Here is a 225,360-nt window from a genome sequence, read left to right on the forward strand (position 1 = left end):
GCGCCTATGCCGCCCTGACGGCAGATATGGCCCGCAGCGGCGACGCCGTCCGCACGATCGCGACGGAAGGGCTGCGGAAGAATTTCGAAGCGATGACCGCGCGCATGCCTGAGCCGGAAACACGCGAGGCGCGACAGAACGCGATCATCGCATCCTGCCTCATGACCGGCGCGCTGGGGCTAGCGCGGGTGGCCAACGACGAGGCATTTTCGAAAGAAATTCTGGAGACCGTAAAGCAGTTCGTGAAGGATCTGCCGAACGGCGGGACAAAATAGAAAGGCGGCCGGCAAATGCCGACCGCCTCGAATATCTGCAAGCTGCTGTCGATTAGGCGGCGAGCGCCAGCTCGGCTGCGCGGGCCTGAGCAGCACCGATTGCCTTCTCGACTGCTTCCGGACCGAAAGCAATGCCTTCGATATAGACGGTCTCGACTTCAGTAATGCCGATGAAAGCGAGAACCGACTTCAGGTAGGGAACGGCGTGGTTCAGCGGAGCGGCCGGGCCTTCGGAATAAACGCCGCCGGATGCCAGCACGATATAGGCCTTCTTGCCGGTCGCCAGACCCTTCGGACCGGTTTCCGTGTAGGTGAAGGTGCGGCCGGCGCGGGCGATGTTGTCGATCCAGGTCTTCAGCGAGGAATAGATGTTGAAGTTGATGAGGCCGGTGCCGATGACCAGCGTGTCGGCGGCAAGCAATTCGTCGACCAACGCGTCGGAAACTTTGACGGCTTCGGCCTGTTCAGCCGTGCGGGCTTCGGCTGGCGTGCGGATGGCGCCGGTGAAAAGCTCATCGATATGCGGCAGGGGAGCGGACGACAGATCGCGGTGAACGATCGTCTTGCCCGGGTTCTGGGCCTTGATCTTGTCGGCAAGCTCGGTCGCGATCTTGGTGGAGAGGGAATCGGACCGCGGGCTGGATGTCAGAAGCAGAATGGAGGACATGTTAGTGTTCCTTGTCAATGGGTTGCGATAGCCGGGTGGGAAGTTCGGCCATGTTTCACGTCCATAGATAAGTCTTCAGTGCTATCGAGAAAAACTGTGATAATATGGATTGGAATGATCGATAAAATGGATAGTCCATGCTTCCCAATCCAACGCTTGACCAATTGCAGGTTTTTCTGACCGTTGCCGAATCCGGCAGTTTCTCAGCGGCTTCGCGCGTGCTCAACCGCGCGCAGTCGGTGATCAGCTATACGATCGCCAATCTCGAGGCGCAGCTTGAAATGCCGCTGTTCGAGCGCTCTGGCTCACGCCAGCCGAAGCTGACCGATGCGGGCAGGGTGATGCTCGAGGATGCGCGCCGCATTCTCTCCGATCTCCAGGTGATGCGCGCCAGGGTCAAGGGCCTGAAGACCGGGCTCGAGGCGGAGGTCGCCGTCGCCATCAGCGTCATGGTGCCGACCAATGCCACGGTCGACGTCCTGAGAGAATTCCGTGATCGCTTCCCGTCCGTCTCGCTGCGGCTTGATGCCGGCGAGCTCGGCACGATGATGGAGCTGGTCGCCAGCGGCAAATCGACGATCGGAATCGGCGGCGCGGTCATAAAGCAGGACGATTCCATGGTGATCGAGCGCCTCGGCCACTCCTTCATGATGCCGGTCGCCTCACCTAGCCATCCACTTGCTCAGATCAGACGGCCGCTGACCCTCGCCGACGTGCGAGAAGAGGTGCAACTGGTCGTCACCGATGCTTCGAACCTCACCAAGGGCCGGGATTTCAATGTCCTGTCCTACAAGATCTGGCACCTCAGCGATATCGCGACCAAGCATCAGCTAATCCGCGGCGGCCTCGGCTGGGGCGGGCTGCCGGCGTCGCTGATCTATGAAGACCTGCAAAAGGGCCGGCTCGTGCATCTCGACCTCGACGCCTATGAGCAGGGCGAATATCCGATCTATGCAGTTCGCAAGCTCTCCAATCCCCCGGGTCCCGCGGCGGCCTGGATGATAGAGGCCTTCCGCGACCGCCTGTCGCAATGCCCGGACCGGGTGGATTTCAAGGCTGCCATAGACGTGTTCCGTCCTGACGAAAACCAGCTGGCGGCGGAATGAAAATGGGCGCCCTCTGAGGCGCCCATTTTCATGTGTGGAATGGTGTAACCGATTAAAGAACCAGCCGGAAATTATTGAACCCGTCCGTACCTTCGCCGGCGTCCTCGATCTTCACGCTCTTTACCTCGGCAAGGAAGTCCTTAGCCTTGGGTGAGCTTGGGAATAGGACGGTGGTGCCCGGGAGTGGCTTGAAGGTCCAGTTGCCGTCGGCGGTCGGGTTGATCGTGCCCTGTTCGTGGACATAGCGGACGATGACGTCGCGGTTGGTGTCCGGGGCCTTGTAGATGACCTTGTCGGCTCCGATTTCCGGGAAATTGCCGCCGCCGCCGGCGCGGTAGTTGTTGCTGACTACCACGAATTTCTGGGCGGGATCGATCGGCTTGCCATCAAATTGCAGGTTCTGGATGCGGTTTGCATCGGCGTTGAGGAGCTTGCCGTCATCGCTGAAGCGGCGCGGCTGCGACACGTCGATCTGATAGGTGACGCCGTCGATGACGTCGAAGTTGTAGGACGGAAAGCTGTCGTTGAGCAGAGCGACATCCTTGGCGCCCGATTGCACCTGGTTGAACATCGCCGCCGACATTTCCAGCCAGTTCTTCACCTGCGCGCCGTTGATGACGACCGCCTGCACCGTATTCGGGTAGAGATAGAGATCGGCAACGTTCTTGATGGCGATATTGCCGGCAGGAACGTCTGTGTAGTAGTCGACGCCGTTGCGGCCGCCGCACTTGAAGGGAGCCGCCGCCGAAAGCACCGGCAGGTCCTTGTACTGCGTCTCCTTCAGCATTTGCTTGATGTACCAGACCTGTGCCTGGCTGACGATCTGCACAGACGGATCGTCGGCAACGAGCGCAAAATAGGAGTAGAGCGGCGCCGAAGTCTTGCCGACCGGCGTGCGGACGTAGGTCAGCGTCGCTTCATGCTCGGCCTTGGCTGCTTCCACCACTTCCTTCTTGTCGGCGACGTCGGCGATGACCTTCTTCTTGTCGTCGCGATGGTAGATCGGCCGCGCCTCGGAGGTGAAATCGACGATCTTCCAGCTGTTGCCGTCCTTTTCGAGAAGCAGGTCGATCAGGCCGAGGTGTGAGCCCCAAAAGCCGGCCATGACGGCGGGCTTGCCGTGCAGCGTGCCCTTGACCGGATCGGCGTCCTTGATGCCGTCCCAGGTCTTCGGACCGGGGAAGACGAGATGCTGGTGGCCGGTGAAAACGGCGTCGATGCCGGGAACGGCGGCGACGTAGAGCGAGGCGTTTTCCATCTTGTCGGACGGGGCGCTGCCATCGATGCCGGAATGCGAGAGAGCGATGACGATGTCGGCACCTTCGGCCTTCATGACCGGCACCCAGGCCTTGGCAGCTTCGACGATATCGCGCGTCTGCGCCTTGCCCTCAAGGTTCTTGATGTCCCAAAGCATGATCTGCGGCGGCACGAAGCCGATGAAGCCGATCTTGACCGGGCTTTCGTTGCGGGCGCCGTCCTTGATCTTCTTTTCAATGATCCGGTAGGGCTTGAAGAACAGATCGTCCTTTGTCGGGTCGGAAGCGAGTTGGCCCTTGGTCAGGTTGGCGCAGACGAAGGGGAAGTTCGCGCCGGCCAGCACCTTGAACATGAAGTCGAGGCCGTAGTTGAATTCGTGGTTGCCGAGCGTGCCGACTTCGTAGCCGAGTGTGTTCATCGCCTTGATGACCGGATGGACGTCGCCGTCCTTCATGCCGTGCTGATAGGCCATGTAATCACCCATCGGATTGCCCTGCAGCACGTCGCCATTGTCGATCAGCAGCGAATTGGTGGCTTCCGCGCGAATGTTGTCGATGATCGTCGCGGTGCGCGTCAGGCCCATCGTGTCATTCGGCTTGTCGGCATAGTAGTCGTAAGGGAAGACGTTGACGTGAATATCCGTCGTTTCCATGAGACGCAGATGCGCCTGATTGCCGGCTGCGCGAGCAGCAAAGGGATGCAGCACGATCAGCGCCGCAGTGGCGCTGAGGCCTTGCAGCAGGGTACGGCGCGACATACTGGGCAAATCCAGAATGGAAGACATGGATGACTCCTTCTACGATGGGGCTATGGTCCCTCGATCATCTCTCGGGCGAGGGAGATTAGGACGATTTTCGAAGGTGTGCACCAGGAATGTGACAGGCTTATTGTGACCGCGCTTCAGAGAGCGTCCGCATGCGGTCAGCGTTTCAGAACCGGCTTTATGTCCTTGTGGAAAAAGCGGAAATAGGAAGCGACCTTTGCCGACGCGTTGGACGAGCGATCGAACTCGATGCCGATGCGGCCATTATGGGCCCAGCGCACGAAACCGTCCAGCAAACCGATATCGTCGCATTCGACGCGAACCTTGCTGCCTGCGGCCGCATAGAGCGGCGACTGCAGATCGAGAGCGATTCCTCTGGCGGAAATGTTGACGACTCGTCCTGCAGCAAGCTTGGTGAAATATCGGACTTGACCCGTCAGCCGGGCATAATGGCGCGGCGAACCTCGCGACTTGATCTTCAGGTTGCCTTGAACGAGAGATTTGGAAAAGGGCTGCATGGTGTTATTCCGGTTCGCATATCTTTTTCAGTCTTTGCATAGCATGCAAGCATTGAAAGATTCTGAGGGTAACCGCTAAAATTGTAGCCGAGCGTCCCGAATCGGTACCACGCGATCAGGGGATTGCCTTGGAGGCTCCCGAAAGGCCTGGCAGATTTTCCGATGTTGGTCAGCCTGCGCGCGACCGGCGATTTGGATACAGCTATTGGAGAGGGAAGGATATTGCGCATCGTTTCCTTGAATGCATGGGGCGGCCGGCTGCATGAGCCGTTGATGCCCTACCTCGTCGATATCGATGCGGATGTGTTGTGCCTGCAGGAAGTGGTTCGGACACACGATGCCGAATCCGAATGGCTTGTTTATCGCGACCACGGCGTCGAGCTCCTGCAGCGGGCCAATCTCTTCGAGGAGCTGAAGGCCGCTTTGCCGGCCCATGATGCGTTCTTCTCGCCCGTTGCGCGCGGCGATCTCTTCGACGGCGATCGGCGGCTGCAGTCCGAATTCGGGCTGGCGACCTTTGTGCGCAGGACCTATCCGATCATCGGCCAAGCCGTGGGTTTCATCCATGGCGAATTCTCGGCCGATGGGTGGGGACCGCATCCGCGGTCGCGCAACGCGCATTGCATTCGTCTCTTCGACTACGAGCACGGCTACCCGATCACGATCGCCCAGATGCATGGCCTGCGAGACATCGAAGGCAAGGGCGATACGCCAGCGCGCCGCCATCAGGCGGACGCACTGGTCGAGCTTATCCGCCAGGTCCGGCAGGATGGCGAGCGACTGGTCGTCTGCGGCGATTTCAACGTGCTGCCGGGCAGCGTTACATTCGAAATCCTCGGCAGCCTGGGGCTTGTCGATCTCGTCACCTCGCGGGGACATGGCGACACCCGCACCTCCCACTATCGCAAGGAGCCGCGCTTTGCCGACTACATGCTGGTAACGCCGGATATCGAGGTGATCAATTTCGATCCTGTGGCCGAACCTGAAGTTTCCGATCACCGCGCATTGCTGCTGGACCTGCGCTGACTGGGATCAGAGACCGACATTCGGCCGGTCGATGATTTCGCGCAGGGCAAAGCTGGAATTGATCTTAACGACATGCGGCAGCGCAGAGAGCCAATCGCGATGGATGCGCTCATAGTCCTCGAGGTCCCGCGCGGCGACGCGCAATATGTAGTCGTATTCGCCCGACATGAGATAGCAGGCGAGCACATTCGGACAGCGCTTCACCGCCGTTTCGAATTCCGAAAGCGTCTTGGCGAACTGGCCGGATAGCGAGATGTGCACGATGGCGATCATCTTGTAGTCCAGCGCCTTGTGCGACAGGTGCGCGTGATAGCCGTCGATGACGCCGTTCTTTTCGAGAATATCGAGCCTGCGCGAGCAGGCTGATGGCGAAAGGCCGACCTTTTCGGCCAGTTCCGCATTGGTGATCCGCGCGTTCTGCTGCAGCATCCGCAGAATCGAATGATCTATGGCGTCAAGGTCGGACATTCGAAGATCTTTCGAAAAAACTCTTGTCTGCGCAATAAATCACGAAAAATGACCGTAACGCAAATCGTCTTTGCAAGGACATTTCAGGGCGGAGGTGGTCTGATTTCCCTTGGAGAAATTGCATACGCAAAAGCATTCGAGGAGGAATGAAATGCGCGTTGGTTGCCCGAAGGAAATCAAGAACCACGAATATCGCGTCGGCCTGACGCCGGCATCCGTTCGTGAATATGTCGCCCACGGCCACGAGGTCTGGGTCGAGACGAAGGCCGGTGCCGGCATCGGCGCCGATGACCATGCCTATGCCGCCGCCGGCGCCAAGATCGCTGCAAGCGCCAAGGATATTTTCGAGAAGTGCGACATGATCGTCAAGGTCAAGGAGCCGCAGCCCTCCGAATGGGCGCAGCTTCGCGACGGCCAGCTTCTCTACACCTATCTGCATCTGGCACCCGATCCTGAGCAGACCAAGGGCCTGCTCGCCTCCGGCGTAACCGCCATCGCCTATGAGACCGTCACCGATGAGCGCGGCGGCCTGCCGTTGCTGGCGCCGATGTCCGAGGTCGCCGGCCGTCTATCGATCCAGGCGGGCGCGACGGCGTTGCAGAAGGCCAATGGCGGTCTCGGCATCCTGCTCGGGGGCGTGCCGGGCGTGCTGCCGGCCAAGGTCGCCATCATCGGCGGCGGTGTGGTCGGTCTGCATGCCGCAAAGATGGCGGCCGGCCTCGGCGCCGATGTCAGCATTCTCGATCGTTCCCTGCCGCGACTGCGCCAGCTGGACGATATCTTCAACGGTCGCGTCCACACGCGCTATTCCAGCATCCAGGCGCTGGAAGAGGAGGTCTTCACCGCCGATCTCGTGATCGGCGCCGTCTTGATCCCCGGTGCCGCCGCGCCGAAGCTCGTCACGCGTGAGATGCTGTCGGGCATGAAGAGCGGCTCCGTCATCGTCGATGTCGCCATCGATCAGGGCGGCTGCTTCGAAACCTCGCATGCCACAACCCATTCGGACCCGACCTACGTGGTCGAAGGCGTTGTGCATTACTGTGTCGCCAACATGCCGGGCGCGGTTCCGGTCACCTCGGCGCATGCCTTGAACAACGCCACCATCTATCACGGCCTCGCATTGGCTGATCGCGGCCTGCGCGCCATCGCCGAAGACAAGCACCTCCGAAATGGCCTCAACGTGCACAAGGGCCGCATTACCAACAAGCCGGTGGCCGAAGCGCTTGGCTATGAAGCCGTCGCGCCCGAAAGCATCCTGAACGTAGCGTAAAGCCCATCGCGCTCACGTCAGATGGAGGCGCCGGCATCAGCATATGCCGGCGCTTCTTTCTACTACGCCGCGCGCCCTTTTGGCGCAAAGGACGCAGTAGCATTTTTGAATAGCGTACAACCGCTGGATTATACGCGGTCTATCCGGCACTGATAGCAATTGTTGCGCGCCGAGCGGACGTGGACATAGGCGATGTCCTCGCGCTCGAGCAGCGATGTGGCATAGGCAGGAATATCACCGATTGGCGTCACGGCGCCTGTTCCGTAGACGATGCGATTGTTCTTGCCATAGCCGCGCACGATGAAATCCCGGCTGGTCGCCAGCACCGGCGGCAGGACTTCTTTCACCTCGTAGCGTTTGCAGGGCGTCTTGTGCAGGAAGATCGGGCCGGTCTCCGCATAGGGTTGCAATTCAGGGAAGGGCCGATAGGCGAAGACGAAAAGCTCCTCGCCGGCATCGATATTGCGCAGGCAATGGCGGCAGGGATGGCCGGGGCCGTCGGAGATCATGGTCTCCGGCTGGTGACCATAGGCGTCCATGCCTCCGTTCCAGAGCATTTCGGCATCGGATGTCGGCATGGCGGAAAAGGCGATGGTGGACATGGAAATCTCCTTGTGAGGTTTACCATGTGATGCCTTAGGCCATCGCGCGAAGCCACCCGATTCCTGCCGCTAGTTGTTCTTGGCGAACTCCAGCAGTTCTTTATCGCTCAACGGCCTGACAATGCCTTGGCCGGTGGAAATCGGCGAAAAGCCGAACATCTGGTAGAGCTGAAGCGCTCGCGGATGATCGAGATCGTTTGTGGTCGTTATGATCCGTTGCGGGTTCAGCGTCCATATGGCGTACAGCGACTGGAGCAGGAACCATTTGCCGATGCCGAGGCCGAGCGCATGCTCCATGAGGCCGAAATGGCTGAGTTCGATGGTTTCCTCGTCCTGGCGGAAATATTCGAAGAAGCCGGCCGGAGCGCCGTTGACATAAAGCACGCTGATATCGTTGCGCTGATCGTGAAGGATCGCCGTCAGCTCCTCGTCAGACATGCGCAGCCGGTCGACCCAATGCCAGCGAGCCCCGACCTGACGGTAGAGATAGCGATAGAAGGGCAGCGGAATGCCCGGCGCACGCATGATAGCCGTCTGAATATTGACCGGCATCGCCAGGCTCGTCTTGGGCGGCGCGGTCATTTCCAGACGGGTGATGTGGACTTTGATCGACGAAGGCGTTTTCACGGATGCCATGCTCAATCTTGACCGGTAGCGATCGGCGTGTCCGCGCGGCTGCCCCACTCAGACCATGAGCCGTCGTAGAGCTTGTTGCCGCTGTGGCCGAGCGATTCGAGCGCCAATGTGATGATGGCGGCGGTGATGCCGGAGCCGCAGGTGGTCACGACGGGCTTGTCGAGATCGATGCCGGCCTTTTCTATGGTCTCACGCAGCTCGGGCAGCGACTTGAACTTGCCGTTGGTGGCGAAGACGCCCGATGGCAGGCTCTTGGCGCCCGGCATGTGGCCGGAGCGCATGCCTTCGCGCGGTTCCGGTTCCACAGCAGCAAAGCGGCCGGCGCTGCGGGCATCGGCGATCTGCAGGGAACGGCTGTCGACGATATCTCGCATCTCGTCGAGCGCAACGACACGGCTGCCGTTGAAATTCGGCTTGAAGGTTGCGGGTTCGAATGCCGGGAGTGCCGTTTCCAGCGGCCGACCTTCGGCCTTCCAGCCGTCGAGCCCTCCATCGAGCACGAAGACGTTCGGCGCGCCCATGACGATGTGGAACAGCCACCAGACGCGCGGCGAGGCAAACAGGCCGGGGCCGTCATAGACGACGATGCGATCGGTCTCGCTGATGCCGAGCTTGCCGACCTCTGCCGCAAAGAGCTCGGGCGAGGGCACCATATGCGGCAGGTTGGTCGAGTGATCGGCGATCTTGTCCTGATCGAAGCGGATCGCGCCCGGAATATGGCCGCCGGCATATTCGGCATCGGCATTGCGCTTCTGCGCCGGCAGATAGAAGGAGGCGTCGAGGATGCGCAGGTCCTTGGCACCCAGCTCGCTCTGCAGCCAGTCCGCGGATACGACGAAACGGCTTTTGTCCGCTGCCATGATGATCTCTCCCTGCTATGGTTTCTTGATCTCGGTGTCGGGATATCGACGCTTGCCGGCGTCAGTTTTCGTCGGTCGGGGCGCCGAAACGGATGCGGAAACGGCGGTTTTCCTTGCCCTTCTTCTCGATCTTGGCGATGTGAATCGCTCCGACCTCCTGCGTCTCCGACACATGTGTGCCGCCACAGGGCTGGCTGTCAACGGCGGAGTCCTCTCCGATGCAGACAAGGCTGACGCGGCCGAGGCCGATCGGCGGGCGCACATTCTTGGATTTGACGATACCCGGATTGGCGGCCAGCTCCTCGTCGGTGATCCACCGGAGGAAAACGGGATGGTTTTCGTTGACCAGCGCCATCATCCTGGCGGTCACCTCGTCCTTGTCGATCGTCTCGCTCATGTCGAAATCGACCCGGCTTTCATCCTCGCCGACCGCAGCACCCGTAATCGGATAGGGGCAGACGACCGAGAGCAAGTGACAGGCCGTGTGCATGCGCATCAGCTTGTAGCGACGCGGCCAGTCGACGTGCAGCACCAGCTTTTCGCCGAGGATGGGCTGCGCCTGGCCCTCGAGCGGCACATGAATGATGATGTCCTTGATCGGCCCGTGCCTGGTCTGGCCGAGCATGATCTTGGAGCCATCGGCGCGCTCGAAGAAACCGGTATCGCCCGGCTGGCCGCCGGAGGTGGCGTAAAAGCAGGTCTGATCGAGCTCGATGCCCCCATCCTCATGGATCGCGGTCACGACCGCTTCGGCGGTCGAGAGGTAGAAATCGTCACGGTAGAGGGCATTCACGGCCATGGGATCACGCTACTGTTTCGTATGGGACGGAAATATCCGCCCGTTTTTCAAGATAGGCCGGCAGCGGCAGGCTCTTCGACTTCAGGAAGTCCGGATTGAAGAGCTTGGACTGATAGCGATTGCCGTAATCGCACAGAACAGTCACGATCGTATGTCCTGGGCCTAGATCCCTGGCAAGACGCACGGCGCCGGCAATGTTGATGGCCGTCGAGCCGCCAAGGCACAGGCCTTCGTATTCGACGAGGTCGAAGAGGTAGGGCAGTGCTTCGGCATCGGTGATCTGGTAGGCGAAGTCGGGAGTAAAGCCCTCCAGATTGGCCGTCACGCGGCCCTGACCGATGCCCTCGGTGATCGAGGAGCCGGAGGACTTCAACTCGCCGTTCTTGTAGAACTCATAGAGCGCAGCGCCTTCCGGGTCGGCGATGCCGATCTTGATGTCCTTGTTGAAGGCATGCAGGCCCATGGCGACGCCGGCCAGTGTGCCGCCGGAGCCGACCGAGCAGATGAAGCCATCGACCTTGCCTGACGTGTCGGCCCAGATTTCCTTGGCGGTCGTCTCGATATGCGCCTGCCGGTTGGCGACGTTGTCGAACTGGTTCGCCCAGATCGCGCCGTTCGGCTCCGTCTTCGCCAATTGCTCGGCAAGCCGGCCGGACAGCTTCACATAATTGTTCGGGTTCTTGTAGGGAACCGCTGGGACCTCGACCAGTTCCGCGCCGAGCAGCTTCAGCGCATCCTTCTTTTCCTGGCTCTGGGTCTCCGGAATGACGATCACCGTGCGATAACCGAGCGCCTTGGCGACCAGCGTGAGGCCGATACCCGTATTACCCGCCGTGCCCTCGACGATGACGCCGCCGGGCCTGAGCAGCCCCTTCTTCTCGGCATCGCGAATGATGTAGAGCGCGGCGCGATCCTTGACCGACTGACCGGGGTTCAGGAACTCGGCCTTGCCGAGAATGGTCGAGCCCGTCGCCTCGGAGGCGCCCTTGAGCTTGATCAGCGGCGTATTGCCAATTGCTTCGAGGACGGAGGGGTGGACGGTCATGGAATCTGCCTTCTGTTCACGACTACTGTAAGAACGGTCTTTTCCCTTCACAAGGCGGCATAGGCAAGAAATTCTGTTCCTCGCTCTTCGTTCGGCCTGCAAAATTCAACTTGGGCGACACTAATCGCCTACGCGTCGCGGCCCTTCACTTGTCCCTGGTTGGTGACATAGATTTCCGCATCGAAGGCAACAGACTGGCCGAAAGCGGCCACAATGATACGTTATTTCTAAAATGCTACGGGCGGCCGCGGTTGAGTGTTTGATGTAGGCGGCCGTCAGCCAAGGAGAAGAGCATGAGCCCGTTCATTGCGCGTCCTGAACACGGAGTCGTCTGGATCACCGGCGCCAGTTCCGGCATGGGCCGAGCGCTGGCGCTGAAACTGGCGGGCGAAGGGTATAAAGTGGCCGTAACGGCCCGCAGCCACGACAAGCTTTTGGCATTGCAGGCGGAGGCGAGCGAACTTCCCGGCAGCATCGTCGTGCTCGATGGCGACGTGACCCAGGCCGAAGACATGGAGCACACCGTCGCCGCGATCGAATATCAGCACGGCGCTGTTGCCTTGGCGGTTCTCAATGCCGGCATCTATCTGCCGGCGCGCGGCGAGGACTTGAACCACGAGGTTTTCGACCGCAGTTTTGCCGTCAATCTCCATGGTGTCGTCAACTGTCTCGTTCCGGCGGTGCGGCATATGCGGGCCAGAGGATATGGCCAGATCGCCATCGTCTCTTCCGTTGCGGGTTATGCCGGTCTTCCCGGCTGTGCCGCTTACGGCGCCACCAAAGCTGCCTTGATCAACATGGCGGAAAGCCTGAACTTCGAGCTCGATCGTATGGGCATCCATATCCAGCTTGTGACCCCCGGCTATGTTGAAGCGCCGCTGACGGCGAAGAACAAATTCGCCATGCCGGGCATTCTGTCCGCCAACGAGGCGGCCGATGCGATCGCTGCCGGATTGAAATCCCCGGCTTTCGATATCTGCTTCCCGAAGAGTCTGGTCTACCGGGCAAAGCTGTTGAAGCTGCTGCCCTATAGCCTCTATTTCCGTGTAGTCAGATATTTTCTGGGGAGCGGCGCTAAACGGCGGTCGGTCGACACGCGAGCAACGCCGCATCCGGCGGAATAGCGTCTACTCATCATTCTTCAGCGACGCGAGCGCATCGAGCGCGCGTCGCCGTGCCAGAGCGTGATCGACGATCGGCCGCGGATAGTGCTGGCCAAGCGTCACGCCTGCGCGTCTCAGCACATCGTCAGGCGCTTCAAATGGCCGATGGATATACTTGTTGTCGAGATCGGCCAGTTCCGGCACGAAGGTTCTGATATAGCCGCCATCCGAATCGAATTTTTCACCCTGCAGCACCGGATTGAAGATACGGAAGAAGGGCGACGCATCCGCACCTGAGCCCGCCACCCATTGCCAGTTTGCGGCGTTAGCGGCCGGGTCGGCATCGACAAGCGTGTCGCGGAACCAGGCTTCCCCCTCGCACCAGTCGATCAACAGATCCTTGATCAGGAAGGAGGCGACGATCATGCGGACGCGATTGTGCATCCAGCCATGGCGCCAGAGCTGCCGCATGCCGGCATCGACGATCGGATATCCTGTTTGCCCACGTCGCCAACTGTCGAAAAGCTGCGCATCCGAGCGCCATGGAAAGTCGTCATATCGATCGTTCCAATTGGCAGAGTTGAGGTTGGGGAAGTGGAAGAGCTGATGGTAGCAGAATTCCCGCCAGGCGACTTCCTTGCGAAAGCGCACGATATTATCCGTCGGGATGTTTTTGGGAAGACCTCGCGTAGCGTGCCATATCCGGGCCGGGGAAATCTCGCCGAGCGCCAGGTGCGGCGACAGCATGGATGTTGCCGGCTTGTCGGGAAAATCGCGATCGACCGCATAGCTGTCGAGCGCGGTCTCGATGAAGTCGCCCAGCTTCCCGCGTGCCGCAGCCTCGCCAGGCAGCCACATATCCGGGAAATTCGAGGCCCAGTTCGGCTTGGTGGGCAGCAGCGACCATGAGCCGAGCGAATCCGATAGCGGCCAGTGGCCGGGCGCGCAGAGCTTTGTAGGTGCGTCGATCGGAAAGGGCGGCTCGCCGAACTGCTCCAGCGCCCGCCAGAACGGCGTGTAGGTCTTGTACGGGTTGCCGGTGCCGGTGCGCACGCGTGACGGCTCATGCAGCAGCTGACCGGCAAAGCTGTTTGCCTTCATGCCGGCATCGCGCAAGGTCTTCTTGACGTCCACATCCACCGCCATGCCGGCGGGGTCATAACGCCGGTTCCAGACGATGGCCTCTGCACCCGTCTCCTCGAGAAGCCTTTCAATGACCGACAGCGCATCGCCCGTTCGCAGAACAAGCTTGCTGCCGAGGCCGTGGAGGCTTTTATCTAAGGCGGCGAGGGAATGATGGAGCCACCACCGCTGTGCTGCCCCGAGCGGCCCGCAGCCCTTCGCTTCCGGCTCCCTGATATAGATGGGGACAACGGGTCGGCCCGATGCTGCGGCAGCCTGCAGGGCGTGATTGTCGTCAAGGCGGAGATCCTTGCGGAACCACAGGAGAATGGGATTCGGCTCATCGGTGGAGGATGTCATGGTTCTCGCCGGTCGTCTGTGCCGCATTCTTCATATGCTTCATTGCCTTCGCAGCCATATACGGCGCGGGTGGAGAAATGGTTCCACCACCGCACGTATCGTCATGGAATCGCCAGCGCAACTCTCGTGAGGAAATCGGGATGCCTCTTGTGATATAAGGATCCTTGTCACTGTTCTGTAATGCAAATTCGCTAGCAGTCCAAGCAATTGGCGGCCCAGAATTGACAGGTGGGAAAGAACAACATGGCGGAAATCCGGATCGAACAAGTTCGCAAGGCCTACGGACGCAACCAGGTGGTCCATGGCGTCGACCTGAACTTCCGTTCGGGCGAGTTTGTCGTCATTCTCGGCCCGTCCGGCTGCGGCAAGTCCACCCTGCTGCGCATGATTGCCGGCCTTGAGGATATTTCCTCGGGTGAGATCGTCATCGACGGCAAGGTTGTCAATCAGCTCGAGCCGCGCGAGCGCGGGTGCGCCATGGTCTTCCAGAATTATGCGCTCTATCCGCATATGGATGTCGCCGCCAACATGGGCTACGCGCTGAAGGTTGCAGGCGTGCCGCGCGAGGAGCGTGACCGCCGCATCAAGGAAACCGCCAAGATCGTCGGCCTGGAAGACTTCCTCGCCCGCAAGCCGGCCGAGCTTTCCGGCGGCCAGCGTCAGCGCGTCGCCATGGGCCGCGCCATCATCCGCGAGCCGAAGGTCTTCCTTTTCGACGAACCGCTTTCCAACCTCGATGCCAAGCTGCGCGTGCAGATGCGCGTCGAGATCCGGCGCCTGCACAAGCGCCTTTCGGCCACGTCGGTTTTCGTGACCCACGATCAGGTCGAGGCCATGACGCTCGCCGACAAGCTGGTGGTCATGTACAAGGGCAATGTCGAACAGGTCGGCACTCCCCTTGAAATCTACAACACGCCGCGTACCCGCTTCGTCGGTTCGTTCATCGGCTCGCCGGCGATGAATTTCCTGGAAGGCACGTTCTCGGCGAACGGCGAACAGTTCATCTTCGATGGCCTGCCGATCGGCATTGATGCCAATATCGGCAAGCGTCATGCCGGCCAGCCGGTCGCCCTCGGCATCCGCCCTGAACAGGCGCGTCTCGTGCCGGCAGGCACGCCCGGCGCCATTCCGGCGACGGTCGACTTCGTCGAGGAGCTCGGCGCCGGCCGCGTCATCCATTGCGATATCAACGGATCGAGCTTCGCCATCGCTGTGGCCGATCACACGACCGGTCAAACCGGTCAGGCCGTTGGTCTGGAACTGCCGCAACAGCACACGCACCTCTTCGCCCAGGATACCGGTTTGCGGCTCGACGCCGTTGCTTCCGTCACGCCGCTGACGGTCATGGCGCATTAATTTCAGATATCAATTTTTATGAAGAGCGCCCGGAAATCCTTACCGATTTCCGGGCTTTTTTGTTACCGAATTCCCAGCGACCGTGGCAGGGATCCGAACCATTAAATCTGTCGGCACGTCACTTTGCGCATTCGAAATTCTCCGCCTTGCTCGGATCGGCCGCCCCGGACTTATCCTTCGGATAGGACGGGTATCTGTCGGCGATGATGTCCTCGCAGCGAGGCGCTCGCCAAGGAGCGTGGATCCGGAGGCCATGTGCCGGCTCGAATGTCAGGCATTGGAGCGCAGGAAAGATTGGCAACTGCCGCGCCCAAGAACGAGGCGCGGCAGGCGATCCGATCATTTCTCGGTGGAGATCAGGCCGCGAACGAACCAGCGCTGCATCAGAACCACGACGAGCAGCGGCGGCACCATGACGATCAACGTTCCGGCCATGGCGATGTGCCACTCAGGAAGGCCGCCGACGTTCGGGATAAGCTGCTTGAGCTCGGTCACTGCGGTCGCGTGTGCCGGATCGGTGGTAATAAGCAGCGGCCACAGATATTGATTCCATGCCCAGAGGAACATGATAGTGCCGAGTGCCGCCATGTTGGTGCGCGACAATGGCATCAGGATGTCGATGAAGAAGCGTAGCGACCCGGCGCCGTCCATGCGTGCAGCTTCGGTCAGCTCGTCAGGTATGGTCAGGAAGAACTGACGGTAGAGGAAGGTGCCTGTCGCTGTGGCGACGAATGGCAGGATCAGGCCGGGATAGGAGTTAAGTAACCCCAGGTTCAGCGAGATATGAATGCCTGTAACCTGCTCGATCAGCCAGCTGATGCCAGTGACATCGAGGATCGCCTGATAGGGCGACAGGACGTTCGCTGCGACCGCATAGGTCGGCACAGCTCGCACTTCGAGCGGCAGCATCAGTGTCACGAAGATCAACCAGAAGATGAAGTGGCGGCCGGGATAGCGGAAATAGACCAGCGAAAAGGCGGTGATCGCTGAGATGATCACCTTTCCCACCGAGACGCCGGTGGCGAAGATCAGGCTGTTCAGCAGCTTAGGGCCGAGATCGGCGGTCGTCCAGGCTGTTTGCATGTTGATCCAAAAATCGGTGCCCGGGATCAGCGACATCGGCACGCGATTGACGTCGGCCATATTATGGGATGCGGCGATCGACACGATGACGATCGGTCCCACTGCCACTATGAAGCCGATGAACAGGATCAAGTGGGTGAAGAAATTAAGGATGGGTGTGCGCTCGACCATGTCAGCCTCAACGATAATGAACGCGCCGCTCGATGAAGCGGAACTGGAAGATGGTAAGCACGATGATCAGTAGCATGAGAACGATGCTCTGCGCCGCCGCACCGGAATAATCGAGGCCTTTGAAGCCGTCGAAGATGATCTTGTAAACCATGAGATTGGTCGAGTTGTGCGGGCCGCCTGAGGTCATGATGTCGACGATGCCGTAGGAATCCTGGAAGCTCTCCGTGATGTTGATGACGAGCAGGAAGAAGATCGTCGGTGTGATCAACGGGAACTGGATATCCCAAAAGCGCCGAAGCACGCCCGCGCCATCCATGGCAGCCGCCTCGATCTGCGAGCGCGGAATGGCCTGGAAGGCCGCGAGGAAGAAGATGAAGCTATAGGCGATATATTTCCAGGAGAAGGCAGCGATGATCGAGGCCATGGCGGCAGTGCCGTCGAGGCCCGGATCCCAAAATCCTGGCCAATAGTGATTGACGACGGACATGAAACCGGCTTCAGGCGCCAGGATAAAGCGGAAGGCCATTGCCGATGCGGGAGCTGCGACGCCATAGGGCCAGATGAGTACGACGCTGTAGAACTTCGAGCCGCGCAGCTGCCGGTCGGTGAGGGCTGCAAGTATTACTGCAACAACCATGGAAATGCCGGTGCTGATACCAGCGAAGATGATGCTGATCGTGACCGAGTTCCAGTAATCGGAACTGGCGAGGATGGCCTTGAAATTATCGAGCCCGACCCAGATGTTGCCGCCGCCCCAGGGCTGCTGCAGCGTCAATGACCAGAAGATCGCTTGACCGGCCGGCCAATAGAAAAAGGTGAAGATGAGGAGCAACTGCGGCACTGCGAACAGGATGCCAACGCTCCATTTGTTGAAAGTTATGCGCTTTTCCATGGTCTCTTCCGGCTTAGGGTCCCGATGCCACTCTCGCTCTCATAACGAACGTCCGCCGGGAGGCCCCGGCGGACGCTGTCTGTTATGAGGTTTGCTGCTTACGGCAGCTGCTTGCCCTTGTAGGTGGCTTCGAAGCGCTCAAGGACGGCGTCACCATTCTTGACCAAGTTGTCGATGCCTTCCTGGACGCCGACCTTATTGGCGAAGATCGCCTGCATCTGGTTGCCGAATTCGGCGCGGATCTGCGTGAAGTTGCCGAGACGGATGCCGCGGGTGATCGGGGTTGGCTCGGAGGCGGTCAGGCTGGCGATCGCGACTTCGCGGCCCTTGTAGGGAGCCTTGCTATAGAAGCCGGAGGACTTCATGAATTCGAAGCCGGAATTCGTGACCGGGATGTAGCCGGTATTGGTCGACCAGAAGAGAGCGGTCTTGGGGTCGTGGATGAAGTTCAGGAACGCGGCGGCGCCCTTGTATTCATCGGAGGACTTGCCGGAGAGAACCCAGAGCGAAGCACCGCCGACCAGCGAGTTCTTGCGTTCGGTGCCGGCGTAGACCGGAAGCTCGGCGACATCCCAGTTCATGCCTGCCTTCTGCGTCTTGCCGACCGTACCGTGGTCGCCGACCGAGGTCATGATCATCTGGCAATCGCCCGATGCGAAGGCCTGAACCATGTCCTGGCCGAGATCCTTCGACTTGATCTTGATGAGGCCCTGATCGTACCAGCTCTTGAGGTCGGTCACGTATTTGACGAACTTGGTCTTGTTGACCTCGAGACGGGCGTCCAGACCGTCATAGCCGTTATTCTTGGTGGCGATCGGCTGGTTGTGGAGCGCGGAGAACTGCTCCATCAGCTGCCAGCTTTCGTTGCCGGAGATGTTGATCGCCATCGGGCATTCATAGCCGGCACCCTTGAGCGCCTTCATGTCGTCTGCGGCTTCTTCCCAGGTCTTCGGAGCTTCAGTCTTGCCGATCTTGGCAAAAGCGTCCTTGTTCCAATAGAGCAGGGCGGTCGAAGAGTTGAACGGGAAGGAGAGCAGCTCGCCCTTCGACGTTGCGTAATAGCGCGCAATGCCGGGGAAGTAGTCGTTCCAGTCGATCTTGTAGCCATTTTCGGACATCAGCTTGCCGGCCGGGTAATAGGCGCCGGAGAGCATCATGGTTGCGGTGCCGGCGTCATAGACCTGGACGACTGCAGGCTGCTTGCCAGCGCGGAAGGCGGCAATGGTGTTCTGCAAAGTGGCGTCGTAATTGCCCTGGCTGGTGCAGACGACTTCATAGTCCTTCTGTGACTCGTTGAAGTTCTTGCACATCGTCTGAACGACGCGCTCGAGGTCGCCCGACAGGCCGAACCAGAAATCGAACTTGGTCGGAGCAGCAGCAGCAGGCAGGGCCAGCGCTAAGCTCATGACGCCGGCGGCGGCAGCCGAAATGTAGTTTTTAAGTTTCGACATAATCCCTATTTCCTTTTTGAAAGCTCGGAACCGGTGGTCTTGCGCAAGTCCGCGGTAGCGGCGTTATAGACAAGCTGTGTGACAGTTTGTTGAGGGCAAAAATCCCGGATCGACAGCCATTTTCAGTCGATGCGAGGGTTTTCGGGCGGCCGAACTTTGAATGATCAAGTATTTGAGATGGCGCTAATAAAGACGTGTAATCTAGGACGGTTCGTGCGGGGATTGTTACTTGCCTCGAAAGGGGTGCGTCTTCCTTGCTGGCGGCCTGAATGGTGATGCATGATCTCACCGGACGAATCCATAAAGCAGCGGAGGGGCGCATCGATGGGCATCACTGAAAGGCAGAGGATGGCGGCGGCTGAATGGTATTGCTGCTTCGATCCCGAACTCGATGCGTTGCGGTGGCGGGCGCGCGAGGCCGTGCACGAGCATAACACGATGCCGCCAGTGCAGCGCGGCAATCTCGGGCCGGCTTTGGCTGCGCTCTTCGCTCGCGCTGCGGAGAATGTTTTCATCGAAGCGCCGTTTCACTGCTCCTATGGGATAAACATCTCGCTTGGTCGGCGGGTCTATCTCAATGCAGGCTGCACCATTCTCGACAGTGGCAGCGTGCGCATCGGCGAAGGCAGCATGCTGGGGCCGGGCGTTCATATATATTGTGCGGAACACCACAGGGACCCGGAGAAGCGGCGCGCCGGCATGGAGATTGCGCGACCGGTGACGATCGGCAGGGATGTGTGGATCGGGGGCGGAGCCATTATTCTAGGTGGCGCGACGATCGGCGACGGGGCGATCGTGGGGGCCGGCTCGGTCGTGACAAGAGATGTCGCAGCGGGTGCGACCGTGGTCGGTAATCCCGCCCGGCCTGTCGGCGGGAGCTAGAAAGAGGATCAGTTCGCCGGGCGGCGGCGTTTTGTCCACCACACCGCAAAACGCCGGCGCCAGCGACGGACGACCGGCATATCATGTGACAGCACGATGAAGCCAAGCGGCAGCATCCAGAAGCCGAGCACCGGCATGAAGCCAAGCAGTCCGCCGAAGATGAGGGCAATGCCGACGCCGACGCGCGCAAGCCGCGATCGGGGCAGGGGAATTCTCACAGAGCCGAAAACAAGCTCGCGAGTTGAGGGATCAATGCCGAAACGGCGGGTTTTCCGGCCATTTCGATCGGCATTTGTTGTCGTTTCGCTTTGATCAGTCATCCACAGGAAATGGTGAGGCGGCGAAATAATGCAAGAGAATTCGATTTTTTTGAAAAAACCGCTTGGCAAATCGGGCAAGCGTTTGTATTAGCCCACTCACACCGCGCCAAGCGCATTCCCTGGTAGCTCAGCGGTAGAGCATTCGACTGTTAATCGACAGGTCGCCGGTTCGAATCCGGCCCGGGGAGCCACTCTTTCTGAGAAGAGTTCGTTTTTTCTGTATTATAAAGAATACAGATTTTCTTCCTCGCCACCTCTGAAGTCATCATCGTCGATGATATCCGCGCCGCGGTCAAGCCGCCGGCATCCCCTTCCTCGCCGGTGGTTATTCTGGAGACCGCGTCGCCTGGGCGCGCCTGCGCGATCAGCAGGGAAGCCACGACGGTCTTTTCGGTTGCGCAGCCCGGCTATTTGCGCTTGGGTCGGGCGAAAAGCTTGACTCTAAGGAACAATAAAAATGATGCGCCAATGGATGGTTTTGGCTTTGTGTGTATCGATCAGCGCCGGACACGCTTTGGCTGATACCGATTCCGTCTCGAATGCGAAAACGCTTTGCCGAGCAGTGGACACGACCATTTCGTTATCGCCGTGCACCTATTCCGAAGAAACGAAAACGGTCACGGTCTCTGTCGCAACGAGAGGTGGGGACGCTCAAGAACTCTGCCGAACCATTGAGAGCTCTCTCATAGAAAAGCAGATATATTTCGGTGCCGATCCCTGGAAGCTGAATCTGAAATCGCCGGCCAGCGGCGACGACACGATCGCATCTTGTGATTTGCCGCAAACTCCCCGTTGAAGGGGACGCCGGCCCGGTGGAGTGGTGGGTGAAACGAGAACGGGTGAGATGTCGAAAATCAACGATCTGATAGCGTCGGCAAAGACCGTTTGCGACCGATACGAAAAAGGGCGCATGGAGAGAGAAACAGTCCGAGAATGGGTCTTGCGTCTAGGTGCTTATCCACCGCCGCATGGCGATCGTGTGCGGGAAGCGGCGGAGTGGTTCAGGGCTCACTCTGCAACCGAAGTGCCGGCCGATGTGCGAGATGTCGATCTGGACAGATTAAGAGCAATCTTTTCGCAGTAAGCCGATCGCACTTGATTGTCATCACGGATACTGTAGACACCCAAGAAGAACGCGACTGCCGTTAATTTAGAACGGGGTCGGGCGGCCGATTGACGTCACGTTGCTGCTGCGAGATCACGCAGCCGTTCTTTTGTCCCAAGCCTGAGAGAGTGAACGAGCTGCATCAGCGGAGTGTGCAATTTTATTGCACGCGCCTCCGGGCGCCGATTTCTTCGGCCCTAGTCTGGATGGGATGTCTGTGAATGCAAACTCTCGCAGAGCATCGTGGGTCGAGTGTGTGTTCAGCGCAATCTCGGCCTGATCGTCCTCGTTTGCACGATTCTTTATGCCATTCCACGCACCGCAATTCTTGGCGTAATCCTGGACGACGGCTTCCTAGGCGTGCTATCTGCGTCCATTTTCGTCTCGGAGAAGCAGGCTCTCCGCCACAACTTATCAGTTTGCTTTTGGGCATCTTGACCTGGGAAGGCCTCTATCTTCGCGAAGAGCGGCTTCGAAGCCTCCTGCCCATCCGTTTCTCAATCGGTTGAGAATCGAAAATCCGCTTTGGCAGGGCTCTTTTGTACTGCAACAACAGAGTCTTGCATTCCTGCCGATGAAAGGGTTGCCGGCACGATACAATGGCGGTTTTCGAGCCGCTATCGGCAAATTTCATGCAGATGTGTGTGGTATTTTGACGAAATTTGGTTCAAGGTATGGTTGCTCTCGCGAATGTGAGAAAATGTTCATGTGTCGTTAATCTGAACCAGCGCATGAACATAAGGGCGCGATCCGCGCAGCATAGTCCCCCAATGCTTTAGAGGTTCAACATGAAAAACCTGATTCTTGCTTCTGCACTTGCACTGGCATCGGTCGTTGCCGTCAGCGCACCGTCCGAGGCGGCTCCGATGCATCATCGTCACCATCACCATTGCTATATGAAGAAGGTGAAGCACAGAGTTCATGGCCACTGGGTCATTCGCAAGGAACGCGTCTGCCGTTAATCGGTAGAAGCTTCGAACTGGCGCAAAATCCCCTCTGATTGCAAGTCGGCCGCTACCGATATCCTCGGCAGCGGCCGTTTCGTTTCTGGAACTCTATGAAGAGGGACCTGCGGGACTTTCGTCCCGATGCATTAAGGACGAATTTCGAATATTACGCCGCTTTGATGCCGGCGATGATAGCGGCGGTCGTCGCGCCAGCCACTGTCCCCGCGCCAGCCACCGTCCCGCTGGCGGCCACGGTCCCATCCGCCATCCTCGTGCCAATGACGGCGATCATGACCGCGCCAGCGGCGGCGATTGTCATATGAATCCGGGTGCCAGCGCGTTCCCTGCTCTTGAACCAGAACAATATCTGAAGTCGTCGCGGGCGAAGCGCGGGGCGGCGCTGCCATCGTCGGCATGGTGACCGACAGCAGCGAGCCTACGGCAAGCGCGGCGGTCAAAGCGATCGAAGCGAGGTTTTTCAAAATGATAACTCCTTTATTCAGTCATATGCCCTTGAGCAGTAAACGCTATCGCCGCGACAAGGTTCCCCCTTCTGGTTGATCGGGGATGGTCGCAACACGTTTTGCTCGCAGGGGCTTGACTTCAGGAGCCGCTGGTCAAGAAAAAAGGGGGCCGGCAGGGAAAGCCGGACCCCTTCCTTCTCTGATCGGAGGTCAAGTCAGATCAGGTTAGAAGTTGCGTTCGAAGCGGAGAATGCCGGAGACGGTATCGTCCTTGGCATAGTCATAATGAACGTAGGTCAATTCCGGCTCGACCAGGAGGTTCTTGACCGGGTTGAACTTGAGGTTCGTGGTTGCTTCGAAGATCTTCGAGTCGGTATAGGCGAGCTGGAGGTTCCACTTCAGCTTTTCGTTGATCGGAACGCCGACGCCGCCCCAAACTGCCCAATCGCCCCAGCCGCACTTCGAGCCATTGACGGTGCCGTTCGGCGCCGTGCAAGCAGAGATGTCCTGGTTCGAGCCGGCATACTGGTTCAGCTTCTTGCCGTCCGTGTTGTAGCCGCCCATCAGGAAGGCCGTGAGGAAGCCGAAGTCGGCATCGATACGAGCCTTGACAGCACCTTCTTCGACGATGGAGTCATACCCGCCGACGACCTTGAAGCCCCACGCGCCAGACTTGAAGCCGAGACCGCCAACGACGTTCGGGGCGTAGTGGTTGGACCTCGACTGTTCCCAAGCACCGTCGTAAGTCGTCGAATCGGAAGCGGAGTTGCTATCTTCGAGCGAGATAACAGCCGAGAAGCCGTTGCCGGCGTCATATTCATAGGTCAACTGGTTGAGTTCGTATGGGCCGTCATAGATCACGTCGTCGTTGATGACGTCGCCGGCGTAACCCATGTACAGGTTGTACTGGGAGTCCTTCTTACCAACGGTGAAGCCGCCGAGGCTGATGTAGGACCACAGCAGGTTCGTGCTGGTGGAGCCGCCGTCGTTCCAGTCCCAACGGACGATGGTCTCGGTCTTCAGCGGACCGTATTCGGTGTCCGTCGCGGTGTCGACATTCAGCTCTGCACGGGTGTGCCACAGCGTACCCTGCCTGCTGACGCGATTATAGGCGTTGTACCACTCGCCTTCCGTGCGGACCTTGCCGCCGATCTTGAGGCAGGTTTCGGTGCCTGGGATGAAGAAGTAGCCAGCGCCGTAAGCGTCGCAGATGCGAACGTATTCGAGCGGCTCCGGCTCAGCGGCAACGATAGCGTCGGCCGCATGAGCGCCGGATACTGCTGCCAGCGCAGCAGCGGAGCCGAGAAGAAGGCTCTTGATGTTCATAATAACTCCAATCTTTCTTGATTGGGTATGAGATAACCCGTCGGAAAGACGACGTGCCCAACCCCATCCCGTTCATGTTCCCTATCAGTAGCTGCGAAGTAATAAGCTTCACGAACTATTACCTGAACCTGCTTTGCTGATTTGGCAAGATACTAAGGTTTCCGAACTATGTGCGTGCTATTCGAAAAAAAGCTTTGTTGCAAAAATGACGCAATTCGCCGGGTAAGCTGATTATACGGGCCCCTTTAGCCGCCTTCGTGGAAGTTGTAGCCAGGGGGAGTGCGGCAAGCGATCAAGCGCCTTTGCGTTGCAAGCATTCGCTTGAATGGTGACGCTTGTGACGCGGGATGGGCGCATGGTCTCTCTATCGACGCAGAAGTCCGACATCCCCGCTGGCTCGATATTAAGCCAGGGATCGACGACCCATCGGCAAACCAAACGCATGTAACGTCATGAAATTCGATTTGTATTCCCCACGTGTGCGGTTGGCGATTATCTATTCCCATACCGTCGGCAGATAATGCGGCAGAGATCCGGCATGGCGGACCACACGAAGGCATGGGCCGGATCTCGCTCCGAAAGTGAAGCAATGGGATTTGTAAATTGGCGACTCGTCGGCATTCTCAGATCACGTGGTCGGCATCGCGCTGAAAACTTTCAGCGGCACTATGAGCCATGGGCTGTTTTCTCCATGGAGCTCTTCGAGCGAGAAATCGAGGCCTTCTACAGGCGCTCGCGATTTACCATCGTGATCTCGGCGCGGCGTGATTACGCTGCACGTCTTGTTTGAATTTCGCGAATCCATTTGGTCGTGATTTGAAAAAAGCCGGAGCGTTCGCCCCGGCTTTGTGTGTTCGTCTCCCTTTCATGGTCGACCGTCCAGTTGAATGGCACGTTCCACGAGAAGTTTCGGTCCTGACAGTTTAATTATTCAATGCGCCACCGATAATGGCACCAAGCGCGAAGGCTGCTGCCGGATACCAAAGGCCGTCGCTATGGCGACGGTAGCCGGGTCGACGGTCGCGGTAGCCCCGATATCCGTGATAGTAGCCACGCTCGTCCCGGCCACGGTGCGGCCCCCATCCAGGACGGTCTTGTCCTCTCTGAGGCATATTCCGGTGAACCTCTCCAGACCGATCGCGATGGTGACGCGGCCATTCCTGCGCATTGGCGAGGGGTGCTGCGAGCATTGTGGCAGCCATGGCGACGATGAATATCTTCTTCATTGGTTGTTTCCTTGTTATTCGCAAGGGAACCTTAGTAACTGTGAGGTGAACAGGAAGTGAACTTTAAACCCAAAAATGTAGTCGGGGGGCGATTGCCACACCCCGTTTCGCTGCGGCGAATGACTCCTGCCAAAATTGCCGCGCCCCAAAAAAAATCCAATGATTTCTCAAGTGCTTATGATGGAAAAAGGGGAAGGATGGAGGCCTCGCCCGGAATCGAACCGGGATGCAAGGATTTGCAGTCCTCTGCGTAACCACTCCGCCACGAGGCCATCCGATATATAAAGGCGAGTGATGGCGGGCGTTTAGAACGAATCTTGAATGGGCGCAAGGGCCTCGCTCTGAATATCGCTCTTTTTTCGCTGCGAGTAACAGCTTGCTGGCCGCCTGCTGCGAGTAGGGATGCTCGATGCTTTGCCGTCTACTCTTCCAGGCATGGAAAAGCGAATTTGTAGGAGCGCGCGATTAACGCACTGGCGGGGCGCTCGAGCTGCCATGAATGCTCAGCCATCCACTTGCACGCGATCGCGGTCGCTTTGGCGTTGCTGAGATCGGAGGGGAGGCAAAAGGCGCCGACAAACTGTTGAAGATAATGCTCATAGCGCGATGAGTTCTTCGGCGTTTGCTTGGTGGCCCGAATCGTCAGATTTTTTGTGCGCTGAGCTTCGTCGAGGATTCCCTGGATATAGACGGAGGCAAGCGCCCGATTCTCTTCGCACCATTCGTCAAGCTGTTTGCCGGTGACGAGATGTCCGATAATCGGTGCCGCCGCTTGCGGTGCTTCGTCGCTGAGGGCGGCCTGGGGTGCAAGAAGGATAAGCAAGGCTGCGGTGGAGGGCGAAAGCCTCATTCTGTGACCTACATCATCGAAGAAAGACTGGCGGCCAGGAAAACGACCAGTGGCAGGGAGGTTGCGACGAAAAGAACAAGAGAAATGGACATTCAGCCAGCCTTCTTTTGAAATTTGATCTTAACCCGGATGGCTTCGGGTAGTTGAGCGTGGTCCTGCGGCGTTAAGATTTACTTAACGGGCGTCCCGCTATGGAGCGCCTTTCTCTCTTGTTCACGACAAGATAGGCGCCGCCGCAAGCCATGCGCTCAATTGCATCCTCCGTCCAGGAAATTCCATCGCCGCAACGGACAAGGGCAATGGAGACGGCTCAATCGGCATTTGAACACTGCGGCTGTTGTTCGTTGGAGACGCATGGCGATGAATCTCCACCCCGGTTGCCACGATGCCTTGAAAGCTTGGCCGCACGCGATTAAGACACGCTTAGCACTGAAGCAAAGCCGGCCTATCTGGGGCGTAAAGGGCGCAAGAGGATATGATGGATTTCGAAGCAGCACGCGTGAAGATGGTCGAGAACCAGATCCGCACGACGGATGTCACCTCCCATTCCGTGTTGAATGCATTTTTCGCGGTGCCGCGCGAAAATTTCGTGCCGGAGAAATCGAAGCTCCTGGCTTATGTAGATTGTGATATCGAGATTGCCCCGGCCGCTGCCGGCAAGGCCGCACGCTTCCTCATGGAAGCCTCGCCGCTGGCAAAGCTCCTGCAACTCGGCGTCATCACCAAAGAGGACAAGGTCCTCGATGTCGGTTGCGGCACGGGATATGTCTCGGCCATCCTGTCGCTTATTGCGGATAAGGTCGTGGCTCTGGAAGCCGACGAGGATCTTGCGGCTCAGGCCAAGGCCAATCTTGCCGCGCTCGGCTACGACAACGTGACTGTCGTGACCGGCGATCTTGAAAAGGGCCACCCCGGCAGCGCGCCCTTCAATGTCATTTTTGTCGATGGTTCGGTCGAGCAGGTGCCGCAGGCGCTTCTTGATCAACTCGGTGAAGACGGCCGCCTCATCGCGGTATTGGGCTATGGCCATGCCGCACGCGCCACAGTTTTCATGCGTGAACGCGGCGCCTTTTCGGAAAACGTCTTTTTCAACGCGTCGATCAAGCCGCTGCCGGGCTTTGCCAAGGCAAAGGAATTCGTATTCTGATCGTTTGAGCGATCGACGATGCATTCGCAACAGGCGCCTCCGGGCGCCTGTTTTTTATTGCGCCGACATGTGGCAGAATCGCAAATGCAGTGCGATTCGCAGCGATCGTAACAAAACTGTGCATCACCGGGTTTAGTGCTTTCACGGTGATTTTTTTCCCGAGGACACTCATCTAGGGTGACCCTGATTCGGGTGCTTCTTTCTGCGAGTTTCCGATCGTTGAATATGGGAATACGGGGATGAATATGGCTCAGCCAAATGTAGTGCGTGAACCGTCCATGGAAGAGATTCTGGCTTCGATCCGCAGAATCATCGAAAGCAACGAGCCCGGGGGCGCCAAGCCCATTTCCTCTGCGAATTTTACCAACTCCGGCGCCCGCGATGACGATATTCGCCTGACTGTCGATGAGGAGTTCGCCGCGGCGGATCGAGCACTGGCCGCCGAAGCCGAGCCGCGCTTTGTTGCCGCAAATTCGCAGATGCCTGTCGCCGAGCCGCAAAGCGCGGACCGTGGCCTGTCGCTTGCCGATGTCGCAGCACGCGTTCGCGCCGCTTCGGAGCGCAATGCCGCGCTGCTGAGCGCTGGACGCGAGCTGCCGCAACCGCGCGAACTGCCGCCGGCCATGGCTGCGCGTCTTGCCGAAGCTCGTGGCGAGCGCGTTGCGGACTTCCCGCTGCGAAACGCCGTTACCGACTCGGCGCCGTCAGCCATTCTTCCAATGCCCGAAGTTGCGTCGGCCTCCACGATGGAACCGGAACTGGAGGAGCGGAAAGTGCCTGAGGCTCCCGCTGCCCCACAGGTGGCCGCTCCCGTGGAGATGCCGATTTTCGAGGCGCCGGAACTGCGCGCATCCGTCGCCGCTGAAACCGAAGATTTCTCTGAGCAGGTGCAACATACGTCGCCGTTGATGTCGGAAACCGCCGGCGCGCAGGTCGCCCGCTCGTTTGACGAGCTCGCTGCCGTTGTTGAAGGTGGCCCGCGTCGCTCCCTCGATGAATTGGCCCAGGAAATGCTGCGGCCCATGCTGCAGGAATGGCTTGACGACAATCTGCCGACGCTGGTTGAGCGTCTCGTGCGCGAAGAGATCGAGCGAGTGGCCCGCGGCCCGCGCCGCTGACAGCCTGGGCTTCGGCTAGACGATCCGCCGCTCCGGCCTCCGGGGGGGCTTTTTTATTGACTTGCTCACAGCCATCCTATTTACAACCCGCATCATCCAGTCCTCTAGATCCGGTCCCAAAATGCTCGACAAAACATATGATTCCGCCACCGTCGAACCGAAGATCGCCCAAAAATGGGATGAGGCCGACGCATTTCGCGCCGGTGCGAACGCCAAGCCAGGCGCGGAAACCTTCACGATCGTCATCCCGCCGCCGAACGTTACCGGCTCGCTGCACATGGGTCATGCGTTGAATAACACGCTGCAGGACATCATGGTGCGGTTCGAGCGTATGCGCGGCAAGGACGTGCTGTGGCAGCCCGGCATGGACCACGCCGGCATCGCCACGCAGATGGTCGTCGAGCGCCGCCTGGCCGAGAGACAGCAGCCGGATCGTCATAAGATCGGTCGCGAGGCGTTCATCGAAAAGGTCTGGGAATGGAAGGAAGAGTCAGGCGGCTTGATCTTCAACCAGTTGAAGCGTCTCGGCGCCTCCTGCGACTGGTCGCGCGAACGCTTCACCATGGACGAGGGCTTGTCGAAGGCCGTTCTTGAAGTCTTCGTCACGCTTTACAAGGAAGGTCTGATCTATCGCGACAAGCGGCTGGTCAACTGGGACCCGAAGATGCTGACCGCGATTTCGGACATCGAGGTCGAACAGCATGAGATCAACGGCAATCTCTGGCATCTGCGCTATCCGCTGGAGGAGGGCGTCACCTACCAGCATCCGATTGCTTTCGACGAGAACGGCAAGCCGACGGAATGGGAAACGCGCGACTATCTCGTCGTCGCCACCACCCGACCCGAGACCATGCTCGGCGATACCGGCGTTGCCGTCAACCCGGACGACGAGCGCTACAAGGCGATCGTCGGCAAGCATGTCATTCTGCCGATCGTCGGCCGCCGCATCCCGATCGTCGCCGACGAATATCCGGACCCCACGGCGGGAACGGGCGCGGTCAAGATGACGCCGGCGCACGATTTCAACGACTTCGACGTCGGCAAGCGCCGGGGTCTGCGTGTCGTCAACATTCTGACGCCGGAAGCGACCATCACCATCAAGGACAACGAAGACTTCCTCGAGGGCCTGGATCATCCCGCCGCGCTGCATGGCGCCTGGGATGAGCTGGAAGGCAAGGACCGTTTCGAGGCGCGCAAGATCATTGTCCGCATCTTCGAGGAGGCTGGCCTGCTCGACAAGGTCGAGCCGCACAAGCACACGGTTCCGCATGGCGACCGCGGCGGCGTGCCGATCGAACCGCGCTTGACCGAGCAGTGGTATGTCGACGCCAAGACCCTCGCCGAACCGGCAATCGCTTCCGTCCGCGAAGGCCGTACCAAGCTTGTTCCCAAGAGCTGGGACAAGACCTATTACGACTGGATGGAGAATATTCAGCCATGGTGCGTTTCGCGCCAGCTCTGGTGGGGTCATCAGATCCCGGCCTGGTACGGACCGGATGGACAGGTCTTCGTCGAAAAGACCGAGGAAGAGGCGCTGCAGGCGGCAATCCAGCATTACCTGTCCCATGAAGGGCCGATGAAGGCCTATGTCGAGGACCTGCTGGAAAACTTCAAGCCGGGCGAAATCCTGACGCGTGACGAAGACGTTCTCGACACATGGTTCTCGTCGGCGCTTTGGCCTTTCTCGACGCTCGGCTGGCCGGATGAGACGCCGGAACTGGCGCGTTACTATCCCACCAATGTGCTCGTCACCGGTTTCGACATCATCTTTTTCTGGGTCGCCCGCATGATGATGATGGGTCTTCATTTCATGAAGGACGAGAATGGTGAGCCCGTCGAGCCGTTCAGCACCGTCTATGTGCACGCCCTGGTGCGCGACAAGAACGGGCAGAAGATGTCGAAGTCCAAGGGCAACGTCATCGATCCGCTCGAACTGATCGACCAGTACGGCGCAGATTCGCTGCGTTTCACGCTGGCGATCATGGCGGCGCAGGGCCGCGACGTGAAGCTCGATCCGGCCCGCATTGCCGGCTACCGCAATTTCGGCACCAAGCTGTGGAATGCCACGCGCTTTGCCGAGATGAACGGTGCCAAGAGCGATCCGCATTTCGTGCCGGAAGCAGCCGAGCTCACCATCAATCGCTGGATCCTGACCGAGCTTGCGCGCACGGAGCTAGACGTGACCGAGGCGCTGGAATCCTATCGCTTCAACGATGCCGCGAGCGTGCTCTATCGCTTCATCTGGAATCAGTTCTGCGACTGGTATCTCGAACTGTTGAAGCCGATCTTCGGTGGTAACGACGACAACGCCAAAGCCGAGGCGCAGTCCTGCGCGGCCTATGTTCTCGAAGAGACCTACAAGCTGCTGCATCCCTTCATGCCCTTCATGACCGAAGAACTCTGGGCGCATACGGCAGGCGAGGGGCAGGAGCGTGACGGCCTGATCTGCCATGCCGACTGGCCGGCTCCCTCCTATGCGGACGATGTCGCGGCCGACGAGATCAACTGGCTGATCGATCTTGTTTCCGGCCTGCGCTCCGTACGTTCGGAAATGAATGTGCCGCCGGCGGCCACCGCGCCATTGGTCGTCGTCGGCTCCAACGGCTTGACGCGCGAGCGCCTGTTCCGTCACGACGCCGCCATCAAGCGACTGGCGCGCGTCGAGGGCATCTCGCTCGCCGATACTGCGCCGAAGGGGGCTGCCCAGATCATTGTCGGCGAGGCGACGGTCTGCCTGCCGCTCGGCAACCTTATCGACCTTTCCGCCGAAAAGGGCCGTCTCGAAAAGGCGATTGCCAAGAACGAGCAGGAGATCGCTCGTATCGTCGGCAAGCTCTCGAACGAGAAGTTCGTCGCCAACGCGAACCCGGACATCGTCGCCGCCGAGCGTGAACGTCTCGGCGAGCTCGAAGGGCAGCTTGCCAGTCTGAAGGTGGCGCTTGCCCGGGTCAGCGAAGCCGCCTGAAAACCAAGGCTTTTATCCAAGGAAAGGGCACGCCGACGAAAGTCGCGTGCCCTTTTGTTTGTCCGTCGATTCGACTTGGATTGACTGGAGAAAATATGTCTTTGGCCCGCCACCAGTTTCGCACAGGTGAAATGGTTTACCCTCAAATATGGTGGGTATTGTCGAAAAGCGGAACTGTTGTCAGATTGTAACAGATTTGTTGCCGTGAAGAATGAGAATCTACGTGGGGATGAAAATGATATTTCAGAAGCAAAAATTGCCTAAAATTGTAGATATTCTGGCATGGAGTTCGTTTTCTTACGTAAATCAATTGTTACCTAAAGTCGTTGTCGCTCCCAAAGGCCGCATTGCCAATTCAAACGATCGTCGCAACAATCGAATGAATGAATGCATAGGTGGGGGAGACACAATGGCATTTTCTGTTGCGTTGAGGGGGGCATTTGCGCTCATCATCGGTTCATCATTCGCAAGCGCCGCTTTTGCGGGCGGTCTTGATCGTTCCGGCTATGATATCGATCTGCTGTTCGACAAGGGACGGTATGTTTTCGAGTCCGGCGTTACCTACGTCATGCCCGACCGTAAACTGAAGAATGCGAAGGATACCGATCCGAGCGATGGCAACCTCAACGGTCGTAGTCACTCGACCGATGCCTCGGAAAATTATGCGATGCCCTATGTCGCTTTCAAGATCGGCATCACCGACGACCTCGATTGCATGGCTGATTACTCTCAGCCGTTCGGTGGGCATCTTAACGAAGGCCTGAACTGGGCCGGTGCCAACAATGAGAGCGAGGTCAAGGTCAGCACGAACAATTATGCGGCCACCTGCTCGTACAAGTTCGATGCGGGTCCGGGCGACTTGCGTCTGATCGGCGGTGGCTTCTATCAGGAAGTCAGTGGCTTCAAGTCCCGTCTTGTCTCGGTCATTCCGGCTCCGCTTTCCTCCGTCTACGATGGTGTCGGTTCGCTTGATGTGGACGGTCACGGCTGGGGCTGGCGCGCCGGTCTCGCCTATGAAATACCGGAATATGCCTTCCGCACGAGTCTCGTCTATAACAGCCGGGTCAAGTACGACAACCTCAAGGGCAGTGTCGATCTGACGGAACTGCCGCCGATCCGCCCGTTCTTTGGCAAGCTCACGTCCGTCTTCGGATCGGCCGATGCTCCCGACTCGCTGGAATGGAAGGTGCAAAGCGGCATAGCGCCGGACTGGCTCGCTTTCGGCTCGGTGAAGTGGACGAATTGGAGCATTCTGCAAAGCATCGCTCTTTGCCCGACATCGACGCGCGGCACGTCGTGCAAGGTCGGTGGTGCCACGGAGCTCACCTCGCTTGATCTGCTGTACCGCGACGGCTGGACCATTAGTGGCGGCATCGGGCACAAGTTCAATGACAAGTGGAGCGGCGCCGTCAGCCTGGGCTGGGATCGCGGCACGAGTGACGGCTACGGCATGAATTCGGATACCTGGACGCTTGGTGCGGGTGTTGCCTACAAACCGACGGAGCATGTCCAGTTCAACTTCGGCGGTGCGCTCGGCCTGATGACATCAGGCAAATCCGGGCCGGTCACACGCGGCGGCATAGTCTACGGCAACGATGCCAGCTATAGCTTCGGCAATGATTTGGTCGCGGCTCTCCAGACGTCGATGAAGGTGAGCTTCTAACGATAAGCCTTTGGATTAAAAACTATATTTTATTTAAGTGATCTGTACGCCGCGAGCCTTCCTGGTCTCGCGGCGTTTCATTGTGAAGCCGTGGGGAAACACGCTCGAAAATGATCTACCTGGGCACGTTATGGTTAATGAAGCCTCAAGGCCGGTCAAATTTTTGTGACGAATTAGCAACAGTCTATTTCAAGAGATTACGGCCACGTGATCAGATTACAATTTGTCCATTTCCCGCCACAAATGGGGAGCAGCGATTACGTGGGCACAGGGGTAAGCCTTGTAGAGGGTGCGTAAGCGGTTGATGGGTGAACTTCCACTTTGGCATGAACAACAATCCGGGATCGGGGCGGCAGCGCTTCCGAAGCAGCCGGGAATTCGTTGTCTGCCAGGGAATGCCGCACACCGAACGATGTTTACCATCATCCGCGGGAAGATGAGTGGGAACGCCGTTCCGGCCGCCGGATACGATAATGACCGCCGAAATGCTGGTTTGGACATAATTGCAGGCTATGGTCGCAAATGTGGCAAACGGCATCGTTTTAATGCCGCAGGAATCTTCCTCGCGGGGGATTTTGCAGTCTCGTGCATGGTCAGGGAAAACATTCGCAGATCTGACGATGTATATGGAATCGCCGTGGCAGATGCGGATGGAGCGAAAGAAATCGACTGTTATGTTTAAGTCTGAGTTCATATCAGCGAGAGTCATGATGCTCAGCCTGTCCCTTGCCGCTTCCGTGGCGCTGGCGGGCCAAGCCCGGGCATTCGATATCAATGCCGGGGTCACCAAGGAATCGGGGCCGTTCGATCTCTTCAAATTCGGCTTCAGAGCCTACAAGAACGGTCAGAAGGAAGAGGCGGTCGAAGCCTACAAATATGCCGCTGAAAAGGGGCATACCGGTTCGCGTTGGGCTCTCGCCAACATGTATGCCGATGGCGACGGTGTCGCGCAGAACGATTTCGAAGCCTTCAAGATTTACAGCGAGATTGCCCAGCAGGGCGTCGAGCCGGGCTCTGAAGATACAGGCTTCTTCATCAACGCGCTGCTCGCCCTTGCCAGCTACTACAAGACCGGCATTGCCAATAGCCCGGTCAAGATCGATCTCAATCAGGCGCGCCAGCTCTATTTCCAGGTCGCATCGACTTTCGGTGTTCCCGAGGCACAGTTCCAGCTGGCTCAGATGCTGTTGTCCGGAGAGGGCGGGGCCACCAACGTGCAGCAGGCGAAGAAGTGGCTGAACCAGGCGCGCAAGAGCGGCCATCCGGGTGCCATGGCCGTTTTTGGTAATCTCCTGTTCCAGGAAGGTCAATCCGTCCGCGGCCTGGCGTTCTTGACCGCGGCGCTCGACAAGTGCAAACCGCAGGATTGCAGCTGGATGGAAGACATGCAGGAGCAGGCTTTCTCGCTGGCTAATGAGAATGACCGCCGTGTCGCAGTCTCCATGGCGCACCAGCTGGATGTCGCCGGTTCCGATTGATCCGGCGCCTTAAGACGACACTCAGCTGATTGGTTTGAAATCGAAGCTTAGCTGCTGAAATCGAGATGCGCGATGACCGGGACGTGGTCAGAGGGTTTTTCCCAAGCGCGCACGTGTTTCTCGATCGCGGTCGCCGCAAGGCGATCGGCCGCTTCCGGCGACAGCATCAGATGGTCGATCCGGATGCCGTTGTTCTTCGGCCAGGCGCCGGCCTGATAATCCCAGAATGAATAGAGTTTGACCGCATCGGTGGTGGCGCGGACTGCGTCGGTGAAGCCGAGATGTTCGAGCTGGCGGAAAGCCCGGCGGGTCTGGGGCAGGAACAGCGCATCGTTTTCCCATACCTTCGGGTCGAAGCAATCATGCGGCTCCGGGATAACATTGTAGTCGCCGGCAAGAATGATCGGTTCTTCCAGCGCCAGGCGATCCCCAGCGAATTTCCGCAGACGTTCCATCCAGGCGAGTTTGTAGGGGTATTTTTCCGAATCGATCGGATTGCCGTTCGGCAAATATAGGCAGCAGACACGCAATGCGCCGTGTCCTTCGATGGAAAACACCGCTTCCATGAAGCGGGCTTGTTCATCGCCATCGTCACCGGGCAGGCCGCGGGTCACTTCGTCAGGCTTGACCTTTGAGAGAATCGCAACGCCGTTGAAACCCTTTTGCCCGTGCGTCTCGACATGATAGCCGAGCGCCTCGATCTCCAGGCGCGGAAAACCTTCGTCGACCGTCTTGATCTCCTGCAGGCAGGCGATGTCCGGGCTCGAATCCTTCAGCCACTGGCATAGGTTCTCGATACGCGCTTTGACGCCGTTGATGTTCCAGGTGGCGATTTTCATGGGCGGCTCGTTCCTTTGCTTCGCCTTGTTGTATCCGCGGCAAGTGGACTTGACTACCGCCCATGTGAAAGCCGGCCGGGAGCGAAGGCCTCCGGCCGGCGATCAAGCTGTGGAAAAAGCTGACGTGTCAGATCGAAAAACTGGTGCCGCAGCCACAGCTTGCGACAGCATTCGGATTCTTGATCTGAAAGGATTGCCCGAGCAGATTGTCGACGAAATCGATCTCGGAACCGGCCATGTAGACCAGCGATAACTGGTCGATCAGTACGGTGGCATCACCCTTTTCGACAATGATATCATCGTCTTCGGGGCCTTCTGCAAGATCGAATTTATAGGAAAAGCCGGAACAGCCGCCGCCTTCGACGGCGACGCGAAGCGCCCGTTTGCCAGCCTCTGCGCCGACGATATCAGCGATTCGCTTTGCCGCGGCGTCCGATAGGGTTACGTTTGTCTCAGTCATGTATTCCTCCTGCCGGGGTCAAGATCCGGAGAGAACCATTACGCCGTCGAACTTTCAAACGGCTGATATCCATAGCCTTTATCATGAAAGTCAGGCCGGTGACAGCTATGGTTTCGTGGTTGAGCCACACACCATTTTGCTGTTTTCTTGTCTATAGGTATGAAGGCTGCAAAGCGACGTCAATGGGCTGGGCTGCTCCATGTTTGGAGGAATACCGTTGGCCGACTGAAATGAAACGCCCTTCGCGCGTTTGAGCGCGCAGGGTACTAATGCCGGAATGGATAGGTAATGACGATCGACAGGCATGCATTGGGTTTCGGTTATGGAGAAAAGGCCGCCTACGCGACGGACCCTTGGGCATCGCGAGGCCGGCTCTATGAAGAGGGGGCGAGCCCGACGCGCTCCGAATTCCAGCGTGACCGCGACAGGATCGTCCACACGACGGCCTTCCGGCGACTGAAGCACAAGACGCAGGTGTTCATTGCTCAGGACGGCGATCACTATCGCACGCGCCTGACGCATACGATCGAAGTCGCGCAGGTTGCTCGCGCCCTGGCGCGCGCGCTGAAGCTGGATGAGGATTTGGCCGAAGGCGTGGCGCTGGTTCACGATTTCGGCCACACGCCCTTCGGGCACACCGGCGAAGACGCGCTGCACGAGATGCTGCTGCCCTATGGCGGCTTCGACCACAATGCGCAATCCCTGCGCATCGTGACGAAGCTCGAGCGGCGTTATGCCGAATTCGACGGGCTCAATCTTACCTGGGAGACGCTCGAAGGCCTGGTCAAACACAACGGTCCGTTGATGACGCCCGACGGCAATGGCACCCATGGCCCGGTGCCGCAGCCCATCCTGGACTATTGCGAAATCCATGATCTCGAAATTGCCACCTATGCCAGTCTGGAGGCGCAGGTTGCGGCGATCGCCGACGACATCGCCTACAACACGCATGATATCGATGACGGCCTTCGCTCCGGCTATCTGACCTTCGACATGCTGGAGGAGGTGCCGTTTCTCTCCGGGCTCATGGCGGAGGTGAGGGCGCGCTATCCGCATCTGGAGCCGAGCCGGTTCACGCATGAGATCATGCGCCGGCAGATCACCCGCATGGTCGAGGATGTGATTGCGGTATCACAGCAAGCGCTCGCCGAGATCAAGCCTGACAGCGTTGCCGATATCCGCGGCGCCGGCCGCATTATCTCGACTTTCTCGCCCGAGATGGCCGAAACCGATAAGCAGATCAAGCAGATGCTGTTCAAGCGCATTTATCGCCACCCGGATATCATGCGTATCCGTGCCGGCGCGGCACAGATCGTTACGGATCTGTTCCGTGCCTATATGGACAATCCCAAGGAGATGCAGAGCCATTATTGGGTCGACCATATCGCCGGCCTTGCCGTCGCCGCCAAGGCTCGACATGTCGGCGACTATCTGGCTGGCATGACCGACACCTATGCCATCAGTGCTCACAAGCGGCTGTTTGACCAGACTCCCGATTTGCGATAGGCAGCGGCGGCGTTGGGCCGACAGCGGCCCGCCCAAGCTATGCGTGGACCATATCATGAACCTTTTCACCGACTTCGAAGCAAGAATTAAGAACGCTCTCGAGCAAATTGATATTGTAAGAGAAAAGCGATCTGAACTCGACTTCGGGCGTATCGGCGTTGAGCCGCCGCGAGATGCCAGCCATGGCGATGTCGCCACCAATGCGGCGATGGTGCTGTCCAAGGCGCTCGGCACCAATCCGCGCGCGCTCGCCGAGATTATCGTCGCCAAGCTGAAGGAAGACGCAGACGTCGCCGAGGTTTCGGTCGCCGGTCCTGGCTTCATCAATATCCGCCTCTCGGTCGGCTACTGGCAGCGTCTCTTGTCGACCATGATCTCCGAGGGAGAGCGGTTCGGTCGCTCGACCCTCGGCTTGGGCCAAAAGGTCAACGTCGAGTACGTCTCCGCCAACCCGACGGGCCCGATGCATGTCGGCCATTGCCGTGGTGCCGTGGTTGGCGACGCGCTGGCGAACCTGCTCGGTTTTGCCGGCTACGAGGTCACCAAGGAATATTACATCAATGATGCTGGCTCGCAGATCGACGTGCTGGCTCGGTCCGTGTTCATTCGGTATCGCGAGGCGCTCGGCGAGCCGGTCGGCGAAATCCCGGCCGGCCTTTATCCCGGCGACTATTTGGTTCCGGTCGGCGAAGCGCTCGCCAAGGAATTCGGCACGAAGCTGCGTGGCATGCCGGAAGATCAATGGCTTCCCATCGTCAAGGATCGGGCCATCGACGCGATGATGGCGATGATCCGCCAGGATCTCGAAGCCTTGAACGTTCACCATGACGTCTTCTTCTCCGAGCGCACGCTGCACGCCAATGGCGCGGCCCTGATTCGCACGGCGATCAACGACCTGACCTTCAAGGGCTATGTCTACAAGGGCGCATTGCCGCCGCCGAAGGGACAATTGCCTGAAGATTGGGAAGATCGCGAGCAGACGCTCTTCCGCTCGACGGAAGTGGGCGATGATATCGATCGTCCGCTGATCAAGTCGGACGGTTCCTATACCTATTTTGCCGCCGACGTCGCCTACTTCAAGAATAAGTTCGATCGCGGCTTCAACGAGATGATCTATATTCTCGGCGCCGACCATGGCGGCTACGTCAAGCGGCTCGAAGCCGTGGCGCGTGGGGTATCGGAGGGAAAGGCGAAGCTGACGGTGCTTCTATGCCAGCTGGTCAAGCTGTTCCGCGATGGCGAGCCCGTGAAGATGTCGAAGCGGTCGGGCGATTTCGTCACGCTGCGCGAAGTCGTCGACGAAGTCGGCCGCGATTCGGTGCGGTTCATGATGCTCTATCGGAAGAATTCCGAGCCCTTGGACTTCGACTTTGCAAAGGTCACGGAACAGTCCAAGGACAATCCGGTCTTCTACGTGCAGTATGCGCATGCTCGCTGCATGTCGATCTTCCGGCAGGCCAAGGAAGCCTTCCCCGACCTTGATATTGCATCGCTCGACCTGGCCAAGGCGGTCGCCGGCGTGATCTCCGATCCGGCGGAACTACAGCTGGTCGCCAAGATTGCGGAATTCCCGCGAATCGTTGAAGCTGCGGCACAGTCGCAGGAGCCTCATCGCATCGCCTTTTACCTTTACGATCTAGCAAGTTCCTTCCATGGACACTGGAATAAAGGTAAAGATTTACCTGAATTACGATTTGTTAACGATAAGAACCGAGAATTGAGCATTGCCAGACTTGGGCTGGTGTACGCTGTCGCGTCGGTTTTGAAGTCAGGTCTTGGTATAACCGGGACCGCAGCACCGGACGAAATGCGATAAACGTCACCATTTACCCACATTGCGCTGGCATTTAACTGTAGCGTTTTCGAGTGGAACGGTGATGGCAGAAAAACAGTTGGCGTATCGCGCAAGCGGAAACGACGAGTTCTTTGCGGATGATGATCCGCTCGCAGAACTCGCGCGTATCGTAGGTTTTGAGCCGCGCCCTGCTGCTCAGGCAGCTCCCGCGGCTCAGCGGCAGGAGCCCGCCTTCAATCTCGAGGACGAGCTTCTTCGCGAATTCGAGCGTTACGATACGCCTCGTATGAGTCCGGCAAATGACATTTCTGTTCCGCCGGAGCAGCCGGTGCTTTCCAATCAGGCTCCGGTTTCGCCTCCTGCCGAACCGGTGCGAGCCGAACCCAAGTTCGAGGAGCCGCCGCAGCCTGTGGCCCCGGTCAAGCCTACAATGGGTGCGCGCGATCTGATCGACGAGCTGGAAATGTCGATCGCGCCGGCTTTGCAGGCGGTCATGGCCTCACCTCCGCCACGGCTCGATCCGCCGCCGGCGCCTCCGGTCGTCAAGCCGACGCCGCAGTCCGCTGCCGCGACCGTGCGGTTGCCGCTTGCGAACTTTACGCTTGCATCCCCATCCGTGCCGCGCGAGCAGCCCGCCCCGGTGGCTCCTCCGGTCGCTCCTGTGCTGCCCGAAACAAGCCAGGTCGACACGGCATTCGATTTCGAGCCAGCCAAAACTGCTGCTGCGTATCAAACTTACAAGCCGCAGCCCGTTGTCGCTGATCAGCCGACCCCGGCGGTCGATGTGCCTGCATCGCCCAAGGTGCGGACCGTTGACGCGGCCGCCCTTTCGGCGGAGATCGATGCTCTATTGGCCGACGTGGATCGCTATCCCGTTCCGCCGAGAAGCAATGATCCGGTAGCGAAGGCGGAACCCAGCTTCGGCGATTTCGGTTCTTCGTTCACAGAACACGCCGCTGCGCCGGCGGTTGCCGCGACTGCGCCGCAGCCTGAGGCGCCGCAGCCGATCACCTTTGATATCGAGGATCCGTTTGCCGGTCAGGATTTCGAGTTCGATCTCGCGGATATCGAAATGGAACTTGCCGGTCTCGATTTTGCCGAGGCCGATAAATCCGCTCCTGCAAGACAACCGGTTCCGGCTGCGCCGGCAATTGAGCCCATCGTCTCACGCGCCACGCCGGTTGCGCCTGTCGCTCCTTTAGCCGCCGCGGCTGCGCCGCAGCCGGTACAGGCCGCACCAATCCCCGTCGTGCCCGCCGCAAGCATGGCTGCTCCGGCGTTCGACGCCGATCAAATGCTGCCCTTCGATCCGACCGAGATTTCCGATACGGAAGAGCGCGTCGAAAACTTCGAGGGATCGCATGTTCCGCATCTGCCGGCGATCGAGCCGGAAGAGCCGGTCGTCGTTCCGCCGGAATATGATTTCGACATCGATTCCGAGATGGCGAGCCTCCTGGGCACGCCGGCCAAGGAAGCAGCATCGGAGCCGTTCAAGCCGGCCGCTGGTGCCGCGTTCGGCGGCGCTGCCGCCGCAGCATCTTGGTCGAAGAGCACGGCGGCCCAGCCCGCTGCGGCCGTTGCCAAACAGCCGATCGAGGAATTCGATGAATTCGAGCGTGCGCTGGAGGAGGATTTCCGCCGCAGCTATCGCGAAGCCGCCACTCCGGTCGAGAATGTTGCCCGGATGACGCTGAACCCGGCGGCGGCCAACCGTCGTCCGGCGCGTCCGGTGCGCAACCTGGCGACAGCCGCGGCCGTCATCTCCGTTCTCGGTCTTGGCGCTTACGGCGTCTACGGCTGGGTCCGTCACGGATCGCCGATCTCCAACTTCTCCGGCGAGCCGCGCGTGATTACCGCCGATGCCAATCCGGTGAAGGTGGCTCCGGAAAATCCAGGCGGCACCGTTGTCCCCAATCAGGACAAGGCCGTTTATGACCGCGTCGCCGGCGACGGCACCGCGGCGCCGAAGCAGAAGGAGCTGGTCTCCTCCAACGAGCAGCCGGTCGATGTGGTGCAGAAGACCCTCATTCCGGAATCCGTATCTCCGGATGACGATAGTGGCGATCAGGTGACGTCGACCCCCGTCGGTGAAACCCAAGATCCGCGCCTGCTTCCAAATCAGGACGGCGGCAACGCGAATGTCGCGGCCAATGATGACGGTCAGGTGCCGGCGGTATCGCCGCGCAAGGTCCGGACGATGATCGTCAAGCCTGACGGTTCTCTGGTTGCTCGTGACGAGCCTGCCGTCGACACCACGACAACAGCTGCGGCAAAGCCGGCAGCAAACAACCAGGTTGCATCGGCCGATCTTCGTCCGGCCACCACGAATACGCCGCCGACCTCCGCCAATACGCCGCCGGCCGCCGCCGATGGCGACGCTGCCAGCGCCGAAAGCACGCCGATCCGTGTCGTCAAGACGACCCCGCTTCCGACCGCTCGTCCGGAGCCGGCCAAGGCAACCGCTACCGCTGCTGCCGCAACTGCGCCCGCCGCCGTTGCGCCTCGGCAGACGCAGCCCAAGCCTCAGCCGCAGTCGCAGCAGGTCGCTTCGGCAAGCCCGGCGCCAACTCGCCAGGCCGCTCCGGCTGCCGCGACCGTCGGCGCTGGTGGTTATGGTGTGCAGATTGCTTCCCTGCCGTCCGAGGCCGATGCGCAGAAGTCGCAGGCGAACCTGAAGGTGAAGTTCGCCAGTGTCATCGGCAACCATCCGCTGGAAATCCGCAAGGCCGATATCGCCGGCAAGGGCACCTACTATCGCGTCCGCGTCGTCGCCGGTTCCAAGGACGAGGCCGCGGCCATCTGCGAGCGCTACCGCACCGCTGGTGGCACCTGCCTGATTTCGAAATAAGGGATCTGGCTTCAGTCTTTCGGCAAAGCGGCGGGTTCATCCCGCCGTTTTCGTTTGCGCCGTTCGGTTTTTGTGAATGCCGGCTTGACGCCGCTCGCGTTTCGCGGCGTCAGTCTCTATGATTCGAGCATGACCGAATCGAAATCCATGATCCTTGGCTGCAGCGGCCATGCCATCACGCCCGAAGAGCGCTCCTTCTATCAGGGAGAACAGCCATGGGGCTTCATCCTGTTTGGACGCAATATCTCCGAGCCGGCCCAGATCGCCGATCTGGTTGCGTCCCTGCGTGACAGTGTCGGGCGTGACGCGCCGGTTTTCATCGACCAGGAGGGGGGCAGGGTGCAGCGCATCCGCCCGCCGATCCTGCCGCATTATCCTTCCGGCCAGGCCTTGGGCGATATCTATCGTCAGGATCGTGAGCGCGGCCTGCGGGCAGCCTGGCTGATGTCCAGGCTGCATGCCTTCGATCTTTTGAAGTTCGGTATTAATGTCGATTGTCTGCCCGTGCTTGATGTCCCGGTCGAGGGTTCCAGCAATGTCATCGGCAATCGCGCCTATGGCGGCGATCCGGTAACGGTGATGGAGATGGGGCGTGCGGCTGCCGAAGGCCTCAAGGCCGGCGGCGTCCTGCCCGTGATGAAGCACATGCCCGGCCATGGCCGTGGCTTTGCCGATTCGCATCACGAATTGCCCGTCGTCTCTGTTCCGCGCGCTGAGCTCGAGGCGCATGATTTCATGCCTTTCGTCGCACTCAAGGACGAATTGATGGCGATGACGTGCCATGTCGTCTTCACCGATATCGATCCGACGAACCCAGCGACGACGTCGCGCAAGGTAATCGAGGAGATCATCCGTGGCCATATCGGCTTTGAGGGCCTGTTGTTGTCGGACGATACCTCGATGAATGCGCTGAAGGGTACGATCGGCGAGCGCGCTGCAAATATTGTTGCGGGCGGATGCGATATCGTGCTGCATTGCAATGGCGTTATGGACGAGATGCAGCAGGTCGTGCGCAACGTTCCGCCATTGACCGGCGCGGCGCTGGTGCGGACCAAGGCGGTGGAAGCTGCTTTCGGTCATGATGATGGCGCCGACGAGACGTCGATTCGCGCCGAATTCGACGCTATGTTTGCAGTGGCCTAGACCGAACTCCGAGGATCTGACGGGTGAACAAGGTGAGCGGCACGGAGAAGTTTCAGCAGGCGGCAATGCCGATGGACAAGCTGTGGCAGGAAAGCGACGCGCAACGCGGCTCGCATGATCCGGCCCTCGTCATCGATATCGCCGGCTTTGAAGGACCGCTGGATCTGCTGCTGCATCTGGCCCGCACCCAGAAGGTCGATCTGTCGCGCATCTCCGTGCTGGCGCTTGCCGAGCAATATCTTCTGTTCATCGACAGCGCCCGGCGCATTCGCATAGAGCTTGCGGCCGACTATCTGGTCATGGCCGCGTGGCTTGCCTATCTCAAATCCAAGTTGCTCATTCCGCAACAGAGCAAGGAAGACGGGCCGACGGGTGAGGAGATGGCGGCGACGCTCGCCTTCCGCCTGAAGCGCCTTGAAGCGATGCGCGATGCGGCGACGGATCTCGTCAATCGCAATCGCCTCGGTCGCGATATATTTGCCCGCGGAGCGCCGGAGCACATCCCGGATCGGCGCCAATCGGCCTTTGATGCCAGTCTTTACGATCTTCTGAGTGCCTATGCCGGACTACGCCAGCGACAGGCTGTCACCCAGGTGACGATCGAGAAGCGCCGCGTCTGGTCTCTGGCGGATGCCCGCGTGATCCTGGACCGGATGATTGGTGAAATCACCGATTGGACCGCGTTGGAACATTATCTGGTAGGTTACATGACGAGCGCCAGCGAGCGTGCGACGGCCATCGCCAGCGCCTTTGCGGCTTCGCTCGAGCTGGTGCGCGAAGGGCAGCTGGAAATCCGGCAGGAGGGCGCATTTCAGCCGCTCTACATGCGGCGCGGGCCGAAGCACGCGTCACTTGAAGCCGCGGAATAGGGCAGGGAGCGAGCGTGACCGATCCTGACGAAGACCAGCCGCGGATGGAATACGAGACAGCGGCGCCCGAGGTCGATGAGCGCCGTCTGGGCGACGCCGAGCGCGTTGCTGAAGCGCTGGTCTTCGCTTCGGCTCAGCCGGTTTCCGAGGCGTTCATTGCCGAGCGTGTCGCGCCTGGCGTCGATGTTCCCGCCCTGATGCAGAAGCTCAAGTCCGATTATGCCATGCGTGGCGTCAATCTCATTCAGATTGAAGGAGCCTGGGCCTTCCGGACGGCAGCCGATCTCTCTTTCATGATCCGGCGCGATGAGAACGAAGTGCGGAAACTGTCCCGCGCCGCCCTCGAAGTACTGGCCATCATCGCCTATCACCAGCCGGTGACGCGCGCCGAAATCGAGGATATCAGGGGCGTGCAGACCTCCAGGGGCACGCTCGATGTCCTGATGGAAGCCGGCTGGGTTCGTTTCCGCGGCCGTCGCCGTACGCCGGGCCGACCGGTGACTCTGGGCACGACGCGCGACTTCCTCGATCACTTCGGCCTGGAAGAGCTGCGCGATTTGCCGGGTCTCGAAGAGCTGAAGGGAGCGGGCTTGTTGTCCGGACGCATCCCCGCCAATTTCAATATCCCGTCGCCATTGATGAGCGACGAGCTCACCGAAGACGAGGATCCCATCACGCAGATGGACCTGGAAGAGCTCGGTCTTCTGCCGCCGAGCGGCGCAAACTCCGGCGATTGAGCCAGAAGCAATGGCATTTCAACGGGCGATCGCGGCAAGGCCGGCTTTTTTTCGAAACTGATGGCGCGTCTCTCTTTTGCCATTAGCCGGTGCGAATATGAAAATCATTCTCTCGGGTTGGAGACGTTCGGTCGCCGCAACGGCGTTCGGCATATCGATATGCGTGGATGCAGTACATTTTGGTGTTTGAAAAACATCCGCAAACGTCTTACATCGAGAAGACGCAAAAATTGGGAGTTATCGCAATGGGTTCTCTAAGCATATGGCACTGGCTCATCGTCCTGGCCATCGCGCTGTTGTTGTTCGGCCGTGGAAAGATCCCGGAGCTGATGGGTGACGTCGCCAAGGGTATCAAGAGCTTCAAAAAAGGCATGAACGACGACGAGGATACTTCGGCGCAGCCGACCCCGGCGGCGACGACGACGTCCCGCACGGTCGAGCACAAGGCTGACGAAACGAAGTAATCAAGTCGGGCGGGCGCGGGCTGAAAGGCTTGCCGTTGGCCCAGGAGCCTTTGCATGTTCGATATAGGCTGGTCGGAGCTCGTGATTATTGCCATCGTGGCACTTGTGGTCATTGGCCCGAAGGAGCTGCCGGCAACATTGCGGACAATCGGCAAGATGACCGCGCGCGCCCGAAAAGTGGCGGGAGACTTCCGTGCACAGTTCGATGAGGCGATGCGCGAGGCAGAGTTGGACGATGTGCGCCAGACGATCTCGGATGCCCAGAAGCTCAATCCCGTCAATTCGTTGCGGGAAGCCATGAACCCGTTGCGGCAGATGGGCAACGAGATAAAAGCCGATCTGCAGCGTTCGACGACGATGGACAAACCCGCGACCGCAACGTCTGTTACGGACGAACCGGTGCCCGGTGTCGCGGCTGGATTGCCGGAAGCGCTTTCGACGATCCCAGCGTCGAACGAGCCGGCGCCCGTGGTTGCTCCCCCTCCACAATCGGTTGCCGCTGCAAGCGAAACAACCGCCAAGCCGAAGGCTGCGCGCAAACCGCGGGCCAAAGCGGATGATGTCGCTGCCGCCGCCGTGCAGACCTCCGTCGTTGCGGAAAAGCCGAAACGTGCGCCACGCAAGGTGGCGGTAGCCGCTGCTGCTGAGGAAACGCCCGCCACTGCCCCCAGGAAGCGCGCTACAGCCAGCAAGACAACGCCGGAGAAGAAGGACCAGGCATGACAGGTGATATCGACGATAAGCCGCAGCCGCTTATCGAACACCTCATGGAACTGCGTTCGCGGCTGATCTGGTCGCTGGTGGCGTTCTTCATTGCCTTCATCGGCTGCTTCGCCGTGGCGAAACACCTCTTCAACTATCTGGTCTACCCCTATAAATGGGCTGTCGTCTGGGCCGGGCTCGATCTTAGCAAGGCCGAGCTGATCTATACGGCGCCGCAGGAATTCTTCTTCACCCAGGTGAAGGTCGCCATGTTCGGCGCGCTGGTCATCGCTTTCCCGATCATCGCCGCGCAGATCTACAAGTTCGTGGCGCCCGGCCTTTACAAGAACGAGCGCTCTGCCTTCCTTCCGTTCCTGATCGCGTCGCCCGTTCTATTCCTGATGGGTGCGGCGCTCGTCTATTTCTTCTTCTGCCCCATGGTCATGTGGTTCTTCCTGAAGATGCAGCAGGCGCCAGCCGACGGTCAGATCGGCATTGCGCTGCTGCCGAAGGTCTCGGAATATCTGAGCCTGATCATGACGCTGGTCTTCTCCTTCGGCCTTGTCTTCCAGTTGCCTGTCATCACCACGCTGCTGGCCCGCGTCGGACTGTTGACATCGGAGTGGTTGGCGCAAAAGCGCAAGTTCGCGATCGTCTTCGCGTTCATCATAGCCGCCGTGCTGACGCCGCCGGATCCGATGTCCCAGATCGGCCTTGCAGTGCCGACGATCCTTCTCTACGAGATTTCCATCTACGCGGCGCGACTCGTGGAACGCCAGCGTGCACGGCAGACGCTTGAGGAGAATGACGAGACGTCCGATGTCACCAAGACGGATAATGTCTGAGCGACGGGCGAGGAGCGTTCTTCCCTGAGGGTTTGCTGGATCGATCTCCGACCGATATCTCGGTCGGAGCCGCAGTCATGTGTAACGATCTGGAACGACGATGCTTGATATCAAATGGATTCGTGAGAATGCCGAGGCTCTGGATGCAGCGCTTGCCAAGCGCGGCGCGGAGCCTCTGTCGCAAGGCCTTATTGCGCTCGACGAGAAGCGCCGCTCCGTCATTCAATCAGTCCAGGATATGCAGTCCCGCCGCAACGCCGCCTCGAAGGAGATCGGCGCGGCGATGGCGCAGAAGAACGCCGAACTTGCCGAGAAGCTGAAGGCCGAGGTCGCCGACATCAAGACTTCGCTTCCGGCTGCGGAGGAGGAGGAGCGCACGCTGACGGCCGAGCTCAACGACGCCCTGTCGCGCATTCCCAATATCCCGCTTGAGGATGTGCCTGTCGGCAAGGACGAGCATGACAATGTCGTCAAGCATTCCTGGGGCGCCAGGCCGACCTGGAACCACAAGCCGAAGGAGCATTTCGAGATCGGCGAAGAGCTCGGCTATATGGATTTCGAGCGCGCGACCAAGCTTTCTGGTTCGCGCTTCACCGTGTTGACGTCGCAGCTTGCGCGCCTCGAGCGTGCGCTTGGCCAGTTCATGCTCGATCTCCATACGAGCGAGCACGGCTACACCGAAGTCAGCTCGCCGCTGATGGTGCGCGACGAGGCCATGTTCGGCACCGGCCAATTGCCGAAATTCGCCGAGGACCTGTTCAGGACCACGGACGGCCGTTGGTTGATCCCGACTGCCGAAGTGACGCTCACCAATCTGGTCTCCGGCGAGATTCTGGATCAGGAAAAGCTGCCGCTGCGCTTCACGGCGCTGACGCCGTCCTTCCGTTCGGAAGCCGGTTCCGCCGGCCGCGATACGCGCGGCATGCTGCGTCAGCACCAGTTCTGGAAGTGCGAGCTGGTGTCGATCACCGATGCCGAAAGCTCGATTGCCGAGCACGAACGCATGACGGCTTGCGCCGAAGAAGTGCTGAAACGCCTCGGCCTGCATTATCGCGTCATGACCCTATCGACGGGCGATATGGGCTTCGGCGCGCGCAAGACCTACGACCTGGAAGTCTGGCTGCCGGGACAGGATACCTATCGCGAGATCTCGTCATGCTCGGTCTGCGGCGATTTCCAGGCCCGGCGCATGAATGCACGCTACCGTGGCAAGGATGACAAGGGCACGAAGTTCGTTCACACGCTGAACGGCTCCGGCACCGCCGTCGGCCGCTGCCTGATCGCCGTCCTTGAGAATTATCTGAACGCCGATGGCTCTGTCACTGTACCGGACGCACTGCTGCCATATATGGGTGGTGTGACAAGGATCGAGAAAGCAGCATAAATCAGGCGGTGGGGCGATGCGCATACTTCTGACCAACGATGACGGTATTCACGCCGAAGGCTTGGCTGTGTTGGAGCGTATCGCCCGTACCCTGTCGGACGATGTCTGGATCGTCGCACCCGAGACCGATCAGAGTGGCCTTGCTCATTCGCTGAGCCTTTCCGAGCCCTTGCGGATGCGCAAGGTCTCCGACAAGCACTATGCGCTGCGAGGAACGCCGACGGATTGCATTATCATGGGCATCCGGCAGGTGCTGGACATCAAGCCGGATCTGGTGCTTTCGGGCGTCAATTCCGGCTCGAATGTCGCAGACGACGTCACCTATTCCGGAACGATCGCCGGGGCGATCGAGGGGACGCTGCAGGGTGTGCGTTCTTTCGCCCTCAGCCAAGCCTATGTCCATCAGAACGGCGGGCGCGTCGTGCCTTGGGAAGTAGCCGAGGCGCATGCTCCGGCCTTGCTTGGCAAGCTCATCGATATCGATTTGCCCGACGGTACTTTCCTGAACCTGAATTTCCCGAATTGCCGCCCCGACGAGGTCGCAGGGACGGAAGTGACGGCGCAGGGCAATCTCGCCTTCAACATACAAGTGGAGGAGCGTGCGGATGGCCGCGGCTTCCCATATTATTGGCTGAGATTCGGCGAACGCAGCGGCGTGTTCCGTCCGGGTACCGATATTCAGGCGTTGAAACAAAATCGTATTTCGGTAACTCCTTTGAAACTCGATTTGACGGATTATTCGGCGCAGGACCGCGTGGCGCGGGCGCTCGGTATGGAGTAGCGGATTGACACCTCGTTTGGTCGAGAAGGAAGGCTTTGCAGCCGTTGTTCTGCGGCTGCGGGCAGAGGGCATATTGGATATCGATCTGATGACGGCGGTCGAGCAGACGCCGCGCCTGCCTTTCGTGCCGCCGCAATTTGTCGATGATGCCTATTCCAGCCGGACGATCCCGATCGAATGCGGGGCCTTCATGGAAGGCATGGATCTTGTCGTCCGGATTCTTCACGGCCTCAAGATCAAGCCGGGCCACCGCGTTCTCGAGATCGGAACTGGCAGCGGCTTCACCGCCGCCGTCATGGGGCGGATTGTGGAGCGGGTCCTCACGGTCGATCGTTACAAGACGCTGACGACGGCGGCGCAGCAGCGCATGGATGCGCTCGGGCTCCGCAACGTCATCATTCGGCAGGCCGACGGCAGCGCCGGGCTGCAGGGCGAGGGCACCTTCGACCGCATCCTGGTGACCGCCGCGTTCTCGGCCATGCCGCGCTTCTATGCCGAGCAGCTGGTGTCGGGCGGATCCATGATCGCGCCGCTGATCGTGTCCGATGGTCTCTGCCGCCTGGTACGCCTGACCAAGACCGGCAGCCGCTTTGAGCGCGAAGAACTCTTCGACGTTCCCTATCAGCCCATCGTGCCGATGCTCGCCTCCTACCTTTGAGGCCCAATTTTGATTGATGAGGATGGAGAGCGGGCCGCCGGCCCGCTGTTTTATTTTCTATGGTTAGCAATTCCTCAAAAAAACACGTGCCGCACCAGTGCTTTAACCGCATGGTAAGATTAACGCGCTTTAATCGACCCATAATCGGTTGCGTCTTAAGTGGGTTGAGTCATGGGTTTCAGTCTTTCTTCAAACTTCGGTAAATCGGCAGGGAAAGTCCTGGTGGCCATCCTCCTGGCGAGCACTGCAACGGCTTGTAGTTCAGACACGACCCGCTTCAGCGGGCTCTTCTCCAAGAACACGGATAATGTGACGACGGGTTCCATCAACCGTCGCAGCCTGAATGGTCCGAATGGCGATCCGGTGCCGCGAGCCGATGTCGCGCAGGCCGGCGGCTATGGCCAGCAGGATTATTCGCAGTCGAGCGCACCGGCAACGCAACCCTACCCGAATTCGCCGGCTCGCTATAACCCATCCTATTCCAGTGCTCGTGTGTCCACGGCGCCCGTCGCGATCCAGCGTTCCGATCTGGCGCCTCCCGGTGCGTCTGCCGACATGACTCGCCCGCATGCGGCACCCAGAGCAGAAAACGAAGCGCTCGCCCAGCCGTTCCCGTCGTCGCGCAGGAATGATGGCTCGCGCGCCAGGCCGGCTCTTGCTCCGGACACATTGTCGACAGGCACGATCAAGACCGCTTCGGCCCCTCAGTCGTCCTCGGGTTGGACCACCGTCAATGCTCCGAGCGTGACGTTGCATCCGGGCGAGAATATCGCGCTGCTGTCCCGCCGTTATGGTGTTCCGGAGAAGGAAATCCTGCGCGCCAATGGCTTGCGCAACGGCGCCGGCGCTCAGCCCGGCCAGCAGATCATTATACCGACCATGAACGGTGCAGGCGCTGCCAGCCCGGCCAAGATGGCATCGGAGGCGACCGATCTTTCCAAGGGCGGCAAAATGCCGGGCCCGGCCAAAGCGCCGCAACAGGAAGTCCTTGCGCTGCCGTCCAACGGCCAGATGCGCGGCAAGTCTCAGGCAGGCCTTGCCGATCCCAACAAGCTCGCTGCCGGCAACGGCAAGGGACCGACGCCGAAGGGCACCTATGTTGTCAAGCCAGGTGATTCTCTGGCCAGGATTGCCAAGGAAAGCGGCGTAACCGTCGCCGAGCTCAAGCGGGCAAATGGCATGCAGGCCGGCGATGGCGTTCGCATCGGCCAGACTTTGACGCTGCCGCATGGAGCGCTTGCGGCCGACCCCGTCAAGACCGCTTCGATCGAGCCGCAGAAGGTTTCCGCCAAGCCGGTTGCAGAGCCGAAGCAGGCGGCAGCGGAGCCGGTGGCAAAGCAGGCGCCGAAGGCCGTCGCCCACGCGGATACGGCACCCGATGCCGCTGCCGCCAAGCCGCAGGTGGTCGCCTCCGCTTCTCCGAGCCAGGCCGTCAACGACGCCGCCAAGTCCGATGCACAGGCCGACGCGCCGGAAGCAACCGGCATCGGCAAGTATCGCTGGCCGGTTCGCGGCGCGGTCATTGCCGGCTACGGCGCCAACGTCAACGGCAGCCGTAACGACGGTATCGATATCTCCGTTCCTGAGGGAACGCCGATCAAGGCGGCAGAGAACGGCGTCGTCATCTATGCAGGCAATGGCCTGAAGGAGCTCGGCAACACGGTTCTGATCCGTCACGACGATGGCACGGTGACTGTCTATGGCCACGCCGACGCACTCAGCGTTACGCGCGGGCAGAAGGTTCAGCGCGGCCAGACGCTCGCAACGTCGGGCATGAGCGGCAACGTCACCCAGCCGCAAATGCACTTCGAAGTCCGCAAGAATTCGGCTCCGGTCAACCCAATGACGTTCCTTGAATAGGTAGTGCGTCTCAAGGAGTCTGCAAAAAGCCCGGCTATCACCGGGCTTTTTGTCGTTTGGGGGCCTTAATGTCTCGGATCAGTCCCGCTCCAGCACGATGCGCAATCGTCCAGCCAGATCCTGGATATATTGCCAGGCGACGCGGCCGGACCGCGCACCGCGCGTCGTCGCCCACTCCAAAGCCTCGTGGTGCATCTGGGTGCGATCCAGCTTGAGCTTGAAGTGATCGGCATAGGCGTCGATCATCTGCAGATAATCTTCCTGGCTGCACTTGTGGAAGCCGAGCCAGAGACCGAAGCGATCGGAAAGCGAAACCTTTTCCTCCACGGCTTCGGACGGATTGATCGCCGTCGACTGCTCATTCTCCATCATGTGACGCGGCAGCAGATGTCGGCGGTTGGATGTGGCGTAGAACAGCACGTTGTCGGGCCGTCCTTCGACACCGCCGTCAAGTGCGGCCTTCAGCGACTTGTATGCGGTATCGTCGTGATCGAAGGACAGGTCGTCGCAGAAGAGGATGATGCGATGCGGCGTCGCCTTCAGAATGTCGAGCAGCACCGGCAGCGAGGAAATATCCTCGCGGTGCACTTCGATCAGTTTCAGCGAGATGCCGGTGGCGCGGCGCACATCCTCGTGCACCGCCTTGACGAGAGAGGACTTGCCCATGCCGCGCGCGCCCCAGAGCAGGACGTTGTTGGCGGCAAAGCCGTCCGCGAAGCGCAATGTGTTCTCGTGAAGAATATCGCGCACGTGATCGACGCCGCGAATGAGGCTAAGCGCCACGCGGTTCGGCCGCGCAACGGGTTGCAGATGGAGCCGGGCAGGGGTCCAGACGAAACAGTCGGCCGCATTCCAGTCGTTGATTGCCGGAGCCGGCCCGGCCAGACGTTCGAGCGCGTCGGCAAGGCGGCGGACTTCCGCAAGGATCAGGGCGTTTTGGTCTTCACTCACCGTTTTCCTCCTGAATATTGTTCAAGAAAGTCGTAAAATGCGCGCGCTGTATTGCCGCGTATCATGCTCCTTCCGGGGCTGAAAGGCTAAGAGGCCGGGAAAACGGTACGGTTCATGGCTGTTTTTGTTGCAATCGCCATGCGCCTAACTATATTCCGGCCACCTGACGCGGGCACCGTCCCCGCAAGGAGTTCAAGGGAGTTTTTGATGTTTATCACCAACGCATATGCGCAAAGCGCGACAGATTCGGTCGCGGGCGCCTTCGGCGGTTCCGGCTTTGAAATGATCATCCTGTTTGTGCCGCTGATGGTCGTTTGGTATTTCCTCCTCATTCGTCCGCAGCGTGCGCAGGCAAAGAAGCGCGACGAAATCCTGAAGAACATTCGCCGCGGCGATCAGATCGTCACCAGCGGCATTGTCGGCAAGGTCACCAAGGTCATCGACGACAAGGAACTCGAAGTCGAGATTGCCGAAGGCGTGCGCATCCGCGTCGTCCGCAGCGCCATTTCGGAAGTTCGCGTCAAGGGTGAGCCCGTCAAGGCCGACGCGGCGTAAGCTTCTCGTGTGCAGGCAGCTCGGCTGGCTGGTGCGCGTCCTCGAAAATCGGGATCGACTTTCTTGAAGGACTGTGCACAAATTCAAGGTGTTACTGCGCCCTTCGCAATCCCTATGGAAAGCGGGGCGCAGTAGGGAAGCCCAAACTCGAGAGAGCGATGCTGCACGTCTCCTGGTGGAAGACCACCCTGATCTGGTTCGCCGTCCTCGCGAGCGTTCTTCTTGCCGCGCCGAACCTGCTCGGTGAGCGTGCGCTTTCCTCTCTTCCGGCCTGGCTGGCGCATAGAAAGATCGAGCTCGGGCTCGATCTTCGCGGCGGTTCCCATCTCCTGCTGAAAATCGAGCGGGACGATGTCGAAAAGGACCGCCTGGAAACGATCGTCGGAGACATTGCCACCCGGCTCCGCACGATGAACATCGCTTATTCCGGCCTCGCCGGAACCGGCCGCAAGATCGAGCTCCGCATCAACGATCCAGCGCAGGTTCAGCCTGCGGTCAATGCATTGAAGCCGCTCACCTCGGGTTCGGACAAGCCGGCTGTTGCGCTTTCCCAGGGCGACAACGGCGCGATGACGCTTAATATCACCGATGCCGATATCAATAATCATGTGTCTTCCGCGGTAGCGCGGGCGCTCAGGATCATTCGCAGCCGTATCGCGCAGCTCGGCGTGGGCGAACCCCTGATCCGCAGACAGGGCGCCGATCGTATTCTCGTGCAGGTGCCTGATCTTGCCGATCCGCAACGGTTGAAGAACCTTCTGAGCCAGCCTGCCAAGCTTAGTTTCCGTCTTATCGATCAATCGATGTCGGTTCAGGACGCCATGAATGGTCGCCCGCCCGCCGGGTCGGACGTGCTGTTTTCCGAAGACGATCCGCCGGTTGGCTATCTCGTGCAAAGGCAGCCTTTGCTCTCCAATGTCGACTTCGCCGACGCCTTGGCCGCCGTCAACGGCCAGAACAATGACGGTAAGATCTCGGTCAAGCTGACGCAGGAGGCGACCAGCCGCTTCGCGCAATTGACCGCAAGTAATCTCGGCAAGATTGTCGTCGTCGTGTTCGACGATCAGGTCATCTCCGCTGCCACCTTGAAGACGGTGATCGCCACCGGGGAAATCGACATCCCCGGGGATTTCACCGCTCAGGGCGCGCGGGACCTGGCGGTCATGCTCAAGAGCGGGCCACTGCCGGCAACAATGACGCCGGTCGAGGAGCGGACCATCCAGCCCGGCCTCGGCGGTGAGATGACGCGCTACAGCGTCCTGGCCTGCATCGCGGCGGCAATTTTCGTCGCCGTGCTCATGATCGGCTTCTATCGTATCCTCGGTATCGTGGCGACGATCGCGCTTGTCATCAACATCATCATGGTGGTGGCGATCATGGGATTGTTCGGCATCACGCTGACATTGCCGGGCGTTGCCGCCATCGTGCTCACCATTGGTATTGGATTGGATGCGGTGGTGCTGATCTATGAGCGGGTTCGTGAGGAGGAAAAGAATACGCATCTTCTCGTCGATGCGCTGCGCCATGGCTTCAACAGGGCTGCCGCCACCGTGGCCGACGCCAACCTGACCGTGCTCATCGTCGCGGCCATTCTTTTCTATGCGAGCAGCGGCGCCGTACGCGGCTTTGCCGCGACCCTGATTGTCGGCGTTTTCACCACCTTCTTCACCTCCTGCTTCGTGACGCGTTCGCTCATCACCATGTGGATATCGCGCCGCAAGCCGCGCACCTTGCTGGTCGGCGTGCGAAGCGGCATTTTCGATAATGCCAATATCCGTTTCATGGGCATTCGCCGCTACACGTTCACGGTATCGGCGGCTTTGTCGGTGGTCACGCTTCTCGCCTTTGCGACGGTCGGCATGCATCTCGGCGTCGATTTTGCCGGCGGCTCGATCATCGAGGTTCGCGCCAAGCAGGGTGTCGCGGATCTGGCGAATATTCAATCGCGCCTGCAGGACGCGATTCCAGGCGACGTGCGGGTCGAACGGCTCGACGATCGGCTGAGCGCGCTGATCCGCGTGCATGCCCAGGAAGGCGGCGAGAATGCCGAGCAATCGGCCGTGACCCTCGTGCGCGAGGAGTTGAGCAAGGATTACGATTTCTCTCGCGTCGAGGTGGTCGGCCCCGCCGTATCCGGGGAGATCACGACGACCGCTTCGCTTGCCGTACTGGCGGCGCTGATTGCCATTCTCGTCTATATATGGCTGCGCTTCGAGTGGCAGTTTGCAGTCGGCGCGATTATCGCGACCTTGCATGACGTCATCCTGACGCTCGGCCTATTCGTCCTCACCGGCATGGAATTCAACATGACGGGGATCGCCGCCATTCTGACCATTGTCGGCTATTCATTGAACGATACCGTGGTCGTCTATGACCGCATGCGCGAGAATCTCAGGCGCTATCCGCAAATGCCTTTGCCGATCCTGATCGATGCCTCCATCAATCAGACATTATCGCGGACCATTCTGACATCGGCGACGACGCTTGTGGCGCTGCTGGCCCTTTATATATTCGGCGGGGAGGTGATCCGTGCCTTCACCTTCGTGCTGCTTTTCGGCGTCGCAGTCGGAACTTTCTCGTCGATTTATATTGCGGCGCCCGTGCTGATCCTGTTCAAGCTGCGTCCGGACAAGTTCCAGACCGGCAGCCAAAGCAATGGGCCTGCGGCCGGCGACATCCAGTCAGGCAAACCAGCGGTGTGATACATTGGCAAAAGGTATAGAAATCCGTAGCGCGCATTTTCCGGGGCGCGCGCCGATCGACGCTTACGGCAACGGCGGTTTCCGCTTTGCCGACATGTCGCATCGCGGCTCGCTGCTCTGCCTGCCTTCGGGCATCTATGGCTGGGACATGATGCTGGGGGACGCGCTGACGCCGGACCGTTTCCAGAAGGTGCTCGACGAGGCAGCACAGATCGAAGTCCTGCTTGTAGGCACCGGCATGGAATTGCGGCCGTTGCCGGCTGATCTGAAGGCAGCCCTGCGCGCCAGACAGATTTCTTCCGACCCGATGAGCACCGGGGCGGCGGTCCGCACTTTCAATATCATGCTGTCCGAGTCGCGTGCGGTGGCCGCGGCGCTGATCGCCGTTTGACCTCCGGATCGTGAGCATGACGACATCAGCTGCGCCCCGTGGCAATCGGGATATCTGCCTCGCGACGCTTCGCGATACCGATCGCGATCGCTACCTTGCCTGCCTGTTGGCACCGGAGGAGAAACGTCCAGCACTTGCCGCGCTCTATGCCTTCAATGCCGAGCTGGCACGCGTGCGCGATCTCGTGCACGAGCCGCTGCCCGGCGAAGTGCGCATGCAGTATTGGCGCGATCTTCTCGAAGGGCAGGCTCACGGATCGAGCGAGGCCAATCCGATCGCCTCAGAGCTTTTGATTGCGATCGAGCAGCACCGGCTACCGCGTCAGACGCTGATCGACATGATCGATGCGCGCATCTTCGACCTCTATGACGATCCGATGGAGACGCGCGTCACTTTGGAAGGCTATGCCGGCGAGACCGCCTCGGCCCTCATTCAGCTTGCAAGCCTGGTTCTGTCGCCGGAGGAGGCTAGACGTTCGGCTGATGCGGCCGGTCATGCGGGCGTCGCGCAGGCGATTGCCGGCCTGCTGTTGCTGATGCCGCTGCATCGCCATCGCGGTCAGCTTTACCTGCCGCTCGAAATCCTGACCGCGACGGGCCTTGATCGCAGCACCTTCCTCGCAGGCGAGGACAAGGCGCGTATTTCGGCCGCGATCGAAGCATTTGCCGGCCTTGGCCGCGAGCATCTGGCCAAGGCGAGGGCGGCGGGCGCCATACCGCCGGCGGTGTTTCCGGCCTTTCTGCCGGCAACCCTCGCGGAGCCGGTCTTGAAGAAGGCGCAGAGGCTCGGATCCGGCCTGTTTGATCGCTCCCTGCTGCTGCCGCAATGGCGCCGGCAGATGCGCATGGCGCTGGCATCAATCACAAAGCAAATCTAAAATACGTCAAGCTCGCGCAAGTCTCGGCGTGTATGGAGATGGTCGAGCACTTGATTTGCATATCAGGGGGAGTTGCCGTGGGTATTGTCGTCTGGTGCATACTGTTTGCGATCGTCGTCTTTTTCGCCTTCTTCGCCACGCGCATGGCATCGCAGAACAAGGAAGACGGCCTGCACGACACCGGCCTTGCCATCCTCGAATTCGGTCGTGCCTTTCCGACCGAAGCCATCCGACAATTGCAGATCACAGCGAATGGTCAGGCGGTGTTCGTCCGCCTGCATGACGATAAGGCCGGCTTCATGCGCAGCCTGCACAATCATTTCAGCGTCCACCTGATCGAGCCCGGTCGCGCGCACGCCAAGGATTCGGGCACCGGCCGCGGACTGACGGTCGATTTCCTCGATGCTCCCCATCATAACGGGACATTCGAGTTCGCAACGCCAGCGGAAGCGGCGGAAGTCTCTCTGTGGCTACTTGGCAACTATGTTGTCAACGACGACGCTAAACCAATACATTTGATGCCGCCGGCGAAGGCCTGAGACATCTCAGGCACTTTCGGCGAGCATCTGCGTCTGCACGCCCAGCCATTCCGCGCAATCGGCAAGCGCGCGTTTGGCGATGAGCTGGCGCTTCATGATGGTCTTGTCCTTGCCGCGAAAGCGCTTGATGCCCTCCGGCTTGACGATCGAACCTGGCTCCAGTTCCGGGAAGAGCCCGAAATTGATGTTCATCGGCTGGAACGACCGCTTGCCCGGCTCTTCGTCGGATACGATGTGCCCGCCCGTGATGTGGCTGAGCAGCGAGCCGAGAGCCGTCGTAGCCGGTGGCAGGGACGGTGCTTCCCCCTTGCGTTCCGCGGCGGCGAAACGGCCGGCGAGCAATCCGATGCTGGCGCTTTCGACATAGCCTTCGCAGCCGGTAATCTGGCCGGCGAAGCGCAGGCCCGGCCGCGACTTCAGCGTCAGTGAGCGGTCGAGCAGGGTCGGAGAATTGATATAGGTATTGCGGTGCAGGCCGCCGAGCCTTGCAAATTCGGCATTCTCCAGGCCCGGAATCAGGCGGAAGATCTCCGCCTGTGCGCCGTATTTCAGCTTCGTCTGAAAGCCGACCATATTGTAGAGCGTGCCGAGCGCATTGTCCTGGCGCAGCTGCACCACCGCGTAGGCTTTGACGGTTGGGTTATGGGCGTTGGTCAGGCCCATCGGCTTCATCGGCCCGTGACGCAGCGTCTCACGCCCGCGTTCAGCCATGACCTCGATCGGCAGGCAGCCGTCGAAATAGGGGGTGCCTTCCCACTCCTTGAAGCCGACGGCGTCGCCGGCGATCAGTGCATCGAGGAAGGCATTATATTGGGCTTGGTCCATCGGGCAGTTGATGTAATCCTTGCCCGTGCCGCCCGGTCCCACCTTGTCGTAGCGCGACTGATACCAGCAGATATCCATATCGATGCTGTCGCGATAGACGATCGGGGCGATGGCGTCGAAAAAGGCGAGAGCATCCGCGCCCGTCTCGGCCTGGATGGCACTGGCAAGCCCCGGCGCTGTCAGCGGGCCGGTGGCGATGATCGCCTGATCCCATTCCTTCGGCGGCAAGCCTTGGATTTCCTCGCGAACGACCGTGATCAAGGGATGGCTTTGGACTGCCTGTGTGACTGCTGCCGAAAATCCGTCGCGGTCCACCGCCAGCGCGCCGCCGGCCGGAACCTGATGCTTGTCGGCGCAGGCCATGATCAACGAACCGGCCAGGCGCATTTCCGCATGGATGACACCGACAGCATTGCTGGTCGCGTCGTCGGAGCGGAAGGAGTTGGAACAGACGAGTTCGGCCAAATCATCGGTCTTGTGCGCTTCGGTGCCGCGCACGCCACGCATCTCGTGCAGGATGACGGGCACGCCGGCATTGGCGATCTGCCATGCGGCTTCCGAGCCGGCCAGGCCGCCGCCGATAACGTGGATAGGGGAGTGGGAATTGGTCTGTGTCATGCGCGCGTCATTACCACGGGGCGGGCGGCGATCCAATTGCTTTGCGCAAATGCCGAGATCAAAAACAGTGCGGGAATCAAAAACGGCGCCGAAGGCGCCGTCTTGAAGCAGTCTACTCGGTCCGTATCGATTAACGGAAGGAGCGGGAAGCGATGTCGCGGATCTCGTAGCGGCTGACGCCGATGTCCGACAGGGTCTGGCTGGAAAGGTTGCCGAGTTCGTTCAGAGTGCGGCGGTAGCTAATCCAGTTCTTGGCAATACGAAGCGGGTTCATGATCTTGTCCTCAGTGTCTTTGTTGCGAGCGGTACGATTACCGCCTCAGCGCTTGCACTCTATATAGGCGCGAGGACGTGCTTTGTGCAGTGCAAATTAAAGGCGTCTGCCATGCATTTGTGCAGTGTGACGCCCAAAAAGCCATCAATGCCTAAATTTTATATGCTGTGCACAGGGCGAATAGCTTCAGGAGGGCGGACCGATGCTGCGTTGCGAAGCGGGCACAAAAAGAACGCCCGTCGCGGTGGTCCGCAACGGGCGTTGAGAAGGCTCTCGCTGTTGGGCGAAGCCTATCCGGCGATTAGCGGCCGGTGGCTTCGCGAGCAACGCGATGAATGTCTGCGCGGTCGATGCCGAGGTCGTGCAGTTCACGCGAGCTCATGCGGCCGAGTTCGGTAACGGTCTGACGATACTTGCGCCAGTTGTTGAAAGAGCGGGTCAGGTTCATTTTAAGTCCCTTTCGAGGATTTGAAGATCTCGCGGCTCCGCAATCGGTTCCGTCCTTGATCTGATGCTTCCCAATATATGCTGCACCGCAAGAACTAAAAGAGCGAATGCTTCATGCCACCTATGCGGTTTGCGCAAGTCTTGCAGGCGATTTACCTGGGGGTATGGCTGCTTTATGTGCATATCGCGGCAAAGTGGAGAATGGCTGGCAGGTCGGATTTCGAATAAGGCCGAGGTTTCCGAGAGGAATTCCTCCGGCTGCCTGCGTTCGGCCACGTTTCCGCCAGCCCTGCGCGTTTGGAGGTGGTCAGGAGGGACCTTGCGGGATGGCGAAAAGCGATCTTCATGCCGGCGATTGCCGTGTTTCCGGCGCGCAGCTATTCGGTGGCTGGTAGCTCCTCAAGGGCCACGAACGCCGCTTTAGCGGTAGCTAAACGGTTGAATCGGGAAGAAAAAATAACGCCCACCGCGGGAGGAGGTGCGGTGGGCGTCATTTGTGATGATTGACGACTGGGAGGAGGAGTGTCGTCAATCTATCGGAGCGCACTGGGAGGAGGAGTGTGCGGCTCCGAATTCCGTGTCAGGATCTAAACCCTCAGGCTGTTCCGATTTGCATCGGCCCGGCGCGCCATCGCCGTGTTTGTTGTTTTACAAATAGTATGATTTTTCGATTTTGTGCAGCGCAATAATTTCATGGGAGGTATGTATTCGACGCATGCCTCTCATGGGTATCAAGATACCGCGCCACATAATACTAAAGGATCGCTTAATGCTGTATTAACGAGGGACATATTCGAGTGGAGAGTGCCAATCGCAAATGCGTGCGGGCCGGCATCGATTGCATGCCGATTTGTGCTAACTCTTCATTATACGGGAGTCGCAGGGGGCAGGGATGTACAGAGGCAGGCTGGAGCGGGATCTGAAGATCTGGGTCGACAAAGGTCTTGTCGATACGGCGGCGGCAGAGGCTGTGCTGCGCGAATATGACGGCCGTCAGACGAGTTTCAGCGCGGGGCGGGTGCTGACCATCATAGCAGCCGTGCTTCTTGGCTTGGCCATACTGCTTTTCGTTTCTGCGAATTGGGAAGCGATTCCGAGGATCGTACGTCTCGCGGCGCTCGTGGCAATGATATGGGGCTTCTATCTCGGCGCCGCCTATCTGTTGGCCCTGAAGCGTTCGATACTGGCCTCGGGGTTGCTGATCCTCGGTACGCTGAGTTTCGGCGGCGCCATGGCGCTCGTCGGCCAGATGTACAATATGTCCGGCGATGAACTGACGATGATGATCGTCTGGTTCGCCGCGGCCTGCATCGTGGCGGCGTTGTTTCGATCCAGCGCGCAGGTCGCGCTTGCCGGCTTCCTCGCCTGGGCTTTTTGCGGCGTCTATCTATGGGACAATTTCGATCAGTGGCATGGCGTCATGCCATGGGTGCCGCCTCTGATGGCCGCAGTTCTGATTGCGCTCGTCAGGTATGTTGATGCGCCGAGCGCGCGGCACTTCGCCTATCTTGTGCTTGTTGGGTGGTTGACCTGGCTTTTTGGCCTGCATGAGAGCCTGAGTGCGGCAATCCTTTTCGCTGCCCTCGGAATGGCGGCCTTTCTTGTCGTCAGCATCCCGGCCTCGCCGCTCATGCCTCTCGTGCGAACGGCAGGGGCAGCGCCCGCCTTCTATGCCTTTCTTGTCGCCGCGATCGGCTTCTTTCTGATCCATGCAGAAATCAGCAACGGATCCTTCGACAATAATGTCTGGGTGGAAGACAAGCTTCCGCTCATCATTGTGGCTGCCGCGACGCTGGCGAGCTCAGTGATCGCGATCGCCCTTGGCGGCCGGGATAATGGCGCGGTGCGCTATCTCGCCTATTTCGTCTTCGCCTGCGAGATTCTCTATCTCGCCAGCGAGACGATCGGCTCGATCATCGGTACGGCGGGCTTCTTTCTAGTTGCCGGCTTGCTGGCGGCATTCGCCGCCTGGCTGGTCATCCGGCTGGAACGACGATTTTCCGATCATGGCGGGCAGGGGACGCGGGCATGACTTATCTGGCTGACAAGAGCGCTGCTATAAGTAATCCTCGTCGCTTGTGGATCGCCGCTATCATCGTTGCAGCCCTGCAGACGGCCGTTCTGGGCTATATGGTCGGCGAGCGGGCCTGGGGACTGCGAAGCGGCGTCGAGGTTATCCTGAAGACGGCGCCGGTCGATCCGCGCGATCTTCTGCGTGGCGACTACGTCACTTTGAACTACGATATTTCGCGGGTTCCCGTCTCGGCGCTAGTCGGTGGGCCGCCGAAGGAAAGCCTGAATAATCAGGTCCTGTCCGTCCGCCTGAAGAAGCAGGATGACGGCTATTGGGGCATTGTCGAATCGTCTTTCGCAACGCTGGACGCCAAGCCTGATACGGTCGTGCTGAAAAGCCTGCCCTTCGATTATGTGTCCTATGGCGATTTGGCCGACACATCTCAGGCGACGATCGCAGTTACATACGGCATCGAGCGCTATTACGTGCCGGAAGGCCAGGGGCACGACATCGAGAATGCGCGCAACGACAGTCGCGTCGCGATCGCGGCCCGCGTCTCTTCCGATGGCGCCGCCCATATCAGAAGCCTGCTTCTCGACGGCAAATCCGTCTACGAAGAGCCGCTTTATTGATGAAGTTTATCTGTGGAAGCCGGATAAGCTTGCGCATGGTCGTGGAACCGTCATTTTTCCTTTGCGTGGTTTGAAACGGGTGATATAGAGACGCCGCGCTCCGGAAGGCCCCATGGGCAGGCATCGCCGTGCGGTTTTGGGAACGCGGGTATGGTGAAATTGGTAGACACGCCAGATTTAGGTTCTGGTGCCGCAAGGCGTGGGAGTTCAAGTCTCTCTACCCGCACCAGGACTGTCTTGTGGACAGGGGGAGGCTGAACAGGTCCGTCTTCCGATATGCCGCAGGACGCGCCATTTTGCCCAGAGCATCCCGCTTTCGGATAGGGAGTGGATAAGGTGCTTTGGCTCGTAACGGGATAGGGCTGCCTTTTGCGCGTTCATTCGAAGGCGCGGCGCTCTTGGCAAAGTGATAGGGAATTGCATCCAAGCCACGCTCGGGATTTTCCGGCGTCGTGCTCACTGAAACGAACGGCTGTCTGGGCACGGCCGCCATGAATGAAGGTAGGACAATGCAGGTTATCGAAACGCTCGCTGAAGGGCTGAAGCGCGAAATCAAGGTGGTCATCCCCGCCAAGGACATGGAAGTTCGCATGAACGAACGCCTGGCCGAGGTCAAGGACAAGGTCCGTATCAACGGCTTCCGTCCGGGCAAGGTGCCGGTCGCGCATCTGAAGAAGGTCTACGGCAAGTCGATCATGGCCGATCTCGTCAACGAGATCGTTCGCGACCAGCCGCCGGCGATCCTGACCGAGCGCGGCGAAAAGTCGGCAACCCAGCCGGAAGTCGCCATGACCGAGGACAAGGACGAAGCCGAGAAGATCCTCGCTGCCGAGGCCGATTTCGAATTCACGCTGTCCTACGAAGTCATCCCGGCAATCGAACTGAAGTCCGTCAAGGGCATCAAGATCACGCGCGAAGTTGCTGAGATCGGCGAAGACGAAGTCACCGAGCAGATCCTCAAGATCGCCGAAAGCGCTCGCAGCTACGAAGCCAAGAAGGGCAAGGCCGCCAATGGCGACCGCGTCACTATCGATTACCTCGGCAAGGTCGACGGCGTAGCCTTCGATGGCGGCAAGGACGAAGACGCACAGCTCGTCCTCGGTTCCAACCGCTTCATCCCGGGCTTCGAAGAGCAGCTCGTCGGCGTCAAGGCTGGCGACGAGAAGACCATCACCGTGACCTTCCCGGCTGACTACCCGGCCAAGAACCTCGCGGGCAAGGAAGCAACCTTCGACATCAACGTCAAGGAAGTGGCCGCTGCCGGCGAAATCGAAATCAACGACGAACTCGCCTCCAAGCTCGGCCTCGAATCGGCCGATCGTCTGAAGGAAATCGTCCGCGGCCAGATCGAAAGCCAGTACGGCTCGGTTACCCGTCAGAAGGTCAAGCGTCAGATCCTCGACCAGCTCGACGAAATGTATCAGTTCGACACCCCGCAGAAGCTGGTCGAAGCCGAATTCGCCAGCATCTGGCGCCAGATCCAGACCGACCTCGCTGAATCGGGCAAGACCTTCGAAGACGAAGACACGACCGAGGAGAAGGCTCGCGAAGAATATCGCAAGCTCGCCGAGCGTCGCGTCCGTCTCGGCCTCGTTCTCTCCGAAATCGGCGAGAAGGCCGGCGTTGAAGTCAGCGAAGACGAGCTGCAGCGTGCACTTTACTCGCAGCTCCAGCAGTTCCCGGGCCAGGAAAAGGAAATCCTGGAATTCTTCCGCAACACGCCCGGCGCCTCCGCCAACCTGCGCGCGCCGATCTTCGAAGAGAAGGTCATCGATCACCTGCTGACCGAAGTCGACGTAACGGACAAGACCGTCTCCAAGGAAGCGCTGCTGGCCGACGACGAAGCCGAAGACAAGCCGGCTGCCAAGAAGGCCGCTCCGAAGAAGAAGGCTGCCGCCAAAGCTGAAGCGACCGAAGCTGCCGCCGAAGGCGAAGAAGCTGCTGCTCCGAGGAAGAAGGCAGCTCCGAAGAAGAAGGCTGCTGAAGACAGCGCCGAATAATCGGATTTTCTTCTGGACTGAAATTGAGCCCTGCCGTTCGCGGCGGGGCTTTTTTGTTACTAAGGGGCGTGGGGGCCATCCTCGCCCTTCGAGGCTCCAGCCTTCGGCTTCCACACCTCAGAGTGGGGATGGAGAGCGCGTCGCGACATAAAGTCAGCTCAACGTGGCAGTCTTGGGCTGAAGGTTAGCCCTCATGGTGAGGTGCGCAGGCTGTAAGGCCGAAGCCCCGAACCACGAGGGCGGCGGTGAACTATCACAACCCACTCAAATCTCCGATTTGATATCGCCCATGCGATTCTAGGCATCACCCCGCGGCACCGGGTCTCTATCGATTGCGCTGGATATTTCTTAGCGGCGTCACGCACATTGTCTAGAAAAGCGGCGCGATGAGATGACGAAGGATACCTGACTTGATTGAAGTGGTGATGTTTGACCTCGATGAAACCCTCATCGACCGGCGTGCGGCGCTAGAGGCGTTCCTGCCGGATCAATTCAAGCGGTTCAGGGATCAACTGCAGGGCGTAACGTTTCAGACTTTCGAGGCAACGTTCTTTGCGTTGGAGAAAGAAGGTCTCGTCGACAAACAAAAACTCTACCCGAGATTGGCGGCGATGCTCGGTGTGGGCAGTCGTTGTGGAGATCGTTTGCTTTCCGATTTTCAAACGCGATATCCGCATTTTGCAAGGCTATCAATTGGTGCCCTCGAAATGCTCAGTGCGCTACGGGCGCGTGGTTTAAAGACAGCCATCATCAGCAACGGCCACACCGGGGTTCAATCGGCAAAAATTGAGATCACCGGACTCAAAGATGCCGTCGATCTTGTTGTCATTTCGGAGGATGTCGGGCTGCGGAAGCCAGATCCACGAATTTTTCAACTCGCCGCTGAACGGCTGGGCGCAACTCCGGCGCGCTGCATCTTCGTCGGTGATAACCCGGAGGCAGATGTCCTGGGTGCGGAAGCATCCGGAATGACAGGCATATTTTACAGTGCCGGGTGTTCGTGGCCGGACACATTGCCATCGCCGAAATACAGCGTCGAAACTCTCGTCGAAGTCCTACCTCTTATCGAAGCTCTTGCGTGAACTCTGGCGTCTGCACCTGACCCCAGCCTATAGCCGCTCAAAGCTCCGACTTGATATCACCCATACGGTTCCAGGCGTCGAGGCCGGCGATCTTGTAGGCTTCGGCAAGCGTCGGATAATTGAAGGTATTTTCGACGAAATATTCCACCGTGCCTTTCAGGTTCAGCACCGCCTGGCCGATATGGACGAGTTCGGTTGCGCCTTCGCCGACGATATGGACGCCGAGCAGCCGGCGTGTCTTCAACGAAAAGATCATCTTCAGCAGGCCGGTGTCGAGGCCCATGATGTGGCCGCGCGAGGTCTCGCGGAAGCGTGCGATGCCGCATTCGTAGGGAATGTGCCGCTCCTTGACCTCTTCCTCCGTGAGGCCGCAGGTGGAGATCTCAGGCACGGCATAGATGCCGTAGGGGAAATACTTCGGCGGCTCTTTGGCGATCGCGCCGACGGCGACGCGGGCGGCGATGCGGCCTTGTTCCATGGAGGTGGAGGCAAGGCTTGGGAAGCCGACGACGTCGCCGGCGGCAAAGATATGCGGAACCTTGGTGGCAAAGGTTTCCGGATTGACGCTCAGGCGGCCGCGGGCGTCGGCTTCGAGCCCTGCTGCAGGAAGATTGAGCGTGTCTGTCGCCCCCATGCGACCGGCGGCGAACAGCACCATGTCAGTCATGAGGCGGCGGCCATTGTCGAGCGTCAGTTCCACCTTGCCATTCTGCCGGATGACCTTTTCCGCCTTCTGGCCGAGGAGCAGCTTCATGTTGCGATCCCGAAGCTGGTAGATGAAATCCTCGACGATCTCCTTGTCGATGAAGTCGAGCATGGTGGACTTCGGATCGATCAGCGTCACCTGCGTATCGAGCGCGCTGAAGATGGTCGCGTATTCGATGCCGATGACGCCTGCGCCGATGACGACCATCGACCGCGGCAGCTCCGCGATCTCCAGCAGCTCGTCGCTATCGAGAACCGTCTTGTTGTCGAAGGGCATGTAATCGGGACGAAACGGCTTGGTGCCGACCGCCAGCAGGATGCTGGCTGCGGAGACGGTGACGACCTCGCCGTCATCCTTGACGACCTGCATGGTCTGCGGATCGACGAAACTCGCCTTGCCGCGAATGTGCTGCACGCGATTGCGCGCAAACTGATGTTCCAGCACCTCGACCTCATGATCGAGGGTGATCAGCAGGCGGCGGCGCAGGTCCTCCGCGCTGATTTCCTGCTTGACGCGATAGGCGCGCCCATAGAAGCCGCGTTCGCGCCAGCCAGAGAGATTGAGCGCGGTCTCGCGCAATGTCTTGGAGGGGATGGTGCCGGTATGGACCGAAACGCCGCCGACGCGTTTGCCCTGTTCGATCACCAGCACCTTCTTGCCGAGTTTGGCGGCCTGAATGGCGCCTCTGCGGCCGGCAGGGCCGCTACCCACGACTAGGAGATCGAATTGGTCCATTGGGAAGCCTCGGATGATTGGATCGGGAATCAATGTCGCAACGCAACATGCTGTCCGTCAACCGGTAGCGGCTCAATGTTACAGATTATCTAACAGGAAACGCCGGTCCTCAGGAGGATGCGAGGCCAAGCCAGGGTTCCAGCTTTTGGAACGTCCGGTCCATGGCATAGGCGCGCGTGAAGGACAGCGGCAAATGCCCGTATATGATCGACATCTGGCCCGCCGCTGTTGCCTCGTTGGTCTTGGCAATGGCGGCGAGGTAAAGTGCCGCCGCAAGCCCGGTGCGGTCTGCCCCGGCCTGACAGTGAATGAGAAGCGGTTTCGGCGCGTCGCGCATGATCTCGACGAGCTGCGCGGCTTGCGCCTGCGTCAGTTCCCGGTTTGAGGACATGCGGAAATCGATATGATTGATATGGAGCTGCGTTGCCTCGGCGACTTCCTGGTCGTACCAATGATGACCGCCGTTGTTGCCGCGCAGGTTGATGATGGTCTTGATGCCGAATTGCTTCTGGAGCTCCGCGATCGTTGCGGCCGACGGCTGGGAGGAGCGATAGAGTTCGCCTGCGATGACCGGATGGAAATTCGTCGTCCAAAGCATATGGGCATAGAAACCGCCTGCGACTGCTCCGAAAGCACCCAAAGCGACGAGCGCGCCGCGACCGACACGGAGAAGGCGTTGGGTAAGCATCGACGGCATCTCCTGCATATGATCTCCGGACAGGCCGAACGCTCAAGCGGATCGGCCAAATCAAAACAACGGCTTCCGACGGCAGATTCGCCGATTTGGATGCGGCGATTCTTCTGCCAGATCATCCTGATGCAGAACTGAAAGCGGAAATCACGGTTGCAAAGACGCAACGGAGCGGTTGTGGAGAGATCCGCAATGAGGAACGGTTAAAATATATATTTGAAATTAAAGTGATATGATCTTTATCTAAACTAATACTTCATCGCGTGTGCGACAGTTTTAAATCAAGCGCAATGCTCTGAAGCTGACATGACCGTTCTTGCCGATGATAACATGATCGTGAACAGTGATGCCAAGAGGCTTGGCCGTGTCGATGATCGTCTTGGTCATGTCGATATCGGCGCGGGAAGGCGTCGGATCTCCTGACGGATGGTTGTGCACGAGAATCACCGCCGTGGCGGAAAGTTCCAGCGCACGCTTGACGACTTCGCGCGGATAGACCGGCGTGTGATCGACCGTGCCGAGGCCCTGCACTTCGTCCGCGATCAAGGCATTGCGCTTGTCGAGAAACAGCAGGCGGAACTGTTCCCGCGCCTCGTGCGCCATGGCGGTATGACAATAATCGATCAGCGATTTCCAGGAGGAAAGCACCGGCTTGCCCGTCAGCTCGCTTTTCAGCATGCGCTGCGCAACGCTTGCGACGAGCTTCAGCTCGAGAGCCACAGCGTCGCCGACGCCCTTGACCTCTTTCAGCAGGCTAACCGGCGCGCCGAAGACGCCGCCGAGTGTCCCGAAACGGGTAAGCAGGGCCTTGGCGATCGGTTTGGTGTCGCGCCGCGGGATCAGCCGGAAGAGCAGCAGTTCGAGTATTTCATAGTCGGCCAGCGCCGCATCGCCACCGTCGCGATAGCGGTTTCGCAGCCGCTCGCGGTGGCCGTGATAATCGGCTTCGGCGTTAGTTGGGGCTGATTTGGCCGCAGTTGGTGCTGATTTGGCGGCTTGCGTCGGGAAGAACAATCGCTCGTCGAAAACAGGCGCTTCTTCCAAAGCATCCGCTGTTCCGCCGCCGTCGAGGGGCATGTCGCCATGTCCGGTGGAGGAGGCGGGACGTTTCGCCATGAATTACCCCTGCAGCGGCGGCAGGCCCGGGCGGTCGAGACCACCGGGAGACAGGGTGAATATCTCGCAGCCTGTCGCCGTAACCCCGACGGTATGCTCGTATTGCGCCGACAGCGAGCGGTCGCGGGTGACCGCCGTCCAGCCGTCGCCAAGCACTTTCACATGCGGCTTGCCGAGATTGATCATCGGCTCGATGGTGAAGATCATGCCCTCGCGCAATTCCGGTCCATCGCTGGCGCGGCCATAATGCAGAATATTGGGCGAGTCATGGAAGAGGCTGCCGACGCCGTGGCCGCAGAAGTCGCGCACGACGGAGCAGCGTTCTGCCTCGGCATAGGTCTGGATCGCTTCGCCGATGGCGCCTGTCCGGGAGCCGGGGCGCACGGCGGCGATGCCGCGCATCAGGGATTCGTAGGTGACTTCCAGAAGCCGCTCCGCCGAGCGCTTGATTTCACCGACGGGATACATGCGGCTGGAATCGCCATGCCAGCCGCCCAGCACGTAGGTCACGTCGATATTGACGATATCGCCTTCGCGCAGCGGCTTGTCATTGGGAATGCCGTGGCAGACGACATGGTTGATCGACGTGCAGGAGGATTTCATGTAGCCGCGATAGTTCAGCGTCGCCGGAAAGGCGCCGTGATCCATGCCGAATTCGAACACGAAACGGTCGATGACATCGGTCGGCACGCCGGGCTCGACGATCGCCGCCAGCTCATCGAGGCAACGTGCGGTCAACTGGCATGCCTTGCGCATTCCAGCAAAGGCATCCTGCCCATAGAGGCGAATCGCGCCTGTATTTTTCGCCGGCGCCGTTGCCGCTTCGATGTAATTCACCATGGTTAGCCTTCAGCAGAAATCTTTATACTGGTATCTAATGCAGCTATGCCGGGTTCGTCTATCGGGATCAACCCGGCAGGCGTTATTTCCGTCGCCGAAACCCTGCATTTCAGAGCGTATACTTCGACGCCGCGTCCCAACGCCCGCTCGAAAGCCTTGAGATAGACGGGGTCGAGATCGCCGCAAATCCGGAATCGATGGCAATCAAGCCGCTGGATCACGAACAGCATGACCGCGCGGTAGCCAGCTTGCGCCATGTCACCCAACTCTTCCAGATGCTTGGCGCCGCGCGCCGTTGCCGTATCGGGAAACTCCGCAAGGCCTGGCTGCCGCATGAAATGGACGTTCTTCACCTCGACATAGGTGGTTGTCCTCAAGGGATCGGTCAAGAGCAGGTCGATGCGGGAATTGCGGCCGTAATTCTGCTCGCGCCTGACCGTCGTGTAATCGCCGAGATCGGCGATCTGACCGAGGGCGATCGCCTCCGCCGCGATGCGGTTGGGCATAGTGGTATTGACGCCGACCGTCGTGCCATCGGCTTCGATCAGCTCGAAGACATGGCGATATTTGCGCTTTGCGCCTTCATGCTCCGAGAGCCAGATGCGCGAATCGGGTGTCGTCAGCCCCAGCATCGAGCCGGTATTCGGGCAGGAGCCGGTGATGAACGTGCCGTCTTCCAGCTCGGCATCGAAAAGGAAGCGTTTGTAGCGTGCGATCAGCCGGGCAGGGACGAGAGGCGGATTGAAGAGCATGAGTGATTGATCGCCTAGGCACGTTCCATGACGAAGCTGCCCGGCGCCTCCTCAAGTGCGTTGAGAGCTTTGCCGCCGGGTTGGCGGGCGGCTGCCATACGATGGTCCTGGGATAGGATCCATGCATGCCAGTGCGTCCACCAGGAACCCGGCGTCTCATTCGCTTCTTTCAGCCACTGCTCGTAATCGCCCTTCACCGCGCCGCCGGTCCAGAACTGGTATTTGTGCTTATCCGGTGGGTTGACGACGCCGGCAATGTGGCCGGACCCTGTCAGGACGAATTCCACCGGCCCGCCAAAGCACTGGCTGCCGACGAAGACGGACTTGGCAGGGGCGATATGATCTTCGCGCGTCGCCAGATTGTAGACCGGGATGCGGACATCCTTCAGCGACAATGTCTTGCCGTCGAGCACCATCTTGCCCTGGCTCAGTGTATTGTTGAGATAGCAATTGCGCAGATAGAACGAATGGTTGGCTGCCGCCATTCGCGTGGAATCGGCATTCCAGAACAGAAGATCGAAGGGCATGGGTTCCTGGCCCTTCAGGTAGCTGTTGATGAAATAGGGCCAGATGAGCTCGGAGGCGCGAAGCATGTTGAAGGCGGCGGCCATCTTCGAGCCTTCCAGATAGCCGACCGCACTCATCTGCTGTTCGAGCGACGCGATCTGCTCCTCGTCCACGAAAACCTTGAGATCGCCGGCAAAGGTGAAATCGACCTGCGTCGTCAGGAAGGTCGCGGTGCGGATGCGTTTGTTCTTTTCCTTGGCATGGAGGGCAAGCGTCGCGGCCAGCAGCGTGCCGCCGACGCAATAGCCGACGGCATTGACTTCCTGTTCGCCTGTCGCCTTCTCGATCGTATCAAGCGCAAAATCGATACCCTCTCGCGCATAGGAGGTCCAGTCCTTTGCCGCATGGCGCTGATCGGGGTTCACCCAGGAGATGACGAAGACGGTGTGCCCCTGTTCCACACACCATTTTATGAAGGATTTCTGCGGGTTGAGATCGAGAATGTAGAATTTGTTGATCCAGGGCGGGCAGATCAGCAAAGGCCGCTTCAGCACTTTTTCCGTTGCCGGCTCGTATTGGATGACCTGGCAGACGTCGCTTTGCGCGATCACCTTGCCGGGCGTCAGCGCCATGTCCCGGCCAACGGCGAACTTCGTCATATCCGTCTGCCGCAGCCGCAGCTCACCGTGGCCGAGGTTGATATCCTCGGCCAGCATCTTCATGCCGCGCACCAGGTTCTCGCCGTTGGAGGCGACCGTTTCGCGATAGAGCTGCGGATTGGTCGCGATGAAATTGCTCGGCGAAAAGGCTGCCGTGATCTGCTTCGTATAGAACGTCGCCTTGTGGCGGGTGTGCTCGTCCAATCCTTCGGCCTCGCCGACCAGCTTCTCGGCCCAGCCGGCCGTCAGAAGATAGGTCTGCTTCAGAAAGTCGAAGAAGGGGTTCTTCTGCCAGTCTTCGTCGGCGAAGCGCTTGTCCTTGACCGGCTCTGGTGCGGCGGGCGAATCGCCGCTGAGGCGTTGCAGGGTTTGCGTCCACAGGCCGAAATAGCCCGTCAGCAGATGGGTCTGCGCCTCCAGCGTACGGCGCGGATCGGAAAGCCAATATTCGCCGACCTTGGAAAGCGTCTTGACCATGTCGGTCATCGGATCGGCGACGGTGTCGACCTTCTCGCCGCGCTCGCGCGGCGCAAGCCAGGCGGATGCAGCCTTGCCGAGATTTTCCAGCGCGCGGGCGAAGTTGACGGCCATCGCCTCGGGATCCCTGACAATGTAAGGCTCGACCGACTTCGGGTCGAAGCCCGGAAAGCCGTTGTTTCCTTCACTGTTATCCCGCTTGCTGTCGGTCACGCATCATCCTCCCGGCGGCAGCTGTGTTCTGTTTTCCATTTGTACATCTTGCGGGAAAAGGAATACAAGTCGAATGAAACGCAAGCCTGCTCTTGCTTTGCTGCTGCGACAAATTTAACAGTCGCAACCCAAGGCAAGGAATTGGGCAGGAAGACAATTATGGGCGGCGGCATGGTGGCAAGACTGAACCGGTATTCCGTACTCTGCGGCGCGATGTGCGGCATTTTCGCATTGACCCTCGCAGGCTGCTCGACCCCTGAGGAAAAAGCGGCCTTCGCCAAGCGCAAGCAGCCGCCACAGGCGGTCATCGTCAAATCCGCCAACGGCAGCCCGGTCGATGAAGGCAGCACGCAGCAGCACTACAAGGACGGCTATCCGTCCTTCAACGCGCCGCCGACAGCTGCAAATGTGCAGATCAACGATCAGCAGGCGGGTGATTTGGTCAAGCAGCTGACCGCGCTCGGATCGCAGCGCAAGGCAGGCACGATATCGGAAGCCGAATATCAGAAGCGCGTGGCCGAGATGCGCAAGCTCGCCGCTGAACATGGCCAGGATACGCTGCAGGAAATCAAGCAGCAGGGCGATCAGCCGAGCCAGACGCAGAATTAGCCTTGCGTTTCAGGCGATTTGGACGCAAAGCGTTCGGATGGGCCGAATTTGGATGTGTCTTTATCGGCTAAGTGTGCTTTCTGCGCGCAGCCGCCCAAGATTCACCTTATCCTTCGTGTCAGCATAGTTGCGGTGCCGCGATTCCGGAGTTCGTATCGCGGCTCACCGAGAGATCGACGAACTTCATTGCGGTTGCAAGGGCCGCTGTCCCATGGGGAAAGAAATGGAAGAGTTTCATAAAGTCCGGCGTTTGCCGCCCTACGTTTTCGAACAGGTCAACCGTTTGAAGGCGAGCGCGCGAGCGGGCGGGGCGGACATTATCGATCTCGGCATGGGCAATCCGGACCTTCCGACCCCGAAGGCGATCGTCGACAAGCTGTGCGAAGTGGTGCAGGACCCGCGCACGCATCGCTATTCCTCCTCCAAGGGCATTCCTGGCCTGCGCCGGGCGCAGGCCGCCTATTATGCCCGTCGCTTCGGCGTCAAGCTCAATCCGGATACGCAGGTGGTCGCCACCCTCGGCTCCAAGGAGGGCTTCGCCAACATGGCGCAGGCGATCACGGCGCCGGGTGACGTTATCCTGTGCCCGAACCCGACCTATCCGATCCATGCCTTCGGCTTCCTGATGGCCGGCGGCGTCATCCGCTCGATGTCGGTCGAGCCGGACGACAGCTTCTTTCCGCCGCTGGAGCGGGCCGTGCGTCATTCGATCCCGAAGCCGCTGGCCCTGATTCTCAACTATCCGTCGAACCCGACGGCCTATGTGGCGACGCTGGATTTCTACAAGGAAGTCATCGCCTTCGCCAAGAAGCACGACATCATCGTGCTGTCGGACCTCGCCTATTCGGAAATCTACTTCAACGACGCGCCGCCGCCGTCGGTGCTCGAAGTTCCCGGCGCGATGGACGTGACGGTCGAGTTCACCTCGATGTCGAAGACCTTCTCCATGCCCGGCTGGCGCATGGGTTTCGCCGTCGGCAACGAGCGGCTGATCGCAGCATTGACGCGCGTGAAGTCCTATCTCGACTACGGCGCTTTCACGCCGATCCAGGTCGCGGCGACGCATGCGCTCAACGGCGACGGTTCCGACATCGCCGAAGTGCGCAGCATCTACAAGCGTCGTCGTGACGTTCTGGTCGACAGCTTCGGCAAGGCGGGCTTCGAGATACCGCCGCCGGAAGCGACCATGTTCGCTTGGGCGAAGATCCCGGAGAAGTTTCGTCATCTTGGCTCGCTGGAGTTTTCCAAGCTTCTGGTCGAGAAGGCCGACATCGCGGTTGCGCCGGGCATCGGCTTCGGCGAGCAGGGCGACGATTATGTCCGCATCGCTCTCGTCGAAAACGAGCATCGCATCCGCCAGGCAGCGCGCAATCTGAAGCGATTCCTCTCCACGGCGGATGAGACGATGCACAATGTGATTTCGCTGAACGCCCATCGTTAGTAATGTTACTACACGACAGCCGTTCCCGCGGCTGCCGTCCCAAGATACTGATCAGGAATTTTCCATGGCAGATGCCCTCAAAATCGGCATTGCGGGCTTGGGTACCGTTGGTGCCTCGCTCGTCCGCATCATCCAGAGCCGCGCCAACGAGCTTGCCGTCACCTGCGGCCGTCCCGTCAAGATAGTTGCCGTCACTGCGCGCGATCGCACGAAGGATCGCGGCATCGACCTGACTGATGTCGAATGGTTCGGCGGTCCGGTCGATCTGGCTCAGAAGGCCGATATCGATGTATTCGTCGAGCTGATCGGTGGTTCCGAGGGCGCCGCCAATGCGGCCGTGCGGGCTGCTCTTGCTCGCGGAGTGCACGTCGTTACCGCCAACAAGGCGCTGCTTGCCTATCACGGCGTCGAACTCGCTGAGATCGCGGAGGAGAAGGGCGTCCTGCTCAACTTCGAAGCGGCCGTCGCCGGTGGTATTCCGGTCATCAAGGCCCTGCGCGAATCCCTGACGGGCAATACGATCTCGCGCGTCTACGGCATCATGAACGGCACCTGCAACTACATTCTGACCCGGATGGAGAAGGAGGGCCTGTCCTTTGCCGATTGCCTCAAGGAAGCCCAGCGTCTCGGCTATGCCGAGGCCGATCCGGCCTTCGACATCGAGGGCAACGACACCGCCCACAAGCTCGCCATCCTGACGACGCTTGCTTTCGGCAACCGCATCGCGGCCGATGACATCTATCTTGAGGGGATTACCAACGTCTCCATCGAGGACATCCGCGCCGCCGCTGATCTCGGCTATCGCATCAAGCTGCTCGGCGTTGCCCAGCGCACTGACAGCGGTATCGAACAGCGCGTGCATCCGACCATGGTGCCGCTCGATTCGGTCATCGCCCAAGTCGATGGCGTCACCAATGCCGTCGCGATCGAATCCGATATTCTGGGTGAATTGCTGATGGTCGGCCCCGGCGCCGGCGGCAACGCCACGGCCTCCTCCGTACTGGGCGACATCGCCGATATCGCCAAGAGCCGGCCGGGCGAACAGCGCGTGCCGGTGCTCGGTCATCCGGCCAAGGCGCTCGAGCCCTATCGCAAGGCGCAGATGCGGAGCCACGAAGGCGGCTATTTCATCCGCCTGACGGTTCTCGACCGCACCGGCGTCTTTGCAAGCGTCGCGACCCGCATGGCGGAGAACCATATTTCGCTCGAATCGATCGTGCAGCGGTCGACGCAGCACCTGTCGCCCTCGGCACACCAAACGATCATCCTCGTCACCCATGCGACAACAGAGGATTCGGTGCGCAAGGCGGTTGCGGCCATCAAGACCGAAGGCTACCTCGTCGGCGAACCGCAGGTCATCCGTATCGAACGGCCGAAGGAATAGGCTACCAGCACCGCGCTTCAAAGGAGCGCTGTTGCCTGCAAATTTTGGGAGAGATGGTGGAGCAACCGGTCGATCCAGTTCAACGGGCCTTTCTGGGCGTGGAGCGCTCTGCTTCCGGCAATCGCTGGGTTTCCCGGCTCGACCAGGCCGGTCAGAACAGGGCGCTGGCCATCGCGCAGGTGCACGGCCTGCCTGAGCTGATCGCCCGCGTGCTTGCTGGCCGTGGCGTCGGTATCGACGAGGCCATGGCCTTCCTCGACCCGACGATCCGCAGCCTGATGCCGGATCCTTATCTGCTGACCGATTGCGAGAAGGCGGCTCAGCGCCTCCTGCGCGCGATTAAGGCGGGCGAGACCGTCGCGATCTTCGGTGACTATGATGTCGACGGTGCCGCCTCGTCAGCGCTGCTCTATCGCTTCCTGACCCATTTCGGCGTTTCGGCCAGCATCTACATCCCCGATCGCATCTTCGAAGGCTACGGCCCCAATCCCAATGCCATCAACCAGCTCATCGACAATGGTGCAACTCTGATCGCAACAGTCGATTGCGGCTCCACCAGTTTCGAAGCGCTGGAGGCGGCAAGCGCGCGCAATATCGACGTCGTCGTTATCGATCACCACCAGGTCGCGCATGAATTGCCGCCATGCCATGCGCTGGTCAATCCGAACCGCGAGGATGATCTGTCCGGGCAGGGGCATCTCTGCGCTGCCGGCGTCGTCTTCCTGGTTCTGGTTGCTGCCCTGCGTCAGCTGCGTGAAGCGGGCGATTCCCGGGCACGCTCGGTGGATCTGCTCGCATGGCTGGATATCGTCGCGCTGGCGACCGTCTGCGATGTGGTGCCGCTGAAGGGCCTCAACCGCGCCTACGTCGTCAAGGGCCTGATTGCTGCCCGTCATCAAGGCAATCCCGGGCTTGCCGCTCTGTTTCGCAAGGCAGGGCTCGGCGGCCCGGTGACGCCCTATCATTTCGGCTTCCTGATCGGCCCGCGCATCAATGCCGGCGGCCGCATCGGCGATGCGGCACTCGGCGCGCGCTTGCTGACGCTCGATGATACTGCCGAAGCCGAGACGATCGCCGCCAAGCTTGACGAACTCAACCGCGAAAGGCAGGCCATGGAGGCCGCCATGCTGCAGGAGGCGGAGGGCGAAGCGCTGGCAGAGTATGGCAATGGCGACGGCGCTTCCGTCATCATCACCGCACGGGAGAATTGGCACCCCGGCATCGTCGGCTTGATCGCGTCGCGCCTGAAGGACAAGTTTCGCCGGCCGGCTTTCGCGATTGCCTTCGATTCGTCGGGCAAGGGCACCGGCTCCGGCCGCTCGATCAACGGCTTCGACATGGGTCGCATGGTCCGCGCCGCCGTCGATGCCGGCCTGTTGGTCAAGGGCGGCGGGCACGCGATGGCGGCCGGCTTGACGGTGGAGCGCAGCAATCTGGGAAAACTGCGCGCCTTCTTCACCGAGAAGGCGGAAAAGCAGGTTGCCGGGCTGGTGGCCAACGAGACGCTGAAGATCGACGGTGCGCTCGGCGCAAGCGGTGCGACCGTGGAACTGATAGACAGGCTCGAAACCGCCGGTCCTTACGGCTCAGGCCATCCGCAGCCCGTCTTTGCCCTGCCGAGCCACCGGTTGCGGGATTCGCGCCTTGTCGGCCAATCGCATATCAAGGTAACGCTGGAAGCGCAGGATGGCGGCCGGGTGGAGGGCATAGCCTTTCGCGCGGCAGAGACGCCTCTGGGTGAATTGCTATTGTCTTCCCGCGGTGCGCAGATCCACGTTGCCGGCACGCTCGGCGCCGATCATTGGCAGGGAAGCCGACGCGTGCAGCTTCGCGTCACGGACGCGGCTAAGGCACCCTGATCAATGGACGAGATCGCATGGGCGGGGAACGCCAGCGAAAATAACGGCATAAATTCAAAGATTTCAGGGGAAAGACAGTGGCACGCCCTAGGGGAGTCGAACCCCTCTTTACAGAATGAAAATCTGTCGTCCTAACCGATAGACGAAGGGCGCGTGCTGTGGCGCCCTTATAGTCAGCACCTTTTGTTCCCGCAAGCGGAAAATCGAGAAAAATCCACGACTAGACGCAGATTTTTCGATGCATTTGTGGAAAACGTCGGGACATCGCGATCTGGTACGCCCTAGGGGAGTCGAACCCCTCTTTACAGAATGAGAATCTGTCGTCCTAACCGATAGACGAAGGGCGCAGGCTGTGTGAACTACATAGGAATAGCGTATTGCGACCGCAAGCGGAAGCTTGATTAACTCATAGATGGCCGGGAGAACAACAGTGGCACGCCCTAGGGGAGTCGAACCCCTCTTTACAGAATGAAAATCTGTCGTCCTAACCGATAGACGAAGGGCGCGTGCTGTTGTGTGGCGCGCTTATAGCGGGGTGATTTCATTCCCGCAAGCGGCAATTTTGCTTTTTTGTGGAAAAAATGACAGATGAGTGAAACCGCCGCCGTGCTCGAATAAGCGAGACTTAACAGGATGTTATCGGAGGGGGCCGAGGTGCCTGGAAACGTCCGCCTTTACTGGCCGCTTCCGTTTTGTATTGGCTGCACCAGCAGTTTGCCGTCCTTACCCTGGTTCTTCGATGCAATGAAGTTCGCCAGCATCGCTGCTTCCTTGCTGTCCAGCTTGCGAACGTTGGAGCCGGGCAAGGGCATGATTTTCGAAGGCGTCGCATCGGCCGTCGGCTTCGTGGGGTTCGTGGAAGTGGATGCGGCGGCATTGCGGATGACGGGCGGCGGCAGAATGGCCTCCGAGGTCCGGTCGGGGGACAAGCCGGGATTGCCGGATTGCGGCGCAACGTCCTGCACAGCGCTCGGCGGCATACTGTAGACGCTGCGCATCATCGGCGTGATTCCTTGGCCGCCCGCGCCAGGCTGGGTGGTTGCCAAGGTCCCGTCCGGATTGACGGCGATCGGCGGTGGGCTCGAATAGATGCTGCTCCTGTTCGCATTGACGGCGGTCGGTTGCGTGACCAGGCCGGCAATGCTTGCGGACGCATCCGAAGGCGCGGCCGTTGGTGCGGCGGGGTAGAGGGCTTGGTTCTGTTCGGCGATCACCTGCTGCCGCGTGCCGCTGACGCTGTGGACCAGCGGGTCGCGATAGGCGACATCGCCCTTCTGCCGTCGCGCTTCAGCCTTGTTGTTCAAGCTGGCCGCGAGCTGTTCGGCTGTTGTCTGCTGCGGAGCAGCCTCCGATGTCTCTTTCGGCTTCGTTCCGGTGGTCGCGCAGCCGGCGATCATCACAAATGACATGACGACCGCAATAGTGCTTGCTAGCTTCTTCCTGCCGTATAAAATCTGTTGATCGCACAAAGGATGTTCCCCGCAAAAAAGGTTTGCATCGGAACGGCCTCCTGCGAGGGACGATGATATCGCGTGCGCCGACTGGGAACGATGACGGCGCGATATCCGATGCATGATGCTTCGAGTCGTCCAAGCATGCCGAGGATGGGCATGGGCGGCAAGCGCGAAACGGATGGCTCCGCGCGTGCCGTAAGCCTCGCGAAAGCTTGCGCCTTACCAGGAGCCGGTGTTGGGCAACGAAGTCCAGGGCTCGGACGGGGGAAGATTGGCGCCCTTCTGCAGGATCTCGATGGATATGCCGTCCGGAGAACGCACGAACGCCATGTGACCGTCACGCGGCGGTCGGTTGATCGTGATGCCATTGTCCATGAGCTTTTGGCAGGTCGCGTAGATATCGTCGACCTCATAGGCAAGGTGGCCGAAGTTGCGTCCTCCGGTATATTCCTCCGGATCCCAGTTGTAGGTCAGTTCCAGGCTGGGGGCGCCGTTGCTCCGGGATGATTCGGCATCCTCGCCGGCTGCAAGGAATACGAGTGTGTAGCGCCCCTTCTCGTTCTCATAACGGCGGGTTTCGGTGAGGCCGAACAGGGTGCTATAAAAATGCAACGAGGCGTCCAGATCGGTCACGCGGACCATTGTGTGGAGATAACGCATTCTATTTCCTCTCTTAATGTTGGGCTGGGCCGATCTTGGATCGCGACACCAGCTTCGCGCAAGTCTTTGCGGGATAATCTAAGGGTGGGAATAAAGAAAACTAGGACTTGCGCTTTTCCGTTACCAAGATGTTAATCTTGATATCAGGGAATCAGTTAACCGTAACAGTGTGACGCGTAATCGAGGGCTGGCTAGGATGGGTGACAGAATTTCATCGAAGGGAGTTGACGACTTCGAGGAGATGTCGGGCGATGCCGTCGAGCTCATCGAGATCTCGGGCGTCGTCAAATGGTTCGATGTCGCCAAGGGGTTCGGTTTTATAGTGCCTGACAATGGCATGCAGGATGTGCTGCTGCACGTGACGTGCCTGCGGCGGGACGGTTATCAGACGATTCTCGAAGGAACACGCATCGTCGCGCTGATCCAGCGGAGGGAGAGGGGCTATCAGGCCTTCAAAATCCTCTCCATGGATCAATCGACTGCCGTGCATCCCTCGCAGATGCCGCCGGTGCGCACGCATGTGCAGGTAACGGCGACTAGTGGCCTGGAACGCGCCTTGGTCAAGTGGTTCAATCGCACTAAGGGCTTCGGCTTCCTGACGCGCGGCGAGGGCACCGAGGATATCTTCGTGCACATGGAGACACTGCGTCGGTTCGGCCTGGCGGAGCTGCGGCCGGGGCAGGTGGTGCTTGTCCGCTTCGGACCAGGCGAGAAGGGTCTGATGGCGGCGGAAATTCACCCGGACGCACCGAGCCCGGCAACGCGGCCGCACTAATATGACCGGAGATTTGTTTCTCAGAGTTTTGAAAAGCGCCGTCGTGGCGCTTTTTCTCGTTGGAGCTGCCGCTCCTTCCTCCTCCGCAGCGCAGACGACAAGCCAGCAGTCGATGGCATTCGATTCGGAGCCGCTGACGATCACATCGGCTGGTGGCAAGACGCATAAGCTCACCGTGGAACTGGCCCTGACGCCGCCGCAGCTGGAATTCGGACTCATGTATCGTGACAGGATGCCCGCCGATCACGGCATGCTGTTCGATTTCGGCACGTCGCGGCCCGTCATGATGTGGATGAAGAACACCAAGCTGGCGCTGGACATGCTTTTCCTGGACAAGACCGGCGTCGTTACCCACATTCAGGAGGACGCCGTGCCTTATTCCGAGGCGATCATCGATTCCAATGGGCCGGTTGCCTACGTCATCGAGCTGAATGGTGGAATTGTCAAAAAGCTCGGCCTTGCCGTCGGCGACAAGGCGACGAGCGCCACCATTTCGGCAAAACTGAACAAATAGGTTTTCACCAGGAAGAACTGCCCGGCACGATTTTAGCTGTTGCAGCGTGCAGACGAACCGTGTATCTCCGCACTCGTTCCGCTGGACGGGTGTCAGGCGGTGCAACGTGATCCCTGCGGAAACGCAATATTCCAAGGGATCATGCTTGAGGTACGGAGTGTAGCGCAGTCTGGTAGCGCATCTGGTTTGGGACCAGAGGGTCGGGAGTTCGAATCTCTCCACTCCGACCACTTTAAAATCCCCATCTATATCGATGAATTCGCGCTGGTACCGGCCGCCTTTTCGCTTGAAAACAAAGGGATTCGCGGCTAAGCAAAGGTCGTGTTCGCTCGATCTTCAAGGATCGAGCCAAGGCAAGAGAAGCAAAGAAGCGGGTTGCTCCCGCTTTATTCGGAGGCGCTGCAGCAATGCCTGCCAAGATTTATCGTCCCGCAAAGACCGCCATGCAGTCCGGCAAGGCCAAGACCAATATTTGGGTTCTTGAATTCGATCAGGAGATCCCGCGCAAGATCGATCCGATCATGGGTTACACGTCTTCGGCCGACACGCGCCAGCAGCTCAAGCTGACCTTCGATACGCAGGAACTGGCCGAGGCCTATGCCCAGCGCGAAGGCATAGAATACCGCGTCATCGCCCCCAAGGATCCCACGCGCCAGACGGTTTCCTATTCCGATAATTTCCGTTACTCGCGCATCCAGCCCTGGACACACTGAAACAGGCGCTTATTGAAACCGCTGCCCATTGAGTTTGACGGCGGTTTCAGGCATGTGTTGGCGGCCGCGAACAACTTGCGGCTCGGCTTAAGGCCCCTTAGCTCAGCTGGATAGAGCACCTGCCTTCTAAGCAGGTGGTCGCAGGTTCGAATCCTGCAGGGGTCGCCAATCCTTTCCGATTTTTTTCAGGACGCCTTTCACGCTGCGCTACCCTCATTTCGTCGCCGCCAGCCACCCGCCGGCATCGTTCGGCCTCGTGGCGTCGACCGCCATCTGGAAGAGGTCGTAGCCGGTCATTACCCCGGCCAGTTTGATGACGACGATGGCCGCGCTCAATAGCGCGAGCCCACCGACGATTTTGTCGCTTTTCTTCACGGCCCGCTTCCCCTGACGCCTCGTGAATGCCGCGTGTTTCGCGGTGGTAGGCAGTATATCGCGTTCTGCGTGAAGCGCTACTCGGCTTGTTCACGTCGCCAGTCGCCCGGCGGCGATCAGCAGAAGGCCGCCGGCGATGCCTTCGCTCCATCTTCGACCGCGATCGGTGAAGCTTCCCTGGGAGCCAACGGCCGCAATGGCGAAGCTGAGGAGCGCATAGAAGACCCCGCACAGCCCGATGAAGATTGCGGATAGGAGGCTCGCCTGCAGGGCGATGCTCCCATCGTGCCTTATGAACTGCGGCAGGATGGCGAAATAGATCATCATGCCCTTGGGATTGAGAATAGCTGTCAGGAGGCCGCGCCGAAACGGGTTCGTCGCCGAAGCCGACGGCTGCGCGGCCTTCCCGGCTTTGAGCGAGGATACGATCAGTCGAGACGCAAGGTAAAGCAGATATGCGATACCCAGCCAACGCAGGAGCATGAACAGGGCGGGTGAGGTGGCGATGATGGCGGCCATGCCGAGGGCTGCAAGCGTCGAATGGACGACATAGCCGATGCAGATGCCGGCCGTCGAGCGCAGTCCGGCCACGGCGCCGCCGGACATGGCCTGCGATGCCACGAACAGCATGTCCGGCCCCGGTGTGCAGATGAGGGGCAGGACAGTGCCCGCGAAGAGAAGAAGCTCGATGTTTTCCATGAATGGCAGCCTAAAGGCCTGGCGAGGCAATCGGCTTGCGAAGATGTCAATTCTGACTGATTAATTGGTATTGGAATCCATGATTGCGCTCTTGTTGATAGAGGATGCCAATGCGGCTGGACGAGATCGATAAGCGTATTTTGCGCGCTCTACAGCGCGACGGGCGAATTCAGAATGTGGAACTGGCGAGGGAGGTGGGTTTGTCTCCATCGCCCTGCCTGCGGCGCGTGAAGCTTCTCGAGGAAGCCGGCATAATCGACCGCTATGTGGCCGTCCTCAATCCGGCCAAAGTCGGGCTGCCGCTATCCATGTTTGCCCGCGTCTGGCTGACGGCCCAGGATGCAGAAACGATCGATCGCTTCATAGCGGCAATGAAGAAGCTGCCTGAGGTGATGGAGTGCTACATAATGCTTGGCGAAAGCGATGCGCTGTTGCGCGTCGCCGTATCCGATCTCGACGACTACAGACAGTTCCAGTCCACGCATCTGACGAAGGTCAACGGCATCCAGAACGTCAAGACCGATGTGCCGAGCCAGATCGTCAAGCAGACCTACGCCTTGCCCTTGCGCTGACCGCTTTGGCTCCGCTGGTGCGGAGTATCGACGAAAAACCCGCCGGCTGCATCGCAGCCGGCGGGTTCCTTATTGTCCTATAATTTGCGCGAACTCAGTGCAGGATCTGGCTGAGGAAGAGCTTGGTGCGCTCATGCTGCGGATTGTCGAAGAATTCCTTCGGCGAGTTCTGCTCGACGATCTGGCCCTGGTCCATGAAGATGACGCGGTTGGCGACCTGGCGGGCAAAGCCCATTTCATGGGTGACACACAGCATGGTCATGCCTTCCTCGGCAAGACCCACCATGGTGTCGAGCACTTCCTTGATCATTTCCGGATCGAGCGCCGAGGTCGGCTCGTCGAACAGCATGATCTTCGGGTTCATGCAGAGCGAACGGGCAATCGCCACGCGCTGCTGCTGGCCGCCCGAAAGCTGGCCGGGATATTTCTTCGCCTGCTCCGGGATCTTGACGCGGGTGAGAAAGTGCATGGCTATTTCTTCCGCCTGCTTCTTCGGCATCTTGCGCACCCAGATCGGCGCCAGCGTGCAGTTCTCCAGGATCGTCAGGTGCGGGAAGAGATTGAAGTGCTGGAACACCATGCCGACTTCGCGGCGGACTTCATCGATCTTCTTCAGATCGTTGGTGAGTTCCACGCCGTCGACAACGATGCTGCCCTTCTGGTGCTCTTCGAGGCGGTTGATGCAGCGAATCATCGTCGATTTGCCGGAGCCGGACGGACCGGCGATGACGATGCGCTCGCCGCGCATGACCTTGAGGTTGATGTCGCGCAGCACGTGGAAATCGCCGTACCACTTGTTCATGTTGATCATTTCAACCGCGACTTCCGTCTCGGAAATGGTCAGTTTTTTCGGTTGGGCGTCAGCCATATTATCTTCCCTCAGTTCTTATCGTTTGTGGCCGGTGTCGAGATGGCGTTCCATGAAGCCTGAATAGCGCGACATGCCGAAGCAGAAAAGCCAGAATATGAAGCCGGCGAAGACCAGCCCCGTTATCGGTGTCACGGGGCTCGCCCAGTTCGCGTCGGAGAAATTCTGGCGGACGATGCCGAGCAGATCGAACATGCCAATGATCGCTACCAGCGACGTGTCCTTGAACATGCCGATGTAGGTGTTGACGACGCCCGGGAGGACCAGCTTGATGGCCTGCGGCAGAACGATCAGCCGCATCTTCTGCCAATAGCCGAGGCCGAGCGAGTCTGCGCCTTCGAACTGGCCTTTCGGCACGGCCTGCAGGCCGCCGCGAATGACTTCGGCCATATAGGCCGAGGTGAAGATCGCGACGCCGACGATAGCGCGCAGCAGCTTATCGACGGTCCAGCCCTGTGGCATGAACAGTGGCAGCATGTAGCTGGCCATGAACAGCACCGTGATCAATGGCACGCCACGGATGACCTCGATAAAGATCACGCACAGCATACGGACGACAGGCATTTTCGAGCGGCGCCCGAGTGCAAGCACGATGCCGAATGGAAACGAGACCGCGATCCCGACGAAGGAAATCACCAACGTCACCAGCAGGCCGCCCCATCTTTCCGTTTCCACGACCTCTAGGCCTAAGCCGCCATGGAGCAGAAAGAACGAAACGATCGGCAGCACGAAGAACGCGAGAATCGCGTTCAATCCCTTCCTGGGAAGCGATGGCATCATGAGCGGCACGAAGGCGATGATCGTCAGAATCATAACGAGCACAGGCCGCCAGCGTTCATCCGGCGGATAGAGGCCGAACATGAAGATGACGAATTTCGCGCGGATGAAAGCCCAGCAAGCGGCATTCCAACCGTCCGGCTGGGTTCCGCCCTGAACGGTCGTGGCGCAGAAAGTGCGGTCGGTTCCGCTCCAGACTGCCTGCACGAACAACCAATTGACCAGATGCGGGATCACCCATGCAAGGAAGGCAATAGCGATCACGGTCAGAACAACGTCCTTTGGTGTCGCCAGGAGGTTCTTCCTGATCCAATGCCACGCACCTTTCTCGCCAGCCGGTGCTGGTTGCGCCAGAAGGAGGGTCTTGCTGACCAAGCTTTGATTTGGGTTTGACATCCTATCTCTCCACCAGAGCCATCTTGGCATTGAACCAGTTCATGAACAGCGACGTTGCGATGCTCAAGGCGAGATAGATGATCATCCATATGATCACGACTTCGACCGCGCGGCCGGACTGATTGAGGATCACGCCGCCGACTGCGACGAGATCGGCATAGCCGATGGCGATGGCGAGCGAAGAGTTTTTGATCAGGTTGAGATATTGGCTCGTCAACGGTGGAATGATGATGCGCATTGCCTGCGGAATGACCACGAGCCTGGTGATCGCCGACGCGCGAAGGCCGAGCGCACCTGCCGCTTCCGACTGGCCTTTCGCTACGCCGCGAATGCCGGCGCGCACGATTTCGGCAATGTAGGTCGCGGTGTAAAGAGACAATGCCAGGAGAAGTGCAATGAACTCCGGTCCCACGACGGATCCGCCCGTCAGGTTGAATTTGCCGGCGACCGGATAATCGAAGGAGAGCGGCAGGCCCACCGCAAGGAAGGTCAACAGCGGCAGGCCTATCAGCACGCCGATCGACACCCAGATCGTATGGAATTGCTGGCCTGTCGCCGCCTGGCGCTTGTGTGCCCAGCGCGCCAGGAAAACTACCGCCACGATAGCGACAACGAAGGCAAGGCCGACGGCCCACATACCAGCGCCGAAAATCGGGCTGGGGAAGGCAAGGCCACGGTTGCTGAGATAGGTGGAGAACGGCAGATGCACGGCATCTCGCGCTTGCGGCAGCAGCACCAGAACGCCGCTGTACCAGAAGAAGATAACGAGCAATGGCGGAATGTTGCGGAAGATTTCGACGTAGGTCTGGGAAAGCTTGGCGATCAGCCAATTGTTTGAAAGCCTGCCAATGCCGATGATGAAGCCGACGATCGTTGCGCAGACGATGCCGACCACTGAAATGAGAAGTGTATTGAGCAGGCCGACGATGAGCGCTTGGGTATTGGTGGAATCGCTGGAATATGGAATCAGCGCCTGTCCGAGATTGAAGCCGGAGCGGCCTTCCAGGAAGCTGAAGCCGAAGGAACGGTTCAATGCGCGTAGATTGTCAGCCGTATTGTGGATCAGGAACCAAACGAGAGCCACAAGAATGATAATGGTGACGGCCTGATAAAACACCCCCCTGACTTTCGGGTTGTTTATAACAGGTATGATCACAGATAAGACCACAGATACAAATGAACGCTCGCCCTCAGGCGAATTTGTAGTAATTGCCATGCAGAAATTTTCCCCAATGTGCCTGTTTCAGGCTTGTTTTCTTGAGGGGAGAAAGGCGAAAGCCGCCTTTCTCCATAAGTTTATGCCGTTCGCGGCTTAGCGGACCGGCGGTGCGTACTGGATGCCGCCCTTGTTCCACAGCGCGTTCAGGCCACGAGCGATCTTCAGCGGGCTGCCGGCGCCGATGTTGCGGTCGAAGACTTCGCCGTAGTTGCCGACGCCCTTGATGATGTTGTAGGCCCAGTCGTTGGTCAGACCGAGGTCGGTGCCGATCGTCGAACCTTGCTCAGCGCCAAGGAAGCGCTTGATGTCCGGGTTTGCCGAACCCTTCATCTCGTCGACGTTCTTCTGCGTGATGCCGAATTCTTCAGCGTTGATCAGCGCGTAAGCGGTCCAGCTGACGATGTCGAACCACTGCTCGTCGCCCTGGCGAACGGCCGGTCCAAGCGGCTCCTTGGAGATGATCTCCGGCAGAACAACGTTGTCGTCGGGATTCTTCAGAGTCAGACGCAGCGAATAGAGGCCCGACTGGTCGGTGGTGTAGACGTCGCAACGGCCGGAATCATAGGCGGCGTTGACTTCCTCGAGCTTGTCGAAGACCACCGGATTGTACTGAAGGTTATTAGCCTTGAAGTAGTCGGCGAGGTTGAGTTCCGTCGTGGTACCGGACTGGACGCAGACGGCGGCACCGGAGAGTTCCAGAGCGGACTTGACGTTCAGTTCCTTGCGGACCATGAAGCCTTGGCCGTCATAGTAGGTGATCGGGCGGAAGTTGAGGCCGAGCGCCGTATCGCGGTTGATGGTCCAGGTCGTGTTGCGCGACAGCAGATCGACTTCACCGGACTGCAGCGCGGTGAAACGGTCCTTGGAGCTGAGGGGGGTGTACTTGACCTTGGTCGCATCACCGAAGACAGCCGAAGCGACTGCCTTGCAGAAGTCGACGTCGAAACCGGCCCAGTTACCGGATGCGTCTGGCTGTGCGAAGCCAAGAAGACCCGTATTCACGCCGCATTGAATGAAGCCCTTGGCCTTCACGTCGCTCAGCGTCGAAGCCGAAGCGCCGGAGGCGGTGTATGCCAGTGCCGCGGCTCCCAGCAATACGGACAGCGCAAACTTTTTCATCTTTCCCTACCTTTGACTATTGTTTTATAGTTAAAATGTATCGCTCCCGAAGCAGGTTCTCGGAGAACCACGTTCCCTCACTCTCCCGGTGCGAGTGGTCCTATCACAGTCGTAAATGGATTTGCGGTCAAGACATTGGCCCAATTATTGCGGATTTATTCGGCATTTTCGCCCGGGGCGTTCGAAAAATGAGCGTTTGGCGTGAAAATAAGCGGCATTTTGCCAAAAAACTACGCGAAAACGGAGGTTAATTCGCTATTTTCGTTATTTTAGCCTTCTAGTAATAAGAGGACTGAGACGGATCAGGGTTGACCCCGCTGGACTTGCTCGCCACAAATCGAGGTTCCTACAGCGCCAAGGGCATATCCGGACATGAAAGACAAAGACACATTGCTGCAGAACGCCGGCATCAATACGCGTTTATCCCACATCGGCAATTCGCCCTCCGATTTCCACGGATTCGTCAATCCGCCCGTGGTTCATGCGTCCACGGTGCTGTTTCCGAATGCACGGACCATGGAAACGCACGACCAGAAATATACCTACGGCACGCGCGGCACGCCGACGACGGATGCGCTTTGCGAGGCGATCGACGCGCTGGAGGGATCGGCGGGAACGGTCATCGTGCCGTCCGGGCTTGCGGCTGTCACCATACCTTTTCTTGCGTTTTTATCCGCCGGTGACCATGCGCTGGTCGTCGATTCGGTCTACGGGCCGACGCGCCACTTCTGCGATACGATGCTGAAGCGGCTCGGTGTCGAGGTTGAATACTACGATCCGCTCATCGGCGCCGGCATCGAGCAGATGATCAGGCCGAACACCAAATTAGTGCATACAGAGGCGCCGGGTTCCAATACCTTCGAAATGCAGGATATATCAGCGATTTCGACGGCTGCTCACAGGCACGGCTGCGTCGTCACGATGGACAATACCTGGGCAACACCGCTCTATTTCAAGCCGCTTGATCACGGCGTTGACATCTCGATCCATGCGGTGACCAAGTATCCGGCCGGCCACTCCGATATTCTGATGGGGACCGTTTCCGCCAATGCGGCGCATTGGAAGCGCTTGCTGGACGCCCATGGTCAACTCGGCATCTGCGGCGCACCGGATGATGCTTACCAGGTGTTGAAGGGCTTGCGCACTATGGGTGTGCGGCTGGAGCGCCATCAGCAGAGCGCGCTTGCCATCGCCCAATGGCTGGAGGGACGGGAGGAGGTTGCGCGCGTACTGCATCCCGCGCTGCCGAGCTTCCCAGGCCATGCGATTTGGAAGCGCGACTTCAAGGGATCGAGCGGCATTTTCTCCTTCGTGCTGGCTGTCGACAGTCCTCAGAAATTCAAGGCCAAGGCGCATGCCTTCCTCGATGCGCTCCGGATTTTCGGTCTCGGCTATTCCTGGGGCGGCTTCGAAAGCCTCGCTTTGCACGTCAACCTCAACGACCGCCGCCTCGCCAAGGCGCCGACGGAGGGGCCGGTATTGCGCCTGCAGATCGGCCTGGAAGACGTGGCCGATATCAAGGCGGATATCGAAAAGGGGTTTGCGGCAGCCAAGGAGGCTTGATCAGCCGATGGCGCGATAGCCGTAGATCCAGTCCATGTCCGCCGCAAGACTTTGCGGCGGGCGCAGGGACAGAACGAGGTCGCGCGCCATCCGTATCGGCCCGCGGGCATGGTAGGCGAATTGATTGAAGGCGGCGCGCTGGCGCAGGCGGGCGATGCGCGGCGCACGATGCTTCTCATAAAGATCGAGTGCTTCAGAGACAGAGCGCGTTGAGAGCATGCCTGCCAATTCGAACGCATCCTCGATTGCCATGGCCGCGCCTTGGGCGGCGAATGGCATCATCGCATGAGCCGCATCGCCGATCAGGATCGTGTCGCTGCCATTGTGCCATCGGCCGACGCCCATTTCGTAAAGCGGCCAGAAGCTTGCCTGCTCCTGCGTTTCCAACATCCGCAGAATTGCGCTGTTCCAGCCGGAGAAGCCGCGCAGCATATTGTCTCTTTGGGCCTTGCTGCCGATAGCGCTCCAATCGTGGCTCGCGCTGCTGCCGGAAACGATGGCGACGATATTGAAGGCGGCGGTTTCGCGGATCGGATAGCAGACGAGGTGGCTGGAGGGACCGAGAAACGCCGTGACGCTGGTCTTGTTCAGGATGGCCGGTGCGGAAGCCTCCGGAAGAGTGAAACGCCACGCGATGTTGCCGGAAAAGAGCGGCGAGGGGGCGCCGGGCACCAAGGCGCGTGCCTTTGACCAGACGCCGTCCGCGCCGATGACGAGATCCATGTCCCGGCCGGCGATCCCATCCAATCCCCGTCTGTCTTTGATATCGACGTGTCGGCCGAGATGCAGCGTGCAAAGCGCGTTGGCTGTCACCGCATCGAGGAGTGCTTTCTGCAGGGTCGCGCGATGCGCCGTGCCGTAGGGAGATCCCCATCGCTGCTTGGCGAAATCGCCGCATGGAACGGATGCGACAGGCCGCAGCGAAGAGCCGGAAACCAGCCGCACGTCCTGCGGTTCGAGCCAGATGGGCAGAAGCGCGTCGAGGACGCCCAGCGCATTGAGAATGCGGGAGGCGTTCGGGGAAATCTGCAGGCCGGCGCCAACTTCGGTCAACACGTCCGCCTGTTCGAAAATCTCCGATCGGATGCCATGCCTTGCCAGCGCCAGCGCCGCCGTCAACCCGGCTATTCCGGCGCCGATGATGGCAGCTGTTTTGATCGGCATTCGACTATGTCCGATCGCGATCCAGGAGGGTCACGCGGCCTTGAAGTGGAAGACGCAGCCGGGCGGGTTGGTCTGATCCGCCTTCAGCGACGGATTGTAGCGGTAGAGCGTCGAGCAGTAGGAGCAGACCTTCTCGCTATCGTCGCCCAGGTCGATGAAGATATGCGGATGGTCGTAGGGAACCGAGGCGCCGGTGCACATGAATTCCTTCACGCCGATTTCGATAACGCGGTGTCCGCCATCGTTCTGGAAATGGGGAATATTGTGGCCGGCCATGATGATCTCCAAATGCGTCTTGCCTTGAGCGGCATGAATGTTGCGCCAGACTTGGTAGCCCCTCTTTATAATCCTTCTTGCCGATTGTGTAGTGCGAAAGTCCGGCTCGGCGCAGAGATTTTCGCGAAAGCGGGGTTCACCTGATATCGCCGATAAAATATGGTCCGGCGCCAATAAGCCCTGTTTGCGAAGATACAGCCATGAATTTGAATGTTCCTCCGATTTCCTATTTTGTCAGCGACGGATTGAAGCTCGCCTATTTCGACGAGGGCAATCCGAATGGTCAGCCGGTTTTGCTGATTCACGGATTTGCCTCGACCGCGGTTGCCAATTGGGTCAATCCGGGTTGGCTCAAGGTGCTTGATGAGGCGGGTTACCGCGTGATCGCCATCGACAATCGCGGTCACGGTATGAGCGACAAGCCCTATGATGCCGATGTCTATCATCCCTGGATCATGGCCGAAGACGCCGTCGCTCTGCTCGATCACCTCGGCATCCCCGAGGCGCATGTCATGGGCTATTCGATGGGCGCGCGCGTTTCGACCTTCATGGCGATCACGCATCCTGACCGTGTTCGTTCGCTGGTGCTCGGCGGCCTCGGCATCGGCATGGTCGAAGGAGTCGGCGATTGGGATCCGATCGCGGACGCCCTACTGGCGCCATCGCTGGACGATGTCATGCATCTGCGCGGCCGCATGTTCCGCGTTTTTGCCGAGCAGACCAGGAGCGACCGGCAGGCGCTTGCCGCCTGCATCCAGGGGTCGCGCGATCTGGCCGCAAAGGAGGATGTGGCGAGGATCGAGGCGCCGACCCTGATTGCCGTCGGCACCAAGGACGATATTGCCGGCTCGGCGCAGGAGCTTGCTGATCTGATGCCGCATGCCGAAGTCGTCGACATCCCCAACCGCGATCATATGCTCGCCGTCGGCGACAAGGTCTTCAAGACGGCGGTTCTTGAATTCTATAAGCGGCTGGAGAACTGACGGGCTGGATCGGTCAAGTCACCTGCCGGTGAAATGCGGTTTCCGTCGCGCGGCAAAGGCGGCCCGCCCTTCGGCATAGTCGGCGCTGTCGAAAGTCTCGGCGCCGATCACTTCCGCTTCGCGCAGCAGATCGCCATCCTGTTCGATGACGGCGCGGATTGCGAGTTTCGAGGCATGCAGCGCGATCGGCGCATTGGCGGCGATCGCATGGGCGAGGGCGGAAACCTCAGCGTCGAACGCGCCAGCCTCTATCTCTTCCAGCAGAAATCCGGCCGCAGCCATCTTCTCGCTCGACATGGGAGCGCCCGTAAAAAGCGCGACCTTGGCCATCTGCGGCCCAAGCGCGTTGACGATGTCTTGCACGGCGTCGGCGGGATAGGCGATGCCGAGGCGGACGGCGGGTATGGAGAAGCGCGCACCTTGCTCCGCGATCCGTAGATCGCAGGCAGCGGCGAGCCCGAAGCCGCCGCCGTAACAGACGCCGCGGATCGCCGCGATCGTCGGCACGCGGCAATGACGAATGGCCGTGAAGGCCTGACTGTTCAAAGCCTCGTAGGCGACAGCCGTTTCGGCATCTTTACGCACGCTATCGAATTCGCGGATGTCGGCGCCCGCGGAAAAATCCGTGCCGGCGCCGCGAAGAATGATAACGTGGGCGTGCGCCTCGTCGGTCAAAATGCGCACGGCCTGAGGAAGTGCACGCCACATGGCGGCCGTCACGGCATTCTTGCTGCCGGGGTTGTTGATGGCGATCGTGCCTATGGCATCGCTGCTGGTTGCACGAAGGAGACCGCCGGCAAAATCATGCTCGAAATTCATGCGCGTCCGACCCATTTGTCTTGTGTGGCATTTATTCTATATAATGCACCACTGGCAGCAAATCGGGAGACCGCCAATGGTCGCAGTAACGGACATTCGCCCTCTGGAGGGCCTAGGCGCGGTTAAGGTCGTGGATCCCATCTGGGATAGCATGCGCGAGGAGGCTCGCTCGGCCGCTGACCGGGACCCGCTTCTGGCCGCCTTCCTATATTCGACGATCATCAATCACCGTTCGCTGGAGGAATGCGTCATCTATCGCATTTGCGAGCGCCTCGACCATCCGGATATGCAGGCCGTTCTCCTGCGGCAGACTTTCGAGGAAATGCTGAGCGATTGGTCGGAATGGGGATCGATCCTGCGTGTCGATATTCAGGCCGTCTACGATCGCGATCCCGCCTGTCTCCGTTTCCTCGAGCCGGTTCTCTATTTCAAGGGCTTTCATGCCTTGCAGACCCATCGTCTCGCGCACTGGCTGTACAATCGCGGCCGCCGTGATTTTGCGCTTTATCTGCAAAGCCGATCCTCGAGCGTCTTCCAGACCGACATCAACCCGGCTGCGCGGATCGGCAAGGGTATCTTCCTCGATCACGCGACCGGCCTGGTCGTGGGCGAAACGGCGGTTATCGGCGACAACGTATCGATCCTGCATGGCGTCACCCTCGGTGGCACCGGCAAGGAAGGCAGCGACCGCCATCCGAAAATCGCCCATGGCGTGTTGATCGGCGCCGGAGCGAAGATCCTCGGCAATATCCAGATCGGCCATTGCTCGCGTATCGCCGCCGGGTCGGTCGTTCTGAAGGAAGTGCCGCCGAAGACGACGGTCGCCGGCGTTCCAGCCAAGGTTGTCGGCGAGGCAGGCTGCTCGGAGCCATCCCGCTCCATGGATCAGCTGCTGGCCGAACGCATGGTTGTCGACCAGATCATGGGCGCCGGAATCTAGGCAAAGTCCAACCTGAACTTCGGGATTTAGCGCCATCGCTGAAGGTATTTGGCGCGGTTCCGGTCTTTACACCGCCGCTTTTCCCATGCAAGAAGCGGCCAAACAGAGATCCTCACGGAGATGCATTGTGAAGCCTGACGAAATCAAGAAACTCGACGCCTACTTCAAGCGCATGTTCAATCCGCAGATGGTGGTGAAGGCCCGGCCGCGCAAGAATGATTCGGCAGAAGTCTATCTCGGCGAAGAGTTCCTGGGTGTTGTCTATATCGATGATGAAGACGGCGACCGCTCCTACAATTTCTCGATGGCTATCCTGGACGTCGATCTCTAAGTCGCTGTAAGTGTCCAATATTCCAGTCCGATTTCGAAGCCGCATTTCATCGAAATGCGGCTCTTTTCTTGGATGCCGACTGAAAATGATCCGATTCGTCGTTCTGAACGGGTGGTTGAACCTTCCATCCACCCAGATAGGATTTTCCGCCAAATCGCAATATTTCTGCCAAAGCCTGTAGTTGCACAGACATTGATATATATTAGAAAAAACAAACGGATGCGTCTGCGCTCTCGTCGATGACATTGTGCCGTCATCGGAAATGCAATCTCCGGGTGATATTGCGATGCACAAGACTACTTGACTAATTGTGCATCGCATTTAAGTCTTGTCTGTGTAAACCGGCCGTGGGCCGGCCAACAAGGGACGGAGAAACATGTTCAATTTCGATGAAGCGAACAAAAAGGGCAAGGAAGCCATGGACACGGCGCTGAAGAGCTACTCCGATGTCAGCAAGGGTTTCCAGGCTATTGCCGCCGAAACTGCTGAATATTCGAAGAAGTCGTTCCAGGATGGTGTTACGCACTTTGAAACGCTCGCCGGCGTCAAGAGCTTCGAAGCTGCTTTCGAACTCCAGAGCACCTACGTGAAGTCGGCCTACGAAAATTTCGTCGCCGAAGCCACCAAGCTCGGCGAAATGTATGCAGATCTCGCCAAGAACGCTTACAAGCCTTACGAAGCGCCTGTCGCTGCAGCGACGAAGGCTGCTAGCAAGGCGGCAGCGACTGCCACCGCCGCTTAAGAACTCGCCCAAGGCGACAATTCCGGAAGGACCGACTGCGCGATGCGCAGTCGGTCCTTTGCGTTTCCGATAGTCGTGCCTGGTTCGACAATAGCTGCAACTTTTTTGGCCGTAGCCCGCTTTGTCAGCGAATTGTGATTGCAGTGTCCCGCAAGGGGCTTAAAATCACGCCGATATGAACTAAGTTATAGGTTCGGATATTCGGCCCGACCGAGTCAATAAACCAACCCAGTTGCCAAGTCGGAATGCGATAGCTTCTGCCGGATGATTTGAGGAAAGAACGAAATGATCGCTGAGCCGATCCGGATGCAAAACAATGGCGAAAGGAACGGGGACAACGGAAATCGCGGGACCTCGGTGATTACACGCACCAAGCCCAAAACCAAGAAGCCCAATCTATACCGCGTGCTGCTTCTGAATGACGACTATACGCCCATGGATTTTGTGATCCACATCCTGGAGCGTTTCTTTCAAAAGGATCTTGAGAGTGCCACTCGCATCATGCTTCACGTCCACAACCATGGCGTGGGTGAATGCGGGATATATACATATGAAGTAGCCGAAACGAAGGTGAGCCAGGTGATGGATTTTGCCCGGCAGCACCAGCATCCGCTGCAATGTGTTATGGAAAAGAAGTGAGGATCTGAACGTGCCAACATTTTCGCCTAGTCTTGAGAAGGCGCTGCACCAGGCACTGACTTACGCGAACGAGCGGCATCACGAGTATGCCACGCTGGAACATCTGCTTTTGGCGCTGGTAGACGACGCCGACGCCGCAGCTGTCATGGGCGCGTGCAATGTTGATCTCGACGCGCTCCGTAAGACTCTGACTGAATACGTCGATAATGAACTTTCAAACCTGATTACGGGCTATGATGAGGACTCGAAGCCGACCTCCGGCTTCCAGCGTGTCATCCAGCGCGCCGTGATCCATGTACAATCGTCCGGTCGCGAGGAAGTAACGGGCGCCAACGTTCTCGTCGCGATTTTTGCGGAACGGGAAAGCCATGCTGCATTCTTCCTGCAGGAGCAGGAAATGACCCGCTACGACGCGGTCAACTATATATCTCACGGTATCGGCAAGCGTCCGGGTTCCTCCCAAACCCGCACGCCGCGCGGCGCCGAGGAAAGCGAATCCGAGAGCAAGCCGACCGCCCGCGGTGAGCAGGAGGAAGGCAACGGCAAGAAGCAGCAGGATGCGCTGAAGGCCTATTGCGTCAACCTCAACGAGAAGGCCAAGAACGGCAAGATCGATCCGCTGATCGGCCGTCATTCCGAGGTCAATCGCACGATCCAGGTGCTTTGCCGCCGGTCGAAGAACAACCCGCTTTATGTTGGCGACCCCGGGGTTGGCAAGACGGCGATTGCCGAAGGTCTTGCCAAGCGCATCGTCGAAGGCAAGGTTCCAGAAGCGCTTGCCGACGCCACGATCTTTTCGCTCGATATGGGCACGCTGCTTGCCGGCACCCGCTATCGCGGCGATTTCGAAGAGCGCCTGAAGCAGGTCGTCAAGGAGCTCGAGGAATATCCGGGCGCCGTGCTGTTCATCGATGAGATCCACACCGTCATCGGCGCTGGCGCCACTTCCGGCGGTGCGATGGATGCCTCGAACCTGCTGAAGCCGGCTCTCTCCTCGGGTGCGATCCGTTGCATTGGTTCGACCACCTACAAGGAATACCGTCAGTTCTTCGAGAAGGACCGGGCACTCGTCCGCCGTTTCCAGAAGATAGACGTCAACGAGCCGAGCATCGAGGATGCCATCGAAATCATGAAGGGCCTGAAGCCCTATTTCGAAGAGTATCATCACCTGCGCTATTCGAACGACGCCATCAAGTCGGCTGTCGAGCTGTCGGCTCGCTACATTTCCGACCGCAAGCTGCCGGACAAGGCGATCGACGTCATCGACGAAACGGGTGCTGCGCAAATGCTGCTGCCGCCGTCCAAGCGTCGCAAGCTGATCACCGAGAAGGAGATCGAGGTCACGATCGCCACCATGGCCCGTATTCCCCCAAAGACGGTGTCCAAGGATGACGAGATGGTTCTCGCCAATCTCGAGCAGGAGCTGCGTTCGGTCGTCTATGGCCAGGACACGGCGATCGAGGCTCTGTCGACGGCGATCAAGCTGGCTCGTGCGGGCCTGCGCGAACCGAACAAGCCGATCGGCTGCTACATCTTCTCCGGCCCCACGGGCGTCGGCAAGACGGAAGTCGCCAAGCAGCTTGCTTCGTCGCTCGGCGTCGAACTGCTGCGCTTCGACATGTCGGAATATATGGAGCGTCACACGGTTTCCCGCCTGCTCGGCGCACCTCCCGGCTATGTCGGCTTCGATCAGGGCGGTCTGCTGACCGACGGTGTCGACCAGCATCCGCACAGCGTTGTCCTGCTCGACGAAATCGAGAAGGCGCATCCGGATATCTTCAATATCCTGCTGCAGGTCATGGACCATGGCGCGCTGACCGACCACAACGGCAAGAAGATCGACTTCCGCAACGTCATCCTGATCATGACGACCAATGCGGGCGCATCGGAAATGGCCAAGGCCGCGATCGGCTTCGGCTCGGCCAAGCGTACGGGCGAGGATGAAGAGGCTCTGAACCGCCTGTTCACCCCGGAATTCCGCAACCGTCTGGATGCGACCATTCCGTTCGCGCCGCTGCCGACCGTTGTCATCCACAAGGTCGTGCAGAAGTTCATCATGCAGCTGGAGGCTCAGCTTTCCGAACGGAATGTTACCTTCGATCTGCACGAAGACGCGATCGCCTGGCTGTCCGAAAAGGGCTACGACGAAAAGATGGGCGCCCGTCCGCTGGCGCGCGTCATCCAGGAAAATATCAAGAAGCCGCTGGCGAACGAAATCCTCTTCGGCAAGCTGAAGAAGGGTGGCGTCGTTACCGTCACGGTCGGCACGAAGGAAGACGGCACCACCGGCATCGTGCTCGAAGCAACCGCTGATACGGCACCGATCCGGCCGAAGCCGGAAGCCGAGGTCGGCGATGCGCCGCTCGAGGTGGAGCAGGATGACGGTGACACCACCGTCAAGGCCAGAAGCCGCGTGGGCAAGGCCGGTGCAGCCGCGGATGCCCGCCGTTCGGCCAAGGCCGCGGCGGCCAGCGAAAACGACGAGCCGGAAGGCAAGTCGCCGCGCAAGGGCGGCACGGTGCCGAAGGTTCCGCGCAAGTAACTGCCGATTGGCTGCTTGAGAAAAATGAAAAGGCTGCATTGGAAACAATGCAGCCTTTTCATATGCTTATTTTGATATAATAATTAAGTGCTACAGGTTCGTATTGTCGATTTCGAGGAAGGACTCGACTTCGGGCCCCCAGCGATCGCGCACGAAAGCGACGTGGTCGGGGTCGATGTTATAGGCGTCGTAGCCTGATCGACTATCGAACTCCGTTGAGAACCCGAAAGTAAAATCATTCTTTGGACTGGTCTGCCGAAGCTGCTTGAAGTTTCGGACGCTCAATATCTCTTTGAGAACGAGGGCGTCTTTGAGGAAACTGGTCTCCTCAACCGAACCGGCTTTATGTTTCAGGCGAAAGGCGACAGATGGCGAATCATGTGTCTCCAGGTCAAGCCAGGGCTTCGATGATCTTCTTGGCATTATCAGCCAGCACCGCACCGTCTTCCATCTTGCCCGAATGCGGTTTCAGCGCCACGCCTTCGTGACGCGGAATGACGTGGAAATGGAGATGGAACACGGTCTGCCCTGCGGCAGGCTCGTTGAACTGGGCGATGTAGACACCGTCGGCATCGAAGGCTTCCTGGACGGCGATGGCGACCTTCTGGACGATGGTGATCGCGTGCTGAAGTGCGGCAGGATCGGCATCGAAGATGTTGCGGGACGGAGATTTCGGCAGAACCAGCGTATGGCCCGGCGATTGCGGCATGACATCCATGAAGGCGACCGTGTGCTCGTCCTCGTAGACACGATAGGAAGGGATCTCGCCTTTCAGGATCTTCGCGAAGATATTGTTGGTGTCGTAGGCCGAGCTGGTCATCCGGGATATCCTCGTCTTCCGTTTATGATTGTCCAGAACGGCTAGATATCTTGCCGTTCGCCTTTGCGGAAGGGGCTGTGTTCGGTAAGGACTTCGCTCATTTCCTCCACCTGCTCCCGCTCGTGCTGCAGATAGTCGGCAACGGCGCGTCGCAAGCCCTGATGGCCGATATAATGCGCCGAATGCGTGATGACAGGAAGATAGCCGCGCGCGAGCTTATGCTCGCCCTGAGCGCCGGCCTCTACTCGCTTTAATCCCTTGCTGAGCGCGAAATCGATCGCCTGATGATAGCAGACCTCGAAATGCAGGAAGGGATGATCCTCGATGCAGCCCCAATGCCGGCCGTAGAGCGTTTCTCCGCCGATGAAATTGATGGCGCCGGCGATATAGCGTCCCTCGCGTTTCGCCATGACGAGCAGGACATCCGCAGGCATGCGCTCGCCGATCAGCGAATAGAATTTTCGCGTCAGGTAGGGGCGGCCCCATTTGCGGCTGCCCGTATCCATGTAGAAGGCGAAGAACTGATCCCATATGCCTTCTGTGAGATCGCTGCCGGTCAGCCAATCGATGCTGATGCCGTGCTCGAGTGCCGCGCGGCGCTCCTTCTTAAGTGCTTTGCGCTTGCGCGACGCGAGGGTTTCCAGGAAGGCATCGTGGTCGGCATAGCCCTCGTTGATGAAATGGAACTGCTGGTCGGTCCGATGCAGATAGCCATCTGTTTCGAAGACCGAGACCTCGTCTTTGGGCAGGAAGGTGATGTGCGCAGAGGAAACGCCGAGTTGTCGTGTCACTTCCTTCAGGCTTTCGGCGAGCGCCGGCTGGATAGCCTGCCGGTCCTGGCCTTCGGCGACGAGCAGCCGCGGTCCTGTGGCCGGCGTGAAGGGCACGGAGCATTGCAGCTTGGGATAATAGCGGCCGCCGGCACGCTCGAAGGCGTCGGCCCAGCCATGATCGAAGACATATTCGCCCTGGCTGTGGCTCTTCAGATAACCCGCAACGGCGCCGATCAAGTCGCCGCCATCGGTTTCGAGCAGCAAATGGTTGCCAAGCCATCCCGTCTTGTCGCTTGCTGAGCCCGACTCCTCAAGCGAGGACAGAAAGGCATGCGAGACAAACGGGTTATATGGCAGCAGCTTGCTTGCCTTGGACGCTCCGGCGAGCTTGGACCAGCTTTCCGGGGCGATGTTCTTGAAGGATCGTTCGACTCGAATGGATAATTCGTCTGTCATCAAATTCTTGCGCTTGGAAGGAAGGATGGATGGGGCTCTCAACCGCTGCGCCACGCGTCCAGTCGGATATGCAAAGGACGCAGCGGAATTTCAAGTTTGCGCATAAGTCCCTCCTTCAATCGATCCCGATTTATGAGGCTATGCGCGGGTCAAAACCTTCGAAAGTCATCTGGTCTGCATTGGCAAATGTATGTTTGCGGGCCGCTTCGTCGCGCACGGTCCAGGTTATGACCGGAATGCCGCGCTGGCGCTGCGCCGTGATGAAGGGGTTCGGCAGATGGCCGTAGAAGTACGAGATGAAGTCTAGCCCAAGCTGCATGGCTTCGTCATGCTTAAAAAACGCCTCGGGCTCATTTCCGTCGGCCGTGAGACCGATCGGGTAGGGTGCTTCCAGCGCCTTGAGGTCCTTGAGCAGCCAATGGTCGAAGCTCATCAGGGCCACATGTCCCTTGTAGCCTTCCAGCACTTCGAGCACGGCTTCCGCAAAGCCCTCGTCGTCGCCTTCGCGGCCCTTCAGCTCCAGCACCAGCGGTACCTTGCCGTCGCAAAGCCGCAGGAGCTGCTTCAATGTCGGGATCTTGTCCTTGGTGCCGCCGACCGAAAGCAGGCCGAGTTCGGCCGATGTGCGATCGCGCAGCTGAGCGGGCAGATTGCAGACGCGCTGCAGATCGTCGTCGTGGAAGACGACCGGGACGGCGTCCGAGGCATAATGCAGGTCGCATTCGATGGCAAAACCTGCCTCGATGGCCCGGGCAAACGCAGAGAGCGTATTCTCCCAGACCTCCTTGTTCATGTCATGATAGCCCCGATGGGCGACGGGACGTTCGGTCAACCAGGCATGCTTGGTCATCAGGCGATTTCCAGAATGGCATCGATTTCAACGGCGGCATTGAATGGCAGGGCTGCCATGCCGACGGCGGCGCGGGCGTGCTTGCCGGCGTCTCCCAACACGTTTGCCAGAAGATTGGAGGCGCCGTTGATCACAAGGTGTTGTTCGACGAAATCAGGCGTCGAGGCGACGAAGCCGTTCAGCTTGATGAGGCGCTTGATGCGGCCGAGATCGCCGCCGAGCGCTGCCTTTGCCTGCGCAAGAATATTGATGGCGCAGAGTTCGGCGGCGCGCTGGCCGCCGGCAACGTCGACATCCCTGCCGAGATGGCCTGTCACGCCGACCTTGCCGTTTTCCATCGGCAGCTGCCCGGACAGATAGAGAAGATTGCCGCTGATGACATAGGGAACGTAATTCGCGGCCGGTGCGGCGGCCTGCGGCAGAACGATGCCAAGTTCCTTCAGACGACCCTCTATAGCGTCGGACATTTTCATCTCCCGTTTTGTTGTAAAAACTTCAAAAATCCGGCATCAAGACTAAATTCCGTCAATTAGGACCGGCAGCCTCGTTTAAGCCGAAAGCGTTCTTATAACATCGCGTGCGAGTCCAACAGGAGATAATGAATGATCCGCTCGAGTCTTGCTGCAGCTGTCGTTTCGGGTCTGGGCGTTCTGTCTCTGGGAACTCCGGCAGCCCATGCGGCCGTTCCGAGTGGCCTCATTGCACATCGCGCCGTCTATGATCTCGAACTGAAGGACGCTTCCGATCGTTCCGGCATCGCCGGCATGTTCGGTCGCATGGTCTATGAATTCGAAGGCTCCGATTGCACAGGGTTCACCACCAATTTCCGCTTCGTCACGCAGATCGACACGGGCGATTCCACACGGGTCAGCGACCAGCAGACGACGACGTTCGAGGATCTGGCCAAGCGGGTGTTCCGCTTCGAAACCAAGTCCTATACCGACAGCCAACTCGACAAGGACGTGCGCGGCGCCGCGACCGACGACCAGAAGGGCATCAAGGTCGATCTGACTCAGCCGCACAGCAAGCAGATCGAACTCATCCAGAGCCGTTTCCCGACCGAGCATATGCTCGACATCATCCACAACGCCAAGCTCGGCAAGAATTTTTTCGAAGCCCAGGTCTTCGACGGTTCCGACGACGGCGACAAGCCATTGATCGCGACCACCGTCGTCGGCAAGCAGGAGACGCCCGCCACGGATGATCCCGACGCCGACAAGGCCGGCGCCTTTGCCAAGACCGCCTTCTGGCCGGTGTCCGTCGCCTATTTCAACGAGAAGTCCACGGGCGACGCCATACCGGTCTACCGCATGTCGTTCAAGCTTTACGAGAACGGCATAACGCGCGATCTCACCATGGATTACGGCGACTTCGTCCTCACCGGCAAGCTCACCAAGCTCGAGGTTCTCGATACGAAGGCCTGCCAATAGCTCTCGCCGGGCCGCGGCGCAAAGGGCAAAATTTTCGTCATAAAACTGTGATCCAAGTTTCACTATTGTGTGAAACGATCGGCGCGCTTGGGTGAGTCTGACTTTTGCCCGTGCCGATCTGGAATTGTATTGGGGCGCGCGGGGGGATTGATCGTCTTGGGGCGGTCGACAATGTTTTGCGGTCGGCTCTGTGTTTTATGTACGAGAAAGCACAATCTATGAGCAATACCGATATCTCCGCCGGTTCCAACGAGACTCTGCCTGTGGTCGCCGCTGATCCGGGTGAGATCGCCCGCATCGGCGATAGCATCGACATCACCGACCGCGCAGGGATTTCCGTCTACGGCGACCGCGCCCAGCAGTCGGTCTCCGATTATTCCGACCGGATTCTCCGGGAGGTCCGCAATCGGGATCTCGGCGAGGTGGGCAGGCTGCTGACCGAAATCATCATCAAATCGAAGAAGCTCGATCCGGCTTCCTTGAAGGACGAAAGCTTCCTGTCGCGCGTGTTTTCCTCATTCAGGGCCAGGGTGCAGCGCTTCAAGGAAGAGTTCGAGGATGTGGCGGGCCAGATCGACCGCATCGGGCTCGAGCTTGATCGTCACAAGGATATCCTGCGCCGGGACATCGCCCTTCTCGATGATCTGCACGAAGAGACGAAGCAGTCCATCCTGCAGCTCGATACCTATGTGCAGGCCGGCAAGAATTTCGTTGAGCGCTTTCGCGCAACCGAACTTCCGCGGCTGAAGAGTACTGCCGATGCGGCCTCCACCGGTCCTGGCGGGGGCATGCTGGAGGCGCAGGTCTATCAGGACAGCCTGCAAGCTCTCGATCGTCTCGAGAAGCGGGTTTTCTATCTGCAGCAGGCGCGCCAGCTCGGCATTCAGCAATTGCCGCAGATCCGCATCGTGCAGTCCGGCGACGAAACGCTGATCGAGAACCTGCAGGCAACCTCGGCGCTGACGGTGCCGGCCTGGAAGCAGAAGATGGTCATCCTGCTCGGCCTGAGCCAGCAGAAATCGGCGCTTGAATTGCAAAAGACGGTGACGGACGCCACCAACGACATGATCCGCGAGGCATCGAAGATGATGAAGGATCAGGCGATTGCCATCGAGCAGCAATCGCAGCGCGGCATCGTCGATATCGATACGCTCGCCGCCGCCAATCGCGACCTGATCGACACAATCAGCGGCGTGCTGAAGGTGCAGGAAGATGGTCGCGCCAAGCGGGCCGAGGCCGAGCAGCGGATGCAGAAAATGACCATAGAGCTCAAGAAGGCGATGATCGAGGCGCGGTGAACTGCATGAAGATCCGCACATTCGTTACCGGCCTGACGCTCGCCGCAGTTCTTGCGCTGAGCGGCTGCAATGTCGGCGGTGATGGCCCGAAGTTCTCGATCGTTTCCGGCTCGGAAAACACCGTCATTCAGCCGATCGTCGAAGAGTTCTGCAAGGAAAAGAAAGCGACTTGCAGCTTCACCTATGAAGGCACGCTGGATATCGGGCTCGCTCTCCAGAGCGAACAAGGCGTCGAACAGGATGCTGTCTGGCCGGCATCGAGCGTTTGGGTCGATATGTTCGACGTCAAGCGCCGGGTGAAGTCGCTGACGTCGGTGGCGCAGATGCCGGTCATTTTCGGCGTGCGCAAATCCAAGGCCGAGGCGCTCGGCTGGATCGGCAAGCCTGTCTACATGAAGGACATATTGGCGGCGGTGAAGAACGGCTCGCTGAAGTTCTTGATGACATCCGCGACGCAATCCAACTCGGGCGCCAGCGCCTATCTCGCAATGCTGTCGAGCGCGCTCGGCAACAAACCCGTCATCGAGCCGGGCGATCTCGACAAGCCGGATGTCCAGGGTGCTGTCCGGTCCCTGCTTGCCGGCGTTGAGCGCTCTTCTGGTTCCTCTGGCTGGCTCGCGGATCTCTATACGGACCAGGCTGCAAAGGGCGTGCTTTACGACGCCATGTGGAATTACGAAGCCGTGCTGAAGGAGACCAATGACAAGCTGGCCGGCATGGGCAAGGAGCCGCTTTATGCCATCTATCCGGCCGATGGCGTCGTGGTTGCCGATTCGCCGATCGGTTTCGTCGATCATGGGCGCGGGCAGGAGGTTGAGGCCTTCTTCAACCAACTCCTTGACTACTTGCGTTCTGCACCGGTGCAGAAGCGCATCGCCGATACCGGCCGCCGCATTCCGCTCGCGGATGTCACCGCCAAGCCGGACCCGTCTTGGAATTTCGATCCGACGCGTCTCGTGACGGCAATTCGCATGCCCGAGCCCGCGGTGATCCGCCAGGCGCTCGATCTCTATCAAGTGGCATTGCGTAAGCCGTCGCTGACCGCCCTCTGCCTCGATTTTTCGGGTTCGATGGAAGGTAAGGGCGAGAACCAGCTGCAGGCGGCCATGCAGTTCCTGTTCAATCCGGATGAGACCGGCAAGGTATTGGCGCAGTGGACGCCGGCGGACCGCATCATGGTCATCCCCTTCGACGCCGATGTGCGCACGACCTTCGAGGCGACGGGAAATCCGGCGCAGCAGAAGAGCTTGGTCGATAAGGTCTCGCTGCAGCATGCCGGCGGCGGTACGGATATGTACGCCTGCGCGGGCAGGGCGCTTGACTGGATGAAGAGTACGCGGGACCTGTCCTCCTATCTGCCGGCGATCGTCATCATGACCGACGGCAAGTCCGACGATGCCAACGGCGATTTCATGAGCCGGTGGAGATCGGTCAACCCGCATGTGCCTGTCTTCGGCATCACCTTTGGCGATGCGGACAAGCGGCAATTGGATGCCTTGGCGCAGGAGACCTCGGCGCGGGTGTTCGATGGCCGCGGCGATCTCGTCAGCGCATTCCGGGCAGTGCGCGGCTATAACTAGGACGATAATGCGCAATTGGTTCGGCAATGACTGGAATTGGATCGTGGCGGGGCTTGTCGCCGCGATTGTCGTTCCTGTGCTGAGCTTTTATGCCGGCATGCCGATATGGATCGCGGCCGTCATCGGCGTGCTCGTCTTCGTGGGTCTTATCTTTGTGCTGGCACCACGCGGCCTCTTCGAAGGGCTGGACGCGAAGGCCATCGGCAGGGGCCGGCTCGAATTCGCCCGCGATCTGCTGAATTCGGCGACACCCGCCGCGCGAAGGCTGGAGGCTTCTGCGGCCCAGATCGCCAGCAAGGAGACGGCAAAGCGGGTGCGGCATCTGGCGGAGATCGCCGCCGACGTCTTCGCCAAGGTCGAGGCCAATCCGGAGAGTGCCGGCACGGTGAGGCGGTTCCTCAGCTACTATCTGCCGCGAGCCGCCGAGGTGGCGGAGGGTTTTGCCGTGATCGAGGCGAAGCGCCAGCCGGATGCGACGCGCCTTCAGGAGGTCGATCTGGTTCTGACCAAGCTCGAAGATGCCTTCGTCCACTATTCGGACAGCCTGGTCGACGACAGGCTCGATACGCTTGATACGGAGCTGCGCCTGATACAGGCCTCGCTCAAAGAGGATATAGGACGCTGATGGCCATTTCCCGCCGCGCTTTTGGAGTAGGGCTTCTTGCTGCCGGGGTCGCAGGCACCGGTGGCTATTTCGCCGTCAAGGACAGGCCGGAGCTTCAGGGGTTGCTTGGCAACCGCACGAAGCTTTTCGGCTTCATCGGCGGCGAGAAGGAAGCATTTCTAGCCGACAGCGATGTGATCGGCGCCCTCCACAGCCATGGGCTGGAGATCAACAGTCGCGTCGCTGGCTCCGTCGAGATGGTGCGGGAGCAGGCGCTCCTCTCGCAGAACCCCGCGTTCCTCTGGCCTTCTTCCTCGATCATGGTCGACATAGCCCGGCAGAGCGGCATCAAGATCCGCAACGATCGCGTCATCCTCAACACACCCGTCGTCGTTTATTCCTGGCAGCCTGTCGTCGATGGATTGACCAAGGCCGGGCTTGTCACCACGACATCGGAAGGACAGCATCAGCTCGATCTGAAGGCGCTGCTGGATGCCGTCCTTGCCGGAACAACCTGGTCGAAGCTCGGCGTCAACGCGCTCTATGGACAGTCCCGGATCGTTTCCACGGATCCCAATCGTTCCAATTCAGGCTTCATGTTTTCCGGCCTCGCGCTCAGCCTCCTGAGCGGCAACGTGGCCAGCGCCGACAATCTCGCGCAATTCGGCGACAAGACGCAGTCCATCTTCCGCAATATGGGTTTCAAGTCGTCGTCATCAGGCAAGCTTTTCGAACAGTATCTCGCCGGCGGCATCGGCGGCGAACCGATGATCGTCGGCTACGAGAATCAGTTGGTGGAATGGATCATCGCCGATCCGCAGCGGTGGCACCGGGTCCAGGCCAGCAATGGCGCAAAGCCCGTGGTGCTCTATCCGCATCCGACCGTCTATTCCGCCCATCCGCTCATCGCCATAGACGAACAGGTCGACCGCATGATCGAGGCGTTGATCAGCCCGCGATTGCAGGAGCTTGCCTGGGCCAAGCATGGTTTCCGCGGGCCGCTCGGAACGGCGACCGGAGATGCCGACAGCGCCATTGCCGGCTTGCTTCCGGCGGAGATCGACGCCGTCCTGCCGATGCCGGACGCCAATGTCATGCTGGCATTGCTCGATAAACTGGCGGCTTGAGGGCAGGGCGCGCAGCTATTTTTCGTCCCAAGCCTTGCATTCCCGGCAAATCGAATGTATGGCCAGCCGCATTCCACACGTAAGGCATGGGATTGTCCGGGAGAAATCCGGATCGTTCCGCCCGGTGGCATTCTCGAAGAGAGTGCTGTTCGCCTTGCGGAGGTTCAACCGGAAAAGGAGTCAAAGGCATGGCATTGCCTGATTTTTCTATGCGCCAGCTTCTGGAAGCTGGTGTTCACTTCGGCCACCAGACACATCGCTGGAACCCGAAGATGAAGCCGTACATTTTCGGCGATCGTAACAACATCCACATCATCGACCTCGCTCAGACGGTTCCGATGCTGAGCCGCGCCCTGCAGGTCGTCAGCGACACCGTTGCCCGTGGCGGCCGCGTTCTGTTCGTCGGCACCAAGCGTCAGGCGTCCGAACTGATCGCCGACAGCGCCAAGCGTTCGGCCCAGTACTACGTCAACGCCCGCTGGCTCGGCGGCATGATGACCAACTGGAAGACGATCTCCAACTCGATTCAGCGTCTGCGCAAGCTCGACGAAATCCTCTCCGGCGACGCCCAGGGCTTCACCAAGAAGGAGCGTCTGAACCTCGAGCGCGAGCGCGAAAAGCTTGACAAGGCCCTCGGTGGTATCAAGGACATGGGCGGCACGCCGGACCTGATGTTCATCATCGACACCAACAAGGAAAAGATCGCGATCGACGAAGCCAAGCGCCTCGGCATCCCGGTCGTCGCCATTATCGACTCGAACTGCGATCCGGACCTGATCGACTATCCGATCCCGGGCAACGACGACGCTTCGCGCGCCATCGCTCTTTACTGCGACCTGATATCGCGCGCTGCCATCGACGGCATCGCTCGCCAGCAGAGCGCATCGGGCCGTGACCTCGGTGCTTCCGAGGAAACTCCGGTCGAGCCGACCCTGGCGGACGGCGCCGAAGCCTGATCGCGCCTCGAGGCGGGCAGGAGACTGTCCGCCCAAGCGCATTGACATCCGGGATAGGGCCGTTTGCGACTTCAAGAAGTTCGAGCGGCCTTATCGCGTTTTGGGTAACGCTTTGCCTGGGCGGTAAATCCAGGCATGTTCCAATCAAGAATTCCAGAGTGTGACGCGGCTTCATAACGCTGTCATACTTACGGGTACATTTCGTCCCTCAAATCGGTGCCGCCTCGGTTCAAAGCCGCTTGCCGCACCGTATGAACCGACAAAGAGGAAGCTTATGACCGAGATTACGGCTGCACTGGTGAAGGAACTGCGCGAAAAGTCTGGCGCAGGCATGATGGACTGCAAGAAGGCGCTGATCGAAACCAACGGCGATATCGAAGCCGCGATTGACTGGCTGCGCGCCAAGGGCATCTCCAAGGCCGACAAGAAGTCCGGCCGTACCGCCGCTGAAGGCTTGATCGCCATTGCCGGCGCCGGTCACAAGGCCGTTGTCGTCGAGCTCAATTCTGAAACCGACTTCGTTGCCCGTAACGATGCCTTCCAGGAACTCGCTCGCGGCATCGCCGAAGTTGCACTGTCCACCGACGGCACGGTCGAAGCCATTTCGGCTGCGACCTATCCCGCATCCGGCAAGCCGGTCGCCGACACCATCAAGGACGCAATCGCAACCATCGGCGAGAACATGACGCTTCGTCGTGCGGCCAAGCTGGAAGTCGAGCACGGCGTCGTGGCGACCTACATCCACAACGCTGCCGGCGACGGTATCGGCAAGCTCGGCGTTCTGGTCGCCCTGAAGTCGGTCGGTGACAAGGCCGTTCTGACGTCGATCGGCCGCCAGGTTGCCATGCACATTGCTGCCACCAACCCGCTGGCTATCCGCGCCGAAGAAGTCGATGCCGCAGTCGCCGAGCGCGAACGCAACGTCTTCATCGAGCAGTCCCGCGAATCCGGCAAGCCGGAAGCCATCATCGAAAAGATGGTGGAAGGCCGCATGCGCAAGTTCTTCGAGGAAGTCGCTCTTCTCTCGCAGGCCTTCGTCATCAACCCGGACCTGACGGTCGCTGCTGCCATCAAGGAAGCTGAAAAGACCGCTGGCGCCGCGATCGAAGTCGTCGGCATGGCCCGTCTGCTCCTCGGCGAAGGCGTCGAGAAGGAAGAAACCGACTTCGCTGCCGAAGTTGCGGCTGTCGCCAAGGGCTGATTGGCAAAAAGAAGCCATCTCCCGGATTGGTGAAACCATATCAGGGAAAACCTCAGGGCATCGCGTGACAACGCGGTGCCCTTCGTGTATCCGGCTTTCACAATCATCCCCCGCGATCACTTCAAGGAGCCACGATGTCTCAGCCGATCTACAAGCGCGTACTGCTCAAGGCCTCCGGCGAAGCCCTCATGGGTAGCCAGGGGTTCGGTATCGATGTTACCGTCTCCGACCGGATTGCATCCGATATCGCCGAAGCGCGCGCAATGGGCGTCGAAGTCGGCGTGGTCGTCGGCGGCGGCAATATATTCCGCGGTGTCGCCGTGGCCTCCAAGGGCGGCGATCGCGTGACCGGCGACCATATGGGCATGCTCGGAACCGTCATCAATGCGCTGGCGCTGGCAACCTCGCTTCGCAAGCTCGACATCGAGACCGTCGTGCTCTCGGCCATTTCCATGCCGGAGATCTGCGAGAGTTTCTCGCAGCGCGCCACGCTCTATCATCTCTCGCTGGGCCGTGTGGTGATCTTTGCTGGTGGCACCGGAAATCCGTTCTTCACCACTGATTCAGCAGCCGCATTGCGCGCCGCCGAAATGGGCGCGCAGGCCATCTTCAAGGGCACGCAGGTCGACGGCATCTATTCCGCCGATCCGAAGAAGTTTCCGGATGCCGAGCGTTTCGATCATCTGACCCACAGTCAGGTGCTGGAAAAAGGGCTGGCGGTCATGGACGTAGCCGCCGTGGCGCTTGCGCGGGAAAATTCAATTCCGATCATCGTTTTCTCTATCCACGAGAAGGGCGGCTTCGCGGAAATCTTGACCGGCGGCGGCCGCAAGACCATCGTATCAGACAACTGACGTTCCTGTGGCGCCGGGTATGCCCGGCGTCGCCTTATTACAGGGGAGTATAGACATGAGTGAAGGCACTGACCTCAAGGAATTGAAGCGCCGCATGGACGGCGCCATCGCGGCATTCAAGAGCGATATCGCCTCGCTGCGCACCGGCCGCGCATCCGCTAACATTCTGGATCCGGTTACGATCGAAGCCTATGGTTCGCGCATGCCGCTGAACCAGGTGTCCAACATCACCGTGCCGGAAGCGCGCATGTTGACCGTATCGGTATGGGACAAGGCGATGGTCGGTGCCGTCGAGCGCGCGATCCGCGAATCCAATCTCGGCCTCAATCCCATCATCGACGGCCAGAATCTGCGCATCCCGCTGCCGGAGCTCAACGAGGAGCGCCGCCGCTCGCTGGTCAAGGTCGCGCACGAATACGCCGAGAAGGCCAAGGTCGCGATTCGCCATGTTCGCCGTGACGGCATGGATGGCCTCAAAAAGGCCGAAAAGGATGGTGTAATCGGTCAGGATGAGAGCCGCTCCCTCTCCGAGCGTGTGCAGAAGATGACGGATGAGACGATTTCGGATGTCGACCGCTTGCTAGCCGACAAAGAAAAGGAAATCATGCAGGTCTAATCGTACGCTGGGGTGTCGTGCTTTCGATTTGGAAACATTGAAAGCGGTGACGGCGCCCTAGATTACGAGATCAGAGCATTCTTCCCGCCGAACGAAACCGGACCCATATGTCAGATCCTACGTTTTCTGCCGTACCCGAACACGTTGCCATCATCATGGACGGCAATGGGCGCTGGGCCAACGCGCGCGGCCTGCCGCGCACCATGGGCCACCGCAAGGGCGTGGAGGCAGTTCGGGAAACTGTTCGAGCGGCTGGTGATATCGGCGTGAAGTATCTCACGCTTTTCGCCTTTTCCTCCGAGAACTGGCGTCGCCCCGAGACCGAGGTGAGCGACCTGCTGGGGCTCCTCAAGGCGTTCATCCGGCGGGATCTTGCCGAGCTTCATCGTCAGAATGTGCGGATCCGCGTCATCGGCGACCGCAGCAATCTGCGCGGCGACATTCTGCCGTTGCTGATCGAGGCTGAGGAGACCACCCGGGACAATACGGCCCTGACGCTGGTCATCGCCTTCAACTACGGCTCTCGCGACGAGATTGCCCGCGCCGTCGTCAGCCTGGCGAAGGATGTCGAAGCCGGGCGGCTGCGTCCGCAGGATATCAGCCCGGAGCTTTTGGACGCCCGCCTGGATACCGCGGGAATTCCCGATCCGGACCTCATTATCCGCACGAGCGGCGAGGAGCGGCTATCGAACTTCCTTTTGTGGCAGGCCGCCTATTCGGAATTCATGTTCATGCCGGAATACTGGCCCGATTTCAGCCGTGACCTGTTCTTCGCCGCGCTGGAGAAATATGCCGCGCGCGACCGGCGCTTTGGCGGCCTCTCCGGCAAGCAGGCGGCGGCCGTGGGGTCCTGATGAGCCGTGAACTCAGGCTGCGCGTCATCTCCGGCATCGTCCTTGCCGTTATTGTTCTTGCGGCTACCTGGTATGGCGGCCTGAGTTTTCGCCTTCTGGCGGCGGCAATCGGCCTGCTCGTCTACTATGAATGGTCGACGATAGCTGACTTGCACGGACGCGATCCCCAGGGAAATGCGCTCGGCTGGCTCGGTCTGGTGCTGATCGCCGGCGCAACGCTGATGAGCGAATCGGTCTATTCCATCGAGGTTCTGGTTGCCTTTGTCGCGGCGACGACGATTATGGTTGCCGTTCGGCGGACGACCTGGTGGCTGCCGGGCGGCATATTCTATTCCGGATTGACAGCGATCGCCCTTGCCGAGATTCGCGACGATGATCTGCGCGGCTTCGTGTTGATGCTGTTCGTCTTCGCGACGGTATGGGCTACCGATATATTTGCCTATTTCGTCGGCCGGGCGATCGGCGGTCCGAAGCTTGCGCCCCGCATATCGCCTGGCAAGACCTGGTCGGGCGCAATCGGCGGTGCCGTTGCCGCCATCATCGCGGGAACCGCTGTTGTCTGGAGCTTCTTTTCCGCCGATGATTTGAGGATCCCGGTGCTTGCGCTGGTGCTGTCGGTTTGCAGCCAGATCGGCGACTTGTTTGAGTCTTTCATCAAGCGCCGTTTCGGTGTGAAGGATTCCAGCCATCTGATTCCAGGCCATGGCGGCGTCATGGATCGAGTCGATGGACTAATTTTTGCTTGTTTTGCAGCGTTTTTGTTGGCTATCGTAATATCGCTGACAATGAGCGGCGAGACCTTGTCATTGGGCGGCGTTCTGCTCGGGGTCTGAAATTAACGCGAACAGGATCGTTGCATGGGTGGCGCGGCTAGCTTCATTGGTTTTTTGACGAACAACGTCATAACGTTTGTTTTCGTCCTGTCGCTGCTCGTTTTCGTGCACGAGATGGGTCACTATCTGGTCGGGCGCTGGTCCGGTATCCGCATCATGGCATTTTCGATCGGTTTTGGCCCCGAAATCTTGGGGCATACTGATCGGCACGGCACGCGCTGGAAGCTTTCGCTCATTCCGCTCGGCGGCTATGTGCGCTTCTTTGGCGACGAGGATGCCTCGAGCAAGACCGATACGGATCAACTCGCGGCCATGACGGAAGAAGAGCGCGCCCAGTCCTTCGCAGGAGCCAAGCTCTGGAAGCGGGCGGCAACCGTTGCCGCCGGTCCGATCGCAAACTTCATTCTCGCCATAGCAATCTTTGCCGTTCTTTTCAGTGTCTACGGTCGCACCGTCGCCGATCCGGTCGTCGCCATGGTGACGCGTGATGGCGCCGCTGCAGAAGCCGGTATCGAGCCCGGCGATCGGCTGATGGCCATCGACGGTGTCAAGGTGAAGACCTTTGACGAAGTGCAGCGCTATGTCGGCCTGCGTCCTGGTCGCACGATCGTTCTGACGGTCGAGCGCGACGGCCAGATGCGCGATTTCCGTATCATGCCGAAGCTGGTGGAGGACACCGATCAATTCGGCAACAAGATGGAGATGGGCCGCATAGGCATCGCGCTCGTAGATCCACTGATCACAGGCGTAGAGCCGAATGGACCAGCGGCAAAGGCCGGCATAGTGGCCGGAGATCGCCTGATCGCCGCGGATGGCAACGCTATAGCGACCTACTACGATATCGGCCGCTATATCGGTGACCGCCCCGGCAAGAGCATCGTACTGACGATACAGCGCAACGGCGAGATACGCGATTTTCCGATTGTGGCTGAAACGCTGACGGAAACGGATGCCTCCGGCAACAAGAAGGATGTCGGCAGCATCGGCATTGCGCCGATCGATCCGTTGGTGGCGTCGATCGCTCCGGATAGCCCCGCTGAAGCTGCCGGTCTTGAACTCGGCGACCGCATCCTTTCCGTCGATGGACAGGCCGTGGGCTCCATCAGCGAAGTGCAGCGTTACGCCGCCTCTCACGCGGACAAGCCCGTGTCCCTGTCCGTCGAGCGCGGCGGCCAGGCACGCGATGTGACGGTTACGCCGAAGAAATCCGCGGAGACCGATATTTTCGGCGCGCAGATCGAAATAGCCACCATCGGCATCACCGACGGTCAGAAGCCGATCAGGCTGCGCTACGAAGCCTACGGGCCGTTCCAGGCGCTTGGCGAAGGGGTGAAGCAAACGGGCAGCATCGTCTCCGGCACCTTCGAATATATCGCCAACGTTATCGGCGGCTACATGAAGGCCGACCAGCTTGGCGGGCCGATTCGGGTTGCGCAGCTGTCCGGACAAATGGCAACCTTAGGTTTCTCTGCGGTGCTCCAGTTCGCCGCCATACTTTCTGTTTCAATAGGGTTATTAAATTTGATGCCCGTCCCGGTACTTGATGGCGGCCATCTGATGTTCTATGCGATTGAAGCCGTCAGGGGAAAACCCTTGGGTGCACGGGCACAGGATATCGCTTTCCGGATCGGATTTGCGATGGTGCTGTCACTCATGGTGTTTGCGACATGGAACGATATTAGTTCCCGAATAGGCTAGTGGGGCAACGCGAGAGGAAATTACGATTTATTTACGATGTTTCAAAGCTGTAGTGGCGAATGGGTCACGCTTTGAAATGAAGTAAACGGAAATTAACTTGCTCCCTTGCTTGTATGTCAAAAGCGGGTAAAACGACACACGTGGCCGGAATCGGGTTCGCCTGGGGCTGGGGACGACTGAAAAAAAGGTAAGAAGTGAAAATGAAGGCTGGTTCAAGATTATTGAACGCAGTGTCGGCGGTAGCGCTGTCTGCTGGTGTTGTTGCGTCGGGCGCTGGTGTTATCACCCTTGCCTCTACCTCAGTCGCGGAGGCCGCTGTTATCCAGCGGATTGATGTTCAGGGAGCTGGGCGCGTCGGCGCGCAAGCTGTTCGAGACAACATCACGATCAAGCCTGGCAAGAGCTTCTCGCCAAGCGATATCGATGCATCGGTGAAGCAGCTTTACGCCACCGGGTATTTCTCCGACGTCCATATGACCGTTTCGGGCAGCGCCCTGGTCATATCGGTCAAGGAGAATCAGCTCATCAACGCCGTGGTCTTCAACGGCAACCGCAAGATCAAGGACGACAAGCTGCAGGGGATCGTTCAGACCCACGCTGCCGGCCCCTATAACGAGGCCACCGTCCAGGCTGACGTCAAGACCATCAAGGATGCCTATGCCGCCATCGGCCGTAACGATGTGCAGGTAACGACGCAGACCGCCGAGGTCGCTCAGGGTCGTCTCAACGTCGCTTTCGTCATCAACGAAGGTGATCGTACCAAGATCGACAAGATCAATTTCTCGGGCAATCAGGCTTACAACAGCGGCCGTCTCGCTTCGGTGATCAGCACGAAGAAGAGCAACTTCCTGTCGTTCCTGACCCGCAAGGACGTTTACAGCCCGGACCGTCAGCAGGCTGACCAGGATGCGCTGCGTCAGTTCTACTACAACCATGGTTACGCCGACTTCCGCGTCGTCAGCGCCGATGCGACGCTGAACGAGCAGAACAACGAATACACGCTGAACTTCAATGTCGATGAAGGTCCGCGTTACACCTATGGCGACATCAATGTCATCTCGACGGTCGACGGCATCAATGCCGAGGATCTTAAGGGCCTGGTCATCACCCACAAGGGCGATGTCTACAGCGCCAAGGATATTCAGACTTCGATCGAGAATATTTCGAAGCGCGTGGCTTCCGCCGGCTATCCGTTCGCCCGCATCACGCCGCGCGGCAACCGTGATCTGACCGGTCATACGATCGGCATCGAATACCTGGTCGATCAGGGCGAGCGCGCCTATGTCGAGCGTATCGAAATCCGCGGCAACACCCGCACACGCGACTACGTTATCCGCCGCGAGTTCGACCTGAATGAAGGCGATGCCTTCAACCAGGAAATGATCACGCGCGCCAAGCGTCGCCTCGACGCACTCGGCTATTTCACCAAGGTTGACATCACCACGGCACAGGGCAGTGCTCCGGACCGTGTCGTCGTCGTCGTCAATGTCGAAGATCAGCCGACCGGCTCGTTCGGTATCGGTGCCGGTTACGCCGTCGGCAACAACGGTGGTCTGCTGCTGGAAGCTTCGGTTGAGGAAAAGAACTTCCTCGGCCGCGGTCAGTACATCCGCATTGCTGCGGGTGCCGGCACGGAAGGCAATCGTACCTACAACATCTCGTTCACCGAGCCCTACTTCCTCGGTTATCGTCTCGCTGCAGGTTTCGATATCTTCAAGAACCAGACGTCGAGCGACGACTTCTACGACTATTCGGAGGAAGGCTTCTCGCTGCGTGTGACCGCGCCGATCACCGAGAACTTGGCGACGACCCTGCGCTACAACTACAAGCGCCTGACATACGACGGCACGAACGATTGGCAGAACAATCTTTCAAATCCATATCTCAACCTCGTCGAGAACGGCCCTTGGGTGCAGTCGACGATTTCGCAGACCTTTACCTACAACACGTTGGATGACCAGAATCTGCCGCGTGAAGGTATTATCGCCAAGTTCACGCATGAATATGCGGGCCTGGGTGGCGACTCCGACTTCTACAAGCTGAGTGGCAAGGCGCGTTACTACAAGATGATCAGCGACGAAGCCGATATTATCGGCTCGCTGACAGTCGGTGCTGGCTACGTGATGCCGACGGATGGCAAGCTGAACGTCTTCGACCAGTTTACGCTTGGTGGTCGTGAAATCCGCGGCTTTGAGAATGCCGGTATTGGTCCGCGCTCGTCCAACGGCGATCCGCTGGGCGGCACGACCTACTTCACGGCTTCGGCGGAAGCAAGCATGCCGATGCCGGGTGTTCCGCAGGATATCGGTCTGCGCATTGCAGCCTTTGCCGATGCGGGTAGCCTCTACGGTAACAAGGCCAATCTGTTCGGCGACATCCTGCATAACGACAGCTCCATCCGAGCTTCGCTTGGTGCTGGTCTGATCTGGTCTTCGCCGTTCGGCGTCATCCGTGTTGACTATGCCGTGCCGGTTCTCAAGGAAGATTACGACAAGACTGAGAATTTCCGGTTTGGCATCGCCAACCAGTTCTGATATCGGCAGCCTAGAACAACGGGCTTGAACACCGTTCTGGAGCTGGTGCTTATGGAACATATCGGTTTCTTCCCGCCCCACGGTGGCGTCAGCTTACGAGAGTTGGCTGAACATCTTGGGGCGGATCTTATTGATGCGACCTTCGCGGAGGTCGTCATCAAGTCGATAGCTCCTGTCTATAGGGCAGGTGAAGGCGACATTTGTTATATCCTTTCCCGGAAGAATCGCGCCGAGCTTGAGACGTGCAAGGCTTCGGCGATCATTTGCCTGCCGGCGCTGAAATCCTTCGTCCCAGCGCACATTCCGGTGCTTCTCTCCAGGAAGCCGCATACGGACTTTGCGCTTGCCGGAGCGTTGTTGCATCCGGAAGCTATGCGTCCGATCGCGTTCACGTCGAACCCCGGCGTGATCGCTCCTGGTGCCGTCATTGATGCCACAGCCAAGCTGGAAGCCAATATCGGTGTGGAGCCGGGCGCGGTCATTGGACCTGGCGCCGAGATCGGCGAGGGCACGTGGATCGGTGCCAATGCGCTTATCGGACCGGGTGTAAAGATCGGACGAAATTGCACCATCGGCGGTGGCGCAAGCATACTCTGCTCGTACCTCGGTAATGGCGTCATCATTCACAATGGCGCGCGTATCGGCCAGGATGGTTTCGGTTATGCGCCAGGGCCTCGCGGCATGGTGAAGATCGTGCAGATCGGCCGCGTCATCATCCAGGATAATGTCGAGATCGGCGCCAATACTACGATTGATCGCGGCACGATGGATGATACCGTGATCGGCGAGGGCACCAAGATCGACAATCAGGTCCAGATCGGACATAACGTTCGCATTGGCCGCCATTGCGCCGTCGTCAGCCAGGTCGGCATAGCCGGCAGCACGCTGATTGGTGACGGTGTGCAAATCGGCGGTCAGGCGGGGCTGAACGGCCATATTCACATTGGCGACGGTGTACAGATCGGCGCCAAGAGCGGTGTTATGAATAGCATTCCGGCGGGCGAGCGTTACGCTGGTCATCCGGCGCGGCCCCTGTGGGATTTTCTGAGGGAATCGGCAGAGATCGCGAAGCGGTCGGGAGCCAGAGAAAAGAAGGACGGGAGTGCGGAGCATGATTGAGGAAGCCAAGACATCATTGTCGTCGGCTGACGTTCTGGAAATTATGAAGCTTTTGCCGCATCGCTATCCCTTCCTGATGGTCGATAAGATCATCGAGATCGATAGCGATAATTCCGCGATCGGCATCAAGAACGTGACGGCAAACGAGCCGCAATTCACCGGGCACTTTCCAGGTTCCCCGATCATGCCGGGCGTACTGCTCATCGAAGGCATGGCTCAGACGGCAGGCGCGATCTGCGCCCGCAAGGATGGCATCGGCGGCAATCTCGTCTATTTCATGACGATCGATAATGCCCGTTTCCGCAAGCCGGTCGTTCCCGGTGACCGCGTCGAATTCCATGTCGTCAAGCAGAAGCAGCGCGGTACGATCTGGAAGTTCCATTGTGATGCCAAGGTCGATGGCATCCTGGTTGCCGAAGCCGATATCGGCGCGATGATTGTGAGGAAGGATCAGGACGAGGCATGAGCAGCATCGCAAAAAGCGCGAGCATTCATAAGTTCGCGGTCGTTGAGGATGGTGCCATCATCGGCGAGAACGTCGAGATCGGGCCTTTCTGCCACGTCGGCCCCAAGGTCGTGCTGCATGATAATGTCCATCTGCTGACGCATGCCATCGTCACCGGTCGCACGACGATCGGCAAGGGAACGAAGATATTTCCGATGGCCATTGTCGGTGGCGACCCGCAGAGCGTTCATCACGGCGGCGAAGAGACGACGCTGGATGTTGGTGAGAACTGCACGATACGTGAAGGCGTGACGATCAATACCGGCACGGCCGACTACGGCGGCAAGACGATTGTCGGCAACAACAATCTGTTCCTCGCCAATTCCCATGTCGCGCATGATTGCCGCGTCGGCAACAATGTCATCATGTCCAACAATGTCATGCTGGCGGGGCATGTGACCATCGAAGATCGCGCCATTCTGGGCGGTGGCTGCGCCGTGCACCAGTTCACCCGCATCGGTCGGCAGGCTTTCATCGGAGGACTTTCGGCTGCAAGCTACGATGTCATTCCCTACGGCATGCTGAACGGAAATCCAGGCGTGCTGTCCGGCCTCAACATTGTCGGCATGACGCGCGCAGGCATAGACCGCGCGGTCATTCACAGGGTTCGACGCGCCTACAAGGGTATCTTCGAAGGCGAAGGTTCGATCCGCGACAATGCCGCGGCGATCCGTGACGAATATGCCGATTGCAAGGAAGTGATTGAGATCCTCGATTTCATCGCAGCCGATAGCGATCGCGCACTGTCGTCGCCCAATCGCGGCAAGAGTTGACGGTGGTCTCCGCCGGCCAAGACGGCAAGGGTAGGTTGGCGATCATCGCGGGCAGTGGTTTTCTCCCGGCTTACGTTGCTGAAGCTGCCCGCCAGGCCGGCGAAAATCCTGTCATCATTGCGTTGACGAACGAGGCGGATAGGGATTGGTCCGCTTTTGATCACGCCAATCTCGGTGTCGGCAATTTCGCCGGCCTTGAAATCACGTTCCGTCGCTATGGCGTTGACCGGGTCGTCATGTCCGGCGGCGTCGCGCGCCGTCCGCCTTGGCGGGAGGTGCATCCGACGTGGCGCGTGATCAAAGAATTACCCTCGACTATCCGCACGCTTCTTTCCGGCGGCGATAATGCCGTGCTGCAGATGGTCATCCGCTTGATCGAGGCCGGTGGCGTCCGCGTCGTCGGTGCGCACGAGATTGCGCCCGACCTGCTGGCGACCACCGGGCCGCTCGGGCGGCACGCACCCTCGCAAGAGGATTTGCGCGATATCGCCCAAGGTGCGAAGGCAGCCGACGCGCTTGGGCTTTTGGATGTCGGCCAGGGCGCCGTCAGCGTCGGTGGCCGTGTAGTGGCGCTTGAGGGCGCCGAGGGCACGGACAAGATGATCGAGCGTGTTGCCGGCTTGCGTGCCGAGGGCCGTATATCGACGCGCCGTCGCGGCGTACTGGTCAAGCTCTGCAAACCCCAGCAGGATGTGCGCGCCGATCTGCCCTCGATTGGTGTCTCGACTGTGCTGAACGCCAAGAAGGCCGGCCTTGCCGGCGTTGCGGTGGAAGCGGGCAGGGCGCTGGTTCTCGACCGTGAGGCGGTGATTGCCGCGGCCGACGAAGCCGGCATCTTCGTCTGCGGTATCGATCGTGGTCTGAGCGCGGAGGGCTTCATGTGAGCGGCGCTCCCTTGAAGCTAGCTGTCGTTGCGGGAGAGGTTTCCGGCGATCTGCTGGGCGGCGATCTCGTCGCGGCGTTGAAGCGGCGCCTTGGCGGTCCCGTGGAGTTGATCGGCGTCGGCGGCGAGGCGCTGGAAGCGCAAGGCCTGCGCTCGCTTTTCGATTATTCCGAATTGTCAATCATGGGCTTCATCCAGGTGATCAAGAGACTGCCGAAACTGCTTGCCCGCATCCGGCAGACGGCCGAAGCCATTATCGCGGCCAAGCCCGATGTGCTTCTGATCATTGATAGCCCGGATTTCACCCACCGCGTGGCGAGAAGGGTGCGCAAGGCATTGCCCGGCCTTCCGGTCATCAACTATGTCTGCCCCAGCGTCTGGGCGTGGAAGGAATACCGTGCGCGGGAAATGCTCGCCTATGTCGATCATGTGCTGGCCGTGCTGCCGTTCGAGCCGGAAGCCATGCAGCGCTTGGGTGGGCCGGCGACAACCTATGTCGGCCATCGCCTGACGGTGGACGTCGATCTGCTGAAGACGCGCCGACAACGCGCGGTGCGCGGCACGAGTGCTGCCGACGCCCCAATGACGATCCTTCTTCTCCCGGGGTCGCGCGCTTCGGAAATCCGCCAGCTCCTGCCGGTTTTTGAGCGGGCTACCGATGAACTTAGCCGGCGAAACGATGGCGTCCGGTATCTGCTGCCGACGGTGCCGAGGCAGGAGGCCCTAGTGCGGTCGCTTCTCGAAAATTGGAGCATCAAGCCGGATATCCTCGTTGGTCAGGATGCGAAGTGGAAGGCCTTTGCGCACGCGGATGCCGCCATGGCAGCGTCTGGCACGGTGATCCTGGAGTTGGGGCTTGCCGGCGTTCCGGTGGTCTCGACTTACAAGACGGAATGGCTGGCCAGATTTGTGATGGCGCGCATCAAGGTATGGACGGCGGCCTTGCCGAACCTGATTGCCGATTACGCTGTCGTGCCTGAGCTCATCAACGACATTTTGCGGCCCGGCCTGCTGGCCCGCTATATGGAGCGCCTGTCGAACGACACGCCTGAGCTATCGGCAATGCTCGCGGGCTATGATGTCGTCTGGCAGCGCATGCAGACGGAGGAGCCGCCTGGTGACAAGGCGGCCGCGATCCTCCTGGAGGTCTTGTCCAATAAAAAAACCGGTCATTTCTGACCGGTTTTTTGTTTCAAGTCCGGAGCTTAGCGCTTGGAGACCGGAACGTATTCGCGCGGCGGTTCGCCGGTATAGAGCTGGCGCGGACGGCCGATGCGCTGATGCGGATCCTCGATCATCTCGTTCCACTGAGCGATCCAGCCGACGGTACGGGCAAGCGCGAACAGCACTGTGAACATGGTGGTGGGGAAGCCGAGGGCCTTCAGCGTGATGCCGGAGTAGAAGTCCACGTTCGGGTAGAGCTTCTTCTCGATGAAGTATTCATCGGTCAGCGCGATGCGTTCCAGCTCTATCGCGATGTCGAGCAGCGGATCGTCCTTGATGCCGAGTTCGCCGAGAACCTCATGCGCCGTCTTCTGCATGATCTTGGCGCGCGGATCGTAGTTCTTATAAACGCGGTGGCCGAAGCCCATCAGGCGGAACGGATCGTTCTTGTCCTTGGCGCGTGCGATGTATTCCGGAATGTGGTCGACAGAGCCGATTTCCGTCAGCATGTTCAGCGCGGCTTCGTTGGCGCCGCCATGAGCAGGGCCCCAGAGGCAGGCGATGCCTGCAGCGATGCAGGCAAACGGGTTTGCGCCAGAGGAGCCTGCGAGGCGAACCGTCGAGGTCGAAGCGTTCTGCTCGTGGTCGGCATGCAGGATGAAGATACGGTCCATGGCGCGTGCCAGCACCGGATTGACGACATACTCTTCGCAGGGAACGGCAAAGCACATGCGCAGGAAGTTCGATGCGTAATCCAGATCGTTCTTCGGATAAACGAAGGGCTGGCCGATATGGTACTTGTAGGCCATGGCGGCAAGCGTCGGCATCTTGGCGATCATACGCAGGCTCGCGACCATGCGCTGATGCGGATCGGTGATGTCCGTCGAGTCGTGATAGAAGGCTGACAGAGCGCCGACGCAGCCGCACATGACGGCCATCGGATGCGCGTCGCGGCGAAAGCCGGTGAAAAAGCGCGACATCTGCTCATGCACCATGGTGTGGTGCACGACGCGATAGTCGAAGTCCTTCTTCTGTGCGGCCGTCGGCAGTTCGCCGTAGAGCAGCAGGTAGCATACTTCGAGGAAATCGCCGTGTTCGGCCAGTTGTTCGATCGGATAGCCGCGATGCAGCAGAACGCCTTCGTCGCCATCAATATAGGTGATGCTGGACTCGCACGACGCGGTCGAGGTGAAGCCAGGATCGTAAGTGAAAGTGGAGGTGTTCTTATAAAGGGCACCAATATCAATGACACTCGGGCCGATGGTCCCGGTTTTGACCGGCAGGTCTACCGTCTTCTCACCCCAAGTTAGTTTCGCGCTTTGTTCCGTCATGCTGATCCTCCAAGATTTGGCGGGATTGACGCCATAAAAAGCGCCAAAAGGTTAAGCGACTACCGACTAGCTATATGATCCAGAGCCTAATGCCAAGTTATCCTAATGCCGAATTGTGCGTTGCGGTATCAACTTTTGGGCAATGCAGTAGGGCATTTGATCCCCCCGTTCCGGTAAATGGCGCAATTTGGCAGTGGGTGTGCCGATTTTGGTTGAATTCACCGAATGGTGACGGCAAAAATCGCGTCATAGCTGTAGTTTTGCGTGGGGCAGGCAGTGAATGCCTAATTTAGAGGCACCGGAGCAGCAGGAGGATGGCAGGAATCTTCCTGGGCCTGCAGAGCCTCACCATGCCGCCACGCCCCTTGTTTCTCGTGCCAAAGCGGAGCAGCGGGAGCGGACGCAGGATCAGGCGCCGCCGGTCGCGCGTTTCTACCTGGCTGTCAGTCGCATCAGATCCTTTGTTTGGCGCCTGATCGAAGAGGAGGCCGCGCATGGTCGTGCCATCCTGTTTGCGCCGATCTATATGGGCCTCGGCACGATCTTCTGGTTCAAGGCCGATATCGATCCGCCGCCGCAGACGGTCCTTGCTGCGCTTCTGGTCCTGGCTGGCAGCTTTCTTTTCAGGCGCGAAGCGGGCCGCGTGCTTCGGCATGTCCTCTTCGCCGGCATGCTGGTTTGTCTGGGCATGGCTCTGGCACAGTGGGAAAGCTGGCGGGCATCGACCGTCATGCTCGACTCGGCTGTGACCACGACCGTCACAGGTCGGATCGAAAGGCGAGAATCCTACGATAACGGAGGTTGGCGATACGTCGTCAAAGTCGACAAGACAGAAAAGCCGGCCATTCGCAGACCGCCGGAGCGCGTCACCATTTTCGTGCGCAAACAGGCAGAACCGTTCAACCTCGGCGACCGCATCCAGGGCAAGGCGCGACTGACGCCTCCGGCCGGACCTGCTCTGCCTGATCTCAACGATTTCGCGTTCAGTTCCTATTTCAACGGCATCGGTGCAAACGGCTTTGCCTTTGGAAAGCCGACCCTGCTGTCACCGGCCAGTGATGTTGCGGCGGATTCGGTGTCGGACAAGGCGGATATCTGGCTTGCCGGCCTGCGCAACAGCATAGGCGACAGGATTAGAAGAACCTTGCCCGGCGACACCGGCGCTTTCGCGGCCTCACTTGTCACCGATGAGAGACGCGCGCTTTCGGACGAAACGACCGAAGCGCTGCGAATGGCCGGGCTCACGCATATCATTGCCATTTCCGGCCTCAACATGGCGCTTTCGGCCGGTATCTTCTATATCGGCCTGCGCTATCTGTTCAGCCTGTTTCCCGGCATGGCGCAGGCGTGGCCGACCAAGAAGATAGCCGCTTTCGGCGCGCTGGTAACCCTGACGGCTTACTATCTCATTTCCGGCTTTGGCGTGTCGGCCGAACGCGCCTTCATCATGATGGCGATCATGCTGGTTGCCGTGCTCTTCGACCGGCCGTCGATCAGTCTGCGCAACGTTGCGCTCTCGGCAATCGTCATTCTCAGCCTGTCGCCGTCGCAGGTGCTCGGACCGAGCTTTCAGATGTCCTACGCCGCGACGCTGGCGCTGGTATCCGGCTACACGCTTTGGAAACGGCGCCAGCATCGGGAAAATATTCTTTCGCGCTCCAGGCTCCTGAGCCCCCTGCTGTTCGTTACGCGCTTCTTCGGCGGCATATTGTCGACCTCCTTCATTGGCGGCGCGTCGACGGCGATCTTCTCGATCGAGCATTTTCACCGGTTGGCGACATACGGACTTGCAGCCAATCTCGCTGCGATGCCGATAGTCTCCTTCGTCGTCATGCCGTTTGGCATGGCGGCAATGTTGCTTATGCCATTTGGCCTCGACGGGCCCTTTTGGCAAATCACCGGCGAGGGACTGGAGTTGGTCATCGCTATCGCCAAAACGGTGGCGGGGTGGGGCGGCGATATTACCTTCGGCCGCCAGCCCGCCTGGCTTATGCCGACGTTCATCACAGGCTTTCTGCTCATGACGATGTTGCGAACGAGCGTGCGCCATGTGGGCCTGCTGTTGCTGCTTTCTTCCCTCGGCGTGGCAGCATTCGGCTCTGGCGTGCCCAAACCGGATCTCATGATTTCCGAGGATGGTGTTCTGGTTGCCTTGCGACAGGACGACATACTGGCAACAAATCGCGAAAGGCCGCAGGCTTTCATTTTCGAACAGTGGCAGAGGGCGCTGGTTGCGAGCGAGCATCAACCTCCGACTATCCTTCCTGTTAATAGCCGCCTTCCCCAGATCAGCAAGACGGATCATCGCCGGCGATTGAGCGTCGAAGAGCAGGGCGCAGTTCGCAAGGCAATGGATGAAGCACTCGACCAGGCCATGCAGGGCAGTTTTGCTTGCCAAAAGGGCGCATGGTGCGTCGCGATGCTTGAAAATGGCGCGATGCTGGTCACCATCGAGGACGCAGCTTACCTGTCGCCGGCCTGCGATACGGCCAATATCGTCGTCACTCCCGTACGACTACGCCTGGATCGCTGCCGCTCCGGCGCCATGCTTTTCACAGGCGCCACATTGCGGCAAACAGGGTCCATTGAGATGGACCTCAGCACCGACAAGCCAAATGTGGTTACTGCGTTCGAAAATCCACAGCGCCCATGGGCTCGGCACAGAACCTACGATTGGCGCACAGGCACATTCGGCGCGCCGATCGTCCGAGCATCACCGGTCAGTGATAACGGCGAATGAGGCCAACGAGCTTGCCTTGCACCTTGACGCGATCCGGCCCGAAGATGCGGGTCTCATAAGCGGGATTGGCTGCCTCGAGCGCGATGGAGGCCCCCTTGCGGCGGAAGCGCTTCAGCGTCGCTTCCTCGTCGTCGACGAGCGCGACGACGATATCGCCCGGATTGGCAGTCGTTGCATTGCGAATGATGACCGTATCGCCGTCAAAAATGCCGGCATCGATCATTGAATCGCCTCTTACTTCCAGCGCATAATGCTCGCCCGAGCCGAGCATGTCGGCAGGGACGGTTATGTCGTGGGTATTGTTTTGGATGGCCGAGATCGGAACGCCAGCGGCGATGCGGCCCATGACCGGTACCGAAACAGAGCTGTTCTGGTCGTCGTTCGCCACTTTTGGCGGAGCAGGCGGCGCAACTGGCTGGGGTTTGCCAAGGCTGCCTTCGATGACGCTCGGCGAAAAGCCGCGGCGCGGCTGCAGGCTTGGATTATAGGCATCCGGCAGCTTGATGACCTCAAGCGCTCTGGCCCTGTTCGGTAGCCGGCGGATGAACCCTCGTTCCTCCAAAGCCGTGATCAGACGGTGAATACCGGATTTGGATGCAAGATCCAGCGCGTCCTTCATCTCGTCGAAAGATGGTGGCACGCCGGACTCCTTCATCCGTTCGTGAATGAAGAGAAGCAGTTCCTGCTGCTTGCGCGTCAACATCGTCTTGGAACCCCAGAATCGAGAAAAGCGTGAAACAAATCCAGAACGGACACTATATGTTCCATATGTGTTCCGCAAGTACTTAAATTTCGGTAAAGCTTTGCACGGACAGTTAAATATTCGACATCACTGGGTGGACCCGATAAAAGTCTCATATGGTTATATCCGCGCTAACATATCGGAAAACATAAGGAAATGCTCTTTAGTGCTTCATTGGGCGCATGCAGCCTACCTTGAGTAGCTGACGCATGGATGAAAGCCATTTTCACGACATGCGATTCCGGTACCGATCAAAGAATCAGCCGCGTGATCTGGCGTCTTCGACAGGACATGCGGTCGTCTTGCGCCTCTATCGTCTTGCTTTCATCTTGAATTGGAGGATGGATGGGCGCAAACCTGCGGGCGCAGGAAAATAGGAGACATCATGACTTTGTCGCCGCATCCGCTGGATCATCTCGTATTGCCGACCGTCAATCTCGCTTTGGCGCGCGAGCGGCTCGGCAAGCTCGGTTTCACCGTCGCGCCCGACGCCCGGCATCCGTTCGGCACCGAGAATGCCTGCGTCTTCTTTGCGGACAAGACCTATCTTGAACCGCTGGCAGTGGCATCCCCTGAGCAATGTGAGGAGAGCGTCGGCGCGGGGAATGTCTTCGTTGCGCGCGATCAGGCCTATCGCTTCCGGCTCGGTGAAGACGGCTTTTCAGCCGTGGTGTTCGGCTCGGAGGATGCTGTCGCCGATGATGAGCGCTTTCGGGTAAGCGCCATCTCGGCGGGACGCATGCTGGATTTCTCGCGTCCCATGAAAATGCCGGATGGAACGGAGACCGTCGCCGGTTTTCGTCTCGCTTTCGCCGCCGATCTGCGTGCGCCGGATTTTCTGGCCTTCTGCTGCCAGCGCATCAATCCGCTGCCGGCCGATCGCAGCGTGCTGGAGCGCCATGAAAACGGCGTCACCGGCATTGCGCGGGTGGCGATATCGACACCCACCCCGGCCGCGTTCCGCACTTTCTTCGAAGCGATCGTCGGTGAACCCTGGATATCGGAACATTCTTTCGGTCTGACGATCAGGGCGGCCAATGCCGATATCGAGCTCCTGACGCCGGCAGGCATGGAAGCGTTTTACGATTTGCCTGTTCACTCGGACGATCCCGGCTTGCAGGCGCGCGCAATCCTTTTCAAAACACGCGATCTTTCCGTGACATCGTCGCATTTCGCTGCTAACGGCGTCACCTACACGCGTAAGAACAATCGTATATTGACAAGGCTGGCCCCCGGACCGGGCGCCCTGTTCGCCTTCGAGGAGATAGCATGAGCACGAATTCTGAAGTGATCGTCGGCGAGGGAGCCTCCAAGGTTCTGTTTTCCAACACCGCCAAGCTGTCGCTTATTGCTGGTCCGTGTCAGATGGAAAGCCGCGAGCATGCTTTTATGGTTGCTGGCGTCCTGAAGGAACTCTGCGGCAAGCTTGGCATCGGCCTTGTCTACAAATCCTCCTATGACAAGGCGAACCGGACTTCGCTCTCCGGCAAGCGCGGCATCGGCCTTGAAAAATCCATGGAAGTCTTTGCCGATCTGAAAAAGGAATACGGTTTTCCGGTCTTGACCGACATTCACACGGAAGAGCAGTGTGCTGTCGTCGCCAAGACGGTCGATATCCTGCAGATCCCGGCCTTCCTGTCGCGCCAGACAGACCTGCTGGTTGCCGCCGCCAAGACCGGCCGCGTCGTCAACGTCAAGAAGGGACAGTTTCTGGCTCCCTGGGACATGAAGAACGTGCTTGCCAAGCTGAACGACAGCGGTAACCCGAACATTCTTCTGTGCGAGCGCGGCGCCTCCTTCGGCTACAATACGCTGGTCTCCGACATGCGCTCGCTGCCTATCATGGCGGCGATGGGCGCGCCGGTGATTTTCGATGCGACCCATTCCGTGCAGCAGCCCGGCGGGCAGGGCGGTTCGACGGGCGGCGATCGCCGATTCGTCGAGACGCTGGCGCGCGCCGCCGTCGCCGTCGGCGTCGCCGGCGTTTTCGTCGAGACGCATGAAGATCCGGACAATGCGCCGTCGGACGGCCCGAACATGGTCTATCTGAAGGATATGCCGCGGCTTCTTGAGAAGCTGCTTGCCTTCGACGCCATCGCCAAGGCTTGAGAAATATCAGGCATTCAACAGGCTGACATGTATTTGCGTTACGGGGCCTGCAGGAGTGCGAAATCGGGGTGCGGAGCGGCATTGTAATTTCCGCGTCTTCGATTAAGACCATTTCAATCGATTTATAAACCAGCGAGCAGGAAGCTATCATGACCGCAATCACCGACATTATCGCCCGCGAGATTCTCGACAGCCGTGGCAATCCGACTGTCGAAGTCGATGTCTACCTCGAAGATGGCAGCATGGGCCGCGCGGCGGTTCCGTCGGGTGCGTCGACCGGCGCGCATGAAGCCGTCGAGCTTCGCGACGGCGGCAAGCGCTATCATGGCAAGGGCGTGGAGAAGGCTGTCGAAGCCGTTAATACCGAGATATTCGACGCGATCGGCGGCATGGACGCTGAAAATCAGATCCAGATCGACGACATCATGATCGAGCTTGACGGCACGCCGAACAAGTCCCGCATCGGCGCCAATGCCATCCTCGGCGTATCGCTCGCCGCCGCCAAGGCAGCTGCCCAGAGTGCAAACCTGCCGCTCTATCGCTACGTCGGCGGCGCTCACGCTCGCCTGCTCCCGGTTCCGATGATGAACATCATCAACGGCGGCGCCCATGCCGACAATCCGATCGATTTCCAGGAATTCATGATCCTGCCGCTCGGTGCAGACACTTTCCGCGATGCCGTGCGCATGGGCTCGGAAGTATTCCACGTCCTCAAGAAGGAACTGGCTTCGCAGGGTCATAACACAAATGTCGGTGACGAAGGTGGCTTTGCGCCTGGCCTCTCCAGCGCCCCTGCCGCTCTCGACTTCATCATGAAGTCGATCGAAAAAGCCGGCTACAAGCCGGGCGAAGAAATCGCTCTTGGCCTTGATTGCGCTTCGACCGAGTTCTTCAAGGACGGCAAGTACGTGCTCGAAGGCGAAGGCCGCACGCTGGAATCCGGCGCCATGGCCGAATATCTCGCTGAACTCGCCGCCAACTACCCGATCGTTTCGATCGAAGACGGCATGGCCGAGGACGACTGGGAAGGCTGGAAGACGCTCACCGACCTGATCGGCAAGAAGACGCAGCTCGTCGGCGACGACCTGTTCGTCACCAACTCCGCTCGTCTGCGCGATGGCATCCGCATGGGCGTCGCCAACTCGATCCTCGTCAAGGTCAACCAGATCGGCACGCTGACGGAAACGCTCGACGCTGTCGAAACCGCGCACAAGGCCAACTACACGGCCGTCATGTCGCACCGCTCCGGTGAAACCGAGGACTCGACCATCGCCGATCTCGCGGTTGCCACCAACTGCGGTCAGATCAAGACCGGCTCGCTGTCGCGCTCCGATCGTCTTGCCAAGTACAACCAGCTCATCCGCATCGAAGAAGGTCTCGGCCCGCAGGCGAAGTATGCCGGCCGCTCCATTCTTCGTGGCTGAGCTTGACCCGCAGGATCCGTCGGATTTTGCTGTTCATATTCGCTGATCTTGAACCGCGCCCTCGGGCGCGGTTTTTTGTTGGGCGCGCGGTAGAGTCAACGGACGGTTAATCTCTCACGGCTAAAGTTGCTCTAGGTGTTTGATTTGACGTGATCTTATCCGCAGCCGCAATGCTTCCGTCGCATCGTCTGAGGTTTGAGATTGCCTACGGCAGGGCGTTTCGAGCGAGTATGTGGACAAAATATCATAAGAAGAGAAGGTTCGGCCGTTTCGTCCTTCCCGCCGTAACTGTCGCTTTTGTTAGCTACTTCGGCTATCACTGTGTGCACGGCGACTACGGCCTGAAGGCGACCGAGGTTTTCGAGCGGCGTCGGCTCGACCGCAGCAAGGAACTTGCCGATCTGGTCGCGAAGCGCGAGCACCTCGAAAAAGAGGTCGCTCTGCTCAGTGACGGCTCTCTGGACAAGGATATGCTCGACCAATATGCGCGCTATCAGTTGACCTATTCCAAGGCGAACGAGATCGTCATTTTCAACAAATAGCCATAATTAACCGGATTTCGGTTAATCATTCTTTTTGTAGTTATAACAATAACTTACGAAGAATATGAGCCATGCAATTATAGCATTGCTGTGGCGAACAATCTTGCCTATGTTACGCCTCACCATAAAACGAGGCTACTCACACAGGGAGGGTTGAATGGCGCCGCGAAAAACCGCGTCCGTTTCCAGCCGCAAGACAGTATCCAAGCCCGCCAAGGACACCAATGGCGGTCCGATCGCGGATTTCGACCGTGATGCTGAGCTCAAGGCTTATCGTGAGATGCTCCTGATCCGCCGTTTTGAAGAGAAGGCCGGCCAGCTTTACGGCATGGGCTTCATCGGCGGCTTCTGTCACCTTTACATTGGTCAGGAAGCTGTCGTCGTCGGCATGCAGATGGCTTTGAAGGACGGCGACCAGGTCATTACCGGTTATCGCGACCACGGGCACATGCTTGCAACCGGCATGGAAGCACGCGGCGTCATGGCCGAGCTCACTGGGCGCCAGGGCGGCTATTCCCGAGGGAAGGGCGGCTCCATGCACATGTTCTCCAAGGAAAAGAATTTCTACGGCGGCCACGGCATCGTCGGCGCGCAGGTCTCGCTCGGCACCGGTCTCGGTTTTGCCAACTGGTATCGTGGCAATGACAATGTCAGCGTCGCCTATTTCGGCGATGGCGCCGCCAACCAGGGCCAGGTCTACGAAAGCTTCAACATGGCGCAGCTTTGGAAGCTGCCTGTGATTTTCGTGATCGAGAACAACCGTTACGCCATGGGTACGTCGACGGCGCGCGCCACCGCGCAGGCCGATTTCTCCAAGCGTGGTGCGTCCTTCGGCATCCCGGGCATCCAGGTCGATGGCATGGACGTTCGCGCCGTCAAGGCTGCGGCTGACGAGGCTGTCGAGCACTGCCGTTCCGGCAAGGGCCCGATCATCTTGGAAATGCTGACCTATCGTTATCGTGGTCACTCCATGTCGGACCCGGCCAAGTATCGTTCCAAGGACGAAGTGCAGAAGATGCGCTCCGAACATGATCCGATCGAACAGGTTCGTGTTCGCCTTCTCGAAAAGGGCTGGGCAACGGAAGACGATCTCAAGGGTATCGACAAGGATGTTCGCGATATCGTCGCCGACAGTGCCGATTTCGCCCAGAACGATCCTGAGCCGGATGCCTCCGAGCTCTACACCGACATTCTGCTCTAAATCGGGGAGGGACATCCATGCCCATCGATATCCTTATGCCCGCCCTTTCTCCGACGATGGAAGAGGGCACCCTTTCGAAATGGCTCAAGAAGGAAGGCGACAAAGTCGTTTCCGGTGACGTCATTGCCGAAATCGAAACCGACAAGGCGACCATGGAAGTGGAAGCCGTCGACGAAGGCACGATCGGCAAGCTGCTGGTCGACGCCGGCACCGAAGGCGTCAAGGTCAACGCCAAGATCGCCATCCTTCTGCAGGACGGCGAATCCGCTTCCGATATTTCCGCCGTCAAGGCAGCGCCCGCTGCCGAGCCTGCCAAGGTCGAAACGCCTGCAGCGGCCGCTCCCGCGCCGGCACCTGTTCCGGCTCAGCCCAAAGCCACTCCCGCCGATCCGGAAATCCCGGCCGGCACGGAAATGGTGTCGATGACGGTGCGTGAAGCGCTGCGCGACGCGATGGCCGAGGAAATGCGCGCCAATCCGGACGTTTTCGTCATGGGTGAGGAAGTCGCCGAATATCAGGGCGCCTACAAGGTCACCCAGGGCCTGCTGCAGGAGTTCGGTCCCCGCCGCGTTGTCGACACCCCGATCACCGAGCATGGCTTCGCCGGTATCGGCGTCGGTGCCGCCATGGCCGGCCTTCGCCCGATCGTCGAGTTCATGACCTTCAACTTCGCCATGCAGGCGATCGACCAGATCATCAACTCCGCCGCCAAGACGCTCTATATGTCCGGCGGCCAGATGGGCGCACCGATCGTCTTCCGCGGCCCGAACGGCGCGGCAGCTCGCGTCGGCGCTCAGCACAGCCAGGACTATGCCTCCTGGTACAGCCACATTCCCGGCCTCAAGGTCGTCATGCCCTATACGGCAGCCGACGCCAAAGGCCTGCTCAAGGCGGCGATCCGCGATCCGAACCCGGTCATCTTCCTCGAGAACGAAATTCTCTACGGCCAGCACTTCGACGTGCCGAAGCTTGATGATTTCGTTGTACCGATCGGCAAGGCCCGCATCCATCGTCCCGGCAAGGATGTCACGGTCGTATCCTTCGGTATTGGCATGACCTATGCCACCAAGGCCGTGGCCGAGCTGGAAGCCCAGGGCATCGATGTCGAGCTCATCGACCTGCGCACCATCCGTCCGATGGATCTTCCGACGGTTATCGAATCCGTCAAGAAGACCGGCCGCCTTGTCACGGTCGAGGAAGGCTATCCGCAGTCCTCCGTCGGCACGGAAATCGCCACCCGCGTCATGCAGCAGGCTTTCGACTATCTCGATGCGCCGATCCTGACGATTGCCGGCAAGGACGTGCCCATGCCTTACGCCGCCAACCTCGAAAAGCTGGCGTTGCCGAATGTCGGTGAAGTGGTCGATGCGGTGAAAGCCGTTTGCTACAAATAAGGGGAGGGCTCATCGATGCCTATCAACATCACCATGCCTGCCCTCTCGCCGACCATGGAAGAGGGCAACCTCGCCAAGTGGCTGGTCAAGGAAGGCGATAAGATCAAGTCCGGCGACGTCATCGCCGAGATCGAGACCGACAAGGCAACGATGGAAGTCGAAGCCGTCGATGAAGGCACAGTCGCCAAGATCGTCGTTCCCGCCGGCACCGAAGGCGTGAAGGTCAATGCCTTGATCGCTGTGCTCGCCGGCGATGGCGAGGACGTTGCCGCTGCCGCCTCTGGTGCTGGTACCGCTCCGGCTCCTGCCGCGGCCCCCAAGGCGGAAGCAGCTCCTGCGGCTGCGCCGGCTACAACACCTGCTGCAGCAAGCGTCGCGGCTCCCGCTGCATCCGCTCCGGCCCCGGCAGCAACGGATGGTCATCGCACCTTCGCTTCGCCGCTCGCACGTCGCCTTGCCAAGGAAGCCGGCGTCGATGTGACGGCAGTTGCCGGCTCCGGCCCGCATGGCCGCGTGGTCAAGAAGGATATCGAAGCCGCGATATCAGGCGGTACTGCCAAGGCTGCTCCATCGGCAGCGCCAGCCGCACAGCCTGCTGCTGCTCCGGCCGCAGCACCTAAGGGCATGTCGGAAGAGACCGTCCTCAAGCTGTTCGAGCCCGGTTCCTACGAGCTCGTACCGCATGACGGCATGCGCAAGACCATCGCCAAGCGCCTGCAGGAATCCAAGCAGACCATCCCGCATTTCTACGTCTCGGTCGATTGCGAACTCGACGCGCTGCTGGCGCTTCGCACGCAGCTCAACGATGCCGCTCCGAAGTCGAAGGACGGCGCGCCGGCCTACAAGCTTTCGGTCAACGACATGGTGATCAAGGCCCTGGCTCTTGCGCTGCGTGACGTGCCGGATGCCAACGTCTCCTGGACCGACAGCAATATGGTCAAGCACAAGCATGCCGATGTCGGCGTTGCCGTTTCCATTCCGGGCGGTCTGATCACGCCGATCATCCGCAGTGCCGAACTGAAGACGCTCTCCGCCATCTCCAACGAGATGAAGGACTACGGCAAGCGCGCCAAGGAGCGCAAGCTGAAGCCGGAGGAGTATCAGGGCGGCACGACCGCCGTATCGAACATGGGCATGATGGGCGTCAAGAACTTCGCCGCCGTCGTCAACCCGCCGCATGCGACCATTCTGGCCGTCGGCGCGGGCGAGCAGCGGGTGATCGTCAGGAAGGGCGAGATGGCGATCGCCACCGTGATGAGCGTCACGCTGTCGACCGACCATCGTGCCGTCGACGGCGCGCTCGGTGCCGAACTCCTGGCGGCCTTCAAGGGCTACATCGAAAACCCGATGGGGATGCTCGTCTGAGCTTAGAGCCGGATGATTTTAGGTCTATTCGACCTAAAATCTGAATCCGCTCTGGAATGAAATAGGTAGAGCGTGATGTCGCCCGAAATCCCCTCACACTTTTCGGCATCACGCTCTCGTCGCGACACGGAGGCATGAATGACCAAAACTGTTCTGTGTTACGGCGACTCGCTGACATGGGGCTATAACGCGGAGACCATCGGCCGTCATGCCTACGAAGACCGGTGGCCGAGCGTGCTGCAAAGGGCGCTCGGCAATCAGGTTCGCATCATCCCGGAAGGGCTGAACGGCCGCACGACCGCTTTCGACGATCATCTCGCCGATTGCGACCGCAATGGTGCGAGGATTCTGCCGACGATCCTGCAGACCCACAACCCGCTCGATCTCGTCATCCTCCTGCTCGGCACCAACGACATGAAACCGGTCGTGGCGGGTGCCGCTTTCGCGGCCACGCAAGGTGTGCGGCGATTGATTCAGCTCGTGCGCAATCATACATGGGGGTTCGGTTACGACGTCCCGGATATTCTGATCGTGGCGCCGCCCGTCATCTCCGAAACGGCCAACCCGGTCTTTGCCGCCAACTATCGCGGCGCGATCGAGGAATCGGCAATGCTTGCGACGCTTTACCGTGATCTTGCCGATGAGGAGAGCTGCGGCTTCTTTGATGCAGGTTCGGTTGCCATCACCACGCCGCTCGACGGCGTGCATCTCGATGTGGAAAACACCCGGGCGCTCGGTCGCGGCCTAGAGCCGATCGTGCGGATGATGCTCGGTCTCTGATAAATTAAGGCGCCGGGGCTTCCGATCCGCCGCCACCAATAAGGCAGGAAACATATGGCTGAGAATTACGACCTCATTATCATCGGTTCCGGTCCCGGCGGTTACGTCGCTGCCGTGCGTGCCGGCCAGCTTGGCCTGAAAACCGCAATCGTCGAGCGCGAACATCTGGGCGGCATCTGCCTCAACTGGGGCTGCATACCCACAAAGGCGTTGCTTCGCTCTGCCGAAATTCTCGATCATTCCAATCATCTGAAGGATTACGGCCTCGTTCTCGAAGGCAAGGTGAGCGCGGATGTGAAGGCGGTCGTCGCTCGCTCGCGCGGCGTTTCCGCCCGTCTCAACCAAGGCGTCGGCTTCTTGATGAAGAAAAACAAGGTCGACGTCATCTGGGGCGAAGCCAAGATAACCAAGCCGGGCGAGATCGTCGTCGGCAAGGCGAGTAAGCCGGCCGTCGAGCCACAGCATCCGTTGCCGAAGAACGTCAAGGGTGAGGGCACCTACACCGCCAAGCACATCATCGTCGCGACCGGCGCCCGTCCGCGCGCGCTGCCGGGCATCGAGCCGGACGGCAAGCTGATCTGGACCTATTTCGAAGCGCTGAAGCCGGATTTCCTGCCGAAGTCGCTGCTGGTCATGGGCTCCGGCGCCATCGGCATCGAATTCGCAAGCTTCTATCGCTCGATGGGCGTCGACGTCACCGTCGTCGAAGTCATGCCGACCATCATGCCGGTCGAAGATGCCGAAATCTCGGGCATTGCTCGCAAGCAGCTTGAGAAGCGCGGCCTGAAGATTTTCACCAAGGCGAAGGTCACAAAGGTCGACAAGGCTGCCAACAGCATCACCGCCCATGTCGAAACCGAAGACGGCAAGGTTCAGCAGATCGTTGCCGATCGCATGATTTCGGCCGTCGGCGTCCAGGGCAACATCGAAAACCTTGGGCTCGAAGCGCTCGGCGTGAAGACCGATCGCGGCTGCGTCGTCATCGACGGCTACGGCAAGACCAATGTTGCGGGCATCTACGCGATCGGCGACGTTGCCGGCCCGCCGATGCTGGCCCACAAGGCTGAGCATGAGGGCGTCGTCTGCGTCGAGAAGATCGCCGGGCTGCCGAATGTTCATCCGACCGACAAGAGCAAGGTTCCGGGCTGCACCTATTGCCAGCCGCAGGTTGCTTCCGTCGGCCTGACCGAAGCCAAGGCCAAGGAACTCGGCCACGATATCCGCGTCGGCCGCTTCTCCTTCGTCGCCAACGGCAAGGCGATCGCGCTCGGCGAGGACCAGGGTCTCTGCAAGGTCATCTTCGACAAGAAGACCGGCGAGCTGCTGGGCGCGCATATGGTCGGCGCCGAGGTCACCGAGCTCATCCAGGGCTTCGTCGTCGCCATGAACCTGGAGACGACGGAAGAAGAGCTGATGCACACGATCTTCCCGCATCCGACCGTTTCGGAAACGATGAAGGAGGCGGTGCTCGACGCCTACGGCCGGGTGCTGAACGCTTGATAATTTCCTGCCTCGCCCTTTATCCGAAGGGTGGAAAACAGCAAAGGAAATCAACATGTCTATAGCTGCTCAAGGTTGGATCGTCTTTCTTCTCATTGGGCTGGTCGCGGGTTTTCTCGCGAGCCTGGTGGTCGGGGGCGGCGGGCTCATCGGTTGCCTGGTGAGCGGGGTGATCGGGGCCTTTGTCGGCGGCTTCCTGTTCCACTGGTTCGGGATTTCGCTGGGTATTGAAAATGCGCTTGTCGTGGAGATCATCCATGCCACGGTCGGCGCGATCATCGTGGTGCTCTTGGCGAGATTGATCGTCTAGGGCACCTTGGCAAAACGCAACACGGCGTCCGGCAGGATCATTCCGAGGAGCGCCTGATCGAGGGTTTGATGGAAAGCGTAGGTTGGCTGGGTCTGATCATCATCGGCGGTCTTGCTGGCTGGCTCGCGGGCAAGCTGATGGATGCGCGCTACGGCATCATCCTCAACATCATCCTCGGCATCGCCGGCTCGGTGGTGGCCGCGGCTTTGATGGTGGCCCTGCATGTCGGCGTGCCCGGCGGCCGCCTCGGTTTTTTTATCACCGGTTTCATCGGTGCATGCATTCTGATATTCCTCGCTAAATTCGCACGGCGATGAATGGGCCGCACTTAAGCGGCGGAAAGTAGACGTTTCATGGTCACGATTCTCGACACGATCAATCCGGAAGCCAAGCGCGTACGACACCCGGAGAAGGCGCATCGGCCGGATACGGAAGTCCTGCGCAAGCCGGACTGGATTCGCGTCAAGGCGCCGACATCGAAGGGCTATGCCGAAACCCGCTCGATCGTGAAGGAGCATAAGCTCGTCACTGTCTGCGAGGAAGCGGGCTGCCCGAACATCGGCGAATGTTGGGACAAGAAGCACGCCACCTTCATGATCATGGGCGAGATCTGCACACGCGCCTGCGCCTTCTGCAATGTCGCCACCGGCAAGCCGAACGCGCTCGACATGGCCGAGCCGGAAAATGTCGCCAAGGCCGTCAAGCAGATGGGCCTCAGCCACGTCGTCATCACGTCGGTCGACCGCGATGATCTTGCGGACGGCGGCGCCGAGCATTTCGAGAAGGTGATCTGGGCGATCCGCGCCGCTTCGCCCATGACGACGATCGAAATCCTGACGCCGGACTTCCTGAAGAAGCCGGGCGCGCTGGAGCGCGTTGTCGCCGCCAAGCCGGACGTTTTCAATCACAATATGGAAACCGTGGCAGGCAACTATCTGACGGTCCGTCCGGGCGCACGCTACTTCCATTCGATCCGACTGCTGCAGCGGGTCAAGGAACTGGATCCCACCATGTTCACCAAATCGGGCATCATGGTCGGCCTGGGCGAAGAGCGCAACGAAGTGCTGCAGCTGATGGACGACCTGCGTACCGCTGACGTCGACTTCCTGACCATCGGCCAGTATCTGCAGCCGACGCGCAAGCATCATCAGGTCATGAGCTTCGTCACGCCGGAAGAGTTCAAGTCCTACGAGACCGTGGCTTACACCAAGGGCTTCCTGATGGTCGCCTCCAGCCCGTTGACGCGCTCCTCCCACCATGCTGGCGACGATTTCGCCCGGCTGCGGGCTGCGCGCGAGAAGAAGGTTCTGCTAGCGGCGGAATAGGAGAACAGTCTCTCCGTCCTCAGGAGGGCGCAGAGATCTCAGGAATTTTTGGGTTCGAATAATTCGATCGCGTTGCCGGACGGGTCTTCGCACAGGATTTGTCGTCCGCCTGGTCCCTCTATGATGTCGTTGCGGAAATGAACACCATGTTCGCGCAGAGTGGAAACGAGCGCAGGCAATTCTCCTTGGATCTCAAGCACGAATCGGTTCCAGCCGCCCGGTTCAGGTTTGCGGCCATCCGGCATTGGCCGGGAAGCCGACGCCATCGGGCCTGCAAGCCACAATGTGAGGTCGTCCCGCGTCAGAATCGCCATTGCCGGTCCGAACTGTTGCTTTAGCGTAAAGCCGAAATGCTTCAGATAGAATGCCGCTGCCGTTTCGATATCCTCGACTATGTACCGCACCGTCGCCATTGCGCTGCTCCTCGATCTGGCTAAGGGATGCTACCACGGTTTTCGCGTGCTTCGCCATAAGATCGTCATCCGTTTGATTTAGGAAACATGCCCGCCGTTTGTTGCCGGTACCGGCACTTTCGATTCGATTGTGGAGCTGTACCGTGGAGCAGATCGTCGCGCCGCAGACGCATGTCCGTGCCGTTGATATCGAAGAGGCGACTGCGCTTATCAAAGAGGCGAACCGCATCCTTGTCATAGGCTGCTCCGGTACCGGCAAAAGCACGCTGGCGCAGGCGATCGCCTCGTTGCTCGGTCTGACCTACGTGTCCATGGACCGCGATATCTTCTGGCTGCCGGGTTGGAAGTCTCGCTCGCGTCCGGAAGCGATCTCGCGGATCGAGCAGGCGGTCGCCGGGCCGCGCTGGATCATGGATGGCAACAGCCCCGGAACCTTGCCGCTGCGGCTGCCGCGCACGGAGATCGCCCTGTGGCGCCGCCCTCCACGGTATGTTGCGCTATGGGACGTGTTTTCGCGCTGGCTGCGCTACAGGGGCAGCACTCGACCGGAGATGGCGGCTGGATGCCCGGAGCAACTGACGTGGACATTCCTGCGTTACATCTGGACTTTCGAGCGTAACGAAGTGCCGCAGTTTCAGGAAATGCTCGCGCTGCATGGCCGCCATGTGCCTGTTTTGACGCTGAAATCCTATCGCGACGGCGAGGAGCTGCTGGCACGTCTGCAAAGCAAGATCTGAAGTGGGTGGTATCATGGATCAGATGACGATGCCTGCGCTGCGCAACGAAATAGACGACCTCGCCCAGGCCGCCGATCGTATCCGCAGGGCGAACCGTATCCTGGTGATGGGTTGCTCCGGCGGCGGAAAATCGACGCTGTCGCTGCAGATCGCCGCCCGCTTCGGCCTCGCTTATGTCTCGATCGATCGCGATGTGCTGTGGTTGCCGGGCTGGAAGCAGCGCGACAAGGCCGAGCAGCGCGCGATCATCCTTTCCAAGATCGCGGGCGAGCGCTGGATCATGGACGGCACGAATCCCTCCACCTTCGACATACGCCTGCCGCGAACCGACTTCGTCATCTGGGTGCGGATGCCACGGCTGCTTTGCATCTGGGGTGCCGTCTCCCGCTGGGTCAAATGGATCGGCCGCACGCGCCCGGAAATGGCGCCCGGCTGCAGAGAGAAAATCGACTGGGAATTTCTGCGCTTCATCTGGACGTTTGAGGAAAAGTTTACGCCGCGCGTCGTCACCGGCCTTGTCGAACATGGCCCGGATGTACCGGTCCTTCAACTGATCAGCCGCCGGCAGATGCGCCGGCTTCTTGATCTGCTTGCGGCCTCTGTTTGACTGAGATCCCCTGCATTCCGGAGGTGAGAATATGAAGGTGCTAAGTGATCTCACCGAAGCTGCCGCACGGCTTAATGCGGCCGATCGGGTTCTCGTTATAGGATGCTCCGGTGGCGGTAAGTCGACCCTGTCGCAAACGATCTGTGAGCGCCTGAATCTGCCTTATGTCTCCATGGATCGTGACTTCTATTGGTTGCCGGGATGGATCAAACGCGCAAGAGCAGAGGAGCGCAGCCTGATCGCCGCCAAAGTCGCGGAGGAGCGCTGGCTGATGGATGGCAGCGGGCAATCCTCTTTCGATTTGCGACTGCCGCGCACGAATTTGATTCTGTGGGTGCGTATGCCGCGATGGCTCTGTCTCTGGGGCGCCCTCTCCAGAGCGGTCATGGGTTACGGCAGGACACGGCCGGAAATGGCGGAGGGTTGTCCGGAGCGGATCGATGGAGAATTCCTGCGTTATATCTGGAATTTCGAGAGGATGACCGTTCCGAAAATTCTTGCAGGCTTAGCTCAACACGGCCCCGATGTGCCTGTTTTACAGTTAAAATCCCGCGGCGAAATGCGTCAGCTTCTTGATCTTCTTGGCCGTCCTGCTTAATTGCCGATCATGCCTCAATTCGAAACCCATCGCCCCGTTCCGCATTCGCCTGACCAGATGTTCGACCTCGTCGCCGACGTCGAGCGCTATCCGGAATTCCTGCCGCTTTGCGACGGGCTTGTTGTTCGCAGCCGCAAGGAACGCGACGGTAAGGTGTTGCTGATCGCCGACATGACCGTTGGCTATAAGGCGATCCGCGAAACCTTCACCACGCAGGTGTTGCTGAACAAGCTCGAACGCGCCATCGATGTGAAATATATCGACGGCCCTTTCAAATATCTCGACAATCGCTGGCGCTTCGCGCCGTTGGAAAACGGCGGCTGCAGCATCGATTTCTTCATCGATTACGAGTTCAAGAGCCGCATTCTCGGCGCCTTGATGGGATCGATGTTCGATCGTGCATTTCGCATGTTCACGGATGCCTTCGAGACGCGCGCGAACAAGATCTACGCGTAAGGCCGGATTTCGGCGTCACCGATCGAGAGCGATCAGCATTTCCAGCGCCTTCTTCACGGTAGCAAGCCGCACCTTGTCGCGGCCGATATCGCCATAGCGCATCTCGTGGTGGATCAGCGCGCCGTTGCGCGCCTTGGCGGCAAGGTGGACGAGACCCACAGGCTTTTCCGCTGACCCGCCGCCGGGACCGGCTATACCGGTAACCGCGACTGCAAGATCCGCATGCGAGCGGAAGAGGGCGCCGTGCGCCATCTGCAGCGCCGTTTCCTTCGAGACGGCGCCGAAACGCGCAAGCGTCTGTTCCTGAACGCCGAGCATCTCCATCTTCGCCGCGTTGGTGTAGGTGACGAAACCACGGTCGACGACAGACGACGAGCCGGGGATTTCCGTCAATGCGCCGGCGATCAATCCACCGGTGCAGGATTCCGCCGTGGCGACCATTCGGCCCTTTGCCGTGAAGTCCGCGACGATGGTTTGCGCGAGCGCAAGTATGTCCTCCGGGAAATGCGTCACGCCTTGCCTCCGCGATAGACCACGGTTGCCGTTGCGATAGCGGCGATGCCTTCGCGGCGACCGACGAAGCCGATCCCTTCGTTTGTGGTCGCCTTCACCGAGCAGCGATCGAGGCTGATGCCCAGAAATTCGGAGAGCTTTGCGCGCATGGCGTCGCGATGCGGCCCGACCTTCGGCGCCTCGGCGATCAGCGAGACATCCGCGTTCATGATGGTTCCGCCGCGCTCGCGGACGATCTTCGCCGCATGCTCGATGAAGATGCGGGATGCCGCACCCTTCCATTGGGGATCGGAGGGCGGAAAGTGGTCGCCGATATCGCCTGCGCCGCAGGTCGCGAGCAAGGCATCCGTCAATGCATGCAGCGCGACGTCGGCGTCGGAATGTCCCTTCAGCGTCTGGTTGTGCGGAATGAAGATGCCGCAGAGCGTGACGCCGTCACCCGGCTCCAGCTGGTGCACGTCATAACCGTTGCCGGTGCGCACGTCGGGCAGAAGAGCGGCGGTGAGCTTCTCATCGGCCATGGCGATATCCCTTTTGATGGTCAGTTTGATATTGTCGGCACTGCCGGTCACGAGCGTGACAGGTAAACCGTTCCATTCGGCGATAGCGGCATCGTCGGTAAAATCGGTCCTGCCGTCGGCAGCCGCTTTTTCATGTGCGGCCAGAATATCGGCAAACCGGAAGGATTGCGGCGTCTGCGCGGCATGAAGTCCGGCGCGAGGCACCGTTTCCACGACCAGCGCATGTCCATCTGCCCGCTTCAGCGTGTCCGTGACAGGCATTGCGGGCAGAACTGCCGGCGCCCCGGCCGCAAGGGCCTCGGCAACGCGATCCAGCAGATCGTGGTCGAAGAAGGGGCGCACGGCATCATGGATCATCACATGCGTCACGCCGCTCCCCTGCAACTGCCGTAATCCCGCGAGCACCGATTGCTGCCGCGTCGCGCCGCCGAAAGCGATCTCGACGTCGGGCGAGCCGGCCACCTGCTTCAGCGCCGACCGCAGCAGGCTCTCATCGTCGTGGTGGATGACGATGACGATCTTCGCCGCCTGCGGCCATGTCACGAATCTTTCAAGCGTATGCGCAATAACCGCTCTGCCGCCGATCGCGCGATATTGCTTGGGACCTTCGCCAGGCGACCCCGCCCGTTCGCCGCGTCCGGCGGCAACGATCACGATTCCCACCGACAGCGGTTGCGTTGAATGCATTTGCGTCATAAACCCCCGAGGAATAAAAGGCTCCGTCTCCAGCATGCTTCTGAAAAGCGTAGAGCTTTCTTTTGAACAAGCACATGCTAAATAGATCGCCAAAGCGGGATCTCGCTCCAGCAGGGTCTATCGTCTTGAATGGGTATTTTCCAGCATTTGCCCAAAAAATATCGGGCCTCTCCGAAACCTCTTGGCAAACTTCTCAAGCCTGTCTAAAAATAGTGCAGATGTATGGTGTGCCCGAAAGATAATCATTTGCTTTCATCCGAGCTTGCAACTTCGTTTTCCATCGGCCCGGTGTCTATCCGCAATCGCGTCGTCCTTGCGCCGATGTCGGGCGTGACCGATCTGCCTTTCCGGCAGCTGGCTTTGCGCTATGGGGCGGGCCTTGTCGTGACCGAGATGGTGGCTAGCCGCGAGCTGGTGCAGGACACGGCCGAATCCTGGGCACGACTGAAGAGCGCCGGGCTGAAGCCGCATATGGTGCAGCTTGCCGGCCGCGAGGCTCACTGGATGGCGGAGGCGGCCAGGATCGCTGCCGGCAACGGTGCCGATATCATCGATATCAACATGGGCTGTCCGGCCAAGAAGGTCATCGGCGGCTATTCCGGCTCGGCACTGATGCGCGATCCCGATCACGCGCTCAGCCTGATCGAGGCGACGGTGGGCGCGGTTGATATTCCCGTCACGCTGAAGATGCGGCTCGGCTGGGACGAGAATTCCATCAACGCGCCATTGATCGCGCGCCGTGCCGAAGAGGCAGGCATTCAGCTCGTGACCATCCATGGCCGCACGCGCATGCAGTTCTACGAGGGCAGGGCGGATTGGGATGCGATCCGCGCCGTGCGTGACGTCGTCTCCATTCCGCTGGTCGCCAATGGCGATGTCGAGACACCGGAGGATGCGCGGGAAATCCTGCGCCGGTCCGGCGCCGATGCCGTCATGATCGGTCGCGGTTGCCAGGGTCGCCCCTGGCATGCGGGCGTTCTGGCCGGTCATCGCGCGCCGGGACGCCATGAGATCGTCGAGATCGCCCTGGAGCATTATCAGATGATGCTGGATTTCTATGGCGAGGCTGTCGGCATCCGTCATGCCCGCAAGCATCTGGCCTGGTATCTGGATCGCCATGCTCCGGCGACCACCGGCGCCGACAAGGCGAAAATCATGACTTCGAAAGATAGCCGCGAGGTAGCCGCATCATTCCATGCGGCATTGCAGGCCGGGGCGGATCTCGCCCCATGCGTCCAGGAGGCGGCATGACTTCAAAATCCAGCTCCGGGACCGGGGAGAGCGCGGGCAATTCCGTCGCCATGGCCGTTCTCAATGCGATCCAGAACCCGGTCGTCATGGTCGACGAGGCGGGTCTCATCGCTTTCGCCAACTGGGAGGCAGAAGTCTTCTTCGGCGCCAGCGCCTCGCATCTGTCGCGCTACAAGATCTCGACCTTCATTCCGTTCGGCAGTCCGCTGCTGGCACTAATCGACCAGGTGCGCGAGCGCCGCGCGCCCGTCAACGAATATCGCGTCGATCTCAGCTCGCCGCGTCTAGGGCAGGACAAGCTGGTGGACCTCTACGTCGCGCCGATTTCCAGCGAGCCCGGCTCCGTGGTGGTGGTGTTCCAGGAACGCTCGATGGCAGACAAGATCGACCGGCAATTGACGCATCGCGCCGCCGCCCGCTCGGTCACCGGCCTTGCCTCCATGCTGGCGCATGAAATCAAGAACCCGCTGTCTGGTATTCGCGGCGCTGCGCAGCTGCTCGAGCAATCCGTCGAGGACGACGATCGTGCGCTGACGCGCCTCATCTGCGACGAAACCGACCGTATCGTGTCGCTGGTCGACCGCATGGAGGTTTTTTCCGATGAGCGGCCGATCGATCGCGTGCCCGTCAATATCCATTCCGTCCTCGATCATGTGAAGGCGGTCGCCAAGGCCGGTTTTGCCCGCAACATCAAACTGTCGGAGAATTATGATCCGTCACTGCCGGCGGTTTTCGCAAACAGGGACCAGCTCGTGCAGGTCTTCCTCAATCTGGTGAAGAATGCCGCGGAGGCGGTCGGCGACCGGCCGGATGGCGAGATCATGCTGACGACGGCCTATCGTCCGGGCATTCGCCTTTCCGTCGCCGGCACCCGTGAAAAGATCTCGCTGCCGCTCGAATTCTGCGTGATCGACAATGGTCCCGGCGTGCCGGCCGATCTCGTGCCGCATCTTTTCGATCCGTTCATCACGACCAAAACCAACGGTACCGGCCTCGGTCTGGCGCTGGTCGCCAAGATCATCGGCGACCATGGCGGCATCGTCGAATGCGACAGCCAGAACCATCGCACTACTTTCCGCGTTTTGATGCCGGCCTCCAAAGGCATCACGCTTGAAGACGCCCCCTTTCCGAACTCTACAGGGACTACTCGATGACAGCCACGATCCTTGTCGCCGATGACGATGCGGCCATCCGTACCGTGCTCAACCAGGCTTTGAGCCGCGCGGGTTACGACGTACGCATCACGTCCAACGCCGCCACGCTCTGGCGCTGGGTTTCCGCCGGCGAAGGCGACCTCGTTGTAACCGACGTCGTCATGCCCGACGAAAATGCGTTCGACCTTTTGCCGCGCATCAAGAAGGCGAGACCGGATTTGCCTGTTCTGGTTATGAGCGCGCAGAACACCTTCATGACGGCGATCAAGGCGTCGGAGAAGGGCGCTTATGATTATCTGCCGAAGCCGTTCGACCTCACGGAGTTGATCGCGATCGTCGGCCGTGCCCTGTCCGAGCCCAAGCGCAAGCCGGCGAAGCTCGAGGACGACATGCAGGACGGTATGCCGCTTGTCGGCCGCTCGGCTGCCATGCAGGAAATCTATCGCGTGCTGGCGCGCCTGATGCAGACCGACCTGACGCTGATGATCACCGGCGAATCCGGCACCGGCAAGGAGCTGGTGGCGCGCGCCCTGCACGACTACGGCAAGCGTCGCAACGGTCCCTTCGTTGCCATCAACATGGCGGCGATCCCGCGCGACCTCATCGAGTCGGAACTGTTCGGCCATGAGAAGGGCGCCTTTACCGGCGCACAGACCCGCTCGACGGGGCGCTTCGAGCAGGCCGAGGGCGGTACGCTGTTTCTCGATGAAATCGGCGATATGCCGATGGACGCGCAGACGCGTCTTCTGCGCGTATTGCAGCAGGGCGAATATACGACCGTCGGCGGCCGCACGCCGATCCGCACCGACGTTCGCATCGTTGCCGCCACCAACAAGGATCTGAAGCAGGCGATCAATCAGGGCATGTTCCGTGAGGATCTCTATTATCGCCTCAACGTCGTGCCCTTGCGCCTGCCGCCGCTGCGCGACCGTGCGGAAGATATTCCCGATCTGGTGCGTCATTTCATTCAGCAGGCCGAGAAGGAGGGGCTCGGCTCCAAGCGTTTCGATCAGGAAGCGCTGGAACTGATGAAGGCCTATCCCTGGCCAGGCAACGTCCGCGAGCTGGAAAACCTCATCCGCCGGCTGATGGCGCTTTATCCGCAGGATGTCATCACACGCGAGATCATCGATGCCGAATTGCGCGCCGACGTTCCCGACAGCCCGATCGAGAAGGGCCCTGTCCGCAGCGGCAGCATGACCATTGCCCAGGCGGTCGAGGAAAACATGCGGAGCTATTTCTCAAGCTTCGGCGACAATCTCCCGCCTCCCGGCCTCTACGACCGTGTTCTGACCGAAATGGAGTACCCGCTGATCCTTGCGGCCTTGACCGCCACGCGTGGCAATCAGATCAAGGCCGCCGATCTTTTGGGGCTGAACCGCAATACGCTGCGCAAAAAGATCAGGGAACTGGGTGTTTCCGTCTACAGAAGCTCCCGCACGGCTTGACAACGTGATCGGATGCGTTGCATTTTCGCCACAATGCGTTGCTTAAAGGTCACGCAGCAGATTCGTCTTTTTCGCGATGGCGATTCGTCCGGCTTACAGCCATAAATCGGCAGTTGGCCTGATTTTTCAGCCTATTGCAGAGATGAATTCAAGTAAAGATTTCGCTTTTAGGCGAAACCGGACGACAGCTGCCGCCTTGCCTGTCACTCACGCTGATGCCGAAAATGGCGGCAGCGTGAATTGAGCAGGGCGCCGACCGTCGCTCGGGCGTGGAGATGATGGGAATGATGCAGGACGCGGTGTCGCCGACGGCGAGCGACGAGGCGGTTGTCAGAGTGACGGACCGTCGTGCTTCCTTCGCTCTACCTGGCCTGATCTTGGCCGGCGGCGCGCTGCTGTGCGCGATTGCGACCCTGTTGATGCTTCTCGGACTGACGCCGGTAGCCCCAACCTCGTCCGTCGTCTTTACGTCGGTTGTAATCAACGGCATGTTCGTTCTTGGGTTGATGGCGCTGATTGCGCGGGAGGTTGCGCGACTGGTAAAGGCGCGCAGCCGCGGTCGTGCCGCGGCTCGCCTCCATATTCGTATCGTAGCCCTCTTTTCGATCGTCGCGATCACGCCGGCCATTCTCGTCGCCATCGTGGCCAGTTTGACGCTCAACGTCGGCCTCGACCGCTGGTTCGGGGTGCGCACCCAGCAGATCATCAGCTCGTCGCAGAGTGTGGCGCAAGCCTATCTGATGGAAAATGCGAGCTATCTGCAGGGGCAGACCGTCTCGATGGCGAATGACCTGGAGCGTAACCGTTCGCTCTATAGTCTGGATCGCACCGGCTTCGCCGATCTGATGACCCGTCAGGCAAGAGGCCGCGGCCTGCTCGGCGCCTTCCTCGTGCGTCGTGACGGCAGCGCCATCGTTCAGGCCGAAATCAAGACCGAGCGTCCGCTGCCGGCAATTCCGAAGGATGCGCTCGATGCGTCCGCCAATGGCCAACCGACGCTTATTCCGCCCGGTGTCACCAACCTCGTCGGCGCGGTCATCAAGCTCGATGAGATTCCCGGCTCGTTCCTTTATACCGTGCGGGCCGTCGATCCGCGCGTCATGAACGCGATGCGCATGGTGGAAGACAACACGGCCGAATACAAGGCGATGGAAGAGGGGCGCATGTCCCTGCAGATCGCCTTTGCCGTTCTCTACATCGGCTTTGCTCTGATCGTGCTTCTGGCTGCGATCTGGACTGCCATTGCGATCGCCGACCGTATCGTGCGGCCGATCCGCCTCCTGATCAGCGCCGCTGACAATGTTGCTTCAGGCAACATGAATGTCTTGGTTCCGGTGCGTTCGGCCGATGGCGACGTCGGCAGCCTGTCGCGCACCTTCAACAAGATGATCTCGGAAATTCGCACCCAGCGCGACGAGATCCTCGAGGCGAAAGACGAGGTGGATGACCGCCGCCGCTTTATCGAGGCGGTGCTTTCGGGCGTGACGGCGGCCGTGATCGGCGTCGAGCATGACCGCCGTATCACCATCGTCAATACTTCTGCCGAAGATCTGATGACGCTGACGAGCGATGAACTGGTCGGCAAGAGCCTGGTAGAAATTGCCCCGGAGGTCGATCAGGTCGTGACAGAGGCGACGATGCGTCATCGCAGTGACTTCCGCAAGCAGATCAGCCTCGTGAGGGGCGGGACGGTGCGCACGCTGAGCGTCCAGGTGACGCGAGAGGAATCGCGCGACGCGAATGAATCCTATGTCATTACGCTCGACGACATCACCGATCTGGTCATAGCGCAACGCTCGACCGCCTGGGCTGACGTGGCGCGCCGCATTGCCCACGAGATCAAGAACCCGCTGACGCCGATCCAGCTCTCAGCCGAGCGCATTCGCCGCCGTTTCGGCAAGAATATCGCCGAGGCCGATCGTCCGGTTTTTGATCAGTGCACGGATACGATCATTCGCCAGGTCGGCGATATCGGCCGCATGGTCGACGAGTTCTCTTCCTTTGCCCGCATGCCCAAGCCGACGATGGAGCCGAGCGACCTGCGTGACGTTCTGCGCGATGCGGTGTTCCTGCGCGAGATGGGCAATAGCCACGTCAAATTCGAGCGTGAATTGGGCGATGAGCGGCTGGAAGGCATGTTCGATACGCGAATGCTCGGCCAGGCCTTCGGCAATCTCATCAAGAACGCCGTTGAAGCGATCGAAGGCTTGCCGAGCGACGAAGCGCGCGCGCAACCGAAGATCCTGGTGCGTGCCTCTCTGGATCCGGAGCGCGATCGCTTTACCGTCGATGTCATCGACAATGGCCGCGGCCTGCCGGTGGAGAACCGGCACAGCATTCTCGAACCGTATATGACGATGCGTGAGAAGGGTACCGGCCTTGGGCTCGCGATCGTCAAGAAGATCATTGAAGACCATGGCGGGCAGATCGAACTCCACGACGCTCCCGCCGAATTCGACCAGGGCAAAGGGGCCATGATCCGCGTGCATCTGCCACGCCGTGAGCAGGCCGCCGTTGCCCAGACAGCAAGTGACAAGGAAAGTGTTTATGGCATCTGATATTCTCGTAGTCGACGACGAGGAAGATATTCGCGAAATCGTTTCGGGAATTCTTTCGGATGAGGGCCACGAAACCCGCACCGCGCATGATAGCGACAGTGCGCTCGCGGCGATCTCCGATCGAGCGCCGCGACTGATCTTCCTCGATATTTGGATGCAGGGCAGCAAGCTCGACGGTCTGGCATTGCTGGATGAGATCAAGGCGCGCCATCCCGATCTGCCCATCGTCATGATCTCCGGCCACGGTAATATCGAGACGGCCGTATCAGCCATCAAGCGAGGCGCGTTCGACTTCATCGAAAAGCCGTTCAAGGCCGATCGCCTGATCCTGATCGCGGAACGCGCGCTGGAAAACTCCAAGCTGAAGCGCGAAGTCACGGAGCTGAAGCGCCGCACAGGCGACGCTGTGGAGCTCATCGGCACCTCGGTCGCCGTCTCGCAGCTTCGCCAGACCATCGATAAGGTGGCGCCGACCAACAGCCGCGTCATGATCTTCGGCCCCTCCGGTTCCGGCAAGGAACTGGTGGCCCGCATGATCCACAAGAAGTCGGCACGCTCCGGCGGTCCTTTCGTGGCGCTGAACGCAGCGACGATCACGCCGGAGCGGATGGAAATCGCCCTCTTCGGCACGGAAGGCTCTCCGGGGCAGGCGCGCAAGATCGGCGCTCTGGAAGAGGCGCATCGGGGCATCCTCTATCTCGATGAAGTCGGCGAAATGCCGCGCGAGACGCAGAACAAGATCCTGCGCGTGCTGGTCGATCAGCAGTTCGAGCGCGTTGGCGGCTCGAAGCGGGTCAAGGTGGATGTGCGCATCATCTCGTCCACCGCCTATAATCTCGAAAGCCGCATCGCCGAGGGCCTGTTCCGCGAAGACCTTTATCATCGCCTGGCTGTCGTGCCGGTGCGTGTTCCGGCACTTGCCGAGCGGCGTGAGGATATACCCTTCCTCGTCGATCAGCTGATGCGGCAGATTTCCGAACAGGCCGGCATCCGCACGCGGCGGATCGGTGATGATGCGATGGCCGTGCTGCAGGCGCATGATTGGCCGGGCAACATCCGCCAGCTGCGCAACAATATCGAGCGGTTGATGATTCTGGCGCGCACCGACGGGGCGGATACGCCGATCACCGCCGAAATGCTGCCGACCGATCTCGGCGACATGCTGCCGAAGGTATCCGCCAAGAACGACTATCACATCATGACGCTGCCGCTGCGCGAGGCCCGCGAGATGTTCGAGCGCGACTACCTGATCGCGCAGATCAACCGTTTCGGCGGCAATATCTCGCGCACGGCGGAATTCGTCGGCATGGAGCGCTCTGCGCTGCATCGCAAGCTGAAATCGCTGGGTGTGTGATCCCTGGCGCAACGCTCCAATAGTCCGGAATTCTTATGCCAAGAATAGCTTATGTGAACGGTCGGTACGTCCCGCACAGCGATGCCATGGTGCATATCGAGGATCGCGGCTATCAGTTCGCTGATGGAGTCTATGAAGTTTGTGAGGTTCGTCATGGCCTGATCGTCGATCTGACGCGCCATCTCGATCGCCTCAACCGCTCGCTGGGTGAGCTGCGCATCGCCTGGCCCATGGCGCGAGCGGCGCTGATCCTCGTGATTCGCGAGACCTTGCGTCGTAACCACGTCCGCAACGGCCTGTTCTATCTGCAGATCACGCGCGGCGTTGCCCGGCGCGATCATGTCTTTCCGGCCGACGGCACACCGTCTTCGATCGTCGTCACCGCCAAGAGTACCGACCAATCCCTCATCGCCAAGAAGAATGCCAACGGCATCAAGGCGATTACCGTCCGTGACAATCGCTGGGACCGGGTTGATATCAAGTCGGTCGGCCTGTTACCGAACGCGCTGGCCCGTCAGCAGGCCAAGGAGGCCGGTGCGCAGGAGGCGATCTATATCGACCATAACGGCATGGTGAAGGAGGGTGCGGCCACCAACGTCTGGATCGTCGATCACGACGGGAATCTCGTGACGCGCCCAGCCGAGCACGGCATTCTGCGAGGCATCACCCGCACGACCCTGATGGATGTCGCGGCCAAGCTCGGAGTGACGATCGTCGAGCGTTTCTTCTCGGTTGAGGAGATGATGGCGGCGCGCGAAGTGTTTATCACGGCGGCCACAAGCATCTGTTTTCCGGTCGTTTCGATCGATGGGGAAACGATTGCCAACGGCCATCCGGGCAGCATGTCACAGAAAATTCGTGAAGCCTTTTTCGACGTTGCGGAAAAGACTGTGATTTGATACCAACATTCGCTGGGAGGAGAAAATGAGGGTATCTCCTATCCGGGATCTCTGTATATCATGACATTTCACCGACTTAGGTCGGCAAAAAAGAAAGAAGCGGCGCGATGGCGGAACGTTCTCAAAACTTGCAGGACTTATTTCTCAATACTGTTCGCAAGCAAAAGATCTCACTCACAATTTTCTTGATTAACGGCGTGAAGCTGACAGGTGTCGTTACCTCATTCGACAATTTCTGTGTCCTGCTCCGCCGTGATGGCCATTCGCAGCTCGTCTACAAGCATGCGATCTCGACGATCATGCCGGGTCAGCCGATGCAGATGTTCGAGAGCGAAGAAGCCGCATCCTAACTGGGATTTGCCACTATCACGACACGCGATACCAAAAACGATTCCCTCATTCCGGAGTCCGTAAAGCACCGGGATGATATGCGGGCTGTCGTGGTCGTGCCTGTGCTGAAGCAGGCTCGCGCGTCGCGCTCTGCTCAGGCTGACGGCGCCATCTCGGTCTCACGTCCGTCCGAAAGCCGGTTGGAAGAGGCCAAAGGCCTCGCCCTGGCGATCGATCTCGACGTGGTCAACGGTTCCATCGTCCCGATCAACGATCCCAGGCCCGCGACACTGCTTGGCACGGGCAAGATCGAGGAGATCCTCGCGCTGCTCGATGAATTCAATGCCGGACTTGTCATCGTCGATCATCCGCTGACACCGGTGCAGCAGCGCAATCTCGAAAAGGCATGGAACGCCAAGGTCATCGACCGTACCGGCCTCATCCTCGAAATCTTCGGCCGCCGTGCCTCCACCAAGGAAGGCACGCTGCAGGTCGAACTTGCACATTTGAACTATCAGAAGGGTAGACTCGTCCGGAGCTGGACCCACCTTGAACGCCAGCGCGGTGGTGCAGGCTTCATGGGCGGTCCCGGCGAAACCCAGATCGAAGCCGACCGGCGCATGCTGCAGGAGCGGATCATCCGGCTCGAGCGCGAGCTGGAGCAGGTAGTGCGCACCCGCCAGCTACATCGCGCCAAGCGCCGGAAGGTGCCGCATCCGATCGTCGCTTTGGTCGGTTACACCAATGCCGGCAAGTCGACGCTGTTCAACCGCATCACCGGTGCCGGCGTGCTGGCCGAGGACATGCTGTTTGCGACGCTCGATCCGACGCTGCGCCGCATGAAGCTTCCGCATGGCCGCACCGTCATTCTCTCCGACACCGTCGGCTTCATCTCCGACCTGCCGACCCACCTGGTGGCGGCTTTCCGCGCGACGCTGGAAGAGGTGCTGGAAGCCGATCTGATCCTGCATGTGCGCGATCTCTCGGATGACGACAATCAGGTCCAGAGTGCCGATGTGATGCGGATCCTTGGCGATCTCGGTATCGGCGAGGCCGAAGGCGCCGAGCGCATCCTCGAGGTCTGGAACAAGATCGATCGCCTGGAGCCGGAGGCGCATGATGCCATCGTGCAGAAGGCATCCACCGCCGAAAACGTCATTGCCGTGTCGGCAAAAAGCGGCGAGGGCGTCGATCGCCTGATGGACGAGATCAGCCGCCGCCTTTCCGGCGTGCTGACGGAGGCGACGATCACGCTTCCGGTGGAAAGGTTGGCTCTGCTGCCCTGGCTCTACAATCACGCGATAGTCGATAACCGCGAGGACAATGAGGACGGCACCGTGACGCTCGACGTCCGCCTCACCGAGTCCGAAGCAGTGGAGTTGGAGCGGCGCATGGGCAATGGACCGAAGCCGCAACGCGAGGATTGGGAATAGGCTAGAGCGGTTACGCGTTTCACGGAATCGCCTGACCGCTCTATGCTATTGTTTTTATGCAATTCCGAACGGAAAACCGCTACGCACTTTTCCTGGAATTGCTCTAGGTTACGCCCGTTCCACGCCGCCCAGCTGTCGTTCGATAGCTTTTGCCGCCTGCCAGATCTCTTCCATTCGCTCCAGCGAGGCGCCTTCCAGCGTCTCGCCTTCGGCCGCAAGCGTCGTCTCTATATGATGGAAACGGCGGCGGAACTTGGTGTTCGTTCCGCGCAGGGCCTGTTCCGGATCGGTTTTCACATGCCGGCCGATATTGACGACGGCAAAAATCAGGTCGCCGAGTTCGTCGCTCACCTTGGCCTTGTCACCGCTTGCAAGTGCCGCCCGCAACTCACCGATCTCCTCCTCGATCTTGTCGAGGATCGGTTCCGGGGCCGACCAGTCGAATCCGACATGGGCGGCGCGCTCCTGCAATTTCAGAGCTTCCGTCAGGGCAGGGAAAGTCCGCTGCACCGAGCCCAGGAGTCCGGCCTTGAAATCCTCGGTGATGCCGGCTCGGGCGCGGCGTTCGGCGCGCTCGCGCTTCTCTTCCGCCTTGATCCGATCCCATTGCAAAGTGACTGCGTCCTCCGTATTGGCATCGGACACTGCGAAGACATGCGGATGGCGGCGGATCATTTTGCGGGTGATGGCATGCACGACATCGCCGAAGGCGAATGCGCCTGCTTCTTCAGCCATGCGGGCGTGGAAGACGACCTGCAGCAACAGGTCGCCGAGCTCATCACAGAGATCGTCCATATCCTTGCGCTCGATCGCATCGGCAACCTCAAAGGCTTCCTCGATCGTGTAGGGCTTGATGGTTTCGAAGGTCTGGACGATATCCCAGGGGCAGCCGCTTTCGGGATTTCGCAATGCCGCCATGACTTCGATCAGGCTGCTTATGTCTCGCGACGCTTCCATCGTGGTCTCGGGTCCTGTTGGGATTAATTGAGGGGAATGTCGTTATCGCTCTTGGAAGCCTGATAATTGTCGGACAATCCGGCATAGGCTTGCTTGATGCGCGCCGTCTGTTCCTTGAGCTGTGCCTTTCGGGGTTCCGCTTCCGTCTCGACCAGGTCGGCAATGGCAAAGCTGTTCCAGAAGGCGTTGTGCCTGTTATACCCGCCCGGCTCCAGACCGAAGACCTCCTTGAGGATCTTCAGGTCATGCGGGATCGCGAAGGCGTCTCGGGAATCCTCGTGGCTGAAGAAGTAGTAGTAATTGTCGAAGCCGGCCCAGGTGATCGCCGACATGCACATGGTGCAGGGCTCATGGGTCGACAGGAAGATCAGCTCCTTGGTCGCAGGCTTCTCGCCGAGTTCGTAGAAGCGCTTGAGGGCGTGAACTTCGCCATGCCAGAGCGGATTTTCCAGTTCGTTATTCGTCTCGGCGATGACAAGCGAAAGGTCGGATTTGCGCAGGATGGCCGCGCCGAAGACCTTGTTGCCGGCCGCCACGCCCTTCCGCGTCAGCGGCAGGATATCGTGCTCGACGACGTCGAGAAGGCGGGCTGCAATGGTGTTATCCGACAAGGAGACGCTCCGAAAAATTTCGTCCAGTCTAGCGGGATTGCCGATCCGGCGGAATGCGCAAATGACGTATGGACAGGGTTTGCCACAGGCAATAAAACTACCGCAGGCGCCGATCAATCATAAAAGTCTATAGATTTCCTGTATTTATCGTGAATTTCTCGTCTGGTGAGTTTTGCTCAAATCCCTGTCATGTCGAGCAAAAGAATACGGACTCGCCAAGGCATTAGAATTTCTGTTTCTTCAATCTCTTGGCCGCAAGGGCGATATTCGGCAAATCTCGAAGTGGAATGACGATGCCTCCCAGGACTGAACAGCTTTCGGTGTTTCCCGCCTTCTTCCGCGTGGAAGGAAGGACTGCGTCCGTTTTCGGCAACGGGGACGAAGCTTTCGCCAAGGTCCGGCTTCTGATGAACACCCAGGCGAAGATCGTCGCCTATGCGCAGACGCCCGAGGCCGACTATCATTCCTTCCTGATTGCCAACCGTATCGCGACTGTGCGCGGCGAGTTTTCGGCCGAGCAGGTGAAGGGTGCAACCCTCGTTTTTGCCGCGACCGGCGATGCTGAGGCCGATCGTGCCATTGTCGACGCCGCCCGCGCCGAAAGAATTCCGGCAAACGCTGTCGATCAGCCCGATTACTGCGATTTCTATACGCCGGCGCTTGTCAACCGGGCTCCGGTCGCCGTCGCCATCGGCACGGAAGGTGCCGGTCCGGTGCTGGCACAGATGATCCGCGCGCAGATCGATCAGATACTGTCGCCCTCGCTCGGCAAGCTTGCGGAACTGGCAACGCGTTACCGCAAGCCGGTCGACCGCCTCGTGCCGCGCGGCGTCGCGCGCCGTGTCTTCTGGCGGCGCTTCTTTTCCGGCTCCGTTGCCGATGCCGTCAATGCCGGTCATGTCAAGCAGGCCGAGCGGGCCGCTGACAGCCTGCTGCAGTCTTCGCGGGAAGTCGAAGGTCGTGTGTGGCTGGTCGGCGCAGGCCCGGGCGCCGAAGACCTGCTGACACTGCGTGCGCAGCGCGTGATGATGGAAGCCGACGTCATCGTCTACGACGCCCTCGTGCCGCAGGCGATCGTCGATATGGGCCGCCGCGATGCCGAGCGCCTATCCGTCGGCAAGCGCAAGGGCTGCCACACCAAATCCCAGGAAGAGATCAACGACCTGCTGGTGCAGCTTGGCCGCGAAGGCAAGCGCGTCGTGCGGCTGAAATCCGGCGATCCCCTGGTTTATGGCCGCGCCGGCGAGGAAATGGCCGCGTTGCGCGCCGCCGGTATCGGCTATGAGATCGTTCCAGGCATCACCTCTGCCTTTGCCGCGGCCGCCGATTTCGAGTTGCCGCTGACGCTGCGCGGCGTTGCCTCGTCGCTGGTCTTCACGACGGGCCACGATCTTACCGGCGATGTCCTCCCGGACTGGGCGAGCCTCGCCATCTCCGGCGCGACCATCGCCGTCTATATGGGCCGCACGGTTGCTGCCTCCGTTGCTGGCCGCCTGATGGAGGCTGGGCTTCCGGCAGACACCACCGTCGCCGTCATCGAGAATGCGAGCCGCCGCGACCGCCGCCTGATGCACGGCACCTTGAAGGATCTGCCTGACCTCGAGCATCGCGATGAACTGAGCGGTCCGGTCATGGTCATCATCGGCGAGGCCGTCGCCGGTGCGAATTTCGAACAATCCGAGCCGCTGGTCCGCCGTGAGACCGCTGTTCAAGACTATGCGAGGAGCTGATTCATGGTCGACAAGGTTCTGACCGCAAACCGGCTCACCGATGGCGTTGCCGTTTGGCTGAACGCAAATGGTGAGTGGGTGACATCGTTGCAGGAGGCGCTGGTCGCGCGCCATGCCGAAGCGGAAGCGGCACTTGAAGCCATCGGCAAGCAAGCCTATGCCGACAACAAGGTCGTCGACGTCAATCTGATCGATGTTCAGGAAACCGGCGGCAAGCTCTGGCCGCTGCGTCTGCGCGAGCGTATTCGCGCCGAAGGCCCCACCATGGAGTACGCGCCCGGCTATGCCGCCGCCGATCCGGAATTCATTGCAGTCTGAGGAAGTCCCGAGGAAATCATGTATCGTTACGACGAATTTGACCACGCCTTTGTCGCGGAGCGCGTTGCACAGTTCCGCGATCAGGTGGAGCGGCGCCTTGCGGGCGAGCTCTCGGAGGATGCCTTCAAGCCGCTGCGTCTGATGAACGGCGTCTATCTGCAGCTGCATGCCTATATGCTGCGCATCGCCATTCCCTATGGCACGCTGAGCTCGCGCCAGATGCGCATGCTCGCCCATATCGCGCGCACCTATGACCGTGGCTACGGCCACTTCACCACGCGCCAGAACCTGCAGTTCAACTGGCCGAAGCTCTCGGACATGCCCGGCGTGCTTGCCGAACTTGCTTCCGTCGAGATGCATGCCATCCAGACCTCGGGCAATTGCATTCGCAACGTCACGGCGGATCATTTCGCTGGCGCCGCGGCTGACGAAGTCGCCGATCCGCGCCCTTATGCAGAAATCCTGCGCCAATGGTCATCCGTGCATCCGGAATTCTCCTTCCTGCCGCGCAAGTTCAAGATCGCCGTCACCGGCGCCGAGCGCGACCGTGCCGCGATCCAGGTGCATGACATCGGTCTGCACCTGAAGAAGAACGACAAGGGCGAGATCGGCTTTGCCGTCTATGTCGGCGGCGGGCAGGGCCGTACCCCGATGGTTGCCAAGCTGATCCGCGACTTCCTGCCGGAAGAGGACCTGCTGTCCTACACGACCGCGATCATGCGCGTCTACAATCTGCACGGCCGCCGCGACAACAAGTACAAGGCGCGCATCAAGATCCTCGTGCACGAGACCGGCGCCGAGGAACTGGCGCGTCAGGTCGAGGTCGAGTTCGACAAGCTTAGGGATACCGAGCTGAAGCTGCCGGAAGCGGACGTTCAGGCGATATCGGCCTACTTCGCGCCGCCGGCACTGTCGGAAAGGGCCGAAGGCTGGGAAAGCCTCGCCCGCTGGAAGAAGACCGATCCGGACTTTGCCCGCTGGGTGCAGCAGAACGTGCAGCCGCACAAGAACCCCGACTACGGCATGGTGACGATTTCGCTGAAGCCGATCGGCGGTATTCCGGGCGATGCCTCGGATGCGCAGATGGATGCGGTGGCCGACATCGCCGAGGAATACGCTTTCGACGAAATCCGCGTCAGCCATGAGCAAAACCTCATCCTGCCGCATGTGGCCTTGGCCGATCTCGAAGCGGTTTATCGCGGTCTGGTCGCTGTAGGCCTGGAAACTGCGAATGCCGGCCTGATCACCGATATCATTGCCTGTCCCGGCCTCGACTATTGCGCGCTCGCCAATGCCCGCTCGATCCCGGTTGCGCAGGAGATCTCCACGCGCTTCGGTTCGGCCGAGCGCCAGGCCGAGATCGGTGAGCTGAAGATCAAGATTTCCGGCTGCATCAATGCGTGCGGCCATCACCATGTCGGCCATATCGGCCTGCTTGGCGTGGAGAAGAAGGGTGCGGAACTCTACCAGATCACGCTCGGCGGCTCCGGTGACGAACATACCTCGATCGGCGAGATCATCGGCCGCGGCTTCGAGCCCGACAAGGTGACCGATGCCATCGAAACCATCGTCGACACCTATATCGGCTTGCGCCTTGATCCCACAGAGATTTTCCTCGATGCCTACCGGCGCGTCGGACCGCAGCCCTTCAAGGAAGCGCTTTATGGCTCGTCCTCGGCTGCAGCCGAAGCGGCGTAAGGAGATATCAGCATGACGAAGATTTGGCGGGAAGCCGGTTTTGTAGAAAACGATCCGTGGGTCATCGAGACCGATGAGGTCAAGGCGAGCGAGAGTCAGAAGCCGCTGCTCAGCCTCGATGCCCTGATCGCCAAGGCTGAAGAGAGCAACGATGTCGGCCTCGGCGTGGTAATCAAGCCGGCCGACGATGTGATGAAGCTGCGGCACTATCTCGATCGCCTCGCGATCGTTGCAGTTGCCTTTCCGGCCTTCAACGATGGCCGCGCCTTCAGCCATGCCTCGCTGCTTCGCGAGCGCCTTGGCTACGCCAATGAGCTGCGCGCCGTTGGCGACGTGCTGATCGACCAGATTCCGTTGATGTTGCGCGTCGGCATCGACAGTTTCGCTGTTACCAATGAAACCGCATTGAAGCGGCTGTCGGAAAACCGGTTGCCGGGCATTCCGCATTATTACCAGCCGACCGCCCGCCCGGCCGAAGCCGGGCAGGCCTATAGCTGGCGGCGATTGCCGGCAAAGTCGGCCTGATTGCCGTATTTGCGCCTATCGATGCATGTAACGTCGGCTGGAAGTAATCTTGACTGAAATATACAAATTTTAGTCGCGTGCGGCCGGGCGAAATGGAATACCTTTCAATTCGGGCTATATTGTAATATTAGCCTCGCGCAATGAGCCTGCCAGGAATGACGTGTAAGACGAATACGGGATCCGAGACAGAATGAACGCCCCCGCCAAGACAGATGAATTTGTTTCCGCAGTACCGGCGGGCGTTTTCGCCGAGAAGGTGCTGAGCGTCAGGCACTATACCGACCGGCTCTTCCGCTTTACGATGACCAGGCCGCAAGGCTTCCGTTTCCGCTCCGGCGAGTTCGCGATGATCGGCCTCATGGTCGATGGCAAGCCGCTTTATCGTGCCTATTCGATAGCAAGCCCGGCCTGGGCCGACGAACTCGAGTTCTTTTCGATCAAGGTGCCCGATGGCCCGCTGACATCGCATCTGCAGAATATCAAGCCGGGCGACGAAGTGCTGATGCGCAAGAAGCCGACGGGCACACTGGTTCTCGATGCGCTGACGCCTGGCAAGCGGCTCTACATGTTCTCGACCGGCACGGGCATCGCGCCTTTCGCGAGCCTGATCCGCGATCCCGAAACCTATGAGAAGTTCGAGGAGGTCATCCTCACTCATACCACTCGGGATGTGGCCGAACTCAAATACGGTTTCGATCTGGTCGAAGAAATTCGCAACGATGAACTGCTGAGCGAGGTCGTCGGCGACAAGCTGCGCCACTATGCGACTGTTACCCGCGAGGACTTCCCCTTTACGGGCCGCATCACCGATCTCATCGAGAACGGCAAGCTTTTCGCGGATCTGGGCGTACCCCCGCTCGATATAACAGTTGATCGCGGCATGATCTGCGGTTCATCCGCAATGCTGAAGGATACTAAGGACCTGCTCGAAAAGGCGGGCCTCACGGAAGGCGCCAACAGCAAGCCGGCTGAGTTCGTCATCGAACGCGCCTTCGTCGGCTGAAGCATTTCCAGGAAGAGCGCGTAGCGGTTTGCCGTCCGGAATGCGAAAGGCAAGAGAATGGAGCGTTTTCGCGATTCGAAGAAAGGCGCAAATGCTCTGGATCGATTGCCTGGCATGCAGAGATGGAGGAGCGGTCGCGGCAACGGGACCGCTTTTTTCATAGGCTGCCGAGATAATCGATCAGCGATGCCATAGCCACGCGTGCCTCGTCGGCATCGCCATCGTGAATCGCCTTTATGACGCGAATATGCATCGCAATCGAATGATCGGTGCGATCGGGCGTCGCACCGGAATACCAGAGCCGCCGCGAATGTGTTTGCACCGGTCCGAGAGCGGCCATGATGAAGTTGTTCGGGCAGGCGACTTCCAAGATCTCGTCGAATGTCTTGTCTGCCGCGAAGAAGCCGGGCAGGTTGCCCGTTATCGCGCAATCCGCCATCAGGCGCGCGCATTCCTGTAGCTGCTCGCGCTGTTGCTCGTCCGCATGAACGGCGGCAAGTGTGGCGGCGATCGGCTCAAGCTCGCGCCTGACCTGAATGACATGCTGATGGTCGTCGGGACGAATCTCCGCGATCTGCAGACCGACGCGCGGCCGCACATGGATCAGCCCCTGCCATGCGAGCTTCTGGATCGCCTCGCGCACCGGCGTCCGCCCATGCCCCGCCATCTCAATCAACTGCTTCTCGGTGACGAGCGCTCCAGGCTTAAGCTCGAGCGTCACGATCTGGTACTCGAGCGCCAGATAGGCGAGGTGGCTAAGCGAGTTCTGCATGCAAGACGTCCGACCGAACAGATATGGCGCACAGTGTCACCTCGCGCCGTCGAAGGCAACCAATTGTGATATATCAGTGCCGGCGGCTGGCGTCACGGGTCGCGCCGGCTCGCCGAATTAAGGCGGAGAGGCAGGCGCCATCGCATCAGTGTTCGATGGCCGAGGACAAGGTTGGCGGCTTCCGCTTGGCGGCCATCAGCAGGTCCAGCTCGGTGGCCGATGGGCCGAACTTATAGAAGAGGCGCTTCGCCTCCTCGTCGTCGAGGCGATATTTCCGTGCAAATTCAGCGATGCTGTAGGGGCGACCGCGTATGACCTTGCGGGCTGGCGTCCGATTGGCGTCTTCCGTCATCCTTCCAACCTCCTTTTCGGTTCCACTTTGCTAGATAGCGTCGCGGATGGAGTTGGAAAGGTCTTTGGCGTGCGTTGCGCCAGCAGAATGCAACAAAAAAGGGAAGGCGGAATCCCGTCTTCCCTCTTTCTCCGTCCCTATTCGGGCGGGTTCCGCCCGGATACGCCGCTATCTCCTGATCAATCGACCGATGAAGATCAGGATGCAGGCGCCGATGAAGCCCGTGATCAGGTAATTCAGCCATAGATGGAAAGGCAGCTGGATACCGAGCACGCCAAATAACCAGCTGGCGACGAGTGCGCCGATAATGCCGAGAATGATGTTCATGATGATGCCTGTGTTGCTTTTCATGATCATCTCGGCGAACCAGCCCGCTAGGCCGCCAATGATAATTGCTGCAATCCAACCGACGTGTGCATCTTCCATAAAAAGAACCTCCTGAGGACCCGACGGGTTGTTAACAATGTCTGATATACACGAAAAACGATTCGCCCCCCAACAATTGCGAACGGCAAACTGCTGGATCCCTTGAGCGCAACCCTGATTATTAGGGGTAATTGTTACGATTGTTCCGGTGTGTTGGAGCTGATTCTCCGACATTACGGCCTCTTCATCGCTTCGAATCCAAGCTTTGGCATGCCGTCCGGGTAATCCGGTCGGCGAAACGCAGCGTTTTGACCGCCTGGAGATGAGGAAAAGCGCCTTGCGGGTGCCACAGCCTCGATTTTATGGGTTGACCGCAATAGGGCGTCTGCATATGTTCCGCGCACTTCCAGCCGGGGTGAAAAATGGCCCGCGGAGAGGGAGAGCGTAGCTCAGCTGGTAGAGCAACTGACTTTTAATCAGTAGGTCATGGGTTCGAGCCCCATCGCTCTCACCATAGTCTTTTCAAACTTAAGTTGAATATCATTAATTTGAAACAACGTCGTTTGTCGCGCGAATGTGCGCTTGATTTTCGCGATGCCGCCGGCCCCAGCGGACAAAAAGCGCGCCCGACGGCGGGCTTTGCGCTTCCGCGCCGCCGGACGCTGCGGAAACGGTGCAGAGGTGACCGTTTCCGCCGTCTCCGGTGCCGGGCGGGTCGCCGGGGACGGGTGGAGGTGTCCGGTTGTCTTTGCAGATCACGGATAGTTTCAGTGCGCCCGAATTATTTTTGTGAAAACTAATTTAGTTTAATGGCGCTCGCTCAAGAGCGCGACGCGCGTCGGCAGCGCGCCAGTTTTCTGGAACCTAATCGAGTCACTCGTGTTTCCCACTGAGACAATAGGAGAGATACGATGGCAGACGAAGAATCCCATGATCCGCGTCGCGGAAAGGAAAATACGCAGACGCTCGCGAAGATACAGCACAGCAAGGCGCATGGCGTAAAACAGGAGGCGGACGCCGACGACAAGGCGCCGCTGGTTGCCGATCCCCGCAACAGGCTTGCGGACGGCAAAATCGATCCGGCGACGAAGGAGCTCAAGCCGAAGGAGAAGTAGGCTCGAGGGATCGGGGAATTTAGTTCCGCATATTACGAATGCAGCAGCTTCGGCGGCACCGTCTCCTTGCCGTCATTCATGGCGATGGCGATGATCGCCAGGAGAACATATTCGCGTTTCCAGCCGGATTTCAAGGCCGCGGCAAGAAGGCTCTCGATGGAAGGTTCAAGGGCGAAAAGGCAGGCGGCCAGATATCTCGCCTGCGACGCTTCTTCCGAAGGGGGAGGATTTATGGCTGCTTTCAATTTCCTGCTCCGTCCATTTATTCGATCGAACAGGGATGAGTTGTAATTTCAGCAGGTTTCCCAGGTTTTGCTCCTTTATTGCGAAACGTTGCTGTCGCAGCCGGAGTGCAATCATTCGTAGTCTCCGGGATGCCGGCAGACATAGCCGTTCGCAACGATCCTGTCTGAGAGGTAGAAAACAGACCTCGGTGGCAACGGAGCTGTGTGCGATGACCATGAAAAGGGCGCTGCTCTTCCGGAATAACCAGGGAACGATAAACTTCCCCAAACGTGTGGCCCTTCAAAGCCATACGCGCGCATTTTCATCCGGAATATCTGACAGGAGCGACTGACGCGTCGCAGCGATCAACCTTACCGTCATTTCAACGGCAAGGTTGATCATTGAGGGAGAAGAACCTTGGATGCTATGCCGCCTTGCCGCCGTTCTTCTTGCAGTCGCTGCGGAACTTGGCGCGTGCCTTTCCATGCAGGCCCTTGGCGTCGGCCTGAGCCGAGCATGCTTTGGAAACGGACGTTTGAGCAGGCTTCATCGCCTTTGGCTTGACCGTGCTGGTCGTCGACTTCATCGCAGGTGTCGACGTCGTGGCACTGGGGGTCGTCGTTGTTGTGCTGGGTGTCGCCGTTTGTGCCATGGCGCTTACGCTGAAGAGGGCGGCAAAGGCTGCAGTCGTGAACATGGTAGCAATTCGCATGGGGCTTTTCCTCCGCTAACTAACTTGGGTGGAATGTACGTTGTTCGACGAACGTTGACAGCTTGAACCAATATTTAAGCAAAAGCAATTTGTTCGTTGGGCTGCTCTGCGGCTGTTGGTCGCGCCTTTTGCCCGCCTGTCTCGGGCGGCAAGATGTGCGTTCCGGTTGCTTCACTATAAAGGTTTTGCAGCCGTCGCCCTCGAAAAGGTGATTGGCTTTCAGGCTTTCGCGAAGCTAGGAAGATGGGGAAATGACATAGCCGGAGTCCATCGTGTCGCTTGCCGATATCTCGCTTCTCAGTGCCTTGATCGCCGGGGCGCTTTCGTTCCTTTCGCCTTGCGTGCTGCCGCTCGTGCCGCCCTATCTCTGCTACATGGCCGGGATTTCGGTCGAGCAGTTTCGCGGCGGTGGAGCAGCTGTCGCCGCAGGGCCGAGCGTCCGCGGCAATGTGCTGATGTCGGCGCTGTTCTTTACGCTGGGGTTCGCCACCGTATTCGTCGCGCTCGGCGCCGGTGCTTCGTCGATCGGCCTGCTGCTGCGCCAGCATCTCGATGTTCTTTCGAAGATCGGCGGTTTGATTATCGTCATCATGGGCTTGAATTTCCTCGGTGTTTTCCGCATCGGCCTTCTTGCTCGCGAGGCGCGTTTCCACGGCAGCGGCAAGCCGGCGACGTTGACGGGCGCCTATATCATGGGCCTTGCCTTCGCCTTCGGCTGGACGCCCTGCATCGGCCCGGTTCTCGGCGCCATCCTCGGCATCGCCGCCTCTCGTGAGACGGTTGGTGCGGGCGCTAGTCTGCTCGCGGTCTATTCGCTGGGGCTTGCCATTCCGTTCTGGATCGCCGCCGGCTTTTCCGGCGCTTTCATGAGCTTTCTGTCTCGCTTCCGCCGTCATCTCGGCACGGTCGAGAAGATCATGGGCGGACTTCTGGTGCTGACCGGGCTCGCCTTCATATTCGGCTATATCAGCGACATGGCGATCTGGTTTCAGCAGACCTTTCCAATCTTGATGAAAATCGGCTAAGTCGGGCGATATCCTTCGCCTTCATTTTTCACGGCAAAATGGAATATGCCCGATGGCTGACGTTGTCGGTCTGCTGCTGCCATTCTTCGGCCTGATCCTGATCGGCTACATTGCAGCGCGCATCACGAAGCAACCGGCGGAAGCGCTTGGCTGGCTCAATACGTTCATCATCTATGCGGCATTGCCGGCTCTGTTCTTCAAGCTCGTTTCGCAAACGCCGATCGAACAGCTGACGCGAATCGATTTCATCGCCACCGATATCGCCGCGACCTATTCGATCTTTCTCCTGCTGTTTCTGATCGGGCGTTTCCTGCGACGCAATTCTCTTGCCGACAGCACGATCCAGGCCTTTGCCGGAGCCTACGGCAATATCGGCTACATGGGGCCGGGCTTAGCGCTTCTGGCTCTGGGAGAGAAGGCAGCCGTTCCCGTCGCGCTGATCGTGTGTTTCGAAAACGCGCTGCACTTCATCGTCGCGCCGGCCCTGATGGCTCTGGAAGGTGGAGACAAGCGCTCCGTCTGGCGCCTTGCCGCGGATATCGCCCGAAAGGTGCTGCTACATCCCTTCATCCTGTCGACTGCCCTGGGTTTTGCCGTGGCAGCACTTTCGCTTCATCAGCCGGTCGCCTTCGAGCGATTTGTCAATTATCTTGCGCAAGCAGCTGCGCCCTGTGCACTATTTGCCATGGGAGTTACGCTTGCCTTGCGGCCGTTGAAGCGGGTTCCGGTCGAGATCGGCTATATCGTGCCGGCGAAACTCATCCTGCATCCGCTCGTCGTCTATATCGTGCTGCAGGCTGTCGGTGGCTTCGATCCGATTTGGATCGAAGCGGCAATGCTGCTCGCCGCTTTGCCGACGGCAACGAATGTCTTCGTCATCGGGCAGCAATATGGTGTCTGGCAGGAGCGAGCCTCCGCCACCATCCTGATCACAACGGCTTGTTCCGTCGTGACGGTCTCGCTGGTGCTCTATCTGATAAATTCCGGCGCCTTACCGGCGCAGCTTTTCCCGTAGCAGAGAGGGAAGGTTGCGCAGGCTGCCGCCGGGCTCGATACCTTCGCGCATGACGATGTTCCGGAGCGGCGCGATGGCGGAGAGCACATGCAGCCCCGCCGCGCGCAGCATTTGCATCGGCAGGAAATCCGACAGAAGCGAGCGATTGAGGAGATCGACACTTGTCGTCCGGCTGATGATGTCGACGCGGCGCTTGCGGTCGAAATTGTCGCCGGCCGATCGCGGGATCGGCTGATCAGCGCGGGTGCAGAGGATGTCTGACAATGCCAGTATATCGCGCAGGCTCAGGTTCAGGCCTTGCGCCCCGATCGGCGGAAAGACATGGGCGGCTTCGCCGATCAAGGCGGCGCGGCCCTTGCCGAAACGATGGGCTGTCATGCCGGAGAGCGGCCAGACCTGGACATTGTCCTCGATCGTCACCCGACCGAGCATCGATTGCATGCGCTCCTCGACCAGTCTTCCGAGTTCTTCGAGCGACTTTTCGGCATTGGCGGCAGCTTCCGCCGGCTTCTGCACCCAGACGAGGCTGGAGCGGTTGCCGGGCAAGGGGACCTGCGTGAAGGGGCCGCTTTCGGTGTGAAATTCCGTCGAGATGTTCTGATGAGGCAGGGAGTGCGCAAGGTTCAGAACCATGGCGGATTGCGGATAGGACCACCCCTTGACCTTGATGCCCAAGGCCTCGCGCACCATCGAGTTGCGTCCGTCGGCACCGACGACGAAAGCGGCATCGATCGAATCGCCGTTGTCGAGCGCAATCGTTACGCCATCGTCGCGAAAGGTGATGTCCGAGGCGCTGGCCTCGATGCGGCTGATATTTGCTTCCGCCTCGATGGCGTCATGGAGGCTGCCGAGCAGCACGGTATTCGGAATATTGTAGCCGAAGGCGTCGAGGCCGATTTCCGACGATCTGAACGAGATAGTCGGCGCACGCAGCAGCCTCGATGTGCCATCGATGATCCGCATGGTCGTCAATGCAGCCGCCGAGGGCGCGATCTTGTCCCACAGCGTCAGGCGCTCGAGAAAGCGGATCGATTGATCCATCAGCGCCGTCGTCCGCCTGTCGGCCTTGTTGTGCGGCGCGGCCACCAGGGCGACGGATCGTCCGCCGCGCGCAAGCGCGAACGCCGTGATCATGCCGGCCAGGCCACCGCCGATAACGGCCACTTCAATCTGCTTCATATCGATGCCTCAATTGCCACTCGTTCTGAAAATAGGCGCTTAGCCTGTTGAAATCCATGGGATGAAACATCGCAGCGGGTGAAAATGACAGGAAGTCGCGCTAGCGTGACGGGGTAGACGCTTTTGCGCTGGCGGTAGAGACCAAAGGATGCATATTAGCGAGAAAAACCGCCTGCCGGGGCAGGTGCATAAGCAGACGAGTCACGGGGCGGATGAAAATCTTCAAATACAAGCGAGTGCCTTACGCGGAGATTCGTGCTTTCTCCGTCCATATATTGACGGCATCCGGATCTTTTCTCGCCTTTCTCGGCGTCGTTGCAGCCTCGGAGCATCGTTTTGTCGATATGTTCTGGTGGCTTGGCCTGGCGCTGCTGGTCGATGGTATCGACGGGCCGATCGCCCGCAAGGTCCGGGTCAAGGAAGTCCTTCCCAATTGGTCGGGCGATACGCTCGACAATATCATCGATTACGTGACCTATGTGCTGCTGCCGGCCTTCGCGCTCTATGAAAGCGGCATGATCGGCGAGCCCTGGTCGTTTGTCGCCGCCGGCATGATCGTGGTCTCCAGCGCCATCTATTACGCCGATACCGGCATGAAGACGGACGAGTATTTTTTCTCCGGCTTCCCAGTCGTCTGGAACATGGTAATCTTCACGCTCTTCGTCATCGATGCCAGCGCCACGACCGCCATGATCCTCGTGGGTGTTTCCGTCGTCTTGACCTTCCTGCCGATCAATTTCCTGCACCCCGTGCGCGTCAGACGGTTGCGGCCGCTCAATCTCGGCATATTCCTCTTCTGGTCGGCGCTCGGTGTCTATTCGCTGCTGATGCACTTCGTCATGCCGCAATGGGCGGTTGCTCTCTTCATCATAAGCGGCATCTATCTTTACTGCATCGGCGCCGTATTGCAGTTTTTTCCGTCCCTCGGGCGTCAATAGGATTGCGCATCATGAACAAGACCCAGGTCATTCGCATCCATGAAAACGGCGGTCCTGATGTCATGAAGCTGGAGGAGGTGGATCTGCCGCCGCCTGCTGCCGGAGAAGTGCAGATCCGCCATGCCGCGATCGGACTGAATTTCATAGATGTCTATCTCCGGTCTGGGCTTTACAAGGCGCCTCACTTTCCGCTGCCGCTCGGCAAGGAAGCCGCCGGTACAATCACGGCGGTCGGGGCGGGCGTCTCCGATTTCTCAGTCGGCGACCGCGTCGCCTATGCCGGCAGCGATGGCGCCTATAGCGTCGAGCGTAATATCGAGACCCGTCATCTGGTCAAGGTGCCTGACGATATCCCGCTCGAAACGGCGGCGGCGATGATGCTGAAGGGCATGACGGCCGAATATCTGCTGAACCGCACCTTCAAGGTCGGCCCCGGCGTCACGCTGCTGTTCCACGCCGCAGCCGGCGGCGTCGGCCTGATCGCAGGTCAATGGGCGAAAGCGCTGGGCGCCGCCGTGATCGGCACGGCCGGTTCGGCTGAAAAGGTCGAGCTGGCACTGGCGCATGGTTATGACCACGTCATCGACTATAGCCGGGAGAATTTCGCTGACCGCGTTCGGGAAATTACCGGCGGCAAGGGCGTTGACGTCGTCTACGATTCGGTCGGCAAGGATACGTTCCCGCATTCGCTCGATTGCCTGAAGCCGCGCGGCATGTGGGTGACCTTCGGCCAGTCCTCGGGTCCGATCGAGAATTTCAATCTCGCCATCCTCAATCAGAAGGGCTCGCTTTTCGCGACTCGCCCGAGCCTTTTCGCCTATGTCTCCACACCGGAAGAGTTGAGAGCCAGTGCCGGGGCGTTATTTGCTGTTGTGCAAAGCAACAAAGTGCGTATCAATGTCCATCAGACCTATCCGCTTGTTGATGCTGGGCGCGCGCACTCGGATCTGGAAGCAAGAAGAACAAGTGGAACTACACTGCTGATCCCATAGATCCATAAAGGGCAGGACGGTGGGAAGGAAATGAGGGGAACGTGTCGTCATCTGATGTGCCGGCAACCGGTGCGTTACTATCGGTTCGCAAACTGACGAAGCTGTTCGGTAGTTTTGCTGCCTGCAATGAAATCGATCTGGAAATCCAGCCGGGCGAAATTCACGCTCTGCTCGGCGAGAACGGCGCAGGCAAATCCACGCTCGTAAAGATGCTGTTCGGCGTGCTGGAGCCGACGCATGGAGAAATAGTCTGGCAGGGCCAACCCGTTGCGATCGACTCGCCGGGCACGGCCCGCAAGCTCGGCATCGGCATGGTGTTTCAGCATTTTTCGCTGTTCGAGGCGCTGACGGTTGCCGAAAATATCGCGCTGTCGCTCGACAGCAAGATCCCGATCGCGAAAATATCGGAAGAGGCTGCGAGGCTCTCGCGAGCCTATGGCTTGCCGCTCGATCCGAACGCTCATGTGGCCGATCTCTCCGTCGGCGAGCGCCAGCGCATCGAAATCGTCCGCGCGCTGCTGCAGAATCCGAAGCTGATCATTCTCGATGAACCGACCTCGGTGCTGACGCCGCAGGAGGCCGATCGCCTCTTCGAGACACTGTTCCAACTGAGGGACGAAGGGCGCTCGGTGCTTTACATCAGCCATCGCCTGGAAGAAGTGCAGCGCATTTGTTCGCGCGCCACCGTGCTTCGCCACGGCAAGGTGACCGGTGCCTGCGATCCGCGGCAGGAAACGACGGGTTCGCTTGCGCGCATGATGGTCGGCAGTGACGTTGCCAGCGTGCAGCACGAGGGACTTGGAAGTGCGGGTGACATTCAGCTCGAGGTCGCTGGCCTGTCCGTCCCGGCGCGGACTCCCTTTGCCATGTCGCTGAAGGACGTTTCGTTGCGTGTGCGTGCCGGCGAAATTCTCGCAATCGCAGGCGTTGCCGGAAATGGGCAGGGCGAGCTGTTCGACGTCATCTCCGGCGAATACACCGTCCCATCGGACGATCTGATCCATGTGCGCGGCCAGGCGGTCGGCACCAAGGGCATCAATGCGCGCCGGTTGCTCGGTGCCGGTTTCGTGCCGGAGGAGCGCCATGGACACGCCGCCGTCTCGGCGATGAAGCTGTCGGACAATCTCGTCCTGGCGCGCAACCAATCGGACAGCAAGGCATTTCTGCGCGGTCGTTTCCTCAAGATCATCCGTCACGGCGTCGTCAAGCAGGCCGCCAAGCGGATCTGCGAAGCGATGGATGTGCGCAAGAGCGGCGAGGATCCGGCCGCCGGCGCGCTTTCGGGCGGCAATCTGCAGAAGTTCATCGTCGGTCGAGAACTCGATCGCCAGCCGAGCGTGCTGGTCGTCAACCAGCCGACCTGGGGTGTGGACGCAGGGGCCGCGAGCCGCATCCGTCAGGCACTGGTCGATCTTGCCCGTGACGGTTCGGCTGTGCTGGTTATCAGCCAGGATCTTGACGAGATCTTCGAAGTGGCGACCGATATCGCCGTCATCTCGGAAGGCCGGCTTTCAGCTTCATACCCCGCCGGCGAACTCACCCGCGAAAAGATCGGCCTGCTGATGAGCGGTCTGCATGAATCCAGGACGCATTCGGAGCCCGCGCATGCGCATTGAACTTGAAAAGCGCCCGCAGGTCTCGAAACTGTTCGGCATACTGTCGCCGCTGCTTGCCCTCGCGCTGGCGCTGATCGCCGGCACCATCATGTTCGCCGTCATGGGCAAGGACCCCGTGGAGGCGTTGGACGCCTTCTTCGTCGAGCCTCTGCTGGAAGTCTGGTCGCTGCACGAACTGGCGATCAAGGCAGGGCCGCTGATCCTGATCGCCGTCGGCCTCTGCGTCTGCTACCGCTCCAACAATTGGAACATCGGGGCGGAAGGTCAGTTCTCCATCGGCGCGGTCACCGGCTCCCTCATCCCGATCGTCTTCACCGATTGGCATTCGCCGATGATCCTGCCGCTCATGCTGATCGCCGGCGCCATCGGCGGCGCCCTCTATGGCGCTATTCCGGCGCTGCTGAAGGCGCATTTCAACACCAATGAGATCCTCACGAGCCTGATGCTCGTCTATATCGCACAGCTCTTTCTGGATTGGCTGTCACGGGGGCCGTGGCGCGATCCACAGGGGCATAATTTTCCACAGAGCATCGATTTTCCGCCGGAGGCCGTGTTGCCGGCGATCTGGGAGGATTCCGGCCGTGCCCATTGGGGTATCGTCTTTGCCGTCGTCGCGGCGATCCTTGCCTGGTTCATGATCAAATATACGCTGAAGGGTTTCGAGATAACCGTGCTTGGTCAGTCCGCACGGGCAGGTCGGTTCGCCGGCTTCTCCTCGCGGAAAATGGTCTGGTTCGCCTTTCTCTTTTCCGGCGCGCTCTCGGGTCTTGCCGGCATTTCCGAGGTCGCCGGCTCGATCGGCCATCTGCAGCCGGCGATCTCGCCAGGCTACGGCTTCACCGCCATCATCGTTGCATTCCTGGCACGTCTCAATCCTCTCGGTGCGATCCTTTCCGGCTTCGTGCTGGCGCTGACCTATCTCGGCGGCGAGGCGGCACAATTGTCGCCCGGTATTTCCGCCAAGGCGGCGAATGTCTTCCAGGGGCTGCTGCTGTTTTTCGTGCTCTCCTGCGATACGCTGATCTACTATAAGATCCGCCTGATCTGGTCGCGGGTTCGAGGAGGTGCGGCATGAGTGTCTTTGAAGCGATCCTCCTCACCATCATCACGGCCTCGACGCCGCTTGTCATTGCCGGCTTGGGCGAGCTGGTGGTGGAGCGCTCTGGCGTGCTCAATCTCGGCGTCGAAGGCATGATGATCATGGGCGCGGTCGCCGCCTTCGTCGGCGCGCAGATGAGCGGGTCGCCCTATGTGGGCCTCGTCGCCGGCATCATCGCCGGCGCATTGTTTTCCCTGCTGTTCGGGTTCCTGACGTTGACGCTGGTGACCAACCAGGTCGCTACGGGTCTCGCGCTGACCATCCTCGGCCTCGGTCTCTCCGGGATGATCGGCGAAGGCTATGTCAGCGTGCCCGGCGTGCAATTGCAAGAAATCGTCTTCCCGTTGCTATCGGACATTCCGCTCGTGGGGCCGGTGCTGTTCAAGCAGGACCTGACCTTCTATCTCTCGATCGCGCTGCTCATCGGCGTCAACTGGTTCCTCTTCCGCAGCCGCGCCGGCCTGAAGCTGCGCGCCGTCGGCGACAGTCACGGTTCCGCGCATGCGCTGGGCATCGATGTCATCCGCACGCGCTATCTCGCCGTCATGTTCGGCGGTGGCTGCGCGGGGCTTGCCGGCGCGCAATTGTCGCTGGTCTACACGCCGCAATGGGTCGAGAACATGTCGGCCGGCCGCGGCTGGGTGACGCTGGCGCTCGTCGTCTTCGCGTCCTGGCGGCCGATGCGCGTCATGGCCGGCGGCTATCTTTTCGGCGCCGTGACGATCCTGCAGTTTCACGCACAAGGCTTCGGCGTCGGCATTCCCTCGCAATTCCTGTCGATGCTGCCCTATGCATCGACTATTGTGGTTCTCGTCATCATCTCACAAAATCGCCGCGCGACCTTGATCAACACGCCAGCGTCGCTCGGCAAGGCCTTCGTTCCGGAGCGCTGAGGACAAACAGCCGGACGGATTTTTGTAAAAACATGTCAAACCAATAGGGGTAACCATGAAAAAACTAGCACTCGCACTCGCCACGACAGCCGCTGCCATCGTTGGTTTCGCGGCTGCGGCCGAAGCGGCGCCGACCAAGGTCTGCTTTGTCTATGTCGGTTCGCACACGGATGGCGGTTACTCGCAGGCGCACGATCTCGGCCGTCAGCAGATCCAGAAGGAATTCGGCAACAAGATCGATACGCCTTATCTCGAGAACGTGCCGGAAGGCCCCGACGCCGAGCGCGCCATCGAGCGTCTTGCCCGCTCCGGCTGCTCTCTGATCTTCTCCACCTCATTCGGCTTCATGGATGCGACCGTCAAGGTTGCGGCCAAGTTCCCGAAGGTGAAGTTCGAGCATGCGACCGGCTTCAAGAGCGGCCCGAATCTCGCGACCTACAATTCGCGCTTCTATGAAGGCCGCTATATCCTGGGTCAGATCGCTGCCAAGATGTCGAAGAATCACGGTGCCGCCTACATCGCTTCCTTCCCGATCCCGGAAGTCGTCATGGGCATCAACTCCTTCGAGCAGGGCGCCCGCTCGATCGATCCGAGCTTCAAGCTCAAGGTCATCTGGGTCAATACCTGGTTCGACCCGGGCAAGGAAGCCGATGCCGCCAAGGCCATGGTTGACCAGGGCGTCGATATCCTGACCCAGCATACCGACACGACGGCACCGATGCAGGTGGCCGAAGAGCGCGGCATCCACGCCTTCGGTCAGGCTTCCGACATGATCGCCGCCGGCCCGAAGGCGCAGCTGACGGCCGTCGTCGACACCTGGGGCAACTATTACTCCAAGCGCGTTCACGCGCTGCTCGACGGTACGTGGAAGTCCGAGCAGAACTGGGACGGCCTGAAGGACGGCATCCTGAAAATGGCGCCCTACACCAACATGCCCGACGACGTGAAGAAGATGGCTCAGGAAACCGAAGCCAAGATCAAGTCCGGCGAACTCGCACCCTTCACCGGCCCGATCAACAAGCAGGACGGCACACCTTGGCTGAAGGCCGGCGAGAAGGCCGATGACGGCACTCTGCTCGGCATGAACTTTTACATCGAGGGCGTCGACGACAAGCTGCCCGCTTCGAAGTAAGGCAGACGAAATGGCATGAGTTGAAAGGGGCGCCCTTGGTGCCCCTTTTTTGTTGTGTTGCGGTAGCGAATACTGATTTACAAAAGTACTACTATATGTTTTTTTGATCGAGGGTCGGGGAGAGGGCCCTTGACGGGACTTCGCTGGTCTATCCGGAATCGTTTTTTCCATTTATACATCAGCGGGATATTCGCTTGTCATGGTGAGCATTGAGCTTGTCGTGGTGATGGGCGGAACACTGCTAACGGGAGGAGCGGGGTTCGGCGGAGGAGCATTCATCGGAATTCTGATACAGGATCAGCTTCAGACCTACATCGCCTTTGATGGAACGCTTTCCAACGGGTGGATGACGGCCTGATCGGCCTGCTGCAGTTTGCATATATTCTGATGCCCGAGAGTTTTCTGCTGCTTTCTCGTTTCAATCGACGTTACGTCTGAGGGAAGGACAGAGTGCTTGCGCAGCCGAATGCTTGATACGAGAAAACCCCAGGGAAAGTCGCGGACGAGCCATGCACAGGTGGTCGACGATCTCGGCAAGGCAATTGTCTCCGGCGTCTTCCCGATCGGTAGCATCCTTCCGGGGGACAGCGAACTTCTGCAGCGCTTCAAGGTATCCCGCACTGTTCTGCGCGAAAGCATGAAGACCCTGGCGGCAAAGGGGATGGTTGTGCCGCGCGCGCGTGTCGGCACGCGTGTCACCGAGAAGATTTATTGGAACATGTTCGACAACGAAGTGCTCAACTGGCATTTCGAAAGCGGGGTCAACAAGGAGTTTCTTCTCCACCTCTACGATATACGCATGGCGTTCGAGCCTTTCGCCGCCAGCCTGGTGGCGGAACGGGCCAGCCGCGAGGACATCGATTTGCTGCGGCGGCTTGCGGCCTCCATGGCGGCCCCGCATCATACGTCCGACAGTCTGGCCGTTGCCGACCTTCATTTCCATCTGGCCATTACCGAGGCGTCGCAAAATCCGTTCATGCGGTCGCTCGGCGGGCTTATCGAGGCTGCGCTGGTCGGCATGTTCCGCATGAGTGCGCCACCCTCCAGCAACGGCTTCAGCAATATTGCCGACACGCATATGGCCATCGTCGAAGCCATTGCAGCGCATGATGCCCTGGCGGCGCACAAGGCCATGGAATTCGTCATCATCGACGGACGTCAACACGTCCTGGAGGCTTTCGCGGCTCTTGTCGAGGCGTAAGGGCGACTTCTAATTTCGCCGTAGTTCACCGCTCGACTAGTTGCTATGAGGGGACAGCGCCCGGTCACGGGCGGCGCCTGATGTTTATCTCGGAGCCTGAAATGGAACGCACCTGCCTCGCCATCATCCTCGCTGCCGGCGACAGTACCCGCATGAAATCATCGATCTCGAAGGTTCTGCATCCGATCGCCGGTCGGCCAATGATCGCGCATGTCATGGAATCGATCGCCAAGACCGATATTTCGGCAGCGGCACTGGTCGTGGGGCGCAACGCCGATGAGGTGAGTGCGGCAGCGGCGATCGACGGCGTCGAAGTGGACTCCTATCTGCAGAAAGAGCGCCTTGGCACCGGCCATGCCGTGCTTGCAGCCCGTGAGGCGATCGCTCGAGGTTATGACGACATTCTCGTTGCCTACGGAGACGTGCCGCTGCTCACCGACGTGCCACTGCGCGCCGCCCGCCAGGGGCTCGCCGAAGGCAATGATATCGTGGTCATCGGCTTTCACACCGATAATCCGAATGCCTATGGTCGGCTGCTGGTCAAGGACGGCGAGTTGATTGCCATCCGCGAGGCGAAGGATGCGACGGATGCCGAGCTGGCGGTCACGTGGTGCAACAGCGGCCTGATGGCGATCAACGGCCGCAAGGCGCTCGATCTGCTCGACCGCATCGGCAACAACAATGCCAAGGGCGAATATTATCTCACCGATCTCGTTGAAATCGCTCGTTCGCTCGGCGGCCGCGCCGTGGCGGTCGATGCGCCGGAAGTGGAGATGACCGGTTGCAACAACCGGGCCGAACTTGCCGTCATCGAGCGTCTTTGGCAGGAGCGGCGGCGTCACGAACTGATGCTGTCGGGCGTCACTATGGTTGCGCCGGAAACCGTGTTTCTCGCCTACGACACCGTGATCGGCCAGGATGCGATGATCGAACCGAACGTCGTGTTCGGTCCCGGCGCCGTCATCGAGGGAGGCGCGGTCGTTCATGCCTTCTCGCATATCGAGGGTGCGCACGTCAGCGCCGGTGCGACGGTCGGGCCGTTTGCGCGGTTGCGACCCGGCGCCGATCTCGCCGGCGGTTCCAAGGTCGGCAATTTCTGCGAGGTGAAGAACGGCAAGATCGGCGAGGGCGCCAAGGTCAATCATCTGACTTATATCGGCGACGCGACCGTCGGTGCCGGCAGCAATATCGGTGCCGGCACCATCACCTGCAACTACGATGGGGTCAACAAGTACGAGACTCATATCGGCGCCAACGCCTTCGTCGGTTCCAACTCGTCGCTCGTGGCACCTGTGCGCATCGGCGACGGCGCCTATGTCGCCTCCGGCAGCGTCATCACCGATGACGTCCCGGCGGACGCGCTGGCCTTCGGCCGGGCGCGGCAAGAGGTAAAGCCGGAGCGTGCCAAGCTGATACGCGAGAGGGCACTCGCCATCAAAGCCGCCAAGAAGGGTGGCCACTAAGCCTAAAGTAGATGGTCCCGTAACGGTTGGAAACCGAAAGTGACCATCGTGGCAATTGTGAAAACTGTTAGAATAGTTAGGACTTGCCTTCAAATTTGAGGCCAGACGGAGAGTTGTATGTGCGGCATTGTTGGGATCGTCGGAATGAAGCCTGTAGCGGGCCGTTTGGTGGATGCGCTGCGGCGCCTCGAGTACCGCGGCTACGATTCGGCCGGCGTCGCCACCATCCATGAAGGCATGATGGATCGCCGCCGCGCGGAAGGAAAGCTGTTCAATCTGGAAAGGCGGCTGGAGGCCGAACCTCTGCCCGGCACGACCGGTATCGCCCACACACGCTGGGCAACCCACGGCGTTCCGAATGAAACCAACGCCCATCCGCATTTCGTCGAAGGTGTCGCAGTCGTCCATAACGGCATCATCGAAAACTTCTCCGAGTTACGCGAGGAGCTAAAGGCCGAGGGCAAGGTGTTCGCTTCGCAGACGGATACCGAAGTCGTTGCTCATCTGCTGGCCAAGTACGTTCAGGATGGCCTCGATCCGCGTGCCGCCATGCTGAAGATGCTGAACCGCGTCACCGGCGCGTATGCTCTGGCCGTGATGTTCCAGAGCGATCCCGGCACGTTGCTGGCGGCGCGCTCAGGCCCGCCGCTCGCCGTCGGTTATGGCAGCGGGGAGATGTTCCTTGGCTCGGACGCAATCGCGCTTGCGCCGTTCACCAACGAGATTACCTATCTCGTCGACGGTGATTGCGCGATCGTCACCCGCGACGGCGCGACGATCATCGATTTCGACGGTAACGACGTGAGCAGGCCGCGGCAGGTTTCACAGGCAACCGCCTATGTGGTCGATAAGGGCAATCATCGCCACTTCATGGAAAAGGAAATCTACGAGCAGCCGGAGGTGATCTCGCACGCGCTCAGCCACTATGTCGATTTCGACAGCCATCGCGTCCGTCAGAGCGCATCGGCGATCGATTTCGGCAGCGTTTCCGGCTTGGCGATCTCCGCTTGCGGCACTGCCTATCTCGCCGGTCTGATCGGCAAATACTGGTTCGAGCGCTATGCCCGGCTTCCTGTGGAAATCGATGTAGCTTCCGAATTCCGCTACCGCGAAATGCCCTTGTCGCCCTCGCAGGCGGCGCTGTTCATCTCTCAATCCGGCGAGACGGCGGATACCCTGGCCTCGCTACGCTATTGCCGGGACAACGGACTGAAAATCGGCGCCGTTGTCAATGTCAGGGAATCGACCATCGCGCGTGAATCCGATGCCGTGTTTCCGATCCTGGCCGGCCCGGAGATCGGCGTCGCCTCGACGAAGGCCTTCACCTGCCAGCTCGCCGTCCTTGCCTCCCTCGCGATCGGAGCGGGCGTTGCCCGCGGCACGGTGAGCGCCAAGGAGGAAGAGGACATGGTGCGCCACCTGGTCGAGATGCCTCGCATCATGGCGCGCGTGCTGAACATCATTCAGCCGCAGATGGAAAGCCTCGCGCGAGAGATATCCAAGTTCAAGGACGTGCTCTATCTCGGCCGTGGCACCAGCTTCCCGCTTGCCATGGAAGGGGCGCTGAAGCTGAAGGAGATCTCCTACATCCATGCCGAAGGCTACGCGGCCGGCGAGCTGAAGCACGGGCCGATCGCGCTGATCGATGAGAACATGCCCGTCATCGTCATCGCGCCCTTTGACCGCTTTTTCGACAAGACCGTTTCCAACATGCAGGAAGTGGCAGCGCGAGGCGGCCGGATCATCTTCATCACCGACGATGCGGGTGCCGCCGCATCGACGCTGCCGACCATGGCGACCATCATTCTGCCTGTTGTTGACGAAATCATCGCCCCGATCATCTTCTCGCTGCCGATCCAATTGCTGGCCTACCATACAGCGGTCTTCATGGGCACGGACGTCGATCAGCCGCGCAACCTCGCCAAATCGGTGACGGTAGAGTAGGCCTCACTTCCTTTCATTCATCCTGCGGTCACGTCGTCGTGAGCCGGCCGCCTGTTCGGTGCGCCGGCGGGACTGGCGGGTTGTATGCCGCGCCAATTTCTGGCACGCTTCTTGAAGGAGATGGTGGGGGAGAATTTGCCTGATAAAGGTGGGCGGCGGAACGGAGTTTTCGAACGGCGAATGACTGAAAAACTCATCAAAATGTCCGTGCCGACGCGGATCAGAAACAACTTCCTGGCCGGCCTGATCATCTGCGCTCCGATCGCCATCACGCTCTGGCTCACATGGTCAGTCGTGCATTGGGCGGATAGTTGGGTGCGGCCCTACATCCCGGCGCGTTACGACCCTGAAAGCTATCTGAATTTCGCCGTCCCCGGCACTGGCCTGGTGATCGCGATGATCTTCATCACGGTTGTCGGTTTCCTGGCCAAAAACCTGATCGGGCAGAGCATCGTCCGCTTTGGCGAGTCGATCGTCACTCGCGTTCCGCTCGTGCGAAGCATCTACAAGAGCGTCAAGCAGATCTTCGAGACCGTGCTGAAGGAACAGGGCACGTCGTTCAAGAAGGTGGGGCTGATCGAATATCCAAGCCCGGGCCTCTGGTCCATGGTTTTCATATCGACCGACGCCAAGGGCGAGATTGCTTCGAAATTCAACGCCATGGGCCAGGATATGGTTGCGGTTTTCCTGCCGCCGACACCGGTGCCGACAGCCGGGTTCCTGGTTTTCGTGCCGCGTGAAAAGATTACGATTCTCGACATGAGCCCCGAGGATGGCGCCAAGCTTCTGATTTCCGGCGGTCTGGTTTCGCCCGAATACAAGGAAGAGCTGGTCGCGATGAAGGGGCCGCGCACCCCGGTTCCGATGAAGTCTCTCACCTAGAAATTGCTCTTTCCGCTATTGTCGACAGCCTATTCTCGCGCCCTGCGCGAATTGTCATGTCTCTATCATGTTGACGTCTTAGATCGTCCTTGGGATAGGCAATGGGTATCTCACTATCGAATGTTCGGGACGCATGTGCCGGACACTATCTTCGATACGGCTTCCATCAAGCCGCGGATGGATACCGTTGCCTCCATACGGTTTTTCATCAGGAGGATATTTTTTTGAGAGACTCACGTTCAAGGACATTGCCGCTGCTGTCTGCAGCGCTTGCCACATTCATTTTCACAACACCGCTAGTAGTACATGCCGAAAGTTCCGTAGCGGTCGCAGGCACGACGCTCGTCAACAAGGGACGTGTTGCCGTGGGCCGTATTCCGGCCAACCAGCGCGACAAGTTCGGCGAGACCTTCGGCTCTGGCTCGGGCATGTCCATCGACGCCAAGAGCTGGACCCGCAATGCTGACGGTACCTACAAGGGATCGCTGTGGCTGCTGCCGGACCGTGGCTACAATGTCGCCGGCACCACGGATTATCGCGCGCGTCTCAACACCATCTATATTCAGCTGACGCCGGTTGCTCCCGGCGCTACGCCGCCGGCCGGCAAGGAGCAGTTGGGTGTCGAAGCCAAGCTCGCAGATACGCTGCTGTTGAAAGACAATAAAGGCAACGAAACCACCGGCCTTGACCCCGCCAACGGCGTCCGACAAGCAGAAGGCGGCATGCCGCTTTTGCCGCTGGCACCGAACGGCAAGGTCTCGCTCGACAACGAAGCCATTGCCCGGCTGCCAGATGGCTCAATGTTCATCAGCGATGAATACGGTCCCTATATCTACCGCTTCTCGGCGGATGGGCGGATGATCTCGGCCACGGCACCGCCGGCGGCGTTTCTGCCGATGCGCCACGGCACCGTGAATTTTTCCTCGAATAATCCGGGTCCCGGCGAATCCGCTCCCGATCCGAAGGATCCGACAAGTGGGCGCCAGAACAACCAGGGCTTCGAGGGCATGTCCCTGACCCCGGACGGTAAGTTCCTCATCGCGGTGCTCCAGTCTGCGACGCGCCAGGATGGTGGCGATTCCAGTTCGACCAGGCAGAACACGCGCGCCCTGCTTTACGATGCTGCTGATCTCGACCACCTGAAACTCGTGCACGAATACGTCGTGCCTTTGCCGGTCTTCACCAACGACAAGGGCAAGACGTCCGTCGCCGCCCAGAGCGAAATCGTGGCGCTTTCGCCGACGAGCTTCCTGATGCTCGCTCGCGATAGCAACAATGGCTACGGCCAGAAGGGCGATAAGTCGATCTATCGCAACATCGTCGCCGTCGATGTGTCTGCCGCCACCGATATTGCCGGCGGCAAATTCGACGGCGACACAGCTGTCGCTCCGAAGGGTGTTCTTGATCCCTCGGTCAAGCCCGCTGTCCTCAGCCAGTTCATCGACATCAACGACACCGCCGATCTCGCTCGCTTCGGCCTTCACAACGGCACTCCGAACGATCGCAACAATCTATCGGAAAAGTGGGAAGCCATGTCGCTTGCCAGCGTCCAGGATCCGAAGCTGCCGGATGATTACTTCCTGTTCGTCGCCAACGACAACGACTTCATCACCCAGGACGGTTTCCAGGTGGGAGCCGCCTACAAGGATGACAGCGGCGCCGACGTCGACACCATGTTCCAGGTGTTTCAGGTGACCATCCCCGGTCTCTCCGCCAAGTAAGCCATTTGAAAAAGGGGTGGACGCGGTTAGCGCGTCCCCCATTCAGCCCGCACGCAGGAACCGGATCGCCTCGTCGCGGCGGAAGAGATAGAGCAGGGTGCGTACCGCCATGCCGCGCTCGCCGGTTAATTCCGGATCGCGCTCGATAATATAGGCAGCATCCTTGCGGGCGATTTCCAGAAGATCGGCATGGGCTTCGAGACTGGCGATGCGAAAGCCCGGTGTACCCGACTGGCGCGTGCCCAGAAGCTCGCCTTCGCCACGCAGCTTCAGATCCTCCTCGGCAATGCGGAAACCATCCTCGGTGTCGCGCATGATCGAAAGCCTGGCATGTCCTGTTTCCCCAAGCGGCCCCTTGTAAAGCAGGATGCAGGTGGAGGCCTCGTCGCCGCGTCCGACGCGGCCACGCAGCTGGTGAAGCTGCGCCAGGCCGAAACGCTCCGCATGTTCGATGACCATGATCGTCGCATCGGGAACGTCGACACCGACTTCGACGACCGTCGTCGCCACCAGCAGCCGGATCTCGCCATTCTTGAAGGCCATCATGACAGCATCCTTTTCAGGACCGCTCATCCGGCCGTGGATGAGGCCGACGCCAGCCCCGAGCGCGCTCGTCAATGTTGCGTGTCGCTCCTCTACCGACATTAAATCCGATTCTTCGGATTCCTCCACAAGTGGGCATATCCAATATGCTTTTTTGCCTTCCGACAGTGCGCTCTTCAGTCTGCCAACGATCTCGCCGGTTCGCTCGTTTGGGATGGTGATCGTCTGGATCGGCTTGCGCCCGGCTGGCTTCTCCGTGAGCTTGGAAACGTCCATGTCGCCAAAGGCGGCGAGCACCAGCGTGCGCGGGATGGGCGTCGCTGTCATGACAAGCATATGCGGCGAGATGCCTTTCGCTGTCAGCCGCAGGCGCTGGTGGACGCCGAAGCGATGCTGCTCGTCGACCACAGCCAGCATCAGATTGGCGTAGGCGACGCTGTCCTGGAACAGCGCATGCGTGCCGATGATGATCTGCGCCTCGCCAGAGGCGATGCGCTCGAGAATGGCATCTCGCTCGCGGCCCTTTGTGCGGCCTGTGAGGACTTCGACCGAAAGGTTTGCATCTGCTGCGAATTTTGAGATCGTCGCGTGGTGCTGCCGCGCCAGGATTTCGGTCGGCGCCATGAACACGGCCTGGCCGCCGCTCTCGATCACGGCAGCGATCGCCATCAAGGCGACAAGAGTCTTACCCGCGCCGACATCCCCCTGCAGCAGCCGCAGCATGCGCTCCGTACCGGCCATGTCCTTGAGAATATCAGCAACGGCCTCGCGCTGGCTGTTGGTCATCGAGAAGGGTAGGGATTCCAATATCTTGCTACTGACTTTCCCAGTCGCATGCACCGGCTGGCCCGCAACCTTGCGCAGCCGCTGTCGGACGAGCGAGAGCGACAATTGCCCGGCCAGAAATTCGTCATAGGCGAGCCTGCGGCGCGCCGGCGCCTGCGGATCGATATCGGCGGCATCCCGCGGCGCATGCAGCATATGGAAGCTGTCGGAGATCGAGGGAAAGCCTTGCTTCTGCGCAAGCGCAAGATCGTCCCACTCCGGCAGGTCAGGCATGCGCGGCAGAGCGGCTTCGATGGTCTTGCGCAGGAATTTCGGCGAGAGGCCGGCCGTGAGCGGATAGACCGGCTCGACCAGCGGCAGATTTTCCGCTTCGCTCTCGCGCATGATGTAGTCCGGATGCACCATCGACGGCCGGCCGTTGAACCAATCGACCTTACCGCTGACAGTCACCGTCTCGTCGATCGGCAGCTGCTTTTCGAGCCATTGCGCCTTGCCCCGGAAGAAGACCAGCGCCAGTTCTCCTGTCTGGTCATGCAGGAAGACACGATAGGGCACATTGCTGCGTGCATTCGGCGGTGGCTGGTGACGGTCGACTCGGCCGGTAATGGTGACGATCGCGCCCTGTGGCGCTCTGGCGATGCCCGGCTGCTCGCGCCGGTCGATGATGGAGTGCGGCGCGTGAAAGAGCAGGTCGATCACGCGGCAATCGTCGATCGTTTCGCGGTCGAGCAGCTTGACCAGCAGTTCGGATACCTTCGGCCCGACGCCGGGCAGCGAAGAGATGGAGGCAAACAGCGGATCGAGGATGGCGGGACGCATGGAGGGCAAAATGCGACGGGCAGGGTGGATTTGGCAAGGGGCGGCCGGGAACTCGGCCCTATTGAGGTAAACACTCCCCGGAAAATTGCACGCGAGTCGCTTTTTTCAGAAAAACCGGTTCCCACCTTTCAATGCTGGTTTTATAGAGACGCATCAACATGAAGGTGTTTTTGATGACTGGGCTGACCCTCAGCAGTGCCGATCTCGATCCCCGCCGCCGGCGCATCCTTTTCCGCTGTTGGCATCGTGGCATCCGCGAGATGGATCTGGTCTTCGGCCAGTTCGCCGATAACGAGCTGCCGGGATTGGCCGAAGCCGATCTCGATGAGCTCGAAAGCATCATGGACGAGGAAGACAACGATCTCGTCAAGTGGATCCTCGGAACCGAGCCGACACCGCAACATTTGCAGACCCCCCTGTTCCAGCGCCTGGCGTCCTACAGGCCCGATTTCGAAGAGATCGCTGAAAGGTTCGGCATAACCAGATGATTCCCGGTTTCGATGCGAAGAAACTGCTCGCCGCAAGCGAGCCGCTGACGGTCGGTCATGTCCCGGCCGGCATGGAACCGTTCCTGCTTGCGGAGCTGGCAAGAGCCGGTCAGCCGATCGCCTATGTCATGTCTGATGGGCAGCACATGGCCGATGTCGAGCAGATGCTCGGCTTCCTCGCGCCCGAGATCCCGGTACTGACCTTGCCCGCCTGGGATTGCCTTCCCTACGACCGTGTTTCGCCGAGTTCCGACACCTCAGCCCGCCGTCTGGCCGCGCTCTCCGGCCTGATTGCCTATCATCACAAGCCGCATGCGGCGATCGTGTTGGTGACGGTCAACGCCATGCTGCAGAAGGTCGCGCCGCAGGACATCATCGAAAGCCTGGCGTTTTCGGCAAGGTCAGGCAATCAGCTGCGCATGGACGATATTGCCGGCCGACTGGAGCGGAATGGCTTCGATCGCGTCGCGACCGTGCGCGAGGTCGGTGAATATGCCGTGCGCGGCGGTATCCTCGATGTCTTCGTACCGGGCACGGAAGAGCCGGTGCGTCTCGATTTCTTCGGCGATACGCTGGAAAGCATCCGCAGCTTCGATCCGGCCAGCCAGCGCACGACAGGGCAGGTCCGCTCCCTCGATCTCAATCCGATGAGCGAGGTGACGCTGACGCCGGATACGATCAGCCGTTTCCGCAAGAACTATCTCTCCGCCTTCGGCGCCGCCACGCGCGACGACGCACTCTATGTCGCCGTTTCCGAGGGGCGCCGCTATGCCGGCATGGAGCATTGGCTGCCGCTGTTCTACGAGAAGCTGGAGACGGTTTTCGACTATCTCAAGGGCTTCCGGCTGGTGACGGATCACACGGTGCGGGAAGCGGCCGAGGAGCGTTCCAAGCTCGTTTTCGACTATTATGATGCGCGCCTCAATTCCGGACAGCCGGCCAAGAGCCAGATGTCGCAGGGCACGCCCTACAAGCCGGTAACGCCGGGTCAGCTCTATCTCGATGCCAGCACCTTCGGCAAGGCGCTGGATGCCTTCAGTGCCATCCGCATATCGCCTTTCAACGAGCATGAGGGCGAGGCACGCCGCGTCGTCAGCATCGACGCCCGGCAAGGGCCTCGCTGGGCGCGCTCGGCGACCGAGAGCGCCGATAGCGAACGCGTCAACGTCTTCGATTCCGTCGTCAAGCACATTGCCGACAAGCGCGCCTCCGGCGGCAAGGTGTTGATCACGGCCTGGACCGAGGGTTCGCTCGACCGCCTGCTGCAGGTGCTCGCCGAACATGGGTTGGCGCGCGTCAAGACTATCGAGGCTTTCAAGGACCTCGGCGGCTTGGCGAAAGGCGAGGCGGCGGCTGCAGTCCTAAGTCTGGAAGCGGGCTTCGAGGCTGGCGATCTCGTCATCATCGGCGAGCAGGACATTCTCGGCGACCGCATGGTGCGTCGCTCCAAACGCCGTAAGCGCGCCGCAGATTTCATTTCGGAAGTGGCCGGCCTCGACGAAGGCTCGATCGTCGTCCATGCCGAACACGGCATCGGCCGTTTCGTCGGCCTGAAGACCATCGAGGCGGCAGGCGCTCCGCATGCCTGTCTCGAGCTGCGCTATGCCGACGACGCCAAGCTGTTCCTGCCCGTCGAAAATATCGATCTCCTGTCTCGTTACGGCGGCGAGGGCACAGAGGCTCAGCTCGACAAGCTCGGCGGCGGCGCCTGGCAGATGCGCAAGGCCAAGCTCAAGAAGCGCTTGCTGGATATGGCCGGCGCCTTGATCCGCGTCGCAGCCGAACGCCTGACGCGGCATGCGCCGGTGCTCAGCGCCCCGGACGGCCTCTATGACGAGTTCGCCGCCCGCTTCCCCTATGATGAGACCGAAGACCAGATGAACGCCATCGAGGCGGTGCGCGACGATCTCGCCGCCGGTCGGCCGATGGATCGCCTCGTCTGCGGCGACGTCGGCTTCGGCAAGACGGAAGTGGCGCTGCGCGCCGCCTTCGTTGCGGCCATGAACGGTGCACAGGTCGCCGTCGTCGTACCGACGACGCTGCTTGCCCGCCAGCATTTCAAGACCTTCTCCGAGCGTTTCCGCGGGCTACCGATCCGGGTGCAGCAGGCATCCCGTCTTGTCGGCGCCAAGGAGTTGGCGCTGACAAAGAAGGAAGTCGCCGAAGGCAAGACGGATATTGTCGTCGGCACGCATGCGCTGCTCGGCGCCGGCGTCAAGTTCGCCAATCTCGGCCTGCTTGTTATCGACGAGGAGCAGCATTTCGGCGTCAAGCACAAGGAGCGGCTGAAGGATCTGAAAAGCGACGTGCATGTGTTGACGCTGTCGGCGACGCCGATCCCCCGCACACTGCAGCTGGCCATGACGGGCGTGCGCGAATTGTCGCTCATCACCACGCCGCCGGTCGACCGCATGGCGGTGCGCACCTTCATCTCGCCTTTCGATTCGCTGGTTATCCGCGAGACGCTGATGCGCGAGCATTACCGCGGCGGCCAGAGCTTCTATGTCTGCCCGCGTCTGACTGATCTTGCCGAGATCCATGCGTTCCTGCAGTCGGACGTGCCGGAGTTGAAGGTGGCGGTGGCGCACGGCCAGATGCCGGCCGGCGAGCTGGAGGACATCATGAATGCCTTCTACGAAGGCCGCTATGACGTGCTGCTCTCCACGACTATCGTCGAATCCGGCCTCGACGTGCCGACGGCCAACACGCTGATTGTCCACCGCGCCGACATGTTCGGCCTCGCGCAGCTCTACCAGCTTCGCGGCCGCGTCGGCCGTTCCAAGGTGCGTGCCTTCTCGCTCTTCACCCTGCCGGTCAACAAGGTCCTGACGACGACGGCCGAGCGCCGCCTGAAGGTGCTGCAATCGCTGGATACGCTCGGCGCCGGCTTCCAGCTCGCCAGCCACGATCTGGATATCCGCGGCGCCGGCAACCTGCTCGGCGAGGAACAATCGGGCCATATCAAGGAAGTCGGTTTCGAACTTTACCAGCAGATGCTCGAGGAGGCCGTCGCCGAGGTCAAGGGCGTCGACGAGATTCAGGATACCGGCTGGTCGCCGCAGATTTCCGTCGGCACGCCGGTCATGATCCCGGACGATTACGTGCCGGATCTGCATCTGCGCATGGCGCTCTACCGCCGCTTGGGCGAAATCACCGAAATCAAGGAGATCGACGGTTTCGGCGCCGAAATGATCGACCGTTTCGGACCGATGCCGATCGAGGTGCAGCATCTCCTCAAGATCGTCTACATCAAGTCACTCTGCCGCATTGCCAATGTCGAGAAGCTGGATGCAGGCCCGAAGGGCGTCGTCGTGCAGTTCCGCAACAAGGAATTCCCGAACCCGGCCAATCTCGTCGGCTATATCGCCAAGCAGGGCACCATGGCAAAGATCCGCCCGGACCACAGCGTATTCTTGACCCGCGATCTTCCGACACCGGAAAAGCGGCTGCAAGGGGCGGCCGTGGTTATGACGCAATTGGCGGAGCTGGCGAAGTAAGGGCAGTGGGGCGCTGGCGTTCGAAGAAGAAGCGTTCTATCTCAGGAACGAAACGAATAAGTTCGAAGCCCGCTTTTTCCAGCAACCGTCTCGAAACCCTGTTTTCCGGTCGTGCGAAAGCACCAACCTTCGCGAGTTTCAGTGTGTGATCGGCTTCCGCCAATGCGGCCGAGACGAATTCGCTTCCATATCCATGACCCCAGGCGCCAGGGTGGAAATAATAGCCGGGTTCGACACCCCAGCCGGAATCGAAAGGGTCGTCGTATAGACCGCCCCAACCTATGGCGCGGCCGGTGCTTTTCAGAATAACTGTCCAAGGCGCATAACCGTCTCTCCTGCGCCGCCGCTCATGTACTGCTATGCGCTGACGGCAATCTTTCAACGATGCGTCGGTGTGCGTGAATTGCATCGCTTCTGGGGCGCCCAGAAATTCAAAAAGGCTGGAGGCGTCCGATAACAGAGGCTTTCGTAAAACAAGCCGTGCCGTCTCGATTATCTGTCACCTCAGCGCCAGCGCTCAATTCATCCCAGCCCGTGCCTCGGCCTTCATCTTGGCGATATCCCTCAGCGCCTCCACAAGCACATCCGGCGTCTGGGCGCCGCTGACGGCATATTGCTGGTCGAAGATGAAGAAGGGCACGCCGTTGACGCCGATCTTCTGGGCGGCGTCGATTTCGCCGATGATGAGGTCGCGGTCGGCGTCGGAGGCGAGCAGCGCCGCGATGACGGATCTGTCGAGCCCGGCCTTTTCGGCGATCTCGAGCAGAACTGCGTGGTCGCCGACGTTGCGGCCCTCCTCGAAATTGGCCTTGAAGAGGGCGTTGACCACCTTTTCCTGCGTCTCGCGGTTTTCGGTGCCGGCCCAGTGGATGAGGCGGTGTGCGTCGAGCGTGTTTGGACCGATTTTGATGGCGTCGAAATCGAACTTGATGCCGATCTCACGGCCGAGATCGCTGAGCATCTTGTGCGCCTGCGCAACACGCTCCTCGCCGCCGAGTTTCTTTGTCAATTCCTTCTTCTGGTCGACGCCTTCGGGCGGATAATCTGGGTTCAGTCGATAGGGCCGCCAGTTGAGATCGACGCCCACTTCGTCCTGTACTTCGGCGATGGCCAGCTCCAACCGGGCCTTGCCGAGATAGCACCAAGGACAAACGACGTCCGAGACGATATCGATCGTGATGCGTTCCATGGCTCTATCCTTTCGGTTTTTGGCTTGTCCTGACCATCTAGGCGTTCTCGCCGATGGCTTCAACCGGTTACCGAAAGGGAACTAATCAACATCATTGCGCGGATGCGTCCCACCAGACGGGCAGGTAATAGCCATAGAGCGGCAATGTGTCGGGATGGGCTATATGACTTCGCCGCGCCACCCATTGCTGCGCGATATGGTAGAGCGGCACGACGTAGTAGCCCGAGATCAGGATGCGATCGAAGGAGCGCACGGCGTCACGGAAATCTTCCGCTGACTTCGCCGTCAGGAAATGATCGATCAGCGTATCGACATCGGGGTCGGCAACGCCGGCGAAGTTCAGGCTGCCTGGCGTCTTTGCGGCGGCGGAGCTCCAGCGACCTACCTGCTCGATACCAGGCGACAGTGACGACGGGTAGGATTTGATGATCACGTCGTAGTCGTAGTTGGTCGTTCGCAGCTGATATTGCGAATCGTCTACGGTGCGGATGGTGACGGCGATGCCAAGCAAGGCCAGCGAGCGGCGGTAGGCGATGGCGATTCGCTCCTGATCCGCATTTTGCGTCATGATCTCGAAGCTGAGCTGCCGTCCGGCACTGTCGACCATGCGCTCACCCTTGATCGCATAGCCGCCCTGCTTGAGGAAATTGACGGCCTTCCGCAGGATCGAGCGATCACGGCCGGAACCGTCGCTGACGGGCAGCTTATAGGTGCCGTCGAGGACGTCGGCGTCGATATGGTCCTTGATCGGGCCGAGCAGGGCGAGCTCATTGGCGTCTGCGGGTACGCCAAAGGACGAAAGATCGGAATTCTGCCAGTAGCTTTCGGTGCGGGTATAGGCATCGGAAGCAAGGTTGCGGTTGAACCATTCGAAATCGAAGGCGAGCGTCAGGCCCTTGCGGACGTTCTTGTTTGCAAAGATAGGCCGGCGGGTGTTGAAGACGAAACCCAGCATGCCGCTCGGCAGCTTCGGGGTGAAGACCTCCTTGACGACGGCTTTGGAAGTAACAGCGGGAAAATTGTAGGCCTGCTGCCAGTGGGCCGGGCTGCCGTCCTGATAGATATCGATATCACCCTTCTTGAGGGACTCGAACACCGTCGTGTCCTGCAGGAAGTAGTTCACCACGATCTGGTCGTAATTGTCGACGCCGACCTTAGCGGGAATATCCTTGCCCCAGTAGTCGGGATTACGCTCGAAAACGATTCGCTGGCCAGGATCAACGCTCTTCACCCGGTATGGGCCGGAGCCGATCGGGATGCTGAGCGTGGTGCGTTCAAAACTGTCGGGATCGGTCGCATGTTTCGGCAGGATGGGCAGCGACGAGGCGATGATCAGTGGCGTTTCGCGATTGGCCTTGTCGTTGAAGCGGATCAGCACACCATGCTCACCGACCTTCTCGATCGTGCCGATCGTGTCGAGCCAAGACGACATTGGTATGCGCCCCTTGTCGCGCAGGAGCTGGAAGGTGAAGATCACGTCTTCGGGCGTGACCGGCTGCCCGTCCGACCATTTTGCGTCGGGATTGAGATTGAACTGGATGTAGGTCCGGCTCTCGTCCCATTCGACCGTTTGCGCCAAGAGCCCGTAGAGCGTGAACGGTTCGTCGCGCGAGCGCTGCATCAGCGGCTCATAGACGAGGTTGCCGTACTCCGGGTCCCACATGCCCCGCGCCGTCGTGCGCATGCTCTTCAGGATAAACGGATTGAGGTTGTCGAAGGTGCCGACGACGCCATAGCTGATGCGGCCGCCTTTCTTGACGTCCGGATTTACGTAGGGCAGGTGCTTGAAATCCGCCGGCAGGGCCGGATCTCCATGCATGGCGATACCGTAGAGTGGTTGCGCCGCGGCGGCGTTGCATAATGCTGCGAAAAATACAAAGACAGCGATCCGGAGCGCTCGCATGGCATCCTTTCCGGTAAGGGCTACGATTCGGCCGAACCTTATCACGAGCGTGCCGAATTCAACACGCGACCGCGGAATTCTTGGGTCTCGACAGAAAAGGTCAAAGAAAAGCTGGATATCCGCGTCGGTGCGATGTAACAGGGGGGCCGGGTTTCCCGGGTCATGCATTTGCCTTATTCATTCGACAGGTGGACGACGGTTTGACCCGAATGGCATGGGACGGCAGGCGTCGTCCCGCAGCGGATTTCAGGAGGCGGTTTCGCTATGATGTTCAAGACTGACAACAAAATGCGGGCAGGTCTCTCTGCTCTGGCTCTCATGATCGGTGCGGCGCTCCCGGCAGCTGCCTTCGCTCAGGATGCGTCGAATGCAGCTCCCGCCGACGGCGGTGGCGATCCCAATCAACCGCGTCTGGGCTGGTACAAGACCTGCGCCAAGCAGGACGATGCCGATATCTGCATCGTGCAGAACCTCATCATGGCCAATAACGGCCAGCTGGTGACGGCGGTCGGCCTCATCTCCGTCGACGGCAAGGTCAATCGCAAGATCCTGCAGATTTCCGTTCCGACGGCTCGCCTGATCCCGCCTGGCATCACCATGCAGATTGACGGCGGCAAGGGCCAGAAGCTCGATTACGCCGTCTGCCTTCCGGACAAGTGCACCGCGGAAGTGCCTGTGACCGACGCTATGGTCGCGTCGCTGAAGAAGGGGACCGATGTGACCTTCACCTCGATCAACTTCCGCCGCGCACCAAACCCGATCAAGATTTCGCTGACCGGCTTTGGCGCCGCCTTTGACGGCCCGGCGATCTCCGACTCCAAGCTTGCCGAAAGCCAGAAGAGCCTGCAGGACAGCATGCAGAAGAAGGCTGAGGAAGCACGCAAGAAGCTGGAAGATGCCCAGAAGGCCGCCAAAGCGCAGTAAACTTGCGGAAATTCATCATCTCATAAAGGAAAAAGCCCGGAGCAATCCGGGCTTTTTCTTTGCTGCCGGCTCCTCGAACACAGACTCCGGTCAAAAAATGAAAAGGGAAGGCCTTGGGAAGCCTTCCCTTCAGAAATAAGATTGGTTTGACTGGCGCTTAGTGGGCGAAGCTCATCTTGGGCTTGAGCTGTCCTGTCGGCGCCTTGTCGAAGATCTGGTCGACTTGTGGATTGCGGAGCGGAACGCCGCTCTCGTCACTGACCAGATTCTGTTCCGACACGTATGCGACATACTCAGTCTCGTCGTTTTCGGCGAGAAGGTGATAGAAGGGCTGGTCCTTGCTGGGCCGCACTTCCGCCGGAATGGAATTCCACCATTCGTCGGTATTTGCGAATTCCGGATCGACATCGAAGATGACACCGCGGAAGGGGAACATCCGGTGTCGAACCACGTCGCCAATATTGAATTTTGCGTCTCGTTGTTTCATGGTACGACTTCCTTTCAGGCAATCATGTGGTGACTTTCACCGCTGATATCAAGGATTTTGCCCCATTCCTTCACTGAACCGTCACATTCTGCCGGTCTTTCCACCCCGGCATCGGGTGACAGTGCTATGTAGGAATTCCGCGTTCCGATGGAAGGAGCGCGATCAGGAGAAGTGGCCGCCGCATCTTCGCCCGCATGAAGAAAGCCCCGGCTAGCCGGGGCTTTCGCTTTGGGTATCAGACCGAATAGTACATGTCGTATTCGACCGGATGCGGAGTCATTTCGAAGCGCATGACTTCCTGCATCTTCAGTTCGATGAACGCATCGATCTGGTCGTCGTCGAAGACGCCGCCGGCGGTCAGGAACTTGCGGTCCTTGTCGAGGCTTTCGAGCGCTTCGCGCAGCGAGCCGCAAACCGTCGGGATCTTCTTCAGTTCCTTCGGCGGCAGATCGTAGAGGTCCTTATCCATGGCCTTGCCGGGATGGATCTTGTTCTTGATACCATCAAGGCCTGCCATCAGCATGGCTGCAAAACCGAGATACGGGTTTGCGGCCGGGTCGGGGAAGCGGACTTCGACGCGCTTTGCCTTCGGGTTCGAGCCGAACGGAATACGGCAGGAGGCGGAACGGTTGCGAGCCGAATAGGCAAGCAGAACCGGAGCTTCGTAACCCGGGACGAGACGCTTGTAGGAGTTCGTCGACGGGTTGGTGAAGGCATTGATCGCCTTGGCATGCTTGATGATGCCGCCGATGTAGTAGAGGCAGCTCTCGGAGAGACCAGCATATTCGTCGCCGGCGAAGGTCGGCTTGCCGCCCTTCCAGATCGACTGGTGAACGTGCATGCCCGAGCCGTTATCGCCGAAGATCGGCTTCGGCATGAAGGTTGCCGTCTTGCCATAGGCGTTGGCGACCTGGTGGACGACATACTTGTAGATCTGCATCTTGTCGGCGTTGCGCACCAGCGTGTCGAACTTGATGCCGAGCTCGTGCTGGGCAGCAGCAACTTCGTGGTGATGCTTTTCGACGACGACGCCCATCTCCGAGAGAACGGTCAGCATCTCCGAGCGCATGTCCTGGCAACTGTCGACAGGCGGAACCGGGAAGTAGCCGCCCTTGATGCGCGGACGGTGACCGAGGTTGCCGGTTTCGTAATCCGTGTCGTCGTTGGAGGGCAATTCGCTGGAGTCGAGCTTGAAGCCGGTGTTGTAAGGATCGGCCTTGTACTTGACGTCATCGAAGACGAAGAATTCGGCTTCAGGACCGAAGAAGGCGGTATCGCCGATACCAGAGGCCTTCAGGTAGGCTTCCGCCTTCTTGGCGGTGCCGCGCGGGTCGCGGTTGTAAGCTTCGCCGGAGACCGGATCCAGAATATCGCATAGGATGACCATGGTGGACTGCGCGAAGAACGGATCCATGTGGACCGTGTCCGTGTCAGGCATCAGCACCATGTCGGATTCGTTGATGGCCTTCCAGCCCGCAATCGAGGAGCCGTCAAACATGACGCCATCGGCGAACATGTCTTCATCGACGCAGACGATGTCCATCGTGACATGCTGCAGCTTGCCCTTGGGGTCGGTGAAGCGCAGGTCAACGAACTTGACGTCGTTATCCTTGATTTGTTTGAGAATTTCGCTTGCCGTCGTCATTAAATTTCTCTTCCCTTGACTTAGATGACGATTTTTAGCCGCGGCCGAAAGGCCGGGCGGGTTAAATGGCGTCTATGCCAGTTTCACCGGTGCGGATTCGAATGACCTCTTCGATGTTGGAGACGAAAATCTTTCCGTCGCCGATACGGCCTGTTTGCGCAGCCTTGCGGATAGCGTCGATCACCGCTTCCGCATTTTCATCCGCCAATACGACTTCGACCTTCACCTTCGGCAGGAAGTCGACGACGTACTCGGCGCCACGGTAAAGTTCCGTGTGGCCCTTCTGACGGCCGAAGCCCTTCGCTTCCGTCACGGTGATACCCTGCAAGCCGACTTCCTGAAGGGCTTCCTTCACTTCATCGAGCTTGAAGGGCTTAATGATCGCTTCGATCTTTTTCATGAGAAAATGTCTCTCCGCTTCCCCTGTTACAGCAGGACTACTCCCCGCTCGGCCAACGTGATGCACGTATCATGCCAGATGCGGATGGACCACCGTAAAAAAATCCCGGCGAATTTACGCCGAGAGGATGGATTGATGAGGATTTTTCGGAAAAATGGAAGCGAATTCGCGCTGAAATGCGTTGGATAAGTAAAATTTCGCAAAAAAATGCCGTGCACGTCATATTCGTACTCCAGCAAGGCTTTGAATACATTCGCATAATTATTATGCAAATGCATATTAATTGACCTAATTGAGCGATTTAAACGCGGTTGTTTTTGAGGCAAATTTCGCATCTATAATGTTCGTCATGATAACGCCGCTCGCCGATTTGTTGCTCTCTCCCGATGACATGGCCGCCGTCGATCGCGACGCTGCCGCCTCCGGCATTGATTCCTATCAGCTTATGGAAAAAGCGGGGCAGGCGGTTGCCGCAAGCGCGCTTCGGCATTTCCCCGAGGCGCTGCGTTATGTCGTCCTGTGTGGCCCAGGCAACAATGGCGGCGATGGCTACGTGGCGGCTCGCGCGCTCAGGCAGAGCGGAGTGGAGGTTGGACTGTTCCATGTGGGCGATCCGCGGCGGCTGAAGGGCGATGCCGCACGCGCCTTTGCCGATTGTCCGATCGAGGGAGAGGCGATCCGAAACTACGCGCCACGCCCGGGCGACGTAGCTATCGACGCCATCTTCGGTGCGGGGTTGTCGCGTCCGGTTCCGGATGAGGTTACCGCAGTCGTCGCGCGGACCGCGGAGGCGGAGGTTCCCGTTATTGCCGTCGATTTGCCGTCCGGGGTCGACGGACGCAGCGGCCATGTCCTCGGCGCCGCCTTTCATGCGGAGCGCACGGTGACCTTCATGACTCGCAAGCCCGGTCATCTGTTGCTGCCCGGACGCGATCTTTGCGGCGCGCTGGAGGTTTTCGACATCGGCATTCCCGCACGCATCGTTCGCGCCCATTCCGATGGCATGATCGCCGAGAATATGCCGGCCCAATGGCAGGAGAAGATACCGTCAACAGGCGCGGACACGCACAAATACAAGCGCGGGCATCTCGTCGTCTTCTCGGGAGGGCCGAATGCGACCGGTGCGGCGCGCATGTCGGCCATGGCAGGTTTGAAGGCGGGGGCGGGGCTTGTCACCATCGCTTCACCGGAAGACGCGATGGCTGTCAATGCCGGCATGCTCACGGCGATCATGTTGCATACTGTCGAGGACGATGCGTCGCTGCGGGAATGGCTTGCCGATCGGCGGCTCTCGACCTTCGTGCTCGGTCCCGGCTTCGGTGCCGGCGAGAAGGCGCGCCGGTTCTGCCTCGCGCTCGCGGATCGTCATCTGGTCCTTGATGCCGATGGCATCACCTCGTTTCGCGACGATCCGCAAATTCTGTTCGACGCCTTTGCGGAAGGGCCGACGCGATTGGTGCTGACGCCGCACGAAGGCGAGTTCGCGCGACTTTTTCCCGATATTGCCGCCGATGGTGCATTGAGCAAGGTCGACAAGGCAAGGGCGGCTGCGGCGAGGGCCCACGCCGCCATCATCTACAAGGGCGCCGACAGCGTGATTGCCGCTCCGGACGGCAGGGCACTGATAAATGCCAATGCGCCGCCCTGGCTTGCCACCGCCGGCTCGGGCGACGTGCTTGCCGGTATCGTCGGCGGACTGATGGCGCAGGGTGCGCCCGCTTTCGAAGCCGCCGCCGCCGGCGTCTGGCTGCACGGCCTGGCGGGCCAGCGCGCGGGAAAAGGGCTGACGGCCGAAGATCTCGTCGCCAGCGTCACCCCTTTCTAAAAGCAGACAGCTATTTTGCCACTTCTTCCTGCAGGGCAATGGCGCCTGGTGGCGCGTTCACCTTGCCCTCATGGATCATGAAGGCGAAGACATCTCGCGGCTCCACCTTCACCTTGCGGTCCTGATCGATCAGCGGCAGATCATCCGGCACCTTGCCTTCGGCCCAGGTTTTCAGCCGATCGGCCCAGGCTTTCAGATCCTTCGGCGGGTAGCAGGTCTTGATGTCGTCCGATCCCTTCTGCAGCCGGGCATAGACGAAATCGGCGGTGACATCCGCAATCATCGGATATTCGAAATGTTCGGCGCAGACGGGCGCGATGTTGTATTTTGCCAGCAGCGCTATGAATTCCGGCACCTTGAAGGAATCGTGGCGGACCTCGACGACGTGCTTCAGTGGCAAGCCGTCCTGCTTGGCCGGTAGCAGCTTCAGGAATGCCTCAAAATCGTCCGGATCGAATTTCTTCGTCGGCGCAAACTGCCAAAGCAGGGGACCAAGGTGATCGCCGAGCTCGCTGATGCCGGAACCCAGAAACTTCTGCATCGATTCACCGGCCTCGGAAAGGACTCGGCGATTGGTGACGAAGCGTGTGGCCTTGAGCGAGAAGATAAAGCCGTCAGGCACGTCCGCAGCCCATTTGGCGAAGACCTCGGGCTTCTGCGTGCTGTAATAGGTGCCGTTGACCTCGATCACCTTCAGCTTGCGGCTGGCGTAATTGAGCTCGTCCTTCTGCTTCAGGGTGTCGGGATAGAAGGTCCCACGCCAAGGCTCAAAAGTCCAGCCGCCGATGCCTGTGCGGATTTCGCCCGCTTTGGTCATTCTCTCCTCCATGGACGTTCATCGGGTGAAAACTCACTCCGCCGCTGCGACCTTCTTCATCGGCCGCCGCTCCAGCAACTCCTTCAGGAACTGCCCCGTATAGGAACGCTTCTCCTTGACGATGGTCTCCGGCGTGCCCACCGCGACGATCTCGCCGCCGCCATCGCCGCCCTCGGGACCGAAATCGAGGATCCAGTCGGCTGTTTTGATGACCTCGAGATTGTGCTCGATGACAACGACCGAATTGCCCTGATTGACCAGCTCGTGCAGCATTTCCAGCAGCTTGGCGACGTCGTGGAAGTGCAGCCCGGTAGTGGGTTCGTCGAGGATATAGAGCGTGCGGCCAGTCGATCGCTTCGACAGTTCCTTGGCTAGCTTGACGCGCTGCGCCTCGCCACCCGAAAGCGTATTGGCCTGCTGGCCGACCTTGATGTAGCCGAGGCCGACATCCTTCAGGCTCTGCAGCTTGTCGCGCACGGCAGGAACCGCCGCAAAGAAATCGACGCCCTCCTCGACAGTCATGTCAAGCACATCGGCGATCGACTTGGTCTTGAAAGTGACGTTCAGCGTCTCTCTGTTGTAGCGCTTGCCATGGCAAACGTCGCAGGTGACGTAGACGTCGGGCAGGAAGTGCATCTCGATCTTGATGACGCCATCACCCTGGCAGGCCTCGCAGCGGCCACCCTTGACGTTGAAGGAGAAGCGGCCCGGCTGATAGCCGCGCGCCTTTGCCTCCGGCAGCCCGGCAAACCAGTCGCGGATCGGCGTGAAGGCGCCGGTATAGGTCGCCGGGTTCGATCGCGGCGTGCGGCCGATCGGCGACTGATCGATGTCGATCACCTTGTCGATATGCTCGAAGCCGTCGATGCGATCGTGATCGGCGGGGATCTCGCGCGCGCCCATCACACGCCGCGCGGCGGACTTGTACAGCGTCTCGATCAGGAAGGTGGACTTGCCGCCGCCGGAAACGCCGGTAACCGCCGTGAAGACGCCGAGCGGAATGGAGGCCGTGACATCCTTGAGGTTGTTGCCTCTTGCACCGACGACCTTGATCTCCTTGCCCTTCTTGATCTTGCGTCGCTCGTCGGGAACCGGCACGCCGAGTTCGCCGGAGAGATATTTGCCGGTCAGCGACTTCGGGTTCGCCATGATGTCCTGCGGCGTGCCATGCGCGATCACTTGGCCGCCATGCACGCCGGCTGCGGGGCCGATATCGACCACGTCGTCAGCCGACAGGATCGCATCCTCGTCATGCTCGACGACGATGACCGTGTTGCCGATATCGCGCAGATGCTTCAACGTCTCCAGAAGGCGGGCATTGTCGCGTTGGTGCAGGCCGATCGACGGCTCGTCGAGCACATAGAGCACGCCTGTCAGTCCCGAACCGATCTGCGACGCCAGCCGGATACGCTGGCTTTCGCCGCCCGAAAGCGTGCCGGAATTGCGCGACAGGCTCAGATATTCGAGACCGACGTCATTCAGGAAGCGCAGGCGATCGCGGATCTCCTTGAGGATGCGCACCGCAATCTCATTCTGCTTGTCGGTAAAGGTCTCGGGCAGCACGTCGAACCAGTCGCGGGCAACCCGGATCGACATTTCCGCGACCTGGCTGATATGCAGCTTGTTGATCTTGACCGCCAAAGCCTCCGGCTTCAGGCGATAGCCGTTGCAGGCCGGGCAGGGGGCGGCCGACATGAAGCGCTCGATCTCCTCGCGCGCCCAGGCGGAATCCGTTTCCTTCCAGCGCCGTTGGAGGTTCGGCACGATGCCTTCGAAGTTCTTGTGCGTCGTATAGGAGCGCGCACCGTCGGCATAATGGAATTCGATCTTGTCTTCCGTACCGTTGAGGATGACGTCCTTCGCCTCGTCCGACAGCTCGTTCCACCGGTTGCCAAGCTTGAAACCATAATGCTTGCCGAGGGCTTCGAGCGTCTGATTGTAATAGGGCGATGTCGATTTGGCCCATGGCGCAATGGCGCCGTCCCGCAAGGTGCGCTCCGGCTCCGGCACGATCAGATCTGGATCGATCTTCTGCTGTGACCCCAGCCCGTCGCACGAGGGGCAGGCGCCAAAGGGATTGTTGAAGGAGAACAGGCGCGGTTCGATCTCCGGAATGGTGAAGCCGGAAACCGGACAGGCGAACTTCTCCGAAAACAGCACGCGCTCATGCGTCTCGTTCAGCGATTTGTTGGCCGAGCCGCCGGCAGCGGTTTCCTCTGGTGGCAGCGGCTTGTCGGCGAACTCGGCAACGGCAAGGCCGTCGGCAAGACGCAACGAGGTTTCGAAGCTGTCGGCCAGACGAGCCGCCACATCGGGCCTGACGACGATGCGGTCGACCACGACGTCGATGTCGTGCTTGTACTTCTTGTCGAGCGCCGGCACATCGGCGATCTCGTAGAACTGCCCGTCGACCTTGACGCGCTGGAAGCCCTTTTTCATGAGCTCCGCCAGTTCCTTCTTGTATTCGCCCTTACGCCCGCGCACCAGCGGCGCCAGAATGTAGAGCCTGGTGCCTTCCTCGTAGGCGAGAACGCGGTCCACCATCTGGCTGACCGTCTGGCTCTCGATCGGCAGGCCGGTAACCGGCGAATAGGGCACGCCGACGCGCGCAAACAGCAGGCGCATGTAGTCGTAGATTTCTGTCACTGTGCCGACCGTCGAGCGCGGATTGCGCGAGGTCGTCTTCTGCTCGATCGAAATGGCCGGCGAGAGGCCGTCGATCTGGTCGACATCCGGCTTCTGCATCATTTCCAGAAACTGGCGGGCATAGGCTGACAGGCTCTCCACATAGCGGCGCTGTCCTTCGGCATAGATCGTGTCGAAGGCGAGCGACGATTTGCCGGAGCCGGAAAGCCCAGTCATGACGATCAGCTTGTTGCGCGGCAGGTCGAGATCGATGCCCTTGAGATTGTGCTCACGCGCACCACGTATGGAAATAGTCTTCAGTTCGCTCATCGTTTTACGCTGGTCCCTTGGAGTCTGCCTTTATTTAGTGATGGCTGCCCGCGAGTCGAGGCTGAAATGATGGCCGGAGCCAGGTTTTCGATTCAGTTGACACGATCATAGAGACAAACTAGAACAAATAAAGAACAAAATCGCCCTTGGATATTTCTTTGTGGATGAAGATGCCTTGGGCGGTGCTTGGATAACACCTGATGGCGGCAATGGTCTAAGGTGTGCTGGTGAAATTTAAGAGCCGTCGATGGGCGGCAAGCAGGGTGATGTCATGGCCGGTAGTGTGAACAAGGTAATTCTGGTTGGAAATCTCGGGGCGGACCCTGAAATCCGCCGCACGCAGGATGGCCGCCCGATCGCCAACCTCAATATTGCCACCTCGGAAACCTGGCGCGACCGCAATTCCGGCGAGCGCAAGGAAAAGACGGAGTGGCACCGCGTTGTCATTTTCAATGAAGGTCTCTGCAAGGTCGCCGAGCAATATTTGAAGAAAGGCGCCAAGGTTTATATCGAGGGCGCGCTTCAGACCCGCAAGTGGCAGGATCAGAACGGCCAGGATAAGTATTCGACCGAAATCGTGCTGCAGGGCTTCAACTCGACGCTGACCATGCTGGACGGTCGCGGCGAGGGCGGTGGCTCTGTTGAGGGCGGCGGTCGTGGTGGACGCGGCGGCGGCGACTTTGGTGGCGGCGATTACGGCGGTGGTGACGACTATGGTCAGTCTTCACCGCCATCTGGTGGCCGCGGCGCAGCAAGCGGTAGCCGTGGCGGCGCGCCAAGCGGCGGCGGTGGCAATTTCTCGCGCGATCTGGACGACGATATTCCGTTTTGAGCTTGGTGGTACGAGCAGCCGGATTTTCGAAGGCCTGCCTTATCGGCGGGCCTTTTTCATGGAAGCTTCAACGCTGCCCGCGCACCATCCACGACAAACTGGGCGGCAAGTGCGGCGAGGATCACACCGAGCAATCGCGTGAGGATGGCTCTGCCAGTCGCGCCGAGCATACGGTCGAGCCTGTCCGAAATGGCAAGGGCTGCGAAGACGAGCCCAAGATTGACGGCGATGACGCCGATCAACTGCGCCCGGTCGAGCGTGGTCTGCAACGAGCTTGCTAGCAGGATCGTGGCCGAGATCGCGCCCGGGCCGGCAATCAAGGGCAGGGCCAGCGGGAAGACCGCGATGTTGCGGATATGATCCTGCGTGATCGCGATCTCCGTCGTCTTTTCCTTTCTGTCCTGCCGCCGCTCGAACACCATCTCGAAGGCGATCCAGAACAGCAGCAGACCGCCGGCGATGCGGAAGGCTCCGATGGAAATGCCGAGAACGCCGAGCACGCTCGCGCCGAACAGGGCGAAGGCCGCCAGGATGAAGAGGGCTATCAGTGAACCCCGCAGCGCCACCTGCTTGCGTTCGGCGCGGTTCATGCCGGCGGTGAGGCCGATGAACAGCGGCGCCAGGCCTGGCGGATCGACGGTGACGAGCAGTGTGGTGAAGGCATTGATCAGCGTATCTGCGCTCGCCATATGGTCCCCGGCAACGGTTCTTTGTCGTTGTTATGACCCATTGTTATGCGAGGAATAGGCTTTCGCAAAGCGCAATGCGGCGCTATAGGCATGTTGCGCCACGGAAATGTTCGATTTCACGGCTTAAAGGGCAAAAGCCTGTTCAAAAACATCGGGCTAAATTGGCGCTCGCCAGGCCTTTCGGCTATAAATTTCGCAGTGATTCTAAAAGAGATCGTGATCTGTTTTGACTGAGCAAACACCACCCGGCGGCGGGAAGCTCCCGCCAGGCATCGAGCCGATTTCCATCATGGAGGAAATGCAGCGATCGTATCTCGATTACGCCATGAGCGTGATCGTCAGTCGCGCGCTTCCCGATGTCCGTGATGGTCTCAAGCCCGTCCATCGGCGTATCCTCTATGCTGCGCATGAAAGCGGCTATCACTGGAACCGCAAATACGTGAAGTCGGCTCGTCCGGTCGCCGACGTCATGGGTAAATACCATCCGCATGGCGACGCCTCGATCTATGACGCCTTGGTCCGCATGGCGCAGCACTGGTCGCTGCGCGTACCGCTCATCGATGGGCAGGGAAATTTTGGTTCGATCGATGGCGATCCACCGGCAGCGATGCGTTACACGGAATCGCGCCTGACGAAGGTCGCCCATGAGCTTCTTGAGGATATCGACAAGGAAACGGTCGATTTCCAGGAAAACTACGATGCGACGACGGAAGAACCGAAGGTTCTGCCGGCCCGCTTCCCCAACCTGCTCGTCAACGGCTCCGGCGGCATTGCCGTCGGCATGGCGACGAATATTCCGCCGCACAATCTCTCGGAAGTGGTCAACGGCTGTATTGCCCTGATCGACAATCCGGCGATCGAACTGCCTGAGATCATGGAGATCATCCCCGGCCCGGATTTCCCAACCGGCGCCAAGATCCTCGGCCGTGCGGGTATCCGATCCGCTTATGAGACGGGCCGTGGCTCCGTCGTCATGCGCGGTGTCGCCGTCATCGAGCCGATGCGTGGCGATCGCGAACACATCATCATCACCGAAATTCCCTATCAGGTGAACAAGGCGTCGATGATCGAGAAGATGGCCGAGCTGGTGCGCGACAAGCGTATCGAAGGCATCTCCGATCTGCGCGACGAATCCGACCGTCAGGGCTATCGCGTCGTCGTCGAGCTGAAGCGCGATGCCAATGCCGAGGTCATCCTCAACCAGCTTTATCGCTATACGCCGCTGCAGACCTCCTTCGGCTGCAACATGGTGGCGCTGAACGGTGGAAAACCCGAACAGCTGAACCTGCTGGATATGCTGCGCGCCTTCGTGGCCTTCCGCGAAGAAGTGATCAGCCGTCGCACCAAGTACCTGCTGCGCAAGGCGCGCGATCGTGCGCACGTCTTGGTCGGCCTCGCGATCGCCGTCGCCAATATCGACGAAGTCATTCGCGTCATTCGTGGCGCTCCGGATCCGCAGTCGGCGCGTGAAGAACTGATGACGCGCCGCTGGCCGGCGGCGGATGTCGAATCCCTTATCCAGCTAATTGATGACCCGCGCCATCGCATAAACGAGGACGGCACCTACAACCTTTCGGAAGAACAGGCGCGTGCCATTCTCGAACTGCGCCTGGCACGTCTGACCGCTCTCGGCCGCGACGAAATCGACGAAGAGCTCAACCAGATCGGCGTCGAGATCAAGGATTACCTCGATATTCTCTCTTCTCGCGTCCGCATCCAAACCATTGTAAAAGAAGAGCTTATCGCCGTTCGCGACGAGTTCGGCACGCCGCGCCGTACCGAGATCGTCGATGGCGGTCTCGAGATGGACGACGAGGACCTGATTGCTCGTGAGGACATGGTCGTCACCGTGTCGCATCTCGGCTACATTAAGCGCGTGCCGCTGACGACCTATCGCGCGCAGCGTCGCGGCGGCAAGGGCCGCTCGGGAATGACCACGCGCGACGAGGATTTCGTTACCCGGCTATTTGTTCTCAATACGCATACGCCGGTGCTGTTCTTCTCCTCGCGCGGCATCGTCTACAAGGAAAAGGTCTGGCGCCTGCCGATCGGCACGCCGACCTCGCGCGGCAAGGCGCTGATCAACATGCTGCCGCTGGAGCATGGTGAGCGCATCACCACGATCATGCCCCTGCCGGAAGACGAGACCACATGGGATAATCTCGACGTGATGTTCACGACGACGCGCGGAACCGTGCGCCGCAACAAGCTGTCCGATTTCGTCCAGGTCAACCGCAACGGCAAGATCGCCATGAAGCTGGAGGAGGCGGGTGATGAAATCCTCTCCGTCGAGACCTGCACCGAGCATGACGATGTGCTGATGACGACTGCGCTCGGCCAGTGCATCCGCTTCTCGGTTTCGGATGTGCGCGTCTTTGCCGGCCGCAATTCCGTCGGTGTTCGCGGCATCAGCCTGGCGTCGGGCGACAGCATCATTTCAATGACGATCGTCCGCCATGTCGATGCGGAACCCTGGGAGCGTGCGGCCTATCTGAAGCGCTCGGTCATCGACCGCCGGTCGACGACCGGTGACGACGAAGAAATCGCGCTGGTTGGCGAGGAGGTCACCGAAGAGGGACAGCTGAGCGACGAGCGCTACGAAGAGCTGAAGGCGCTGGAGCAATTCGTTCTGACGGTTTCGGAAAAGGGCTTCGGCAAGCGATCCTCGTCTTACGATTTCCGTATCTCCGGCCGTGGTGGCAAGGGTATCCGCGCCACCGACACGTCGAAGACCGGCGAGATCGGCAAGCTCGTTGCCGCCTTCCCGGTCGAGGACAGCGATCAGATCATGCTTGTCTCGGACGGCGGTCAGTTGATCCGTGTGCCCGTTGGCGGCATCCGCATCGCCAGCCGCGCTACCAAGGGCGTGACCATCTTCTCGACCGCCAAGGACGAGAATGTCGTCTCCGTGGAACGCATCAGCGAGCCCGAAGGCGAAGACGATGCAGTGATCGAGGATGACGGCACGGCCACTGGCGAGCCAGGAGAAGCTGCCGGCGACATCGAGGGCGCAAGCGAGGAATAAGTTCGCTGCGTCCGGCAACGCAAGCGGGGTTCAACTCCGTCCGTGGTCAAAAGTAGAGTGTCTACAAACGCATAAGCCTGCCTGAAAAGCAGACTTATGCGTTTGTTTTTGGGCGATACGCACGAGCGGTGGATGAGCTGGTCTCTATTCCGGCCGCCTGCTGCTCAAGGAAAAGGCGGCCGCACGTCCAGGCTGCCCCGGTCCAGTTGCGCCAGAACTTCGCCATAGCCGAAACGGGAGTGCCATCCAAGCACGGCACCCGCCGAAGTCGAGGCGTAGATGCGATCGATCGTTCGCGGCAAGGGCCACTTTCGGCGTTCGAACTCGGCGGCGAGTGCGGGCACGCGCAGCCTGATGACAGACGCCGCATCGATCGCGAGATCCTCGCAGTCTCCGCGCTCGAAAAGCGTTCCGACAGAAACGATATGGCGTTGAAAATGATCGCCGCCATTCCTCAATGCCGCCGCATGGGCGTCGGCCACGTCCCGGATGTCGACTCCGCGATGCAATCGATAGACGGCCATCACATTTCCCGGTTCGGGGAAACTCCGAGACATGCGCAGAATGCGCACCTGCAAATCCGGGCCCGCCATGTTCTCCAGGATTTTCTCGGCTTCCAGTTTCGTGCGATGGTAGATGCTTCTAGGTTGCGGTTCGGTGGTCTCGTCGATCCATATGCAGCGGCCTGGCACGACCGCGTGACCATAGAGTGCCGTGGTGCTGGTGAATACCAGTCGCTTGACGCCGGCGGCTAAAGCCACCTCTCCCAAAAGGCGTGTCCCCTCGACGTTGACGCGCCGAAATTCGTCGTCGGAGACGTTTCCGACATGAGGGGCGTGGAGCGCCGCGCTATGGATAATTGCATCCGCACCCGCCAAGGCATCCCGCAGAAGCGATGCATCGGCGAAATCCCCGACAAGATGCGTTGTCGAGAATGGAGAGCGATCGATCCCCAGGATCTCGCTATCCCCTGCCAAGGCATTGAAAATCGCGCGGCCAAGCCGCCCGGAGCTGCCCTGTTAGGACAATGCGCATCTCGATCCCTTAGCGACATGGGCAACATTCCGATTGAGGAAATCGGCATGTCCAAGGTCGCAAAATCAGGGTCCTGCCGCAACGGTAATCTGGCAACAAGATCAGCGAATTGATCGTGATATTTCATGGCATAAAAAAACCGGACGCTAAGGGAGCGTCCGGTTCAAGTCCATCCGAGCACCTGGTGGGGTAAGTGTGCTCGGTACGCGGAGATCAGAGCGTCTTGTGACGCTTATGCAGCCTCTTGCTCTCTTCGCTTTCGCGATGGAGCGCCGAAATGGTGGATGCGACGGAGACGATAAACATGATGCTGATGAAAAGCGTAAGCACCGTCAAAATCGTGAACATGATCGCTCCCTCCTTTGGTGGGACTAGCGTTCAGATCCCTTAGTATTGGCTCGAGGCAACGAAGGGGCGAGCCGAAGCAAAGGGACCATAAATCTTCGACTGGTCTGGTTTTTGATCGTAAAGCGCGATGGTAGCTGCAAGCATTCCCGAAATCATGGCCATCCAAACGACGTTAATAAGGGTGATCTTGTCGGGCATACTAATCTTCCTTCTTGCCGCAATGTGCAAATCTGTGTTTCGGACTTTAAACGCGGCGGTTCGTAAATGGTTCCGCCGTTGTTGAGAGGGTATTTAGCAATGCGTGCCTGAAGCGACCTTGAATGCCTTGTTCATCTGGCGTTCAGATTCGCGATGCGTCCTGCGCATAGCAATGGCGATTTCTTGGGCAGAACTGATGCCCTTGGCACTTTCCGAGGCCGAATCCCATTCGATCGCGTAGTTATCGGCGAAAAGATGAACGAGGTATTCGACGACAAATGAACCGATGATGGCGCCTGCGATAATGAAGACAAGCATGGCGGGATGTTCCTAGAGCCGGGGAGGCGAGCCGTTGAATCAGGCTCGTTCGATGTTGGTGCCAATAAAGCATTGGCGAGCTGAAACAGGCTTGAACGCCGTATTCATCTGCGGTTCAGAGGCGGCCTTTGGGTTGCAAATGACTTGCGATACGGCCCCATCCGTGACAAAAGGCGTCGAAACAACGAGCCGGCTTGGTATGACGACAGCCTTTTATCCCGGATCCTTCGACCCGATGACCAACGGACATTTGGATGTCCTCGTGCAGGCGCTGAATGTCGCCTCGAAGGTTATTGTCGGGATCGGTATTCATCCCGGCAAGAAGCCGCTCTTCTCCTTCGAGGAGCGGGCGGAGCTGATCCGCAGATCGCTCGCGGAGGCCGTTCCGCCAAAGGCGGGTGATATTTCCGTCGTCGCCTTCGACAATCTGGTGGTCGATGCCGCCCGCGCGCAGGGTGCGACCCTGCTGGTGCGTGGCCTGCGCGATGGCACCGATCTCGACTACGAAATGCAGATGGCCGGCATGAACAGGCAGATGGCGCCGGATATCCAGACGCTGTTTCTGCCGGCCGGCACAGCGTCACGGCCCATAACTGCCACATTGGTGCGGCAAATCGCATCCATGGGCGGCGATGTCAGCGCCTTCGTGCCGTCAGCGGTTCTGGAAGCCCTGACTGGCAAACTCAAAGATGCGGCCAGCGCCAAAAGCTGAGCTGAAATCCATTTCCGAACGGAGCACCCATGAAACTTTTCCATATCGCATTGGCAGGCTTCCTGAGCCTTGCCGCCTTCGCCGGCAGCGCATTCTCGGCAGCGGCCGCGGATCTTCTCACGATCCAGCTCAAGGATGGTCCCGTTGTCATCCAACTGATGCCGGAGGTTGCTCCCAAGCACGTCGCGCAGATCGAAGCGCTGGCGAAGAAGGGCGAATACGACAATGTCGTCTTCCACCGCGTCATCGACGGCTTCATGGCTCAAACCGGCGACGTCAAGTTCGGCAATACGACAAAGGGTTACAACGCGCAGAAGGCCGGCACCGGCGGCTCCGACTTGCCGAACCTTCCGGCCGAATTCTCCAAGGTTCCTTTCACGCGCGGCACGGTCGGCATGGCGCGCGCCCAGGACCCGAATTCCGCCAATTCGCAGTTCTTCATCATGTTCGCCGATGGCGATTCGCTGAACGGCCAGTACACGGTCGTCGGCAAGGTCATCTCCGGCATGGAGCTCGTCGACAAGATCAAGCGCGGCGAGGGGCAGAACGGCGAAGTGAGCAACCCGGACAAGATGGTCAAGGTCACCGTCACCAAGAAGTAAGTGTAGAACATATAGAACGAGGAAACGAACATGGCTGAGATCAAGGATCCCGAAAACACCCTCATCCTGGAAACCACCAAGGGCGAAGTTGTCATTCAGCTTCTGCCGCAGGTCGCTCCCGAGCATGTCGCTCGCATCAAGGAACTTGCTCGCGAAAAGGCTTATGACGGCGTCGTCTTCCATCGCGTCATCGATGGCTTCATGGCCCAGACCGGCGACGTGGAACATGGCAAAGTCGGCGGCAATACCGCCCGCGCCGGCACCGGCGGCTCGTCCAAGCCGGACCTGAAGGCTGAATTTTCCGCCACCTCGCATACGCGCGGCACCTGCTCGATGGCGCGCTCGCAGAACCCGAACTCCGCCAACTCGCAGTTCTTCATCTGCTTCACCGATGCACCCTGGCTGAACAAGCAGTATTCGGTCTGGGGTCAGGTGATCAGCGGCATGGACAATGTCGACAAGATCAAGCGTGGCGAGCCGGTGAAGGATCCGGACTCGATCGTCTCCGCTCGGGTTGCCGCCGACGTCTGATCGTGATTATTCCTGAAACCCGCCTCTTGCGCTTCGGGCGTGGGGGGCGGGTTTCGCTTTGCCTGGATGAGCTGAATGCGTGTTGACCTTTTCGATTTCGACCTGCCGGATGAGCGTATCGCGCTCAGGCCCGCCGACCCGCGCGATAGTGCGCGCCTGCTCGTCGTCGATCCGAATGACCGCGGCAACACGCTGAGCGACCATCTGGTCCGGGATCTGCCATCCTTCCTGCGCCCAGGCGACGCCGTGGTCTTCAACGATACCAGGGTGATACCGGCGCAATTGGAGGGCATTCGCCATCGCGAGGGCGCGCCCGGCCAGCAGGTCTCGGCGACCTTGCACATGCGCAGCGCGCCCGATCGCTGGAAGGCTTTCGCCAGGCCCGGCAAGCGCATCAAGATCGGCGATCGTATCCAGTTCGGCCATGGCGAGACCGTCTGTTCGCTCGGCACGCTTGACGCCACGGTCGAGGACAAGGGCGAGGGCGGTGAGATCACCCTGCTGTTCGATCTGTCCGGCCCGGCGCTGGACGAGGCAATCGCCACGGTCGGCCATATTCCCCTGCCGCCTTACATCGCAGCCAAGCGCGCGGAAGACGAGCGTGATCGCGCCGATTACCAGACGATCTATGCCCGGGAAGAGGGCGCTGTCGCAGCGCCCACAGCCGGCCTCCATTTCACCCCGGCGCTGTTTGCAGCGCTCGACGCCATGGGTGTCGAACGGCATTTCGTGACACTGCATGTTGGTGCCGGCACGTTTCTGCCGGTCAAGGCCGACGATACCGACGACCACAAGATGCATTTCGAGATCGGCTATGTCGACGCCGGGACAGCGGGCAAGCTCAATGCCGTGAAGGCGAGGGGCGGACGCATCATCTGCGTCGGGACGACGTCGCTGCGATTGATCGAAAGTGCTGCCGATGACGACGGCACCATCCAGCCCTGGCAGGGTCCCACCGGTATCTTCATCACGCCCGGCTACCGCTTCAAGGCCGTCGACATGCTGATGACCAATTTTCACCTGCCGCGCTCGACGCTGTTCATGCTCGTATCGGCCTTCGCCGGCCTCGATACGATGCGCGCGGCCTATACCCATGCTATCGAGACGGGCTATCGCTTCTATTCCTATGGCGATGGCAGCCTGCTCTACCGGAAAGACTAGGACGAGATGAGCGAGAGCTTTCAATTCCAATTGAAAAAGACCGATGGCGGTGCCCGCCTCGGCGAAGTGTCCATGCCGCGCGGCACGATCCGCACGCCGGCCTTCATGCCTGTTGGTACGGTCGGCACGGTCAAGGCGATGTATCTCGACCAGGTGCGAGAAACCGGCGCCGACATCATCCTCGGAAATACCTACCACTTGATGCTGCGCCCGACCGCCGAACGCGTCGCGCGTCTCGGTGGCCTGCACGAACTGATCCGCTGGAAACATCCGATCCTGACCGATTCCGGCGGCTTCCAGGTGATGTCGCTGTCGGGCTTGCGCAAGCTCGACGAGAAGGGCGTCACCTTCAAGTCCCATGTCGACGGCAGCCTGCATCATATGTCCCCTGAGCGCTCGATCGAGATTCAGGGACTGCTCGGTTCCGATATCCAGATGCAGCTCGACGAATGCGTGGCCCTGCCTTCGACGCCGAAGGAGATCGAGCGCGCCATGGAGATGTCCTTGCGCTGGGCGGATCGCTGCAAGGCGGCCTTCGGCGACCAGCCGGGCAAGGCGATGTTCGGCATCGTGCAGGGCGGCGATATCCCCGATCTGCGTGTCCGTTCCGCGCAAGCGTTGAGCGGATTGGATCTGAAGGGCTACGCCGTCGGCGGCCTTGCCGTCGGCGAGCCGCAGGAGGTCATGCTGCGCATGCTTGAGATCACGCTGCCCGAGCTGCCGACCGAAAAGCCGCGCTATCTGATGGGCGTCGGCACGCCGGACGACATCCTGAAATCGGTTGCGCGCGGTATCGACATGTTCGATTGCGTCATGCCGACCCGCTCCGGCCGGCATGGTCTCGCCTTCACCCGCCGCGGCAAGGTCAATATCCGCAATGCACGCCACGCCGAGGACATGCGCCCGCTCGACGAGCAGTCCAACTGCCCGGCCTCGCGTGACTACTCCCGCGCCTATCTGCACCACCTCGTCCGCGCCAACGAGGCGCTCGGTGGCATGCTGCTCTCCTGGCACAATCTTGCCTATTATCAGGAGCTGATGCAGGGCATTCGCCAGGCAATCGCCGAAGACCGCTTTGCCGATTTCATGGCGGAGACTCAGGAAAATTGGGCGAGGGGCGATCTCGAGCCGGTGTAAGCCGTGAATATCGGAGGCATTGGCGTACGCTTGCTCCCGTCACGATTTCGCGCTATTCGACGCTTGTCGAAAAAGGCAGGGTCGGTCTCGGTAAGCCCGACCCCTTCCACCCGGAAGCTCTGCTCCACGCCATCGGCGTGAGAACCCACGACGCGGAACTTGGCCATTGTGGCCGAGTGTCCCGCGTTGGCGTGGGCCGTTTCGACCGACATGTCTCCGCGGGAAAGCCTTTTGGAGCTGTCATGCGACTGAATCATCTAGATCTGCACGTTCCCGATGTCGCCGCGACCCGGGATGTTCTTGTCTCCGCGTTCGGCCTGACCGAGGTCGAAACACGTGGCGCAAACGGTCTCGCGATCCTGCGCGACGATGCCGGGCTTGAGCTGGTCATCAGCCGACCAATCGAGAAATTCGGCGGAGCCGATACCGTATCGGTCGGTCGCAACACCTATCATATCGGCTTCATGCTCCCGTCTCGCGAGGCTGTCGATGCACAATACGAGCGGGCGAAGGCGGCTGGCTGCGAGATGGGACAACCGCCTGCCGCGATGCGTGGCGGTTGGTCGTTCTATTGCTTCGCGCCCGGAAAAATTCTCATCGAGGTCGGCTGGCGCAGCAAGTGAACCTGCATGGTAAATCATTTATTATCAATTGATTGCTATCATTAATTGATATCGTTTCGAGCCGATCGGGGGCATGACGCCAGGGATGCACCCGGAGCTCCAGCAGAGCTCGTGACGGCTTTGCGATAGGAAAGTATTGGGAAAAAATAGCGAATCGGAATAAACGGTCCTTCCGCCAATGATAAGCATCACTGGCTAATTTGATTGCGTAACGCTTGGAATTTTGAAGAAATCCGGCTACAACGCATTCTCTTTGTCGATAAGGGCTGTTCTACTGAAACTAGGAGGCACTTGCCGTTGAGGGCGCAACGCAAATTGGGGGCATGTCTTTCGGGACTATTGCTTGTCGGTCTGGCAGCCACGAGCTGCACGACGACGCAGAAGGCAGCACCGAGCTCCCGCAGTTCGACGAAACCCATTCGTCCAGCGAAAGTTACATATAATTACACCGCAAAGGACAGAGACTGTCTCGAGCGAGCAATGTATTTCGAGTCGGAACATTCCGACCATGATGGATATATGGCAGTCGGGACAGTCGTGATGAACAGACTGACGTCCGGCGCCTATCCGAATACGATCTGCGGTATCGTAGCTCAGGAAAGACAGTTCGCGCCCGGAGTGATGGTCAAGGAAGTCAAAGCCCAGGCACAGCCGGACCTTGATCTTGCAGCGACTGCTATTCTGCGAGGAGAGCGACATCCTGGCGTGAAGGACGCGATGTTCTTCCATACCCAGGGTCTGAGATTTCCCTATGATAACATGCACTATGTTGCCATAGCTGGTGGAAACGCCTTCTACGAGAAGCGCGGTCGCGACGGGGAACTGCAGACCCCCGCACCGCTTCCGGCCTATGAAGTTGCGATGAACTACGTGTCCGGGCAGGGCATGTCGGCGACGCAATCTCCGTTCGTTCTGCCGGAGACGCAACCGATGCAGCCAGCACCTTCCGTCGCCACCTTTACGCCGGTATCAAACCCGACTGTCAATTTGCCGACAACGACTACGCTGGTTCCGGCTGAAGTTCCCATTCCAACACCGGCTCCGACTTCCATGTCGATTTCGGCGCCTGTCACAGATGCAAATGCAGTCGCCACTCCGGTACCGACCTCCACCATAGCCGTTCCGCAGCCGCGCCCGAATTTCGACAGCGGCAGCTTTTCCGGCAACTCTCTGAGAATCAGAGGCTAGAGCGTTTTCGCTTTTCTTCGAATCGCGAAAACGCTCTATCTTTTTGTTTCTTTACGCATTCCAGACGGAAAATCGCTTCGCACTTTTCCTGAAAATGCTCTAGCCAATGCCTTTTAGCGGCGCGTACTGTCTTCCGTGATGGACGCGCCGCCCTCCACGGCACCATTTCCCTTCAAATACCTTCGCTCGTCGCATTCGGCAGGATTTGCACGCCATTGATCTTGTAGGCACCATCAGGCTGTCGGGTTATCTGGTAGATCGCCGTCCAGTCTTTGCCGTCGGTGCCTGTGATCAGCACTTCCTGATAGACGACGGCGCCGTTATCGATCGCGCGGCTTTTCCCGAATGCGTAGTTGCCGGGGTGATAGACCGGCTGGTAGGCCTTTTTCACCATGGCAAAAAAAGTATCCTTGTCGGGAAACAGCGCCTTGATGCCCGGCGCTGCGAAGGAATAGGCGGCGGTTGCATCGTTATGCAGGAAAGCGCCTATCTGTTCCTGGATCAGGCTCTGGGCGGTCTGCACCGGGTCTTCCGCGCGCGCTGTCGACGCGAGGATGAGGCAGAGCATGGCGGCTACGGGAAATACACGCATGGGCGATCTCCGGCTATGTCACAGCCAGAATAGCGCGCTTCCCGCCTTCGCGAAAGCGGCTATTGCCAGCGGCGGAACAGCGCGCTGGCATTGACGCCACCGAAGCCAAAGCCATTGGAAATGGCATAGTCCATGGCCATCGGTCGGGCGGTCGTGCCGACCAAATCGATGCCTTCGGCCGACGGATCCGGTTCCTGCAGGTTGCGCGTCGGCGGGGCGATCTGCTCGCGCAGCGCCATGATGGTGAAGATCGCTTCCATGCCGCCGGCGGCTCCTAGCAGATGGCCGGTCGCCGCCTTGGTACCGCTGACCGCAATTGCGCCGTTGCGGCCGAAGACCGTCTTGATAGCCTCCATCTCGCCATGGTCGCCCACCGGCGTCGACGTCGCATGCGCATTGAGATGCTTGACCTCGGCAGGCGAAATCCGTGCCTGCGAAAGAGCCGCGAGCATCGCCCGGCGCGCGCCATCGCCGTCTTCCGGCCCCGCGGTCATGTGGTAGGCGTCGGCGGCAGTGCCGTAACCGACGAGTTCGGCAAGCGGCGTGGCGCCGCGGGCAAGCGCGTGTTCCAGTGTCTCGATGACAAGCATGCCGGCGCCTTCACCCATGACGAAACCGTCACGCGCGCTGTCGAACGGGCGAGAGGCTTCCTCCGGCCGGTTGCTGAAGCCGGTGGAAAGGGCTCTTGCTGCAGCGAAGCCGCCGAGGCTGACCTTATCGATGCAGGCTTCGGCGCCTCCGCAAATGGCAACATCGGCCTCGCCGGAGCGGATCAGCCGAGCCGCATCGCCGATTGCCTGGACGCTTGCCGCGCAGGCCGTGACCGGCGCGCCGAGCGGCCCCTTATATCCATAACGGATGCTGACCTGGCCGGCGGCGAGATTGACGAGGAAGGACGGGATGGTGAAGGGCGACAGCCGCCGGACCCCACGCGTTTCGGCCGTGCGCACTGCATCGGCGATGGCCGGAAAACCGCCGACCCCCGACGCTATGATCGTGGCGGTACGCTCCAGATCGAGAAGCTCCGTCGGCTGCCAGCCGGCCTGAAGGATCGCTTCCTCAGCGGCCGCCATGGCAAAGAGGATGAAGCGATCCATCTTCTTCTGGTCCTTGATCGGCACGTAGCGGTCGACATCGAATCCTGCTTCCGGGTCCTCATCGATGCTCGGAACGATGCCGCCGACCTTGGCGGCGAGATCGCCGACCATCTCCTCGGGCAGCAGCCTCAGACCGGAGCGACCCGCAATCAGCCGCTTCCAACTCGCATTGACGCCGACGCCAAGAGGGGAAACCAGGCCCATGCCGGTTACGACGATACGATCCATGTCTTGCTCCTATTTAATCAGGCGTCGAAGCCTAAAAACCATGCTTTCATCTGGGCGATGCGCTCATGAACGGCGTCATCGGCGGCCGGCCCGGGCACCAATATCGTGTCTTCGGGATGAAATGCGCGGCCGGTTACCCTGTCGATGAGAAGGGGATCCCGATCCTCGCCCGTGTCGGCATCGGCGAGCCGCATGGCGACTTCCTCGGCCGGCAGATACTGATTGCCCCAGGTGAAAAGCGCCATCAGAACCGGAAAGAAGTCGCGCCCCCTAGCGGTCAGTACATATTCGTAGCGTGGCGGTCGCTCATTGTAGAGACGCCGCTCGAACAGGCCTTCATCGGTCAAGTGCTTGAGCCGCCGCGTGAGGATGTTCGGCGCGACGCCGAGATTTCTCTGGAATTCGTCGAACCGGCTCAGCCCCTGAAACGCGTCCCGCAGGATGAGGATGCTCCACCAGTCACCAACGCTCTCAAGCGCACGCGCGGCCGGACATTTGAAGGTGCTGAAGCTTGTTCTCTGCATGGCAAGGCGAATAGCATAAGTAGCTATCATCATGCAAGTTACTGCGAGTGACAAGCGTCCACCGGAATTTGCGTCAGGGCATTTAAAAATAAAAGGAAGCGATCCGGAATCCGTTTTGCGGTCGTTTCAACAAGGCAGCTCTGCGGTAAAGCGTCGGCGATGAAGGTGAGATACTCGGCGTGCTACCCGCAAAAGGGAGCCCCGAGTTCTCAGTACGGAGGCGCCTTGTGCGCGCGCTGTCGTTTTACTGCCTCGGTCCACCAGGAGAGGTCGTCGGCAAAACGGGGAAAAGCTCTCGCAAGGGCATCGCCTCCGCTCCCGAAAGGTTTATTGTCAGCGTCCAATGCTGTCGAGATACTGGCGACGGCAAGGGTGCTTGAGATGACGACCATTCCCATCTCGGAAAGAGTGCCATGCCAGGGGACCGCCGCATGTGCGCCGGAAAGGCGGCCGCCGGAGTAACTGACAATTGCGGCCGGCCGCCAAAACCACTCCTCAAGGTAATGATCAGTCAGGTTTTTTAGACCGGGTTGCATGCCCCAGTTGTATTCGCCTGTGACGAAAACAAAAGCATCGGCGCTCCGAATTTTTGCGGCAAGCCGCTCCATTTCGGGGGGAGCAGAACCTTTGGGGTATTCCTTATACATTCGATCGAGCATCGGCAGTCCAACATCCTTCGCGTCGATCAGTTCCGCATTGTTTCCACGCTGACGAAGGCTGGTTACGATATAATTCGCGAGACGGATGCCGAGGCGATCCGACCGGTAGGAGCCATAGAGAACCAGGATATTGTCGGTCATTGTTGATTATGTCCTCCATAGCCAACTCCGAAATGAAGCAGATGCGAGCCGTGACCACATTCATAGTGGGAAGGCGACGCGCAACATGGGATAAAAAGTGATATAGGTCCAATTCCGGAACTTCGATAGGCGCTCCAACAAAATGGCGCGGCCTTTCAATTCCAATTGATATCGCGACACCGATCGATCCGTCGAGTGGCGGGAGCGCTTGGGAGTGGAACGTCGATCAGAACGACACTGTGATCCAAGTCCACTTTTGAAATTGTCAGGTCTCACAAGACAATCGCAGCACGGCGTTTCCGGGCTTCAAGGATCGGCAATCTGGGATAGCAAAGATGGATGAGAATGAGATTCGAGAGGCGCTCAATCGGCACTGGGCCGCCTCGGACGCAAATGAGTTCGATGTCGAGCACGATATATATCAGGAGAATGCACTGCTCGAGTATCCGCAATCGGGCGAACGCATCAGGGGGCGGAACAACATTCAAGCCTCTCGCATCGCGCAACCCAACGCCAAGCGCTTCAGCGTGCGGCGTATTGTTGGTGCGGGGGACCTCTGGATTACGGAATTCATCCTTACCTATGACAACAGTCCATCCTACTCGGTGAGCATAATGGAATTCCGGGACGGCAAAGTGGCCCGCGAGACCCAGTACTTCGGCGACCCGTTTGCGCCGGGATCCTCGCGAGCGCAATGGGTCGAATGAACGAGATGAGGCGGACTCCTAGGTCTGCGACTCAGCAGGCACCGAAGCCGTCACCTCGTCCTCCGGAATATCGTCGAAGGAGGCGTAGTTGAGGTTGTAGAGCTTCGAATAGAGCTTGCCGTTGGCCATGAGCTGGTTGTGGTTACCGCTTTCGATCAACTGCCCATTTTGCAGCACGATGATGCGGTCAGCCTCGCGGATGGTGGCAAGCCGGTGGGCGATGACGAGGCCGGTGCGGCCTTCGAGCAGCTTGACCAGCGCTTTCTGGATCAGCATTTCGGTGTAGCTGTCGATATTCGCCGTCGCTTCGTCGAGCACCAGAATCTTGGCGTCCGCGACAAGGGCGCGCGCGAAGCTGACGAGCTGGCGCTGCCCGAGCGAAAGCCCGCCGCCGCGTTCGCCGAGAATGGTGTCGTAACCTTCCGGCAGCCGCACGATGAATTCATGTGCGCCGACAGCCTTGGCGGCCTCGATGGCCTCTTCGCGTGTCGCGTCCGCCTTGTTGTAGCGAATGTTCTCCAACACCGAACCGGTGAAGAGGAAAGGTTCCTGCAGCACCATGGCGACCTGTCGGCCAAGCGAATCCTGAGTGAGGGACCGCACGTCGTGACCGCCGACCAACACCTGGCCCTGCTGCACATCATAGAAGCGATGGATAAGCGCCATGGAACTGGACTTGCCCGAGCCTGTGGGACCGATCAGCGCCACGGTCTCTCCGGGATTGACCTTGAAGCTGACGTTCTTCAGCACCGGATGCTCGGCATTGTAGCCGAAGACAACATCACGGAACTCGACCGAGCCGTCCATGTCGCGCGAAAGTTCCTTGGCATCCGGAGCGTCCTTGATGTCGATCGGAACGTCGAGCACTTCGGTCAAGCGCTGGCCGGAAGCCATGGCGCGTTGCATGACCGAATATTGCATGGTCAGCGAACGGATTGGGTCGAAGAAGCGCTGAATATAGAACAGGAAGGCGACCATGATGCCGACATCGAGCCTGTGGTTCAGAACCATCGAGCCGCCGACGATAATAACGATCGCCATCGCCATGCCGGTCAGCGTGTCGACGATCGGCACCATGATCTGGGCATAGCGCGCCGCGGTCAGATGCGCATTGAGATTGGTATGCGCCTTGTCGTCGAAAAGCGAGAAGTTGACCCCTTGCCGATGCATGCCCTGCACGGCGCGCACGCCATGGATCGCCTCCGCCAGGGCGCCGTTGGTAACGGAGTTGGTCTCGTGCGCATTCATGAAGGCGACGCGCGCCTTTGGCAGCCAGAAAAGCCGCACGATGAAGAGGATCGGCATGACGGACAGCGTCAGCAGGCCGAGCCGGAAATCGAGCGACAGCATGACGATGACGATACCGAAGAGCAGGGCGATGTCGCCGACCGAAAGCACGGAAGTTTCAAGGAATTCCTGCATGGAGTTGACGTCGCCTTGCAGGCGCGACATCAGCCGGCCGACCTCGGTCTTGTCCATGAAGGAGAGCGATACGTACTGGAGATGCGCGAACATCGCGCGGCGTATGTCGAACAGCACTTCTTCGGCGACCTGGCCGACATATGTCTCCTGCACGTAGCTCGCACCATAATTGACGATGATCGCCACCGCAAAGATCGCCAGCGCCAGCCACAACGCCGAATAATCGATGGCACCCGGCGCCATCGCATTGTCGATCGCGTGGCGTATGACAAGCGGTATGACGATCTGCGACGCCGTGAACAGCAGCACGGCAATCACGGAAATGTAGATCTGGCGGCGATAGGGGCTGACGAAGGCCCAGATGCGGCGAATGATCTTGGTGTCGAAGACCTTGCCGAAGATTTCCTCTTCGACGCGATGCGAGCCGACCACGGCGCGGGGAGGGCGACGTCCATCCTCGCGCACGTCGTTGCGCTCGGTTTCGATAGTTTCCGACATTGTCAGACCTCCCCTTTCGCTCTTGCGAGCCTGCCGCCGGATGTCTTGACGACATCGTCCTCCGGGCGAACCTGCAGATCGTAAAGCGCCTTGTACCGCCCTCCCGCGGCCAACAGTTGCTCATGGGTTCCGCGCTCGACGATCTCGCCGTTCTCGATGAACAGGATCTGGTCGGCGTGCATCAGTGAACTCAGCCTGTGCGCCACCACCAGCGTTACCCGATCGCGGGCAAAGCGTTTCATGGCGCTGCGGATGCGCTGCTCCGTCGCCGCGTCGATCGCGGCCGTCGAGTCGTCGAACACCATGACAGCCGGTTTCAGCATCAGCGTGCGTGCGATCGTCAGGCGCTGGCGCTGGCCGCCGGAGAGCGACACGCCGCGCTCGCCGACGACAGTGGTGTAGCCGGCAGGCAGGCCGAGAATATAATTGTGTAGTTGGGCCGACTCGGCGGCACGCTCAATCCGGCCTTCTTTCGCCCAGGGGTCGCCATAGGCGATATTGTTCTCGATGCTCGTCGTGAACAGGAAGGAATCCTGCTGCACGACGGCAACGTTCTGTCGTAAGGATTGCAGCGTCGCCTTGCGGATATCCTGGCCGTCGATCGTGATCCGGCCGGAGGTGATGTCGTAGAAACGCGGGATGAGATGGGCGATGGTGGATTTGCCGCTGCCGGGCGGGCCGACGATGCCGATCGTTTCGCCGCGCCTTGCCTCGAAACTGATATTCTTCAGCACCGGCCGCTTTTCCGGACCCGGATAGCTGAAACCGACATTCTCGAAGCGCAGCACACCTTCCGTTACCGCAAGCGGCTTTGCGTCCGGTGCGTCCTTGATGGCGATATCGAGATCGAGCAGCGCAAAGAGGCGCGAGCCGCAGGTCGAGGCGCGGGCGAAGGCATTGACCATCAGCCCGAGCTGGCGCACCGGCATCTGCAGGATGGTCATGAAGGTCAGGAAGGAGGCGAGGGTGCCGACGCTGATCTGGCCCGCGATCACCTTGAGACCGCCCATCCAGAGCACGAGACCCATGGCGATGAAGAAAGAGAGGTTCATCGCGCTGGTGTTGATGACGCGGATGCCGACACGCCGATGGGCGAGGGTCAGCGCACTATGCGATGCCCGGTCGAATTTCAGGATCTCATGCGCCTGCGCAGCAAAGGCGCGCACAACGCGGATGCCGCCAAGATTTTCTTCCATCACGCGTGTGAGTACCGAGAGGCGTTCCTGCAGGTCGAGCCATGTCGAGCGCAGTCTCAGCTGCGTGACAGACGAGCGCCAGGCCACGAAGGGCACGAAGCTCAAGGCAAGCAGGCCGAGCACGACATCCGTCGACAGCAGTATGTAGGCGCCGACGCCGATCAGCATGCTCAGCAGCAGCATGCGCACGAGCGCGGTGGAGAAATACATGCGCACGCCTTCCAGATCGAGCAGTCCGACGGTGATGAGATCGCCGGAATGCATCTTGTCGTGGAAGCTGAAGGAGAGCTGCTGGATCTTTTCGTAGCAGGCGAGCCTGAGCTCGTAGCCCATGTGATGACCGACCGCCTCGCTGTAGTAGTTCTGCACCATCGTGAACAGGCCGCGCAGGATGCTGACCGTGAGCAGGAGCAGGGCGGTCGTCAGGAGTGCATTCTCGGCAATTTGGCCCGCAGCGCCACCGGCGACCGCCGTCTGCGTCTGGTCGACCGCGTGGCCAAGCAGGCGCGGTATCATCAACTGTAACGTTGCAGCTACAAAAGTTGCCCCAATGGCGAAGCTTGTCTGCCATGGATGGCGCAGTGTCATATGGGTGATCCGCACGATCGTCGAGAGACCTTGCCCCCAACCGGCCGCATTGACATGCGCACGCGAAGCCAAGGACTTCGCGGCGCTTCTTGATGAATCGCTGCTCACGCTTTTATCCAGGTATTTTCGAACGAGGCGGTCCCAGAGTCGGGTTCGTATCTCAGGGGAACTATTGATAGGATGAATTTTGCCGATTCCGTGGCGACGTTCAAGAGTCAATTGGTCACAAGTACCGCGCGAACGTTAGATTGCGTGTTCGAAAATTTTTTCGAGGTGTTGTCGGAGCGGTAATCGGCGACACGTCCTTTGGGCACGACCCCAAAAGCACGGAGGACATCATGCGCAAGGTCATAGCAGCGACATTCATCAGCCTTGACGGCGTCATGCAGGCACCCGGCGGTCCACAGGAGGATCCGTCCGGCGGTTTCGAGCATGGCGGCTGGACATTTCATTATTTCGACGAAGCGACCGGCAAGGCGCTTTTCGAGGTTTTTGAAAAGCCGTTCGACCTACTGCTCGGACGCAAGACCTACGATATCTTCGCCGCCCATTGGCCGCATGTCGGCGACGATGATCCCATCGCCAAGCAATTCAACAGGATCACCAAATATGTCGCGACGCGCGGAAGCGGCAAACTGGATTGGAACAACAGCCGATCGCTCGGCAGCGACGTCGTCGCAGCGATCAAGCAATTGAAGGCGGGCGAGGGGCCGGATCTGCTGATCCAGGGCAGCAGCAACCTCATCCAGACTCTGCTTCGCAACGGGCTGATCGACGAATACAGCCTGCTGACCTTTCCGCTTGTGCTTGGCGGCGGCAAGAAACTGTTCGGCGACGGCGCGGTTCCCACAGCAATGAAGCTCCTGCGCAGCCAAATCTCTCCGACCGGTGTCATCATGGCGACTTATAAGCCGGACGGCCCGGTCAAGACGGGCTCGTTCGCCTTGCCGGATCCGTCCGACGACGAGATCGAGCGGCGCAACCGCCTGGAATAACCGTGGAGGCGGGGAGCTCGAAGGGGTGTTTTTCGATCGAGATTAGGCTTCGTGTTCCCGACTGCTTCGGAGTTCGCGAAGGGATTTGATGATTTCACGAAGACCCTTTGTGAGATGCTTATCCCGGCGCAACACTATGCCGAGTTGCCGAACGAGCCTCGGTCTGAGCGGCGAGGTCACCAGCAGGTCGGACTTGTCGCGCCTCAGCGCCATATCCGGGAGGATGGACCACCCGAGGCCGGCGGCGATCAGTTCCTTGATGGCCTCGACGCTTCCAAACTCCATGGCTGGCTCCGGGCGAACCCCAGCCGCCGCGAACCATTCGTTCGTGACGCGACGGGTGTTTCCGCCTTCGTAAAGCAGTAGCGTCTTGTCTTTCATGAAGTCCGCATCCGGTCCGCCTTCCGGTATGACGCTTCCCTTCGGCCCTACGGCTAAAAGCTCGTCATCATGGAACGGTTCGACCTCAAGCGAACGGCCGGCGGCGGGCAGGGCCACCACCGCGAGGTCCAGCGCATTGGCTTCGAGATCGCGCAGAATCTCGTCAATATTGCCGATACGGACGATGATTTCGAGATCAGGCATGCGCTGCTTCGCTATGGCGATGGCGCGGGGTAGCAGATGGATCGATGCCGTACCGCCGCTGCCGATACGCACGCGGCCGACCGATCCGTCGCGAAAAGGCGTCATCGCCTCTTCTGCCATGGTGCAGGCTTCGATGATACGGCGCGCTTGGGGAAGCAGCTCAAGTCCGGCCGGCGACGGCTGCGCCCGCCGTCCGACGCGCTCGATCAGCCTTACCCCGAGGCGCTGCTCCAGAAGCTTCACCTGAAGGCTGACGGCGGGCTGCGTCAGCCCGACCTTGTCGGCAGCCGCCGTGAAGCTGCCAAGATCGACGACGCTGACGAAGGCGGCAAGCTGATCCAGATTGAACATCAGAAGGATTCCTTATGGATTGCATTAAGACCATAAGCTTCCTTCGCAGCAAGCGCCAGTGCATCCTAAACCATGTCCGATGAGACGAGCTTGGGGAATATGCAGATGACAATTGATATCGAAAGATCGACGGCAGTGATGCCAAGCGTGGACAAAGGCAAGCGAAAACCAGGATTCCTGCGGCCGGCACTGGCAGCGCTTTTGTCCTATCTCGAAAAGCGAGAGACAAGAGGCAATCTGCGCGATCTGACCGACGACCAGCTTCGGGATATCGGCGTGACACCCGCGGAAGCGCGTGCCGAAATTAACAAATCCTGGTTCTGGGGCTAGAAGGTCCAAGGCGCCAGAGCCGATGGCCGGGTACCCTGAACAGCAGGATGTTGCGGATTGCTCGATGGAGGAGGGGCCCAGCAGCGATATTTGAGCGAGGTGGATAACCCATTTTTTGTGGCACCGCTCTTTTTTCCGCCATAGATTTGCCCGATCTATCGCCTTCGAAAGCCGACAGTTCATACGCCCCCGGGCGACCGCCTTTCCGTCCGGCCCGCCCATCACAGAGACTGCAGACATTCATGTTCAAGACGACCTCCTTGCTCCTTGCCACGGCGATCTCTTCCGTATTTTTTCTCGGCACCCTTTCGACGGCGGAGGCCGGGCAGGCGAGCTTCCTCGTGGATGTGCAGAGTGGCCAGACGCTGGAGGCATCGAACCAGGATGAGCTGAACTATCCGGCTTCGCTTACGAAGATGATGACGCTCTATCTTGCCTTCGAAGCGCTGCATGACGGCCGCCTGAAGTGGGATCAGAATTTGACCATGTCGGAGAATGCCGAAAGCAAGGAGCCCTTCAAACTGGCGGTCGGCGTCGGTGGCAAGGTCACCGTGCGGGAAGCGGTCCAAGGCATCGTCGTCCTCTCGGCCAATGACGCGGCCGTTGCGATCGGGGAGCAGCTCGGCGGTTCCGAGGACAGCTTCGGCAAGATGATGACCGAAAAGGCGCATCAACTCGGCATGAGCAACACCGTCTTCAAGAACGCCTCCGGCCTGCCCGATCCCGAACAGGTGACGACGGCCCGCGACCTGGCAACGCTCGGCGTCGCGCTGATGCGAGACTTTCCGGAGGAGTTCAAGCTTTTCTCGATGCGCGGCATAAAATTCCGCGGCATGAAACTACGCGGCCATAACAATCTGATGTATCGCTATGCCGGCGCTGATGGCATCAAAACCGGCTACACCGATGCTTCCGGCTACAATCTCGTGACATCTGCGACGAAGAACGGCCGCCGCGTCGTCGGTGTGGTGATGGGCGAGAAGACCGCACGGATTCGCGATGACAAAATGGCAAGCCTTTTAGACACCTATTGGGCTCCGACGGCAACGACGGCCACGGTATCTACGGGTGCCCCAAAGCAGAGCTTGGCGAACTGATTTCTGCTTGCGAGTGATAACCAATTGAAATCATTCGCAAGTCGCACTTCATTCTTGAACCCACCAGGCTACATAGAAAGATCAGATAAGATAGATTATGGAACTAAAATGCGGTTGAGCGAACTACGAGAATTGTAGAATATTCGAACTATTACAGATACTTAGAAAGGTTTCCGAGAGTCGACTTCAGTCCCTCGTCGTGGTCTTCCTTGCAAATGCCGGATCGTCCGATTGAAAATCCACTGCCTGGACGATGCGGACGTCAGGAACGATTTCCAGGAACCGCCCGGAAACGATGTCGGTGTGCTCGGAGGTTTTACCGCGTGTTGAATGATCCGGTGCGTTATATGTGAGCGCCAGCCGATAGCTTCCGCCTTCACGAGGGTCGAATGCGTGGATCTGTCCCGTCATGCCTTGCGGCGGAAGCCAGGAGATCAAGGCAGAGCCGGATCGACGAATGCCTGAAAGATCGCGTGCGGCGAAGCTCGGATCACTCTCGATGCCGTGTCCGTTCTCTTCTTGCTTGAAGCGTCGCTCACTGCGTCCTCCTTGTCATGCACCGCTACAGCGATCCGCGCGTGACCCAAGTGACGATTATTGCATCATCAGCTTGCCTTGATGCGGATCACCTTTGCCGCGATCTTCTCGGCAAGCAGCTTCGGATTGCAGGCAAATATGCTGTCTGGCCGTCCGGCCGCGCACCAGACCTGATCATAGGCCAAGAGGCTTTCATCGACGAAAACAGGCAGCTCGACGAGATGACCGATCGGCGCGACGCCGCCGATGGCGAAGCCTGTTTCGTCGCGAACGCGGTCGATATCGGCGCGTTTCAGGCGTATCCCGTAAGTCGCCGCGATATAGGCCGTATCGGCGTTGTGCGCGCCGGAGACGAGAAGCAATGTCAGGCCGTGCGTATCGGCATTGACGAAGACCAGTGACTTGACGATCTGGCCAACGGCGCATCCGGCTGCCTTGGCGGCCTCTTCGGCTGTCCGCGTCGGTTGATCCATGCGCTTGATCGAGATATCCAGACCCAGATTGCGCGCCGCAAGCTCGACGCGTTCCAGGCTCGAAAGCTTCCTGCTGTCTTCGCTCATAGATCGTCATCCTCCACGTCGAGTTCGATCTGCATTTGATCGTAGGCCGGCTCGACATGATCGGGCGTTTCCGCCAGCACGGTTTCATAATCGAGCGGCGTATGCATATGGGTCAAGATAGCATGCTTCGGCCGCAGCCGTTCGATCCAGGCGAGCGATTGCTCCAGCGACAGGTGGCTTGGATGAAACCGATACTGCAAGGCATCGATGATCAGGACGTCGAGATCTTGAACTCTTTCAACGGATTCTGCCGGGAAATCACTGATATCGCTGCAATAAGCAAGGTTGCCGATGCGAAAGCCGAGCGAGTGGATATCGCCATGCAGCTGCTTGTGCGGCCAGAAGCGGATCGGACCGCCTGCCCCTTCGATCGTGAAGCTCTTGTCGAGGCTTTCAATCAGGACCGGCCGGACGATCGGCGGATAGCTGCTGCCGGGCGGCGTTTCCAGGCAATAGCGGAAGCCCTCGCGAATGCGATCCATGGTCGGCGGATCGGCATAGATCGGGATCCGCTCGTGGGAATTATGAAAGAAGCCGCGCAGATCGTCGATGCCGTGAATATGGTCGGCATGAGCATGGGTATAAAGCACGGCATCGACGGAGCTGACGCCGGCATGGATCATCTGCTCGCGGAAATCCGGACCCGTATCGATGACGACGGTCGTGATGCCGCCATCCGGTGCGATTTGTTCAACGAGAAAAGCCGCGCGCGTGCGGCGGTTCTTCGCGTTTTTCGGATCGCAGGCACCCCAGTCGCCGGTGATGCGCGGCACGCCCGGCGACGAGGAACAACCCAATATGGTGAAGCGCCGCCGGTATGTCACGCTGTCAGACCCTTGTCATCTTCGAGAAGCAGCGGAAGGCATTCGCCGTGGTGATTTCGGCGATCTCGTCCATACTGACGCCGATCGTCTCCGCCAATACCTCGGCTGTGTTGACGACATAGGACGGTTCGTTGCGCTTGCCGCGCCAGCGCTTCGGCGCGAGATACGGCGCGTCGGTCTCGACCAGAAGCCGATCATGCGGGATCGTCTTGGCGATGTCGCGCAGCTCTTCCGACTTCGGGAAGGTCAGGATACCGGAGAATGAGATATAGCCGCCAAGCTCGACGCCCGTCCGGGCAAGGGCAGGGCCGGCCGAAAAGCAATGGAGGATGAACGGAAAGGCCCCCTTCCCTGTTTCCTCCGTCAGGATCGCGGCCATGTCCTCGTCGGCGCTGCGGCTGTGAATGACAAGCGGCAGCTGCGTTTCGCGGGCAGCCGCGATATGGCGCAGGAAGCCGGTCTTCTGGTCTTCGGGCTTGACGGTATCGTAGAAATAATCGAGCCCGGCCTCGCCGATCGCGACGATCTTTTCATGCTGGTTTGCCAGCCGGACGAGATCTTCGGTCTGGATATCAAGTTCCTGATCGGCACTGTTTGGATGCGTGCCGACCGAACAGAAAACCGATGGGTAGCGCTCGGTGAGCGCTAACAGCCCATCGAGCTTTCGGACCTTGGTCGAGATCGTGACCATCTGCTTGACGCCCATTTCGTGGGCACGCGAGACGATCGCGTCACGCTCCGCCTCGAAGTCGGCAAAATCCAGGTGGCAATGCGTATCGATCAGCATGGAAAACCTATTCGACGGTCGGCGCGACATAGCGCGGGAAGACCGGCTTGGGGGCTTCCAGCGGCGTTCCCGCAACGAGGCGGCCTGCCTCGCCGAGCGCTGCGAAATCACGCTTGTCTGAGGGAATGGCGATGAGATCCAGCAGCTTGGCGGCCGAATCCGGCATGAATGGCTGCAGCAGAATGCCGATCTGGCGCACGACGTCGGCCGTGACATAGAGCACGGTCGCCATGCGAGCCGGGTCGGTCTTCTTCAGCGCCCAAGGCTCCTGGCTTGCAAAATAGCGGTCCGTCTCCGAAACGACGGCGATAATAGACGCCAGCGCGCGGTGGATGAGCTGCTTGCCCATATCTTCGCGGGTCGAGGCCAGCAACGCGTCGGCTTGCGCGAGAAGAGCCTTATCCTCGTCGGTCAGCGGGCCGCATTCGGGAATCTGCCCGTCGCAGTTCTTGACGATCATCGACAGCGAGCGGCTGGCGAGATTGCCGATGCCGTTGGCGAGGTCGGAGTTGATACGCGTGCCGATTGCCTCTTCGCTATAGCTTCCGTCCTGGCCGAAGGAGACTTCGCGCAGGAAGAAATAGCGCACCTGGTCGAGACCGAAATGGTTTACGAGGTTGACCGGATCGACGACGTTGCCGAGCGACTTCGACATCTTCTCGCCTTTGTTGAGCAGGAAGCCGTGGGCATAGACGCGCTTCGGCAGCGGCAGCTTTGCCGACATCAGGAAGGCTGGCCAGTAGACGGCGTGGAAGCGGATGATGTCCTTGCCGATGATGTGCACGTCGGCCGGCCAGTATTTCGCCCGCGGATTGTTGCGGTCCTCGATGTAGCCGGTGGCGGTAATGTAGTTCGTCAGCGCATCGACCCAGACATACATGACGTGCGCCGGATCATTTGGCACCTTGATGCCCCAGTCGAACGTGGTGCGCGAGACCGACAGATCCTTCAGGCCGGATTTTACAAAGGAAATCACCTCGTTGCGGCGCTCTGCCGGACCGATGAAGTCGGGGTTTTCCTCATAGAGCTTCAGCAGCCGGTCCTGATATTCGGAGAGCTTGAAGAAATAGCTTTCCTCCTGCACCCATTCGACCGGCGTGCCCTGAGGCCCGTAGCGCACGCCGTCGGCGCGCAGCTCGGTTTCGTTTTCCTGGTAGTAGGCTTCGTCGCGAACCGAATACCAGCCGGCGTAGGAATCCTTGTAGATGTCGCCGGCATCAGCCATCAGGTTCCAGATGTTCTGAGAGGTCTCGTGGTGCCGCGGCTGGGTCGTGCGGATGAAGTCGTCGTTGGACGCATTCAGCAGCTTGCCCATCGCCTGGAATTCGTCGGAATTGCGGTTGGCGAGCTGCTGCGGCGTCAGGCCCTCGGCGCGCGCCGTCTGCTGCATCTTCTGGCCATGCTCATCCGTACCCGTCAGGAAAAACACGTCGCGCCCATCCAGGCGCTGGAATCGCGCCAGGGCATCGGTGGCAATCAGCTCATAGGCATGGCCGATATGCGGCTTGCCATTGGGATAGGCGATTGCGGTGGTGATGTAGAACGGGGTCTTTTCGGTCATGTCAGGCAGGGAT

At 59.7% G+C, this 225,360-nt stretch carries 217 protein-coding genes, 9 tRNA genes and 1 pseudogene (1 of these 227 running past the window's edge); 138 read left to right on the forward strand and 89 right to left on the reverse strand.

The genetic code is table 11. From position 1 onward, the window contains the following. Positions 1-275, forward strand: the 3' end of a protein-coding gene (locus FHT29_RS11735; protein ID WP_047557864.1) for a TetR/AcrR family transcriptional regulator. It extends 313 nt beyond the left edge of the window; the window shows 275 of its 588 coding nt (coding positions 314-588); the start codon falls outside the window, past its left edge; the stop codon is at positions 273-275. A gap of 52 nt (positions 276-327) precedes the next feature. On the opposite strand, the gene FHT29_RS11740 is transcribed toward FHT29_RS11735, so the two are convergent. Next, positions 328-942, reverse strand: a complete 615-nt coding sequence (locus tag FHT29_RS11740; RefSeq protein WP_037199907.1) for an FMN-dependent NADH-azoreductase — start codon at positions 940-942, stop codon at positions 328-330. 137 nt (positions 943-1,079) lie between these two features. On the opposite strand from FHT29_RS11740, the gene FHT29_RS11745 reads away from it, so the two are divergent. Next, positions 1,080-2,048, forward strand: a complete 969-nt coding sequence (locus tag FHT29_RS11745) for a LysR family transcriptional regulator (RefSeq protein ID WP_037199905.1) — start codon at positions 1,080-1,082, stop codon at positions 2,046-2,048. A gap of 52 nt (positions 2,049-2,100) precedes the next feature. On the opposite strand, the gene FHT29_RS11750 is transcribed toward FHT29_RS11745, so the two are convergent. Both FHT29_RS11750 and FHT29_RS11755 read right to left on the reverse strand, forming a co-directional pair. After that, positions 2,101-4,089, reverse strand: a complete 1,989-nt coding sequence (locus FHT29_RS11750) for a bifunctional 2',3'-cyclic-nucleotide 2'-phosphodiesterase/3'-nucleotidase (protein WP_168599695.1) — start codon at positions 4,087-4,089, stop codon at positions 2,101-2,103. Positions 4,090-4,226: 137 nt separating this feature from the next. Continuing rightward, entirely contained in the window at positions 4,227-4,586 is a 360-nt protein-coding gene (locus FHT29_RS11755; RefSeq protein WP_037199900.1) for a PilZ domain-containing protein, read from the reverse strand. 222 nt (positions 4,587-4,808) lie between these two features. Here FHT29_RS11755 and FHT29_RS11760 point away from each other — a divergent pair, with 222 nt between their 5' ends. After that, positions 4,809-5,612, forward strand: a complete 804-nt coding sequence (locus FHT29_RS11760; RefSeq protein WP_047557923.1) for an endonuclease/exonuclease/phosphatase family protein — start codon at positions 4,809-4,811, stop codon at positions 5,610-5,612. Between the two features lie 6 nt (positions 5,613-5,618). Here FHT29_RS11760 and FHT29_RS11765 read toward each other — a convergent pair whose 3' ends face one another. Then, positions 5,619-6,080 (reverse strand): Lrp/AsnC family transcriptional regulator, encoded by a 462-nt coding sequence (locus FHT29_RS11765; RefSeq protein WP_037199897.1) that lies wholly within the window; start codon positions 6,078-6,080, stop codon positions 5,619-5,621. Positions 6,081-6,231: 151 nt separating this feature from the next. Between FHT29_RS11765 and ald the strand changes: the two genes are divergently transcribed. Beyond that, positions 6,232-7,350 (forward strand): alanine dehydrogenase, encoded by a 1,119-nt coding sequence (gene ald, locus FHT29_RS11770; protein ID WP_037199895.1) that lies wholly within the window; start codon positions 6,232-6,234, stop codon positions 7,348-7,350. A 128-nt stretch (positions 7,351-7,478) separates the two neighbouring features. On the opposite strand, the gene FHT29_RS11775 is transcribed toward ald, so the two are convergent. The 5 genes from FHT29_RS11775 to FHT29_RS11795 form a co-directional block, all read right to left on the reverse strand. Then, entirely contained in the window at positions 7,479-7,952 is a 474-nt protein-coding gene (locus FHT29_RS11775) for a DUF1203 domain-containing protein (RefSeq protein ID WP_047557860.1), read from the reverse strand. 69 nt (positions 7,953-8,021) lie between these two features. Beyond that, positions 8,022-8,588, reverse strand: a complete 567-nt coding sequence (locus tag FHT29_RS11780) for a GNAT family N-acetyltransferase (RefSeq protein WP_037199892.1) — start codon at positions 8,586-8,588, stop codon at positions 8,022-8,024. 2 nt (positions 8,589-8,590) lie between these two features. Further along, a complete protein-coding gene (gene sseA / locus FHT29_RS11785; RefSeq protein ID WP_047557857.1) occupies positions 8,591-9,448 on the reverse strand; it encodes a 3-mercaptopyruvate sulfurtransferase in 858 nt (285 codons plus the stop codon). A 61-nt stretch (positions 9,449-9,509) separates the two neighbouring features. Then, entirely contained in the window at positions 9,510-10,247 is a 738-nt protein-coding gene (locus tag FHT29_RS11790; protein ID WP_037199889.1) for an alanyl-tRNA editing protein, read from the reverse strand. Between the two features lie 4 nt (positions 10,248-10,251). Further along, on the reverse strand, positions 10,252-11,292 hold the full coding sequence (locus FHT29_RS11795) for a cysteine synthase A (RefSeq protein ID WP_047557855.1): 1,041 nt from the start codon (positions 11,290-11,292) through the stop codon (positions 10,252-10,254). A gap of 293 nt (positions 11,293-11,585) precedes the next feature. Between FHT29_RS11795 and FHT29_RS11800 the strand changes: the two genes are divergently transcribed. After that, positions 11,586-12,416 carry an SDR family NAD(P)-dependent oxidoreductase gene (locus tag FHT29_RS11800; RefSeq protein WP_047557854.1) on the forward strand — a complete coding sequence of 277 codons (831 nt, stop codon included), beginning with the start codon at positions 11,586-11,588 and terminating at the stop codon, positions 12,414-12,416. Positions 12,417-12,419: 3 nt separating this feature from the next. On the opposite strand, the gene FHT29_RS11805 is transcribed toward FHT29_RS11800, so the two are convergent. Beyond that, complete coding sequence (locus tag FHT29_RS11805; RefSeq protein ID WP_047557852.1) at positions 12,420-13,877, reverse strand: deoxyribodipyrimidine photo-lyase; 1,458 nt, start codon at positions 13,875-13,877, stop codon at positions 12,420-12,422. 243 nt (positions 13,878-14,120) lie between these two features. On the opposite strand from FHT29_RS11805, the gene FHT29_RS11810 reads away from it, so the two are divergent. Then, the gene (locus FHT29_RS11810) at positions 14,121-15,233 is read left to right on the forward strand and encodes a sn-glycerol-3-phosphate import ATP-binding protein UgpC (RefSeq protein WP_037199884.1); all 1,113 of its coding nucleotides are present in this window, start codon (positions 14,121-14,123) and stop codon (positions 15,231-15,233) included. 339 nt (positions 15,234-15,572) lie between these two features. On the opposite strand, the gene FHT29_RS11815 is transcribed toward FHT29_RS11810, so the two are convergent. The 3 genes from FHT29_RS11815 to FHT29_RS11825 form a co-directional block, all read right to left on the reverse strand. After that, positions 15,573-16,487: an ABC transporter permease subunit gene (locus FHT29_RS11815; protein WP_037199882.1), complete on the reverse strand. Its 915-nt coding sequence runs from the start codon at positions 16,485-16,487 to the stop codon at positions 15,573-15,575. Positions 16,488-16,494: 7 nt separating this feature from the next. Continuing rightward, a complete protein-coding gene (locus tag FHT29_RS11820; protein ID WP_037199880.1) occupies positions 16,495-17,379 on the reverse strand; it encodes an ABC transporter permease subunit in 885 nt (294 codons plus the stop codon). A gap of 98 nt (positions 17,380-17,477) precedes the next feature. Continuing rightward, positions 17,478-18,830, reverse strand: coding sequence for an extracellular solute-binding protein (locus FHT29_RS11825; protein ID WP_047557850.1), 1,353 nt, complete (start codon positions 18,828-18,830; stop codon positions 17,478-17,480). 324 nt (positions 18,831-19,154) lie between these two features. Between FHT29_RS11825 and FHT29_RS11830 the strand changes: the two genes are divergently transcribed. Beyond that, entirely contained in the window at positions 19,155-19,712 is a 558-nt protein-coding gene (locus tag FHT29_RS11830; RefSeq protein ID WP_047557848.1) for a sugar O-acetyltransferase, read from the forward strand. An 8-nt stretch (positions 19,713-19,720) separates the two neighbouring features. On the opposite strand, the gene FHT29_RS11835 is transcribed toward FHT29_RS11830, so the two are convergent. Beyond that, on the reverse strand, positions 19,721-20,032 hold the full coding sequence (locus tag FHT29_RS11835) for a membrane protein (RefSeq protein ID WP_037199979.1): 312 nt from the start codon (positions 20,030-20,032) through the stop codon (positions 19,721-19,723). 116 nt (positions 20,033-20,148) lie between these two features. Here FHT29_RS11835 and FHT29_RS11840 point away from each other — a divergent pair. The 4 genes from FHT29_RS11840 (at position 20,149) to FHT29_RS11855 (ending at position 22,099) form a co-directional block, all read left to right on the forward strand. Continuing rightward, a tRNA-Asn gene (locus FHT29_RS11840) sits at positions 20,149-20,223 on the forward strand. 266 nt (positions 20,224-20,489) lie between these two features. Then, complete coding sequence (locus tag FHT29_RS11845; protein WP_092573668.1) at positions 20,490-20,828, forward strand: hypothetical protein; 339 nt, start codon at positions 20,490-20,492, stop codon at positions 20,826-20,828. Positions 20,829-20,876: 48 nt separating this feature from the next. Next, positions 20,877-21,116, forward strand: coding sequence for a hypothetical protein (locus FHT29_RS35050; RefSeq protein WP_037201750.1), 240 nt, complete (start codon positions 20,877-20,879; stop codon positions 21,114-21,116). Between the two features lie 809 nt (positions 21,117-21,925). Then, the gene (locus FHT29_RS11855; protein WP_167669543.1) at positions 21,926-22,099 is read left to right on the forward strand and encodes a hypothetical protein; all 174 of its coding nucleotides are present in this window, start codon (positions 21,926-21,928) and stop codon (positions 22,097-22,099) included. A 131-nt stretch (positions 22,100-22,230) separates the two neighbouring features. On the opposite strand, the gene FHT29_RS11860 is transcribed toward FHT29_RS11855, so the two are convergent. The 5 genes from FHT29_RS11860 to FHT29_RS11880 all read right to left on the reverse strand — a co-directional run bounded on the left by FHT29_RS11860 (position 22,231) and on the right by FHT29_RS11880 (position 25,950). Then, entirely contained in the window at positions 22,231-22,566 is a 336-nt protein-coding gene (locus FHT29_RS11860) for a hypothetical protein (protein WP_168599696.1), read from the reverse strand. 207 nt (positions 22,567-22,773) lie between these two features. Then, a complete protein-coding gene (locus tag FHT29_RS11865) occupies positions 22,774-23,874 on the reverse strand; it encodes a porin (protein ID WP_037201757.1) in 1,101 nt (366 codons plus the stop codon). A gap of 923 nt (positions 23,875-24,797) precedes the next feature. Then, complete coding sequence (locus tag FHT29_RS34295) at positions 24,798-25,100, reverse strand: hypothetical protein (protein ID WP_210166089.1); 303 nt, start codon at positions 25,098-25,100, stop codon at positions 24,798-24,800. A gap of 198 nt (positions 25,101-25,298) precedes the next feature. Beyond that, positions 25,299-25,372, reverse strand: a tRNA-Cys gene (locus FHT29_RS11875). A 149-nt stretch (positions 25,373-25,521) separates the two neighbouring features. Beyond that, positions 25,522-25,950: a Rap1a/Tai family immunity protein gene (locus FHT29_RS11880; RefSeq protein WP_037201764.1), complete on the reverse strand. Its 429-nt coding sequence runs from the start codon at positions 25,948-25,950 to the stop codon at positions 25,522-25,524. A gap of 475 nt (positions 25,951-26,425) precedes the next feature. Between FHT29_RS11880 and FHT29_RS11885 the strand changes: the two genes are divergently transcribed. From FHT29_RS11885 to exoR, 6 genes are all read left to right on the forward strand, one after another. Then, a complete protein-coding gene (locus FHT29_RS11885; RefSeq protein ID WP_210255438.1) occupies positions 26,426-27,097 on the forward strand; it encodes a protein-L-isoaspartate O-methyltransferase in 672 nt (223 codons plus the stop codon). Positions 27,098-27,342: 245 nt separating this feature from the next. Further along, positions 27,343-28,215 (forward strand): DUF2497 domain-containing protein, encoded by an 873-nt coding sequence (locus FHT29_RS11890; RefSeq protein WP_168599698.1) that lies wholly within the window; start codon positions 27,343-27,345, stop codon positions 28,213-28,215. A 121-nt stretch (positions 28,216-28,336) separates the two neighbouring features. Next, complete coding sequence (locus FHT29_RS11895) at positions 28,337-31,180, forward strand: valine--tRNA ligase (RefSeq protein WP_168599699.1); 2,844 nt, start codon at positions 28,337-28,339, stop codon at positions 31,178-31,180. A 409-nt stretch (positions 31,181-31,589) separates the two neighbouring features. Then, positions 31,590-32,843: an OmpP1/FadL family transporter gene (locus tag FHT29_RS11900; protein WP_047638021.1), complete on the forward strand. Its 1,254-nt coding sequence runs from the start codon at positions 31,590-31,592 to the stop codon at positions 32,841-32,843. Between the two features lie 304 nt (positions 32,844-33,147). Further along, positions 33,148-33,525: a hypothetical protein gene (locus FHT29_RS11905; RefSeq protein ID WP_131512068.1), complete on the forward strand. Its 378-nt coding sequence runs from the start codon at positions 33,148-33,150 to the stop codon at positions 33,523-33,525. Further along, positions 33,518-34,321, forward strand: coding sequence for an exopolysaccharide production regulator ExoR (exoR, locus tag FHT29_RS11910; protein WP_037202801.1), 804 nt, complete (start codon positions 33,518-33,520; stop codon positions 34,319-34,321). The genes FHT29_RS11905 and exoR overlap by 8 nt, the downstream gene beginning before the upstream one ends. Before the next feature lie 47 nt (positions 34,322-34,368). Here the strand turns inward: exoR and xth are convergent, their stop codons facing one another. Together xth and erpA are read right to left on the reverse strand one after the other, a co-directional pair. Beyond that, positions 34,369-35,160, reverse strand: coding sequence for an exodeoxyribonuclease III (gene xth / locus FHT29_RS11915; protein WP_168599700.1), 792 nt, complete (start codon positions 35,158-35,160; stop codon positions 34,369-34,371). Positions 35,161-35,287: 127 nt separating this feature from the next. Next, positions 35,288-35,620 carry an iron-sulfur cluster insertion protein ErpA gene (gene erpA / locus FHT29_RS11920; protein ID WP_034505246.1) on the reverse strand — a complete coding sequence of 111 codons (333 nt, stop codon included), beginning with the start codon at positions 35,618-35,620 and terminating at the stop codon, positions 35,288-35,290. A gap of 288 nt (positions 35,621-35,908) precedes the next feature. On the opposite strand from erpA, the gene FHT29_RS11925 reads away from it, so the two are divergent. From FHT29_RS11925 to FHT29_RS11985, 13 genes are all read left to right on the forward strand, one after another. Then, positions 35,909-37,126: a deoxyguanosinetriphosphate triphosphohydrolase gene (locus FHT29_RS11925; protein ID WP_168599701.1), complete on the forward strand. Its 1,218-nt coding sequence runs from the start codon at positions 35,909-35,911 to the stop codon at positions 37,124-37,126. A gap of 55 nt (positions 37,127-37,181) precedes the next feature. Beyond that, positions 37,182-38,942 carry an arginine--tRNA ligase gene (argS, locus tag FHT29_RS11930; protein WP_037201778.1) on the forward strand — a complete coding sequence of 587 codons (1,761 nt, stop codon included), beginning with the start codon at positions 37,182-37,184 and terminating at the stop codon, positions 38,940-38,942. Between the two features lie 61 nt (positions 38,943-39,003). Further along, entirely contained in the window at positions 39,004-41,769 is a 2,766-nt protein-coding gene (locus FHT29_RS11935; RefSeq protein ID WP_047557833.1) for an SPOR domain-containing protein, read from the forward strand. Positions 41,770-41,898: 129 nt separating this feature from the next. After that, positions 41,899-42,912, forward strand: coding sequence for a beta-N-acetylhexosaminidase (gene nagZ, locus FHT29_RS11940; protein ID WP_047557918.1), 1,014 nt, complete (start codon positions 41,899-41,901; stop codon positions 42,910-42,912). Between the two features lie 23 nt (positions 42,913-42,935). Continuing rightward, on the forward strand, positions 42,936-43,781 hold the full coding sequence (locus FHT29_RS11945) for a ScpA family protein (protein WP_047557831.1): 846 nt from the start codon (positions 42,936-42,938) through the stop codon (positions 43,779-43,781). Positions 43,782-43,825: 44 nt separating this feature from the next. After that, positions 43,826-44,518 carry an SMC-Scp complex subunit ScpB gene (gene scpB, locus FHT29_RS11950; protein WP_037201783.1) on the forward strand — a complete coding sequence of 231 codons (693 nt, stop codon included), beginning with the start codon at positions 43,826-43,828 and terminating at the stop codon, positions 44,516-44,518. A 245-nt stretch (positions 44,519-44,763) separates the two neighbouring features. Next, positions 44,764-44,982, forward strand: coding sequence for a twin-arginine translocase TatA/TatE family subunit (locus FHT29_RS11955; protein ID WP_037202803.1), 219 nt, complete (start codon positions 44,764-44,766; stop codon positions 44,980-44,982). Positions 44,983-45,036: 54 nt separating this feature from the next. Continuing rightward, positions 45,037-45,705, forward strand: a complete 669-nt coding sequence (gene tatB, locus FHT29_RS11960; RefSeq protein ID WP_047557830.1) for a Sec-independent protein translocase protein TatB — start codon at positions 45,037-45,039, stop codon at positions 45,703-45,705. Then, positions 45,702-46,529, forward strand: coding sequence for a twin-arginine translocase subunit TatC (gene tatC / locus FHT29_RS11965; protein WP_037201788.1), 828 nt, complete (start codon positions 45,702-45,704; stop codon positions 46,527-46,529). Before tatB ends, tatC begins: the two co-directional genes overlap by 4 nt. A gap of 100 nt (positions 46,530-46,629) precedes the next feature. Next, positions 46,630-47,913: a serine--tRNA ligase gene (gene serS / locus FHT29_RS11970; RefSeq protein ID WP_037201790.1), complete on the forward strand. Its 1,284-nt coding sequence runs from the start codon at positions 46,630-46,632 to the stop codon at positions 47,911-47,913. Positions 47,914-47,929: 16 nt separating this feature from the next. Then, positions 47,930-48,694 carry a 5'/3'-nucleotidase SurE gene (gene surE, locus FHT29_RS11975; protein WP_047557828.1) on the forward strand — a complete coding sequence of 255 codons (765 nt, stop codon included), beginning with the start codon at positions 47,930-47,932 and terminating at the stop codon, positions 48,692-48,694. A 4-nt stretch (positions 48,695-48,698) separates the two neighbouring features. Further along, positions 48,699-49,352 carry a protein-L-isoaspartate(D-aspartate) O-methyltransferase gene (locus FHT29_RS11980; RefSeq protein ID WP_168599702.1) on the forward strand — a complete coding sequence of 218 codons (654 nt, stop codon included), beginning with the start codon at positions 48,699-48,701 and terminating at the stop codon, positions 49,350-49,352. A 171-nt stretch (positions 49,353-49,523) separates the two neighbouring features. After that, positions 49,524-51,212: a LysM peptidoglycan-binding domain-containing M23 family metallopeptidase gene (locus FHT29_RS11985; protein WP_168599703.1), complete on the forward strand. Its 1,689-nt coding sequence runs from the start codon at positions 49,524-49,526 to the stop codon at positions 51,210-51,212. A 78-nt stretch (positions 51,213-51,290) separates the two neighbouring features. Here the strand turns inward: FHT29_RS11985 and FHT29_RS11990 are convergent, their stop codons facing one another. Beyond that, positions 51,291-52,163, reverse strand: coding sequence for an ATP-binding protein (locus FHT29_RS11990; protein ID WP_168599704.1), 873 nt, complete (start codon positions 52,161-52,163; stop codon positions 51,291-51,293). A 207-nt stretch (positions 52,164-52,370) separates the two neighbouring features. Here FHT29_RS11990 and yajC point away from each other — a divergent pair, with 207 nt between their 5' ends. The 5 genes from yajC to FHT29_RS12015 all read left to right on the forward strand — a co-directional run bounded on the left by yajC (position 52,371) and on the right by FHT29_RS12015 (position 57,227). Then, on the forward strand, positions 52,371-52,718 hold the full coding sequence (gene yajC, locus FHT29_RS11995) for a preprotein translocase subunit YajC (RefSeq protein WP_037201801.1): 348 nt from the start codon (positions 52,371-52,373) through the stop codon (positions 52,716-52,718). Between the two features lie 158 nt (positions 52,719-52,876). Next, on the forward strand, positions 52,877-55,420 hold the full coding sequence (gene secDF / locus FHT29_RS12000) for a protein translocase subunit SecDF (protein WP_168599705.1): 2,544 nt from the start codon (positions 52,877-52,879) through the stop codon (positions 55,418-55,420). A gap of 4 nt (positions 55,421-55,424) precedes the next feature. Continuing rightward, on the forward strand, positions 55,425-55,811 hold the full coding sequence (locus tag FHT29_RS12005) for an Mth938-like domain-containing protein (protein WP_037201806.1): 387 nt from the start codon (positions 55,425-55,427) through the stop codon (positions 55,809-55,811). A gap of 16 nt (positions 55,812-55,827) precedes the next feature. Further along, a complete protein-coding gene (locus FHT29_RS12010; RefSeq protein WP_037201808.1) occupies positions 55,828-56,688 on the forward strand; it encodes a phytoene/squalene synthase family protein in 861 nt (286 codons plus the stop codon). 77 nt (positions 56,689-56,765) lie between these two features. Then, positions 56,766-57,227: a hypothetical protein gene (locus FHT29_RS12015; RefSeq protein ID WP_047557815.1), complete on the forward strand. Its 462-nt coding sequence runs from the start codon at positions 56,766-56,768 to the stop codon at positions 57,225-57,227. 6 nt (positions 57,228-57,233) lie between these two features. Here the strand turns inward: FHT29_RS12015 and trmFO are convergent, their stop codons facing one another. The 3 genes from trmFO to FHT29_RS12030 all read right to left on the reverse strand — a co-directional run bounded on the left by trmFO (position 57,234) and on the right by FHT29_RS12030 (position 59,392). After that, positions 57,234-58,670 carry a methylenetetrahydrofolate--tRNA-(uracil(54)-C(5))-methyltransferase (FADH(2)-oxidizing) TrmFO gene (gene trmFO, locus FHT29_RS12020; RefSeq protein WP_047557812.1) on the reverse strand — a complete coding sequence of 479 codons (1,437 nt, stop codon included), beginning with the start codon at positions 58,668-58,670 and terminating at the stop codon, positions 57,234-57,236. A 130-nt stretch (positions 58,671-58,800) separates the two neighbouring features. Next, positions 58,801-58,944, reverse strand: coding sequence for a DUF1127 domain-containing protein (locus tag FHT29_RS35055; RefSeq protein WP_080739470.1), 144 nt, complete (start codon positions 58,942-58,944; stop codon positions 58,801-58,803). A gap of 301 nt (positions 58,945-59,245) precedes the next feature. After that, complete coding sequence (locus tag FHT29_RS12030; RefSeq protein WP_080739469.1) at positions 59,246-59,392, reverse strand: DUF1127 domain-containing protein; 147 nt, start codon at positions 59,390-59,392, stop codon at positions 59,246-59,248. Between the two features lie 891 nt (positions 59,393-60,283). On the opposite strand from FHT29_RS12030, the gene FHT29_RS12035 reads away from it, so the two are divergent. From FHT29_RS12035 to FHT29_RS12055, 5 genes are all read left to right on the forward strand, one after another. Then, entirely contained in the window at positions 60,284-61,423 is a 1,140-nt protein-coding gene (locus tag FHT29_RS12035; RefSeq protein WP_047557806.1) for a DUF2157 domain-containing protein, read from the forward strand. Next, on the forward strand, positions 61,420-62,037 hold the full coding sequence (locus FHT29_RS12040) for a GDYXXLXY domain-containing protein (RefSeq protein WP_047557803.1): 618 nt from the start codon (positions 61,420-61,422) through the stop codon (positions 62,035-62,037). Before FHT29_RS12035 ends, FHT29_RS12040 begins: the two co-directional genes overlap by 4 nt. 144 nt (positions 62,038-62,181) lie before the next feature. After that, positions 62,182-62,266, forward strand: a tRNA-Leu gene (locus FHT29_RS12045). A gap of 280 nt (positions 62,267-62,546) precedes the next feature. Continuing rightward, entirely contained in the window at positions 62,547-64,037 is a 1,491-nt protein-coding gene (gene tig, locus FHT29_RS12050) for a trigger factor (protein ID WP_168599706.1), read from the forward strand. A 419-nt stretch (positions 64,038-64,456) separates the two neighbouring features. After that, entirely contained in the window at positions 64,457-65,119 is a 663-nt protein-coding gene (locus FHT29_RS12055; protein ID WP_348644864.1) for an HAD family hydrolase, read from the forward strand. Between the two features lie 37 nt (positions 65,120-65,156). Here the strand turns inward: FHT29_RS12055 and sthA are convergent, their stop codons facing one another. The 6 genes from sthA to phaC form a co-directional block, all read right to left on the reverse strand. Then, positions 65,157-66,560: a Si-specific NAD(P)(+) transhydrogenase gene (sthA, locus tag FHT29_RS12060; RefSeq protein WP_037201823.1), complete on the reverse strand. Its 1,404-nt coding sequence runs from the start codon at positions 66,558-66,560 to the stop codon at positions 65,157-65,159. A 109-nt stretch (positions 66,561-66,669) separates the two neighbouring features. Continuing rightward, positions 66,670-67,248, reverse strand: a complete 579-nt coding sequence (locus FHT29_RS12065; protein ID WP_244655137.1) for a tyrosine-protein phosphatase — start codon at positions 67,246-67,248, stop codon at positions 66,670-66,672. A gap of 279 nt (positions 67,249-67,527) precedes the next feature. Continuing rightward, a complete protein-coding gene (gene radC / locus FHT29_RS12070; RefSeq protein ID WP_047557790.1) occupies positions 67,528-68,367 on the reverse strand; it encodes a DNA repair protein RadC in 840 nt (279 codons plus the stop codon). Between the two features lie 3 nt (positions 68,368-68,370). Further along, the gene (gene map / locus FHT29_RS12075) at positions 68,371-69,207 is read right to left on the reverse strand and encodes a type I methionyl aminopeptidase (RefSeq protein ID WP_034505209.1); all 837 of its coding nucleotides are present in this window, start codon (positions 69,205-69,207) and stop codon (positions 68,371-68,373) included. 2 nt (positions 69,208-69,209) lie between these two features. Beyond that, positions 69,210-69,959 carry a DNA/RNA nuclease SfsA gene (sfsA, locus tag FHT29_RS12080; protein ID WP_047557787.1) on the reverse strand — a complete coding sequence of 250 codons (750 nt, stop codon included), beginning with the start codon at positions 69,957-69,959 and terminating at the stop codon, positions 69,210-69,212. Between the two features lie 14 nt (positions 69,960-69,973). After that, a complete protein-coding gene (gene phaC, locus FHT29_RS12085) occupies positions 69,974-71,815 on the reverse strand; it encodes a class I poly(R)-hydroxyalkanoic acid synthase (protein ID WP_047557784.1) in 1,842 nt (613 codons plus the stop codon). Positions 71,816-71,974: 159 nt separating this feature from the next. On the opposite strand from phaC, the gene FHT29_RS12090 reads away from it, so the two are divergent. From FHT29_RS12090 to recJ, 4 genes are all read left to right on the forward strand, one after another. Beyond that, entirely contained in the window at positions 71,975-72,424 is a 450-nt protein-coding gene (locus FHT29_RS12090; protein ID WP_037201838.1) for a hypothetical protein, read from the forward strand. A gap of 223 nt (positions 72,425-72,647) precedes the next feature. After that, the gene (locus FHT29_RS12095; protein WP_034505203.1) at positions 72,648-73,865 is read left to right on the forward strand and encodes an LL-diaminopimelate aminotransferase; all 1,218 of its coding nucleotides are present in this window, start codon (positions 72,648-72,650) and stop codon (positions 73,863-73,865) included. Positions 73,866-73,929: 64 nt separating this feature from the next. Then, on the forward strand, positions 73,930-75,249 hold the full coding sequence (locus tag FHT29_RS12100; protein ID WP_047557780.1) for a homoserine dehydrogenase: 1,320 nt from the start codon (positions 73,930-73,932) through the stop codon (positions 75,247-75,249). 56 nt (positions 75,250-75,305) lie between these two features. Then, positions 75,306-77,108, forward strand: a complete 1,803-nt coding sequence (gene recJ / locus FHT29_RS12105) for a single-stranded-DNA-specific exonuclease RecJ (RefSeq protein ID WP_131512091.1) — start codon at positions 75,306-75,308, stop codon at positions 77,106-77,108. A gap of 78 nt (positions 77,109-77,186) precedes the next feature. Here the strand turns inward: recJ and FHT29_RS12110 are convergent. The 5 genes from FHT29_RS12110 to FHT29_RS12130 form a co-directional block, all read right to left on the reverse strand. After that, a tRNA-Glu gene (locus tag FHT29_RS12110) sits at positions 77,187-77,261 on the reverse strand. Positions 77,262-77,380: 119 nt separating this feature from the next. After that, a tRNA-Glu gene (locus FHT29_RS12115) sits at positions 77,381-77,455 on the reverse strand. An 84-nt stretch (positions 77,456-77,539) separates the two neighbouring features. Next, positions 77,540-77,614: transfer RNA gene (locus FHT29_RS12120), tRNA-Glu, on the reverse strand. 168 nt (positions 77,615-77,782) lie between these two features. Then, positions 77,783-78,517, reverse strand: coding sequence for a hypothetical protein (locus FHT29_RS12125; RefSeq protein ID WP_246703026.1), 735 nt, complete (start codon positions 78,515-78,517; stop codon positions 77,783-77,785). A 264-nt stretch (positions 78,518-78,781) separates the two neighbouring features. Beyond that, a complete protein-coding gene (locus FHT29_RS12130) occupies positions 78,782-79,222 on the reverse strand; it encodes a VOC family protein (RefSeq protein ID WP_047557771.1) in 441 nt (146 codons plus the stop codon). A 196-nt stretch (positions 79,223-79,418) separates the two neighbouring features. Between FHT29_RS12130 and FHT29_RS12135 the strand changes: the two genes are divergently transcribed. From FHT29_RS12135 to FHT29_RS12155, 5 genes are all read left to right on the forward strand, one after another. After that, the gene (locus FHT29_RS12135) at positions 79,419-79,997 is read left to right on the forward strand and encodes a cold-shock protein (protein WP_037201851.1); all 579 of its coding nucleotides are present in this window, start codon (positions 79,419-79,421) and stop codon (positions 79,995-79,997) included. 1 nt (position 79,998) lies between these two features. Further along, positions 79,999-80,511, forward strand: a complete 513-nt coding sequence (locus FHT29_RS12140; protein WP_047557768.1) for a DUF192 domain-containing protein — start codon at positions 79,999-80,001, stop codon at positions 80,509-80,511. A gap of 153 nt (positions 80,512-80,664) precedes the next feature. Then, a tRNA-Pro gene (locus FHT29_RS12145) sits at positions 80,665-80,741 on the forward strand. A 177-nt stretch (positions 80,742-80,918) separates the two neighbouring features. Further along, positions 80,919-81,224 (forward strand): ETC complex I subunit, encoded by a 306-nt coding sequence (locus FHT29_RS12150; protein WP_047557765.1) that lies wholly within the window; start codon positions 80,919-80,921, stop codon positions 81,222-81,224. Between the two features lie 91 nt (positions 81,225-81,315). Continuing rightward, positions 81,316-81,392, forward strand: a tRNA-Arg gene (locus FHT29_RS12155). 45 nt (positions 81,393-81,437) lie between these two features. Here FHT29_RS12155 and FHT29_RS12160 read toward each other — a convergent pair. Beyond that, the gene (locus tag FHT29_RS12160) at positions 81,438-81,599 is read right to left on the reverse strand and encodes a hypothetical protein (RefSeq protein WP_168599707.1); all 162 of its coding nucleotides are present in this window, start codon (positions 81,597-81,599) and stop codon (positions 81,438-81,440) included. 90 nt (positions 81,600-81,689) lie between these two features. After that, positions 81,690-82,298, reverse strand: a complete 609-nt coding sequence (locus FHT29_RS12165; protein WP_047557761.1) for a LysE family translocator — start codon at positions 82,296-82,298, stop codon at positions 81,690-81,692. 110 nt (positions 82,299-82,408) lie between these two features. Here FHT29_RS12165 and FHT29_RS12170 point away from each other — a divergent pair, with 110 nt between their 5' ends. Further along, positions 82,409-82,870, forward strand: a complete 462-nt coding sequence (locus FHT29_RS12170; RefSeq protein WP_047557758.1) for an Lrp/AsnC family transcriptional regulator — start codon at positions 82,409-82,411, stop codon at positions 82,868-82,870. A 94-nt stretch (positions 82,871-82,964) separates the two neighbouring features. Here FHT29_RS12170 and FHT29_RS12175 read toward each other — a convergent pair whose 3' ends face one another. The 4 genes from FHT29_RS12175 to FHT29_RS12190 form a co-directional block, all read right to left on the reverse strand. Continuing rightward, positions 82,965-83,738, reverse strand: a complete 774-nt coding sequence (locus FHT29_RS12175) for an amino acid ABC transporter ATP-binding protein (protein ID WP_037201864.1) — start codon at positions 83,736-83,738, stop codon at positions 82,965-82,967. Between the two features lie 18 nt (positions 83,739-83,756). Beyond that, complete coding sequence (locus FHT29_RS12180) at positions 83,757-84,911, reverse strand: amino acid ABC transporter permease (protein WP_037201866.1); 1,155 nt, start codon at positions 84,909-84,911, stop codon at positions 83,757-83,759. Between the two features lies 1 nt (position 84,912). Further along, positions 84,913-86,127 (reverse strand): amino acid ABC transporter permease, encoded by a 1,215-nt coding sequence (locus FHT29_RS12185; RefSeq protein ID WP_047557754.1) that lies wholly within the window; start codon positions 86,125-86,127, stop codon positions 84,913-84,915. Positions 86,128-86,223: 96 nt separating this feature from the next. After that, the gene (locus FHT29_RS12190; RefSeq protein ID WP_037201870.1) at positions 86,224-87,249 is read right to left on the reverse strand and encodes an amino acid ABC transporter substrate-binding protein; all 1,026 of its coding nucleotides are present in this window, start codon (positions 87,247-87,249) and stop codon (positions 86,224-86,226) included. 372 nt (positions 87,250-87,621) lie between these two features. Here FHT29_RS12190 and FHT29_RS12195 point away from each other — a divergent pair, with 372 nt between their 5' ends. Continuing rightward, complete coding sequence (locus FHT29_RS12195) at positions 87,622-88,812, forward strand: cystathionine beta-lyase (protein WP_047557751.1); 1,191 nt, start codon at positions 87,622-87,624, stop codon at positions 88,810-88,812. Here the strand turns inward: FHT29_RS12195 and FHT29_RS12200 are convergent, their stop codons facing one another. Both FHT29_RS12200 and FHT29_RS12205 read right to left on the reverse strand, forming a co-directional pair. Then, complete coding sequence (locus tag FHT29_RS12200) at positions 88,813-89,976, reverse strand: FAD-dependent monooxygenase (RefSeq protein ID WP_047557748.1); 1,164 nt, start codon at positions 89,974-89,976, stop codon at positions 88,813-88,815. It abuts the gene before it with no gap. A gap of 30 nt (positions 89,977-90,006) precedes the next feature. Further along, complete coding sequence (locus tag FHT29_RS12205; protein WP_037201878.1) at positions 90,007-90,252, reverse strand: zinc-finger domain-containing protein; 246 nt, start codon at positions 90,250-90,252, stop codon at positions 90,007-90,009. Positions 90,253-90,452: 200 nt separating this feature from the next. Here FHT29_RS12205 and FHT29_RS12210 point away from each other — a divergent pair, with 200 nt between their 5' ends. After that, positions 90,453-91,235, forward strand: coding sequence for an alpha/beta hydrolase (locus FHT29_RS12210; RefSeq protein WP_037201881.1), 783 nt, complete (start codon positions 90,453-90,455; stop codon positions 91,233-91,235). Positions 91,236-91,253: 18 nt separating this feature from the next. Here FHT29_RS12210 and FHT29_RS12215 read toward each other — a convergent pair whose 3' ends face one another. Continuing rightward, a complete protein-coding gene (locus FHT29_RS12215; protein ID WP_047557916.1) occupies positions 91,254-92,054 on the reverse strand; it encodes an enoyl-CoA hydratase-related protein in 801 nt (266 codons plus the stop codon). 76 nt (positions 92,055-92,130) lie between these two features. Here FHT29_RS12215 and cysE point away from each other — a divergent pair, with 76 nt between their 5' ends. The 5 genes from cysE to clpA all read left to right on the forward strand — a co-directional run bounded on the left by cysE (position 92,131) and on the right by clpA (position 97,248). After that, positions 92,131-92,994: a serine O-acetyltransferase gene (gene cysE / locus FHT29_RS12220; protein WP_037201883.1), complete on the forward strand. Its 864-nt coding sequence runs from the start codon at positions 92,131-92,133 to the stop codon at positions 92,992-92,994. Positions 92,995-93,121: 127 nt separating this feature from the next. Further along, positions 93,122-93,325, forward strand: a complete 204-nt coding sequence (locus FHT29_RS12225; RefSeq protein ID WP_034505173.1) for a DUF3126 family protein — start codon at positions 93,122-93,124, stop codon at positions 93,323-93,325. A gap of 376 nt (positions 93,326-93,701) precedes the next feature. Further along, positions 93,702-94,067, forward strand: a complete 366-nt coding sequence (locus FHT29_RS12230) for a phasin family protein (protein ID WP_037201886.1) — start codon at positions 93,702-93,704, stop codon at positions 94,065-94,067. Positions 94,068-94,352: 285 nt separating this feature from the next. After that, a complete protein-coding gene (gene clpS / locus FHT29_RS12235) occupies positions 94,353-94,706 on the forward strand; it encodes an ATP-dependent Clp protease adapter ClpS (RefSeq protein ID WP_034505170.1) in 354 nt (117 codons plus the stop codon). A gap of 10 nt (positions 94,707-94,716) precedes the next feature. Continuing rightward, positions 94,717-97,248, forward strand: a complete 2,532-nt coding sequence (clpA, locus tag FHT29_RS12240) for an ATP-dependent Clp protease ATP-binding subunit ClpA (RefSeq protein WP_037201887.1) — start codon at positions 94,717-94,719, stop codon at positions 97,246-97,248. A 90-nt stretch (positions 97,249-97,338) separates the two neighbouring features. Here clpA and FHT29_RS12245 read toward each other — a convergent pair whose 3' ends face one another. From FHT29_RS12245 to FHT29_RS12265, 5 genes are all read right to left on the reverse strand, one after another. After that, entirely contained in the window at positions 97,339-97,671 is a 333-nt protein-coding gene (locus tag FHT29_RS12245) for a Dabb family protein (RefSeq protein ID WP_052212336.1), read from the reverse strand. Continuing rightward, on the reverse strand, positions 97,640-98,068 hold the full coding sequence (locus tag FHT29_RS12250; protein ID WP_037201889.1) for an HIT family protein: 429 nt from the start codon (positions 98,066-98,068) through the stop codon (positions 97,640-97,642). Before FHT29_RS12250 ends, FHT29_RS12245 begins: the two co-directional genes overlap by 32 nt. Positions 98,069-98,109: 41 nt before the next feature. Continuing rightward, positions 98,110-99,297: a GNAT family N-acetyltransferase gene (locus tag FHT29_RS12255; protein ID WP_168599708.1), complete on the reverse strand. Its 1,188-nt coding sequence runs from the start codon at positions 99,295-99,297 to the stop codon at positions 98,110-98,112. Positions 99,298-99,427: 130 nt separating this feature from the next. Further along, positions 99,428-100,147: a glycerophosphodiester phosphodiesterase gene (locus FHT29_RS12260; protein WP_047557743.1), complete on the reverse strand. Its 720-nt coding sequence runs from the start codon at positions 100,145-100,147 to the stop codon at positions 99,428-99,430. Then, positions 100,147-100,614, reverse strand: coding sequence for a RidA family protein (locus tag FHT29_RS12265; RefSeq protein WP_037201896.1), 468 nt, complete (start codon positions 100,612-100,614; stop codon positions 100,147-100,149). Before FHT29_RS12265 ends, FHT29_RS12260 begins: the two co-directional genes overlap by 1 nt. Before the next feature lie 135 nt (positions 100,615-100,749). Between FHT29_RS12265 and FHT29_RS12270 the strand changes: the two genes are divergently transcribed. The 18 genes from FHT29_RS12270 (at position 100,750) to lpxB (ending at position 120,191) form a co-directional block, all read left to right on the forward strand. Then, positions 100,750-101,577 (forward strand): cell envelope integrity EipB family protein, encoded by an 828-nt coding sequence (locus tag FHT29_RS12270; RefSeq protein WP_037201899.1) that lies wholly within the window; start codon positions 100,750-100,752, stop codon positions 101,575-101,577. A 218-nt stretch (positions 101,578-101,795) separates the two neighbouring features. After that, positions 101,796-102,875, forward strand: coding sequence for a toxic anion resistance protein (locus FHT29_RS12275; protein WP_047557739.1), 1,080 nt, complete (start codon positions 101,796-101,798; stop codon positions 102,873-102,875). A 5-nt stretch (positions 102,876-102,880) separates the two neighbouring features. Beyond that, positions 102,881-104,455, forward strand: coding sequence for a substrate-binding domain-containing protein (locus tag FHT29_RS12280; protein WP_047557737.1), 1,575 nt, complete (start codon positions 102,881-102,883; stop codon positions 104,453-104,455). A gap of 7 nt (positions 104,456-104,462) precedes the next feature. Further along, positions 104,463-105,080 (forward strand): 5-bromo-4-chloroindolyl phosphate hydrolysis family protein, encoded by a 618-nt coding sequence (locus FHT29_RS12285; RefSeq protein ID WP_168599709.1) that lies wholly within the window; start codon positions 104,463-104,465, stop codon positions 105,078-105,080. Continuing rightward, positions 105,080-106,186, forward strand: coding sequence for a hypothetical protein (locus tag FHT29_RS12290; protein WP_047557730.1), 1,107 nt, complete (start codon positions 105,080-105,082; stop codon positions 106,184-106,186). The genes FHT29_RS12285 and FHT29_RS12290 overlap by 1 nt, the downstream gene beginning before the upstream one ends. Positions 106,187-106,374: 188 nt before the next feature. Further along, on the forward strand, positions 106,375-107,142 hold the full coding sequence (gene rpsB, locus FHT29_RS12295; protein ID WP_037201912.1) for a 30S ribosomal protein S2: 768 nt from the start codon (positions 106,375-106,377) through the stop codon (positions 107,140-107,142). A gap of 274 nt (positions 107,143-107,416) precedes the next feature. Further along, positions 107,417-108,343, forward strand: coding sequence for a translation elongation factor Ts (tsf, locus tag FHT29_RS12300; RefSeq protein WP_037201915.1), 927 nt, complete (start codon positions 107,417-107,419; stop codon positions 108,341-108,343). Between the two features lie 134 nt (positions 108,344-108,477). Continuing rightward, complete coding sequence (gene pyrH / locus FHT29_RS12305; protein WP_034505151.1) at positions 108,478-109,197, forward strand: UMP kinase; 720 nt, start codon at positions 108,478-108,480, stop codon at positions 109,195-109,197. 55 nt (positions 109,198-109,252) lie between these two features. Next, complete coding sequence (frr, locus tag FHT29_RS12310) at positions 109,253-109,813, forward strand: ribosome recycling factor (RefSeq protein WP_034505150.1); 561 nt, start codon at positions 109,253-109,255, stop codon at positions 109,811-109,813. Positions 109,814-109,920: 107 nt separating this feature from the next. After that, the gene (locus FHT29_RS12315; protein WP_037201917.1) at positions 109,921-110,667 is read left to right on the forward strand and encodes an isoprenyl transferase; all 747 of its coding nucleotides are present in this window, start codon (positions 109,921-109,923) and stop codon (positions 110,665-110,667) included. After that, positions 110,667-111,500, forward strand: a complete 834-nt coding sequence (locus FHT29_RS12320) for a phosphatidate cytidylyltransferase (RefSeq protein WP_047557726.1) — start codon at positions 110,667-110,669, stop codon at positions 111,498-111,500. Before FHT29_RS12315 ends, FHT29_RS12320 begins: the two co-directional genes overlap by 1 nt. A gap of 24 nt (positions 111,501-111,524) precedes the next feature. Continuing rightward, the gene (rseP, locus tag FHT29_RS12325) at positions 111,525-113,198 is read left to right on the forward strand and encodes an RIP metalloprotease RseP (protein WP_047557723.1); all 1,674 of its coding nucleotides are present in this window, start codon (positions 111,525-111,527) and stop codon (positions 113,196-113,198) included. A gap of 200 nt (positions 113,199-113,398) precedes the next feature. Further along, on the forward strand, positions 113,399-115,732 hold the full coding sequence (bamA, locus tag FHT29_RS12330; RefSeq protein WP_037201925.1) for an outer membrane protein assembly factor BamA: 2,334 nt from the start codon (positions 113,399-113,401) through the stop codon (positions 115,730-115,732). Positions 115,733-115,783: 51 nt separating this feature from the next. Next, the gene (lpxD, locus tag FHT29_RS12335; RefSeq protein WP_047557912.1) at positions 115,784-116,851 is read left to right on the forward strand and encodes a UDP-3-O-(3-hydroxymyristoyl)glucosamine N-acyltransferase; all 1,068 of its coding nucleotides are present in this window, start codon (positions 115,784-115,786) and stop codon (positions 116,849-116,851) included. Further along, positions 116,844-117,317, forward strand: a complete 474-nt coding sequence (fabZ, locus tag FHT29_RS12340) for a 3-hydroxyacyl-ACP dehydratase FabZ (RefSeq protein WP_047557719.1) — start codon at positions 116,844-116,846, stop codon at positions 117,315-117,317. The genes lpxD and fabZ overlap by 8 nt, the downstream gene beginning before the upstream one ends. After that, on the forward strand, positions 117,314-118,129 hold the full coding sequence (gene lpxA / locus FHT29_RS12345; RefSeq protein ID WP_037201930.1) for an acyl-ACP--UDP-N-acetylglucosamine O-acyltransferase: 816 nt from the start codon (positions 117,314-117,316) through the stop codon (positions 118,127-118,129). Before fabZ ends, lpxA begins: the two co-directional genes overlap by 4 nt. 2 nt (positions 118,130-118,131) lie before the next feature. After that, the gene (locus tag FHT29_RS12350; protein WP_037201933.1) at positions 118,132-119,013 is read left to right on the forward strand and encodes an LpxI family protein; all 882 of its coding nucleotides are present in this window, start codon (positions 118,132-118,134) and stop codon (positions 119,011-119,013) included. Then, positions 119,010-120,191, forward strand: coding sequence for a lipid-A-disaccharide synthase (gene lpxB / locus FHT29_RS12355; protein ID WP_047557716.1), 1,182 nt, complete (start codon positions 119,010-119,012; stop codon positions 120,189-120,191). The genes FHT29_RS12350 and lpxB overlap by 4 nt, the downstream gene beginning before the upstream one ends. A 26-nt stretch (positions 120,192-120,217) precedes the next feature. On the opposite strand, the gene gltA is transcribed toward lpxB, so the two are convergent. Continuing rightward, entirely contained in the window at positions 120,218-121,507 is a 1,290-nt protein-coding gene (gltA, locus tag FHT29_RS12360) for a citrate synthase (protein ID WP_034505135.1), read from the reverse strand. Between the two features lie 280 nt (positions 121,508-121,787). Between gltA and FHT29_RS12365 the strand changes: the two genes are divergently transcribed. Next, positions 121,788-124,247 carry a ComEC/Rec2 family competence protein gene (locus FHT29_RS12365; RefSeq protein ID WP_210255440.1) on the forward strand — a complete coding sequence of 820 codons (2,460 nt, stop codon included), beginning with the start codon at positions 121,788-121,790 and terminating at the stop codon, positions 124,245-124,247. Here the strand turns inward: FHT29_RS12365 and lexA are convergent. Beyond that, on the reverse strand, positions 124,228-124,950 hold the full coding sequence (gene lexA, locus FHT29_RS12370) for a transcriptional repressor LexA (RefSeq protein ID WP_037201940.1): 723 nt from the start codon (positions 124,948-124,950) through the stop codon (positions 124,228-124,230). The genes FHT29_RS12365 and lexA overlap by 20 nt on opposite strands. A gap of 424 nt (positions 124,951-125,374) precedes the next feature. Here lexA and FHT29_RS12375 point away from each other — a divergent pair, with 424 nt between their 5' ends. From FHT29_RS12375 to lipA, 12 genes are all read left to right on the forward strand, one after another. Continuing rightward, the gene (locus tag FHT29_RS12375) at positions 125,375-126,262 is read left to right on the forward strand and encodes a VOC family protein (protein WP_037201942.1); all 888 of its coding nucleotides are present in this window, start codon (positions 125,375-125,377) and stop codon (positions 126,260-126,262) included. Further along, a complete protein-coding gene (gene kdsA / locus FHT29_RS12380; RefSeq protein ID WP_047638060.1) occupies positions 126,259-127,098 on the forward strand; it encodes a 3-deoxy-8-phosphooctulonate synthase in 840 nt (279 codons plus the stop codon). Before FHT29_RS12375 ends, kdsA begins: the two co-directional genes overlap by 4 nt. A gap of 149 nt (positions 127,099-127,247) precedes the next feature. Continuing rightward, on the forward strand, positions 127,248-128,522 hold the full coding sequence (eno, locus tag FHT29_RS12385; RefSeq protein ID WP_037201947.1) for a phosphopyruvate hydratase: 1,275 nt from the start codon (positions 127,248-127,250) through the stop codon (positions 128,520-128,522). A 230-nt stretch (positions 128,523-128,752) separates the two neighbouring features. Beyond that, positions 128,753-129,064 carry a septum formation initiator family protein gene (locus FHT29_RS12390; RefSeq protein WP_037201949.1) on the forward strand — a complete coding sequence of 104 codons (312 nt, stop codon included), beginning with the start codon at positions 128,753-128,755 and terminating at the stop codon, positions 129,062-129,064. A 157-nt stretch (positions 129,065-129,221) separates the two neighbouring features. After that, positions 129,222-130,265: a pyruvate dehydrogenase (acetyl-transferring) E1 component subunit alpha gene (pdhA, locus tag FHT29_RS12395; protein ID WP_034505126.1), complete on the forward strand. Its 1,044-nt coding sequence runs from the start codon at positions 129,222-129,224 to the stop codon at positions 130,263-130,265. Positions 130,266-130,282: 17 nt separating this feature from the next. After that, positions 130,283-131,659 (forward strand): pyruvate dehydrogenase complex E1 component subunit beta, encoded by a 1,377-nt coding sequence (locus FHT29_RS12400; RefSeq protein WP_168599710.1) that lies wholly within the window; start codon positions 130,283-130,285, stop codon positions 131,657-131,659. 15 nt (positions 131,660-131,674) lie between these two features. After that, a complete protein-coding gene (locus FHT29_RS12405; protein ID WP_168599711.1) occupies positions 131,675-133,024 on the forward strand; it encodes a pyruvate dehydrogenase complex dihydrolipoamide acetyltransferase in 1,350 nt (449 codons plus the stop codon). A 138-nt stretch (positions 133,025-133,162) separates the two neighbouring features. Then, positions 133,163-133,804 (forward strand): SGNH/GDSL hydrolase family protein, encoded by a 642-nt coding sequence (locus FHT29_RS12410; protein ID WP_037201958.1) that lies wholly within the window; start codon positions 133,163-133,165, stop codon positions 133,802-133,804. Between the two features lie 54 nt (positions 133,805-133,858). Further along, positions 133,859-135,304 carry a dihydrolipoyl dehydrogenase gene (lpdA, locus tag FHT29_RS12415; RefSeq protein WP_037201960.1) on the forward strand — a complete coding sequence of 482 codons (1,446 nt, stop codon included), beginning with the start codon at positions 133,859-133,861 and terminating at the stop codon, positions 135,302-135,304. Between the two features lie 55 nt (positions 135,305-135,359). Then, positions 135,360-135,614: a GlsB/YeaQ/YmgE family stress response membrane protein gene (locus FHT29_RS12420; protein WP_034480636.1), complete on the forward strand. Its 255-nt coding sequence runs from the start codon at positions 135,360-135,362 to the stop codon at positions 135,612-135,614. A gap of 68 nt (positions 135,615-135,682) precedes the next feature. After that, positions 135,683-135,931, forward strand: a complete 249-nt coding sequence (locus tag FHT29_RS12425; RefSeq protein ID WP_037201967.1) for a GlsB/YeaQ/YmgE family stress response membrane protein — start codon at positions 135,683-135,685, stop codon at positions 135,929-135,931. Between the two features lie 36 nt (positions 135,932-135,967). Further along, a complete protein-coding gene (lipA, locus tag FHT29_RS12430) occupies positions 135,968-136,939 on the forward strand; it encodes a lipoyl synthase (RefSeq protein WP_037201970.1) in 972 nt (323 codons plus the stop codon). Positions 136,940-136,977: 38 nt separating this feature from the next. Here the strand turns inward: lipA and FHT29_RS12435 are convergent, their stop codons facing one another. Next, a complete protein-coding gene (locus FHT29_RS12435) occupies positions 136,978-137,352 on the reverse strand; it encodes a VOC family protein (protein WP_168599712.1) in 375 nt (124 codons plus the stop codon). Between the two features lie 143 nt (positions 137,353-137,495). Between FHT29_RS12435 and FHT29_RS12440 the strand changes: the two genes are divergently transcribed. From FHT29_RS12440 to FHT29_RS12455, 4 genes are read left to right on the forward strand one after another with little or no spacing between them, the layout of a single operon-like run. Then, on the forward strand, positions 137,496-138,089 hold the full coding sequence (locus FHT29_RS12440; RefSeq protein WP_037201975.1) for an ATPase AAA: 594 nt from the start codon (positions 137,496-137,498) through the stop codon (positions 138,087-138,089). 13 nt (positions 138,090-138,102) lie between these two features. Next, on the forward strand, positions 138,103-138,696 hold the full coding sequence (locus FHT29_RS12445) for an ATPase AAA (protein ID WP_037201977.1): 594 nt from the start codon (positions 138,103-138,105) through the stop codon (positions 138,694-138,696). Positions 138,697-138,727: 31 nt separating this feature from the next. Next, entirely contained in the window at positions 138,728-139,294 is a 567-nt protein-coding gene (locus FHT29_RS12450) for an ATPase AAA (protein ID WP_047557703.1), read from the forward strand. Between the two features lie 9 nt (positions 139,295-139,303). Next, a complete protein-coding gene (locus FHT29_RS12455; protein ID WP_034505627.1) occupies positions 139,304-139,750 on the forward strand; it encodes a type II toxin-antitoxin system RatA family toxin in 447 nt (148 codons plus the stop codon). Positions 139,751-139,765: 15 nt separating this feature from the next. Here the strand turns inward: FHT29_RS12455 and FHT29_RS12460 are convergent, their stop codons facing one another. Continuing rightward, on the reverse strand, positions 139,766-140,263 hold the full coding sequence (locus FHT29_RS12460; protein ID WP_037201981.1) for a CinA family protein: 498 nt from the start codon (positions 140,261-140,263) through the stop codon (positions 139,766-139,768). After that, positions 140,260-141,480, reverse strand: coding sequence for a bifunctional 2-C-methyl-D-erythritol 4-phosphate cytidylyltransferase/2-C-methyl-D-erythritol 2,4-cyclodiphosphate synthase (locus FHT29_RS12465; RefSeq protein ID WP_037201983.1), 1,221 nt, complete (start codon positions 141,478-141,480; stop codon positions 140,260-140,262). The genes FHT29_RS12460 and FHT29_RS12465 overlap by 4 nt, the downstream gene beginning before the upstream one ends. Positions 141,481-141,702: 222 nt before the next feature. Here FHT29_RS12465 and dusB point away from each other — a divergent pair, with 222 nt between their 5' ends. The 8 genes from dusB (at position 141,703) to hflX (ending at position 151,907) form a co-directional block, all read left to right on the forward strand. After that, positions 141,703-142,731, forward strand: coding sequence for a tRNA dihydrouridine synthase DusB (dusB, locus tag FHT29_RS12470; RefSeq protein ID WP_047557701.1), 1,029 nt, complete (start codon positions 141,703-141,705; stop codon positions 142,729-142,731). Continuing rightward, entirely contained in the window at positions 142,728-143,885 is a 1,158-nt protein-coding gene (locus FHT29_RS12475; RefSeq protein WP_037201988.1) for a nitrogen regulation protein NR(II), read from the forward strand. The genes dusB and FHT29_RS12475 overlap by 4 nt, the downstream gene beginning before the upstream one ends. Continuing rightward, positions 143,882-145,333, forward strand: coding sequence for a nitrogen regulation protein NR(I) (gene ntrC / locus FHT29_RS12480; protein ID WP_037201990.1), 1,452 nt, complete (start codon positions 143,882-143,884; stop codon positions 145,331-145,333). Before FHT29_RS12475 ends, ntrC begins: the two co-directional genes overlap by 4 nt. A gap of 284 nt (positions 145,334-145,617) precedes the next feature. Further along, positions 145,618-147,891, forward strand: a complete 2,274-nt coding sequence (locus FHT29_RS12485; RefSeq protein ID WP_037201992.1) for a PAS domain-containing sensor histidine kinase — start codon at positions 145,618-145,620, stop codon at positions 147,889-147,891. After that, positions 147,881-149,245, forward strand: a complete 1,365-nt coding sequence (locus tag FHT29_RS12490; RefSeq protein ID WP_037201994.1) for a sigma-54 dependent transcriptional regulator — start codon at positions 147,881-147,883, stop codon at positions 149,243-149,245. Before FHT29_RS12485 ends, FHT29_RS12490 begins: the two co-directional genes overlap by 11 nt. Before the next feature lie 35 nt (positions 149,246-149,280). Next, on the forward strand, positions 149,281-150,144 hold the full coding sequence (locus tag FHT29_RS12495; RefSeq protein WP_047557694.1) for a D-amino-acid transaminase: 864 nt from the start codon (positions 149,281-149,283) through the stop codon (positions 150,142-150,144). A gap of 107 nt (positions 150,145-150,251) precedes the next feature. Further along, complete coding sequence (gene hfq, locus FHT29_RS12500) at positions 150,252-150,494, forward strand: RNA chaperone Hfq (RefSeq protein ID WP_003539403.1); 243 nt, start codon at positions 150,252-150,254, stop codon at positions 150,492-150,494. A gap of 78 nt (positions 150,495-150,572) precedes the next feature. Continuing rightward, complete coding sequence (gene hflX / locus FHT29_RS12505; protein ID WP_037201999.1) at positions 150,573-151,907, forward strand: GTPase HflX; 1,335 nt, start codon at positions 150,573-150,575, stop codon at positions 151,905-151,907. 108 nt (positions 151,908-152,015) lie between these two features. On the opposite strand, the gene mazG is transcribed toward hflX, so the two are convergent. Together mazG and FHT29_RS12515 are read right to left on the reverse strand one after the other, a co-directional pair. Further along, positions 152,016-152,864, reverse strand: coding sequence for a nucleoside triphosphate pyrophosphohydrolase (gene mazG / locus FHT29_RS12510; RefSeq protein WP_047557692.1), 849 nt, complete (start codon positions 152,862-152,864; stop codon positions 152,016-152,018). 23 nt (positions 152,865-152,887) lie between these two features. Beyond that, positions 152,888-153,475 carry a nucleoside deaminase gene (locus tag FHT29_RS12515; protein ID WP_047557685.1) on the reverse strand — a complete coding sequence of 196 codons (588 nt, stop codon included), beginning with the start codon at positions 153,473-153,475 and terminating at the stop codon, positions 152,888-152,890. Between the two features lie 287 nt (positions 153,476-153,762). Here FHT29_RS12515 and cysG point away from each other — a divergent pair, with 287 nt between their 5' ends. From cysG to FHT29_RS12540, 5 genes are all read left to right on the forward strand, one after another. Further along, positions 153,763-155,205, forward strand: a complete 1,443-nt coding sequence (gene cysG / locus FHT29_RS12520) for a siroheme synthase CysG (RefSeq protein WP_246703027.1) — start codon at positions 153,763-153,765, stop codon at positions 155,203-155,205. Positions 155,206-155,208: 3 nt separating this feature from the next. Continuing rightward, on the forward strand, positions 155,209-155,523 hold the full coding sequence (locus FHT29_RS12525) for a DUF2849 domain-containing protein (protein ID WP_034505099.1): 315 nt from the start codon (positions 155,209-155,211) through the stop codon (positions 155,521-155,523). An 18-nt stretch (positions 155,524-155,541) separates the two neighbouring features. Then, positions 155,542-157,221: a nitrite/sulfite reductase gene (locus FHT29_RS12530; RefSeq protein ID WP_168599713.1), complete on the forward strand. Its 1,680-nt coding sequence runs from the start codon at positions 155,542-155,544 to the stop codon at positions 157,219-157,221. Positions 157,222-157,233: 12 nt separating this feature from the next. Next, positions 157,234-157,746: a DUF934 domain-containing protein gene (locus tag FHT29_RS12535; RefSeq protein ID WP_168599714.1), complete on the forward strand. Its 513-nt coding sequence runs from the start codon at positions 157,234-157,236 to the stop codon at positions 157,744-157,746. A 190-nt stretch (positions 157,747-157,936) separates the two neighbouring features. After that, positions 157,937-158,749, forward strand: coding sequence for a ferredoxin--NADP reductase (locus tag FHT29_RS12540; protein WP_168599715.1), 813 nt, complete (start codon positions 157,937-157,939; stop codon positions 158,747-158,749). A 157-nt stretch (positions 158,750-158,906) separates the two neighbouring features. Here FHT29_RS12540 and FHT29_RS12545 read toward each other — a convergent pair whose 3' ends face one another. The 3 genes from FHT29_RS12545 to FHT29_RS12555 all read right to left on the reverse strand — a co-directional run bounded on the left by FHT29_RS12545 (position 158,907) and on the right by FHT29_RS12555 (position 160,299). Next, the gene (locus FHT29_RS12545; protein ID WP_168599716.1) at positions 158,907-159,521 is read right to left on the reverse strand and encodes a GntR family transcriptional regulator; all 615 of its coding nucleotides are present in this window, start codon (positions 159,519-159,521) and stop codon (positions 158,907-158,909) included. A gap of 145 nt (positions 159,522-159,666) precedes the next feature. Further along, positions 159,667-159,873, reverse strand: a complete 207-nt coding sequence (locus FHT29_RS12550) for a hypothetical protein (protein ID WP_034505093.1) — start codon at positions 159,871-159,873, stop codon at positions 159,667-159,669. Between the two features lie 168 nt (positions 159,874-160,041). Beyond that, positions 160,042-160,299 carry a GlsB/YeaQ/YmgE family stress response membrane protein gene (locus FHT29_RS12555; RefSeq protein ID WP_037202013.1) on the reverse strand — a complete coding sequence of 86 codons (258 nt, stop codon included), beginning with the start codon at positions 160,297-160,299 and terminating at the stop codon, positions 160,042-160,044. A 378-nt stretch (positions 160,300-160,677) separates the two neighbouring features. Here FHT29_RS12555 and FHT29_RS12560 point away from each other — a divergent pair. After that, a tRNA-Lys gene (locus FHT29_RS12560) sits at positions 160,678-160,753 on the forward strand. A gap of 397 nt (positions 160,754-161,150) precedes the next feature. Beyond that, complete coding sequence (locus FHT29_RS12565; protein ID WP_168599717.1) at positions 161,151-161,354, forward strand: hypothetical protein; 204 nt, start codon at positions 161,151-161,153, stop codon at positions 161,352-161,354. A gap of 32 nt (positions 161,355-161,386) precedes the next feature. Here FHT29_RS12565 and FHT29_RS12570 read toward each other — a convergent pair whose 3' ends face one another. Together FHT29_RS12570 and FHT29_RS12575 are read right to left on the reverse strand one after the other, a co-directional pair. Continuing rightward, positions 161,387-161,599 carry a hypothetical protein gene (locus FHT29_RS12570; RefSeq protein ID WP_037202019.1) on the reverse strand — a complete coding sequence of 71 codons (213 nt, stop codon included), beginning with the start codon at positions 161,597-161,599 and terminating at the stop codon, positions 161,387-161,389. Between the two features lie 404 nt (positions 161,600-162,003). Then, positions 162,004-162,291, reverse strand: a complete 288-nt coding sequence (locus FHT29_RS12575; RefSeq protein WP_037202021.1) for a PsiF family protein — start codon at positions 162,289-162,291, stop codon at positions 162,004-162,006. A 272-nt stretch (positions 162,292-162,563) separates the two neighbouring features. On the opposite strand from FHT29_RS12575, the gene FHT29_RS12580 reads away from it, so the two are divergent. Together FHT29_RS12580 and FHT29_RS12585 are read left to right on the forward strand one after the other, a co-directional pair. Continuing rightward, positions 162,564-163,316: a cytochrome c biogenesis CcdA family protein gene (locus FHT29_RS12580; protein WP_168599718.1), complete on the forward strand. Its 753-nt coding sequence runs from the start codon at positions 162,564-162,566 to the stop codon at positions 163,314-163,316. Positions 163,317-163,368: 52 nt separating this feature from the next. Then, the gene (locus FHT29_RS12585) at positions 163,369-164,331 is read left to right on the forward strand and encodes an AEC family transporter (protein ID WP_168599719.1); all 963 of its coding nucleotides are present in this window, start codon (positions 163,369-163,371) and stop codon (positions 164,329-164,331) included. On the opposite strand, the gene FHT29_RS12590 is transcribed toward FHT29_RS12585, so the two are convergent. Next, a complete protein-coding gene (locus FHT29_RS12590; protein WP_168599720.1) occupies positions 164,308-165,510 on the reverse strand; it encodes a UbiH/UbiF family hydroxylase in 1,203 nt (400 codons plus the stop codon). The genes FHT29_RS12585 and FHT29_RS12590 overlap by 24 nt on opposite strands. A 212-nt stretch (positions 165,511-165,722) precedes the next feature. On the opposite strand from FHT29_RS12590, the gene pcsA reads away from it, so the two are divergent. From pcsA to FHT29_RS12650, 12 genes and pseudogenes are all read left to right on the forward strand, one after another. Then, the gene (gene pcsA, locus FHT29_RS12595) at positions 165,723-166,448 is read left to right on the forward strand and encodes a phosphatidylcholine synthase (protein ID WP_037202031.1); all 726 of its coding nucleotides are present in this window, start codon (positions 165,723-165,725) and stop codon (positions 166,446-166,448) included. A gap of 11 nt (positions 166,449-166,459) precedes the next feature. Continuing rightward, entirely contained in the window at positions 166,460-167,440 is a 981-nt protein-coding gene (locus tag FHT29_RS12600) for a quinone oxidoreductase (RefSeq protein ID WP_168599721.1), read from the forward strand. Positions 167,441-167,481: 41 nt separating this feature from the next. Then, positions 167,482-169,056 carry an ABC transporter ATP-binding protein gene (locus tag FHT29_RS12605; RefSeq protein WP_047561738.1) on the forward strand — a complete coding sequence of 525 codons (1,575 nt, stop codon included), beginning with the start codon at positions 167,482-167,484 and terminating at the stop codon, positions 169,054-169,056. Further along, positions 169,046-170,131 carry an ABC transporter permease gene (locus tag FHT29_RS12610; protein WP_047561740.1) on the forward strand — a complete coding sequence of 362 codons (1,086 nt, stop codon included), beginning with the start codon at positions 169,046-169,048 and terminating at the stop codon, positions 170,129-170,131. The genes FHT29_RS12605 and FHT29_RS12610 overlap by 11 nt, the downstream gene beginning before the upstream one ends. Further along, a complete protein-coding gene (locus tag FHT29_RS12615) occupies positions 170,128-171,048 on the forward strand; it encodes an ABC transporter permease (protein ID WP_047561742.1) in 921 nt (306 codons plus the stop codon). Before FHT29_RS12610 ends, FHT29_RS12615 begins: the two co-directional genes overlap by 4 nt. A gap of 55 nt (positions 171,049-171,103) precedes the next feature. Next, on the forward strand, positions 171,104-172,180 hold the full coding sequence (locus FHT29_RS12620; protein WP_037202043.1) for a BMP family ABC transporter substrate-binding protein: 1,077 nt from the start codon (positions 171,104-171,106) through the stop codon (positions 172,178-172,180). 142 nt (positions 172,181-172,322) lie between these two features. Then, positions 172,323-172,618, forward strand: a pseudogene (locus tag FHT29_RS12625) (sugar ABC transporter permease YjfF); the annotation flags it as partial. Between the two features lie 16 nt (positions 172,619-172,634). Beyond that, the gene (locus FHT29_RS12630; protein WP_047561746.1) at positions 172,635-173,381 is read left to right on the forward strand and encodes a FadR/GntR family transcriptional regulator; all 747 of its coding nucleotides are present in this window, start codon (positions 172,635-172,637) and stop codon (positions 173,379-173,381) included. Positions 173,382-173,482: 101 nt separating this feature from the next. Then, positions 173,483-174,844 carry a bifunctional UDP-N-acetylglucosamine diphosphorylase/glucosamine-1-phosphate N-acetyltransferase GlmU gene (glmU, locus tag FHT29_RS12635; protein ID WP_047561785.1) on the forward strand — a complete coding sequence of 454 codons (1,362 nt, stop codon included), beginning with the start codon at positions 173,483-173,485 and terminating at the stop codon, positions 174,842-174,844. Between the two features lie 117 nt (positions 174,845-174,961). Beyond that, positions 174,962-176,788, forward strand: coding sequence for a glutamine--fructose-6-phosphate transaminase (isomerizing) (gene glmS, locus FHT29_RS12640; RefSeq protein ID WP_047561748.1), 1,827 nt, complete (start codon positions 174,962-174,964; stop codon positions 176,786-176,788). 180 nt (positions 176,789-176,968) lie between these two features. Next, positions 176,969-177,670: a DUF502 domain-containing protein gene (locus tag FHT29_RS12645; protein WP_047561750.1), complete on the forward strand. Its 702-nt coding sequence runs from the start codon at positions 176,969-176,971 to the stop codon at positions 177,668-177,670. Between the two features lie 224 nt (positions 177,671-177,894). After that, entirely contained in the window at positions 177,895-179,391 is a 1,497-nt protein-coding gene (locus tag FHT29_RS12650; protein ID WP_168599722.1) for an esterase-like activity of phytase family protein, read from the forward strand. Positions 179,392-179,433: 42 nt separating this feature from the next. Here the strand turns inward: FHT29_RS12650 and recG are convergent, their stop codons facing one another. Further along, positions 179,434-181,539 carry an ATP-dependent DNA helicase RecG gene (recG, locus tag FHT29_RS12655; protein WP_092573721.1) on the reverse strand — a complete coding sequence of 702 codons (2,106 nt, stop codon included), beginning with the start codon at positions 181,537-181,539 and terminating at the stop codon, positions 179,434-179,436. 173 nt (positions 181,540-181,712) lie between these two features. Between recG and FHT29_RS12660 the strand changes: the two genes are divergently transcribed. Both FHT29_RS12660 and mfd read left to right on the forward strand, forming a co-directional pair. Then, positions 181,713-182,027 carry a succinate dehydrogenase assembly factor 2 gene (locus FHT29_RS12660; RefSeq protein WP_037202057.1) on the forward strand — a complete coding sequence of 105 codons (315 nt, stop codon included), beginning with the start codon at positions 181,713-181,715 and terminating at the stop codon, positions 182,025-182,027. Further along, positions 182,024-185,524 carry a transcription-repair coupling factor gene (gene mfd, locus FHT29_RS12665; protein WP_168599723.1) on the forward strand — a complete coding sequence of 1,167 codons (3,501 nt, stop codon included), beginning with the start codon at positions 182,024-182,026 and terminating at the stop codon, positions 185,522-185,524. The genes FHT29_RS12660 and mfd overlap by 4 nt, the downstream gene beginning before the upstream one ends. Here the strand turns inward: mfd and FHT29_RS12670 are convergent. From FHT29_RS12670 to FHT29_RS12680, 3 genes are all read right to left on the reverse strand, one after another. Further along, a complete protein-coding gene (locus tag FHT29_RS12670) occupies positions 185,493-186,020 on the reverse strand; it encodes a GNAT family N-acetyltransferase (protein ID WP_168599776.1) in 528 nt (175 codons plus the stop codon). The two genes, mfd and FHT29_RS12670, sit on opposite strands and share 32 nt — an antisense overlap. A gap of 21 nt (positions 186,021-186,041) precedes the next feature. Continuing rightward, positions 186,042-186,713: a DsbA family oxidoreductase gene (locus FHT29_RS12675; protein ID WP_037202061.1), complete on the reverse strand. Its 672-nt coding sequence runs from the start codon at positions 186,711-186,713 to the stop codon at positions 186,042-186,044. 91 nt (positions 186,714-186,804) lie between these two features. Continuing rightward, a complete protein-coding gene (locus FHT29_RS12680; RefSeq protein WP_047561787.1) occupies positions 186,805-188,616 on the reverse strand; it encodes an extracellular solute-binding protein in 1,812 nt (603 codons plus the stop codon). A gap of 264 nt (positions 188,617-188,880) precedes the next feature. Here FHT29_RS12680 and FHT29_RS12685 point away from each other — a divergent pair, with 264 nt between their 5' ends. Then, positions 188,881-189,540, forward strand: coding sequence for an invasion associated locus B family protein (locus tag FHT29_RS12685; RefSeq protein WP_034505055.1), 660 nt, complete (start codon positions 188,881-188,883; stop codon positions 189,538-189,540). A gap of 157 nt (positions 189,541-189,697) precedes the next feature. On the opposite strand, the gene hspQ is transcribed toward FHT29_RS12685, so the two are convergent. The 3 genes from hspQ to FHT29_RS12700 all read right to left on the reverse strand — a co-directional run bounded on the left by hspQ (position 189,698) and on the right by FHT29_RS12700 (position 192,072). Next, entirely contained in the window at positions 189,698-190,027 is a 330-nt protein-coding gene (hspQ, locus tag FHT29_RS12690; protein ID WP_037202067.1) for a heat shock protein HspQ, read from the reverse strand. A gap of 235 nt (positions 190,028-190,262) precedes the next feature. Then, the gene (gene glnA, locus FHT29_RS12695; protein ID WP_037202069.1) at positions 190,263-191,672 is read right to left on the reverse strand and encodes a type I glutamate--ammonia ligase; all 1,410 of its coding nucleotides are present in this window, start codon (positions 191,670-191,672) and stop codon (positions 190,263-190,265) included. A gap of 61 nt (positions 191,673-191,733) precedes the next feature. Then, on the reverse strand, positions 191,734-192,072 hold the full coding sequence (locus FHT29_RS12700; RefSeq protein ID WP_003579240.1) for a P-II family nitrogen regulator: 339 nt from the start codon (positions 192,070-192,072) through the stop codon (positions 191,734-191,736). Between the two features lie 349 nt (positions 192,073-192,421). On the opposite strand from FHT29_RS12700, the gene FHT29_RS12705 reads away from it, so the two are divergent. Then, complete coding sequence (locus FHT29_RS12705) at positions 192,422-193,897, forward strand: NAD(P)H-hydrate dehydratase (RefSeq protein WP_168599777.1); 1,476 nt, start codon at positions 192,422-192,424, stop codon at positions 193,895-193,897. A gap of 10 nt (positions 193,898-193,907) precedes the next feature. Here FHT29_RS12705 and FHT29_RS12710 read toward each other — a convergent pair whose 3' ends face one another. Together FHT29_RS12710 and uvrA are read right to left on the reverse strand one after the other, a co-directional pair. Further along, positions 193,908-194,714 carry a DUF72 domain-containing protein gene (locus FHT29_RS12710; RefSeq protein ID WP_037202071.1) on the reverse strand — a complete coding sequence of 269 codons (807 nt, stop codon included), beginning with the start codon at positions 194,712-194,714 and terminating at the stop codon, positions 193,908-193,910. Between the two features lie 33 nt (positions 194,715-194,747). Continuing rightward, entirely contained in the window at positions 194,748-197,669 is a 2,922-nt protein-coding gene (gene uvrA, locus FHT29_RS12715; RefSeq protein WP_168599724.1) for an excinuclease ABC subunit UvrA, read from the reverse strand. Between the two features lie 271 nt (positions 197,670-197,940). Here uvrA and FHT29_RS12720 point away from each other — a divergent pair, with 271 nt between their 5' ends. Then, a complete protein-coding gene (locus FHT29_RS12720) occupies positions 197,941-198,501 on the forward strand; it encodes a single-stranded DNA-binding protein (RefSeq protein WP_037202811.1) in 561 nt (186 codons plus the stop codon). A gap of 56 nt (positions 198,502-198,557) precedes the next feature. On the opposite strand, the gene FHT29_RS12725 is transcribed toward FHT29_RS12720, so the two are convergent. Next, positions 198,558-199,190 carry a MarC family protein gene (locus tag FHT29_RS12725; protein WP_037202076.1) on the reverse strand — a complete coding sequence of 211 codons (633 nt, stop codon included), beginning with the start codon at positions 199,188-199,190 and terminating at the stop codon, positions 198,558-198,560. A gap of 226 nt (positions 199,191-199,416) precedes the next feature. Between FHT29_RS12725 and gyrA the strand changes: the two genes are divergently transcribed. Beyond that, a complete protein-coding gene (gene gyrA / locus FHT29_RS12730; protein ID WP_037202078.1) occupies positions 199,417-202,215 on the forward strand; it encodes a DNA gyrase subunit A in 2,799 nt (932 codons plus the stop codon). 164 nt (positions 202,216-202,379) lie between these two features. On the opposite strand, the gene FHT29_RS12735 is transcribed toward gyrA, so the two are convergent. The 4 genes from FHT29_RS12735 to FHT29_RS12745 form a co-directional block, all read right to left on the reverse strand. Beyond that, entirely contained in the window at positions 202,380-203,192 is an 813-nt protein-coding gene (locus FHT29_RS12735) for an NAD(P)-dependent oxidoreductase (protein WP_246703028.1), read from the reverse strand. A 271-nt stretch (positions 203,193-203,463) separates the two neighbouring features. Further along, positions 203,464-203,598, reverse strand: a complete 135-nt coding sequence (locus FHT29_RS34915) for a hypothetical protein (RefSeq protein ID WP_280518123.1) — start codon at positions 203,596-203,598, stop codon at positions 203,464-203,466. 39 nt (positions 203,599-203,637) lie between these two features. Beyond that, on the reverse strand, positions 203,638-203,796 hold the full coding sequence (locus FHT29_RS12740) for a hypothetical protein (RefSeq protein WP_167669546.1): 159 nt from the start codon (positions 203,794-203,796) through the stop codon (positions 203,638-203,640). Between the two features lie 93 nt (positions 203,797-203,889). Further along, the gene (locus FHT29_RS12745; RefSeq protein WP_047561764.1) at positions 203,890-204,114 is read right to left on the reverse strand and encodes a hypothetical protein; all 225 of its coding nucleotides are present in this window, start codon (positions 204,112-204,114) and stop codon (positions 203,890-203,892) included. Positions 204,115-204,313: 199 nt separating this feature from the next. On the opposite strand from FHT29_RS12745, the gene coaD reads away from it, so the two are divergent. From coaD to FHT29_RS12780, 7 genes are all read left to right on the forward strand, one after another. Beyond that, positions 204,314-204,826 (forward strand): pantetheine-phosphate adenylyltransferase, encoded by a 513-nt coding sequence (gene coaD, locus FHT29_RS12750; RefSeq protein ID WP_037202812.1) that lies wholly within the window; start codon positions 204,314-204,316, stop codon positions 204,824-204,826. Positions 204,827-204,855: 29 nt separating this feature from the next. Next, positions 204,856-205,428: a peptidylprolyl isomerase gene (locus FHT29_RS12755; RefSeq protein WP_037202085.1), complete on the forward strand. Its 573-nt coding sequence runs from the start codon at positions 204,856-204,858 to the stop codon at positions 205,426-205,428. 30 nt (positions 205,429-205,458) lie between these two features. Further along, the gene (locus FHT29_RS12760; protein WP_037202088.1) at positions 205,459-205,959 is read left to right on the forward strand and encodes a peptidylprolyl isomerase; all 501 of its coding nucleotides are present in this window, start codon (positions 205,459-205,461) and stop codon (positions 205,957-205,959) included. A gap of 75 nt (positions 205,960-206,034) precedes the next feature. Further along, complete coding sequence (gene queA / locus FHT29_RS12765; RefSeq protein WP_168599725.1) at positions 206,035-207,120, forward strand: tRNA preQ1(34) S-adenosylmethionine ribosyltransferase-isomerase QueA; 1,086 nt, start codon at positions 206,035-206,037, stop codon at positions 207,118-207,120. A gap of 6 nt (positions 207,121-207,126) precedes the next feature. Beyond that, positions 207,127-208,257, forward strand: coding sequence for a tRNA guanosine(34) transglycosylase Tgt (gene tgt, locus FHT29_RS12770; RefSeq protein ID WP_047561768.1), 1,131 nt, complete (start codon positions 207,127-207,129; stop codon positions 208,255-208,257). Between the two features lie 242 nt (positions 208,258-208,499). Next, positions 208,500-208,880, forward strand: coding sequence for a VOC family protein (locus FHT29_RS12775; protein ID WP_168599726.1), 381 nt, complete (start codon positions 208,500-208,502; stop codon positions 208,878-208,880). A gap of 297 nt (positions 208,881-209,177) precedes the next feature. Continuing rightward, positions 209,178-210,068: a cell wall hydrolase gene (locus FHT29_RS12780; protein ID WP_092573729.1), complete on the forward strand. Its 891-nt coding sequence runs from the start codon at positions 209,178-209,180 to the stop codon at positions 210,066-210,068. A gap of 172 nt (positions 210,069-210,240) precedes the next feature. On the opposite strand, the gene FHT29_RS12785 is transcribed toward FHT29_RS12780, so the two are convergent. The 4 genes from FHT29_RS12785 to FHT29_RS12800 form a co-directional block, all read right to left on the reverse strand. Beyond that, the gene (locus FHT29_RS12785) at positions 210,241-210,660 is read right to left on the reverse strand and encodes a DUF4864 domain-containing protein (protein WP_092573730.1); all 420 of its coding nucleotides are present in this window, start codon (positions 210,658-210,660) and stop codon (positions 210,241-210,243) included. Between the two features lie 59 nt (positions 210,661-210,719). Continuing rightward, the gene (gene fabF / locus FHT29_RS12790) at positions 210,720-211,985 is read right to left on the reverse strand and encodes a beta-ketoacyl-ACP synthase II (RefSeq protein ID WP_168599727.1); all 1,266 of its coding nucleotides are present in this window, start codon (positions 211,983-211,985) and stop codon (positions 210,720-210,722) included. Positions 211,986-212,002: 17 nt separating this feature from the next. Next, positions 212,003-212,509 (reverse strand): helix-turn-helix domain-containing protein, encoded by a 507-nt coding sequence (locus tag FHT29_RS12795; RefSeq protein WP_092573731.1) that lies wholly within the window; start codon positions 212,507-212,509, stop codon positions 212,003-212,005. Positions 212,510-212,718: 209 nt separating this feature from the next. Further along, positions 212,719-213,309, reverse strand: coding sequence for an NADPH-dependent FMN reductase (locus FHT29_RS12800; protein ID WP_037202104.1), 591 nt, complete (start codon positions 213,307-213,309; stop codon positions 212,719-212,721). Positions 213,310-213,644: 335 nt separating this feature from the next. On the opposite strand from FHT29_RS12800, the gene FHT29_RS12805 reads away from it, so the two are divergent. Further along, complete coding sequence (locus FHT29_RS12805; protein ID WP_168599728.1) at positions 213,645-214,016, forward strand: nuclear transport factor 2 family protein; 372 nt, start codon at positions 213,645-213,647, stop codon at positions 214,014-214,016. A gap of 18 nt (positions 214,017-214,034) precedes the next feature. Here the strand turns inward: FHT29_RS12805 and FHT29_RS12810 are convergent, their stop codons facing one another. Together FHT29_RS12810 and FHT29_RS12815 are read right to left on the reverse strand one after the other, a co-directional pair. Beyond that, positions 214,035-215,936: an ABC transporter ATP-binding protein gene (locus FHT29_RS12810; protein WP_168599729.1), complete on the reverse strand. Its 1,902-nt coding sequence runs from the start codon at positions 215,934-215,936 to the stop codon at positions 214,035-214,037. A gap of 2 nt (positions 215,937-215,938) precedes the next feature. After that, positions 215,939-217,828, reverse strand: a complete 1,890-nt coding sequence (locus FHT29_RS12815) for an ABC transporter ATP-binding protein (RefSeq protein ID WP_168599730.1) — start codon at positions 217,826-217,828, stop codon at positions 215,939-215,941. 230 nt (positions 217,829-218,058) lie between these two features. Here FHT29_RS12815 and FHT29_RS12820 point away from each other — a divergent pair, with 230 nt between their 5' ends. Further along, on the forward strand, positions 218,059-218,715 hold the full coding sequence (locus tag FHT29_RS12820; RefSeq protein WP_047561776.1) for a dihydrofolate reductase family protein: 657 nt from the start codon (positions 218,059-218,061) through the stop codon (positions 218,713-218,715). A 42-nt stretch (positions 218,716-218,757) separates the two neighbouring features. On the opposite strand, the gene FHT29_RS12825 is transcribed toward FHT29_RS12820, so the two are convergent. After that, positions 218,758-219,651, reverse strand: a complete 894-nt coding sequence (locus FHT29_RS12825; protein WP_047561777.1) for a LysR family transcriptional regulator — start codon at positions 219,649-219,651, stop codon at positions 218,758-218,760. A gap of 138 nt (positions 219,652-219,789) precedes the next feature. Between FHT29_RS12825 and FHT29_RS12830 the strand changes: the two genes are divergently transcribed. Together FHT29_RS12830 and FHT29_RS12835 are read left to right on the forward strand one after the other, a co-directional pair. Next, positions 219,790-219,981: a DUF1127 domain-containing protein gene (locus FHT29_RS12830; protein ID WP_246703033.1), complete on the forward strand. Its 192-nt coding sequence runs from the start codon at positions 219,790-219,792 to the stop codon at positions 219,979-219,981. A 242-nt stretch (positions 219,982-220,223) separates the two neighbouring features. After that, entirely contained in the window at positions 220,224-221,078 is an 855-nt protein-coding gene (locus FHT29_RS12835) for a D-alanyl-D-alanine carboxypeptidase family protein (RefSeq protein ID WP_047561779.1), read from the forward strand. A 186-nt stretch (positions 221,079-221,264) separates the two neighbouring features. On the opposite strand, the gene FHT29_RS34465 is transcribed toward FHT29_RS12835, so the two are convergent. From FHT29_RS34465 to metG, 5 genes are all read right to left on the reverse strand, one after another. Continuing rightward, positions 221,265-221,489, reverse strand: coding sequence for a hypothetical protein (locus FHT29_RS34465; protein ID WP_246703034.1), 225 nt, complete (start codon positions 221,487-221,489; stop codon positions 221,265-221,267). Between the two features lie 194 nt (positions 221,490-221,683). Continuing rightward, positions 221,684-222,175, reverse strand: coding sequence for a YbaK/EbsC family protein (locus FHT29_RS12845; protein WP_047556756.1), 492 nt, complete (start codon positions 222,173-222,175; stop codon positions 221,684-221,686). Continuing rightward, a complete protein-coding gene (locus FHT29_RS12850; protein ID WP_047556754.1) occupies positions 222,172-222,999 on the reverse strand; it encodes an MBL fold metallo-hydrolase in 828 nt (275 codons plus the stop codon). The genes FHT29_RS12845 and FHT29_RS12850 overlap by 4 nt, the downstream gene beginning before the upstream one ends. A gap of 4 nt (positions 223,000-223,003) precedes the next feature. Then, positions 223,004-223,786 carry a TatD family hydrolase gene (locus FHT29_RS12855; protein ID WP_047556752.1) on the reverse strand — a complete coding sequence of 261 codons (783 nt, stop codon included), beginning with the start codon at positions 223,784-223,786 and terminating at the stop codon, positions 223,004-223,006. Between the two features lie 7 nt (positions 223,787-223,793). Beyond that, entirely contained in the window at positions 223,794-225,347 is a 1,554-nt protein-coding gene (metG, locus tag FHT29_RS12860; protein ID WP_047556750.1) for a methionine--tRNA ligase, read from the reverse strand. Positions 225,348-225,360: the final 13 nt, after the last annotated feature.

This window comes from Rhizobium sp. SG741, assembly GCF_012275435.1.
GTDB lineage: Bacteria > Pseudomonadota > Alphaproteobacteria > Rhizobiales > Rhizobiaceae > Rhizobium > Rhizobium lusitanum.

What these genes read in the sequence shown, in the direction of transcription:
- FHT29_RS11740 (WP_037199907.1), bottom strand. Translation starts at nt 942, where the DNA reads ATGTCCTCCATTCTGCTTCTGACATCCAGCCCGCGGTCCGATTCCCTC.
- FHT29_RS11745 (WP_037199905.1), top strand. Translation starts at nt 1,080, where the DNA reads ATGCTTCCCAATCCAACGCTTGACCAATTGCAGGTTTTTCTGACCGTT.
- FHT29_RS11750 (WP_168599695.1), bottom strand. Translation starts at nt 4,089, where the DNA reads ATGTCTTCCATTCTGGATTTGCCCAGTATGTCGCGCCGTACCCTGCTG.
- FHT29_RS11755 (WP_037199900.1), bottom strand. Translation starts at nt 4,586, where the DNA reads ATGCAGCCCTTTTCCAAATCTCTCGTTCAAGGCAACCTGAAGATCAAG.
- FHT29_RS11765 (WP_037199897.1), bottom strand. Translation starts at nt 6,080, where the DNA reads ATGTCCGACCTTGACGCCATAGATCATTCGATTCTGCGGATGCTGCAG.
- ald (WP_037199895.1), top strand. Translation starts at nt 6,232, where the DNA reads ATGCGCGTTGGTTGCCCGAAGGAAATCAAGAACCACGAATATCGCGTC.
- FHT29_RS11775 (WP_047557860.1), bottom strand. Translation starts at nt 7,952, where the DNA reads ATGTCCACCATCGCCTTTTCCGCCATGCCGACATCCGATGCCGAAATG.
- FHT29_RS11780 (WP_037199892.1), bottom strand. Translation starts at nt 8,588, where the DNA reads ATGGCATCCGTGAAAACGCCTTCGTCGATCAAAGTCCACATCACCCGT.
- sseA (WP_047557857.1), bottom strand. Translation starts at nt 9,448, where the DNA reads ATGGCAGCGGACAAAAGCCGTTTCGTCGTATCCGCGGACTGGCTGCAG.
- FHT29_RS11790 (WP_037199889.1), bottom strand. Translation starts at nt 10,247, where the DNA reads ATGGCCGTGAATGCCCTCTACCGTGACGATTTCTACCTCTCGACCGCC.
- FHT29_RS11795 (WP_047557855.1), bottom strand. Translation starts at nt 11,292, where the DNA reads ATGACCGTCCACCCCTCCGTCCTCGAAGCAATTGGCAATACGCCGCTG.
- FHT29_RS11800 (WP_047557854.1), top strand. Translation starts at nt 11,586, where the DNA reads ATGAGCCCGTTCATTGCGCGTCCTGAACACGGAGTCGTCTGGATCACC.
- FHT29_RS11805 (WP_047557852.1), bottom strand. Translation starts at nt 13,877, where the DNA reads ATGACATCCTCCACCGATGAGCCGAATCCCATTCTCCTGTGGTTCCGC.
- FHT29_RS11810 (WP_037199884.1), top strand. Translation starts at nt 14,121, where the DNA reads ATGGCGGAAATCCGGATCGAACAAGTTCGCAAGGCCTACGGACGCAAC.
- FHT29_RS11815 (WP_037199882.1), bottom strand. Translation starts at nt 16,487, where the DNA reads ATGGTCGAGCGCACACCCATCCTTAATTTCTTCACCCACTTGATCCTG.
- FHT29_RS11820 (WP_037199880.1), bottom strand. Translation starts at nt 17,379, where the DNA reads ATGGAAAAGCGCATAACTTTCAACAAATGGAGCGTTGGCATCCTGTTC.
- FHT29_RS11825 (WP_047557850.1), bottom strand. Translation starts at nt 18,830, where the DNA reads ATGTCGAAACTTAAAAACTACATTTCGGCTGCCGCCGCCGGCGTCATG.
- FHT29_RS11830 (WP_047557848.1), top strand. Translation starts at nt 19,155, where the DNA reads ATGGGCATCACTGAAAGGCAGAGGATGGCGGCGGCTGAATGGTATTGC.
- FHT29_RS11835 (WP_037199979.1), bottom strand. Translation starts at nt 20,032, where the DNA reads ATGACTGATCAAAGCGAAACGACAACAAATGCCGATCGAAATGGCCGG.
- FHT29_RS11845 (WP_092573668.1), top strand. Translation starts at nt 20,490, where the DNA reads ATGATGCGCCAATGGATGGTTTTGGCTTTGTGTGTATCGATCAGCGCC.
- FHT29_RS35050 (WP_037201750.1), top strand. Translation starts at nt 20,877, where the DNA reads ATGTCGAAAATCAACGATCTGATAGCGTCGGCAAAGACCGTTTGCGAC.
- FHT29_RS11855 (WP_167669543.1), top strand. Translation starts at nt 21,926, where the DNA reads ATGAAAAACCTGATTCTTGCTTCTGCACTTGCACTGGCATCGGTCGTT.
- FHT29_RS11865 (WP_037201757.1), bottom strand. Translation starts at nt 23,874, where the DNA reads ATGAACATCAAGAGCCTTCTTCTCGGCTCCGCTGCTGCGCTGGCAGCA.
- FHT29_RS34295 (WP_210166089.1), bottom strand. Translation starts at nt 25,100, where the DNA reads ATGAAGAAGATATTCATCGTCGCCATGGCTGCCACAATGCTCGCAGCA.
- FHT29_RS11880 (WP_037201764.1), bottom strand. Translation starts at nt 25,950, where the DNA reads ATGAGGCTTTCGCCCTCCACCGCAGCCTTGCTTATCCTTCTTGCACCC.
- FHT29_RS11885 (WP_210255438.1), top strand. Translation starts at nt 26,426, where the DNA reads ATGATGGATTTCGAAGCAGCACGCGTGAAGATGGTCGAGAACCAGATC.
- FHT29_RS11890 (WP_168599698.1), top strand. Translation starts at nt 27,343, where the DNA reads ATGGCTCAGCCAAATGTAGTGCGTGAACCGTCCATGGAAGAGATTCTG.
- FHT29_RS11895 (WP_168599699.1), top strand. Translation starts at nt 28,337, where the DNA reads ATGCTCGACAAAACATATGATTCCGCCACCGTCGAACCGAAGATCGCC.
- FHT29_RS11900 (WP_047638021.1), top strand. Translation starts at nt 31,590, where the DNA reads ATGGCATTTTCTGTTGCGTTGAGGGGGGCATTTGCGCTCATCATCGGT.
- FHT29_RS11905 (WP_131512068.1), top strand. Translation starts at nt 33,148, where the DNA reads ATGGGTGAACTTCCACTTTGGCATGAACAACAATCCGGGATCGGGGCG.
- exoR (WP_037202801.1), top strand. Translation starts at nt 33,518, where the DNA reads ATGTTTAAGTCTGAGTTCATATCAGCGAGAGTCATGATGCTCAGCCTG.
- xth (WP_168599700.1), bottom strand. Translation starts at nt 35,160, where the DNA reads ATGAAAATCGCCACCTGGAACATCAACGGCGTCAAAGCGCGTATCGAG.
- erpA (WP_034505246.1), bottom strand. Translation starts at nt 35,620, where the DNA reads ATGACTGAGACAAACGTAACCCTATCGGACGCCGCGGCAAAGCGAATC.
- FHT29_RS11925 (WP_168599701.1), top strand. Translation starts at nt 35,909, where the DNA reads ATGACGATCGACAGGCATGCATTGGGTTTCGGTTATGGAGAAAAGGCC.
- argS (WP_037201778.1), top strand. Translation starts at nt 37,182, where the DNA reads ATGAACCTTTTCACCGACTTCGAAGCAAGAATTAAGAACGCTCTCGAG.
- FHT29_RS11935 (WP_047557833.1), top strand. Translation starts at nt 39,004, where the DNA reads ATGGCAGAAAAACAGTTGGCGTATCGCGCAAGCGGAAACGACGAGTTC.
- nagZ (WP_047557918.1), top strand. Translation starts at nt 41,899, where the DNA reads ATGACCGAATCGAAATCCATGATCCTTGGCTGCAGCGGCCATGCCATC.
- scpB (WP_037201783.1), top strand. Translation starts at nt 43,826, where the DNA reads ATGGAATACGAGACAGCGGCGCCCGAGGTCGATGAGCGCCGTCTGGGC.
- FHT29_RS11955 (WP_037202803.1), top strand. Translation starts at nt 44,764, where the DNA reads ATGGGTTCTCTAAGCATATGGCACTGGCTCATCGTCCTGGCCATCGCG.
- tatB (WP_047557830.1), top strand. Translation starts at nt 45,037, where the DNA reads ATGTTCGATATAGGCTGGTCGGAGCTCGTGATTATTGCCATCGTGGCA.
- tatC (WP_037201788.1), top strand. Translation starts at nt 45,702, where the DNA reads ATGACAGGTGATATCGACGATAAGCCGCAGCCGCTTATCGAACACCTC.
- serS (WP_037201790.1), top strand. Translation starts at nt 46,630, where the DNA reads ATGCTTGATATCAAATGGATTCGTGAGAATGCCGAGGCTCTGGATGCA.
- surE (WP_047557828.1), top strand. Translation starts at nt 47,930, where the DNA reads ATGCGCATACTTCTGACCAACGATGACGGTATTCACGCCGAAGGCTTG.
- FHT29_RS11985 (WP_168599703.1), top strand. Translation starts at nt 49,524, where the DNA reads ATGGGTTTCAGTCTTTCTTCAAACTTCGGTAAATCGGCAGGGAAAGTC.
- yajC (WP_037201801.1), top strand. Translation starts at nt 52,371, where the DNA reads ATGTTTATCACCAACGCATATGCGCAAAGCGCGACAGATTCGGTCGCG.
- secDF (WP_168599705.1), top strand. Translation starts at nt 52,877, where the DNA reads ATGCTGCACGTCTCCTGGTGGAAGACCACCCTGATCTGGTTCGCCGTC.
- FHT29_RS12010 (WP_037201808.1), top strand. Translation starts at nt 55,828, where the DNA reads ATGACGACATCAGCTGCGCCCCGTGGCAATCGGGATATCTGCCTCGCG.
- trmFO (WP_047557812.1), bottom strand. Translation starts at nt 58,670, where the DNA reads ATGACACAGACCAATTCCCACTCCCCTATCCACGTTATCGGCGGCGGC.
- FHT29_RS35055 (WP_080739470.1), bottom strand. Translation starts at nt 58,944, where the DNA reads ATGAACCCGCTTCGTATTGCCAAGAACTGGATTAGCTACCGCCGCACT.
- FHT29_RS12030 (WP_080739469.1), bottom strand. Translation starts at nt 59,392, where the DNA reads ATGAACCTGACCCGCTCTTTCAACAACTGGCGCAAGTATCGTCAGACC.
- FHT29_RS12035 (WP_047557806.1), top strand. Translation starts at nt 60,284, where the DNA reads ATGTACAGAGGCAGGCTGGAGCGGGATCTGAAGATCTGGGTCGACAAA.
- FHT29_RS12040 (WP_047557803.1), top strand. Translation starts at nt 61,420, where the DNA reads ATGACTTATCTGGCTGACAAGAGCGCTGCTATAAGTAATCCTCGTCGC.
- tig (WP_168599706.1), top strand. Translation starts at nt 62,547, where the DNA reads ATGCAGGTTATCGAAACGCTCGCTGAAGGGCTGAAGCGCGAAATCAAG.
- sthA (WP_037201823.1), bottom strand. Translation starts at nt 66,560, where the DNA reads ATGGACCAATTCGATCTCCTAGTCGTGGGTAGCGGCCCTGCCGGCCGC.
- FHT29_RS12065 (WP_244655137.1), bottom strand. Translation starts at nt 67,248, where the DNA reads ATGCTTACCCAACGCCTTCTCCGTGTCGGTCGCGGCGCGCTCGTCGCT.
- radC (WP_047557790.1), bottom strand. Translation starts at nt 68,367, where the DNA reads ATGGCGAAACGTCCCGCCTCCTCCACCGGACATGGCGACATGCCCCTC.
- map (WP_034505209.1), bottom strand. Translation starts at nt 69,207, where the DNA reads ATGGTGAATTACATCGAAGCGGCAACGGCGCCGGCGAAAAATACAGGC.
- sfsA (WP_047557787.1), bottom strand. Translation starts at nt 69,959, where the DNA reads ATGCTCTTCAATCCGCCTCTCGTCCCTGCCCGGCTGATCGCACGCTAC.
- FHT29_RS12090 (WP_037201838.1), top strand. Translation starts at nt 71,975, where the DNA reads ATGGGCGGCGGCATGGTGGCAAGACTGAACCGGTATTCCGTACTCTGC.
- FHT29_RS12095 (WP_034505203.1), top strand. Translation starts at nt 72,648, where the DNA reads ATGGAAGAGTTTCATAAAGTCCGGCGTTTGCCGCCCTACGTTTTCGAA.
- FHT29_RS12100 (WP_047557780.1), top strand. Translation starts at nt 73,930, where the DNA reads ATGGCAGATGCCCTCAAAATCGGCATTGCGGGCTTGGGTACCGTTGGT.
- FHT29_RS12125 (WP_246703026.1), bottom strand. Translation starts at nt 78,517, where the DNA reads ATGTCATTTGTGATGATCGCCGGCTGCGCGACCACCGGAACGAAGCCG.
- FHT29_RS12130 (WP_047557771.1), bottom strand. Translation starts at nt 79,222, where the DNA reads ATGCGTTATCTCCACACAATGGTCCGCGTGACCGATCTGGACGCCTCG.
- FHT29_RS12135 (WP_037201851.1), top strand. Translation starts at nt 79,419, where the DNA reads ATGGGTGACAGAATTTCATCGAAGGGAGTTGACGACTTCGAGGAGATG.
- FHT29_RS12140 (WP_047557768.1), top strand. Translation starts at nt 79,999, where the DNA reads ATGACCGGAGATTTGTTTCTCAGAGTTTTGAAAAGCGCCGTCGTGGCG.
- FHT29_RS12150 (WP_047557765.1), top strand. Translation starts at nt 80,919, where the DNA reads ATGCCTGCCAAGATTTATCGTCCCGCAAAGACCGCCATGCAGTCCGGC.
- FHT29_RS12165 (WP_047557761.1), bottom strand. Translation starts at nt 82,298, where the DNA reads ATGGAAAACATCGAGCTTCTTCTCTTCGCGGGCACTGTCCTGCCCCTC.
- FHT29_RS12170 (WP_047557758.1), top strand. Translation starts at nt 82,409, where the DNA reads ATGCGGCTGGACGAGATCGATAAGCGTATTTTGCGCGCTCTACAGCGC.
- FHT29_RS12175 (WP_037201864.1), bottom strand. Translation starts at nt 83,738, where the DNA reads ATGGCTGACGCCCAACCGAAAAAACTGACCATTTCCGAGACGGAAGTC.
- FHT29_RS12180 (WP_037201866.1), bottom strand. Translation starts at nt 84,911, where the DNA reads ATGTCAAACCCAAATCAAAGCTTGGTCAGCAAGACCCTCCTTCTGGCG.
- FHT29_RS12185 (WP_047557754.1), bottom strand. Translation starts at nt 86,127, where the DNA reads ATGGCAATTACTACAAATTCGCCTGAGGGCGAGCGTTCATTTGTATCT.
- FHT29_RS12190 (WP_037201870.1), bottom strand. Translation starts at nt 87,249, where the DNA reads ATGAAAAAGTTTGCGCTGTCCGTATTGCTGGGAGCCGCGGCACTGGCA.
- FHT29_RS12195 (WP_047557751.1), top strand. Translation starts at nt 87,622, where the DNA reads ATGAAAGACAAAGACACATTGCTGCAGAACGCCGGCATCAATACGCGT.
- FHT29_RS12200 (WP_047557748.1), bottom strand. Translation starts at nt 89,976, where the DNA reads ATGCCGATCAAAACAGCTGCCATCATCGGCGCCGGAATAGCCGGGTTG.
- FHT29_RS12205 (WP_037201878.1), bottom strand. Translation starts at nt 90,252, where the DNA reads ATGGCCGGCCACAATATTCCCCATTTCCAGAACGATGGCGGACACCGC.
- FHT29_RS12210 (WP_037201881.1), top strand. Translation starts at nt 90,453, where the DNA reads ATGAATTTGAATGTTCCTCCGATTTCCTATTTTGTCAGCGACGGATTG.
- FHT29_RS12215 (WP_047557916.1), bottom strand. Translation starts at nt 92,054, where the DNA reads ATGAATTTCGAGCATGATTTTGCCGGCGGTCTCCTTCGTGCAACCAGC.
- cysE (WP_037201883.1), top strand. Translation starts at nt 92,131, where the DNA reads ATGGTCGCAGTAACGGACATTCGCCCTCTGGAGGGCCTAGGCGCGGTT.
- FHT29_RS12230 (WP_037201886.1), top strand. Translation starts at nt 93,702, where the DNA reads ATGTTCAATTTCGATGAAGCGAACAAAAAGGGCAAGGAAGCCATGGAC.
- clpS (WP_034505170.1), top strand. Translation starts at nt 94,353, where the DNA reads ATGATCGCTGAGCCGATCCGGATGCAAAACAATGGCGAAAGGAACGGG.
- FHT29_RS12245 (WP_052212336.1), bottom strand. Translation starts at nt 97,671, where the DNA reads ATGCCAAGAAGATCATCGAAGCCCTGGCTTGACCTGGAGACACATGAT.
- FHT29_RS12250 (WP_037201889.1), bottom strand. Translation starts at nt 98,068, where the DNA reads ATGACCAGCTCGGCCTACGACACCAACAATATCTTCGCGAAGATCCTG.
- FHT29_RS12255 (WP_168599708.1), bottom strand. Translation starts at nt 99,297, where the DNA reads ATGACAGACGAATTATCCATTCGAGTCGAACGATCCTTCAAGAACATC.
- FHT29_RS12260 (WP_047557743.1), bottom strand. Translation starts at nt 100,147, where the DNA reads ATGACCAAGCATGCCTGGTTGACCGAACGTCCCGTCGCCCATCGGGGC.
- FHT29_RS12265 (WP_037201896.1), bottom strand. Translation starts at nt 100,614, where the DNA reads ATGTCCGACGCTATAGAGGGTCGTCTGAAGGAACTTGGCATCGTTCTG.
- FHT29_RS12270 (WP_037201899.1), top strand. Translation starts at nt 100,750, where the DNA reads ATGATCCGCTCGAGTCTTGCTGCAGCTGTCGTTTCGGGTCTGGGCGTT.
- FHT29_RS12275 (WP_047557739.1), top strand. Translation starts at nt 101,796, where the DNA reads ATGAGCAATACCGATATCTCCGCCGGTTCCAACGAGACTCTGCCTGTG.
- FHT29_RS12280 (WP_047557737.1), top strand. Translation starts at nt 102,881, where the DNA reads ATGAAGATCCGCACATTCGTTACCGGCCTGACGCTCGCCGCAGTTCTT.
- FHT29_RS12285 (WP_168599709.1), top strand. Translation starts at nt 104,463, where the DNA reads ATGCGCAATTGGTTCGGCAATGACTGGAATTGGATCGTGGCGGGGCTT.
- FHT29_RS12290 (WP_047557730.1), top strand. Translation starts at nt 105,080, where the DNA reads ATGGCCATTTCCCGCCGCGCTTTTGGAGTAGGGCTTCTTGCTGCCGGG.
- rpsB (WP_037201912.1), top strand. Translation starts at nt 106,375, where the DNA reads ATGGCATTGCCTGATTTTTCTATGCGCCAGCTTCTGGAAGCTGGTGTT.
- tsf (WP_037201915.1), top strand. Translation starts at nt 107,417, where the DNA reads ATGACCGAGATTACGGCTGCACTGGTGAAGGAACTGCGCGAAAAGTCT.
- pyrH (WP_034505151.1), top strand. Translation starts at nt 108,478, where the DNA reads ATGTCTCAGCCGATCTACAAGCGCGTACTGCTCAAGGCCTCCGGCGAA.
- frr (WP_034505150.1), top strand. Translation starts at nt 109,253, where the DNA reads ATGAGTGAAGGCACTGACCTCAAGGAATTGAAGCGCCGCATGGACGGC.
- FHT29_RS12315 (WP_037201917.1), top strand. Translation starts at nt 109,921, where the DNA reads ATGTCAGATCCTACGTTTTCTGCCGTACCCGAACACGTTGCCATCATC.
- FHT29_RS12320 (WP_047557726.1), top strand. Translation starts at nt 110,667, where the DNA reads ATGAGCCGTGAACTCAGGCTGCGCGTCATCTCCGGCATCGTCCTTGCC.
- rseP (WP_047557723.1), top strand. Translation starts at nt 111,525, where the DNA reads ATGGGTGGCGCGGCTAGCTTCATTGGTTTTTTGACGAACAACGTCATA.
- bamA (WP_037201925.1), top strand. Translation starts at nt 113,399, where the DNA reads ATGAAGGCTGGTTCAAGATTATTGAACGCAGTGTCGGCGGTAGCGCTG.
- lpxD (WP_047557912.1), top strand. Translation starts at nt 115,784, where the DNA reads ATGGAACATATCGGTTTCTTCCCGCCCCACGGTGGCGTCAGCTTACGA.
- fabZ (WP_047557719.1), top strand. Translation starts at nt 116,844, where the DNA reads ATGATTGAGGAAGCCAAGACATCATTGTCGTCGGCTGACGTTCTGGAA.
- lpxA (WP_037201930.1), top strand. Translation starts at nt 117,314, where the DNA reads ATGAGCAGCATCGCAAAAAGCGCGAGCATTCATAAGTTCGCGGTCGTT.
- gltA (WP_034505135.1), bottom strand. Translation starts at nt 121,507, where the DNA reads ATGACGGAACAAAGCGCGAAACTAACTTGGGGTGAGAAGACGGTAGAC.
- FHT29_RS12365 (WP_210255440.1), top strand. Translation starts at nt 121,788, where the DNA reads ATGCCTAATTTAGAGGCACCGGAGCAGCAGGAGGATGGCAGGAATCTT.
- lexA (WP_037201940.1), bottom strand. Translation starts at nt 124,950, where the DNA reads ATGTTGACGCGCAAGCAGCAGGAACTGCTTCTCTTCATTCACGAACGG.
- FHT29_RS12375 (WP_037201942.1), top strand. Translation starts at nt 125,375, where the DNA reads ATGACTTTGTCGCCGCATCCGCTGGATCATCTCGTATTGCCGACCGTC.
- kdsA (WP_047638060.1), top strand. Translation starts at nt 126,259, where the DNA reads ATGAGCACGAATTCTGAAGTGATCGTCGGCGAGGGAGCCTCCAAGGTT.
- eno (WP_037201947.1), top strand. Translation starts at nt 127,248, where the DNA reads ATGACCGCAATCACCGACATTATCGCCCGCGAGATTCTCGACAGCCGT.
- FHT29_RS12390 (WP_037201949.1), top strand. Translation starts at nt 128,753, where the DNA reads ATGTGGACAAAATATCATAAGAAGAGAAGGTTCGGCCGTTTCGTCCTT.
- pdhA (WP_034505126.1), top strand. Translation starts at nt 129,222, where the DNA reads ATGGCGCCGCGAAAAACCGCGTCCGTTTCCAGCCGCAAGACAGTATCC.
- FHT29_RS12400 (WP_168599710.1), top strand. Translation starts at nt 130,283, where the DNA reads ATGCCCATCGATATCCTTATGCCCGCCCTTTCTCCGACGATGGAAGAG.
- FHT29_RS12405 (WP_168599711.1), top strand. Translation starts at nt 131,675, where the DNA reads ATGCCTATCAACATCACCATGCCTGCCCTCTCGCCGACCATGGAAGAG.
- FHT29_RS12410 (WP_037201958.1), top strand. Translation starts at nt 133,163, where the DNA reads ATGACCAAAACTGTTCTGTGTTACGGCGACTCGCTGACATGGGGCTAT.
- lpdA (WP_037201960.1), top strand. Translation starts at nt 133,859, where the DNA reads ATGGCTGAGAATTACGACCTCATTATCATCGGTTCCGGTCCCGGCGGT.
- FHT29_RS12420 (WP_034480636.1), top strand. Translation starts at nt 135,360, where the DNA reads ATGTCTATAGCTGCTCAAGGTTGGATCGTCTTTCTTCTCATTGGGCTG.
- FHT29_RS12425 (WP_037201967.1), top strand. Translation starts at nt 135,683, where the DNA reads ATGGAAAGCGTAGGTTGGCTGGGTCTGATCATCATCGGCGGTCTTGCT.
- lipA (WP_037201970.1), top strand. Translation starts at nt 135,968, where the DNA reads ATGGTCACGATTCTCGACACGATCAATCCGGAAGCCAAGCGCGTACGA.
- FHT29_RS12435 (WP_168599712.1), bottom strand. Translation starts at nt 137,352, where the DNA reads ATGGCGACGGTGCGGTACATAGTCGAGGATATCGAAACGGCAGCGGCA.
- FHT29_RS12445 (WP_037201977.1), top strand. Translation starts at nt 138,103, where the DNA reads ATGGATCAGATGACGATGCCTGCGCTGCGCAACGAAATAGACGACCTC.
- FHT29_RS12450 (WP_047557703.1), top strand. Translation starts at nt 138,728, where the DNA reads ATGAAGGTGCTAAGTGATCTCACCGAAGCTGCCGCACGGCTTAATGCG.
- FHT29_RS12455 (WP_034505627.1), top strand. Translation starts at nt 139,304, where the DNA reads ATGCCTCAATTCGAAACCCATCGCCCCGTTCCGCATTCGCCTGACCAG.
- FHT29_RS12465 (WP_037201983.1), bottom strand. Translation starts at nt 141,480, where the DNA reads ATGACGCAAATGCATTCAACGCAACCGCTGTCGGTGGGAATCGTGATC.
- dusB (WP_047557701.1), top strand. Translation starts at nt 141,703, where the DNA reads ATGGTGTGCCCGAAAGATAATCATTTGCTTTCATCCGAGCTTGCAACT.
- FHT29_RS12475 (WP_037201988.1), top strand. Translation starts at nt 142,728, where the DNA reads ATGACTTCAAAATCCAGCTCCGGGACCGGGGAGAGCGCGGGCAATTCC.
- ntrC (WP_037201990.1), top strand. Translation starts at nt 143,882, where the DNA reads ATGACAGCCACGATCCTTGTCGCCGATGACGATGCGGCCATCCGTACC.
- FHT29_RS12485 (WP_037201992.1), top strand. Translation starts at nt 145,618, where the DNA reads ATGATGCAGGACGCGGTGTCGCCGACGGCGAGCGACGAGGCGGTTGTC.
- FHT29_RS12490 (WP_037201994.1), top strand. Translation starts at nt 147,881, where the DNA reads ATGGCATCTGATATTCTCGTAGTCGACGACGAGGAAGATATTCGCGAA.
- FHT29_RS12495 (WP_047557694.1), top strand. Translation starts at nt 149,281, where the DNA reads ATGCCAAGAATAGCTTATGTGAACGGTCGGTACGTCCCGCACAGCGAT.
- hfq (WP_003539403.1), top strand. Translation starts at nt 150,252, where the DNA reads ATGGCGGAACGTTCTCAAAACTTGCAGGACTTATTTCTCAATACTGTT.
- hflX (WP_037201999.1), top strand. Translation starts at nt 150,573, where the DNA reads ATGCGGGCTGTCGTGGTCGTGCCTGTGCTGAAGCAGGCTCGCGCGTCG.
- mazG (WP_047557692.1), bottom strand. Translation starts at nt 152,864, where the DNA reads ATGGAAGCGTCGCGAGACATAAGCAGCCTGATCGAAGTCATGGCGGCA.
- cysG (WP_246703027.1), top strand. Translation starts at nt 153,763, where the DNA reads ATGACGATGCCTCCCAGGACTGAACAGCTTTCGGTGTTTCCCGCCTTC.
- FHT29_RS12525 (WP_034505099.1), top strand. Translation starts at nt 155,209, where the DNA reads ATGGTCGACAAGGTTCTGACCGCAAACCGGCTCACCGATGGCGTTGCC.
- FHT29_RS12530 (WP_168599713.1), top strand. Translation starts at nt 155,542, where the DNA reads ATGTATCGTTACGACGAATTTGACCACGCCTTTGTCGCGGAGCGCGTT.
- FHT29_RS12535 (WP_168599714.1), top strand. Translation starts at nt 157,234, where the DNA reads ATGACGAAGATTTGGCGGGAAGCCGGTTTTGTAGAAAACGATCCGTGG.
- FHT29_RS12540 (WP_168599715.1), top strand. Translation starts at nt 157,937, where the DNA reads ATGAACGCCCCCGCCAAGACAGATGAATTTGTTTCCGCAGTACCGGCG.
- FHT29_RS12545 (WP_168599716.1), bottom strand. Translation starts at nt 159,521, where the DNA reads ATGCAGAACTCGCTTAGCCACCTCGCCTATCTGGCGCTCGAGTACCAG.
- FHT29_RS12550 (WP_034505093.1), bottom strand. Translation starts at nt 159,873, where the DNA reads ATGACGGAAGACGCCAATCGGACGCCAGCCCGCAAGGTCATACGCGGT.
- FHT29_RS12555 (WP_037202013.1), bottom strand. Translation starts at nt 160,299, where the DNA reads ATGGAAGATGCACACGTCGGTTGGATTGCAGCAATTATCATTGGCGGC.
- FHT29_RS12565 (WP_168599717.1), top strand. Translation starts at nt 161,151, where the DNA reads ATGGCAGACGAAGAATCCCATGATCCGCGTCGCGGAAAGGAAAATACG.
- FHT29_RS12575 (WP_037202021.1), bottom strand. Translation starts at nt 162,291, where the DNA reads ATGCGAATTGCTACCATGTTCACGACTGCAGCCTTTGCCGCCCTCTTC.
- FHT29_RS12585 (WP_168599719.1), top strand. Translation starts at nt 163,369, where the DNA reads ATGGCTGACGTTGTCGGTCTGCTGCTGCCATTCTTCGGCCTGATCCTG.
- FHT29_RS12590 (WP_168599720.1), bottom strand. Translation starts at nt 165,510, where the DNA reads ATGAAGCAGATTGAAGTGGCCGTTATCGGCGGTGGCCTGGCCGGCATG.
- pcsA (WP_037202031.1), top strand. Translation starts at nt 165,723, where the DNA reads ATGAAAATCTTCAAATACAAGCGAGTGCCTTACGCGGAGATTCGTGCT.
- FHT29_RS12600 (WP_168599721.1), top strand. Translation starts at nt 166,460, where the DNA reads ATGAACAAGACCCAGGTCATTCGCATCCATGAAAACGGCGGTCCTGAT.
- FHT29_RS12610 (WP_047561740.1), top strand. Translation starts at nt 169,046, where the DNA reads ATGCGCATTGAACTTGAAAAGCGCCCGCAGGTCTCGAAACTGTTCGGC.
- FHT29_RS12615 (WP_047561742.1), top strand. Translation starts at nt 170,128, where the DNA reads ATGAGTGTCTTTGAAGCGATCCTCCTCACCATCATCACGGCCTCGACG.
- FHT29_RS12620 (WP_037202043.1), top strand. Translation starts at nt 171,104, where the DNA reads ATGAAAAAACTAGCACTCGCACTCGCCACGACAGCCGCTGCCATCGTT.
- glmU (WP_047561785.1), top strand. Translation starts at nt 173,483, where the DNA reads ATGGAACGCACCTGCCTCGCCATCATCCTCGCTGCCGGCGACAGTACC.
- glmS (WP_047561748.1), top strand. Translation starts at nt 174,962, where the DNA reads ATGTGCGGCATTGTTGGGATCGTCGGAATGAAGCCTGTAGCGGGCCGT.
- FHT29_RS12645 (WP_047561750.1), top strand. Translation starts at nt 176,969, where the DNA reads ATGACTGAAAAACTCATCAAAATGTCCGTGCCGACGCGGATCAGAAAC.
- recG (WP_092573721.1), bottom strand. Translation starts at nt 181,539, where the DNA reads ATGCGTCCCGCCATCCTCGATCCGCTGTTTGCCTCCATCTCTTCGCTG.
- FHT29_RS12660 (WP_037202057.1), top strand. Translation starts at nt 181,713, where the DNA reads ATGACTGGGCTGACCCTCAGCAGTGCCGATCTCGATCCCCGCCGCCGG.
- mfd (WP_168599723.1), top strand. Translation starts at nt 182,024, where the DNA reads ATGATTCCCGGTTTCGATGCGAAGAAACTGCTCGCCGCAAGCGAGCCG.
- FHT29_RS12675 (WP_037202061.1), bottom strand. Translation starts at nt 186,713, where the DNA reads ATGGAACGCATCACGATCGATATCGTCTCGGACGTCGTTTGTCCTTGG.
- FHT29_RS12680 (WP_047561787.1), bottom strand. Translation starts at nt 188,616, where the DNA reads ATGCGAGCGCTCCGGATCGCTGTCTTTGTATTTTTCGCAGCATTATGC.
- FHT29_RS12685 (WP_034505055.1), top strand. Translation starts at nt 188,881, where the DNA reads ATGATGTTCAAGACTGACAACAAAATGCGGGCAGGTCTCTCTGCTCTG.
- hspQ (WP_037202067.1), bottom strand. Translation starts at nt 190,027, where the DNA reads ATGAAACAACGAGACGCAAAATTCAATATTGGCGACGTGGTTCGACAC.
- glnA (WP_037202069.1), bottom strand. Translation starts at nt 191,672, where the DNA reads ATGACGACGGCAAGCGAAATTCTCAAACAAATCAAGGATAACGACGTC.
- FHT29_RS12700 (WP_003579240.1), bottom strand. Translation starts at nt 192,072, where the DNA reads ATGAAAAAGATCGAAGCGATCATTAAGCCCTTCAAGCTCGATGAAGTG.
- FHT29_RS12705 (WP_168599777.1), top strand. Translation starts at nt 192,422, where the DNA reads ATGATAACGCCGCTCGCCGATTTGTTGCTCTCTCCCGATGACATGGCC.
- FHT29_RS12710 (WP_037202071.1), bottom strand. Translation starts at nt 194,714, where the DNA reads ATGACCAAAGCGGGCGAAATCCGCACAGGCATCGGCGGCTGGACTTTT.
- uvrA (WP_168599724.1), bottom strand. Translation starts at nt 197,669, where the DNA reads ATGAGCGAACTGAAGACTATTTCCATACGTGGTGCGCGTGAGCACAAT.
- FHT29_RS12720 (WP_037202811.1), top strand. Translation starts at nt 197,941, where the DNA reads ATGGCCGGTAGTGTGAACAAGGTAATTCTGGTTGGAAATCTCGGGGCG.
- FHT29_RS12725 (WP_037202076.1), bottom strand. Translation starts at nt 199,190, where the DNA reads ATGGCGAGCGCAGATACGCTGATCAATGCCTTCACCACACTGCTCGTC.
- FHT29_RS34915 (WP_280518123.1), bottom strand. Translation starts at nt 203,598, where the DNA reads ATGTTCACGATTTTGACGGTGCTTACGCTTTTCATCAGCATCATGTTT.
- FHT29_RS12740 (WP_167669546.1), bottom strand. Translation starts at nt 203,796, where the DNA reads ATGCCCGACAAGATCACCCTTATTAACGTCGTTTGGATGGCCATGATT.
- FHT29_RS12745 (WP_047561764.1), bottom strand. Translation starts at nt 204,114, where the DNA reads ATGCTTGTCTTCATTATCGCAGGCGCCATCATCGGTTCATTTGTCGTC.
- coaD (WP_037202812.1), top strand. Translation starts at nt 204,314, where the DNA reads ATGACGACAGCCTTTTATCCCGGATCCTTCGACCCGATGACCAACGGA.
- FHT29_RS12755 (WP_037202085.1), top strand. Translation starts at nt 204,856, where the DNA reads ATGAAACTTTTCCATATCGCATTGGCAGGCTTCCTGAGCCTTGCCGCC.
- FHT29_RS12760 (WP_037202088.1), top strand. Translation starts at nt 205,459, where the DNA reads ATGGCTGAGATCAAGGATCCCGAAAACACCCTCATCCTGGAAACCACC.
- queA (WP_168599725.1), top strand. Translation starts at nt 206,035, where the DNA reads ATGCGTGTTGACCTTTTCGATTTCGACCTGCCGGATGAGCGTATCGCG.
- tgt (WP_047561768.1), top strand. Translation starts at nt 207,127, where the DNA reads ATGAGCGAGAGCTTTCAATTCCAATTGAAAAAGACCGATGGCGGTGCC.
- FHT29_RS12775 (WP_168599726.1), top strand. Translation starts at nt 208,500, where the DNA reads ATGCGACTGAATCATCTAGATCTGCACGTTCCCGATGTCGCCGCGACC.
- FHT29_RS12785 (WP_092573730.1), bottom strand. Translation starts at nt 210,660, where the DNA reads ATGCGTGTATTTCCCGTAGCCGCCATGCTCTGCCTCATCCTCGCGTCG.
- fabF (WP_168599727.1), bottom strand. Translation starts at nt 211,985, where the DNA reads ATGGATCGTATCGTCGTAACCGGCATGGGCCTGGTTTCCCCTCTTGGC.
- FHT29_RS12795 (WP_092573731.1), bottom strand. Translation starts at nt 212,509, where the DNA reads ATGCAGAGAACAAGCTTCAGCACCTTCAAATGTCCGGCCGCGCGTGCG.
- FHT29_RS12800 (WP_037202104.1), bottom strand. Translation starts at nt 213,309, where the DNA reads ATGACCGACAATATCCTGGTTCTCTATGGCTCCTACCGGTCGGATCGC.
- FHT29_RS12805 (WP_168599728.1), top strand. Translation starts at nt 213,645, where the DNA reads ATGGATGAGAATGAGATTCGAGAGGCGCTCAATCGGCACTGGGCCGCC.
- FHT29_RS12810 (WP_168599729.1), bottom strand. Translation starts at nt 215,936, where the DNA reads ATGTCGGAAACTATCGAAACCGAGCGCAACGACGTGCGCGAGGATGGA.
- FHT29_RS12820 (WP_047561776.1), top strand. Translation starts at nt 218,059, where the DNA reads ATGCGCAAGGTCATAGCAGCGACATTCATCAGCCTTGACGGCGTCATG.
- FHT29_RS12825 (WP_047561777.1), bottom strand. Translation starts at nt 219,651, where the DNA reads ATGTTCAATCTGGATCAGCTTGCCGCCTTCGTCAGCGTCGTCGATCTT.
- FHT29_RS12830 (WP_246703033.1), top strand. Translation starts at nt 219,790, where the DNA reads ATGCCAAGCGTGGACAAAGGCAAGCGAAAACCAGGATTCCTGCGGCCG.
- FHT29_RS12835 (WP_047561779.1), top strand. Translation starts at nt 220,224, where the DNA reads ATGTTCAAGACGACCTCCTTGCTCCTTGCCACGGCGATCTCTTCCGTA.
- FHT29_RS34465 (WP_246703034.1), bottom strand. Translation starts at nt 221,489, where the DNA reads ATGACGGGACAGATCCACGCATTCGACCCTCGTGAAGGCGGAAGCTAT.
- FHT29_RS12845 (WP_047556756.1), bottom strand. Translation starts at nt 222,175, where the DNA reads ATGAGCGAAGACAGCAGGAAGCTTTCGAGCCTGGAACGCGTCGAGCTT.
- FHT29_RS12855 (WP_047556752.1), bottom strand. Translation starts at nt 223,786, where the DNA reads ATGCTGATCGATACGCATTGCCACCTGGATTTTGCCGACTTCGAGGCG.
- metG (WP_047556750.1), bottom strand. Translation starts at nt 225,347, where the DNA reads ATGACCGAAAAGACCCCGTTCTACATCACCACCGCAATCGCCTATCCC.